Genomic DNA, 227,015 nt, shown 5'->3' with positions numbered 1-227,015 from the left:
CCTAAAGCCCAGCCGGCGTGCGGTTGGGCACTGCCAAGGGGTGAAACATTACCTTGAATATTCTCGATCTCGACCACAGCCTCACAGCCCAGGCACCCATCGCCCGGCGTCTGGCCAGTGGTCAGGCCACGCGCCTGGATTTGCTCGACCTGGGCCCGAAACTGCGCCTGTGGTCCACCGAAAAAACCTGGAAACGCTTTGCCCAGCGCCTGGCCCAACGGCCCCGGCCGAGCACGGCGCGGCCGGAAATCTTCTTTGTCGGCTCCGGCGACTACCACCACCTGACCCCGGCCTTTCTCGCCGAAGTGCAACAGCCGATCAGCCTGATCCACTTCGACAACCACCCCGACTGGGTACGCCTGGCCCCGCGCCGGCACTGCGGCTCGTGGGTCAACCAGGCCCTGAAGATGCCGGCGATCAAGCGCATCGTCACCCTCGGCCCGTGCAGCGATGACCTGCACAACCCGCAACTGCGTGGCGGCAATCTTGGCGCCCTGAAGCGCGGGCACCTGCAGTTGTTTCCCTGGCAGCACGCGCCGTCGAAAGTCTGGGGCCGGGTTGGGGATGGCGCCGGCCATGCACAGCAGGAAAACCACCTGCACTGGCGCAATCTCGCTGAACTCGACTGGCCTGCATTCCTTGAGCAAATGATCGCCAGCCTGCCCACCGAGGCGGTATGGATCACCCTCGACAAGGACGTGCTGGCCAGCGAAGACGCGGCCACCAATTGGGACCAGGGCGGCATGCGCCTGACGCACCTGTTGCAAGCCCTGCGTGCGTTGGCGGCGAGCAAGCGGATCATTGGCATCGACGTGTGTGGCGAGTTTGCCCGGCCTGCGTTCAGCAACGCGTTCAAACGCTGGGAAGCCAAGTCCGACCAGCCACCGGCCGAACGCTGGAGCGACGACGACCTGCTGCGTAACGCGACCACCAATGAAGCGTTGATCAACCTGTTCGAGGAGCTGTTTCCGTGACCCTGACCGTGGTGTTGTTGGTGGCCATTTCCATCGTGCTCGATGTGATCGGCCAGTTGTGTTTCAAACTGGGCCTGGACCGCTTGCCGGAGCTTTCCGGCGGGTTTCGCCTGAGTGCCTTCTGGGGCCAGGTGTTCAATGCGCCGTTGCTGTGGGCGGGCATCGGCGCCTATGTCATCGAATTTTTCGTCTGGCTCGAAGCCTTGTCCCGTGCGCCGTTGAGCCTGCTGTTCCCGGCCGCCGCGCTGGCCTATTGCGGGGTGGTGCTGGCGGGCAAAGTGGTGCTGGGCGAAACCGTCAGCCGCCGGCGCTGGTTGGGCACGATGGTGATTACCGCCGGCGTGATGTTGGTGGCTGTAGCAGGAGCACAATCATGAGTGCGCAAGAGATGACTATCCGTCCGGAAGGCTGGCTGCATGGGCGCCTGGGCACGGTCGTGTTATGGGCGCTGTTGATCCTCACCGAAAGCGCCGGGCAGCTGTTTACCAAGGTGGCCGGCGATCAAATAGGGCAGATGGATTTCAGTTGGCAGTGGTTGGCGGCGGTGGCGGTCAACCCGGGGATCCTGGCGGCGATTGCCTGCTATATCGGCGCGTTCTTTGTGTGGATGCTGATCCTGCGACGCAGCAGCCTGTCCCTGGCCTTCCCCTTGAGTTCGCTGGTGTTTGTGGTGGTGTTGCTCGGCTCCTGGCTGGGGTTGGGCGAGCACATCAGCTTGCTGCATTGGGTGGGCGTGGTGGTGATTATTGGCGGGATTGCACTGCTGGCCGAGGGCGAAGAAAACTGAGTTCCCTGTGAAATACGGACTAAATGTGTGAGCGGGCTTGTGTGGGAGCTGGCTTGCCTGCGATGCAGGCGCCTCGGTGTCTCAGTTACAACGCGGTGAGGCTATCGCAGGCAAGCCAGCTCCCACATTTTGATGGGTGTCGCCCTTGAGACAATCAATCGAAGGTATAGCTGATCGCCGTCTGCACCTGTCCCTGGTTGACCTCGCCGGTCTGGCGCACGATGCTGCTGTCGGCCGCCGATCCCAGCAGATGCACCCAACTGGCACTGGTCAGTAACGTCCACTTCGGTGCCAGGGGGATCTGCAAGCTCTGGGTCAGGGTCAGGTTCTGGAACCCGCCGCTGGCGCTGTACGGACGGATCCCGGAGTCTGTCGCCTCATGCTCATCCACCCCGAAAAATGTCTGGGCCTGGCGGCCGTCGGCAAAATGCGCGACCAGGCCCGTGCTGCCAATCACTGCGCCGCCCAGCGGGTAGCCCAACTCCCCACCCAACTTGCCGAGCACGCCGCTCTGCTCGCGGGCACCGCCCACGGCCCGGCCCAGTTGCGCATAGACCCGCCAGAAGTCGGCAGGCGCGTACTGGATAAACCCGCCGACCTCGGCCATGTCCGACACATCCCGCAAGCCCTGTAGCGGCCCGTTGGCCGTGCGTCCCGGCAAGTAATTGAGGTACGGCCCGGCACTCAAGCCATTGCTGTCGAGCGCGCGCCAGGTCAGGCCGTCATCGGTATCGAGGCTGACATCTCCCCAATCCAGGTCGAAGTAGGGCACAGGCACGGTCTGATAACGGCTGGCGGCGGGTTCCCGTGGCTGATAGCTCAAGCCCAGGCCCACCTCGCCGCTGATGCCGGCCGCCGCTGCCGAGTCCATCCACAGCCCCAGGACGCCGGCGAATACCAGCGAAGTCACCCTGAACATATTGCTTGCTCCTCTTGCAAAACATGCGCGCATGAACGCGCAGGCGCGGGGGCTTGTGCAAGCACTCATGTTGTTTGTAGCGACCTACAAAATTTGTAGCTTCGCCGCAGCCTTTATCACCCATCCATGCCCGCGAGCCCCAGCCCTGCTGGGTTTTGCCCACTTGGCACAGTCCCTGCTCTATCCCTGGTAACGGCGCATCAGCGCGCTAGCATCCAAGGTAAACGCAGATGAATGACTGGCATATCGTGTGTGACTTCGATGGGACCATCACACCCACCGATGTCATCGACAATGTTCTCCAACGCTTCGCCGGCCCCGAATGGGAAACCATCGAGCAGCAATGGCTGGATGGCCATATCGGTTCGCGCGAATGCCTGAGCCGCCAACTGGCGCTGATCAAGGCGAGCCCGGCCGAACTGCTGGCGTATTTCGACACCGTCGAGATCGACCCGGACTTCCCGGACTTCGTCGACCATGTCCTGGGCCAGGGCGCGTCCCTTGAGGTGGTCAGCGACGGCATCGAGCAAGGCATCGCGCGGATCCTTTCGCGCAACTACGTGACCTTGCTGCCGATCATCGCCAACCGCCTGCGCCAGGTTGACCAGAACAGCTGGCGCATCGACTTCCCCCATGCCAGCGACGCCTGCCGCGCGGCCTCGGGCAACTGCAAATGCAAGTCCACCCCGCGTAACAAACGGGTGCTGGTGATCGGCGACGGCAAGTCCGATATGTGCGTGTCGACCACCGCCGATTTCGTCTTCGCCAAGGGCAGCCTGGCGCAGTACTGCCAAGCCCACGAGATCCCCCATCTGCGCTTCGACACCTTTGCCGAACTGCCGGCCTTGCTGGCCAAGCTGCCCCAGGGCATCGCCGCCAACGCCACCCATTTCACTTTTGAAAATCAGGAACTCTTTCATCATGTCTGATATCCGTATCGCTACCGCCGAAGACCAGGTTCTGCTGGATAAAGAAGCCAAGTACTGCTCCTACGGCGACACCGTCCACTACATCGACCCTCCGCGTATCTTCAGCCGTTGCGAAGGCTCCTACGTGTGGGACACCGAAGACCAGGCCTACCTCGACCTGCAAATGTGGTACTCGGCGGTCAACTTCGGCTACGCCAACCCGCGCCTGAACAATGCGCTGAAACAGCAGATCGACACCCTGCCGCAAATCGCCAGCCAGTACCTGCACAAGGGTAAGATCGAGCTGTCGGAAATGATCGCGGTGGACGCCAAGAAAAAATTCGGCCTCGATGGCCGGGTGCATTTCAACGTCGGCGGTTCGCAGTCCATCGAGGATTCGCTCAAGGTCGTACGTAACGCCACCAACGGCAAGAGCCTGATGTTCGCCTTCGAGGGCGGCTACCACGGGCGCACCCTTGGCGCGTCGTCCATCACCTCCAGCTACCGCTACCGTCGTCGCTACGGCCACTTCGGCGAACGCGCCAACTTCATCCCGTTCCCGTACCACTTCCGTGGCCCCAAGGGTATGACCAAGGAAGAATACGGCAGCCACTGCGTGCAGCAGTTCGCGCGCCTGTTCGAGACTGAATACAACGGTGTGTGGGACCCGAAAGTCGGCCAGAGCGAGTACGCAGCGTTCTACGTCGAGCCGATCCAGGGCACCGGCGGCTACGTAATCCCGCCGATGAACTTCTACAGCGAACTCAAGCAGGTGCTCGACCAGCACGGCATCCTGATGGTGGTCGATGAAATCCAGATGGGCTTCTGGCGCACCGGCAAGTTGTGGTCGATCGAACACTTCGATGTGCAGCCGGACGTGATCGTGTTCGGTAAAGCCCTGACCAACGGCCTCAACCCCCTGGGCGGCATCTGGGCCAAGGAAGAGTTGATCAACCCGAAAATCTTCCCGCCGGGTTCCACCCACTCCACCTTCGCCTCCAACCCACTGGGTACGGCGGTGGGCCTGGAAATGTTCAAGATGACCAGCGAAGTCGACTACGGCGCGATGGTCATGGCCAAGGGCAAATACTTCCTTGAAGGCCTGCAAGAGTTGCAAAAGCGCTTCCCGATCATCGGCGACGTCGATGGCCTGGGCCTGGCCCTGCGCTGCGAAATCTGCGGCCCCGATGGCTTCACCCCGGACAAGGCGACCCTGGACTACATGGTTGACGAGGGCATGAAAGGCGACATGCTGGTCGACGGCCAGAAACTCGGGTTGATCCTCGATGTGGGCGGCTACTACAAGAACGTGATCACCCTGGCGCCCTCCCTGGAAATCAGCTACCCGGAAATCGACCTGGGCCTGAAGCTGCTGGAGCAACTGCTGACCCGAGCGATGAAGCGGTGAGCCTGGCCGATATCGATCTCGGCGAAGGCAACGCCGGCTTCGTTCTCGGCAACGGTCCGGTCGGGATCCTGTTGATCCACGGCCTGACCGGCACCCCGACCGAGTTGCGTCGGGTCGCTCAGGGCCTGGCCAAGGCGGGCAACTGCACGGTGTACGTGCCCACCCTGGCCGGGCACTGCGGGGGCAACGAAGACCTGCAGGCCACCGGCTGGCGCGACTGGTACGAGGGTGTGCGCAAGACCTTTGTCGGCGTGCAGCAGCGCCATGCGCAGGTGTTCGTCGGTGGCTTGTCCATGGGCGCGGTGATGTCGATGTACCTGGCCTCGGAGTTTGCGGGCCAGGTCGCCGGGTTGCTGATGTACTCCACGACCCTCAAGTACGACGGCTGGAGCATCAACAAATTTGCCTTCATCACGCCGTTGCTGATCCGTATTCCGTTCGGCGTGCGCCTGTTCCGTTTTACCGAGAAGCCGCCCTACGGCATCAAGAACGAACGCTTGCGGGCCATCGTCGAGCGGCAGATGAAAGAGGGCGAGAGCAGCGAGGCCGGGTTGTTGACCATGGAGGGCGTCACCGTACGCGAGCTGCACTGGATGAACGCGGTGGTGAAAAAACGCATGCCGTCGATCAAGACCCCGGCGCTGGTCCTGCACTCCATCGAGGACGACATCACCAGCCGCTGGAACGCCGACTACGTGGAACGCCACCTGGGCGGCCCGGTGACCAAGATCCTGTTGGACAACTGCTACCACATGATCACCGTTGACCTGCAATACCGGCGGGTGATCGAGCTGAGTGCGGACTTTATTGAACAACACACCACCCCTGTGGACGAATATCTCCGGGCTTGACACCGCCCCCTGTGGGAGCGGGCTTGCCCGCGATGGTCGTGAACGATGACGCATATGGCCCGGTTTACGCGGTGTTTTTAGATGAAGGAAACGCTGTGATCAGCACTAAAGCCTATTCAACTATCCAAGCCATCGACCGCAGCGCCTGGAACGACTGCTTTCCCCAGGCCCTGGAAGATTGGGACTACTACGTTGCCGTGGAAAACGCCGCCATCGAGGATTTCCAATGGCGCTACCTGGCCCTTTATGAGGATGGGCAACTGCTGGCCGTTGCCCCGGCGTTCATCACCCATTACCGCCTCGACACCACCGTGTCGGGCATCGCCAAACGCTTTACTCAACGCCTGGAGCGCTGGCGGCCCGGGGTTTTGCGCCTGGGCCTGTATGCGATCGGCTCGCCGGTGGCCGAGCAATGCCATGCCGGTGTCGCCAGCCACGTGCCCGCTTCACGCCGTGGCGCGTTGTTGGCACACCTGCTGGCCGCCGCGCGCCGGGATGCCGATGCCTTTGGCATCGGCTTGCTGGCCGTCAAGGACGCCCCGACCCTGGACCCGGACTGGGCCGACAGCTGCAAGGCTGCCGGCCTGCACAGCATGCCGAGCCTGCCTACGGGGCTGTTGCCGCTGCCCTACGGTTCGGTGGATGCCTACCTGGGCTCCCTGGGCAAATCCACGCGCAAGGACTTGCGGCGCAAGATGCGCGCGCCGGGGCCGCAGGTGGAGTGGCGGGACAATATCGATGATGTGCTGCCGGATATCATGCGCCTCTACGAGGCCACGCTGGCCCGCGCTGACCTGCAATTCGAACGCCTGCCCGCCGGGTATTTCAGCCAGGTGCTCGCCCAGCTTGAACAACGGGCGCGCTGTGTACTTTACTGGGTGGACGGGCAACTGGTGGCGTTCAACCTGGTGCTGCTGGACCAGCACCGGCTGATCGACAAGTTCTTTGCCCACGACCTGGCCCACAGCCGTGAACATAACCTGTACTTTCGCAGTTGGCTGACCAACGTCGACTACTGCATCGCGCACAATATTGCGTTGTATGAGTGCGGGCAGGCCGGGTATGCCAGTAAGCTACGCCTGGGCTGCGAGTTCGCGGGTAATGCGCTGTTCTTCCAGCATCGCAACCGCCTGCTCGACACCCTGCTCAAGCTGGTAAGAATGTTTATTCGCCCGGACCGATCCGACCCTGCCATGGCTGCTGCAATAAGCGAAACCCGATGATTGCCAAAACCCGCCAGAAAGCCCGCCCGTTTGCCATTTCCCGCTGGAGCCTGCAGCGCAAGCTGGTGTTGGCGTTCTGGCTGGTGACGGTGATCCCGACGATGATCGCCGCGGAGCTGGCAGCCACCACCCTGTCGCAGATTTTCGACAGTAACGTGCGCATCTGGCTGCAGGAATCGACCCGCATCGTCAAGGATGAAGTCAGCGACATCCTGCACGACAACGCCCGTGTCGCGCAGATCTTCCTGCGGTATGTGCGTCCGCCCTCCAGCCATGAAGCGATGCGTCATGACCGTTTGATCGCGGACATTGCCAGCGCCACTGATATTGACGTGGTGACGCTGATTCGCAGCAGTGACAGCAAGGTGATGTTCAGCACCGTGGGCGATGATGTGGTGAAACAAATCAGCCTCGCCCCCAATGCCGTACTGCAAACCGTGCAGGTCGGCGGCGTGGCCACCGGGGCCGTGATTTCGTCGTTCGAGACCAGCCAGGATGGCGTCGACTATGAACTGCTGGTCGGCACCTACCTGGACAGCAGCTTCCTGACCAGTGTCGCCGAGGTGCATTCCCTGGACTTGCGCCTGTACCTGGCCAATACCGATGGTTTCTCGGAGATCTTCTCTACCCAGCGTTTTGAAGACCACCCGACCCGCGTGCCGAAATCCGTGGAAACCCTGCTGCGCAGCACCAAGCAGCCCAGCGAACAGTTCACCAGCAACTACAGCGGCCTGTACTGGCCGATCTTCAATGACACCGGCGAGTTGCAGGGTGTGATCTTCAGTGGCCTGCTGCGCCACACCAGCCTGGTGGGGCTGGTGAACCAGAGCAATCTGTTCGTGCTGATCTTCCTGCTCAGCTCTGCCTTGTCCCTGGGCGCCGGGGTGCTGGTTTCCCGGCACCTGACGCGGCCGCTGCGCGAGTTGTCCCAGGGCGTGAGCGCGGTGATCAGCGGCAACTACCAGCACCGCGTGGCCGTCACCGGCGGTGACGAGCTGGCGCAACTGAGCAGCACTTTCAACCACATGACCGAACGCCTGGGTGAGTTGCATCACCTCGAAGCGCAACTGCGGCGCCGCGATCGCCTGCATGCCCTGGGCGAAGTGGCGATGGGCCTGGCCCATGAAATCCGCAACCCCCTGGGCATCATCAAGACGGCGACCCAACTGCTGCACCGCCGCGCCGATCTACCGGAGACCGACAAGCGCCACCTGGAATACGTGATCAGCGAAGTCAGCCGGATCAATGACCTGATCACCGACTTCCTCGACTTTGCCAAGCCCAGCGAACCGCTGCGCAGCCAGCAACTGGCGCGGCCGCTGGCGCAAGAAATCCTCGGTTTCTGCGCGCCGGAACTGGCCAGTCATGCCATCGACGCGCGCCTCGACGACCAGGCGCCCGGCGCGACCCTGTATGTGGACGCCAAGCAAATCAAGCAGGCGTGCCTGAACCTGATCCTCAATGCCGTCGATGCGATGCCCGAGGGTGGGCGCCTGACGTTGGGCATCAGCCGCGTCGAACACTTCACGGTGATCAGCATCAGCGACAGTGGCCCGGGCGTCGCGCCGGAAATGATCGAGCGGATCTTTACCCCCTTCGTCACCACCAAGGCCTCGGGCACCGGCCTGGGCCTGGCGAAAGTCTACTCAATCATGGAAAGTCACGATGGCCGCATCGAGTGCACCAGCGAGAAGGATGCGGGTGCTACCTTCAGCCTGTACATACCGGCCAACGGTGAAGATGACGGCGACGACGAGGACAGTCATGACGCATAACATATTGGTGGTCGACGACGAGCCCAAGCTCTGCGACTTGCTGGCGTCGGCCCTGAGCCAGAACGAGATCCAGGTGTTTATCGCCGGCAACGGCCTGCATGCCCTCAAGGTGCTGGAGCAGGAAGACATCGACCTGGTGATCAGCGACTGGCGCATGCCCGGCATGGACGGCCCGCAACTGCTGGCCGAGATCAAGGTGCGCTACCCGCAGTTGCCGGTGATCGTGATGACGGCCTACAGCACGGTGAAAAATGCCGTGCAGTCGATGCGCAATGGTGCCTACGACTACATTGCCAAGCCCTTCGATATCGACGAGCTGGACATCACCGTGGCCAAGGCCTTGCAGTTTCGCGACATCATGCGCGACAACGCACGGCTGCGCGCCGAGCTTGATGAGCACGCCCAGTTCGACAGCCTGGTGGGTGACAGCCCGGCGTTTCGCCGGGTGTTACAGGCGGTGGATTCGGTGCGCGAGAGCAATGCCACCATCTTGCTGACCGGCGAAAGCGGCACCGGCAAGGAAATGGTCGCCCGCGCCATTCACAAGCATGGCAACCGTGCAGACAAACCCTTTGTGGCGGTCAATTGCGCGGCGATCCCCGAAGGCTTGCTGGAAAGCGAAATGTTCGGTCATCGCAAAGGCGCGTTTACCGGCGCCGTGGCTGACCGGGTAGGGCGCTTCATGCAGGCGGACAAGGGCACGCTGTTTCTCGACGAAGTAGGCGATATGCCCTTGGCGTTGCAGGCCAAGATCCTGCGCGCCTTGCAGGAGCGGGTGATCGAGCCGGTGGGTGACCCGCGTGAACGCAAGGTGGATGTGCGGGTGATCGCCGCCACCAACAAGAACCTTCTGGATGCGGTGGCGAACAAGGAGTTTCGCGAGGATCTCTACTACCGTCTCAACGTCTTCCCGATCCCGCTGCCCGCCCTGCGCGAGCGTGTCGAAGACATCGCCCCCCTGGCCCGGCACTTTGCCCGCAGCCTGAGCGCCACCGCCGGCAAACGCATCACCGGCTTCAGCGCAGATGCCTTGCAGGCCATGGCCGCCTACAACTGGCCGGGCAATATCCGTGAGCTGCAAAACTGCGTGGAGCGCGCGACTATTGTGGCGGCCAGCCCGGTGATCGAGGACATTGACCTGCCGGCCTATCTGTTTGCGTCCCAGCCGACGGCGGGTGATGTGACGACGATTCTCAGCGAAGGCCCGGGCGTGCCTCGGGACCTGGATGCGGCGCTGGCAGAAGTGGAGAAGGCGTACATCCTGGCGGCGTTGCAGGAGAGCAATGGGGTGCAGGCGGCTGCGGCGTCAAGGATCGGGATCTCCGAGCGCAGCTTCTGGTACCGCTTGAAAAAGCTCGGCATCCAGATTGACAAGATCGTGCGCTGAGCCCTGGGAGTCACACAGCTCCCACGAGGGATCGGGGAAGCACACTGAGCAAATGTAGGAGCTGTCGAGCTTTAGCGAGGCGGCGATGCAGGCAACTAGGTTTTGCAGGTGTACCGAGTTGATCCTATCGCAGCCCCGGCGAGGCGGCGATGCAGGCAGCTCGGTTTTGTAGGTATACGGAGTTGATCCCATCGCAGCCTCGCCGGGGCTCGACAGCTCCTACAAGGGATCGGGGAAGCACACTGAGCAAATGTAGGAGCTGTCGAGCTTTAGCGAGGCGGCGATGCGGGCAGCTCGGTTTTGTAGGTATACCGAGTTGATCCCATCGCCGCCTCGCCGGGGCTCGACAGCTCCTACAAGGGATTGGGGAGGCACACGGAGCAAGTGTGGGAGCTGTCGAGCTTTAGCGAGGCGGCGATGCAGGCAACTGGGTTTTATGGGTGTACCGAGTCGATCCCATCGCAGCCTCGCCGGGGCTCGACAGCTCCTACAAGGGATTGGGGATACACACTGAGCAAATGTGGGAGCTGTCGAGCTTTAGCGAGGCTGCGATGCGGGCAACTGGGTTTTGCGGGTATACCGAGTCGATCCCATCGCCGCCTCGCCGGGGCTCGACAGCTCCTACAAGGGATTGGGGAGGCACACGGAGCAAGTGTGGGAGCTGTCGAGCTTTAGCGAGGCGGCGATGCGGGCAACTGGGTTTTGCAGGTGTACCGAGTCGATCCTATCGCAGCCTCCCCGGGGCTCGACAGCTCCTACAAGGGATTGGGGAGGCACACGGAGCAAGTGTGGGAGCTGTCGAGCTTTAGCGAGGTGGCGATGCAGGCAGCTCGGTTTTGTAGGTATACCGAGTCGATCCCATCGCCGCCTCGCCGGGGCTCGACAGCTCCTACAAGGGATTGGGGAAGGACACGGAGCAAATGTAGGAGCTGTCGAGCTTTAGCGAGGTGGCGATGCAGGCAGCTCGGTTTTGCAGGTGTACCGAGTCGATCCTATCGCAGCCTCGCCGGGGCTCGACAGCTCCTACAAGGGATCGGGGAAGGACACGGAGCAAATGTGGGAGCTGTCGAGCTTTAGCGAGGCTGCGATGCAGGCAGCTCGGTTTTGCAGGTGTACCGAGTTGATCCTATCGCAGCCTCGCCGGGGCTCGACAGCTCCTACAAGGGATTGGGGAAGGACACTGAGCAAGTGTGGGAGCTGTCGAGCTTTAGCGAGGCTGCGATGCAGGCAGCTCGGTTTTATGGGGGTGTCGAGTTGGTCCAGTTCCCACAGGGGAGCGGTGGAGTGTCAGGCGTGGATTCGAATCCACACACTCACCAGCACCGTCGCCGCCATCAACCACGCCACTGCGGCCACCGCCAGTGAGGCCTCCAGGCGCATGCGATCGACCATCACGTACAGCGTCGCCAGGTACACAAAGTACGGAATGATCGACCACATGCCGAACACGATGGTGGTCTTCAGATCGTCTACCGACCGGCCCTTGCCGACGATGTAGTGGGCGATCAGGGCAAAGGTCGGAAACAGCGGCACCAGGCCGGCGATGTAATAGTTCTTGGTTTTGGCCAGCACCGCCAGGAGCAATACCACCGCCGCACCGAGGGCGGCCTTGAAGACTAAATCCACGCAGTTCTCCTTAATGGCTCAGGCCGTATTTCTTGACCTTGTCGAACAGGGTGGTCTTGGCCATTCCCAGTTCCAGGCTGGCCTGGGTCAGGTTGCCGCCGCTGCGTTGCAGGGCGTCGCTGAGCAGGTTGCGTTCAAAGGCTTCCACCGCCTCGGTAAAGGCCAGGCCATGGTTGTCGGGGCTGGTGCCGCTTTTCTTGAAGGCCGGCAGGCCCAGGGCAAAACGTTCGGCGACGTTGCGCAGTTCTCGCACGTTGCCGGGCCAGTCGTGGCTCATCAGGCTGGACAGGGTCTGGTTGTCCAGTTCCGGGGCGATGCGGTCAAAGCGCAGGGAGGACTGCTGCAGGAAGTGTTCGAACAGTTGCAGGATATCTTCACGACGCTCGCGCAGCGGCGGCAGTTCCAGGGTGACCACGTTCAGGCGGTAGTACAGGTCGCTGCGGAACTGGTTGGCGCGACTCAATTCGTCGAGGTCGGACTTGGTGGCGGCGATCACCCGGCAATCCACGGCCACGCTCTGGTTCGAACCCAGGCGTTCCAGGGTGCGCTCCTGCAAGACCCGCAGCAGTTTGATCTGCAGGTTCATCGGCATGCTTTCCACTTCGTCGAGGAACAGCGTGCCCTCGTGGGCATGTTCGATCTTGCCGATCCGCCGTTTGCCCGCGCCGGTAAAGGCGTTGGCTTCGTGGCCGAAAATCTCGCTTTCGAACAGGTTTTCCGGCAGGCCACCGCAGTTCAGGGCGACGAACTGGTGGGCGTGGCGGCGGCTGAAGTCGTGCAGGCAGCGGGCGACCAGCTCCTTGCCGGTGCCGGTCTCGCCTTCGATCAGCACGTTGGCCGAGGTGTCGGCGACGTTGGCGATCAGCTCGCGCAGGTTCTGCATCGCCGGCGAGCGCCCGATGATCCGGCCTTCCAGGGAGTCACGCTCGGCCAGTTGCCGGCGTAGCGCCCAGACCTCCCGAGCCAGGCCGCGCTGTTCGAGGGCGCGGCGCACCACGTCTACCAGGCGCTCCGGGGAAAAGGGTTTTTCCATGAAGTCATAGGCACCGTTGCGCATCGCGCCCACGGCCATGGAAATATCGCCGTGGCCGGTGATCAGCACCACCGGCAGGCTTTTATCCAGGGCCTTGAGGCGGGTCAACAGCTCCAGGCCGTCGATACCGGGCAGGCGGATATCGCTGATCACAATGCCGGCAAAGTTCTCGCCGACACATTTGAGAGCCTCTTCGGCGCTGGCCACGCCGACGCTGGGAATATCTTCCAGGGCCAGGGCTTGCTGGCAGCCGAGCAACACATGGGGATCGTCTTCGACGATCAGCACGGTCAGTTCGGTATTGGGTTGGCTGTTCATATCGATTCGCCGGGTTGATGGCCTGCCAGGGGCAGGCTCAGGACAAAGGCCGTACCACCAACGGCCGGGTGCTCGACGGCCAGGTTGCCGCCGGTGGCCGCTGCAAGGCTGGCCGACAGGGTCAGGCCCAGGCCCAGCCCTTGCTCGCCGGGTTTGGTGGTAAAAAAGGGTTCGAACAGATGCTTGCGGGTCTCAGGGTCTATGCCGTGCCCGTTGTCCCGCACCCGCAGGCGATATTTTCCGTCGCTGATATCGCTTTCCAGCCACAACTCGGGGGCGGGTTGGGCGTGCATCGCATCCAGGGCGTTGCCGATCAGGTTGACCAGGATCTGCTCCAGGCGCGTCTGGTCGATCTGCAACAGGGCCTGGCTAAAACCACGGTGGACGGTCAGCGGCAGGCTGTCGAGGCGGCTGCCCAGGACCTGGAACGCCGCATCCACGGCCTTGCCCAGGCTGGCTTCGCCCTGGTCGTCGCCGCGTCGGGCAAACGAGCGCAGGCTGGCGGTGATGCGGCCCATGCGGTCGATCAGTTCGTTGATGGTCTTGAGATTGGTGCTGGCAGTATCCAGGGCTCCGCGTTCCAGGAAGCGCACGGTGTTGCCGGACAAGGTGCGCAGGGCCGCCAGGGGCTGGTTCAGTTCATGGGCGATGCTGGTGGACATCTGGCCGATGGCCGCCAGTTTGCCGGCCTGGACCAATTCGTCCTGGGCGCGGCGCAGGGTTTCTTCGGCCTGGCGGCGTTCGCGGATCTGCGCCTTGAGCCGTTCGTTGCTGGCCCGCAGGTCGGCGGTGCGCTCGGCAATCCGCCGCTCCAGCTGGTTGTTGGCTTCTTGCAGGGCCTCGCGGGCAGCCAGGCGCGTGGCGATCACCTTGCGTCGCTCGTTCCAGGCAATCAGCAGGAACGCCACCAGGGCAAAGGCCACGGCGACGAGGATGCCCTGGTTGATCGCCGCCTGGCGCAGGTCGTTGAGCGGGGTGAGCAGGGTGAAGTTCCACGGCGTGTCGTTCAGCGGTCGGGTCTGGGCGAGGTAGGTGACTTCCTGGTCGTCGGTCACCACTTCACTGTTGGCCGGGAACGTCAGCTTCTCGGTACCAGCATCCAGCTGTTCGCGGGCCAGGGGTTGCAGTTCGTTGAGGGTCGCCCAGTAATATTGCAGGCTGCGAGCCAGGCGCTCCTTGGTATCGTCGCTCAGCGGGCGCACGGCCTTGAGCCGGCGCGCCGGGTCGCTGGAGAGGATGATGATGCCGTTCTCATCGCTGACAAAGGCTTCCAGGCGCGCGCGCTGCCAGCGTTCTTCCAGCGCTTCGAGGCGCACCTTGACCACCGCGACGCCAATGATCTTGCCGCGTTCTTCCAGGCCATGGGCCAGGTAGTAGCCGGGTTCGCCATTGGTGCTGCCGATGCCATAGAAACGGCCGGGCTGGCCACGCACGGCATTCTGGAAATAGGCGCGGAACGACAGGTCTTCACCCAGGTAGCTGTCAACATCGCGCCAGTTGCTGGTGGCCATCACACGGCCGGTGGTGTCCATCACATAAATCGCCCGACTGCGGCTACGCCGGTTCAGGCCTTCGAGGTATTCGTTGACGGCTTGCCGGTGTTCCGGGCTTGGCTCGGCCAACAGCCTGGAGACGCTGGATTCCAGTTCCAGCAGGCTGGGCAGGTAGGTGTATTTGCTGATCTCACTCTCGACCGTGCGCGCATGCAGCTCCAACTGACGCTCGCCGTTCTCGCCCAGGGTGCGGATGCCGTAGTGCTCGCTGGTCCAGAAGCCGATAAAACCCAGGCCGATCATCAACAGGATGATCAGGGGCGGCAGGAACAACTGGCGAATCAGACGAGGCTTCACGGCAAGTGATGGCGGCGCGGCGCGATAGAGGGTGGGGTCGCATTTCATCACAGATGCCTTGGGTCAACCAGCGCTTGCCTGGACCGGTGTGGGAGCAGGCTTGCCCGCGATGACGGTAGGTCAACCACAGACAGGTTGACTGATACGCCGCAATCGCGGGCAAGCCCGCTCCCACAGGGCCCGGTTTCTACAGTGGACGCTGTGTTGTGCTTAGTGCTGCAGGATTTTCTCGAGGAAGTGCTGCGCACGTTCGGAACGGGCGCTGATATCGCCGAAGAACTCATCTTTAGGGCAGTCTTCGATGATCTTGCCGGCATCCATGAAGATCACACGGTCGGCCACTCTGCGGGCGAAGCCCATTTCGTGGGTCACGCACATCATGGTCATGCCTTCCTGGGCCAGTTGCACCATCACGTCCAGCACTTCGTTGACCATCTCCGGGTCCAGGGCTGAAGTCGGTTCGTCGAACAGCATGACGATCGGGTCCATGGCCAGGGCACGGGCAATCGCCACGCGCTGTTGCTGGCCGCCGGAAAGCTGGCCTGGATGCTTGTCCTGGTGCGCCGACAGGCCCACGCGTTCGAGCAATTGCAGGGCTTTCTTCTTGGCCTCTTCTTCGCTGCGGCCCAACACCTTCACCTGTGCGACGGTCAGGTTCTTGATGATGGTCATGTGCGGGAACAGTTCGAAGTGCTGGAACACCATGCCCACGCGCGAGCGCAGTTTCGGCAGGTTGGTCTTCGGGTCGGCAATCGAGGTGCCGTCGACCACAACGTCACCTTTCTGGAACGGTTCCAGGGCGTTGACGCACTTGATCAGGGTGGACTTGCCCGAGCCGGATGGCCCGCACACCACGATCACTTCGCCTTTTTTGACATCAGTGCTGCAATCGGTCAGCACCTGGAAGTCGCCATACCACTTGTTGATGTTCTTGATAGAGATCATACGGCAAACCTTTTTTGCAGACGCTTGACCAGCAGCGAGGCGGCAAAGCTGATGATGAAGTAGACGACACCGGCAAAGATCAGGAACTCATTGGAGCGGCCGATAATGTCGCCGTTGGAGCGGGCGGAGTTGAGGAAGTCCACCAGGCCCACGGTGTAGACCAGCGAGGTGTCCTGGAACAGGATGATGCTCTGCTGCAGCAGCAGCGGGGTCATCTTGCGAAACGCCTGGGGCAGGATGATCAGGCGCATGGTCTGGCTGTAGGTCATGCCCATCGCTTGTGCCGCAGCCATCTGGCCCTTGGGGATCGACTGCACGCCGGCCCGCACGATTTCGCAGAAGTACGCCGCCTCGAACATCATGAAGGCCACGACGCAGGAGGTGAATGCACCGATTGGCGTGTCTTCGCCAGTGATCCAGCGCAATACGAATGGTACCGCCAGGTAGAACCAGGTGATCACCAACAGCAGCGGGATCGAGCGGAAGTAGTTCACATAGGCGCCGGCCACGCGCGACAGCAGTTTGCTGGAGGACAGGCGCATCAAGGCCAGGATGGTACCGAGGAAGATACCGCCGACCACGCCCATGACCATCAGCTTCAAGGTCATGACCATGCCGTTCCACAGGCCGGGCATGGCTGGGATAATGCCGCTGAAATCGAAGTCCATTATTTGCCCCCCACGGAAATCAGGCCAGGCACCGCGACTTTCTTCTCGACCAGGCGCATCAGCAGCATCAGGCTCATGTTCAGGGTGAAGTAGATCAGCGTGGCCAGGGTGAAGGCTTCAAACAGGTTGGCCGAGAATTCGGCGGTCTGCTTGGTTTGTGCCAGCAATTCCATCAGGCCGATCAAGGACGCCACGGAGGAGTTCTTGAACACGTTGAGGAATTCCGAGGTAAGCGGCGGGATGATGATCCGGTAGGCCTGGGGCAGCAGCACGTTCCAGTAGATCTGTGACAGGCTGAAACCCATGGCACGTGCGGCGGCTTCCTGGCCGCGAGGCAGCGCCTGGATACCGGTACGCACTTGTTCACATACGCGGGCGGCGGTGAACAGGCCCAGGCACACGACAACGCTCAGGTAGGCCGAGGTGGTCGGGTTCAAGTCTTGTTTGTACCAGTCCTGCAGGTTTTGTGGCAGCAGGTCAGGTACCAGGAAGTACCAGATGAACAGCTGAACCAGCAGCGGCACATTACGAAACAGTTCCACGTAGCAGGTGGCGATGCCGGCTACGAGGCGGTTAGGCATCGTGCGCATCACACCCAGCATCGAGCCCAGTAGCAAGGCGACGATCCATGCCACGACGGCGATGGCGATGGTCCAGCCCAAACCGGAGATGAACCAGTCGAGATAAGTCTCGCTGCCCACGCCGGTGGACTTGAAGAATACGCCCCAGTCCCAGTTGTAATTCATTAGGGTCTCCCCCGAAATCGATCGATGTACAAGCACCCGCTTGGGGAAGATCCATTCCCGCCTGACGGTGAACGTCAGACACACACGATCGGCTCGCAAACCGCCAGGTCGAGTGTTCCAAATAATGCCAGCAGGTAGTAACAGGCACCTGAGGGAGGGTTGGCTCCCCCAGGGGATAAGGTTAGTTCGGAATCAGGACTTTTTTTCAGCCGTTTTGTCGTCGGCTGCTTTGTCGGTCGGATTGGCGATCAGGGCCTTGAGTTCGTCGCTCATCGGGAACATCAGGTTCAGGCCTTTTGGTGGGATCGGCTTTTGGAACCAGGTGTCGTAGATCTTGTTGATCTCGCCCGACTTGTAGGTAGCAACGATTGCATCGTCGACTGCTTTCTTGAACGGTGCATCGCCTTTGCGAACCATGCAGCCGTAGATTTCGTAGGACTGTGCAGTCCCCGTTACAGCCCAGTCGTCTGGCTTCTTGGCCTTAGCCATCTCACCGGCCAGCAGCGCATCGTCCATCATGAAGGCAACGGCGCGGCCGCTTTCCAGCATCTGGAAGGACTCACCGTGGTCCTTGGCGGAGATCACGTTCATGCCCATCTGCTTATCAGCGTTCATGGACTTGAGAATGCGCTCGGACGTGGTGCCGGCGGTGGTCACGACGTTCTTGCCCTTGAGGTCAGCGAAATCCTTGTAGGTCGAGTCCTTTTTGGACAGCAGACGGGTACCGATTTCGAAGATGCCGACGGAGAAGTCGACTTGTTGCTGACGCTCAACGTTGTTGGTGGTGGAACCACACTCAACGTCCACGGTGCCGTTCTGCACCAGCGGGATACGGGTTTGCGAAGTGACCAGGTTGTATTTGACCTTCAGCTCGCCTTCCTTCATGCCGAGGTCTTTCTCGACAGCTTTGACGATGGCCAGTTGAATGTCGTGGGAGTAGCCCACTGGCTTGCCCGAACCATCCGCAATGTAGGAAAACGGAATGGAGGCGTCGCGGTGGCCCAGGGTGATGGTGCCCGACTCTTTGATTTTCTTCAGCGTGCCGGTCAGTTCGGCGGCGAAGACTGGAGTGCTAATCAGAGCGGCAGCAATGGCTGCGCCCAAAATATGGGGAACGATACGCATCAATACTTCCTCGACATTTGTTTTTTTTATGAAGCCTGGACGGCTCTTTCGATACAGCGAATGCCTGTGACGGCTCCTGAAGCATCTCAGGCAAACACGTCCCAAGTGTAGAGCATGAGTCGTGCCAGACTGCTAATAAAGATCTAACTATATGATTTATATGGTTATTAACTTTATGTGACGATGTTTATCCGGTGTTTAAGTCCGGCAAACCGAATAGGGGGAGGTATCGCGTTCGGAAAACCGAATTTGTAGGAGTCTGCTTACGATGTGCGAGCCAAAAAAAGCCCCTGGACCTTTCGGTGCAGGGGCTTTGTCATTCAGGCCGCTTCGATCTTGCTGCGGTTCTGCTCGACCTTGACCAGGTAGCGCTGCAGGTTCTCCTGCTCCTCGGGGGTGGTGAACAGCCCCAGTTTGGTGCGGCGCCACAGGATGTCGTAGGCCTGGGTCGCCCATTCCTCGGCGCACAGGTAGTCGACTTCCCGGGTGTACAGGCCACCACCCAGGTGCTCGCCCAGGTCGGCCAGCGATTGCACGCCTTCGAGCAGGCGCCAGGTGCGGCTGCCATAGGTGGTCGACCAGCGGCGGGCGATTTCGCTGGGGATCCACTCGAACTTGCTGCGAATGTCCGAGGCCAGGGCTTCTGGGGTGCTCATGTCTTCGCCGCCGGGCAGGCTGGCCTTGGCCGTCCAGCTTGGCTTGATATGCGGGAAGTACGGGGCCAGTTGCGCCAGGGCCGACTCGGCAAGCTTGCGGTAGGTGGTCAGCTTGCCGCCGAACACCGACAGGATCGGCGCTTCCTCACCAGTACCGGACAGCGCCAGGGTGTAGTCGCGGGTGATGGCCGACGGGTTATCCGACTCGTCGTTGCACAGCGGACGCACGCCGGAATAGGTGTGCACGATATCGTCGCGGCTCAACTGCTGCTTGAAGTGGGCATTGACCACCTTGAGCATGTAGTCCGTTTCACCTTCGGTGATCGCCACTTTCGCCGGGTCGCCGGTGTACTCACGGTCGGTGGTGCCGATGATGGTCAGGTGGTTGAGGTACGGAATGGTGAAGACGATACGCCCGTCCTCGTTCTGCAGGATGTGCGCATGGGCGCCTTCATACAGTTTTGGCACGATCAGGTGGCTACCCTGGATCAGGCGGATGCCGTAGGGCGAATCGAGCTTCAAGTCATCCTTGATGAATTTGGCGACCCACGGGCCGGCCGCATTCACCAGGGCCTTGGCGCGGATCGACAACAGGCTGCCATCGGCGCGTTCCAGGTGCAGGTGCCACAGGCCCTTGCTGCGACGGGCGCTGACGCAACGGGTCTGGGTGTGGATATGCGCCCCTTTTTCCCGGGCGGCCATGGCGTTGAGTACTACCAGGCGTGCGTCGTCGACCCAGCAGTCGGAGTATTCGAAGCCCTTGGTGATCTCGCTTTTCAGCGGGCTGTCGGCACCGAACTTCAGGCTCTTGGAACCTGCGAGTTTTTCGCGCTTGCCGAGGTGGTCATACAGGAACAGGCCGGCACGAATCATCCAGGCCGGGCGCAGGTGCGGGCGATGGGGCAGCACAAAGCGCATCTGCTTGACGATGTGCGGAGCCTTGGCCAGCAGCACTTCGCGTTCGGCCAGGGCCTCGCGGACCAGGCGGAATTCGTAATGTTCAAGATAGCGCAGGCCGCCGTGGATCAGCTTGCTGCTGGCGGACGAGGTGTGGCTGGCCAGGTCGTCCTTTTCACAAAGGAATACCGACAAGCCGCGACCGGCCGCGTCTGCCGCGATGCCCACGCCATTGATCCCACCACCGATAACGGCAACATCATAGACTTCGGCAAGGGGTGGAGCAGGCAAGGTAGAAGGGGTCATCGGCTGGCCTCGCGATCTTTATTTATATTTGAATTCGAACATTAATGTTCATTTGCGAAAATGGTAGCCTATAAACGCGGGCACAGCCAGTCGACTTCGATTGAAAAAACTCATCGAAGGGCGGGGAAAGGAAAAATTGTGAACATTGAGCCTGCTGCTGGCTCAAGAGCGTTGTTGCTCTTTAGGTTGCCATCGCGGGCAAGCCCGCTCCCACAGGTTGATCGCATTCCAACTGTGGGAGTGGGCTTGCCCGCGATGAAGGTGGTCCAGGCGCCAGAGATCTCAGGGCCAGATCAGACGACTTCCAGGCGAATCTTGTTCTGGCTCAACAACTGGACCAGCGCCGGCACCGGCTGCTGATCGGTGACCAGGCAATCAATCAAGCTGATCGGCCCCAGGCGAATCATGGCATTGCGCCCGAATTTGCTCGAGTCCGCTGCCAGGATCACCTTGCGTGCATTGGCAATGATCGCCTGGGAAACCCGCACTTCCTGGTAATCGAAGTCGAGCAGGCTGCCGTCCTCATCGATGCCGCTGATACCCACCAGGGCGAAGTCGACCTTGAACTGGTTGATGAAGTCCACGCTGGCCTGGCCCACCACGCCGCCGTCACGGCGCACATTGCCGCCAGTCAGCAGCACGTCGAAGTCGTCCTTGGCGCTGAGCATCATGGCGACGTTGAGGTTGTTGGTGATGATCTTCAGGTGGCTGTGGTTGAGCAGCGCCCGGGCGATGGATTCGGTGGTGGTGCCGATATTGATGAACAGCGAGGCATGATCGGGGATCTGTGCGGCAATGGCTTCGCCAATACGCTGTTTTTCATCGCGCATCTGGTCGGCACGCATGGCGTACTCGGTGTTTTCGACGCTGGAGTCATAGGCGGCGCCGCCGTGGTAGCGACGCAGCAGGTTGGCTTCGGCCAGTTGGTTGATGTCGCGGCGGATGGTTTGCGGGGTCACAACGAACAGCTGCGCCATTTCCTCGATACTGACGTAGCCGCGTTCGCGGACCAGTTCGAGGATTTGCTGCTGACGGGGAGGCAGATTCATGGGGCGTCCTTTGGGCTGCCGTACAAAAAAGTGGCCCATGATGACGCAGGAATCTGCTCCCTGCCAGTTACAACCCTAAGTGGGTCCGGCGCGTGGCTTATTCGGCGCCTTCGTGGGGTTCCCAGTCGCGGGTGCGGCTGACCGCTTTTTTCCAGCCGGCGTAGAGTTTTTCTTTGGCGGCCTCGTCCAGTTGCGGTTCGAATTCGCGCTCGATCACCGCCTTGCCACGCAATTCATCCAGGCTGCCCCAGAAACCACAGGCCAGGCCGGCCAGGTAGGCCGCGCCCAACGCCGTGGTCTCGCGCATTTGCGGGCGCTCGACCTGGGTGCCGAGGATATCGGCCTGGAACTGCATCAAGAAGTTATTGGCCACCGCACCGCCGTCCACCCGCAGGGATTTGAGGCGTTCGCCGGAGTCCTGCTGCATGGCGTCGAGCACGTCGCGGGTCTGGTAGGCAATCGACTCCAGGGCTGCACGAATAATGTGATCCACGCGTACGCCACGGGTCAGGCCGAACAGCGCACCACGGGCATAGGGGTCCCAGTACGGAGCGCCCAGGCCGGTGAACGCCGGCACCAGGTATACGCCGTTGCTGTCCTTGACCTTGTTGGCGAAGTATTCGGTGTCGTGGGCGTCGTTGATGATCTTCAGTTCGTCGCGCAGCCACTGCACGGTGGAGCCGCCGTTGAACACCGCGCCTTCGAGCGCGTAGGCCACTTCGCCACGGGGGCCGCAGGCGATGGTGGTGAGCATGCCGTGCTGGGACTTGACGGCCTTGTCGCCGGTGTTCATCAGCAGGAAGCAGCCAGTGCCGTAGGTATTTTTCGCCTGGCCCGGCTCGACGCACATCTGGCCGAACAGAGCAGCTTGCTGGTCACCGGCAATGCCGCCGATGGCAATCCCGCTTTTGGTGCGGCCATAGATTTCTGAGGAGGACTTCACTTGCGGCAGCATTTCCCGCGGGATGTCCAGCACCTCGAGCATCTTCGCATCCCACTCCAGGGTGTGGATGTTGAAGAGCATGGTGCGCGAGGCGTTGGTGTAGTCGGTGACGTGGGTCTTGCCGCCGGTAAATTTCCAGATCAGCCAGCTGTCGATGGTGCCGAACAGCAGTTCGCCGTTGCGCGCGCGTTCGCGGCTGCCTTCGACGTTATCGAGGATCCACTTCAGCTTGGTGCCGGAGAAGTACGGGTCGGTGACCAGGCCGGTGGTGTCGCTGATGTATTGCTCATGGCCGTCGCGCTTGAGCTGCTGGCAGATCTCGGTGCTGCGCCGGCACTGCCAGACGATGGCGTTGTAGATCGGGCGGCCGGTGATCTTGTCCCAGACCACCGTGGTTTCACGCTGGTTGGTGATGCCGATGGCCGCAACCTGGTCGTGATGCAGGCCGGCTTGTGCCAGGGCCTCGACCATCACGGCACTTTGGGTGGCGAAGATTTCCATCGGATCATGCTCGACCCAGCCGGCTTGCGGGTAGTGCTGGACGAATTCGCGTTGGGCGGTGCACACCACGTTGGCGTCACGATCAAAGATGATCGCCCGGGAACTGGTGGTGCCCTGATCGAGGGCAATGATGTAGTTCTTATTCTGTGTGTCGGTCATGTCGATTGCCTTGGACGGAAAAAGGGAATGGGTAAGTAGCCTGGGCCGCAAAGGGGCAGAAGGGCCCAGGCTACCGCTTTCAGGAAGTTCGGGTGTTACCGCTGGCGGCGGTTTCGGCTGCATCAGTTGTAGCCGCTGTGGCGTTGGGCAGATGGCGGGCAATCAACCCGCGATAGGCCGCAGCGCCGAGGCAGGCACCGACAATCGGTGCAAAGATCGGAATCAGGAAATAAGGAATATCGCGCCCGCCGGTGAAGGCCATTTCACCCCAACCGGCGAAAAACGTCATCAGTTTAGGGCCGAAATCCCGTGCCGGGTTCATCGCAAACCCGGTCAGCGGGCCCATGGCGCTGCCGATCACCGCGATCAGCAAACCGATCAGCAGCGGGGCCAGCGGGCCACGGGGCAAGCCATTGTTGTCGTCGGTCAAGGCCATGATCACGCCCATGAGGATGGCGGTGATGACCATTTCCACCAGGAACGCCTGGGCTGTATTCAGCAAGGCGTGGGGGTAGGTAGAGAACACCGAGGCCAGCTCCAGGCTAGCTGCGGAGCCGCGGACCATCTGGTGAGTTTGTTCGTAATCGAAAAACAGGTTGCTGTAGAGCGTGTAGACCAGCGCGGCCGAGCAAAAGGCGCCGGCAACCTGGGCAATGATGTAGAAGGGCAGTTTGCGCTTGTCGAAATCGGCAAAGATGCACAGCGCGATACTGACGGCTGGATTGAGATGAGCCCCGGAAATGCCGGCGCTCAGGTAGATCGCCATGCTCACGCCGATCCCCCAGATGATGCTGATTTCCCACAAGCCAAAGCTGGCACCCGCGACCTTGAGCGCAGCGACACAGCCGGTGCCGAAGAAGATCAGCAGCGCGGTGCCGAGGAACTCGGCCATGCATTGGCTTGAAAGAGAAGGCTGTTGAAGAGCAGTTGTCATTGAAAACCTCGATTTTTTTTCTTGTCTGGCGCGGTGCCACAACGGGCGGTGCGCGATTTTCACCGTGACGAGGATCCCCATCCTGGTCACGGCTTACTGCTCGGACACTGTGGATAGATTCCTACAGTATTCGGAAACGAAAAAATATAGACAAGAAACACCGCTGTCAAAGGTCGAAAGTGAACGGTCGGTCATTTTCAAACTATTAACACGGTGAATGATCGCCGCAACAAGGCGACGCAATGGGCGGCGAGCGTGGCCAGGATCTGCGCGGATTCGTCGCACAGCGCCCTGCACTAGAGCGTTTTGCCTGGGTTTGTCCTAGAATCGGTGGCCTGCTTTTCCACGTTTCCCCCGAGCCTGGAGCCCCCATGACACCCGCATTGGACTTGTTGAAAAAAGTTCGCGCCGAACATCGTATCCACAGTTACGAACATGACCCCAAGGCCGCCTCTTATGGCCTGGAGGCCGCGGAGAAGTTGAGTCTCGACCCGGCGCGGGTGTTCAAGACCCTGCTCGCCAGCAGCGAAAAGAGCGAGTTATTGGTGGCGGTGGTGCCGGTCGTCGGAAGTCTGGATTTGAAGGCCCTGGCGCATGCGGCAGGGGTGAAGAAAGTCGAGATGGCCGACCCCGCTGCGGCGCAGCGTTCTACCGGCTATTTGTTGGGCGGGATCAGCCCGCTGGGGCAGAAGAAACGCTTGCGCACCTTCATCGATGAGAGCGCACAGCCTTTTGCGACAATTTTTGTCAGTGCGGGTAGGAGGGGCTTGGAAGTGGAGTTGGCGGCGGCGGTGTTGGCCGAGCAGACCCAGGGCAAATTTGCGCCGATTGGCCGGGCTTGAATTCAATAACGGTGGGATCAAATGTGGGAGCGAGCCTCTGTGGGAGCTGGCTTGCCTGCGATAGCATCACCTCGCTGTAGCTGACAACCCGAGGCGCCTGCATCGCGGGCAAGCCAGGCTCCCACACAAGCCTGTACACATTTTGGATTCGGTTTCTTCAGCTGGCAGTGCTGTAGCGCCGCACGCCGGACTCCACCTGCGGAATCTGCGCCGCCGTGCTCCCCGAGGCCTGGAACAGCACCAGGTGTTCGGCCGCCACGCGGATCCCCACCTGCGCACCCACCTGATGATCGGCATGGCTGGGGAAAATCGATTCCAGCTGGGCGCCGGTCGGCAACTGTAAGCGGTACAAGGTCGAGGCACCCAGGAAGGTCTTGCCGACAATCTGCGCTTTCAAGGCGCTGTCCGGTGCATACACGATGTCATCCGGGCGCAGCAAAACGTCTACCGCAGAGCCAGTCGGCCAGGTATAGGCACGATTACCGCGCAACTCGCCCAACTCGGTGCTGACCGACTCCGGCGTGCTCAACTGGCCACGGATGAAATAACCCTGGCCAATAAAGCTCGCGACATAGGGTGTCAGCGGTTCGTGATAGAGGTTGTAGGGCGTATCCCACTGCTCCAGCCGGCCTTCCTTGAACACGCCGACGTGATCGCTCACGGCAAACGCTTCTTCCTGGTCATGGGTGACCAGGATCGCACTGGTGCCACGCGCCTTGAGGATGTCGCGCACTTCATGGCTGAGCTTGCGCCGCAGTTCACCGTCAAGGTTGGAAAAGGGTTCGTCCAACAGCAGCAATTGCGGCTCCGGCGCCAACGCACGGGCCAGGGCCACGCGCTGTTGCTGGCCGCCAGACAGTTCGTGGGGGAAGCGCTTGCCCAGGTTCTTCAGGTTGACCAATTCCAGCAGCTCGGCGACCACGCGCTCTTTGTGCGGGTGTTTGCGAATGCCGAAGCCAATGTTGTCGGCCACGCAGAGGTGCGGAAACAGCGCGTAGTCCTGGAACACCATGCCAATGCGACGTTTCTCCGGTGCCAGGGTAAAGCCGGCGCTGGAGATCACTTCGCCGGCCAGGTTGATCTCACCTTCGTGCACCGGTTCGAACCCGGCAATCGCCCGCAGGGTAGTGGTTTTGCCGCAGCCCGAGGAGCCCAGCAGGCAACCGATATCGCCGGCGTTAAGGTGCAGGTTGAGGTTCTGCACCACCCGTTGGTCCTGATAGCCGCATGCCAGATTGCGTAGATTCAGCAGAAGTGGCTGGCTCATGCGTGGTGGTACGCCGGTGGGACCAGGAACTCCAGCAAGGCCTTCTGGGCGTGCAGGCGGTTTTCTGCCTGGTCCCAGGCGACGGAGCGCGAGTCGTCCAACAGGTCGAGGCTGATTTCTTCGCCGCGATGGGCCGGCAGGCAGTGCATGAACAGCACATCCGGCGCGGCGAGGTCGAGCAATTCGCGGGTGACTTGATAAGGTGCGAACAGGGCCAAGCGCTTGGCGGTCTCGTCTTCCTGGCCCATGGAGGTCCAGACGTCGGTACTCACCAGGTGCGCGCCGATCACCGCGTCCTTCGGGTCGCGCACGATTTGTACGCGGGCGTCGGCCTTGGCCAGGAATTCGGCGCTCGGCTCATAGCCCTCGGGGCAGGCGATGCGCAGATGGAAGTCGAACTGGATCGCCGCTTCTATATAGCTGTTGCACATGTTGTTGCCATCGCCGATCCAGGCCACGGTCTTGCCCTGGATCGAGCCGCGATGTTCGAGGAACGTCTGCATATCGGCGAGCAACTGGCAGGGATGCAGGTCATCGGACAGGCCGTTGATCACCGGCACCCGCGAGTTGGCGGCAAACTCGGTGAGGGTGCTGTGGGCGAAGGTACGGATCATCACCGCATCGAGCATGCGCGACATGACGATGGCGCAATCGCTGATCGGCTCGCCACGGCCCAGTTGGGTGTCCCGTGGCGACAGGAAAATGGCCTGGCCGCCGAGCTGGATCATGCCGGCTTCGAAGGACAGGCGGGTACGGGTGGACGATTTCTCGAAAATCATCCCGAGTACGCGGTTTTTCAAAGGCTCGAACAGTACGCCGCGATTACGCAGGTCTTTAAGCTCAATGCCTCGACGGATCACGCTGACCAGCTCTTCGGGCGTGCAATCCATCAGGGAGAGAAAGTGCCTTGCGCTCATCATTAACTACCTTTTTGCAACAGACCGCAGATACTCAAAGCCTTGTTTATTGTGACAACGGGCGAGACCTGCGGCGAAAGCCGCACGGGGCGACGAAATAGGGGAAGGCGCGATATTGACACTAAATGTCGCGTCTTACCAATAGGCTACGGTTTTTTAGGGGTGTTCAAAGGGGCGGGAATTGCACTTTTGAGGCCTGTTTACGGACAGCAGCGGGTCATTTGTACACTGGCGCCGCGACCTTTTGCAATGTGTGATGACGGCCCCGGGCCAGGTTGGGTCGGTTTCCTGGGCGGTGTGGGAGGTTTCTGAAACATTTGCTCATGCTTACCCATGGCCTGGCCTGATGCCCGTTGATTCACGGGGCGAACGTTGCTGGCGCCGCCGATGGGCGCGGCTCATAGTCGGGCCAAAGCCCTAATAAAGAGACTGGCCATGACCAAGACTCTCCATCACCGTGCCTGCCACCTGTGCGAAGCCATCTGCGGCCTGACCCTGGAAACCACCACCTCGGATGATGGCAGTATTGCCATCACCTCGATCAAGGGTGATGCACAGGACACCTTCAGCCGCGGCCATATCTGCCCCAAGGCCGTGGCCCTACAGGATATTCAGAACGATCCCGATCGCCTGCACCAACCCATGTTGCGGGTAGGCAGCGAATGGCAGCCGATCCCCTGGGACGAGGCCTTCGCCCTGGTGGCCGAACGGCTGGCGGGGATCCAGGCGCGGCATGGGCACAATGCGGTGGCGGTGTATCAGGGCAACCCCAGCGTGCATAACTATGGCTTGATGACGCACAGCAATTACTTCCTCGGGCAGTTGAAGACGCGCAACCGCTTCTCTGCGACATCGGTAGACCAGTTGCCCCATCACCTTTCCAGCCACCTGATGTACGGCCATGGCCTGTTGCTGCCCATCCCGGATATCGACCAGACCGACTTCATGCTGATCCTTGGCGGCAATCCACTGGCCTCCAATGGCAGCATCATGACCGTGCCGGACGTGGAGAAACGCCTGAAGGCCATTCAGGCGCGTGGCGGCAAAGTAGTGGTGGTCGACCCCCGGCGCAGTGAGACGGCGGCCATGGCCGACCAGCATCTGTTTGTGCGCCCCGGTGGCGATGCGGCGTTGCTGTTTGGGTTACTCAACACATTGTTCAGCGAGCACCTGACCCGCGACAGCCACTTGCCGGTGGATGGCCTGGACGAGGTGCGCCGCGCTGTCGCGGGCTTTACCGCCGAGGCCATGAGCGCGCAATGCGCGGTGCCGGCCGAGCAGATTCGCCAGTTGGCGCGGGATTTTGCGGCGGCAGACAAGGCTGTCTGCTACGGGCGCATGGGGGTGTCGACCCAGGCGTTCGGTACCTTGTGCCACTGGCTGGTGCAGTTGATCAACCTGGTTACCGGCAATCTGGACCGGGTCGGCGGTGCCTTGTGCACTGAGCCTGCGGTAGACCTGGTGGCGGCCACGTCCGGCGGGCATTTCAATCGTTGGCAGAGCCGGGTGTCCGGGCGTCCCGAGTACAGCGGCGAGTTGCCGGTGTCGGCCCTGGCCGAAGAAATGCTCACCGAGGGCGAAGGACAAATCCGCGCACTGGTGACAGTGGCTGGCAATCCGGTGCTGTCCACGCCCAATGGGCGGCAACTCGAGCAGGCGCTGGACGGCCTGGAGTTCATGGTCAGTGTCGATCTGTATATCAACGAGACCACACGCTATGCCGACCTGATCCTGCCATCGACCTCGGCCCTGGAAAACGATCACTACGACACCACCTTCAACATGTTTGCAGTGCGCAATGTCACGCGCTTCAACCGGGCGATTCTGCCCAAGCCCGAGGGTGCACTGCACGACTGGGAGATTTTCGTCGGCCTGGCCCAGGCGTTTGCGGCCCGCACCGGCAATCCGCTCAAGCCGACCCTGGCGCCGGCGCAGATGATTGACCTGGGCCTGCGGGCGGGAGCCTATGGCGACGCCTCCACGCACAAGTTGTCAGTGGCGATGTTGGCCGAGCATCCCCACGGCCTGGACCTGGGGCCGCTGAAGGCCAACCTGGCCGCGCGCTTGAAAACCGCCAATGGTCGGGTGCAGGCGGCGCCAGCAGTGATCCTCGCGGACCTGGCGCGGTTTGCCGCATTGCCGTTGCCCAAGGTCGATGAGTTGCTGTTGATCGGCCGCCGGCACGTACGCAGCAATAATTCATGGATGCATAACTATCACCGGCTGGTGAAGGGCAAGCCGCGGCACCAGTTGCTGATGCACCCGGATGACTTAGCCAATCGCCAGCTCAGTGACGGGCAGCGTGTGCGGGTCAGTTCGCGGATCGGCATGATCGAGGTGCAAGTGCTGGCCAGCCTGGAGATGATGCCCGGCGTGGTCAGCCTGCCCCACGGTTGGGGTCATGACCGGCCGGGCGTGCACATGAACATTGCCAGCGCGCAGCCGGGGGCCAGTGCCAACGACCTGACGGATGAGCGGCAGTTGGATGAGTTGTCGGGCAACGCGGCATTGAATGGCGTGCCGGTGCAGGTCGCGGCGGCGTGACGCAGTGAGTCTGTCGGGGAGCCCGAGCACCACGCTGGGATTTTGCGTTACAATGCGCCACCGTGCCGACCTGTGAGTCGCAAAGTTCCAGCCGAGGTGTTCCATGGATATCATCGAAACGATTAAAGAGCAGATTGCTAACAACACCATTCTGCTTTACATGAAGGGCGCGCCGAATGCCCCGCAGTGCGGCTTCTCCGCGAAGGCCTCCCAGGCTGTCATGCAGTGTGGCGAAAAGTTCGCTTACGTCGATATCCTGCAAAACCCGGAAATCCGCGCCAATCTGCCCAAGTACGCCAACTGGCCTACTTTCCCACAACTGTGGGTGGCCGGTGAGCTGGTCGGCGGTAGCGACATCATCACCGAAATGGCGGCTGATGGTTCGTTGCAAGCGCTGATCAAGGATGCTGCTGAAAAAGCGGCGGCCAAGACCGAAGCGTAATCGGCGCTCAATAAAAAGCCCCGCTTCTCATTCGAGAGCGGGGCTTTTTTGTGCCTGATGTTTACCGGCAGGCGATGGGTTATTCACCCATTTGCGATTGCAGGTAGTTCTCCAGGGTCACTTTGTCGATCAGGCCAACTTGGGTTTCCAGCCAGTCGATATGTTCTTCCTGGTCTTCGAGGATGTCTTCCAGCAGTTCGCGGCTGCCGAAGTCGCCCTTGGTTTCGCAATGGGCGATGGCGGCCTTGAGGTCGGCATGGCTCTTGCGTTCGAAGCCCAGGTCGCTGTTGAGCATTTCCAGGGTGTGCTCGCCGATGTTCAGCTTGCCCAGGTCCTGGACGTTCGGCAGGCCTTCGAGGAACAGGATGCGCTTGATCAGCGCGTCCGCGTCCTTCATGGCCTTGATCGATTCCTTGTACTCACGCTTGCCGAGCTTTTCCAGACCCCAATCGTCATACATGCGTGCATGCAGGAAGTACTGATTGATCGCGACCAGTTCATTGGCAAGGATTTTGTTGAGTTGCTGGATGACTGAGATGTCGCCTTTCATGATTGGGGTCCTGCCCTGTGTTCGTTGTATATAGGGCGGAGTTTGAGCTGCACAATTACTGGTGTCAAACCTAAGTTATTGAATAATAAATGAAAATTAATCGGAATAAGAATGTTTGTGTTCCGCGTCTTGGCCCTAACTATTTGAATTACAGGCATAAAAAAACCGGACACTAAGTCCGGTTCTTTAAAATAGGCTGTTTCAGGCGTGTGTAAATTCTGCCGAGTAGGGGATCGCCGCCTGGGCTACCTGCAGTTTTGTCAGGGTTTCCCGTACCACTTGCTTGGCAAGGCAGGCACATTTGCCACATTGGCTGGCAACGCCGGTGGTTTCACGCACTTCCTTGTAGCTGCAGCAACCTTCATAGATCGCTTCGCGGATTTGTCCGTCGGTGACGCCAGTGCAGAGGCAGACATACATAAGGGAGAACCATCGCGGTTTAAGGCTTAAGTGCGATGGATCTTAATGTTAACGAGAATGATTGTCAAAGTGCTTTCTCAAACCGTTGCCCGCCCTGGCCCCCACACTGACGAACGGCTTTTTTCAGGTATGATGGTCGGTCTTTACGAAGCGTGATCGCGTCACAGGCCTGTCGTCAATTCGCGGCAGACTCAAGGGCGGTCCATTTACTTCAATTACCATCAGGAGATAACCAATGAGCGTACTCGTCGGCAAACAAGCCCCGGATTTCGACGTCCCAGCCGTCCTCGGCAATGGCGAAATCGTTGACAGCTTCAAGCTGTCTGAAGCCATCAAAGGCAAATACGGCCTGGTGTTCTTCTATCCGCTGGACTTCACCTTCGTCTGCCCGTCCGAGCTGATCGCCCTGGATCACCGCATGGACGATTTCAAGGCGCGTAACGTTGAAGTGGTCGCCGTTTCCATCGACTCCCATTTCACCCACAACGCCTGGCGCAACACCGCTATCAATGATGGCGGCATCGGCAAAGTCAAATACACCATGGCTGCCGACATGAAGCACGACATCGCCAAGGCCTACGACGTTGAGTCCGAAGGCGGCGTGGCTTTCCGTGGCGCGTTCCTGATCGACGACAAGGGCGTTGTGCGCTCGCAGATCATCAACGACCTGCCGCTGGGCCGTAACATGGAAGAGCTGATCCGCCTGGTCGACGCTCTGCAATTCCACGAAGAGCACGGCGAAGTCTGCCCAGCCAACTGGAAAAAAGGCGACAAAGGCATGAACGCTTCGCCAGCAGGCGTTGCGGCTTACCTGACCGAGAACGCTGGCAAGCTGTAAGCCAGGTTCGCGGTGAAAAAAAACCGGCCTGAGAGGGCCGGTTTTTTTATGCGTGGGATTTGGCGATTCAATCAGTCGCTGAAATCTTCCCAGCCGCCCATCTGCTTCCAGCGGTTGACGATGCCGCAGAACAGATCGGCAGTCTTCTCGGTGTCGTAGCGAGCTGAGTGGGCCTCGCGACCGTCGAAGTCGATACCGGCTGCCTGGCACGCCTTGGCCAGTACGGTCTGGCCATAAGCCAGGCCAGCCAGGGTGGCGGTGTCAAAGCTGGAGAACGGATGGAACGGGTTGCGCTTCATGTCCAGGCGCGCCACGGCGGCGTTGAGGAAGCCCAGGTCGAAGCTGCTGTTGTGGCCGACCAGGATCGCGCGTTTGCAGCCGTTGGCCTTCAAGGCCTTGCGTACGCTACGGAAGATATCGGTCAATGCCGCTTCTTCGCTAACGGCCATGCGCAACGGATGGTCGAGCTTGATCCCGGTGAATTCCAGGGCTGCGGCTTCGATGTTGGCGCCTTCAAACGGCTCGACGCGGAAGAAATGGGTGTGTTCTGGATACACAAAGCCCTGTTCGTCCATGCCGATGGTGGTTGCTGCAATTTCCAGCAGCGCATCGGTAGCGCAATTGAAGCCGCCGGTTTCTACGTCGATAACGACAGGCAGATAGCCGCGAAAACGCTCGGCCATCGGATGGCGCGAACCGCCGCCACCGTGTTCTTGTTCGTCGTCGTAATGGTCTTCACTCACTTGTGTTCCTCCAGCAGGCGCCAGCGCAGTGTTTCACCGGCGCGCAGCGGGATAACGGTCAGCTCGCCAAATGGCAGGCTGGTGGGGGCGGTCCAGTCTTCACGGACCAGGGTAATACGGTCGGTATTCGCCGGCAGGCCGTAGAAACGCGGGCCATTGAGGCTGGCGAAAGCCTCGAGTTTGTCCAGGGCGTTACGCGCCTCGAAGGCCTCGGCGTACAGCTCGATCGCCGCATAAGCGGTGTAGCAGCCGGCACAGCCGCAGGCCGCTTCCTTGGCGTGCTGGGCGTGGGGCGCCGAGTCGGTGCCGAGGAAGAACTTCGCACTGCCACTGGTAGCCGCATCGAGCAACGCCACCTGGTGGGTGTTGCGCTTGAGGATCGGCAGGCAATAGAAGTGCGGCCGGATCCCGCCCACCAGCATGTGGTTGCGGTTGTACAGCAGGTGATGCGCGGTGATGGTCGCGCCGACGTTGGCCGACGCCTCGGTGACGAACTGCACGGCGTCTGCGGTGGTGATGTGCTCGAACACCACCTTGAGGGTCGGGAACAGCTCGACCACACGGCGCATGTGTTCGTCGATGAAGATCTTCTCGCGATCGAACACATCGACATCGCCACGGGTGACTTCACCGTGGATCAGCAGCGGCATGCCCACTTCGGCCATGGCTTCGATGGCGGGCAGGATCTTGTCGATACTGGTCACGCCGGAGTCGGAGTTGGTCGTGGCGCCGGCCGGATACAGCTTGGCAGCGTGTACGAAACCGCTGGCCTTGGCCTCGCGGATTTCGGCGGGCTGGGTGCGGTCGGTCAGGTAGAGCACCATCAACGGTTCGAAGCGGCTGCCGGCCGGCCGCGCAGCGAGGATGCGCTGGCGATAGGCGTCGGCTTCTGCGGCATTGCGCACCGGAGGTACCAGGTTAGGCATGATGATGGCGCGGCCAAACGTGCGCGCAACATCGGCCACGGTTTGGGGCAACGCAGCACCATCGCGAAGATGAATATGCCAGTCGTCGGGACGCAGCAGGGTCAGGCGGTCGGACATTGGGGATTCCAGGCGGGTCAATCTGGTGGGAATGCTACCGGAAAAGACTCTTGCAGGCACTCGCTATCAAGTTTTGCAGGACGCGACCGATATCCCTGGGTATGCCTTAACGATGTATGACGCCTTGTTGTGTTGTAGAAACCAGTGGAGCCGCCCGTGCGCCAGCAATATCTAGCCCTGCTCAGCGTGTTCGCCAGCCTGCCCGCGATGGCCCTGACGTTCCAGACGCGCCTGGAAAATATTGAGTGGAAGGTGGAAGGCGACAAGTTCGAGTGCCGCTTGAGCCAACCTATCGCCGATTTTGGTTCGGGTGAGTTCGTGCGCCGGGCCGGCGAGCAGGCGACATTTCGTTTGAAAGCCTACAACGGTGCGTTGGGCGTCGGCTCTGCAACACTATTGGCGGCGGCCGCGCCGTGGCAGCCTGGGCGCGGTGATATCAACCTCGGCGCCGTGCGGGCCGGCAGTGGTGATGTGCTGTTCAACAGTTCCCAGGCCCAGGCCGGGCGCCTGTTCAATGGCTTGCTCGATGGCCGCAGCCCGACCGTGCGCCACTATTCGCGGGATGGTGGTTATTCGGAGATCCGCCTGCTGCCGGTACGCTTTAACAAGGCCTACAGCGACTACCAGTTGTGTACCGCGAAGTTGCTGCCGATGAATTTCGAGCAGGTCAAGCAGGCTGAAGTCGGCTTTCCGGGCGGCGGCATCGACCTGGACCCAGCCGCCAAGGCCAAGTTGATGGTGATGCTTGAGTTCATCAAGGCCGACCCTACGGTCAACCATATCGAGCTGGACGGCCACTCGGACAACAGCGGCAACCGCCTGACCAATCGTGACCTGTCCCGACGCCGAGGCTTGGCCGTGATGGACTTCTTCAAGGCCAACGGCATCCCCGAGTCGCAGATCGTGCTGCGTTTCCACGGTGAACGTTATCCACTGGTACCCAATACCAATCCTGCCAACCGGGCGAAGAACCGACGGGTGAATATCCACCTCGACCGCGTGCCCGCCCCAGAAAAGCCGGCGCCTCAGGCTGCGGGTCCGGCGAACGCAGCAGCGACCTCTTAGGTGCGGCCATTCGTCGCTCGCCCGACATAATCTGTCGCTTTATCTTCATTTGCTGTCGCGCCCCTGTAATTTCACGGTTTTGATCGGTAGAATCGACGCCTTTCCGTAAAACCCCGTGGAGTGATGGCATGGCCGACGTAAACAAGGTCGTTCTCGCGTATTCCGGCGGCCTGGACACTTCGGTGATCCTCAAGTGGCTGCAGGATACTTATAACTGTGAAGTGGTGACCTTTACCGCTGACCTGGGTCAGGGCGAAGAGGTCGAACCTGCACGAGCCAAGGCGCAAGCCATGGGCGTCAAAGAGATCTACATTGACGACCTGCGCGAAGAATTCGTCCGCGATTTCGTTTTCCCGATGTTTCGCGCCAACACCGTCTACGAAGGCGAGTACCTGCTGGGTACTTCCATCGCACGTCCTCTGATCGCCAAGCGCCTGATCGAAATTGCCAATGAAACCGGCGCAGACGCCATTTCCCATGGTGCCACCGGCAAGGGCAACGACCAGGTGCGTTTCGAACTGGGCGCCTATGCCTTGAAGCCAGGCGTGAAAGTGATTGCTCCTTGGCGTGAGTGGGACCTGCTGTCCCGTGAAAAGCTGATGGATTACGCTGAAAAGCACGCCATCCCGATCGAGCGCCACGGTAAGAAAAAGTCCCCGTACTCGATGGATGCCAACCTCCTGCACATCTCCTATGAAGGCGGCGTACTGGAAGACACCTGGACCGAGCACGAAGAAGACATGTGGAAATGGACCGTCTCCCCGGAGAACGCTCCTGACAAGCCGCAATACCTGGAACTGACCTACCGCAACGGCGACATCGTTGCGCTGGACGGTGTCGAAATGACTCCGGCCACCGTACTGGCGACCCTGAACCGTATCGGTGGCGAGCACGGTATCGGTCGTCTGGATATCGTCGAAAACCGCTACGTGGGCATGAAGTCCCGTGGCTGCTACGAAACCCCGGGTGGCACCATCATGCTGCGCGCTCACCGCGCCATCGAGTCCATCACCTTGGACCGTGAAGTAGCTCATCTCAAGGACGAGCTGATGCCCAAGTACGCCAGCCTGATCTACACCGGCTACTGGTGGAGCCCTGAGCGCCTGATGCTGCAACAGATGATCGACGCGTCCCAGGTCCATGTGAACGGCGTTGTGCGCCTGAAGCTGTACAAGGGCAACGTGATTGTCACCGGTCGCAAGTCCGATGAGTCGCTGTTCGACGCCAACATCGCGACCTTTGAAGAAGATGGCGGCGCCTACAACCAGGCCGACGCCGCTGGCTTCATCAAGCTCAACGCTCTGCGCATGCGCATTGCGGCCAACAAGGGCCGCAAGTTGTTCTGATGTCGTCCAGGCTGGATAAAAAGTGGTCCCTCGAATGAGGGGCCATTTTTTTTGACTGTAATTTTGGGCGTCGTTGTTTAATCATGTTTAATGTTTTTTCTGGTGTTGAGGGTGTTGCTGTTTATTATGGGTTGCTTGTGATTTTTGTATCTGGAAGTTGGTAGGTTAACCGTATATGAGTATTTATGTTTAAATTCATTCGGTTAATTAGTAGGACGGATCAGGTATCTGGTTTTATCTTAAGAATTATCTGTCAGATGGTTCGGTACATGGTTAGTAGTGAATTTTTCCATGGAACTTTTCCGAGAGGTGTTTTTCTGTATTGGTCCCTCCCGGTACAACCCTGGCAAGGGGCATTTCCTGAAAGTGGCGTGCGTCGTGTTTACTTTTGCTGGTTTGGCAGGCGTTTTTTTGCTCAAAATATGTTTGCTCACGGAAAGTTCTGAAAGGCCAAACAATAACCCACACATCCATATAGGCGTTTTTTTGTAGGCCTATTCTCATAACTTTGTGGGTTGGGTCTCTGCTTGTCGTTACTTGGGGGGGAGTGCTATGCCAAGGAGGAAACGACTAGGCTATTGTGCTGGTTCTGAATAATTCGAACAGCGAAATTGGACTTGCCCATGAATAAAGTGCTGATCGTGGATGATCATCCCGTCATTCGCCTTGCTGTACGCATGCTAATGGAACGTCATGGTTATGAGGTCGTTGCAGAGACCGATAACGGAGTCGACGCGTTGCAACTAGCGCGGGAGCATATGCCGGATATTGTCATCCTGGATATTGGAATCCCCAAACTTGACGGTTTGGAAGTTATTTGTCGCCTGTCTTCCACCAAGCAGGCGCAACCCTTCAAGGTATTGGTGTTGACGTCGCAGGCGCCGGGCCACTTCTCCATGCGCTGCATGCACGCGGGCGCGGCTGGCTACGTGTGCAAGCAACAGGATCTGACCGAGTTGCTGAGCGCGATCAAGGCGGTGCTGTCCGGCTACAGCTACTTCCCCAACCAGGCACTCAACTCGGTGCGTTCCAGCCAGGGTAATACCTGCGAAGCCGACATGGTCGAGCGGCTTTCAGGCCGGGAGATGATGGTGCTGCAGCAACTGGCCCAGGGGAAGACCAACAAAGAGATCGCTGATGGCATGTTCCTCAGCAACAAGACTGTGAGCACGTACAAGACGCGCTTGCTGCTCAAGCTCAACGCCCGGTCCCTGGTGGACCTGATCGAGCTTGCCCAGCGTAACGGCCTGGTTTAAGAAGCAGGGAGCAACAGGCAGAAAAAAGCCTCCATGGCGGAGGCTTCTGTGTGATCGTTTGGCTAGAGATCGAAATCGTAATCGGCCAACTGTTTTTGCAAGCGTCGCTCTTCCAGAAGGTTGTCGATGGTGCGGCGTTTGCTCAAATTGGTCTTGGCAACTTCTACAGGCGCCTCGGCTGCCTCGTCCGTGTCTGCGGCCACAAAGTCTTCTTCTACATCCAGTTGTTCTTTGCCAGTGCTCATAAGGTTAACTCCAGGCTAAGACTGCCGTTGGCGCTCCTTATATCGACAATCGTGCACCGGGTAAAAAAGATTTTTTCAATCGACTGATCAATAAAACCAATGATTGCTCAATCGTCCGACGTCTTTTCCTTGTATTCGCACAAGTCTTCGATGCGGCAGCTGCCACAGCGCGGCTTGCGGGCCTGACACACATACCGACCGTGCAGGATCAGCCAGTGGTGGGAGTCGAGCAGGTAAGGCTTTGGCACAAACTTCATCAATTGCTTTTCGACCTCCACCACATTCTTGCCCGGCGCGATTCCCGTGCGATTGCTGACACGGAAAATATGGGTGTCCACCGCCATGGTCAATTGGCGAAACGCCGTATTGAGCACCACATTGGCCGTCTTGCGGCCTACGCCGGGCAGGGCTTCAAGTGCTTCGCGGGTCTCTGGCACTTCACCGTTATGCAACTCGACCAGTAGTCGGCAGGTTTCAATGACGTTTTTCGCCTTGCTGTTGTACAGGCCAATGGTCTTGATGTACTGCGACAATCCTTCGACTCCCAGGGCGTGGATAGCAGCCGGGGTGTTGGCCACGGGAAACAGCTTGGCCGTGGCCTTGTTGACGCCCACATCCGTCGATTGCGCAGACAGGATCACGGCAATCAGCAACTCGAACGGCGATGAGTAGGCCAGTTCGGTCTTGGGCTCGGGGTTGTCCTCGTGAAACCGACGAAAGATCTCCAGGCGTTTTGCGGCGTTCATTGGGCGAGCGGTTCCTTCAATGTGGTGTGTGGCGTTGGGTCCAGGCCTGCCACCCGGCGAGCAGCAACCCGAGCAGGATAAACCCTGTGGGGGCGAGGGTGGCGATGCTACTGCCGAGTAACAAGCGCGAGAGGGTGATTGCAGCCAGTAGCCCGGTTACTAGCGCGAACAGTTTAAGTTGTGCCCTGCGCTGGTGGGCGGCGAACAGGCCTTCGTGCTCAAGCAGCACGCATTGCAGGCCGATCAAGGCCAGGTATGCCCCCAGGCCCGTAGACGGGGCAAAGGCCACTGCCTGCGCCACTAGGTTGGCGCAACTGACCCAGGTGGTGGCCAGTAATACATTGGCCATCAGCTGCCACTGGCCACTGAGGCGATTGCGCACCCAGCCGCAGCTCCAGCCATGGAGCATCATGATCAGCGTCCACATAACCCAGAACGTTGCAGCGCTCGCCGGCGTGTCACTGACACCCAGCAGCGCCGGCAGCAGCAACAGGTTGCCGAGGACCAATGGCTTAGTCATGGTCGGTGCGCTCCAGCAGGGCCTGGCGGTGCTCGTCAAAATACCGCAGGGCATCGTGGATCGCGTTGATCACGGCGCGGGACGTGATGGTCGCACCGGCCATTTGGTCGAACTGGCCGCTGTCTTTCTTCAGCGCCCAAGCCTGTGGATTTTCCTGCGACAGCCCCTTGAATGAGGCAAGCCAGGGATTGCCGGGTTCGCTGATATGCCCGCCCAGCGTGGGCGTTTCCGTGTGTGCCAGGGTCATGACCCCGAGCAGCTTGGCGTTGCGGTCGATGGCAATCAGCAATTGGATGCGGCCACCATAACCCTCGACCTGGGAGCGCAGCACCACGGAGCTGGGTTTGCCGGCCAAGGTCGCGAGGTAAGCTCCCAGCAGTTGGCTGTTGTCCAGCATTGCCGAAGTAACGTCCAAGGGGCGTTCCAGCGGTTGATTGTCATAACTGCCAGCGGGCAGTACATCCAGCAACGCCCGGCTTTGCATTTCACGCTGCTGCGCGGCAATGGGCTTGGCGGTCAGCTGTTGCAGGCCAAGGGTCAGGCCTACCGCGCCGGCGGCGATCAAAAGCACGCTCAAGGCTTGCGAGGTGCGCTTCATGCTTCCACCGCCTGCGGCCGCGTCCAGCGCTCCAGTGCCGGCACTGCCAGGTTCATCATCAGCACCGCGAACGCCACGCCATCCGGGTAGCTGCCCCAGGTGCGGACCAGATAGGTCAGCAATCCCACGCCCACCCCAAACAACAAGCGGGCCCGCGCACTTTTTGCACCCGACACCGGCTCGGTGACGATAAAGAAGGCCCCGAGCATAGTGGCTCCGGTCAGCAAGTGAAACAGCGGCGAGCCATGGGAGTCCGAACCCGAGCCGTTCCAGCACAGCAGGCTGATGACAAACAGGCTGGCGAGCATGCCCACCGGCCCATGCCAGCTGAAGACCCGTTGCTGCAGTAAATAGAGGCCGCCAGCGAGAAATGCCAGGTTCACCCACTCAGTGCCTTTACCTGCGAGCTGGCCGAAAGCCGGGTGGCGGGCAAACAGCTCGTCGACAGTCAGGCTGTTATTGATGCGCAAGGCGTCCAACGCAGTGGCCCGGGCCCAGGCATCGGCGGTCTCGCCGTGCAGGCCGAACACTTGTTGCAGGCCGGCCAGCAGGTCCAGGCCGTGGGACGCCGGCCAATGGGTCATTGGCTGGGGAAAGGCCAGCAGCATCAACGCATAACCGAGCATGGCCGGGTTGAAGGGGTTTTGCTTGCCGCCATACAGGTGTTTGCCCAACAGCAAGCCACTGCTGACAGCGCCCAGGCATAACCACCACGGGCAATAAGGTGGTAGCGCCAAGGCCAGCAACACCGCGCTGACCAGGCCGCCCAAGTCGCGGGAATCATGGCCGCGCACTTGGCGCACACCGGCTTCGACGGCCCATGCACAGCTGCCGGCCAGCAACAGATTGATCAGCACGCCCCAGCCATACAGCCAGAACAGCACCAGCACGCCGGGCGTTGTGGCCAGCAATAATCGCTGCATGGCGTGTTGCTGGCGATCAACCACCTCAGGCGCTGACATGACTATCTACTTGCCGTTGGGCTTCATCCACGCGCAGCCTGGCATCCGTCAGCTCGGCGGCACTGCTGGTGGGCTGGCGCTCAAGTTTGCTCAGGTCGGCGCGGGCATAGGCCAGGGCGGTCTTCAACTGGCGCAGGTGACGGTCGATGGGCCGTTTCTCGATACGTTGCAGGTCCGGCCGGGGCTGCTCGGATTTTTCTTCGGCTGCGTGCAACACCTGTTCGGCGGCGGCCAGGGCTGCGCCGAGTGTGGTCAGTTGCTCTGCATCGGCCAGTGCGTCCTGGGCCTTTTTCAGCTCGGCGCGACGCATGGCCAGCTGGATTTTTGCGCGCTTGAGCTCAGGGTCTTTACTGGCCTGGGGGGACGCCACTGTGGGGGCGTTCGCTTCGAGGGCGGTCAATGCCTGTTCGGCGGACTCAAACTGCTGCTGCAGGATGATCAACTGCGACTGCTGCTCAAAGGTCGGCGGATGGCCAAAGGCTTTCAGGGATTTGTGCAGTTGCGCCCGGCTCATTGCCAGGTTGACCTTGGCTTTTTTTAACGCTGTGTCGATCTCTGCGGCTTTTTGTGCGCGCATGCGTTCGATGGCGGCCTGCAATGGGTCGCTATTGGCCTGCACGATGGGGGCCGGGCGTTTGCTGCGGGCCAGGCGCTCCGCCAGCTTGTGTTCTTCCTCGCGTTGCAGCCTTGCGTTGCGTTGCTCGAAGCGACGGCGGGCGCGATCACGCTTGGTCCCGCGCGCCTGGCGCTCCTCGGCAGTAATCGCGTAGCCCGCGACAATCGGCAGCACCGCGGCCAGGGGCAGCGGCAGCATGTCGATGCAGTCCACCGGGCAGGGAGCCACACACAAGTCGCAGCCGGTGCATTCATCCACGATCACGGTATGCATCAGCTTGGCCGCGCCGACAATCGCATCCACCGGGCAGGCCTGGATGCATTTGGTGCAGCCAATGCACTCTGCCTCACGGATAAAGGCGATCTGCGCCGGGGCTTCACCACGGGAACTGTCCAGCTCCAGCGGTACCAGGTTCAACAACTGCGCCAGTTCGGCAATGGTTTCGGGGCCGCCCGGCGGGCACTTGTTGATGGCCTCGCCCTGGGCGATGCCTTCGGCGTAGGGCCTGCAACCGGGGTGCCCGCATTTGCCGCATTGGGTCTGGGGCAGCAGGGCGTCGATACGTTGAATCAGGCTCATGGTTTGATCATTGCGTTTAAGCCCAGGAATGCCACGGCCATCAGCCCGGCACTGAGCAGGTCCACGGGCAGGCCTTTGAAGGGCTGGGGGATATCGTTTTCATCTATTCGCTGGCGCAAATCGCTGAACAGGCTGAAGGTCAGCCAGAACGCCGGGCCGATGCCCAGGCTATAGATCAGTTGGCTGGCGTTGCCCGGGCCCAGGAGTACCACGCTGAGCACGCCGGCGTTAGCCAGCAGTGGCACCCATAAGCCATCGACGGGCAGGGCGGGCACGTGGCGCGAAAGCCCATTCAGCAACGGCTGGCTCAACAGGATCGCCACGGGCACATAGGCAAACAGCCATAACGCGTCCAGCGCCAAGGGTTGCAACACGAAATGAACAAGCAGGTAGCTCGAAACACCCGTCAGCACCATCAACAGCGTGGTCGCCAACCCAAGGGCGTGTACCCGCAGTCGCTCCACCCCGGGATCTCCAGGCAGCGCCAGGCGCAGCAGGTAATGGCTGATCAGGGCGGCGCAGAGAAGGGCGACAAGCAGTTCGGTCATGGTCGAGCCGGTTAAGCAAACAGGGCCTGATTATCCGGCAAGCAGGGAGAGGGTACTAGCGCAAACCGCCCTGTCGCGGCCAATCACCGCGACAGGGCGCTTCGGGTTACTTGATGCGCTGGCCAGGCTTGGCGCCGCTGTCGGGGCTGAGCAGGTAGATTTCTTCACCGCCAGGGCCGGCTGCCATCACCATGCCCTCGGAGATGCCGAACTTCATTTTTCGTGGCTTGAGGTTGGCGATCATCATGGTCAGTCGACCATCGAGCTTGGACGGGTCCGGGTAGGCACTCTTGATCCCGGAGAACACGTTGCGTTGCTCGTCGCCGATATCCAGGGTCAGGCGCAACAGCTTGTCGGCACCTTCCACGGCTTCGGCCTTGATGATCAGTGCAACCCGCAGGTCCACGGCGGCAAAGGCGTCGAAGTCGATTTCCGGTGACAACGGATCCTTGGCCAGCTCGCCATTGCCGGCCGGGGCGGCTTCGCCGGTGTCGGTCTGGCTAGCGGTCAGGTCTTCCTTGGACGCGTCCGTCATGGCCTGCACCTTGACCGGGTCGATACGGGTCATCAGCGGCTTGAACTCGTTGAGCTGATGGTTGTTGAGCAGGCTGGCGTGGTCATTCCAGGTCAACGGCGCAACGTTGAGGAAGGCCTCGGCGTCAGCGGCCAGCAACGGCAGCACCGGCTTGAGGAAGATCACCAACTGGCGGAACAGGTTGATGCCGGTGGCGCAGATGGCCTGGACTTCATCCTGCTTGCCTTCCTGCTTGTTCAGCGACCACGGCGCTTTGTCGGCGATCCAGGCGTTGGCGCGGTCGGCCAGGCCCATGATCTCGCGCATGGCGCGGGCAAAGTCGCGGGCTTCATAGGCGTCGGCAATGCTTGGCGCGGCTGCCAGGAAGGCATCGGTCAGCTCCGGTGCGGCGTTGACCGGCACCATCACGCCAGCATTGCCCTTGTGGATAAACCCGGCGCAACGGCTGGCGATGTTGACCACCTTGCCCACCAGGTCCGAGTTGACCTTCTGCACGAAGTCTTCCAGGTTCAGGTCCAGGTCGTCGACGCCGCGGCCCAGCTTGGACGCGTAGTAGTAGCGCAGGTACTCCGGCGACAGGTGGTCCAGGTAGGTGCGCGCCTTGATAAAGGTGCCACGGGACTTGGACATTTTCTGGCCATTGACCGTCAGGTAACCGTGTACGGCGATGCCGGTCGGCTTGCGGTAGCCCGAACCTTCGAGCATCGCCGGCCAGAACAGGGCGTGGAAATTGACAATGTCCTTGCCGATGAAGTGGTACAGCTCGGCGGTGGAGTCCTTGCCCCAGAACGCGTCGAAATCCAACTCTGGCGTGCGGTCGCAGAGGTTCTTGAAGCTGGCCATGTAGCCGATCGGCGCGTCCAGCCACACATAGAAGTACTTGCCCGGCTCATCGGGGATCTCGAAGCCGAAATACGGCGCATCGCGGGAGATGTCCCACTGTTGCAGGCCAGCATCCAGCCATTCGGCGATCTTGTTGGCTACGGCGTCCTGCAGGGTGCCGCTGCGGGTCCAGGCTTGCAGCATTTCCTGGAAATCCGGGAGCTTGAAGAAAAAGTGCTGGGAATCCTTGAGCACCGGGGTGGCGCCCGAAATCGCCGATTTCGGATCCTTAAGGTCGGTCGGCGCGTAGGTGGCGCCGCATTTTTCGCAGTTGTCGCCGTACTGGTCTTCGGTGCCGCACTTGGGGCAGGTGCCCTTGATGAAACGGTCGGCCAGGAACATTTTCTTTTCCGGGTCGAAATACTGGGTGATCGAGCGGGTGGCAATGTGCCCGGCGTCACGCAGCTTGAGGTAGATCTGGCTCGACAGCTCGCGGTTTTCTTCGGCGTGGGTCGAGTGGAAGTTGTCGAAATCCACCAGGAACTCGGCAAAGTCGGCGCTGTGTTCAGCCTGGACGTTGGCGATCAGTTGTTCCGGGGTGATGCCTTCCTTTTCGGCGCGCAACATGATGGCCGAACCGTGGGCGTCGTCCGCGCAGACATAAATGCATTGATTGCCGCGATGCTTCTGGAAGCGCACCCACATATCGGTCTGGATGTACTCAAGCATATGGCCAAGATGGATGGAACCATTGGCATAGGGCAGGGCGCTGGTGACGAGGATCTTGCGTGGCTCGGACATGGGGCTCGGCTACTTGATGAAACGGAGGTCGGCCACTATAAAGCGCCGGGAAATTTATTTCACCCCGTGAGGCTGTTTCAGGGTTTTCCAATGTCGCGAAAGCATGCCCCTCACGCCTCGGAACGGTTAGGATAGCCGCCTGTTTTAGTCTGTCTTTTCCGGGAGTAGCCCATGAGCGCCGTCAATCGCGCAGCGGTGGAAGCCGTTCTTCGCCAGTACACCGACCCCTATCTGAACCAGGACCCGGTCAGCGCCGGCTGTGTCCGGGCCATTGATGTGCAGGGCGACCAGGTTTCGGTCCAGCTTGAACTGGGCTACGCCGCAGGTCTGTTCAAGAGTGGTTGGGCACAGATGCTGCAAATGGCCATTGAAGGCCTGGATGGCGTGCGCTCGGCCAAGGTCGACATCCAATGCGTGATCGCTGCGCACAAGGCCCAGGCGCAGATCCCGGGCCTGGCCAACGTCAAGAACGTGGTGGCCGTGGCATCCGGCAAGGGCGGCGTGGGCAAGTCGACCACGGCGGCCAACCTGGCCCTGGCCCTGGCCCGTGAGGGCGCGCGGGTGGGCATCCTCGACGCCGATATCTATGGCCCCAGCCAAGGTGTGATGTTTGGCATCGCCGAAGGTTCGCGGCCCAAGATCAAGGACCAGAAGTGGTTCGTGCCGATCCAGGCCCATGGCGTGGAAGTGATGTCGATGGCCTTCCTCACCGATGACAACACCCCGATGGTGTGGCGCGGGCCCATGGTATCCGGGGCCTTGATGCAGTTGGTGATGCAGACCGACTGGGGCAACCTGGACTACCTAGTGATCGATATGCCACCAGGCACTGGCGATATCCAGCTGACCCTGGCGCAGAAAGTACCGGTGGCAGGCTCGGTGATCGTCACCACGCCCCAGGACCTGGCGTTACTGGATGCGCGCAAAGGCGTGGAAATGTTCCGCAAGGTCAACATCCCGGTGCTGGGCGTCGTGGAAAACATGGCGGTGCACATCTGCTCCAACTGCGGTCACGCCGAGCATTTGTTCGGTGAAGGCGGCGGCGAAAAGCTCGCCACCCAATATGATGTTGAATTGCTGGCGTCGTTGCCGCTGTCGATGGGCATTCGCGAGCAGGCCGATGGCGGCAGGCCGACGGTAGTTGCCGAACCCGATGGACAGATCGCCATGATCTACCAGGAACTGGCCCGTCACGTCGGGGCGCGGATTGTCTTGCAGGAAGCCAGCACCCAGGCAATGCCGACCATCACTGTCAGCGACGACTGATCGGCCTGAAGGCAGAAAAGCCTCGACCCTGTCGGGGCTTTTTCTTGCCTGGCGTAAACCTTTTGGGCGGTCGGGTGTGCATTTTCCTAATGGGCGTTGTAAGCATTCGCTTACTTTTGAGTAAGTGTTTGGTTTTTTAACCGCGCCGGGACGTCTCGAATTACCTGTGCATATTTATAACTATTTGAAAAGTAAGGTTTATTTATTTCTGTTTGAGGACCGTGGCAGGTTGTGCTTGCGAATGGATCCCGTTGAACTTGTTCGGGAAGTCTCTAATATCAGCCCTGTGTCCACGGATTGACACAGTCATCAAGGAACGATGACTCAGGGAAGTTCGCAGGATGCGATTCATCAGGACGATGAAAAGGAACACAGGGACTAGGGAAAAATGTGGGCGGGTCAAACCGCCCCTTTTTTTTGCCCGTAGAAAAGTGAAATCCACCCCGTAGAAATGCAAAAAGGCCCGCAAGGGGCCTTTTAGAGGACATCGGCGCGATCAGCGCTCGAGGTCTGCGATCTTGCCTTTTTTGCCATCCCACTCTGCCGCATCCGGCATCGGGTCTTTGCGCTCAGTGATGTTGGGCCAGATTTCCGCCAGCTCGACGTTCAACTGAATAAATTCCTGCATCTCTGCCGGGACTTCATCCTCGGAGAAAATCGCAACGGCCGGGCATTCTGGCTCACACAGGGCGCAGTCAATGCACTCATCCGGGTGGATTACCAGGAAGTTCGGCCCTTCGTAAAAGCAGTCCACCGGACACACTTCTACGCAGTCGGTGTACTTGCACTTGATGCAGTTGTCGGTGACGACGAAGGTCATTTCTAATTTTCTCCTCAGGCGGCGGCAGCGAAACCCCTTGTGGCAGGGCTCGCGAGGTTTGGGAGCGATAGTCTGCAGGCCAGGCTAAAAGCCCGCAGCATCCCAAACCGCGCGAGATTCTATCAGCTTGCAAGCGTCTGCGTTAGACCCGTGTCTTCAGTGCATAGAGCAATTCCAACGCTTTTCGTGGAGTCAAGTCGTCCAGGTCAAGCTTTGCCAACTCATCCAGCACCGGGTGAGGCAGGCTGGCGAACATATCACTCTGCATCGGCACGCCCGGTTTACTGGCGGCCTTGGCTGGGCTGGCCACCACGGTTTCGTGGGGCAGGGCGGTGGTTTCCAGGCGGCTGAGGTGCTCGCGGGCGCGCAGGATTACATCGTTCGGCACACCGGCCAACTGGGCCACGGCCAGGCCGTAACTCTGGCTGGCCGGCCCTGGCAGCACGTGGTGCAGGAACACGATGCGCTCGTTGTGCTCGGTGGCATTGAGATGCACGTTGGCCACCAATGGCTCGCTTTCCGGCAGCACGGTCAATTCGAAGTAGTGGGTGGCGAACAGCGTATAGGCCCGCAAGTGTGCCAGGCGCTCGGCGGCCGCCCAGGCCAGCGACAGGCCGTCGAAAGTGCTGGTGCCGCGCCCCACTTCATCCATCAGCACCAGGCTGCGGTCGCTGGCGTTGTGCAGGATATTGGCGGTTTCGCTCATTTCCACCATAAAGGTCGAACGGCCACCGGCCAGGTCATCGCTGGAACCGATACGGGTGAAGATGCGGTCCACCAGGGACAACTCGCAACTGGCCGCCGGCACGAAGCTGCCGATATGCGCCAGCAGCACGATCAATGCGGTCTGGCGCATGTAGGTGGATTTACCGCCCATGTTCGGACCGGTGATCACCAGCATGCGCGTATCGTCGTCCAGCGACAGGTCGTTGGCCACGAACGGGGTGGTCAGCACTTGCTCCACCACCGGATGGCGGCCCTGGACAATGCGCATGCACGGCTCGCTGACAAAACGCGGGCAGTTCAGGTCAAGGTTCAGCGCGCGCTCGGCAAGGTTGCTCAATACATCCAGCTCGGCCAGGGCCGCAGCGGTGTCCTGCAACGGCGCGAGCTGACCGATCAGGTCTTCGAGCAAGGCCTCATAGAGCATTTTTTCCCGGGCCAGGGCGCGGCTCTTGGCCGACAGTGCCTTGTCTTCGAACTCTTTGAGCTCAGGGGTGATAAAGCGCTCGGCACCTTTAAGGGTTTGGCGACGCTGGTAATCAATCGGGGCCTGCTCGGCCTGCTTGCTCGGCAACTCAATAAAGTAGCCGTGCACGCGGTTGTAGCCGACCTTCAGGTTGGCCAGGCCGGTGCGGGCTTTTTCGCGGGCTTCCAGGTCGATCAGGAACTGCCCGGCGTTTTCGCTCAAGGCCTGCAGCTCATCCAGCTCACTGTCGTAACCGGTCTTCAGCACGCCGCCGTCGCGGATGATCGCGGGCGGGTTGTCGATAATGGCTTTTTCCAGCAGCGCAGCCAGTTCCGGGTAAGTGCCGGCCGTGACAGCAAGTTGTTGCAGGTGCGGCGCTTCCAGCTCGGTCATCGCCTGTTGCAGCTCGGGCAGCACACCCAGCGCGTCACGCAGGCGCGCCAGGTCACGCGGGCGGGCATTACGCAGGCCGATCCGCGCAAGAATCCGCTCGATATCGCCAATTTCCTTGAGCTGCGGTTGCAGCTTTTCAAAGCGGTAGCCGTCCAGCAGGCAGGTAATAGAAGACTGGCGCGCCTGCAATACGGTCAAGTCGCGCAGCGGGCGGTTCAGCCAACGGGTCAGCAAACGGCTGCCCATGGCGGTCTGGCAACGGTCGACGACCGACTGCAGGGTATTGTCGCGCCCGCCGGCCAGGTTGGTGTCCAGTTCCAGATTGCGCCGGCTGGCACCATCGAGCACCACCGTGTCGTCCAGGCGCTCATGGCGCAGGCTGCGCAAATGCGGCAGGGCGGTACGCTGGGTTTCCTTGGCGTAATTGAGCAGGCAACCGGCAGCGCCGATGGCCAGGGTCAGGGTCTCGCAACCAAAACCTTTCAGATCCTGTACGGAGAACTGCTGGCACAGGCTTTTCAGCGCCGAATCGCGCTCAAAATCCCACGGCGCGCGACGCTTGGCCCCACGGCGTTTTTCCGCCGGCAGATCCTTGGGCCAATCGTCCGGGATCATCAACTCCACCGGATTGATGCGCTCCAGCTCCGCCAGCAGGTTCTCCCAGCCCTTGATCTCCAGGACGGTGAAATTGCCACTGGTGATATCCAGCACCGCCAGGCCGAACAGCCGCTCATCCCCCAGCACCGCAGCGATCAGATTGTCGCGCCGCTCATCCAGCAGCGCCTCATCACTCACCGTCCCCGGCGTAATGATCCGCACCACCTGACGCTCCACCGGCCCCTTGCTGGTCGCCGGGTCGCCGATCTGCTCACAGATCACCACCGACTCACCCAGCTTGACCAGCTTGGCCAGGTAACCTTCCAACGAATGATAGGGAATCCCGCACATCGGAATCGCCTGCCCAGCCGACTGCCCGCGCGCGGTCAGGGTGATATCCAGCAACTTGGCGGCCTTCTTCGCATCTTCATAGAAGATCTCGTAGAAGTCGCCCATGCGATAAAACATCAACTGATCAGGGTGCTGGTTTTTCAGGCGCCAGTACTGCTGCATCATCGGGGTATGGGAGGACAGATCGGACGTATTTTTACTCATTGGGTAGTAGGCAAATTCGTTGAAAGTGGTGGGGCAAAGGGGGCGCTTGGCCCAGCATTTTTTGCGATGGCGGCAAGGTTAACATGTGAGGTCAGTGCTTCGCAGTTCACAAACGGCCAGGTACAACCGCATGCACCATGCACAAAATATGCAAATTAGCATTTGCCAACCCCAAAAACTCCCGTCACTATCCCATTTATGCAAAAACGCAACGTTTCTATCGTCTTAAGAGAGCTGCTCGCTCGCGACGGGATCTCCCCCACGGAGCTTCACCGGCGTACCGGCGTGCCTCAATCCACTCTGTCACGGATTCTCAGCGGCAAGATCGTTGATCCGTCGGACAAGCACATCTCGCGTATTGCCGATTACTTCCGGGTGAGCACCGACCAGTTGCGCGGGCGCGCGGGGCCGGCGTGGCAGGATGAACGCGATCCGATGCATTCGGAGCTCAAGGATATAAGCCTGTGGGACGACGACACGCCCGTTAATGATGACGAGGTGTCGATCCCCTTTTTGCGCGAGGTTGAATTGGCTGCTGGATCAGGAAGATTCGTCATCGAGGAAAGCGAGAAGGCCAGCCTGCGTTTTGGTAAGCGCAGCCTGCGGCATAACGGTGTGCAGTTCGACCAGGCCAAGTGTGTGACGGTGCGTGGCAACAGCATGCTGCCGGTGTTGCGCGACGGGGCGACGGTGGGGGTGAATGCCGGCAAGAGCGGGATCGGCGATATCGTGGATGGTGACTTGTATGCCATCAATCACAACGGTCAATTGCGGGTCAAACAGCTCTATCGCCTGCCATCGGGGATTCGCTTGCGCAGTTTCAATCGTGACGAGCATCCGGATGAGGACTATAGCTTCCAGGATATCCAGGAGGAGCAGATCAGCATCCTCGGTCACGTTTTCTGGTGGGGCATGTACGCCCGTTAACCTCGCTCCGTAAGAAACAGCCCGCCCACGAGCGGGCTTTTTTTCGTCTGTGCAAAACCGCAAGTGCCCGCTATATAAGGGTTTTATGCGTTAACGCATTTTTGGTGGCGATATAAATGCATTTATGCATTGACTGTATATGCATACATGCATATTCTCCATCTCAAGCCAGCCAACAAGGCCTGGTGGAGGCGGCAAGGATGCTGCCAAGGAAGACAAGGAAGGCACGCAACACTGGCATGGACGCCACCGAGTGATGGCAAGGACGCCAGGCAACACCGGCAAGGATGCCGACGCTCTTTAGTTTCACGGTTTTACAACAGGCAGCGATGAACCGGCCTTGACGGTTCAGAGGGTTGGCAACTGACCCGGGTGTGCAGCGTAAAGCACCACAAGCAGTTATCCGGCAGACAGGGATCGTGGTCGGAAAAACATCGAGGAAAGATCCGTACCGCGCCAGTAGCGCCGAAAGATCCAAGGACCGCATTACTGAAAAGCCCGGGCCACCGGGCTTTTTGGAATGCCTACCGACACCCCCATCCATCTATTTAACAAAGCACCGGCCATCTGCCGGGTTTACGCATTCCAGGAGGCGTGACATGACAAACGAGCAGCAAGCGTTGGCAGAAATGCCTATCTGGCTGGTGATTATTCTGGCCCTGATTGGCGGTGTATCCGGGGAGATGTGGCGCGCCGACAAGGAGGGCGCCCGCGGTTGGTCACTGGTGCGCCGCCTGGCCCTGCGTTCCGGGGCGTGCATGGTGTGCGGGGTATCGGCGTTGATGCTGTTGTACGCCGCCGGCATGTCGATCTGGACGGCCGGTGCCCTGGGTTGCTTGACCGCCATGGCCGGCGCCGATGTCGCTATCGGCCTTTATGAGCGCTGGGCCGCCAAGCGCATCGGGGTCAACCAGCCCCCGGACTCAAAGTGATCGTTGCAAGGAAGCCACACCATGACCCTCATTGAAAAACCTTCACAACTGCCGATAGCCATCGGCCAGGCCCTGCGTGCGGCGTTTCCCGAGCTACGGGTGGGCAGCCCGCCGGGCATCCTCGCGGCGGATGAACCCTGCGTGGCAATCACCGTCGAGCGTAATGGCCCGGGCGTCCGTTCCCTTGAAGGGCGCAAGGCCCATGTGCTGTCGATCTCGCTCAAGGTCATGTCCGCCCAGGGCGCGCAGCCCTTTGACGCCTGTGACCTGGCAAGCCGGCTGATGGACCTGGTGCTGGATAATCGTTGGCAGTTGCCGGCGGCCCAGTGCGATGTGCCCGTCAATATCGTTGCGCTGCCGTTGACCCTGGTGGGGGCTGAAACTCACTACGACAGTTGGACCGTGTCCTTCAACCAAACCCTCTATCTCGGCCCGCCGCTGCTTGACGACCCTATCGGCAAGCCGCTGTTTGCCTGCACCTGGGAGGTGTCGAATATCGACGACCCCGATCAATACCGGCCATTGCAGGAGTAGCCCATGTTCGATGCACTGTTACGCCTGCAACTGGCGCCCATCGTCGAGCGCCTGGCGCAGATGGAAACCCAGCTTGAGGACCTCTATCGGCGCGCCGAGAGTTTTTGCCGGATCGGCGTGTGCCAGGAGGTCGACGCGGCCAGCAATACCTGCAAGGTCAGGCATGGCGAGTTGCTGACCCCGGCGATTCGCTTTTTTAATCCCAGCGCCGGGGCGCAGACCGAAACGCGGATCCCCACGGTGGGTGAGCAATGCCTGCTGCTCAACTACGGTGGCGGCGAGGGCGGCGGGCAGTCGGTGGCGTTGTTTGGCCTCAACAGCGATCGCTTCCCGCCGCTGTCCAGTGTGGCCAGCCTGACGAGCCGGCGTTACCCGGACGGCACGCAAAGCGCCTACGACGCCGCCGGTCATGTACTGGATTGGAACAATGGGCCCACGGCATTCAGCGGCTCCCGCGAGCAGGTGGAAATGAGCCTGGGTGCCGCCCGTTTGGTCATGACCGCCGCAACCATCAGCGTGCAGGTCGGTGCAGTTGGCCTGCTGCTGGATGCGTCCGGCGTGCACTTGAGTGGCCCGGTGGTGGACCACCAGGGCCGAGTTATCAGCACGGCATAAGGATTTGCCATGATCGGAATAGAGAGAAACACCGGGGCCGTGGTGGACGACTGGCCGCAATTTGTCCAGCGCGCCACCCGGGCCCTGACCACACCTTTGGGCACACGGCAGAAACGCCCGCTGTACGGTTCGCTGATCCCGCAATTGTTGGGGCAGAACCTGGGCGATGACCTGTTGATCCTCGCTCAAAGCCACGCCGCCCAGGCTTTTTACAACCCACAGAACGGCATCGCCGATTTTGATCCGCAAGTCATCGTCGCCAATCGCCAGGGCGCTGGCCTGTTGCTGCGGTTTGCCGGGACCTGGAAAAACCGCAAGCAATCCTTCGAGGTGGTGACATGAGCATGTTGATCCCCGGGCAGAACCAATTGGCGCCGCCCGACCTGATCGCCGTCGACGAATTCGAGCCGTTGCTGGCGCAGTTCAAGGCGTTTGTCGTCGACTATGTCGCCGCCCGCGCCCCGCAAAGCGCGGCCAAGCTCAAGGTCAGCCTGGACAACGAAAGCGAGTTGCTGACCCTGGCCCTGGAGGCGTTTTGTGTGCGCCTGCAAACCCATGAGCGCAAGTACAACGCGCGCATCCAGCAGATGCTGGCGTGGTGGGCCAACGGCAGCAACCTGGATGCGCGCCTGGCCGATATGGGCCTGGAGCGCCAGGTGCTCGACCCCGGCGACCCGGCGGCGTTCCCGCCGGTGCCGCCGACCCTCGAAAGCGATGACGATGCCCGGCTGCGCTACTACCTGGCACCCCACGCGCCGGCCGCTGGTTCGCGCATGCAGTATCGGCGCGAGGTCTTTACCCTCGGCGAACGGCCGGTGGTGAAAGTCCACGGTACTGCGGCGGGGGTGGTCACCGTCAGCTATACCTTCGACCCGGATGGCTATGCCGCCCAGGTCAAGGACGGCAACGCCCGGCGCACCGCACCTGGGCAAGTGATGGTCACCGTGCTGTCTCGTACCGGCAATGGCACGCCGTCGGCAGATTTGCTTGAAGGGGTGCGGCGTCATTTCGCCCGGCCCGATGTACGTCCGGAAACCGATTGGGTGGCGGTGCAGGGCGCGCAGATCGTGCCGTACAAGATCCGCGTGGTGGCCAAGATCAACGCCGGCCCCGACTCGGGGCTGACGCAAGTGGCGGCCCAGCAGCTACTGCAAACCTATGCCGAATCCTGCCACTGCCTGGAAGGGCGCGTGGACCCGAGCTGGATCGACTACACCATCCACACCGCCGGGGCGGCGCAGTTGGAGATTCTCGAACCGCTGGCGCCGATTATCACCACGGCATTCCAGGCCCCGTATTGCATGGGTGTCGAGGTGGAGGTGCGCAGCTTATGACTGAACAATCTCCCAGCCTGTTGCCCGCCAACAGCTCACCGCTGGAGAAGGCGCTGGACCTGGGCTTTGCCCGACTGCTCGAACGGGTCGCCCCGCCATTCCCGGCGTTGATGAACCCGCTGCAAACGCCCGCGCCGTTCCTGCCTTACCTGGCCGCCGACCGTGGCGTCAGCGAATGGAATGCGTCTGCCAGCGAAACCGAAAAACGCCTCACGGTCGCCCTGTCCTGGCAAATCCAGCGCCAGGCCGGCACGCCCAAGGCGTTGAGCCACGCGGTCGAATCCCTGGGGTTTACCCCCAATATTCTGGCCTGGTACCAACAGCGCCCGCAGGCCCAGCCCTACACCTTTGACGTGCAGGCGATCATCGGCCGCAGTTGGTCCAGTGGCGACCACAACCGCCTGATCCGCCGCATCAACGCGGCCAAAAGCGAGCGCGATCTGGCCACCATCACCCTGGTGCACGAAGTGTTCGGTGGGCTGCCGATGACCGGCGCCACCCACCGTGCACTGAGCGACGGCGAGTTGTCGTTGTGGGGCGCGCTGCCGGAACTCGCATTGAGTTCAAGGCTAAACAGTGCGGGCATCGCCCAGCACTACACCATTAACGACTACGACCTCAGGGCGCAGCCATGACCGATGACATCACGCGCCTGGTGCGCTTCACCTCCAAGGGTTTGGATGAAGTGCTGCAGGCAAAGAACCAAGGCTTGAAAGGCGAAATCACCCACATCGCCGCCGGCACCGGCCGCTACAACCCCACCGGCAACGAAACCGCCCTGCGCAATGAGCGCCAGCGCGTAGCCATTGTGGACTACGAAGACCTGGGCCAGCGCCAACTGCGCATGGCCGCGCTGTTTGATGGCGATGGCGAATATGAGATTGGCGAGTTTGGGTTTTATCTCGCCAGCGGGACGCTGTTGGCCGTGTATTCGGTGGCGGGGCAGTTGCTGACGTATAAGGCGGCGGCTGCGCGGGTGCTGCAGAAGTTCACTTTGGATATTTCGCCGTTGCCGGCGGATAGCGTGACGATTGTGGTGGGGAGTGAAAACTTGAACGTGTTGTTGACCGAGGAGATTGCAGAGCTTGCTACGGCCAGCGTTGACAATATGGCTCGGCATGTTGGTGTGCTATTTCGAGTCATGGCTCTGGAAGCCAAGTGACGAGCGGATTAACAAGATAAGTCATATAGGGAGTTGAATATGAGTATGGAAACTACGATCACTAGTTTGGTCGCGGCTGCAAATAAGTTAACCAGCGCGATAAATGGGAAGGTCGCTGAAATAGATGCTTCTGTTTTGGCGGCGGTTCGCGCAATTCCTGAAATGTCCCGGTCATTTTATGTCGATGCGGTAGGTGGTAGCGATATGGCCTTGGGATCGGTGGAGGCCCCGCTCAAATCTATTAAAGAGGCGATGGGGCGATCTAATATTACCCCTTATGTAACGATTTACCTGAAGGCAGCTCAGACGCATGAGTATGCGGCTCCTACTGAGCAAACCCCTTACTGGTCAATCGCGAATAAGCTGGTTTTCATGAGGTATGGTTCAGGGAGTAATCCGGTTTTTTCTCCAAAGGTTGGCGAATATATGGCTGGTAGTTCAAATATTCACTTCTTGTCGCTCGAGGGGGGCAGTGTCTACTTTCGATTCGTTGATGTTGTTATGCCGACTGTATTAAAAGCAGGAACGTCTGGTTGGTATTCCTTCGCTTCATCTCTGTTTCATCGCGCACATGGTCCGGCCGCTTCCGTGCAGGGCTCGGTTACCTTCTCGGGGAGTAAGCTGACGTTGGGTGCGGTAAACGTTTTTTACTCAGGGTACTCTGCTAACTATAAGGTGGAGCTTACGTCCTCCGTTGTGGATGCGGATTTTTCAACGAAATTTGCTGAGTTGGCCGGCGCTACGATGTTGTTGTCGGTATTTGCCTCGTCGATTACAGGAAATAAAACTTGGTCGCACCTTGTGACTGGTTTGGTAAAAGACTCCGGAGGGAGTCTGTCCAATTTGCTGAGTAATGTTGGCAACGTCGTAGCTGCTGGAGTTTGATGATGATTAAAGAATTCAGAAATAAAGATCAGACTTTCTACAATGTGACTGTAGGGCAGTTGCTTGAGATGGGGTTTTCTAAAGCCGAAGTCGACACCGCTTTGCAGATCGAACAGGCTGCTGATTTGGCTTTCAATCGTCGCCAGGCCTACCGAGTAGATGCGGACCCGCTCTATATGGAGTGGCAGTACGATCAGACCGAGGCCAAGGAGAAAGCATGGCGGGCTAAAGTCGCCGAAATCAAGGCTCGTTACCCACTGCCGGGTGAGTAAACCGGCAGCAATCACAAACACCGCGAAAGCGGTTTTTTTTCGCATCCAAGAAAGCCCCATCGCTGGGGCTTTCGCGTTTCTGGAGTCTCCCATGGCCAACCGCCAAACCTACACCGTCCTCATCCCATTCCCCACCGGAGGTGGCCACTGGTCCACCGTCGGCCAGGAACTGGACCTGCTGGACGTCGAAGCAACCGCCCTGCGCACCGCCGGCCGCCTGGAACTGACCAGCGTGCTGGCTGCCGCCCAAGACACCCCACCGGCCAAGAAGGCCGTCACCAAGAAGGCTGAATAATCATGGCTGAGGTTTTGAACTTCGAGCATAACGGCATCACCGTCAATGCCAGCGAATCCCCCGAGGCTATGGGTGGCCTGGGTGACAACGTGATCGGTCTGGTCGGCACCGCGCCCAATGCGCACCTGTCGATCCCGAAAAACGCCCCATTCCGTATCAATAGCTTCACCGCCCAGGCGCTGCTGGACCCGACCGGCGCCGAGTCGGGCACGTTGTTTCATGCGGTGTACCAGATCCTCAAAGTGGTCAAGGTGCCGGTGTATGTGGTGATCGTCGAAGAGGGCGCCACCCCGGCCGATACCCTCAACAACGTGATCGGCGGCAATGAGCCGGTGACCGGTCGCAAACTGGGCCTCGCGGCGCTTGGCAGCGTGCCCGAAGACCTGACCATCATCGGCGCCCCGGGCTTTACCGGGACCAAGGCTGTTGCCGGTGAATTTGCCGCGTTCGGCAAGCGCATCAAGGCCCGTGTGGTGCTGGACGGCAAAGACGCCAGCGTCGCCGACCAAGTGACCTACAGCGGCGAGCTGGGTGGCGAAGGCCTGGGTTTCGACCGCTGCCTGCTGGTGCACAACATGCCGTCGGTGTACTCCAAGGCTGCGAAGAAAAACGTGTTCCTCGCGCCGTCGTCCCTGGCCATCGCCGCATTGGCCAAGGTCAAGCAGTGGGAAAGCCCGGGCAATCAGGTGACCTTCGCCGAAGACGTTTCCCGCGTGGTCGAGTACAACATCCTCGACACCTCCACCGAAGGCGACCTGCTCAACCGCTACGGCGTGAGCTACTACGCGCGCACCGTCCTCGGCGGCTTCTCGCTGCTGGGTAACCGCTCCGTCACCGGCAAGTTCATCAGCTATGTCGGCCTGGAAGACGCCATCAGCCGCAAGCTGGTCAAGGCCGGGCAGAAAGCCATGGCGCACAACCTGACCAAGTCGTTCATGGACCAGGAGGTCAAGCGCATCAACGACTGGCTGCAAACCCTGGTGGCCGACGAAACCATCCCCGGTGGCAGCGTGTACCTGCACCCGGAACTCAACAGTGTCGAGAAGTACAAGAACGGCACCTGGTTCATCGTGATCGACTACGGCCGCTACGCGCCGAACGAACACATGGTTTATCAACTCAATGCCCGCGATGAAATCATCGAGCAATTCCTGGAGGACGTTCTCTAATGTTTACCAACCGAGTAAGACAGGCCATTGCGGCCACCCTCCAGGGCCTGCCGCTGTCGGCGACCGTCGAGGAATTCACCCCGCCGAAGATCGAGTTCGACATGGAGCCCATGTCCGGCGGGCGCTTTATCGCCGAGGAAATGGCCAAGAGTGGCAAGGTACTCAGCGCCAAGCTGGTGCTGCAAGGCGCCGGTCCCGAAATCATGCTGGCCCTGGGCGTGCGCCTGGGCGAAGACATCCTGCTTAACGTGCGCGAAGCGGGCCAGGACCAGGACGGCAAGACCTACTTCACCTACCACACCGTCGGCGGCAAGCTCAAATCCCTGGAGGAAGCCAAGCTGAAGATGGGCGAAAAGGCGACCACCACCCTGGATCTGTCCTGCCGCACCTACCATCGCCTGGACAACGGCGTGCCGGTGATCGACATCGACGTGCGCACCCAGAAGTTTGTGCTCAACGGCGTCGACATCCTCGGCGATGCCCGGCGTGCGGTGTTGATGCCGTAAACCTTTCCACGAATCGGAAATAGGCACGGCCAGTGTGGGAGCTGGCAAGCCAGCTCCCGCATTTACCGTGTCCACGTGTTCAACATTGTTCATCAAGGAGTTTCGCCCATGGCCTGGAAGCCACCCCTGCATATCCTGCTGGCGCCCATCACCGCCGACAGCGGTGCGACGATCGAGCAGATCCAACTCAAACCCTTGTTCTACGCCCCACAAAAACAGGCGCTGGCCCGTGCGGGTGATGACGAGGACGATCAATTCTTCGAACTGGCCAAGCTGGCCACCGGCCTTTCGGAAAAAGAACTCGACCAACTCAAGCGCCCGGACTACGTGAGCATCGTCCAGTACGTGCACGACCTGTCGACGCGCCCGGCTTCGTTCTTCCTGGGAGGTTCCAACGAGCCCGGCGAGCAGGTGCAACTGCTGCTGCCACTGGACGTGGCCGGCCGCGTGTTGACCAGCGTCACCCTGGAAATGCCCGCCCTGCGCGCCACCAAGGTGATGAAAAAGCTCCCCACCAACAAAGAGCGCGCCGAGTTCATTACCTCGCACTGCACCGGCCTGATGATCCCCGACCTGGACGGCCTGACCGTGCCGGACTGGACGGAGATGCAGGAGCGCATCGACGATTTTTTAAACAAACCGGCGGACTTCTTTCGCAGCGCGATATCGAAGTAATCCTCGATGTTGTACCGCTGGTTTACTCGGTAAACGAAGCGGAAATTCTTGAATGGAATGCCGCAAAAGCATTGCGCCGCTACGACATCGCGATCAGTCGCCTTGGCGTCAAATAGGAGTAGAGCGAGATGCAAGACCCTCGATATACGCTCAAGCTCGCCGACGAAGACAAGCGCTGGATGACCTTTCCCGCACTGGCCGAAAGTGGAGCCTTGCAACTGCCGGGCCTGCTTGAAGCACAGGACGAAAGTCTGGTTGGCGCCTCCAGTGTGGGCGGCGCAACAGAGCCGCCGTCTGAGCTGAGCCTGGCCCTGGCCAATGCCAGCCTACATATCCACGCGTTGACCGAAGAACAGGTGCGCCTGCGCGAGAGCCTGGAAACCCTTAATGGCACCCTGTTTATCACGGGCGGCTCCCTGCTCGGTGGTGTCGCTGCAAGCTCCGTCCCTGTGGCTCCAGAGGCCACCCAGGACAAGGAGCCGGCAGCGGACTCCTGGTACACCAAGGGGGCAAAGTGGTTGGGGGAGGGCTATCTCGAGACGGCCAGGAGCCGGTTAACGGGCAAGGCTGTCGATGTGACGCTTGGCAAGTTGCCCGGCGTGGGGAAACTGTTTCGCGACGATAGCAAGGATTGCTGCTGCCCAGGGGCGACCGAAACCTTGAAGGGACGTGCGCGTTTTCTGCCGAAAAAAACGCTGCGCGAGAGACTCACGGAGCGGTCGTCGTCGAAAAAAACCACCCGCGTCGGCAGCAGCATTGTTGGGTCAATGGCAACGCTGCAGCGTATTTTTGGACAGGCCAGCAAGGCGTTTGACGGGCCCAAAGTGGGTTTTCATGGTGCGTCGTTTCAAGCTGATCGGCCCGCTCCGCGCCTGGGCGAGCGTTCATCCAAGGCGCTTGTTTCACCCGTTCGTGGGCCGCTGTTGCTCAGCGCTCCAGCGCTGGTTTTGCCCAAGACTATCCCCTCCAGCCTGGTTTCAACGATGACCAAACTGGAGTCCGTCGGCACTCGATCCCTTGCGCCGCTGCGCTACGCCGACACCGCCGTCAACCTCGTCCAAGGTGTGCGCAACGGCGACCTGCAAGCGGTTGGCAGTAGCCTCGGCACTGCCGGCGGTGCATGGGCCGGCGCCACTGCCGGGGCGGCCCTTGGTACCCTGGTTTTGCCAGGCGTTGGCACTGCCGTCGGTGGCCTGATCGGCGGCCTGTTGGGCGGCGAAGCGGGCACCTGGCTGGGTGAGAAACTCTTCCCTTCCAGCAATCGCCTGCCATCGCCCGATGCAGTGAGCAAAGAGCTCAACAGCGCCCGCTCGGACAACGTCCAGGTCACCCTGGCACCGAGCATCCAGATCACCGGCGTCAACCCCGCCGACGCCCAGCAGGTGGTCGACCGGGTCCTGCAAACCCTGCAAAACGAATGCGTGCCGATGCTCACCGATTCACTGGCGGTTCGGCGCAACGCGGCACTGACCGATGGAGGTGATTAATGCGACAGCAGATGGTGCTGGGCGACTTTATTTTCGGGCTGTCCCGAGGGTTCGCCTATTCCACGCTCCAGCGCAGCAGTGATGGCGGCTGGGGTGACCTGGAGATTATTGCCAGCAAGCCCCAGTCGCGGCAAAACGGCCAGAAGTTGGAAAAGCTGACCTTCGCCGGCACCGCTATGGCGGCCGTCGGCATGCAGCGCCTGGACCAATTGCGCGCCTTGCAGGATGCACGGGCGCCGCTGCCGTTGGTCGATGGCATCGGCCGCAACTGGGGCCTGTGGCGCATTACCGGGCTCACGGAAAACCAGGCCAATGTGATCGACGACGGCACTGCCATGTTGATCAATTGGTCGCTGGTGCTGGAGGAGTTCGTCAATGCGTAGAGTACGAAGTATTGCCGGTGATTCGGTCAACCTGCTGCTCTACCGCGAGCTGGGGCGGTGCGATGACGCGGCCGAAGAAACCCTCTGGCGCTTGAACCCCGGGCTTGCCGAGCATGGCCCGGTGTTGCCGGCGGGCGTAGGGGTGATCGTGCCCGAGATGGACGCGCAACCGGGTGTTGCAAAGCCCGTTTCGGCCTGGGATTAAGGAGGCAGCATGGCAATGGGATTTACCCCGGTCGTGGAGATTTATGGCGCCAACGCAGCTCTGATCAACCCGCGGCTGATGCAGTGGAAGCACACCGATGCGGCCGGGATCGAATCCGACCGCCTGGAACTGACCATCAATATCGAGGGCCTGGAAGGCCTGCCGAGCCTGGGCGCCAAGATCGGTTTGCGCGTGGGTTACCGCGAGTCGGGCCTGGTGGAAAAAGGCGAGTTTGTGATTACCCAGCGCACCCCCTACCTGTTTCCCATGCGCCTGGCGCTCGTGGCCACGGCGGCGCCGTTCAGCGTGATGGACCAGAGTGGCTACCGCCAGCGCCGTTCCGCCAGCCATGGGCCCACGACCCTCGGTGCGCTGTTTCGCCAACTGGCGACGCGGCATGGGTTTTCGCCCAGGGTGGCGCCGTCGCTGGATGGGATTGCGATTGATCATATCGACCAGTCCAACGAGACCGACATGGGCTTTATCACCCGCCTGGCCGGGCGTTACAACGCGGTGACCAAGCCGGTCAACGAGCTGTATGTGCTGGCGGAAAGCGGCCAGGTCAAGTCGCTCTCGGGCCAGCAACTGCCGGATGTGCGGCTGTCGGTGACCCATGACAACCGTCCCGGCGAGCAGGCGTTTATCAGTGCCCGGGTTGATGAAAATGCGCGGGCCAAATACCAGGGTTGCCGTGTCAGTTGGTGGGATGCCGCGGCCTCTCGCCAGCGCGTGGTCGAGGTGGGGATCGCACCGTTCAAGACGTTGCGCCAACGGTGCCAGAGTGAAACCGAAGCGCGCTCAGTGGCACAGGGCGAGTTGCGCCGGGTGGGGCGTGAAGGTTTGAGCATCACTATCGACTGCCCTGGTAACCCGTTGCTGTCCGCCGAAGGCCTGTTGTTGCTGGATGAAACCTGGCCGGGCTATATGCAGGGGCGCTGGTCTATTGACAAGGTGACCCATGTAGGCGACACCACGACGGGGTATCGCAGTTCGATCATGGCCCGTGGATTGGCCTCTTAAATGGTTGGAGATCAAGGATGATCACGCTGACGCAGTTGCAACAGATCCTGCCTAACGCCCGCGCCCAAGCGGGCTTTTTTATTTTGGCGCTGAACGCCGCCATGCTCCATCGACACATCACCGGGCCTAAGCGGATGGCGGCCTTTATCGCCCAGGTCGGGCACGAGTCCGGCGAGCTGCGTTACGTGCGTGAACTCGGCGGCGAGCACTACCTGGGCAAATACGACACGGGCACCTTGGCTGCACGCCTGGGCAACACTCCCGACGCCGACGGTGACGGCCAGAAGTACCGGGGCCGCGGCTTGATCCAGATTACCGGGCGGCGCAATTACCTGGCCTGCAGCCGGGCGCTGTTTGGCGATGAACGTCTGCTGCATTTCCCCGAACTGCTGGAGCAGCCGCAATGGGCGGCCGAATCCGCCGCCTGGTTCTGGCACAGCAACGGCTTGAATGAATTGGCGGACCAGGACCAATTCACCACCATCACCCGCCGTATCAATGGTGGCCTTAACGGACTGGAGCACCGCCAACAGTTGTGGGAAAAGGCGAGGGCAGTGTTATGCCGTTGAGCGGGCGCATAGGGGCGGTTGCCCTGCTGATGGCTATCTCGGCGGCAGCCAGCTGGCAGGTCCAGGCCTGGCGCCATGGCCTTGCCTTTGAGCGCCAGGCGGCGCGGCATTCAGAGGAGCTCAACCGACAAAGCCAGGCGGCGCTGGGCCAATACCGGGCCGAACAGCACAGGCGCCAGGCGTTGGAGCAACAGCTTCAGGCCAGCGATCAACAACACACCCGGGAGTTGAACGATGCACAGCGTCACCAGGTTTATCTGCGCGACCGGCTGGCCACTGCTGATGTGCGCTTGTCAGTCCTTCTCGACGCCGCCGACCCCGCCAACAGCCACGCAATGCCAGCCACCGCCGCCGGCAGCGTGGTTCATGGCGCCGCGCGAGGCCGACTTGACCCGGCGCATGCTCAACGAATTATCGGCATCACCGATGCCGGTGATGACGGATTGATCGCGTTGAGGGCCTGCCAGGCCTATGTGCAGGCCATCTCCCGGTAAGTCGATGAACCCGTCTGCACCTTGCGTGGCCGATGGGCTCCTGTAGGGTAGGCAAACCCCCGCACTTTCCTGGAGACGACCGTGAAGGAAATTACCCAACTCGCCGCCGAACTTGGCCGGCGTTTGCAGGTGCTCAATGCCCACGTCACCACCGCCGAGTCCTGCACCGGTGGTGGTATTGCCGAAGCCATCACCCGTATTCCGGGGAGTTCGGCCTGGTTCGAGGCCGGGTACGTGACCTATTCCAATCGGCAGAAGACCCGCCAGCTGAATGTGCCGCAGGGTTTGTTCCCCAAGGTCGGCGCGGTCAGCCGTGAAGTGGTCGAGGCCATGGCCCGGGGCGCCCAGGAAAAAAGCCTGGCGCGGTTTGCCGTGGCGGTCAGTGGTGTGGCGGGCCCCGATGGCGGCTCGCCGGACAAACCGGTGGGCACCGTATGGCTGGCCTGGGGCGTCGGCGAAGAGGTTACGGCCGAGTGCCAGCACTTCCCCGGCAACCGCGACGAGGTCCGCCGACAAACGGTAAAGGCCGCATTAGAGGGGCTGTTGCGACGAGCTGCAGCAGAAATAGAAAATCAGGGGTAGGCGATCCCCGATCTTTATGGAACAATACTGTCTACTTATACAGGTGTTGGCCGTCAGGCCTTATTGATTACGTGAGGACTTTAATGGACGACAACAAGAAGAAAGCCTTGGCTGCGGCCCTGGGTCAGATCGAACGTCAATTCGGCAAGGGTGCCGTAATGCGTATGGGCGATCACGACCGTCAGGCGATCCCGGCTATTTCCACTGGCTCTCTGGGTCTGGACATCGCGCTCGGCATTGGCGGCCTGCCAAAAGGCCGTATCGTTGAAATCTACGGTCCAGAGTCTTCTGGTAAAACCACCCTGACCCTGTCGGTGATTGCCCAGGCCCAAAAAATGGGCGCCACCTGCGCGTTCGTCGATGCCGAGCACGCCCTGGATCCTGAATACGCGGGCAAGCTGGGCGTCAATGTCGACGACCTGCTGGTTTCGCAGCCGGACACTGGCGAACAAGCCCTGGAAATCACCGACATGCTGGTGCGCTCCAACGCCATCGACGTGATCGTGGTCGACTCCGTGGCGGCCCTGGTGCCAAAGGCCGAGATCGAAGGCGAAATGGGCGACATGCACGTCGGCCTGCAAGCCCGTCTGATGTCCCAGGCCCTGCGTAAAATCACCGGTAACATTAAGAACGCCAACTGCCTGGTGATCTTCATCAACCAGATCCGGATGAAGATCGGCGTAATGTTCGGCAGCCCGGAAACCACCACCGGTGGTAACGCGCTGAAGTTCTACGCTTCGGTCCGTCTGGACATCCGCCGTACCGGCGCGGTGAAGGAAGGTGACGAGGTTGTCGGTAGCGAAACCCGCGTCAAGGTGGTGAAGAACAAGGTAGCCCCGCCATTCCGTCAGGCTGAGTTCCAGATTCTCTACGGCAAGGGTATCTACCTGAACGGCGAGATGATCGATCTGGGCGTGCTGCACGGTTTTGTCGAGAAGTCCGGTGCCTGGTATGCCTACAACGGCAGCAAGATCGGTCAGGGCAAGGCCAACTCGGCCAAGTTCCTGCAGGACAACCCGGATATCGCGGCGACCCTTGAGAAGCAGATCCGCGACAAGCTGCTGACCCCGGCGCCAGACGTCAAGGCTGCGGCTAACCGTGAACCTGTTGATGACATGGCAGAAGCCGACGCTGATATCTGAGTCCAACGATGACAGTTGTACTCGATACGCTGGTTGCCGTACGGCGTACGGCAATGGACCTGCTCGCACGACGCGAGCATGGTCGTGTCGAGCTGACGCGTAAATTGCGTCAGCGTGGCGCCCCTCCTGAAATGATTGAAACAGCCCTCGACCGCCTGACGGAAGAGGGGCTGCTTTCCGAAGCCCGATATCTCGAAAGTTTTGTTTCCTACCGGGCACGCTCGGGCTACGGGCCTGCGCGGATTCGCGAGGAGCTGAGCCAGCGGGGCTTGCAGCGCGCCGATATTGATCTGGCACTGCGCGAGTGTGGCATCAGTTGGCAAACACAACTGGAAGACACCTGGCGCCGCAAATTTGCTGGCCATCTGCCTATTGATGCCCGTGAGCTTGCCAAGCAAGGGCGTTTTTTGAGTTATCGCGGGTTTTCGATGGAGATGATCAGCCGGCTGTTGAGCGGTCGAGATCTGGACGACTGATTCTTCGGCAAGCGACGATCAAAGGTGGGAGCTGTCGAACTCCTGCGAGGCTGCGATGGTGGCCTCACAGCGAATAGTGTATTGCCTGACACGCCGCCATCGCAGCCTCGCAGGGGCTCGACAGCTCCCACATAAAACAGCACTAAAAAAGGCCCGCTATGAAAATAGCGGGCCTTTTTTGTGTTTTACGGCATCACGCCGGTTCCGGCGCTACCCGTTGCTGTGCTTTACCCTGAGCCTCAGCCCAGTTCTCCGGCAGGTTGATGTAATCCACCAACTCTCGCAATCGCCCCTGGTTCCGCCCGGTGAAGTTGAACACCAGGCGCGTCAGGTGGCTGAAGCGTGCTTCATCGTGCTCTTGGCCCCCGTAGGGCAGTTGCTGGAAGTCATCACTGAGCCGCAGATCAGCGAAGGCCGTCTGTATATGCGCCATTGCCTGCTCGCTGAGCGGATGGTTCATGCGCACCACGAACTGGCGCTTCAACCAGCGAGTGGAATGGAAGTTGGCATAGAACTGGTTGATTTCATGCACCGCCTCTTCAGCGCTGTGAACCAGGCGTACCAGCTTGAGATCGGTGGGTAAGATGTAGCGGTTGGCCTCCAGTTGGTTGCGAACAAACTCCAGGGCACCTTTCCAGAAACCGCCGCCGGGCTCGTCCAGCAGCACCACAGGCACCAACGGGCTCTTGCCGGTCTGGATCAACGTCAGGACTTCCAGCGCTTCATCCAGGGTGCCGAAGCCGCCGGGGCAGAGCACCAACCCATCAGCTTCCTTGACGAAAAACAGCTTGCGGGTAAAGAAGAAGTGAAATGACAGCAGGTTTTCCGTGCCATCAATGGTCGGGTTGGCATGCTGCTCAAAGGGCAGGGTGATATTGAACCCCAGGCTGTGTTCCAGGCCCGCCCCTTCGTGGGCCGCGGCCATGATGCCGCCGCCGCCGCCGGTGATGACCATCAGATCCGAGCGGGCCAGGGCTGCGCCCACTTCCCGGGCCAGGGCATAGAGCGGGCTTTCCACTGGTGTGCGGGCCGAGCCGAAGACGGTGACCTTGCGTCGGCCCTTGAACTGTTCGAGCACGCGAAACGCATGGTCCAGTTCATTTATCGCCTTCAATGTGATCTTGGCGTTCCAGCGGTCGCGGTCGTCCTGGGCCATACGCAGCACGGTGAGGATCATGTCGCGATACAGAGAGATATTCGGGCTGCTGGGGGCAATCAGCTTGAGTTGCGCTTCGACCTGTTGTGTAAGGTCGGTCCCGTTTTCTGGAAAATGACGGGTCAGCAGGTCGTTCGGTTGATCAGGCATTCAGCTTCTCCTTCGTTACAGAGCCCTGGCGTCTTGCTTGCAGGCTGCTGACGGCGACGAAACAGGCTCTGTATGTTCCTTGTGGTTAAAAACCTTTGCACTGCAAGTCACGCGAGGGCAACCTTTTTTGCCCTGGAAATGTTACCGGATCGCTCGATCATGAGCCCCTAAAGTCTTGTCTGGCAATAACTTAATGGGCATTGATCGAGGTTTTGCGGGCGGGAGCTGTCGCGCCGTTGACCAACGGCGCGTGGGAGAGGGGGCTTACTTTTTCTTCTTGGCCGGGGCCGGGCAATCAGTCTCGACGAACTTGACCGAGGCCACTGGCCGGTTGGTTTTGTTTTCGGTGATTTCGTAGCGCATCACGGCGCCCTTGGCCATCAACTCGCGATAGCCTTTGTTCAGGCAAACGCTTTGTCCCAGTTGGAAATACACGGCTTTGGGGTTGGCGCGCATTTGCTCGGCGCGCTCGGGCAGCACGCTCAAGTGATCAATCAGTTGCATGCCTTCGACGGTGTAGGCCACTTCCAGGGTTTGTTCATCAATTTCCCTGGGCAGGTCTTTGTTGCTTTCTGCCGCGACGCTTTGCAGTTTCTTGTTCATTTGCAGCTCCACCAGGGAGGCTGCCTGGGCGCCCAAGGGCAATACCAGCGCCAGGGCGACGGTCGGGGCGGCAAGACGCAACATAAGACGCAGCATGAAACTCTCCTGATTCGGTTACTGGTCCATAGACCCATCACTGCGCTATGCGTTCAGTGGCGCAGGATTATAGGTGACCTGTCGCCGCGACGGCCAGGCGTATTGGCGGGGCGGCTCTGGTAAACTGCTGGCACTTTTGCCTGCCCCCGAGTTTTGTCCGTGTCGATTTTCATCGCTTCACAACGGCACCCGCTATGAGCCACGCGGTGTTCCGTCTGCGTACCCAGCGCCTGGCCCGTGCCGTCAGCCCCTTTGTCGCACGCGGCTCGCGTGCCGAACGTTGCCCCAGATGCCGAGTGATCCCCCAATACTGCCTGTGCGCCTGGCGTCCCAAGGTCCAGGCCAGGTCGGCCATGTGCCTGTTGATGCACGATGTGGAGCCGATGAAGCCCAGCAATACCGGTTGGCTGATCGCTGATGTGATCGAAGACACCAGCGCCTTCCCCTGGACGCGCACGGCCGTCGAACCTGAGTTGCTGGCGCTGCTGGCCGACCCGCAATGGCAGCCCTACATCGTCTTTCCCGGCGAGTTTGTGGCGCCGCAGCGGGTGGTCAGCGAGGTGAAGGTGGCGCAGGGCAAGCGCCCGTTGTTTATCCTGCTGGACGGCACCTGGAGCGAAGCGCGCAAGATGTTTCGCAAGAGCCCGTATCTGGAGCACCTGCCGGTACTGAGCCTGGAGCCGGAGCAGCTTTCGCGCTACAAATTGCGCCGCTCCAAGCGTGATGACCACTTCTGCACCGCCGAAGTGGCCGCGTTGTGCCTGGAACTGGCCGAGGACCAGCAGGCCAGCGAAGTGCTGGACGCCTACCTGGATGTTTTCAGTACCCATTACCTGGCGGCCAAGTTCCAGTTGGCGCTGGATCCGACGGACAGTGTCCACACGCGTCTGGCACCTTATCTGTAGGACTTCGGTGTCAGATGACCTTTGCATGATGGCACTGCATCGCCTGAGCCGGCTAAAATGCCATCAAGCGTAACTGTTCGTGACAGCCGCTGGCTGGCACCTTGTACGTTGGCGAGCACTGAACCCATCGGTGCTCCCATAAAAAACAGGATCATTTAATAAATGGCCACATACGAAATCCTGATTGCCGATGACCACCCGCTTTTCCGCAGCGCGCTGCACCAGGCCGTCACACTGGGCCTGGGCCCGGACGTCCGCCTGGTGGAAGTGGGCAGCATCGCTGAGCTGGAAGCCCGCCTGACTGACAAGACCGATTGGGATCTGGTGCTGCTGGACCTGAACATGCCCGGTGCCTACGGGTTTTCCGGCCTGGTGCTGTTGCGCGGGCAATACCCGCAGATTCCGGTGGTGATGGTGTCGGCCCAGGAAGAGGCAGACGTCGTAGTGCGTTCCCGCGAGTTCGGGGCCAGTGGTTTTATCCCCAAGTCCAGCTCCATGGAGCAGATTCAAGCAGCGGTGCGCACGGTGTTGGACGGTGATGTCTCATGGCCGCCGCAGGCATTCGAAGAAATCAACGTGTCCGCCGAAGCCAAGGCCGCCCAGGAAGGGCTCGCCAGCCTCACGCCACAGCAGTTTCGTGTATTGACCATGGTCTGCGAGGGCTTGCTGAACAAGCAGATCGCCTATGAGCTGAGCGTGTCTGAAGCGACCATCAAGGCACACGTTACCGCGATCTTCCGTAAGCTGGGCGTGCGCACCCGAACCCAGGCGGCGCTGCTGTTGCAACAACTTGAGTCAATTTCCCACTCATAGGCCTGCTCGATTCACGCTTTTTTGACTTGGCGTGCTCTAGCTTCCTTCCATCTTTTTTGCTCAGTTGCCTACCTATGTCGCCTTTCAAGGGTCAAACCGGTATCAAACGTATCTTCAACGCCGGGGGCTATTCCCTCGATGGCCTGCGTGCCGCGTTCACCGGCGAGGCGGCTTTTCGTCAGTTGGTGTTGCTCAACGTTATCCTGATTCCGTTGAGCTTTTTCCTCAGCGTCAGCCGTGTAGAGCGCGCACTGTTGATTGCCGTGTGCTTGCTTGCGTTGATTGTCGAGTTGCTCAACTCGGCGGTGGAAGCGGCCATCGACCGGATCTCCCTGGATCGCCACCCCTTGTCGAAAAACGCCAAGGACATGGGCAGCGCCGCGCAATTCGTCGCGCTGACCATGATTACCGTGGTGTGGGCCGTGATCCTGATCTAGGCGATATTCGGCAGCACGATCTCGTCGCTGCGCTGGACCCCGGCGGTAAAGGCGCGGCACAGTTCGAGGAACTCGCGCATGGCCGAGGTCTGGTACTTCTGTTTATGCCAGATGAAGTAGAACTGCCGGGCCAGGTCCAGGTCCGGGGTCTCGACGGGCACCAGGCTGCCGCGCCGGAACGCATCCCGTAGTGCCAGGCGGGAAATGCAGCCAATCCCCAATCCCGACTCCACAGCGCGCTTGATCGCTTCGGTGTGCTCCAGCTCCAGGCGGATATTCAGTGCGCTGCGATGATGGCGCATGGCCTGATCAAACGTCAGGCGCGTCCCGGAGCCCTGCTCCCGCAGGATCCAGGCTTCATGGGTCAACTGCTCCATGCTCGCCTGGCCGCGCAGGGCCAGGGGATGCTGGGGCGCACAGAACACCACCAGTTCATCCTCGACCCAGGTTTGCACCTCAATGTCCGGGTGGCTGCAGTCACCTTCGATTAGACCCAGATCAATTTCGTAATGTGCAACCTGATGCACGATATGCGCAGTGTTCTGTACATGCAGCTTCACCTGGCTCTCGGGATGCTGCTGCATGAAACTGCCGATCAGCAGTGTGGCCAGGTAATTGCCGATGGTCAGGGTCGCGCCGACTGCCAGGGAGCCGAAGCCGGACTTGCCGTTGAGCAGGTCTTCGATTTCCTTGGCCTGGTCCAGCAGCGCCACCGCCTGGGGCAGCAACTGATGACCCAGGGCGTTGAGGCTCAGGCGTTTACCGGCGCGGTCGAACAATTGGCAGCTGGATTGGCGCTCCAGCTCGGTGATCGAGGTGCTGGCGGCGGATTGAGATAAGGCCAGAAGGCCAGCAGCGCGTGACACACTTTCCTGCTGGGCGACGGCGACGAAGACTTGCAGTTGACGGAGAGTAAATCGCATATCGATATAACCGATAACCCTTATCTTAATAATCCAGTTAACAGATATTGTCGCCGCCATTAGAATACTGTGCAATTGCGCACCTATCATTTTGGCGCAGACCCATTTCCAGGAGTTCCCCGTACATGAGCAACATGAACCACGAGCGTGTCCTCAGTGTTCATCACTGGAACGACACTCTGTTCAGCTTCAAGTGCACCCGCGACCCGGGCCTGCGCTTTGAGAACGGTCAGTTCGTGATGATCGGCCTGCAGCAGCCCAACGGCCGCCCGCTCATGCGCGCTTACTCCATTGCCAGCCCGAACTGGGAAGAGCATCTGGAGTTCTTCAGCATCAAGGTCCCGGATGGCCCGCTGACTTCCCAATTGCAGCATTTGAAGGAAGGCGACGAGATCATCATCAGCAAAAAACCGACGGGCACCCTGGTGCTCGACGATCTGAAGCCGGGCAAACACCTGTATCTGCTCAGCACCGGTACTGGTCTTGCGCCATTCATGAGCGTGATCCAGGACCCGGAAACCTACGAGCGCTTTGAAAAAGTGATCCTGTGCCACGGCGTGCGTTACGTCAACGAAGTCGCTTACCGCGAATTCATCACCGAGCACCTGCCACAGAACGAGTTCTTCGGCGAAGCGCTGCGTGAAAAGTTGATCTACTACCCGACCGTGACCCGCGAGCCGTTCGAAAACGAAGGCCGCCTCACCGACCTGATGCGCAGCGGCAAGCTGTTCAGCGATATCGGCCTGCCGCCGATCAATCCTGAAGACGACCGCGCCATGCTGTGCGGTAGCCCGAGCATGCTCGACGAGACCAGCGAAGTGCTGAACAGCTTCGGCCTGAAGGTTTCGCCACGCATGCGTGAGCCGGGTGACTACCTGATCGAACGTGCGTTCGTCGAGAAATAAACGCGGTCAAAAAATGTGGGAGCTGCCCGGTGTAGGAGCTGGCTTGCCTGCGATATAGGCACCTCGGTGTATCAGTTACACCACAGTGATGCCATCGCAGGCAAGCCAGCTCCTACACCGGCCAGCTCCCATATTTGTTTTTGGCGTTTATTCGGCCGCAACCACTTCAAGCACACAAATCATCCCAGCCTCAGGATAGTGCCAACGCACATCCACATCCCAGAAGCGCACTCCATATTCGCGCTCCGGCCCTGGCGTCTGATACGCCGGCCGTGGATCCTGCGCCAGACACTGCTCAATCAGCTCTACCAGCGGCTCGTCCAGGCGCTCGCCGTGGCTGTGAGCCTGGTGTAGGGCGGTCTTGAGCCACTGCACGGGAATCAGTGGTGGTGCGCTGCTGGCGATGCTGTTGGTGGCGGTGTCGATGATGTCGGCATAGGGCACATACGGCTTGATATCCAGGACCGGCGTGCCATCGAGCAGATCGATCCCGGAAATCCACAGCCGGCCCGGCTCTACCTTGTCCAGCTTGACCACTGACTGGCCAATGCCATTGGGGCGATGGGTCGCGCGGGTGGCAAATACGCCCATGGACGTGTTGCCGCCCAGGCGTGGCGGGCGCACTTTCAAGCGCGGCTTGTCTTCCAGGGCCTGATGAAACAGGAACAGCAGCCACACATGGCTGACCTGCTCCAGGCCCTGTACTGCCTCACCCTGGTCGAACGGCGCGACCAACTCCAACACGCCGCGGGCGGCGGGCGCCAGTTGAGGCTGGCGCGGGATGGCGAACTTCTCCTTGAAGCAGGAGCGTACGAAGCCGACGGGCGAGACGTTGTAACTCATGGTTTACGCGCGAACCCGCAGGGTCAGGCCCTTGAGGAAGTTACGCAGCAACTGGTCGCCACACGGGCGATAGTTGGTGTGGCCGAACTTGCGGAACAGCGCGCTCAGTTCCGGCTTGGACACCGGGAACTCGGCTGCCTTGAGGATGGCGTGCATGTCGTCTTCCTTGAGTTCGAAGGCCACGCGCAGTTTCTTGAGGATGATGTTGTTGGTCACCGGGGTTTCGATCGGCTGCGGTGGACGGCTTTCGTCCTTGCCGCGCTTGAAGATCACCAGGCCATCGAGGAAGTGCGCCATGACTTCGTCAGGGCAGAACACGAAGCCTTCTTCCTCGTCTTTCTTGAGGTAGGTCAGCAGGTCGTCCTTGGACACTTCCATGCCGCCGATCTTGATGATCTCGACCATCTTGTTGTCGCTGATGTCGAGCATGTAGCGCACGCTGCGCAGTACGTCGTTGTGAATCATGGTGGGCAATCCTGGTATTCGACTGTAGACCTCGCCCGGGCGGGCGAGGTCGAGAGATAGGGTGGCTTAGAACTTTTCTTTGCCGGACATGTAGCGCCACTGGCCGACCGGCACCTTGCCGATGGACACGCCGCCAATGCGGATGCGGCGAATGGCCACAACCTTCAGGCCAATGGCTTCGCAGAACAGGGCAATGATGCCGGGCTGCGGGTTTTTCAGGGCAAAGCGCAGGCGGTTCTCGTTCTGCCAGCTGGCTTTGACTGCAGGCAACTCCTTGCCTTTGTACATCAGGCCGTGGGCGAGGCGGTTCAGGCCGTGCGCGGCCACGTCGCCTGAGACTTCAACCACATACTCCTGCTCGATCTTGGCGGCGTCGGCCGTCAGCTTGCGCAGGATCTTCCAGTCCTGGGTAAACACCAACAGGCCGCTGGCCTTGGCTTGCAGGTCGGCGCTGGCGGTCAGGCGCAGGAAGTGGCCCTTGAGCGGGCGCTTGCTGAAGCGGTGCTCCTCGGACAGGGTCTCGGCGCTGAGGGACTGCATCGCGCTGTCGACGTCCACGCCGGCCGGCGCATGAAACAGGATAGTCACCGGCTCTGGAGCGGTGGCCTTGGCCTCGGGATCAAGTTCGACTTTTTGTGTCGTGACCTTGAACTGCGGTTCATCGATCACTTCGCCATCCACCGAGACCCAGCCGCCTTCGATGAACAGCTCGGCCTCCCGACGGGAGCAACCGACCAGTTCGATAAGGCGTTTGGAGAGGCGTATGGGGTCAGTCATGACAAGGGCCGTAACAAAAGGGGGCAGCTATTGTACCTGCCTGGAGCCGGTTAATCCCGGCCCCATTTCGCCGCAGTTGCTTTTTGTGGGAGGTGTCAGCCACTGCGTGTTTGCTGGGCCTGGCGCAAACGCATATGCAGCAACGGATAAGGCTGCCCCATGCCGTCATGCTCGGTGCGCCCGATCACTTCAAAACCCTGCTTGATATAGAAGCCCAGGGCCTGGGGGTTTTGTTCGTTGACGTCCAGTTCATCGGCATTCATCGAGGTAATGGCATAGTGCAGCAACTGCCGGCCCAGGCCCTGGCCCCGGTAGTGCGGGTCGATGAACAGCATTTCCACCTTGCCCGCCGCAACGCCGGCAAACCCGGTGATCCGTTGGCGCGCGTCCTTGGTGCAGATCAACATCACGGCATCCAGGTAGCGCGTCAGCACCAGGTGCCTGAGGCGTTCGATGTAGCTTTGCGGCAGGAAGTCATGGGTGGCGCGCACCGAGGCCTCCCAGATCCGGGTCAGTTCCGGGTAGTCGCTGGTTTTTGGGGTGTGGATGACCGAGTGCTGGCCCATGCCCGCTGCTCCTTGCTGCTTGTTGGCGTTGATGGAGCAAACGATAGACCTAAAAAAGCCCCGCATCTTGTTCAGAAGCAGGGCTTTTTCAATTTTTTACAGCTTAGTCGCGTTTTTGCGCCCAGAGGTCGTACTCGTCGGCGTCGGTGACCGTGCACCAGACCTTGTCGCCTGGCTTGAGGCCGCTGGCGTCATCGATAAATACATTGCCGTCGATTTCCGGTGCGTCGAAGAAGCAACGGCCGACCGCGCCTTGCTCGTCCACTTCGTCGATCAGCACTTCGATTTCCTTGCCGATACGCAGTTGCAGGCGGGCCGAGCTGATGGCCTGTTGATGGGCCATGAAGCGCTCCCAGCGGTCTTGCTTGACGTCATCCGGCACCACAGCCAGGTCCAGCAGGTTGGCCGGGGCACCTTCCACCGGCGAGTACTGGAAGCAGCCGACGCGATCCAACTGGGCTTCAGTCAGCCAGTCCAGCAGGTACTGGAAGTCTTCTTCGGTTTCGCCGGGGAAGCCGACGATAAAGGTCGAGCGGATGATCAGCTCCGGGCATATCTGGCGCCAGTTCTTGATGCGCGCCAGGGTCTTGTCTTCGAAGGCCGGGCGTTTCATGGCCTTGAGCACTTTGGGGCTGGCGTGCTGGAACGGGATGTCCAGGTACGGCAGGATCTTGCCGGCGGCCATCAACGGGATCAATTCGTCGACGTGCGGGTAAGGGTACACGTAGTGCAGGCGCACCCACACACCCAGGCTGCTCAGGGCTTCGCACAGTTCGGTCATGCGGGTTTTCACCGGCGCGCCGTTCCAGAAACCGGTGCGGTACTTCACATCGACGCCGTAGGCGCTGGTGTCCTGGGAGATCACCAGCAGTTCCTTGACGCCAGACTTGACCAGGCGCTGGGCCTCGTCCAGTACATCGCCCACCGGGCGGCTGACCAGCTTGCCGCGCATCGACGGGATGATGCAGAAGCTGCAGCTGTGGTTGCAGCCTTCGGAAATCTTCAGGTACGCATAATGCCGCGGGGTCAGCTTGATGCCCTGGGGTGGCACCAGGTCGATCAGCGGGTTGTGGTCCTGGCGCGGCGGCACTACCTCGTGCACGGCGTTGACCACCTGCTCGTACTGCTGCGGACCGGTCACGGCCAGCACGCTTGGGTGCACGTTGCGGATATTGCCTTCTTCCACACCCATGCAGCCGGTGACGATGACCTTGCCGTTTTCCTTGATGGCTTCGCCGATCACTTCCAGAGACTCTGCCTTGGCTGAATCAATGAAGCCACAGGTGTTGACCACCACCACATCGGCGTCCTGATAAGTGGACACGACGTCGTAGCCTTCCATGCGCAGTTGCGTGAGGATGCGCTCGGAGTCGACGAGCGCCTTCGGGCAACCCAGGGAAACAAAGCCAACCTTGGGGTTGGCTTTTGCGATGGTGGTGGACATGTCTAACCTCGGTATTGAATGACGCCGCCAGTCGGGCACGACAGGGCAGCGGACGGGCACTTGATGTGCCTCTGATCAAAAAGTGCGCAATTCTAGCGACGGGAAACGCACTTGACCAGCTTTATGCAGGGAAATACGACGAGTGCTGCGCTATGCTGCGCGCCGTTGCACCGGGGCTAGGTTGGTAGTCAACAAATAATCTGTTACCAGAAGTACAGCGGCACATGCTGTGTATAGCTTAGCTTTGGGCTTAAGTGTATAGCTGGGCTGTTTATAAAAGACCTCAGGTCAAAAGGGCAGGAGTGGTTGATGGGTCAGGTAAATAGTCAGGCGGCGGGTGCCGGGCATTCCAGCGCAAAGCCAATCGGCATGTTGGTGGCGGCGGTCGGGGTGGTTTATGGCGATATCGGCACCAGCCCGCTCTACACCCTTAAAGAGGTGTTTTCCGGCAGTTATGGGGTGCAGGTCAATCATGATGGGGTGCTGGGGATCCTGGCGCTGATCTTCTGGTCGTTGATCTGGGTGGTGTCCATCAAGTACATGTTGTTCGTGCTGCGCGCCGACAACCAGGGCGAGGGCGGCATCATGGCGCTGACGGCGCTGGCCCGACGGGCGGCGGGCAATCATCCGCGGCTGCGCAGTTTCCTGGTGGTGTGCGGCCTGTGTGGCGCGGCGCTGTTCTATGGCGACAGCATGATCACCCCGGCGATTTCGGTGTTGTCGGCCATCGAGGGCCTGGAACTGGCGTTCGACGGCCTTGAGCATTGGGTCGTGCCCGTGGCGTTGGTGGTGCTGGTAGGGCTGTTCCTGATCCAGAAACATGGCACCGACCGCATCGGCAAGCTGTTCGGGCCGGTGATGGTCACCTGGTTTTTGGTGCTGGGCGGCCTGGGCGTCTATGGCATCGTCCAGCACCCCGAAGTGCTCAACGCGATGAACCCGATGTGGGGTGTGCGTTTCTTCATGGTCCATCCGGGCATCGGCGTAGCAATCCTCGGCGCCGTGGTGCTGGCCTTGACCGGCGCCGAAGCGCTGTATGCCGACATGGGCCACTTCGGCCGCAAACCCATTGCCCGGGCCTGGTTCATCCTGGTGCTGCCGGCGCTGGTGCTTAACTATTTTGGCCAGGGCGCGATGTTGCTCGGTGACCCCGAGGCCGCGCGCAACCCGTTCTACCTGCTGGCGCCAAGCTGGGCCTTGCTGCCGCTGGTGGGCTTGTCCACCCTGGCCACGGTGATTGCTTCCCAGGCAGTGATTTCCGGTGCGTTCTCGTTGACGCGCCAGGCGATCCAGCTCGGCTACATCCCGCGCATGCATATCCAGCACACTTCCAGCGCCGAGCAGGGCCAGATCTATATCGGCGCGGTGAACTGGTCGCTGATGGTCGGCGTGATCCTGCTGGTGCTGGGCTTCGAGTCCTCGGGCGCCCTGGCCTCGGCCTACGGGGTGGCTGTGACCGGGACCATGTTGATGACCACCATCCTGGTTTCCGCCGTGATGCTGCTGTTGTGGAAATGGCCGCCGGTCCTGGCCGTGCCCGTATTGCTGGGCTTTTTGCTGGTGGATGGCCTGTTCTTTGCGGCCAACGTGCCGAAAGTGGTGCAGGGCGGTGCGTTCCCGGTGTTGGCGGGGATAGTGCTGTTTGTGCTGATGACCACCTGGAAGCGCGGCAAGCAATTGCTGGTGGAACGCCTGGACGAGGGCGGGTTGCCGCTGCCGATCTTTATCAGCAGCATCCGCGTCCAGCCGCCTCATCGCGTGCAGGGCACGGCGGTGTTCCTCACCGCCCGCCCGGACGCGGTGCCCCACGCCTTGCTGCATAACCTGCTGCACAACCAGGTGCTGCACGAGCAGGTGGTGCTGCTGACGGTGGTCTATGAGGATATCCCGCGCGTCCCGGCCCAGCGCCGCTTCGAAGTAGATTCCTATGGCGACGGTTTCTTCCGGGTGATTCTGCATTTTGGCTTTACCGATGAGCCGGACGTGCCCGAAGCCCTGAAACTGTGCCACTTGGACGACCTGGACTTCAGTCCTATGCGTACCACCTACTTCCTCAGCCGCGAGACGGTCATCGCCTCCAAGCTCGAAGGCATGGCGCGCTGGCGCGAGGGGTTGTTTGCTTTCATGCTGAAGAACGCCAACGGCAACCTGCGTTTCTTCAAGTTGCCGGTGAACCGGGTGATTGAGTTGGGGACCCAGGTAGAAATGTAACTCCAACAAAAAGCCCCCGTTGCCATGCGGCAGCGGGGGCTTTTTTGTGCCTTGGGAAACTGGCTGATCACCTTGAGGCGCCGGCAAGCCGGCTCCTACCGTTATGGGGTATTACTCGGCCTTGACCTGGCGCTTCTCGATGATATCCACCAGGCGCTTGGCCAGTGCCGGGTAGTTCTCGTCGAAGTGATGGCCGCCCGGTAACTTCATGGCTTCGCCCACAGCGCTCTTGTCGGTGCAGCCGCTCTCGTCGACTTCTTCCTCACCGTAGATGCACACCACCTTGGCCGCCGGCAGCTTGGCCATTTCCGGGCCGGTGGCGGCTTCCTTGCCGGCATTGCCGAGCCAGCCTTCCACTTCGATCTCAAAGCTGCCCGTGCGGGCAAAGGCCAGCAGGATTATCGCGTCTACCCGCTGCTGTTCGGCTTCCGGCAGGCGGTTGTAGATGGCCGGCAATACATCGGCGCCGAACGAGTAACCCGTCAGCACAAAGCGCTTGGTGCCCCATTTCTGCCGATAGTGCTGCATCAGCTCGGTCAGGTCCTTGGCGCTCTGCTCCGGGCTTTTGTGCTGCCAGTAATAGCGCAGGGTATCGATGCCGACCACGGGGTAGCCGATCTTGGCCATCTCGCCAGCCACGTCGCGGTCGAGGTCGCGCCAACCGCCGTCACCGGAAAGGAACAGGGTCACGGTGTCCTTGGCCTGGCCGGCCGGCACTTCCACCACCGGGATCGCCAGGCCACCATTGTCCGAACCCACCAGTTGCTTGCGCAGTTCGTTGTTCAGCACTTGCGGGTAATTGATGTCGTAGTCGCTGATGCTGGTGGTGGCGCGCGGGGTATCGCGTACGAAACTGGCGCTTTCGTCGTCAGGGTTATCGTTCCAGGCGACCAGCCAGTTGCCGTGGGCGGCGGTCTTGGGCAGTGGGTCCTTGCAGCCTTCCTGGACCAGGGCGAAGCCCACGGAGATGGCATTGGCCTTGTCGTCGTTCTGTGTCGCCAGCCAGCGCCAGGCGAGTGCCGCGCCAGGGCCGATGCCGCTGACCAGGGTGGCCGGGCCCTTGAGCTGGCCCAGGGCTGCTTGCAAGGCCTGCTCCTGCAGCTTGCAGTCGTCCTTGGGCAGGATCACTTGCACGATCTGTGCGCTGCCGCCCTGGCTCAGGGCAATCAGTTGGCTGTCGCTCAGGCTGGCGTCGGACAGCACGGCGACGGCTACGCGAGCCTTGGGGGTGGTGCCAGGGGTCACACGGGTCAGGGTCGAGCCGTCGGCCTGGGGCAGTTGCTCCAGGGTCGGTTGGGGGGCGGGGCGATTCCAGTACCAGTAGCCGCCACCCAGGATCAGGGCCAGCACCACCAGACTTGCCAATACATACCGCCAGGAGCGTCGAATCATCAGCGTTTCACCAATCCAGTCAAGCCGCCCGCGATCAGGGCGGCGGTATCGGCCAGTGCCACCAGCGGATCAAGTCCCGCGGGCACGGCCATGTAACGAGGTTCCCAGTCAGGCTGGAACTTGTCTTTGAAGCGGCGCAAACCTTGGAAGTTATACAGTTGCTCGCCACGGCGGAACACCATCGAGCCCAGGCGCTGGGTCAGCGGTGCGCCACGGCGCGGTTGCAGGCCCGACAGCGGCACCATGCCGAGGCTGAAGCGTGCATAGTTGTGGCTCTTATAGTGCTGGATCAAGCCGACCATCATGAACTCCATGGTCAGCTTTGGCGCATCCGGGTGCGCACGCATCAGGTCCAGGCTGGCCAGGTCATGGCTGTAGGTCTCAAGCAGGTTGGCGAAGGCCACCGGCTGCCCCTCGAAGCGAATCACCGCAATGCGAAAATGCTTGAGGTACTCGTCGCTGAAACGGCCCAGGGAGAAGCCCTTCTCGCGCACGTTCTTGCCGGTCAACCAGGCATCGGAGATGACTTTCAAGGCATCCATCGGCGCCTGGCCCGGCTCGAAGATTTCCAGGGACAGGCCATCCCGGGTCCCGCGGTTCCAGGTGTAGCGCAGGTCCTTCATCTCCTTGCCCTTGGCTTCCAGGTCAAAGCGCTTGAGATCGACCCGGGCTTCTTCGCCCAGCTTGATCGCGGTCAAGCCGATATCCATATAGAAGGGCAGGTTCTCCGCACGTACCTGGTAGAACACCGGGCGGGCGTGGTGGATGTCGCACAGGTCGCGAAACTGCCAGATCATCTCGGCCCGTGGCTGGGTCGGGCCGATCGGGTCGTACAGGGCCACCAGGCTGCGGCCGCGCCGGGCGTACATCAGGAACGCTTCGTCGTTGGGGTGAAACAGCAGGGCCTTGTCGCCGGTCAGTGCCAGGCCGCCGTCGGGTTGCGAGGAGGCCATCAGGATCTTGGTGGCACGCTCCAGCTCATCGGCGGTCGGCAGGTGGATCACCGGGCGGGCGGTGCGCAACAACCAGGTCAGCGACACAATCACCAGCAAGATGGCGGCGCCCAGCAGCGAGCGCAGGCCACGCGGGGCGTTGGCGTCGAGGGTGAACTGCCACCACAGTTGATGGCTGTAAGGTACGTCCTGATAGGCGAACAGCAGCAGCCAGATCGACGCCCCCAGCACGCACACGCTGGCCACCAGATACAGCGGGGAAAACGGGAGTTCGGTCAGGCGGCTGGCGCGGTAGAACGAGCGCCGGAAGATTGCCAGCAGCACCGCAGTGATGGTCATCAGGCTGGCTTCTTCCCAGTCGAAGCCTTTGAGCAGTGAGAGCAGGGCGCCCACCAGCAACAGCACCATGGTCAGCATCCAGGCTGCCGACAGGCGTCGACGCAGGCCCTGGGCCAGCAACAGGCACAACACGCCGATCAGGCTGGCGCCAAAGTGCGAGGCGTCAATCAGGCGGTGGGGAATCAGGAAGCCGATGTTTTCCAGGCGTGAGTCGATTTCCGGGGTGGCGCCGGAGAACAGCAGCACCACCCCGGACAAAAAAACCAGCACGGCCAACACCGGTGCCGCGAGGCCCGAGGCCACCCGCAGGCTTTGCTGGGTCTGGAACAGGCGCTGGGCTTCGTTGATCAGCAGGAAGATGCACGCGATCAGCAATGGCAGCACCACGTAGATCATCCGGTACAACAGCAGCGCGGCGGCCAGTGGTGCGGCGCCGAGCTTGTCGGCAAACGCGGCCAGCAGGATCGCCTCGAATACGCCGACACCGCCAGGCACATGGCTGAGCACACCGGCCGCGAGCGCCAGCAGGTACACCAGCAGGAACGGGCCAAAGGGCGGGGCTTCTGGCAGCAACATATAAAGAACGGTAGCGGCGGCGGCGACATCCAACGCGGTGATGATCAGTTGCAGGAACGTCAGGCGGCGCCCAGGCAGGCGCAAGGTGCGGCGGCCGGCCTTGACCAGCAGGTTGTCGGGGTAGGGCTGCTCTGGCAGGCGCCGACGATAAATCCCGATACACAATACGGCTGACAGCAGCAGCACCGCGCCTGCGATGCCGCCGAGCAGCGCTGCCGGCAGATGCAGGGCGTTGGAGGCGGCGGGCAGGTTGCTCAACGTGGCCAGGGCGGCGAGCGGCGGCAAGGCGCAACCCAGGGCCAGGCTGGCAAACACGGTCATATGGGCCACTTCCGAAGCCCCGATGCCATGCCGTGCATAAAGGCGGTAGCGCACCGAACCACCGGACAGCATCGACAGGCCAATCGCATTGCCGATGGCGAATGCTGTAAAGCCGCCGTAGGCCAGGGTCTTGGCCGGCAGTTTTACCCCGGCGTAGCGTGCGCCGGAAAATTCGTAGCCCAATAGAATGATGAAACCTGCGATCGCGGCGGCAAAGGCGCCCAGCAAGGCGGGCTTCGGTACTTCCAGGATCGAGTCGTGCAGGGCGTATAGATCCAGCTCTAGCAGCAGGTGGCGGCAGGCGATCAAGGCAATTGCAAACAGCAGCAGAGTGACCGCCAGCCCAATGGGTTGGCGATACTTGCTCAACAGATCCAGCCAGCGCAGGCGAGTGGGGGCGATCGGTTGTGTGGCTGTGACAGTGTCTTGTGGTTCAGACGAATTGGCGCGCATCAATCACCTCGTGGATTGTGCGCGACAGGATGGGGGTATCCAGCCAAGTTACCAATCCCTATGTACAAAATAATTACAAATAGTAACGCGGATCACCGGTCCCGGCGACAGCGTCCATTGGTCGCGCAAGGACGCGCTCGACACTTGAGCATAGCTTGCAAATGGATGGACTCTGAAACCCGCGGGCGGTTTCATGAAAGATGCCATGCCATTGTTTCAAAAGAACTTTTTCTGCGGATACAAAAAAGGCCACTCTTTCGAGTAGCCTTTTTTGATGTTTGGTTGCGGGAGCCGGATTTGAACCGACGACCTTCGGGTTATGAGCCCGACGAGCTACCAGACTGCTCCATCCCGCGTCTGTGGGCGGCATTCTACAGCGCAACGACGAGGTGTCAACCGTTAATGACATAAAGCGCAAAATAACTGCAAATTAGCCTAAGTGCTCGATTGAAAAAGACTTTTCACTGCCCTGGCGCATCGCCGGGGGTAGCAGGGCAAAAACCTGCACGCACAAAAAAGGCCACTCTTTCGAGTAGCCTTTCTTGATGTTTGGTTGCGGGAGCCGGATTTGAACCGACGACCTTCGGGTTATGAGCCCGACGAGCTACCAGACTGCTCCATCCCGCGTCTGTGTGTCGGCATTCTACAGAGGAATGGCAGTGTGTCAACTGCTGATTCCAAGAAAAGCGCTTGTGCTTCAATCGGTTAGCTCTCCAAGGCAAGGGCAGTATGGGGTTGCGGCCAGTCTAGCCGTGGCTTCCAGCTCTATTGGAGGGTGTTGTTCGATTGAAAAAATGTATTCATCCAGGTTTTTTCCTACCACTTTGTCAGATGATTCAAAGTACTGGTGCTATATACAGGTGTGGATGCGATACTGGCGATCCGTCTACTTATGTCCTGACCACGCCTCTCTTTATATGACGCAGCGCAAAATCATCCATGTCGACTGTGATTGCTTCTACGCTGCCATCGAAATGCGGGATAACCCGAGCCTGGCGCAAAAGCCCCTGGCGGTGGGTGGCTCGGCGGACCGGCGCGGGGTGATCGCCACCTGCAACTACGAGGCGCGAGCCTACGGTGTGCGTTCGGCGATGTCATCGCGCCATGCATTGAAGCTGTGCCCCGACCTGACCATCGTCAAGCCGCGCATGGATGCCTATAAAGAAGCATCGAAGGAAATTCACACGATTTTTTGCGACTACACCGATCTGATCGAGCCGTTGTCGCTGGACGAGGCTTACCTGGATGTTTCCGATTGCGCGCATTTCGGCGGCAGTGCCACGCGTATTGCCCAGGATATCCGCCGGCGCGTCTCCAACCAGTTGCATATCACGGTTTCGGCGGGGGTGGCGCCCAACAAGTTCCTGGCCAAGATCGCCAGCGACTGGAAAAAGCCCAATGGGCTGTTTGTAATCACCCCCGACCAGGTGGAAGATTTCGTATCGCAACTGCCGGTAAGCAAGCTGCATGGCGTCGGCAAGGTCACTGCCGACAAGCTGGCACGCCTGGGGATCGAGGACTGCCTGCAATTGCGCGAGTGGAACAAGCTGGCGCTGGTGCGGGAGTTCGGCAGTTTCGGTGAGCGGTTATGGAGTTTGGCGCGTGGGATTGATGAGCGTGCGGTACACAACGACAGCCGCCGGCAATCGATCAGTGTAGAAAACACCTACGACGTCGACCTGCCGGACCTGCCCAGTTGCCTGGAAAAACTCCCGGAACTGATGGCGACCCTGGCCGGGCGCATGCAGCGCATCGACAGCAGTTATCGGCCGGGCAAACCCTTTGTCAAAGTGAAGTTTCATGACTTTACCCAGACCACCCTGGAGCAGGCGGGGGCGGGGCGGGACCTGGAGAGTTACCAGCAGTTGCTGACCCAGGCGTTCAATCGTGGGGGCAAGCCGGTGCGGTTACTGGGGATTGGCGTGCGCTTGCTCGACTTGAGCGTGGGGAATGAACAGCTGGAGCTGTCCTGGTAGATGGCTGGAGGTGGGCCTTATGTGGGAGCGGGCTTGCCCGCGATGGCAGTGGGTCAGTCGAATGTATCTAACCTGACACTCCGCTATCGCGGGCAAGCCCGCTCCCACACAAGTCCGCTCCTACATTGAGTGCTGCCTCAGCGGGTACCCGGATCAGCCACCAGCCGGCCGCCATCCTTGGTCAGCGCCTTGAGAAATTCCTGCTGCAATTCGGGATCATTGCGGGTCAGTTCAATCAGGCTCTGTTCCAGTTCGCTGGCTTCTTCTTCCAGGCCCAGTTCCGACAAGCGCTTGACCCGATGCACCCATTGGCTGACTTCGTCATCCTCCAGGTCGTCGTAGATTAAGGCGTGGGCTTCCAGCAGCTTGCCGCGCAAGGTCGTGCTGATGGCCAGGGATGAGTCCGAATGCACATCATCCTGGGCATCTTCAATGCTGATCCGCAAGGTGCGGACCTGGCTCAAATCCTGTTCGGCAAACGGGCTGTCCAACAGGTTCAGGCGCAGGACGCCGTTGCGATCGGTGGTCATCTCGTGGGTCTGCTTGCCGGCCTTGACCTGCACCGGTCGCTCACTCCACGGCAGGCTGGTGTACTCCAGGCGGCGGTCACGCTGGATTTCATCGATACCCGCCAGGTTCTGTTGCGCCCGGCCGTGGGACTGCACGTTCATGAACGGGTTGAGCCCGGCCACGCCGTAACTGATCCAGTCATGGGTCATGCTGTCCGGGAGGTTGCCCAGGGCAAAGATGTTCGCCACGTTGGCCCCGGCGCCCGCCACCACTGCCACCGCACCCAGCGGGATCTCGTAGAGTTCGCGCCAGGGTTGGTAGGGCGTGTAGCGATCATAGTGGCGCGTGACTTCAAATTCAGTGACTTCGAAAGTCCGCTGTTCATGAATGCGCACGCGGCGTTGCGGCAGTTCGAGCACCTTGGGTTCGCCGACATCGATCTGCAGGCTGTGGTCGAGCAACTTGCGCTCGATCCGTTCCTCGTGCTCGCTACGCTGCGACATCTGATTGGCGCAGCCGCTGACCAGCAGGGCGCCGCACAAGGCGGCGCCCCCCAGGGCTTTGGTGTTTCGCTTGAACATGACTTCTCTTGATCTGGTTTTCAGCGACGAATACGCGCCTGAAGGAAGGGCAGCACGTCAGCCACCGGCAACGGTTGGGCTTGGGCTTCGGTCCGGCTCTTGTATTCCAGATTGCCATCGGCCAGGCCGCGGTCACTGACCACGATCCGGTGAGGGATGCCAATCAGTTCCATGTCGGCAAACTTGATGCCCGGGCTGGTCTTCTTGTCGCGATCATCGAGCAGCACTTCGAAACCGGCGGCCGTCAGTTCGGCATACAGTTTGTCGGTGGCTTCGCGAACCTGCTCGGTTTCGTAGCGCAGCGGTACCAGGGCGATCTGGAACGGCGCCAGGGTGTCGCTCCAGATAATGCCTTTGTCGTCGTGGTTCTGCTCGATGGCAGCCGCCACCACGCGGGAAACGCCAATGCCATAGCAGCCCATTTCCAGGGTCACCGGCTTGCCGTTTTCGCCCAGCACTTCGCACTTCATCGCCTTGCTGTACTTGTTGCCCAGCTGGAAGATGTGCCCCACTTCGATGCCGCGCTTGATTTCCAGGGTGCCCTTGCCGTCCGGGCTTGGATCACCGGCCACCACGTTGCGCAGGTCGGCCACGGTCGGCACCGGCAGGTCACGCTCCCAGTTGACGCCAAAGTAGTGCTTGTCGTCGATATTGGCGCCGATGCCGAAGTCGCTCATCAGCTCGACGGAACGGTCGATGATGATCGGCAGCGGCAGGTTCAGCGGGCCCAGGGAGCCAGCGCCGGCGCCAATGGCGTCACGCAGTTCGGCGTCCGAAGCCATGACCAGCGGGCTGGCGACGCCAGGTTGCTGGGCAGCCTTGATTTCGTTGAGCTCGTGGTCGCCACGGATAACCAGGGCGATCAGCTTGCCTTCTTCCTCGGCATGCACGATCAGGGTCTTGATGGTCTTTTCAATCGGCAGATTGAATTTTTCGACCAGGGCCGCGATGGTCTTGGTGTCTGGGGTGTCGACCAGGCGCAGCTCTTCAGCCGGCGCCGCACGGGAGGTTTCCCGTGGCACGGCTTCGGCTTTCTCGATGTTGGCCGCGTAGTCGGAGCCGTCGCTGAAGACGATATCGTCTTCGCCGGACTCTGCCAGCACGTGGAACTCATGGGAGCCCGCACCGCCGATGGAGCCGTTGTCTGCTTCAACTGGGCGGAATTTCAGGCCCAGGCGGGTGAACACGTTGCAATAGGCCTGGTGCATGCGGTCATAGGTGACCTGCAGCGAAGGCTGGTCGGCATGGAACGAATAGGCGTCCTTCATGATGAACTCGCGGCCACGCATCAAGCCGAAGCGTGGGCGGATTTCGTCACGGAACTTGGTCTGGATCTGATACAGGTTGAGGGGCAGCTGTTTGTAGCTGCTCAACTCGTTGCGCATCAGGTCGGTGATCACTTCTTCATGGGTCGGGCCTGCGCAGAAGTCGCGGCCATGACGATCCTTGAAGCGCAGCAGCTCAGGGCCGTACTCTTCCCAGCGCCCGGATTCCTGCCACAGTTCAGCCGGCTGAGTGCTCGGCATCAATACTTCCAGAGAGCCGGCGGCGTTCATTTCTTCGCGAACGATCGCTTCGACCTTGCGCATCACCTTCAAGCCCATGGGCAGCCAGGTGTACAGGCCAGAGGCCAGTTTGCGGATCATACCGGCGCGCAGCATCAGCTGGTGGCTGATCACGACCGCATCGGAAGGCGTTTCTTTCTGTGTGGCGAGCAAATATTGACTGGTACGCATGGTAGGCCGTTGTCGGTTGCTTGGACTTGAAGTGACCTGGGATTGTACGGGCGGTCGCCGCCAGAGTACAGGCATCAGGTGCTGACGGGATTTCTGTGGGAGCGGGCTTGGCCGCGATGCCGGCGCCTGGCTGTGTCAGGCAAACCGCAGTGATGCTATCGCGGGCAAGCCCGCTCCCACAGGTATCAGCCTTCTTCGGGCGGGTTCAAACGGATCCGCCGGCTTTCCTGGTACCAATGCAAGGCAATCAGCAGCAGTGTCGGCACGCCGAGCAGCGCGGTGATCAGGAAGAAGTTGTGATAGCCGAACTTTTCCACCATGACCCCCGAGTACCCGCCGATCAACCGTGGCAACAGCAGCATGATCGAGCTGAGCAGGGCGTACTGGGTGGCGGAGAACTTAAGGTTGGTCAGGCTCGACAGGTAGGCGACGAACGCCGAAGTCGCCAGGCCCGAGCTGAAGTTGTCCAGGGAGATGGTGAAGATCAGCATCTGCAGGTCGGCGCCCATGTCGGCGAGCATCAGGAACAGCAGGTTGGTGCCGGCCGAGGTGATACCACCGATAAACAGGATCGGCAGGATGCCGAATCGCACGATCAACAGGCCGCCCATGCCGGCGCCGACCAGGGTCATGATCAGGCCGAAGATCTTACTGACGCTGGCGATCTGGTCCTTGGTGAACCCCTGGTCGATATAGAACACGTTGGCCATCACGCCCATCACCGTGTCCGACATCCGGTAGGTGGCGATCAACCCCAGCAGCAGCAGGGCCTGCCAGCGGTAGCGCAGGATAAAGTCGTTGACCGGCGTCAGCACCGGCGCCAGGCCCCGGCGGCCCATGGCCGAAAGGCACAGGGTGGTGAGGGTGATATAGAGGATGGCGCGCAGAAACGCGCGGTCTTCGAGCAGCAGGTCGAACAGGCTCACGCCTTCGAACAGCACGCTGGCAAAGTCAGTGTTGTAGAGCTGGGTGAACATCGCCGGGACCGACACCAGCAGGACGATCAACACGAATACCGACATCAGTTGGTGGGCAAAGGTATAGCGCCCGGCCTGCAACTGGGTGCGCAACGGCACATCGGGTTCGCGCATGAAAAAGCTGGTGAGCAGGGCGGGGATCATCAGTACACCGAACAGCACATAGGTGCCGGTCCACGCCGAATGTTTGTAGTTAAAGCCGGTGGAGCCAAAGCCCTCGGCAAAGAACAGCGCGCCGGCGGTGGCCAGCAGGGCGGCGATACGGTAGCCGGACATATAGCTGGCGGCCAGTGCGGCCTGGCGGCTGTCGTCGGCGATTTCCAGGCGATAGGCGTCTACCGCGATGTCTTGGGTGGCGGAGGCAAATGCCACGATAACGGCAATGGCGATCAGCCAGGACAGGTGTTTCTGCGGGTCGCAGAAGCCCATGCCGATCAAGCCGAGAATTACCAGGGATTGGGACAGCACCAGCCAGGAGCGACGACGCCCCAGCTTGCCCAATAGCGGCAGGCGCCATTGGTCCAGTAGTGGTGACCAGACCCACTTGAACGCATAGGCCAGGCCGATCAGGCTCGCATAGCCAATGGTTTCGCGCGCCACACCGGCTTCACGCAACCAGACCGAGAGCGTCGAGAACACCAACATGTAAGGCAGACCGGCGGCGAAGCCGAGCAGTAACAGCACTAACGTCGAGGGGCTGGCATAGGCAGCGAGCGCGGCGCGCCAGGTTTTACGGGGCATGGGCTGGAGTCTGCCTCAGATTTACGGAAACAAAGCGCGCACTCTAACCGCTGTGCTCTACCGGGCGCCAGCCATGACGCTGAATATCAACGCGATTGTTCAGGATACTGACACCTTCGCTGCGCAAACGCGCACGTTGTTCATCGCCCGAAGCGCTACCCACAGGCAGACTTATCCGACCGCCGGCGGCGACTACCCGGTGCCAGGGCAACTTGGAACCCTCGGGAAGCTGGCTCAGGGTGCGGCCCACGAAGCGTGCGGCGCGCCCCAGGCCGGCCAGGTGCGCCAGTTCACCGTAGCTCACCACGCAGCCTTCGGGCACTTGGGCCAAGGTCAGGTACAGCGCGGTACGGCGCATTTCGGCCGGGTTTTGCGGGGTGTCGGCGGGCTCGTTCACTGTTCTGGCGGCTCGATTGAAATTGGTCGTCGATATGTAAGAAACGTCTGTAAAAATGCCGTTGAGAATTGAACTCAATAGAAAACCTTGAGTCAGTCCTTGCTAAGACTTCAGCTACGCCGATAATGCCTCCTTTTTCGCCAAACTTGAGCCCCGTAACCGCTTATGTTGTCCAGAACCCTGTTGTGCCTCGCTGTCTTTACTGCTTCTACCCCTGTGCTGGCCGATACGGTCTGGTTGAAAAACGGTGATCGCCTGACTGGCAAGATCAAGGTTTTCGACGGCGGCAAACTGCTGATCCAGACTGAATACGCGGGTGCAATCCCGGTGGACTGGAAGCAGGTGAAAACCCTGGAAAGCGACCAGGAACTGCTGGTCAAGCAGGATGCCTACACCGGCGAGAAGGCCAAGTCCCTGCACCCGGCGGAGGATGGCAAGGTGGTCCTGGCCAACGGCGAGACGCCCAAGACGGTGGAGTTGGCCAGCATCCAGCAGATCATCAAGCCCAAGCCGGTGATCGAGGATCTGGTGTGGAAGGGCAACGTCGACGTGGCGCTGGACTACAAGCGTGCGGAAAAAGACACCGACGATTATGACATCGACTTCAAGACCACCGCCCGTCACGGCAAGTGGCGGCATATCGCTGAAGGCGAATACAACCGCGAATTCCAGAACGATGTGGTCACTACCGACAACTGGAGTGCCGAGTACGCGCTGGACCGCTTTATTACCGACCAGTGGTTCTGGCAGGGGCGCTTGACCTACAAGCACGACAGGGTTGAAGACCTGCGTCGCCAGCGCACCGTCGGTACCGGTCCGGGTTATCAGTTCTGGGATGATGAACTGGGTGCGTTCTCCCTCGGCTCGCTGCTCAACCGCACTGACTATGAATACCAGGACGGCGGCAAGGACAACTTCTATTCCCTGGCCATGAAGTGGGACTACAACCGCTACCTGATCGGCAAGACCGTGGAGTTCTTCACCAACGGCGAAGTGGGCAAGCCCCTGGCCGGTCCTGCCGACTACGCCCTCGATGCCGAAATGGGCCTGCGCTACAAAGTCACCGAATGGGCCTCGCTCAATCTCAAGGCCGAGCGCGACATCATCAGCGGCGGTTCGGACAGCGACTTGAGCAAGACCCGTTACACCGCAGGTTTTGGCGTGACCTGGTAAGCCTGCCACGGTACGAATGCGGACTTTTAATGTGGGAGCGGGCTTGCTCGCGATAGCGATGTGTCAGTCGACATATTCGTTAACTGACCAGTCTGCTATCGCGAGCAAGCCCGCTCCCACAGTTGTTTTTCGGCGTTGTTACAGGCGCAACCCGCCATCCAGCTCCAGGATGCGCCCGGTGTAATAGTCGTTCTCGAAGATATACGCCGCCGAATGGGCGATTTCTTCCGGGCGGCCCATGCGCTTGAGCGGGATCCCCGACGTCATCTTCTCCAGCGCCTCGGGCTTCATGCCCAGGGTCATCTCGGTCTCGATAAAGCCCGGCGCAATGCCCGCCACGCGAATGCCATAGCGCGCCAGTTCCTTGGCCCAGGTCACCGTCGCCGCCGCCACGCCGGCCTTGGCCGCCGAATAGTTGGTCTGGCCCACGTTACCCGCGCGGGAGATCGACGAGATATTGATAATGGCGCCCTGGTTTTTCAGCTCCACCATCTTCGCCGCCACTTCGCGGGTGCAGAGGAACACGCCGGTCAGATTGACGTCGATCACCGCCTGCCACTGGGCCAGGCTCATCTTGGTCATCTCGCCGTCCTTGACCTTGAGCAACAGGCCATCGCGCAGGATCCCGGCGTTGTTGATCAGACCGTGGATCGCGCCGAAATCATCGGCGATCCGTGCCACGGTGTAGGTCACCTGTTCTTCGTCTGCCACATTGCATAGATAGCTGCGCGCGGTGACGCCATGGGACTGGCATGCAGCCACTGCCGCATCGAGCTTTTCCTGATTGAGGTCCACCAGCGCCAGGTGGGCACCTTTACTTGCAAAATACTCGGCCATGGAACGGCCCAAACCCTGGCAACCGCCGGTGATAATGATTACTTTGTCGTTGAGATGCATTCGCATGTCCTGTGAGCAGATTTAAGCGGTTGCCCAAGTCCGTTTTTTGACGGAATTTATCGAAGGAGTCATAAGTTGAGCGTCCACGTCGCCAAGAATGCCCGAGAACTACTGCTCAAGGAATACCGTGGGGCGCTCGCCACACACTCCAAAGCCATGCCCGGCTTCCCCTTTGGTTCGGTGGTGCCTTACTGCCTGGACGCCGAGGGCCTGCCGCTGATCCTGATCAGCCGTATTGCCCAGCACACCCATAACCTGCAAAAAGACCCTAAATGTTCGTTGCTGGTGGGTGAGCGTGAGGCGGATGACGTGCAGGCCGTCGGGCGCCTCACCTATCTTGCCGAAGCCGAAAAACTCGAGGACGAGGCGGCCATTGCTGCCGCCGCCGAGCGTTACTATCGGTACTTCCCGGATTCGGCGAACTACCACAAGGCCCATGATTTTGATTTCTGGGTCCTCAAGCCGGTGCGGCATCGCTATATCGGCGGTTTCGGGGCGATCCACTGGGTGGATCAACTGACCCTGGCCAACCCGTTCGCCGGCAAGGCCGAGTTGAGCATGATCGAGCACATGAACAGCGATCACACCAAGGCCATCGCCCACTATGTCGAACTGGCCGGCCTGCCGACCTTCGAGCCGGCGCAACTGGCCGGTATCGACAGCGAGGGCATGCATTTGCGCATCGGCCAGGGCCTGCACTGGTTGCCTTTTGCGGATACTTGCAACACTCCGACACAAGTGCGCGAGGCCCTGGTTTTCCTGGCCCATGCCGAGGCTTGGCCGAAAAAAGCCGTCACACACGCTTGAATTCACGAAAGGGCGACGTCATCTAAGGTCTAGTAGCAAGGCATTCTTGCGTTGAGGAACCATTTGATGCGCCCTTTTTTATTGCTCTTTCTGCTGTTTCCGGTGCTGGAGCTGTTCGTATTCGTCAAGGTCAGCGGGGCTATCGGGTTTTTCCCGGCGCTGCTGCTGATAATTCTCGGCTCGATGCTCGGCGTGTTCGTGCTGCGGATCGCCGGCCTGGCCACCGCACTGCGTGCTCGTGAAAGCCTGAACCGTGGCGAGTTGCCGGCCCAGACCATGCTCGAAGGCCTGATGATGGCCTTGGCCGGTGGCCTGCTGATCGTGCCGGGTTTTGTCAGCGATGTGCTCGGTTTGATCCTGCTGTTGCCATTCACCCGTCGGTTGCTGGCGGGCAAGCTGCGCCAGCGTGCCGAAGAAGCGGCGATCCGCCAGCGTGCCTTTGCCGACGACCTGCAACCCCGTGGCGGCCCGGCACCTCGCCAGCCGCTGGGGCGTGAAGGTGATGTGATCGAAGGCGAGTTCGAGCACCGCGACTCCAAGTAATACCCTCCCTGGCATGGCCCCTGCGGGTGCCTTGCCGGAGTAAAAATTTTCACCGCTGGCCCTTGTAATAAGCATATACGCCCTTATGTAACGGTCACCGCAAGGTTTCTGGTGGCGACACCAGACAGACTTCCGCGTTTCGCTTGGCGAACCGCGACCGGCACCGCCGGACTACCACCAGCCGGTACTGATACCGGCCGATGAAACTTACAATTAGGAGAGATCGACAATGAGCAAGCTTCGTCCTCTGCACGACCGCGTCGTTATCCGTCGCAGCGAAGAAGAAAAGAAAACCGCTGGCGGTATCGTTCTGCCAGGTTCGGCTGCTGAAAAAGCCAACCACGGTGTGATCCTCGCAGTTGGCCCAGGCAAGACGCTGGAAAACGGTCAAGTACGTGAGCTGGCTGTGAAAGTGGGTGACAAGGTTGTATTCGGTCCTTACTCCGGCAGCAACACTGTGAAAATCGACGGCGAAGACCTGCTGGTGATGGCTGAGAACGAGATTCTCGCTGTACTGGAAGGCTGATTTTCCCGCTCATTTTCCCGTTACTACAAAGTATTTAAGGAATATCGATCATGGCTGCTAAAGAAGTTAAATTCGGCGATTCCGCCCGTAAGAAAATGCTCACCGGTGTCAACATCCTGGCTGACGCAGTAAAAGCGACCCTGGGCCCGAAAGGCCGTAACGTGATCATCGAGAAGAGCTTCGGCGCTCCGACCATCACCAAGGACGGCGTTTCGGTCGCCAAAGAAATCGAACTGGAAGACCGTTTCGAAAACATGGGCGCGCAGCTGGTCAAAGACGTTGCCTCCCGTGCCAACGATGACGCAGGCGACGGCACCACCACCGCCACCGTTCTGGCTCAGGCAATCGTCAACGAAGGCTACAAAGCCGTCGCTGCCGGCATGAACCCGATGGACCTCAAGCGCGGCATCGACAAGGCGACCATCGCCATCGTTGCTGAGCTGAAAAGCCTGTCCAAGCCATGCGCTGACACCAAGGCTATCGCTCAGGTAGGCACCATCTCCGCCAACTCCGACAGCTCCATCGGCGACATCATTGCCGAAGCCATGGAAAAAGTCGGTAAAGAAGGCGTGATCACCGTTGAAGAAGGCACTGGCCTGGAAAACGAACTGTCGGTTGTAGAAGGCATGCAGTTCGACCGTGGCTACCTGTCCCCGTACTTCGTCAACAAGCCAGAGACCATGGTTGCCGAGCTGGACAGCCCGCTGATCCTGCTGGTCGACAAAAAGATCTCGAACATCCGCGAAATGCTGCCAGTACTGGAAGCCGTTGCCAAAGCCGGCCGTCCACTGCTGATCGTTTCCGAAGACGTTGAAGGCGAAGCCCTGGCGACTCTGGTTGTGAACAACATGCGCGGTATCGTTAAAGTCGCAGCCGTCAAGGCTCCAGGCTTCGGCGATCGTCGCAAGGCCATGCTGCAGGACATCGCCGTCCTGACTGGCGGTACCGTTATCTCCGAAGAGATCGGCCTGAGCCTGGAAAGTGCCACCCTGGAAAACCTGGGTAGCGCCAAGCGCGTGACCATCTCCAAGGAAAACACCATCATTGTTGACGGTGCTGGCGTGGAGCAGGACATCCAGGCGCGCATCACCCAGATCCGTGCCCAGGTTGCTGAAACCTCCTCGGACTACGACCGTGAAAAACTGCAAGAGCGCCTGGCCAAGCTGTCCGGCGGTGTTGCAGTGATCAAGGTTGGCGCTGGTTCCGAAGTTGAAATGAAAGAGAAGAAAGCCCGCGTTGAAGACGCCCTGCACGCAACCCGCGCAGCCGTCGAAGAAGGCGTGGTACCTGGCGGTGGCGTTGCGCTGATCCGTGCCCTGGAAGCCTTGGTCGGTCTGACCGGCGACAACGCTGACCAGGACGTGGGTATTGCTGTACTGCGTCGTGCTGTTGAAGCACCGCTGCGCCAGATTGCTGCCAACTCCGGCGACGAGCCGAGCGTTGTGGTCAACGAAGTCAAGAACGGCAAAGGTAACTACGGTTACAACGCTGCGACTGGCGTCTACGGCGACATGATCGAAATGGGCATCCTGGACCCTACCAAGGTGACTCGTTCCGCGCTGCAAGCGGCATCCTCCATCGGCGGTCTGATCCTGACCACCGAAGCTGCGATCGCTGATGCACCGAAGAAAGAAGGCTCGGCTGGCGGCGGTATGCCAGACATGGGCGGTATGGGTGGCATGGGCGGCATGATGTAAGCCAGCCTTACCCCTGATGCATAAAAGCCCCGCCTGAGTGATCAGGCGGGGCTTTTTTATGGGCGCTTATCGAGTCAGCGCGTACTCATTTGAGGGACGGCGTCTTTCGCGCCTTTCCAGGCTAACAGGTGTTGCTTGAAGTCATGACTGGCTGCCTGGTAGTAAGTGATCGCACGTTGGATCAACGGGTCATTGCTGTCTACCCGGGACTCCTGGCTCGCGCCCAGGGCCTGGTCATGGCGCCGCAGGCCTTGGCGGGGGCTGAGGATTGCCAGGTTGGTGCCGTCAAACAAGCCCAGGTGCTGATAGTTGCCGATCACTACGCGAGGAGGCAGCGGGTTGTCTTGCAGCAGGTTGCGTCCGAAAAACGTCGATTCATAGCTCAGGTTCAACAGACCCAGGAGTGTCGGGGCGAGGTCGATCTGGCTGGCCAGTTGCGCGCTTTCCCGGGCCTCGATCAATTTCGGCGCATAGATAAATAGCGGAATCTGGTAGTTGGCGACGGGCAAGTCTTCCTTGCCCGCGCTGCCGGCGGTGTGGTCGGCGACAAACACGAAGATCGTATTGTCGAACCACGGTTTTTGGCGCGCAGCCTGTAGGAATTGGCCGATGGCGTAGTCAGTGTATTTCACCGCACCGTCGCGACCGTTGCCGGACTTGATGTCGATCCTGCCGTCCGGGTAGGTGTAGGGGCGATGGTTGGAGGTGGTCATCAACTGCAGCAGGAACGGTTGCTGCTTGGCATAACCGGCATCCGCCAGCTTCAAGGTTTGCTTGAAGAGGTCTTCATCGGCCATGCCCCAGGCGTTTTTAAAGCTGATTTCGGATTCGGCGACACTGCTCTGGTCAACCACCCGGTAACCGTTGCCGCTGAAAAACGCATTCATATTGTCGAAGTAACCGCGGCCGCCATACACAAACACGCTGTCATAACCGATTGCACTGAGCTGCTGGCCCAGGCTGGCGAAGCCGCTTTCGCGACCAATCCGTTTGACGATGGAGCGCCCCGGAGTGGGCGGGATGGCCAGGGTAATGGCCTCCAGGCCACGGTCGGTGCGGGTACCGGTTGCGTAGAAATTGTTGAAGTACAGGCTGTGTTTGCGCAACTGATCAAGGTTGGGGGTCAGGTTGCGGTCGTCGCCATTGCTGCCCATGTATTTGGCGCTGAAGCTTTCGATGGTCACCAGCACGATATTGGGTTTGCGCAACGTGCCGGGGTTGTCGATGGCGCGGCGGATATCCAGTGGATCGGTGCCAATGAACCGGGCATTGGGTTCACTGAGTTCCGCCCGTAGCTGGCGGGCCACGATATCGCTCGGCAGGCTTTTGTAGAACTGGCTGTAGTCCAGTTCATTGTTGCGGAACGCGGCGAAGAATTGGTATGGGCCATTGCTGGCCAGTTCGTTGTTATAGGCGTTGCCACCCTGGGTACGCGGGCTGTTCTGGCTGACCAACTGCAGGCTCAGGCCGGCAACCACCAGCAATCCCAAGGCATTGAGCAGGCGTCCACGCATGGCCGGCAGCGGCGAGTCGAGTGCTGCGTTGAACAGCTTGCGCAAGGCCAGGCTCAGGACAATCGCCAGTATTGCCAACAGGCCCAACAGTTTGCCGATGGGGTAGGACTCCAGCAGGTTGTTCAACACCTCATCGGAATACACCAGATAGTCGACGGCGATAAAGTTGAAGCGCACGCCGAACTCATCCCAGAACAACCATTCGGCCACCGAGGTGAACAGCATGGCGAACAGGCTGACGGTCAGTACGCCTTGCAGGAACCAGCGGTGGCCGCGCCGCCGCCACAAAGCCGGTGGGCACAGCAGTAGGTACAGGCCCAGGGGCAGCGCGGCATAGGCCAGGAAACCCAGGTCGTAGAGCAGGCCCACACCGAACACCGGCAGCAGGTTGCCGCCGACTTCATCCAGGTGGGTAATGAGCAGTACGCTGCGGGTCAACAGAAAAATAACCAGCCAAGCGCCGGTCACCAACAGCAGATAGCGCATTGGCGCAGTTTTGATAAAACCCATATCCAAGTTCCTTATATCAATGGGGGGCGATTTTCACTCTGGTACTGTAGTCAAGCTGTGAACCGATAGTGAAAAACTCGTTGCACCAGTCAATCAGTTGAAAAGAGTAATAGGTCAGCCCCTCAGGCCTAGCGGTAAGCCCGGCTTGGCCTTAAGCTGCGCGAGCCAACACGGCCGTTACCGCGTACGGAGACACTGCCCATGCGAATTTTATTGGTTGAAGACAACCGCGATATTCTGGCCAACCTGGCGGATTACCTGGGGCTCAAGGGCTACACCGTGGACTGTGCGCAGGACGGTTTGTCAGGCCTGCACCTGGCCGCCACCGAGCATTACGACCTGATCGTGCTCGATATCATGCTGCCCGGCATTGATGGCTACACCCTGTGCAAACGCCTGCGTGAAGACGCGCGCCGCGATACGCCGGTGATCATGCTCACCGCCCGCGATCAATTGGACGACCGCCTGCAAGGCTTCAAGTCGGGTGCCGACGACTACCTGCTCAAGCCGTTTGCCCTGTCGGAGTTGGCCGCACGCATCGAAGCGGTGCTGCGCCGGGCCCAGGGTGGCGGGCGGCGGGAGCTGCAAGTCGGCGATTTGTCCTACGACCTCGACACCCTGGAAGTGACCCGCGAAGGGCGCCTGCTCAAGCTCAACCCGGTCGGCCTGAAATTGCTCGCGGTGCTGATGCAGAAAAGCCCTCACGTCCTGCGCCGCGAAGTGCTGGAAGAAGCCCTGTGGGGCGATGACTGCCCGGACAGCGACAGCCTGCGCAGCCACGTCCACCAACTGCGCCAGGTGATCGACAAGCCATTTGCCAAGCCATTGCTGCAAACCGTGCATGGCGTGGGTTATCGCTTGGCCGAGGGCCGTGATGGAGTTTAAGCAAAGCCTTGCCCAGCGGATCATCATCGCCTTTGCGCTGATGAGCGCGCTGGTAGCGGGGGCCTTTGCCATGGGCATCGTTGCCACGGTGCACCTGGTGGAAGAAAAACTGATTTCGGCGGGCCTGGGCGGCGACCTGCAACGCCTGCTGTTGATGGACAGTGTCGAAGACTGGCGTCACCGCCCCGAGCCGGACCAGTTGTTCTACTTCAGCGGCGGGCGTGGGGATTTCCAGCTGCCCAAGGACTTGCGGCACCTGGACGCCGGCTTTCACGAAGTGTTCCGCGATGCGCTTTCCTACCATGCGATGGTCGAAATCGTCGACGGCCGTCGGTATGTCCTATTGCAAGACCAAAGCGATTTCGAAGAGCGCGAGCGCGTGCTGTTTGCGGTGGTGCTGGTGGGGTTTGTCCTCAGCCTGGCGCTGGCGGTATTCCTCGGCTGGGTCCTTGCCCGCAAGGTGATGGCACCGGTAGTACGCCTGGCGCGCCAAGTGCGGCATCGTGACCAGTTGTTGGGCCTGGCCCCACCGTTGGCCCCGGACTACGCGGCCGACGAAGTAGGCGAGTTGGCGGTGGCCTTCGATGCGACCCTTGGCCGTTTGCGCCAGGCCCTGACCCGCGAGCGCCTGTTCACCAGCGATGTCAGCCATGAACTGCGCACCCCCTTGATGGTGCTGGCCAGTTCCTGCGAGCTGCTGCTGGAAAACCCGGCCATTGATTCACGGGGACGCAAACAGGTCGAGCGCATCGCCCGGGCCTGCGAGGAAATGCGCGAACTGGTACAGACCTTCCTGATGCTCGCTCGTGCCCAGCACGATGACACCACGATGTCGCCCCAGGTCAGCCTGGCCGAGGTCGCGGAGGGCTTGCTGGGGATCTGGCGCGAACCCATCGAGCGCAAGGGCATCGAGTTGTTCTACCAGCCGGGCAACCCACTCGATACCCGCTACAACGCCACCTTCCTGCATGCTGTCATGGGCAACCTGCTGCGCAATGCCCTGCACTACACCGAGCAGGGGTTTATCCGCCTGACCCTGGAACCCACCGGCTTTGTGGTGGAAGACAGCGGCGTGGGGATTCCCGAAGACAAGCGCGAGGCCATGTTTGAGCCGTTTGTGCGCGGCAACGAAAAGCGCGGTGATGGCCTGGGCCTGGGTTTGTCGCTGGTCCAGCGCATCTGCGAAAGCCAGGGCTGGGTGGTCAGCCTCAGCACCATGGAGCCTAGCGGCTGCCGTTTCCATGTTGAATTGAGCCACGTCAAATCCTGATCCCTTCCTGCCCCTATCCTGGGGCAGACTCCTTCCTGTTCGACGAAGATGGCTTCCTGCCATGCTTTTTCCCTGTAAAACCTTGTAATTCTTTAGGGTTAGACGGGACGTTTTTTTCACAAAGGGTTGACCTGCGGATGACGTGCGACTGCTTAAGGTTGTAGGCATCAGTCCAGGAGACTCGTTGATGGCTACTCCGATCAAGCTTGAATTTTCCGCAAAGTACGATGACCGGCACGCTCAGCAATATTTGCACAAGCACCAGGACACTTTGGCGCGCCGGCTGTCCCACAAACGCGACGAACAATTGGCCCGTGGTGCGCTGGCGATGGCCGGCGAGCCCGGCCTGGTATTGGACTTGCCGTGCGGCGCCGGGCGTTTCTGGCCGCTGCTGGCCGAAAAGCCCAACCGGATCATTATTGGGGCGGACAATTCCGAGTCCATGCTGAACATCGCCATGGGGGCGCAACCGGCGGATGTGGTCAAGCAGGTACGACCCTTGCAGACATCTGCGTTTGATATCGATTTGCCAGATAACGCCGTGGACAGCATTTTTTGCATGCGCCTGTTGCATCACATCGGCGAGCCGGCGCATCGCATGGCGATATTGAAGGAATTTCAACGAGTTACCCGCGACAGTGTGATTGTTTCGTTGTGGGTGGATGGCAATTTCAAGGCCTGGAAACGCAAGCGCCTGGAAGTGCAGCGCCGCAACAAAAGTGAGCAGGACAGTTACCGAAATCGATTTGTGTTACCGGCTGCTACTGTTGAGGCTGAGTTTGAGCAAGCTGGTTTCCGCGTCCAGGAGTGTTTGGACTTCATACCGCTGTATGCCATGTGGCGAGTGTACGTATTGCGCAAGAGGTAGCAGGATGGTGGTTGAGTACGTAGCAGGCAGTCACGTAGCTCCTGAGGAGCGGTTCGATTATTTCTGGCGGCAGCAGGGCGAGTGGGTCGAGGAACCCAATCGACGTCGGGGTGGCGAAAGCGGCGTACAGCGGGTGATCGGTACCAATGGGCGCTTGCTCTACAGCAAGCGCCAGACAGGCCATACCTACCGCAGCTGGCTGCATCCCTTTGGGCGGCCTACGGTGCTACGCGAGCGTGATGCGCTCAGGGGCCTGCGCTTGCTCGATGTAGGTGTTCCGGAGCTGGTGTTCTGTGGTGCCCGTCGTGATCCGGACCACCAGTGGAAGGCCTTGCTGGTGACGGCTTCATTGGACGGATTCGTGGAAATCGACAACTGGTACGCCGCCGGCGGTCGCGAGCAATGCGGGGAGCTGGTGCATGAGCGCCTGCTGGCTGAATTGGCGCAGACCCTGGCGCGTATGCACAAGGGGCGCTGGCAGCATGGCTGCCTGTACAGCAAGCATATTTTTGTGCGGGTCAGCGGGGCGGGTGAGGGCGCGACGGTCGAAGTGGCGCTGCTGGATCTCGAGAAGTGCCGCCAACGCTTGACCGCCCGCCGGGCCGCCGCCCATGACATGCAGCAATTGCGTCGCCATTCGTCGTGGAATACCGCCGACTGGCAAAAACTCAGCTACTTTTACCAAGCGGCGTTTGGCAGCGCTATCAAGGGTTTAACCTAATGAAGCTAGAAATAGCACGAGGTTTGTTTCTGTTGGGGGCCTTGGGCATCGCATCCCTGGCCCTGGCTGCCTGGGAGCAGCCCCGTACAGAAGTCCTCAGCGCGGTACACAGTGGCGGGCAATGCCCGCTGCCACGGATCGCCAAGACCGCTGGGGTCACGCAGCCTGATCATCAGCTTTTGCTGTTTATGTTTGGGATGTCCCAAGGCATGAGGCCTGCGAGTTGAAGAGATTGACGCCCCGATAAAAGGCCTCGCATAGCGAGGCCTTTTTTGTGGACCACGGCAGAGCCCGAGCGCGCAACTACATCCCTTGTAGGAGCCGGCTTGCCGGCGATGACGCCAGTAAGAACACCTCGGGGATGTCAGGTATCCAACGTGATCGTTAACGACCATCGCCGGCAAGCCGGCTCCTACAGTGGGCGTCAACGATCAGGTCAGTGCCGTTACCGCGCCCATGGATAGGTACTCAATCAGCCAAGGGATCACGCTTGGCCAGCAACGTATACACACACGGCAATACAAACAAAGTAAACAAGGTGCCCACCGACATCCCCGTGGCAATCACCATTCCGATATCAAACCGACTGACCGCCCCGGCCCCCGTGGCAAAGATCAACGGCACCATGCCAAACACCATCGCCGCCGTGGTCATCAATACCGGGCGCAGGCGAATCGCCGCGGCTTCTTCTACCGCTTCTCGGGGTGTCAGGCCCTTGTCCTTGCGCAACTGGTTGGCAAACTCGACGATCAGGATCCCATGCTTGCTGATCAGACCGATCAACGTCACCAACCCCACCTGGGTGTAGATGTTCATGCTCGACCAGCCGAGGAACAACGGGATCAACGCGCCGCAGATCGACAGTGGCACTGTCACCAGTATCACCAGCGGGTCACGGAAGCTCTCGAACTGTGCCGCCAGCACCAGGAAGATGATCGCCAGCGCCAGGCCAAAGGTGATCCACAACGCGCTGCCTTCCTGGATGAACTGGCGCGAGGCGCCGCTGTAGTCGAAGGCATAGCCGGCCGGGGTTTCTTCGATGGCGATCTGGCGCACGGTATCGATAGCCTCGCCCATGCTGACAATCGGGAAGCCCGAGATCAGCGCCGAGTTGAGTTGCTGGAACTGGTTCAGTTGGCGCGGGCGGGCACGGTCGCTGACGCTGATCAAGGTCGACAGCGGCAGCAGTTCGCCCTGGGTGTTTTTCACGTAGTAATTGTTCAGCCACTCGGGGTTGTCCCGGTAGGCCCGTTCCACCTGGGCGATCACCTTGTAGCTGCGCCCATCAATGGTGAACCGGTTGATCTCTGCCTCCGCCAGCAAGGTCGCCAGGGTGCTGCCCAAGTCCTGCATCGACACCCCCATCTGCGCCGCCTTGGCGCGGTCGATGTCCACCACCACCTCGGGCTTGTCGAACGCCAGGTCGATATCCACGAAGGCGAACTTGCCCGACTCCATGGCGCGCTTTTTCACACGGGCGGCCACTTGCAGCAATGACTCGTAGTCATTGGGTGTGTTGATCACAAAACCGAAGGGCAGGCCTTCACCGGTGCCCGGCAGCGACGGCAAATTGAAGCCGAACACCTGCAAGCCGGGGATCTGCTCCAGGCGTTTCTGCACCTCAGGCAGGATCTGCATTTGCGTGCGGTCGCGCTCGTTCCACGGCTTGAGCAGGAAGCCGCCGATACCCGATTGCACCCCGTTGAACCCATTGATCTGGAACGAGGAGTAGTACTCCGGGAAGTCCTTGAAGATTGCGATGAACTCGTCGGTGTAGGTGTTCAGGTAGTCCAGGTTGGTCGGCTGCGGCGCGCTGGCCATCATGAAGATGATGCCCTGGTCTTCGTCGGGGGCCAGTTGCGACTGAGTGAACTTGAGGAACACCGGGATCAGACACAGCACGATCAAGGCAAACACAATCACCACCGGCCGGGTGTTCAAGGTGCCATGCAGCATTGTCTGGTAGCGGCGCTTGAGGCCTTCGAAGATGCGGTCCAGGCGGTGGCTCAGGCCGCTGGGGTTTTCGTCGTGGCGCAACAGCAGGGCGCACATCATCGGCGACAGGGTCAGGGCGACCATGCCGGAAATCACCACCGCACCGGCCAGGGTCAGGGCGAACTCCTTGAACAACGCCCCGGTCAGCCCCTCCAGGAAGCCGATGGGCGCGTACACCGCCGCCAGGGTGATAGTCATCGACACCACCGGCACGGCAATCTCCCGCGCGCCTTCCAACGCGGCGTCCAGCGGCGTCTTGCCGTCTTCTATATGGCGGTGGATGTTTTCCACCACCACAATCGCATCATCCACCACCAGGCCAATAGCCAGCACCATCGCCAGCAGCGTCAGCAGGTTGATGGAGTAGCCCATCAATTGCATGAAAAACAGCACGCCAATCATCGACAGCGGGATGGTCACCACCGGGATCACCACTGAGCGCAGCGCCCCGAGAAACAGGAACACCACGACGATCACGATCAACACCGCTTCAAACAAGGTCTTGACCACCTCGTTGATGGAGGCCTGGATAAACAGCGTGGCGTCGTAGGCGATTTCTGCCTTGAGGTTGGGCGGCAACTGGGATTCCAGCTCCGGCATCAGTTTGCGCACTTCCTTGATCACATCCAGCGGGTTGGCGCTGGGCGTGGCCTTGATGCCGATGTACACCGAGGGCGTGCCGCCAAAGGAGCTGATGGCGTTGTAGTTTTCCGCGCCCATTTCCACCCGCGCCACGTCGCCGAGCAGCACCCGGCTGTCGCCATCGGTCTTGACGGTGATGGCGGCGAAGGCTTCGGCGGTCTTCAGGTCGGTATTGGCGTTGATGCTGGTGACCACATACTCACCCTTCACTTCGCCGGCGGCGGAGAGGAAGTTGTAGTTGCGCACGGCATTGGTGACGTCGCTGGCGCTCAGGCCAAAGCCGGCGAGCTTGATCGGGTCCAGCCACAGGCGCATGGCAAATACCTGGTTGCCGAGGATCTCGGCTTCGGCCATGCCAGGCAGGGTCGCCAGCTTGGGCTGGATCACCCGCGACAGGTAATCGGTGATCTGCGGGTTGCTCAGTTGCTGGCTGGAGAAGCTGATGTACATCAGCGCCGAGGCATCCGCGGCCTCCTTGCTCAACACCGGGTCTTCGGCGTCCTGGGGCAGCTTGTTCTTGACCTCGTTGGCCTTGGCCAGCAGTTCGGTAAACAGCCGGTCGCTGTTGGCGCCGATCCGCGCATAGATGGAAATCACCGAGAAGTTCTGGCGACTGACCGAGGTCATGTAGTCGATGCCTTCGGCGCTCGCCAGGCTTTGCTGCAGCGGTTGGGTGATGTAGCCCTGGATCGTCTCGGCATTGGCCCCGGGGTAAGCGGTAGTCACCGTGATCAGGGCATTTTCCATGGACGGGTATTGGCGCAGCGGCAGTTTGCTGTAGGCCTGGAAACCCAGGAGCACGATCAGCAGGCTGACCACCATCGCCAGTACCGGGCGGCGGATAAACGTGTCGGTAAACGCCATGGCTCAGTTCCTTGAACCGTCGTTGCGCGGAGGTTGGCCAGGGCTGGCCGGCAAGTTTTTATCCGCCGTGATGGCGATGTGCGCACCGGTGTCGAGCTTGATCTGCCCGGCGCTGACCACTTGCTCGCCACTGCTCAGGCCCTGGGTGACCAGCACCAGGCCGTCGCGTCGTTCGCCGGTCTCGATAAAGCGCCGCTCGGCGATCAGGATCGGTTGGCCATTGGCATCTTTTTCGAGGCTGCCGTCCTCGGTCTTTTTCTGCGCTACTACGTAGGCTGAATTGCCGTAGAGGGTGTAGGTAATTGCACTTTCCGGTATCACCACCTGGGCCTGCGGGTCGGGCAACAGCACTTGCAGGCTGCTGAACATGCCCGGCAGCAGTTTATTGTCCGGGTTGGCCAGGGTGGCCCGCACCAGCACGTTGCGGGTGCTGCTCTCGACTTTCGGGTTGATCGCACTGAGGGTACCGGGGAAGGTCTGCCTGGGGTAGGCCGAGACTTGCACCTGCACCCCCTGGCCGACGGCCAGCTTGGGCACCGATTGTTCGGGCACATAAAAGTCGACGTAGAGGCTGCTCAGGTCCTGCAAGGTGGCGATCACCGTGCCACTGGCCAGGTAGTCGCCCACATCGACCTGACGGATGCCGATAGTGCCGCTGAATGGCGCGACGATGTGTTTCTTGGCCAGGGAAGCCTTGAGCTGGTTGACCGTGGCCTTGTTTTTTTGCAGTTGCGCCGAGAGCCGGTCGAACTCGCCTTTGGAGATCGCCTGGCTGCCCACCAGTTGGCTGCCGCGCCCGTAATCGAGCTGGGCCAGGCCCAGGTCGGCCTGGGCGGTTTGCAGCAGGGCGTCTTCGACCGCGCTGTCGAGTTGTACCAGCGGTTGCCCGGCCTTGACCTTCTGGCCGGACTCGAACTGTACGTCCTTGACCGTTCCGGCAATCTCCAGGGCCAGGTTCACCCCCTGCAAGGCCTTGAGCGTACCCACCGCCGGCAGGCGCTGTTGCCAGGGTTGTTCGACCGCCGTGGCCACCGCCACGCTGATCGGCGGCTTGGGCGCGGAAAAGACCTGGATCTGCTGATAGATGGAAAAGGCTTTATAGCCCGCCAACAGCAGGACGATTAACAGGACAACGGCCAACATGATCAGCATGCGACGACGCAGCATATTCCGGTTCCTTGGAAAAAACTGAGGCAGACGAAGACGAACGATTGGGCACATTACTCCGAGTTTCGGCGCGATTCCAACTGGTAAATGCCGCCGCGTGCGCACAGGCTCAAGGGCAATGGTTTTGAGGCGCAGGGGAGTGGGAAAGGGGGGCAGGCCTTTCCCGCAGGAGGTCAGGGGGCGGGCGTATCGCGCTTGGCCAGCACCGTATACACGCAAGGCAGGACGAACAACGTGAACAAGGTGCCGATGGACATGCCGGTGGCGATCACCATGCCAATATCAAAACGGCTGACCGCCCCCGGACCGCTGGAAAACACCAGCGGGACCACCCCCAGTACGGTGGCGATCGTGGTCATCAGTACCGGCCGCAAGCGAGTCGCGGCGGCTTCCTCGATGGCGGCCCGCGCAGACAAACCTTGCTCCTTGCGCAACTGGTTGGCGAATTCGACGATGAGGATGCCGTGCTTGCTGATCAGGCCGATCAGTGTGACCAAGCCTATTTGTGTGTAGATGTTCAGGGTCGACCAGCCGAGGAACAGCGCGATCAGCGCACCGCAGATCGACAGCGGCACGGTCACCAGGATCACCAGTGGGTCACGCAGGCTTTCAAACTGTGCCGCCAGCACCAGGCCGATGATCGCCAGGGCCAGGCCGAAGGTGCCCCACAGCGCATTGCCCTCCTGCACGAACTGGCGCGTGGCGTTGCTGTAGTCAAAGGTGTAGCCCGCCGGCGCCTCCTCCCGGGCGATGGTTTGCACGGTCTCCAGCGCGTTGCTCATGCCGACGATCGGATACGCCGAGACCAGCACCGAATTGAGCTGCTGGAACTGGTTCAACTGCCGTGGGCGTACCTGTTGGCTGGACACGCTGATCAGTGTCGACAACGGTATCAACTGGCCCTTGGCATTTTTTACGTGGTAGTGGCTCAGCCAGCCCGGATTGTCCCGGTAGCTGCGTTCGACCTGGGCAATCACTTTGTAGAGATTGCCATCGATCCTGAAACGATTGATTTCTGTCTCTGCCAGCAGGGTCGCCAGGGTCAGGCTCAGGTCTTCCATGGACACGCCCATCTGCGCGGCCTTGACCCGGTCGATGTCAATCATCACCTCGGGCCGGTCGAACGCCAGGTCGATATCCACGTAGGCAAATTTCCCAGAGTCGATTGCCCGTTGCTTGACGCGTTCGGCCACCTCCAGCATCGATGTGTGGTCCTGCTGGGAGCTGATCACAAAACCAAAGGGCAGGCCCTCGCCGGTGCCCGGCAAGGACGGCAGGTTAAAGGCAAACACTTGCAGGCCGGGGATGCTGTCGAGCTTTTTGCGCAGGGGCGCCAGGACCTCCATCTGCGTACGCTTGCGCAGGTTCCAGGGCTGCAACTGGAAACCACCAACCCCTGAATGCACACCGTCCAGGCCATTGATCTGGAACGAGGCCTGGTATTCGGGCAGGGTCTTGAACTGCTCGATAAACGCCTGGGTGTAGGTATTGAGGTAGGCCAGGTTGGTCGGCTGCGGCGCACTGGCGAGGATAAAGATCAGGCCCTGGTCCTCATCGGGGGCCAGTTCCGAGAGGGTGAAGATGAGCATGGCCGGAATCAGGCCGAGTACCAGCAGGGCGAACACGATAACCACCGACTGTGCCCCCATGATCTGGTGCAGGCAGCGCTGATAGCGTTGTTTCAGGCTATTGAAGAACCGGTCGAGGATCAGTGCCAGGCCCTGTGGCTGTTGTTCCGGGCGCAGCAACAGGGCGCACATCATCGGTGACAGGGTCAGTGCGACGATGCCGGAGATCACCACGGCGCCGGCCAGGGTCAGGGCAAACTCCTTGAACAGCGCACCGGTCAGGCCCTGGAGAAAGCCGATGGGCGTATACACCGCCGCCAGGGTGATGGTCATGGAGATCACCGGCATACACACCTCCCTGGCACCCTTGATCGCGGCCTCGAGGGGAGATCGGCCTTTTTCGATATGCCGGTGGATGTTTTCCATCATCACAATGGCGTCATCGACCACCAGGCCGATGGCCAGCACCATGGCCAGCAGCGTCAGGACGTTGATCGAATAACCCATCAGTTGCATGAAAAACAGGCTGCCGATCAGCGACAGCGGAATGGTGATGACGGGAATCACCACCGAGCGTAACGAGCCGAGAAACAGGAACACCACCAGCACCACAATCAGGATGGCTTCCATCAGGCTCGACAGAACGTGCTCGATTGAGGCGTTGATATACAGCGTCGAGTCGTAGGCAATGTCCGCATGCAGTTGGGGCGGTAGTTGCGCCTGCAATAGTGGCATCAGGTCGCGCACGCGCTTGCCCAGCTCCAGCGGGTTGGCATCGGGGGTGGGCTTGATGCTGATATAGGTTGCGGGCAGGCCGTTGAAAGAGCTGAAGCTGTCGTAGTTCTGGGCGCCCAGCTCCACTCGCGCTACATCACCGAGACGCACCTGGCTGTCGCCGCTGGTTTTCAAGGTAATGGCCCGGAAGCCTTCAGCCGATTGCAGTTCGGTATTGGCCGTGACGCTGGTTACCACGTACTCGCCGGTGGCATCGCCGGCGATGGACTGCACGTTGTAGCGCTTGATGGCCTGGGTCACATCGCTGGCGCTCAAGCCAAACCCGGCGAGCTTCAGCGGGTCGAGCCACAGGCGCATGGCAAAGCTCTGGTTGCCGATGATCTGCGCCTCGGCCATGCCCGGTAACGTCACCAGGCGCGGCTGTACCACCCGCAGCAGGAAGTCGGTGATTTGCGCGTTGTTCATGGTGTCGCTGGAAAAGCTCAGGTACATCAGCGCGGTGTTGTCTGCGGCGACTTTGCTCAGGACCGGATCGTCAATATCCCGGGGCAGTTGATTGCGCACTTCATTGGTCTTGGCCAGCAGCTCGGTGAACAAGCGGTCGCTGTCGGCACCGACGCGGCCATAGATGGAAATAATCGACACATTCTGCCGGCTGGAAGAGCGCATGTAGTCGATGCCTTGCGCGCTTGCCAGGCTTTTCTGCAACGGTTGCGTGATATAGCTCTGCACGGTCTCGGCGCTGGAGCCCGGCGCGAGCGTGGTCACCGTGATCAGTGCACTTTCCATCTGCGGGAACTGGCGCAGCGGCAGTTTCCCGTAGGCCTGCCAGCCCAGCAACACGATCAACAGGCTGACGACCAAGGCCAGCACGGGGCGGCGGATAAACAGATCGGTGAAGGTCATTCGGCGTGCTCCGGAGGGGGCGCCAAGGGCGGTTCATCGGGTTGTGTGCGATCAATACTGATATGCACCGGGGTGCCGTTCTGCAGCTTGATCTGGCCCGCCGTGACGACCTGTTCGCCTTTGGCCAGGCCCTTGGCAATCACGATATCGCCATCGCGTCGCTCGCCCGTTTCAACCAGGCGTTGTTCAGCGATCAGGCCCCCTGGGCCCTCATTGCCGGTGTGGGGTTTCACGACGTATACGTACTGGCCGTATGGGCTGTAGGCGATCGCGCTTTCCTGGATCACGACATGGGAGGAGGGGGTGTCCAACAGCACCTGCAAATGGGCGAACATCCCCGGTAGCAGATATTTGTCCGGGGTGGCCAGGGTCGCACGCACCAACACATTTCGCGTGTTGTCGTCGACGATGGGGTCGATGGCACTGATGCTGGCGCGACTGAAAAGCCCTGGCCGTGCCGAAACTTCAACCTGCACCGGCTGGCCGATCTTGATCAGTTGGACGGCCTGCTCGGGGACATGAAAGTCCACGTAAAGGCTCCGGGTGTCCTGCAGGCTGGCGATCACCGTGGAGCTTTGCAGGTAGTCACCGATGTTGACCTGACGGATACCGATAGTGCCGTCGAACGGCGCGACGATCTGTTTTTTTGCCAGGGCCCAGCGGCGCTGTGCAACCAGGGCCTTGTTGCGGTTGAGCTCGGCGGACAGGCGATCGAACTCGCCCTGGGAGATGGCATTGATACCCACCAGTTGGTGCCCACGCTGAAAGTTCTGCAGCGCCAGGCTGCGATCGGCCAGGGCCACGTCCAACTCGGCCTGTTCGGCCTGGTGTTCGAGCTGCAGCAGGGTTTGCCCGGCCTTGACCGCCTGCCCCGAGTCGAAGTGCAACTGAGTGACGACGCCGGGTACCTCGATACTCAGGTTGATACCTTGCAACGCCTTGAGCGTGCCGGCCGCGGGCAACTGGCGCTGCCAGGGTTTTTCCACGGCATTGGCCACGGCCACGCTGACGGGGGGCTTGGGCGCATGCAGCAATTGCAGTTGCTGGTAAATCCAGAATGCCTTGTAGCTGGCAAGCATCAGCACGACCAAGAGGACGATGCTGAGCATGGTAATCATCCGGCGGCCCGGCATAGTTGCTTCCTTGTGAGGGTGACGTGGTGCGTGGGGCGCACGCAGGAGCGCCGCTGGCACGGTGAGCCACGCAGTCTTCACGAGAAAGGCGGGTGCTATAAGACGCAAAGTCGCGAGTGTGTGTGTGAAGTCTGCTCCCTCGTCGAGGGGCGTTTTCACAGGTCGCGTAGGATTTTTTCAGTGGGGCGGCTCCCAGGTATCAGCCCGGGAGCGCTGCGATGGCGTCAGATCAAATGCAGGTGGTTATCCCAGAACCCAGTTGGCAGATCCAGGGGCTTGGCCACCAGTTGAGGCCGGCGGCAATCGTAGAAACGGCAGCGGCCCTGGCCGGATGTCACGACAAACCCGTCCGCTACCGCACCCACGCCGGCACAGTCGGGCAACGGCCCGTCCAGGCGCAGCTCGCCGCTGTCCATGTCCCAGATAAAGAAGCGATTGCCCCGTGGCGCGGTCAGTGCCACCAGGCGCAGTTCACTGTGTACCGCCACGCTGGCGGTGTAGTGCCCCATGGCCTGCAACTGCTCGTCCGCCACCGGGAACGCCACGAACGGCTGGCCCGGACGCTTGATCGCCAGCAGCTCGGAACGCTCCTGTGACGGGCCCATGAACTGTTGCCCGGTGAGGATCGTGCCATCGCTGGCGATCCCCATATGGCGCACGCTGTTCATGGGTTGGCCGAGGGTTTCCTTGCTCAGTAGCGTGCCGTCGCGCTGCATCAGTACCAGGCTGGGTTCCATGGCGTTGAGGTTCATCTCGACCCGGCTTTCGGCCTCGGTGCGGATCCCGCCATTGGCCACGATCAGAGTCTCGCCATCGGGCATCCACGACACCTGGTGCGGGCCGATGCCGTGGGTGGAAAGCTCCCCACTGTGCACCAGGCGCTCACCTTCGAACCGGTACACCCCCAACAGGCCGCGACCGGGGTCGGTGGTGTCGTTTTCCGTGGCATACAGCCAGTCGCCACTCTTGTGGATCACCGCATGCCCATAAAAGTGCCGGTTGGCCTGGGACGTCACGGTTTGCAGCAGCGTGCCGTCGCGCAGGTCCACCAGGTAGCTCTCGGTGCCCGGGCGGCGGGCCACGAACAGCGCGATGGGCAGGCTCGGGTGGTTGATGATGTCGTGGCAACGCTGGCCAACCTGGGTGGCGAACACCTGGCTGCCATCCAGGCGATAGCCCACGGCGTAGTGCTTGCCGTCGCCATCATCCCGGGCCGACAGCAGCAGCGGGCTGTCGCCCTTGCGCTTGAACAGCGTCCAGCCGCCCAGGGTGATTGCACTGAGCAGCACGCTACCAATGGCCAAAGCCTGTCGCCTGAGCATCATCAGTCACCATCGTTGGCATTGAAGCCCAGTTGGATGCCCAGCGCCTTGGCCAGTTCGCCTTCGTGCAGGCGGTGGACCACGTTGAGGCTGTCGTAGATAGCGTTGAGTTGCTCGCGCCCGGCGTCGTCGGCCAGCAGTTCATTGAGCGAACGCTGGTTGCTGTCGAACAGTTTCAGGGAGGCTGCGTAGGCTGCGTCGATCTTCTCGGCCAGAGGCTTCTGGTCGGCAGGCAGCAGGCCGCGCAGGCCCTTGTTGTCGACCCCGACCCAAACGGTCTGGGCCGCCGCGAGGCTGGCTCGCAAGCCTTGCAGGGACGATTGGCTGCGCCACGCATCGGCCTGGAACGGCTGGGGGATGCCCTTGGACAGGCGACCCATCGGTGTGCCGAGTTTTTTCTTCAGGGTGTCCAGGGCCGTGACCTGCACGCGCAGCAGTTCGGCGATGGCTTCGTGGGAATCGGCGTAGCGCTGGTTAGGAAACTTGGTCATCTGCGCCAGCATGCCGTCGGTGCTGTTCCAACTGGCCAGAATCTCTTCGGCCAATTGCTTCTGGCGCTCGCCGATGGCGATCAGCAGCGGGCAGTAGCGGGCTTTCTGGGCGTCGTTGGCGATGTCGGTCTTGGCGTCATACAGGATGTATTCGTAGGCCGACAGGCCTTGCACCACAACGCTGGACTTGGCCAGGGCAGCGGCATCGATCTGCGGCTGGGCGGTGGCCAGTTGCTCGACCTGACGGCCAACGAGGTTTTTCTTGTCTGGCCAGAACTGCACCTGCCAGGCGCGATTGCCCTCGGCCAGCGGGCCGATCAGCAGCGGTTGCAACTCGGCCCAGGCTTTTTGCGCGTGGAGGAAGTCGGCGCGGGCGGTCTCCAGGGATTCCTTGCCTTGGCAGTAAGCCAGGGCGCTGACGGCCAACTGCCGGTCAGCTTCGACCCAGCGGCTGTAGGTCGGCAGGATCACTTGCTTGGCAATGGCCGCCGAGGTGACCGCTTGCGGATCCTGCGGCGCGCAGGCGCCAAGGGCCAGGGCGGCGAGGCTGGTGAACAACAACTTGGGACGGAACATGTCGAGCTCCCTTCAATAATTGGGGCAAAGCTTATAGAGAATTCAGGAACGCGAGCAATGCTGCTCGCTGCTGCGCATTAAAAGACAACACCTGTTGCTGCGCCGCCTGGGCTTCACCGCCGTGCCACAGCACGGCTTCAAGCAGGTTGCGGGCGCGGCCGTCATGCAGGAACTGGGTGTGGCCACTGACGTTTTGTGTCAGGCCAATGCCCCACAACGGCGGCGTGCGCCAGTCGCGGCCACCGGCCTTGAATTCGGTACGGTTATCGGCCAGGCCTTCGCCCATGTCGTGCAGCAGCAAGTCGCTGTACGGACGGATGACCTGGTTGGCCAGCTCCGGCTCGGCGGCATTGCTGGCCGTGGTGAACGTGGGCGTGTGGCACGCCTGGCACCCGGCCTGGAAAAACAAGTTTTTGCCGGCCAGCACCTGTTGCGCATTGACATCACGGCGCGCCGGTACGGCCAGGTTGCGGGTGTAGAACAGCACCAGGCGCAGGATGTTATCGCTGACTTCCTGCTCGCCATTTTCGCCATTGCCGTTGGGCGCCTGCTTACAGGCAACCTGTGCGTCGGTGCAGTCGTCCATGGGCCGCAGGCGGGTGGTCAGGCCCATATCACCAGAGAACGCGTGAACATTTTGTTGATTGAGGTTCGGCTGCCCGGCTTTCCAGCCAAAGCGCCCGAGCACGGTTTTTTGCTGGGCATCATCCCAGACCCAGTTCGGGCGGCCGAGCACGCCGTTTTTGTCCGGGCGTTTGCTGGCGTTTTGCAGGATGTCCGCGTCGCTGATGGCTTCGAGCAAGCCCAGGCCGATCATCGGCGGTGCTACACGGGCGGAAAACCGCGTATCCGGGTGCATCGGCCCGTAGCCGAGCTGGGTGATCTGCAGGCTCGGCTTGCGCAACTCCACCACCGTGCCGTCCTTGAACGTGACGTTGACCGGGGTGTAGTCGACCCGCACCTTGCCTTCCGGGACCACGCCGGGCACGGCCATGTCCTGCAACTGCCCGCCATACACCGGCTCGGGCACGATCCCCAACTGTTCGATGACCTTGGCATAGGGCGGCGAATCCGGGATCGACAGGCGCACCAGCATGGACACCGCGTTGCTGGCCTCAGGCAAGGGCGGATGACCGCGGCCATCCTTGATATGGCAGTTCTGGCAGGCATTGGTGTTGAACAGCGGCCCCAGCCCATCACGGGCGGTGGTGGTGGCCGGGGCGATCACCCACGGATTGCGGAAAAAGCTGTTGCCGACGCTGAAGTCCAGGCGGCGCGTTGGCGCCAGGTTGGCCGAGGGCAGCGAAAAGGCATTCTGGTCGGTCTTCCTTACCGTCGTGCTGCCTCCCGAACGCGCCTCACCCGGCTCGGCCTGGGTAAACGTCGGCGGCGGGGCGTCATCGCAGGCACTCAGGCTCATGGCCATCAAGAGTGCAGACAGGCGAAGAGGCAAGCGGGGCATCGATAATCCTGGAAGACGGGCGACGGTGGATGAAATTCAGGGGGCAAAGTCTAACAGGGCGGGGCGGATTGAATAAGAGCAATTATCGTTTGCTCCAATCTGATGCATTCCCGCTAGAATGGCCGCACATTTTTCCTGGAGGTGGCCAATGCAGGCTCTCGACGCTTTGCTCAACCGTGTTTCCGTACCGCGCCTGCTGGAGCCGGCCCCCACTGCCGAGCAGCGCGAAGTGCTGTTCGCGGCAGCCATGCGTGCACCGGATCACGGCCAACTGCGGCCTTGGCGCTTCCTCACCGTGGAAGGCGCGGCCCGTGAGCAAATGGGCACCCTGCTGGCCGAAGCGGCCCGCCTGCAAGACCCCGAGGCCCCGCAAGCGGTGATCGACAAGGCGCAGAACGGCCCATTGCGTGCGCCGCTGGTGGTGGTGGTGATTGCCCGTCTGCAGGAACACTTCAAGGTGCCCAAGTCCGAGCAGTTGCTGGCGGCGGCCTGTGCGGCCCACGGTATTTTGCTGGCGGCGTATGCCCAGGGGATCGGTGCGGTGTGGCGCACCGGCGAGTTGTCGTATTCGGCGCATGTGGCCAAGGGCCTGGGGTTGACCGCGGGTGAGGAAGTGATTGGCTTCCTTTATCTGGGGACCGCGCAGAACCCGCCGCGTACGGCGGCCAAAGAAGACATCACGGCGTTTGTCAGCGCCTGGACCGGTCTCTGACCCACCGCAAACCTATGTGGGAGCGGGCTTGCTCGCGAATGCGGTGGGTCAGTCAATACATTCATTACTGACCCACCGCATTCGCGGGCAAGCCCGCTCCCACATTTGATCTTCACTGCTTTAAGCATTGCGTTCGCTTAATTGATCGGCGTTAGGGCAAGCCCACTCCCGCAAGGGGTATTTCATTGTTTTCAGGACCTGGGCTTACACCCGGAACTGATCCATCAGTTTCATCTGCTGATTGGCCAATGCATTCAATTGGCTGCTGATCGCCGCTGATTCAGTGGCCTGGCCAGTCAATGTCTCGGTCACGGTACGGATCGCCGAAACGTTGCGGTTGACCTCTTCGGCCACGGCGCTCTGTTCTTCGGCGGCGCTGGCGATTTGCAGGTTCATGTCGCTGATCACCGTCACCGCATCGCTGATCTTGCCCAGGGCCTGGACCGCCTGCTGGATCTGCCCGGCGTTGTTCTGTGCCTGGCTCTGGCTCGAATGCATGGTGGTCACCACCCCACGGGTCGCACTCTGGATGCGTTCGATCACCAGGCGGATTTCTTCCACCGAATCCTGGGTGCGCCGCGCCAGGTTACGTACCTCGTCCGCCACTACCGCAAACCCCCGCCCGCTTTCCCCGGCGCGCGCGGCTTCAATCGCGGCATTGAGGGCCAGCAGGTTGGTCTGCTCGGCAATGCTGCGGATCACCTCCAGCACCGAGCCGATCTGCTCACTGTTGACCGCCAGGGCTTCGACTTCAGTCACCGCCTTGCTGACTTCTTCGGCGAGGGTGGTGATATCGCGGGTGCTGCGCTCGATAATCGCCAGGCCTTCGCGGGCCGATTGATCGGCGCCGCGCGCTGCACTGGCCGCGTTTGAGGCGCTGTTGGCCACATCATGGGCGGTGGCGCTCATCTCGTTGGAGGCGGTTGCCACCTGGTCGATCTCGCGGAACTGTACCTGCATGCCTTCGCTGGTCTGGCGGGCGATTTCCGAGGACTGGTCGGCGGTGCCGCGGGCTTCGGTGATGCTCTGCTTGATCTGGGCGATGGTCGGTTGCAGTTTGTCGAGGAAGCGGTTGAACCAACTGACCAGCTCCCCCAGTTCGTCTTTTTTCGTGTAGGCCAGGCGTTGGGTCAGGTCGCCGTCGCCGCTGGCAATGTCCTTGAGCATCGCCGCCACGCTGTTGATCGGGCGGGTCACGCCGGTAGCGGTCAGCCACATCAGCAGCAGGCCCAGCAGGCCGGCTACGGCGCCGACCAACAGCGCTTGCAGCGTGCCACGGGCCTGGGCCTCGTCGAGCACCCCTTGCAGCTTGACCGAGTCGGCCAGCAGCACGTCCTTGGGCAGTTTGATCACCACGCCCCAAGGCTTGGCATCGGCAATCGGCTTGACCGGATACACCGCGCGAATCGTATCGTCCTGCTCGCGGACCTTGCGCGTGTCACTGGCCAGCAGTTGCACGATCTCTTTGCCTTCGGCGCCGAGCACATCGACGATGCTCTTGCCGACCTTGTCCGGCTCGCCGCTGTAGCTGGCAATCAGGCCACTGCTGGAGAGGATTTCCATGATCCCGGCGCCGTCAAACAGCTCTTTTTGCGCGGTATTGGCCGCCGCTTGCAGGGCATCCAGCGCAATGTCGACGCCGATCACCCCAATGACCTTGCCGTCGGCCAGCAGCGGCAGGGAGATGGTGGTCATCAGCATCGACTTGCCGGCGACTTCATCGGCGTACGGGTCCAGCAGGCAGACGTTGCGGGTATCCCGTGGGCAGGTGTACCAGATGTTGTAGGGCGTACCGCTGAGGTTGAGGGTGGTCTTGGTCAGGTCCGCTTCCACCATCACGGTGTTCAGCCCTTCGCCACCGGCACGGCTCCAGTAGCTGGAGAACCGCCCGGCCTCGTTGGAGGCGCGCAGCTTGTCGTTGATAAATTCGCTGTCCTTGCCATCCAGGCCGTTGGGTTCAAACGACAACCAGATCCCCAGCACCTTGGTATTGCGCTCGAACGCAGTCTTGATCCGCTGGTTGAGTTCCTCGCGCACGGTGGCCGCTTCCAGCGAACGCTTGGCGGCCATGTTACGCAGGTCCTTGACCTGGTCGGCGAGGGCGGTGACCACCAACAGGCTCTCGCCGAAGGCTTTCTGCACCTGCACGGCCTGCTCGGCGGCCCTGGCCTGAAGCAGGTTCTCCACGCTGGCGGTGAGCATGCGCGAGCTGGACGCGCTGACCAGTTGGTCGTTCTGGTTGGACTGGTAGATATTCAGGCTGACGATCAGCGCAATCACCCCCAACAGGCAGAGACCGGACAGCAGCACGATTTTCAAGCGGATGGAGAGGGTGTCGAACATGGGCTTACTCGCGATTGGACTTGTTGGTGTGCAAGCAGGGCAACGGCCAAGTCCATTCGGCGCTATGCCCGGAACATCGGCACCGACGGGTAATTCATGAGGAATAGGCGATGAGCGGTAGGGCGCTCAGGCAGCGGTTCGCGCGAGGCGTTCGGGGCGTGACCAGATCCACAGGTTGCCCAGGCTCATACCGGCGATGGCCAAGTAGATCGGCCAGCCGTGATCGAGCATCACCAGCATCAGGCCGGCACACAGCAACATGCTCACGGTGGCACTGACCTTGGCCCGACGGGCGATGATCTTGCCGTTGCGCCAGTTGAACAGGATCGGCCCGAACAGCCGGTGGTTTTCCAGCCAGGCGCTCAGGCGCGGCGAGCTCTTGGTGGCGGCCCAGGCGGCCAGCAGGATGAATTCGGTGGTGGGCAGGCCCGGCACGACAATCGCGATCAAGCCGATCCCCAGGCTGACATAGGCCAGCAGGCCGAACAGGATTCGGGCGAGTTTGGAGGAGGATTGGACGGGGGCTGTCATAGGTACGATTTGTCAGGGTTTCGAAAAATCTGAAAATGGAGCGCGATCAACATGTGGGAGCTGGCTTGCCTGCGATGCAGACGCTGCGGTGTATCAGTTAGACCGCAGCGATGCTATCGCAGGCAAGCCCGCTCCCACACAATCCCGCTCTCACATTCATTGCATTCCAGCAGCGCGATCAGGCCAGTTCTGGGGCGCTAGCGTACGCCTGTTCCAGCAACACGGTGAAGCGTACAAACGCATCCACGGCACCTTTTTCTGCTGCGGCTTCTTCTTCGGCGCTCAGTTCCAGGCTGTCGAGGGTGCGTGTGAAGCTCTTCCAGCCTTCTGCACGACCACCGGCTGGCTCGCCCAGGTGGCGGGCACCGAAGGTTTCGCTCAGGCCCAGGCCGACGGCACGCTTGATCAGGAACGCTGCGCCCAGCTTGGAACCTTCGGACACGAACAGCCAGCCCAGGGCCTGGGCCTTGCTCGGGTTCTGCACGGCACCGGCCACGGGGGCGGGTACTTCGGTTTCCAGGTCGGCCAGGTCCAGCTTGGCGGCTTCGGCGCGGCAGCGCTCGGCCAGGTCCGGCACCAGCTTGATCAGCTCGGGATCGTTGTACAGCGCCACCAGTTCCGATTGGAACAGGTACTGCGCCACCACGAAACGGGCGAAGTTGGCCTGGGTTTCAAACGGGGCGTGAGCCTTGACCAGGGCATCGAGCTTGGTGTGCGGCTCGTTGGTGATCTGGTTCAGGCGCTGGGAGCGCAGGCTTGCGCGTTCTGCGGTAGTGGAAGCGGTCATTGGATGTCCTTGAGAAGGAAAAGCGCCTTGTTGCCAGGCTGTTATTACTAGACGAACAAGAAGACGCGTCACAGTAAAAAATCCTCACCCCGCCGGCGATAAAACCGGCGAGGTGGGGCTGCATGGGTCAGATGTCCCAGATCAGGTTGATCGCAAAGTTGCGTCCTGGCTGGGTCAGGCGGTCCAGGCTGGCTGGCGAAGTCACGCCGGCTTCGCCCACACCGTCGTAGCTGCGCACGTCATCCCAGTTCCAGTATTTCTTGTCGGTCAGGTTGTACAGGCCGCCGTTGACGGTCAGATCGTCGGTGACTTTGTAGAAGCCGGTCAGGTCGACGATGCCAAAGCCCGGGGTCTTGAACGGGCCATTGGCCTTGATGCCGGTCGGGGTAAAGAACGTGGCGCTGTCGACCCGGTTCTGTTTCTTGACCAGGGTCCAGCTGACCAGCGCACCGTAGGTGTCCTGGTCGTAGCCCAGGCCGAACACACCCTTGAGCGGGTTGACGCTGTTCAGCGGCTGGCCGGTTTCGTCGTTGCGCCCGTGGGCGTAGGCAATCGCGCCCTTGGTATACAGGCCTTGCGGTGCGCCGAAGGCGTCCAGGTTCAAGCGCCCTTTGACCTCCATGCCCTTGATGGTGGCACGCTTGATGTTGCCTGGCTGGAAGATGGTGCCGGTGGGGCCCAGCGCGGCGTTGTCCTCGTCGATGAAGTCGCGGTACTTGTTATAGAACGCCGCGACGTCGAAATTGCCTGCGTCGAAGTTGCCACGGATCCCGGTTTCGTAGCTCTTGCTGGTTTCCGGCTTGAGGTTCGAGTTGGGCTCGACGATGTAGCCTTCGCCCAGGTTTTCAAAACGGCCATACAGCGCTTTGGCTGATGGCGTACGGAAACCTTCGGCGTACTGGCCAAACCAGGTGTACTGCTCGGTCAGTGCGTAGGTCACGCCCAGTTTTGGCGAGAAACGATGCCAGGTTTTGTTCGAGTCGTCGTGGGGGAACTTGCGGTCCGGGTCGGTGGTATTGAGGAACTCTTCGGTCAGCTTGGGTTTGAGCTGGATGTAGTCGTAGCGCACGCTCGGCAGGAAGGTCCAGTCATTCCAACTGATCTGATCCTGGGCGAACAGCGCGTAGCTGTTGATGGTCGGATCGGGGAAGTCGCTGGCTTTTTTCACGCTGTCGGCAGGGGTTGGGCTCGGTGCGCCGATGGCCGTGCAGCCCGCGCCTACAGCCAGGCAGGTCGCCGCACCTTCGCGCGAACCGGTGACTTTCTGCTGCTTGATCGTGGTGCCGTAGGTCAGCAAGTGATCGGTGTCGCCGATGACGAAGGCCTTGTCCAACTGCGCGTCGAACACCCACTGCTTTTCTTCGTAGAGGGTGTCGCGGGTCCGCAGCACGCGGCGGCCGGCCTGATAGATTTCGCTGGTGGCCTGGTCGGTCTTGGCGATCTGGTAGTTGAGGCTGGTCTTGATGTGATCGGCAATCGGCGAGTCGAGGGAAAACTTGTTTTCCAGGCCAAAGCGCTCGCGGGTGATGGTGTCGTTACCGCGACGGTCACGGTACATATTCATACCCTGGCCTTCGAGGAAGATCCCGCCTACCGCGCTTTTCTGGTTGATGTCGCGGTCGTCCTTGTACTTCTCGTAGGTCAGGCCCAGGCGGTTGTCTTCGCCGTAGTTCCAGCCCAGCTTGGCCAGCACGTTGGTGGTGCGCACGTCTTCCGGGTTGGCGCCGGTGCGGGCCAGGCCGGTGGCGTTGTTGCCGTTGTAGGACTCCATCTCGTGGCCATTGCGCTGGCTCAGGTGCAGCAAGCCGTCGAAGTCCTGCACCCGCCCGGCGACGGTGCCGGAGGTCAGCCAGCTTTCGTCCGCCGAGCTGTAGCCGGTCTTCAGGCGCGCGCCCACATCCTGGCCGGGCTTGATGATGTCGTCCGGGTCGAGGGTGAAGTAGCTGACGGCGCCGCCGATGGCGCTGCTGCCGTACAGGGCCGAGGCCGGGCCGCGGATAATCTCGACGCGCTTGACGATTTCCGGGTCGACATAGTTGCGGCGGGTCTTGGCGTACGGGCCGTTGAAGAAGTTGTCCGGGACCTCCACGCCGTCCACCTGGGTGAGGATGCGGTCGCCGTCGATGCCGCGAATGTTGTAGCCGGAATTACCGGAGCGGGTGCCGGCGCCACCGACCGAGACGCCCGGTTCGTAGCGCACCAGTTCGCGGATGGTGTTGACGTTCTGGCGGTCCAGCTCCTCGCGTTCATGCACGCTGACGGTGCTGGGCACGCTATCGACCGCCTGTTCCGTACGGGTGGCGCTGATGGTCATTTGTTGCAGGGTGAGAGCGCTACCCGCCGTGCGCTTTTCCAGGACGATGTTGTTATTGCCCAGTTTGCGGTAGTTCAGGTTGGTCCCCACCAACAGCCGGTCCAGGGCTTTTTCCGGGGTCAGCGAGCCGCGCACGCCAGGGGAGGAAACCCCTTGGCCCAGTTCGGCGGGCAGGCCGATCTGCCAGCCGGTGACGGCGGTAAAGGCGTTGAGTGCCGAGACCAGGGATTGCTGCTCGATGCTGAAGGTGTAGTTGGCGTGGCTGCGCGCCGCGGGTTCGGCGGCAGTGGCCGTGAGGACCGGGCTGCCCGCCAGCAGGATGGCGGCGGTCAGCAGGCACAGCGTAGGCGAAGAGGACCGGCGGTTGAAACGAGAGGACATCGAGAGCGCTCCGAGGGACGAGTCTTATAGTTGCGAGCCTGAATCAAATAGGAATCAGTTGCATTGGCTAAGACGAGACGTACCAGCGGTGGCTATCGAGTAAAAATAATTATTCTCAGTTGAGAATCACTAGCGCAGGGAACTCCGAGAGTTTGGCCGAGGTGATGTGGGCCAGGGAACGCACCACGTCCAGCGGTTGGTCCAGACGGTAATTACCGGTCACGGCGACGCTGGCCAGTTGCTCGTTGGTATTGACGATCCAGCCCGGGTAATAGCGCCGCAGCTCTGCCAGCACCTCGCTCATCGGGCAGTTTTCAAAGACCAGCCGGCCCTGGACCCACGCCAGTTCCTTGGTGGCATCGAGCTTGGCCGGTTGGCCGAAACCCTTGGGGCCGACGCGAATGCTCTCGCCGGCACTCAGGCGCACCCGGTTGTTGCCGAAGGTGGTGCTCAGGTCGACATCCCCGCGTTGTACCTGCACCTGCGCCTCACCGTTGAGATAGCGCACGGCAAACGCCGTATCGCTGACGCTGGCGCGCACCGGGCCGGCGTCGATCTGCAGGGGCAGGCCACGGTTGGCCGCGACTTCGAAAAACGCCTCGCCCTGATACAGGCGGGCGATGCGCTGATGCTCGTCGATGGTGCTGGAAAACGCCGAGTTGGTGTTGAGCAGCACCTTGGAGCCGTCATCCAGTTGCAGGCGCTGGCGCTCGCCGACCACGGTCAAATGGTCGGCCTGCAGGCGCACCGGCAGGTTGCTGAAGCTGAACAGCCCCAGCAGCAACACCGCCGCCGTGGCCAAGGGCTTCCAGTGCGGCTTGATGCGCCGCCAGGCGCTGGGCTTGCGCGGCGCATTCAGGGCCACGGCGGCGCTGTGTACCGGCGCACCGCCCCAGGCGGCCTGGGCTTTGGCGAAGGCTTGGGCGTGACTCGGGTCGGCATCCAGCCAGGCCTGGAACTCGGCTTGCTGGCCAGGCTGCGGGCACTGCAAAGCGATCAGCCAGTCGAGGGCTTGGTCCATGGCCGCATGTTGCAACACCTCATGAGCCAGCTCATGGGGGTGCAGTTTGTTCGGGTCCGTCACGGTGTTCCTCGGGTCTTCGCCACGTTTTATTCAATAGCTTTTGTGACATTGCTGTCGGCTTGTCCCGACAAAGCTTAAGGGTGATCGAGCCGTTCGGCCACACCTATGCAGATGGCCATGATCAATTTCAGTTCCTTTTGCACGGTGCTCAAGGACACCTGCAACTGGTCGGCAATCTCCTGGTAGCTGCAACCGTGCAGGCGGCTGAGGATAAAGATCTGCTGCTGGCGAGCGCTCAACTGCCCGAGGCTGACGCTCAGGTGCTCCAGCAGTTGCTCGGCGTGGGCGGCATCTTCGGGCGTGGTGACTGGCGAGGCGACGCTTTGCAGGACATCCATCGGGACATCTTCCTGCAAGGTGCGGGACTGGATCCGACGCGAGCGCAGATGATCCAGGGCCAGGTTGCGCGCGGTCTGGAACACGAAAGGCTCAAGGTGATCAATCGGTCGTTCGCTGAGGGCCCGTGTGACGCGCAGGTAGGTTTCCTGCAACAGGTCCTCGGCGGTGCTGTGATTATTCACCATCCGCTGCAAGGTGCGCAGTAGCACCACCCGTTGGGTGAGGAAGACTTGATTGAAGCGAGATAGGCTCACAGTGATACCGGACCGATTGGCAGTTAATGATAATGCTTATCATCAGCGCAAATGGCAAGTGGCGAATGTATGAGCTTGCACGAATCCCTGTGGGAGCTGGCTTGCCTGCGATTGCATCACTGGGTGGCGGCAGATACACCGCTCCGTCTGCATCGCAGGCAAGCCAGCTCCCACACAAGCCCGCTCCCACAGGGGGGGGTTACTCGGCGTTACACAGCGCCAGGCAGTTATCCAGCATACGGTTGGAGAAGCCCCATTCGTTGTCGTACCAGGCCAATACCTTGAGCAGCTTGCCGCTGGACTTGGTGTGGTTGGCGTCGAAGATCGACGACAGCGGGTTATGGTTGAAGTCGCTGGAAACCAGCGGCAGGGTGTTGTAGCCGAGGATTTTCGAGTGCTGGCTGGCTTCTTTGAGCAGCGCGTTGACCTCATCGGCCGTGGCTTCTTTTTTCAGTTGCACGGTCAGGTCCACCAGCGACACGTTGATCACCGGCACCCGCACCGCCATGCCGGTCAGCTTGCCTGCCAGTTCCGGCAGCACCAGGCCCACCGCTTCGGCAGCGCCGGTCTTGCTCGGGATCATGTTCTGCGTGGCCGAACGGGCGCGGTACGGGTCGGTGTGGTAGACGTCGGTCAGGTTCTGGTCGTTGGTGTAGGCATGAATGGTGGTCATCAGGCCGCTTTCGATACCCAGCTCGCGATGCAGCACCTGGGCCACCGGCGCCAGGCAGTTGGTGGTGCAGGAGGCGTTGGAGATGATCTGGTGGGATTGGCGCAAAATGTCATGGTTGACCCCGTAGACCACGGTGGCATCCGCGCCCTTGGCCGGGGCCGAGATGATCACCTTGCGCGCGCCGGCGCTAATATGGGCGGCGGCCTTGTCACGGTCGGTGAACAGGCCGGTGCATTCGAACACCACGTCGATCTTGTGTGCAGCCCACGGCAGGTCGGCGGGGTTGCGAATGGCACTCACGGCAATCCGGTCGCCATTGACGGTCAGGCTTTCCTGATCGTGAGCGACCTCTGCATCGAAAGTGCCATGGACGGTGTCGTATTTGAGCAGGTGGGCATTGATCGAACTGTCGCCCAGGTCATTGATGGCGACGATCTGCAAATCCTGACGGTAGCCTTGGGTATAAAGTGCGCGCAGGACGTTGCGGCCAATGCGGCCAAAACCATTGATTGCAATTCGAAGAGTCATTTGAAAGCGCCTGTCGTCGATTTGTTGTAAGAATTACAAGATTATTCGCATAAAAATAGAAAACAAGCCTTTTTAGTGGCAATATTTTGTTCAATCTACAACGAGTGACCTGAATCAACTGGTCCGATTGGTCAAGTAACTCCCTGCCAACCTCTTCGCGGCGGGCTTTTGACCAGCATAGACACTCAGGTCGCCACATCCGTTAGCCTGGAGTTCTACACATGCATCCCCGCGTACTTGAGGTCACCGAACGCCTTATCGCCCGCAGCCGGGCAACCCGTGAGGCGTACCTTGCGCTGATTCGTGGCGCGGCCAGCGACGGGCCGATGCGCGGCAAGCTGCAATGCGCCAACTTTGCCCACGGCGTGGCCGGCTGCGGCACTGAAGACAAAAACAGCCTGCGCATGATGAATGCCGCCAACGTGGCAATTGTTTCGTCATATAACGACATGCTCTCGGCGCACCAGCCGTACGAACATTTCCCGGAACAGATCAAAAAAGCCCTGCGCGAAGTCGGCTCGGTTGGCCAGTTCGCCGGCGGCACCCCGGCCATGTGCGACGGCGTGACCCAGGGCGAGCCGGGCATGGAGCTGAGCCTGCTGAGCCGCGAAGTGATTGCCATGTCCACGGCGGTAGCGCTGTCCCACAACATGTTCGACGCCGCGCTGATGCTGGGGATCTGCGACAAGATCGTCCCCGGCCTGATGATGGGGGCCCTGCGCTATGGCCACCTGCCGATGATCTTCGTGCCCGGTGGGCCGATGCCGTCGGGCATCTCCAACAAGCAGAAGGCCGATGTGCGCCAGCGCTACGCCGAAGGCAAGGCCAGCCGCGAAGAGCTGCTGGAATCGGAGATGAAGTCCTACCACAGCCCCGGCACCTGCACCTTCTACGGCACCGCCAATACCAACCAGTTGCTGATGGAAGTGATGGGCCTGCACTTGCCGGGCGCCTCGTTCGTCAACCCGTACACACCGTTGCGCGATGCGCTGACCCGTGAGGCCGCGCACCAGGTCACGCGCCTGACCAAGGCCAACGGCAACTTCACGCCGATTGGCGAGATCGTCGACGAAAAATCCCTGGTCAACTCCATCGTCGCCCTCAACGCCACCGGCGGCTCGACCAACCACACCCTGCATATGCCGGCCATCGCCATGGCGGCGGGCATCATCCTCACCTGGCAGGACATGGCCGACCTCTCGGAAGTGGTGCCGACCCTGTCCCACGTCTACCCGAACGGCAAGGCCGACATCAACCACTTCCAGGCGGCGGGCGGCATGTCGTTCCTGATCCGCGAGCTGCTGGAAGCCGGCCTGCTCCACGAAGACGTCAACACCGTCGCCGGCCATGGCTTGAGCCGCTACACCCGCGAACCGTTCCTGGTGGACGGCGAACTGATCTGGCGCGAAGGCCCGATCGAAAGCCTCGACGAAAGCATCCTGCGCCCGGTAGCTCGGGCCTTCTCCCCGGAGGGCGGCTTGCGGGTGATGGAAGGCAACCTCGGCCGTGGGGTGATGAAAGTCTCGGCGGTGGCCCTCGAACATCAAATCGTCGAAGCGCCAGCCGTGGTGTTCCAGGACCAGCAGGACCTGGCCGATGCGTTCAAGGCCGGCCAGTTGGAGAAGGATTTTGTCGCGGTGATGCGCTTCCAGGGCCCGCGCTCTAATGGCATGCCAGAATTGCACAAGATGACGCCGTTCCTCGGCGTGCTCCAGGACCGAGGTTTCAAAGTCGCATTGGTGACAGACGGGCGTATGTCTGGCGCCTCGGGTAAAATCCCCGCCGCGATTCACGTCAGCCCCGAAGCCCAGCGCGGTGGCGCGCTGGCGCGGGTCAAGGATGGCGATATCATTCGCGTCGATGGCGTCAAAGGCACCCTGGAGCTTAAGGTGGACGCCGAAGAATTTGCAGCGCGCGCGCCTGCCACGGGCCTGTTGGACAATAACGTGGGGGCCGGTCGCGAGCTGTTTGCATTTATGCGCCTGGCCGCAAGCTCCGCAGAGCAGGGCGCCAGCGCCTTTACCTCTGCCCTGGAGACACTCAAGTGAAGCTTGCGCTGGTTGGTGATATTGGCGGTACCAACGCCCGGTTTGCGTTGTGGCGGGACCAGGCACTGCATTCGATCCGGGTGCTGGCCACGGCGGATCACGCCAGCCCCGAGGAGGCGATCCAGGTCTACCTCGCCGAGGAAGGATTGGCGCCGGGCTCCATCGGCGCGGTGTGCCTGTCGGTGGCCGGGCCGGTGAGTGGTGACGAGTTCAAGTTCACCAACAACCACTGGCGCCTGAGCAAGACCGCGTTCTGCAAGGCGCTGCAAGTGGACGAACTGTTGCTGGTCAATGACTTCTCGGCCATGGCCCTGGGCATGACTCGCCTGCAGCCTGATGAATACCGCGTGGTCTGCGCCGGCACACCGGAGCCGTGGCGCCCGGCGGTGGTGATCGGCCCGGGCACGGGGCTGGGCGTGGGCACTCTGCTCGACCTGGGCGCCGGCCGCTGGGCTGCGTTGCCGGGCGAGGGCGGGCATGTCGACCTGCCCCTGAGCAGCCCACGGGAAACCCAGTTGTGGCAGCACATCTACAACGAAATCGGGCATGTCAGCGCCGAGACGGCCCTGAGCGGCGGCGGCTTGCCCCGCTTGTACCGGGCAATCTGCGCGGTGGACGGCCACCCGGCGGTATTGCAAACCCCGGAGGCGATTACCGCTGCGGGCCTGGCTGGCGACCCGGTGGCGATGGAGGTCCTGGACCAGTTCAGCATCTGGCTGGGCCGCGTGGCCGGCAATAACGTGCTGACCACTGGTGCCCGGGGTGGTGTGTATATCGTGGGCGGGGTGATCCCGCGGTTTGCCGAGTTCTTTATCAACAGTGGTTTTGCCAAGAGCTTTGCGGACAAAGGCTGCATGAGCGACTACTTCAAAGGTATCCCGGTGTGGTTGGTGACGGCGCCGTATTCCGGGTTGACCGGGGCGGGCGTGGCATTGGAGCAGGCATTTGCGTAGGCAGTGATGGCCTTATCGCGGGCAAGCCCGCTCCCACATTTGATTGTGTTCACAAATCAAAATCTGGGAGCGGGCCTGCCCGCGATGGGGCCCTAGAGAGCACCCCATAACAACAAGGAGGCCCCCGTGAGCGTAATCAGTAAATCCATTCTCCTGGTCGACGACGACGAGGAAATCCGCGAGTTGCTGCAAACCTACCTCAGTCGCGCCGGCTTCCAGGTGCGGGGCGTGCCCAATGGCGCGGGGTTTCGCCAGGCCATGGACGAGGCCCCGTGCGACCTGGTGATCCTCGATGTGATGCTGCCCGACGAAGACGGCTTCAGCCTCTGCCGCTGGGTGCGCCAGCACCCGCGCCAGGCCCAGGTGCCGATCATCATGCTCACTGCCAGCTCCGACGAAGCCGACCGGGTCATCGGCCTGGAACTGGGCGCCGACGATTACATCGGCAAACCCTTCAGCCCGCGGGAGTTGCAGGCGCGCATCAAGGCCCTGTTGCGCCGCTGCCAATTTGGCCAGGAGCGTACGGGCGGCGATGTGCTGGTGTTCGATGAGTGGCGGTTGGACATGATCAGCCATCGGCTGTTTCACGTTGATGGCGAGGAAGTCATCCTGTCCGGTGCCGACTTTGCCCTGCTCAAGCTGTTCCTCGATCACCCACAGCAAATTCTTGATCGCGACACCATTGGCAACGCCACCCGTGGCCGTGACCTGATGCCCCTCGACCGTATTGTCGACATGGCTGTCAGCCGCCTGCGACAACGCCTGCGTGATACCGAGAAACCTCCACGGCTGATCCGCACCGTGCGCGGCAGCGGTTACCAACTGGCGGCCAGTGTGGTTGCCAGCAATGCCCACTGAACGCCGGCGCATTCCGGTCCCGCGTTCATTGCTGGGGCGCATGCTACTGCTGACCCTGTTGGCAGTGCTGTTTGCCCAGGCGTTATCCAGCGTGATCTGGGTCTCGCAACTGCGCGCCACCCAGCTTGAAGGCCTGGTCACCAGCGCCCGCAGCCTGGCCCATTCGATGACCGCCAGCGTCAGCTATTTCCGTTCGCTGCCGGTGGCTTATCGGCCGCTGGTGCTCGACCAGTTGCGCAGCATGGGTGGCACGCGTTTTGTGGTGACACTCAACGACAAGCCGCTGGATATGCAGATCTTGCCGCAAACCCCGCGCAAACAGGCGGTGCTCGGCGCGGTGGACGAAGTGCTGCGCCAGACCCTGGGCAGTGACGTGCATTTTTCGGTGGAGTTTGTCAGTGCCGAAGACCTGCGCATCTTCAATGCCGGCCTGAAGCTCGATGAGTTGCCACGCTCCTGGGCGCATTACGCCCTGACCCTGGAGCCGGTCAACCCGCCAGTACTGGTGACGCAGATCGAGTTGGGCGCCGGCGAATGGCTGTATATCGCCTCGTTGCTTCCCGAGCCCTACACCAGCCTCGAAGAACAGGGCCTGCCTTCCCAGCAGGTGTGGTTTATCGTGCTGACCAGTGGCTTTCTGTTGCTGTTTATCGGCTTGCTGGTGCATTGGCAGAGCCGGCCGCTCAAGCGCCTGGCGCGGGCGGCGCGGGACCTGTCCCTGGGCGCCGACGTGGAACCGGTGGCCGAAGGTGGCGGCAGCGAAGTGGTGGAAGTGGGCCGTGCGTTCAATGCCATGCGCGAGCGGATCAGCCGCTACCTGACTGAACGCAGCCAGTTGTTCAGTGCAATTTCCCACGACCTGCGCACCCCCATCACACGCCTGCGGCTGCGGGTGGAACTGCTGGAAGACGAAAAGCTGCAAGCCAAGTTCGGCCGCGACCTGGATGAGCTGGAACTGCTGGTCAAGGGCGCGTTGCAGTGCGTCAAGGACACCGACATCCACGAGAACATCGAGCCGGTGGACCTCAACCATGTGCTCGACTGCCTGGTGGAACCGTATCTTGCGCCCAACGGCAATGGCCGGGTGACCCAGCATGGCCGGGCGTTGACGGCCTATCCGGGCAAGCCGCTGGCGCTCAAGCGCTGCATTGGCAACCTGATCGATAACGCCCTGAAGTACGGGCAGAACGCCCATCTGCGTATCGAGGACGATGGCGCGCAGTTCATCCTACATGTGGATGACGAGGGCCCCGGGGTGCCGGAGCAGCGTCTGGAGCAGGTCTTCGAACCGCACTTTCGCCTGGCCGGGCAGCAGCAGGGTTATGGCCTGGGGCTGGGGATCGCCCGCAATATCGCCCACAGCCATGGCGGCGAAGTCAGCCTGCAAAATTTGCGTGAAGGTGGCCTACGGGTGACCTTGCAACTGCCCCGGACCCTGGACTAAACAACACCGCGTCACCCTGTAGGAGCTGGCTTGCCAGCGATAGCGATACATCAGTCACATTTGCAGTACCTGACCTACCGCAATCGCTGGCAAGCCAGCTCCTACAGACGGGCGTTGGGTCAGATGCTCTGGCGTAGCCTGGCCAAGTCGCGCAACGGCGGCGCGCCAAACAACCGGCTGTATTCCCGGCTGAACTGCGACGGGCTCTCATACCCCACCCGATACCCCGCCGCCGAGGCTTCCAGGCCTTCGGCGATCATCAGGCGCCGGGCCTCCTGCAAGCGCAACTGCTTCTGGTACTGCAACGGGCTCATGGCGGTGATGGCCTTGAAGCGGTGGTGCAGGGTCGACACGCTGAGATTCACTTCCTTGGCCAGATCATCGATGCGCAGCGGTTGTTCATAGTTGCCGTTCAACCAGGTGATCGCCCGGCTGACCCGATGGCTCTGGCTATTGGCCACGGCAATTTCGTACAGGCGATAGCCCTGTGGCCCACGCAGTAGTCGGTAGAGAATCTCGCGATTGATCAATGGCGCCAACATCGCGATATCTTTGGGCGTATCCAGCAGGCGTGCCAGGCGCAATACGGCGTCGAGCAACTGGCTGTCGATCCGGTCGACATACATGCCGCGTGCGGTCGGGCGCGTGGGCACGCCCATCGGCCCGGCTTCGGCAATCAGGGCGGTCAGTTGCGCCGGGTCGATATTGATGCGCACCGACAGGTTGGGGTCTTCGACTGTGGCGTCGATGACTCGCCCGGCCACCGGCATCGCGACCGAGAACACCAGGTAGTTGAGGGGGTCGTAGGCAAAAATTTCGTCGGCCAGGCGCACTTCCTTGCTGCCGTTGGCGAGGATGCACAGCGCAGGTTCCACCAGCACCGGCATGAAGTCGCGTGGCGTGTTGTGGCGGTTCAGGTACAGCGAGGTGATCGCTGTGCCGTAGGAACCGTCTTCCCAGGTATGCCGGTGCACGATGCTGGCCAGTTCGGCGCGCTGTTTTTCCATCTCGGCATCGAGGGGAATGGACTGCTGTTCGGGCGACGACATGGGGCGTCCTCTGCATGCTTCTTTGATGGGCACAGCTTAGCGGTGGCGGTGCAGCAGCGTTATGTCGATTCTGCACAATCCTTGCCTGATCCTGCGGCGCGTCTTCAATCAGGCAAGCACACAGCCTGTCATCTGCCTGAAACAAGGCGCCAACCCCTGCAATAAAGCCTGACGCCAAACCCTGGGTCTACGCTTCTGGCAGGATTGTGCAATAAGCCGGCAGGAATCGACTAACCGCGCTGGGGCCTGCGCCCGTATCTTTGACCCTGTGGCAACACGCCCCCACAGTGCTTGCCGAGCATCACTTCTCAACGGGAGAGTCGAACATGTCCACCCCCATTCCCGCGAGCCATATGGCCTTTATCCGCGCCCGCAGCGGGTGCAGCACCGAACTGGGTGCACGCTTGAGCAGTTTGATCGAACCGGGCCGCCAGGCTCAGGGTTGCCTGCAATTCTCGTTGCAGCACTCCCAGGTTGACCCCGATGTATGGCTGGTTTCAGGTTTCTGGAGCAGCGAACAGGCGATGAGCGCTTATTTCAGCTCGCCGGCCCTGATGCTGTTTACCGAGCTGTTGAACGATATGGTCGTGCGCAGCATGGACTTCCAGACCTTCACCGACGCATCCGCCGCCAATGCCTACGGCGAGTACCTGCAACTGGCAGGTTAAGGTTTAGAATGGCCGACTTTCCATTGGCCAGGACCTGCAACATGGCACGTAAAGAGTTTGCCCACCACGAAGCTGTTTCCGCCCTTGTACGCGAAGACCAGGGTGGCTATAGCGCCGCCATCGCCGTCAAGGCACTGGACGGCATGAGCGCACCGCGCTTTCACAAGATCCTCGATGGCCAACTGTTCAAGACTGCCGACGACGCCGACGATGCGGCGGCCCAGCAATTGGAGCGCTTGATCGCTATCGATGAAGAGGGCCAGTTGGCCTGGGCAACTGCAGCAAACTAAAGAACACCACCGACCCAATTGTGGGAGCGGGCTTTGTGGGAGCGGGCTTGCTCGCGAAAGCGTCATGTCAGCCAGCCAATTTGGAACTGATCCACCGCTTTCGCGAGCAAGCCCGCTCCCACACAAGCCCGCTCCCACATTTTTGACTGCATTGCATCCAATCAGGGTTTGGTAGCACCTGGTCGGTACATCTTGAATAGCGCTTGCGGCCCCAGCTGGAAATAATCCGCCGGGCCGCCGCCCCGCAGAATCGGCTCGGCCGCTGCGGTGTCGTACACCCCATCCTTGAGCAGCCATTTGGCGATGTGCACCGCGACCACTTCGCCAAGTACCAGCCAACTGGGCACCAGCTCCTTGTCGGCCCGCTGCAACTGAATGATCTGCGTGACCTTGCACTCGAACGACACCGGGCTTTCGCCGACCCGTGGCACGGCAATCACCTTGGACGCCACTGGCGTCAGCCCGGCCAATTCAAACTCGTTGACTTCAGGTGACACGGCGGCGCAGCTCTGGTTCATCTGCTCGGCCAGCGGGCGCGTGGCCAGGTTCCAGACAAACTCGCCGGTCTGTTCGATGTTATTCAGGCTGTCTTTACGCCCGACACTGGAAAAACCAATGATCGGCGGGATGTAGTTGAAGGCATTGAAAAAACTGTAGGGCGCCAGGTTCAGGCGGCCTTCGCGGTCCTGGGACGAAATCCAGCCAATCGGGCGCGGGCCGACGATGGCGTTGAACGGGTCATGGGGCAGGCCGTGGCCGTTGGCGGGTTCATAGAAATGGATATCGTCAGGCATGGACGGCGGTTCCTGCGGCGGGGAAAGCGCAATAGTGCAGGCCCAAGGGCAGGATTTCCACCGGATTGGCGCTGCCCTATGGAATTTTCATCCATCGCCCACCTATTTTTCACAGCTGCACGGCCAGTCTGCACGCCAGGTCGATACCCCCCCATGAGTCGGCCTTTCGAGACTGAACTCTGGAGCCTTCTGCACAATGAACAAACTACCTCAGATTACCCTGGCGTTCTGGGTCATGAAGATCTGTGCGACCACCCTTGGCGAAACCGCCGGGGACTTGTTGTCGATGACCCTGAATGTCGGCTACGCCATCAGTTCGATGATCCTGCTCAGCGTGTTCCTCATCACGTTGCTGACGCAGTTATGGTCGAAAACCTACAACCCGGTGCTGTACTGGATCGTGATCCTGTCGACGAGCACGGCGGGCACCACCATGTCCGATTTTATGGACCGTACCCTGGGCCTGGGGTACGCCTCCGGTTCGATGATCCTGATTGTCCTGTTACTGATAGTGTTCGCCCTCTGGCACCTGAGCGGCAATTCGCTGAACGTGAACAAGGTGCAGACCCCGCGCGGCGAGCTGTTCTACTGGGTGGCAATCCTGCTCTCCAACACCCTGGGCACGGCCCTGGGGGACTTCCTGGCCGACGACTCTGGCCTGGGCTTTGCTGGCGGTGCGATGTTGATCGGCGCGAGCATCCTGCTGGTGGTGGCGCTCAAATACTGCACGACGGTTTCGTCGGTGGTGTTGTTCTGGGTAGCGTTTGTGTTGACCCGGCCCTTTGGCGCGACCCTCGGGGACTTCCTGACCAAACCCCATGAAAAGGGCGGCCTGGACTTTGGCACTGTCGGCTCATCGGCGGTGCTGGCGGCCGTGCTGCTGGTGATGATCGCCGGTGCCTGGTATGTACAGCGCCGGGATAACCGCCAGCCGCTGGCAGAGCTGTCCTGACGGGATAAAAAAGGGGCCATGTCATTTGCATGACATGGCCCCTTTTCTACACCTGGCGAACGCTTAGTCCGTGGTGATCCGCGAATGCTTGCGGGTGTCTTTCATGGTGATGTAGACCAACAGCGATACGGCAATACACGCGGTGACGTACCAGTAGTAGCCGGTTTCCATGCCGATGCTCTTGAACCACAGCGCGATGTATTCGGCGGTGCCGCCGAAGATCGACACGGTCAGTGCGTAAGGCAGGCCTACACCCAGCGCACGGATTTCGGTGGGGAACAGCTCGGCCTTCACCACGGCGTTGATCGAGGTGTAGCCGCTGACGATGATCAGCGCCGCCATGATCAGGAAGAACGCGCCCCACCAGGTCTGGACAGTGTGCAGGGTGGTGAGGATCGGCACGGTGAACAGGGTGCCGAGGATGCCGAAGGCGATCAGGATCGGCCGGCGACCGACCTTGTCGGACAGGCCACCGACAATCGGTTGCAGGCACATGAACAGGAACAGCGTGGCCGCAGAGATGGTGGTGGAGTCGGAGATGCTCATGCCGACGGTGTTCACCAGGTACTTCTGCATGTAGGTGGTGTAGGTGTAGAAGGCCAGGGTGCCGCCCATGGTCAGGCCGACCACGGTCATCAGTTCCTTGGGGTGGCGCATCAAGGTGCGCATCGCGCTTTCCTTGGCTTTTTCCTTCTTGGTGAACGACTCGGTTTCTTCCATGCCACGTCGCAGGTACAGGGCCACCACCGCGCACAGGGCGCCGATGGCGAACGGGATACGCCAGCCCCAGGCATACAACTCTTCAGTGGTGAGGAGCTGTTGCAGCACGATCAGTACCGCCAACGCGATGAGCTGGCCGGAGATCAGAGTCACGTACTGGAAGCTGGAGAAGAAGCCGCGACGTTCCTTGGTCGCCATTTCACTCAGGTAGGTGGCCGAGGTGCCGTATTCGCCACCCACCGACAGGCCTTGCAGCAAGCGGGCGAACACCAGCAGGATCGGCGCGCCGACACCGATGGTTTCATAACCGGGGCTCAGGGCGATGATCAGCGAGCCGAAGCACATCAGCAGCACCGACGCCATCAACGCGGCTTTACGGCCTGCGCGGTCGGCGTAGAGGCCCATCAGCCAGCCGCCAATCGGGCGCATCAAAAAGCCCACGGCAAAAATCGCGGCGGTGTTGAGCAGTTGGGCGGTGGTGTCGCCTTTAGGGAAGAAGGCTTTGGCGAAGTACAGCGAGAAAGCGGCGTAGACGTACCAGTCATACCACTCGACCATGTTGCCGACCGATCCGCTGAAGATCGACTTGATACGGCTGGAAGTGGTGCGTTCTTGCGCCGGCGCAGCCGCCGACCCCAGAGGCAGGGAATTGGAGTTATCCATTGAAGGATCCTTCATGTCATTGTTTTTGTGGAGCGCGCGTCAGCGCAGCCTGGTTGCAGCTATAGCAGGAGCTGTGCCAAGCAGGGGGAGGCCCGTTCTAGAGGGGTTGGGGGATTTTTTTGAGCGGAAAGCCGCTGATGGTTTTTTGGTGATGAGCGGAAATCCGCTTATGGCGGCTATCCTCATCGCAGGCAAGCCAGCTCCCACATTTTGATTTGCGAATACATTCAAGTGTGGGAGCTGGCTTGCCTGCGATGAGGCCCTAAGGGGCCTTCTCAATCGGGCGACAGAAACATTTCCCGGGTCAGCCCATGGCGCTGCAGCTTTTCATTGAAGGTCCGCCGTGGCAGTTGCAGCTCCGCCAGCACCGCCTTGATATCGCCTTTGTGCCGGGTCAGCGCAGCTTTCAGGCAATGGGCTTCGAACGCTTCCTGCTGGGCCGCCAGGGATTGCCCGGCCTCGATGCCTTCCGGCTCCGGCTCGCCGAGGCCCAGCACCTGGCGTTCGGCAACGTTGGCCAGTTCGCGCACGTTGCCCGGCCAGTCATGGCTGAGCAGCCGCCCCAATTGCGGCCCGCTGAGGGGCGCGGCCTCGCGGCCCAGGCGTTCGGCGGCGCTCTGGGTGAAGTGGTCGAACAGCAGCGGGATATCTTCGCGGCGCTCACGCAGCGGCGGCAGGCGCAGTTGCGCCACGGTCAGGCGGTAGGCCAGGTCTTCGCGAAAACGTCCGGCGCGGGCTTCGTCCAGCAGGTCGGGCTTGGTCGCGGCAATGATGCGCAGGTCGACCTTGATGCTCTGGTTCGAGCCCAGGCGCTCCAGCTTCTGTTCCTGCAACACCCGCAGCAGCTTCACCTGCTGGGCCAGGGGCATGCTTTCGATCTCATCGAGAAACAGCGTACCGCCGTCGGCGTACTCCAGCTTGCCGATGCGCTTGCCCTGGGCGCCGGTGAAAGCGCCGCTTTCATGGCCGAACAGTTCGGCTTCAAACAATTGCTCGGGAATCGCCGCACAGTTGAGCGCGACAAAAGGTTTTTTGGCCCGTGGCCCGAAGTCATGCAGGCAGCGGGCGACCAGTTCCTTGCCGCTGCCGGTCTCGCCACGGATCAGCACGTTGACCGGCAAGGCGGCGAGGTCCAGCACCTGGCGGCGCAAGTTCTGCAGGCTGCGCGACACCCCCAGCAGGCTCGACTCCAGTTGGGCGCGATGATCGGCCTGTTGGTGTAGGCGGCGGTTCTCCAGGATCAGCCCGCGCTTGTCCAGGGCCCGGCGCAGGCTGGCGAGCAGGGCGTCGGGGCTGAAGGGCTTTTCCAGAAAGTCGTAGGCACCGTCGCGCATGGCTTCGACGGCCATCGGCACGTCGCCATGGCCGGTCAGGAGGATCACCGGCAGGTCGGCATCGCGCCGTTGTACTTCGGCCAGCAGCTCCAGGCCGCTGAGGCCCGGCATGCGCACATCGCTGAGAATCACCCCGGGAAAGTCCCTGGGCAGGTGGGCCAGGCAGTCCTCGGCGCGGCTGAACAACTGCACCGCGAACCCGGAGAGGTTCAGCCACTGTTCCACGGCCGTGCGGATGCTGGCCTCGTCATCAACCACGATCACCGCGTTCAGCATAGGTCCGGCGCCTCCAGCGCGATGGGCAGGGTCAGGGTGAAGACGGCGCCGTCGCCCTGATTGGCCGCACTCAGGCGTCCGCCCAGTTCATGCACGATAGCGTAGGACACCGCCAACCCGAGCCCGAGCCCGTCACCCACCGGCTTGGTGGTGAAGAACGGGTCGAACACGTTGTTCAGGTGTTCCTCGGCAATGCCGCCGCCGCTGTCGCTGACGCTCAGGTGCCACAGTTGTTGATCGGCATGCAGGCGGATTTCCAGGCGCTTGCGCGGTTTGTCGGCCATGGCATCCAGGGCATTGCGCAACAAGTTGATCAGCACTTGCTCCAGGCGAATGGCATCGCCGCGTACCCAGGCCGGGCGAGTCAGGTCGAGCACGGTGCCGATGGCTTCGTCGCGCAGGCGTGCGTCGAGCAAGTGCAGGGACTGGTCGACCACGGTTGCCAGGTCCAGGCGTTCGCGCAGGCCGCTGGGGCTTTTGCGGGCGAAGGTCTTGAGGTGGCCGGTAAGGGCGGCCATGCGAGTGAGCATGTCGTCCAATGGCGTCAGCGCCTGATAGGCGTCATCGATGCGCCCGTGATCGAGCAGCAGGCGCAAGGTAGCCAGTTGCATGCGCTGAGTGGTCAGCGGCTGGTTGATTTCATGGGCCAGGGCCGCAGACATCTGTCCCAGCGCCGCCAGCTTGGCCGATTGCACCAAGCCATCCTGGGCGGTGCGCAAGGCGCGGGTGCGTTCTTCCACCAGGCGCTCCAGCTCTTCGCGGCTGCGCTGGCGCAAGCGGGCCAGGCGCCAGCGCTGGCTGAGGAACAGCACCAGGAACACCAGGGTCAACCACAGGCCCGCTGCGGCGAGGCCGGCGTTGCGTTGGTCTTCAAAGGCCACCTGGGGTTTGCGCAGCAGGTGCAGGGTCCAGCCTTCGGCTTTGAGGGGCAGGGACTCCCAGATGTAGTTGGCGTTGCCTTCGGGCCCGGCCACGCGCACCAGATGACTGTTCTCGTCAAAACGCTGCAAGGTCTGGGTGTCCAGGGGCTGCAATTGCTTCTTGTCGTATTGGCGCGTGGCCTTGAGTTCGGCCAGATCGTTGGCCGACAGTGGGCGCAGGTTGCGGTAACGCCATCCGGGTTTATTGGCGATAAACACGATGCCCCGGGCATCGCTGACCAGCAACAGGTCGTCGCCCTGGGCCCATCCGCGCTCCAGCTCCGGAAACTCCAGTTTCACCACCATGGCGCCGATGAACTGCTCCTGCTCATCCACCACCGCGCTGGAAAGGAAGTACCCCGGAATCCCGGTGGTCACCCCCACCGCATAAAAACGCCCGGTGCCCTGGCTGCGGGTCTGGCTGAAATAGGGGCGGAACGCATAGTTGTGGCCGACATAACTGCTGGGCAGGCGCCAGTTGCTGGCGGCCACCGCCAGGCCGGTGCGGTCCATCAGTTCCAGGGTCGATGACTGCGCCGCACCGTTGATGCGCTCCAGTTTGTGGTTTAGCACCTCCTGGGTCGCCGGATCCAGCGGGCCTTTCAGGGCGCGGATCATTTCCGAATCCAGGGCCAGCACGGCGGGTAGGGCGCGGTAGCGTTCGATCAAGGTGTGCAAGGAGTTGGCATACAGCGCCAGTTGCTGGTTCGCACGGCCGGCATCGTCCACCAGGGACTGGCGTTCCGCCTGGCGCATGGCGACTGCGGCGGCCAGGACGGCACCGGCAATAATCAGCAGGGAGTAGAAGGTCAAACGCAATGGGCGAGGGATCGCGATCATACGAGAATGAACAGCTGCAGTAGGGGGCGAGCACCATAACATGCAGCAGGACGAGCGCAGTACTTGTGGGAGCGGGCTTGCCCGCGATTGCATCGACGCGGTCTGCTGCCAGACCGCAGTGCCTGCATCGCGGGCAAGCCCGCTCCCACAAAATCGCCGGTCATAAAAAAGGCGACTGTGGCATGGAGCCACAGTCGCCTTTTATCCTTGCGGGGACGTGCTTACTGCACTTCTACCGCCAGGCTTTCACTGATCTTTTGCTGCCAGATGGCGGGACCTGTGATGTGGACCGACTCGCCCTTGCTGTCGACTGCAACAGTGACCGGCATGTCCTTGACGTCGAACTCGTAGATCGCTTCCATGCCCAGTTCGGCGAAGGCCACCACGCGCGACTTCTTGATGGCTTGCGCCACCAGGTAGGCCGCACCGCCGACTGCCATCAGGTACACGGCCTTGTGGTCCTTGATCGCTTCGATGGCGGTCGGGCCGCGCTCGGATTTGCCGATCATGCCCAACAGGCCAGTCTGCTCGAGGATCTGGCGGGTGAACTTGTCCATCCGCGTGGCGGTGGTCGGGCCAGCCGGGCCAACCACTTCTTCGCGCACCGGATCTACCGGGCCGACGTAGTAGATGAAACGGCCCTTGAGGTCTACCGGCAGGGTTTCACCCTTGTTCAGCATCTCGACCATGCGCTTGTGCGCCGCGTCGCGACCGGTGAGCATCTTGCCGTTGAGCAGTACGGTTTCGCCCGGTTTCCAGCTTTGCACGTCTTCCGGGGTCAGGGTGTCGAGATTGACGCGGCGGGCCGACGGGCCAGCTTCCCAGACAATTTCCGGGTAGGCGTCCAGCGGCGGCGCTTCGAGCGAGGCCGGACCGGAACCGTCGAGCACGAAGTGTGCGTGACGGGTGGCGGCGCAGTTGGGGATCATGCACACCGGCAGCGAAGCGGCGTGGGTCGGGTAATCCATGATCTTCACGTCGAGCACGGTGGTCAGGCCACCCAGGCCCTGGGCGCCGATCCCCAGTTGGTTGACCTTCTCGAACAGCTCCAGGCGCATCTCTTCGATACGGTTGGACGGGCCGCGCTTTTTCAGCTCGTGGATGTCGATGGATTCCATCAACACTTCCTTGGCCATGACGGCGGCTTTCTCGGCAGTACCGCCGATGCCGATGCCGAGCATGCCCGGTGGGCACCAGCCGGCACCCATGGTCGGAACGGTCTTGAGCACCCAGTCGACGATGGAGTCGGACGGGTTGAGCATGGCCATTTTCGACTTGTTCTCGGAACCACCGCCCTTGGCAGCCACGTCCACTTCCACGGTGTTACCCGGGACGATGGAGTAGTGGATCACGGCCGGGGTGTTGTCCTTGGTGTTTTTGCGCGCGCCGGCCGGGTCGGCGAGGATCGAGGCACGCAGGACGTTTTCCGGCAGGTTGTAGGCGCGACGCACGCCTTCGTTGATCATGTCGTCCAGGCCCATGGTGGCGCCATCCCAGCGTACATCCATGCCCACGCGCACGAACACGGTGACGATCCCGGTGTCCTGACAGATCGGGCGGTGGCCGGTGGCACACATGCGCGAGTTGATCAGGATCTGGGCCATGGAGTCACGGGCGGCCGGCGATTCTTCGCGCAGGTAGGCTTCGTGCATTGCCTGGATGAAGTCAACGGGATGGTAGTAGGAAATGAATTGCAGGGCGTCGGCAACGCTCTGAATCAGGTCGTCTTGCTTGATCACGGTCATGAGTCGCGCTCCTCTATAAGGGAACATTCAATAAAGGTGGCTTCAGATGGGTGTATCGGTCGCTGAAGCCACCTTTTCCAAGGCACGCCGGGTAGTGCTGGCGCGACGCTAAAAAGGCGCGGCAGTATAACCCGGCGCGATGGCCGATACACCCGACGATGGTCAAACTCTCCCGACCACCCTAGGAGCCGGCTCCTGCAAAAAGCAGTTACAGTGATCGCACATTTTGATTCGAGGCCTTTCATGCCTGAACTGCACGTCGGCGAACGCCAGTGGTCGGTCTCCACCGGCAGCAATCTGCTGGATGCCTTGAACCAGGCCGGTGTGGCCGTGCCTTACAGTTGCCGCGCGGGCAGTTGCCATGCCTGCCTGGTGCGTTGCCGGGGTGAGGTCGAGGACAAGCAGCCCGACGCCCTGAGCCCGGCCCAGCGCCAGGACGGTTGGCGCCTGGCCTGCCAGTGCCAGGTCACAGGCGATGTACAGGTCGAGGCCTTTGACCCCTTGCGCGACGGCGCGGCGGCAACGGTGCTGAGCGCCGATTGGCTGAACCCGACGGTGTTGCGCCTGCGCCTGCAACCCCAGCACGGGCTGCGTTACCGGGCCGGGCAGCACCTGGTGTTGTGGGCGGGGACGGTGGCGCGGCCTTATTCCCTGGCCAGCCTGCCCCAGGAAGATCCGTTTTTGGAGTTCCACCTCGATTGCCGCCTGCCCGGCGAATTCAGCGATCGTGCCCGCCGGCTTGAGGCCGGTGACCCATTACGCCTGGGCGAATTGCGCGGCGGGGCGTTGCATTACGATCCGGACTGGCAAGCGCGGCCGCTGTGGCTGCTGGCATCCGGCACGGGGCTGGGGCCGCTGTGGGGCGTGTTGCGCGAAGCCCTGCGCCAGGATCACCAGGGCGCTATCCGCGTGATTCACCTGGCCCATGATACGGACGGGCATTATCTGGCCGAGCCCCTGGCCCAACTTGCCGCCAGCCACGGCAACCTCACCATCGAACTGTGGACGGCGGCGCAGTTGGCCGGTGCCTTGGCGCAACTGCGGCTTGTATCCCGGCAAACCATGGCCTTGCTCTGCGGGCACCCCAGCAGTGTCGAGGCGTTTTCCAAGCGCCTGTTCCTGGCTGGCTTGCCGCGTAATCAACTGTTGGCCGATGTGTTCTTGCCCCGTGGTTGAGCGCTGATGGCTATCTGCGAGAACTCACCATGTGTATTTGAAATGCATTGCAATGTGGGAGCGGGCCTTTGCAGTCAATCAATCACTCTCCTTTGGAATGCAAAAGGCCCTGGCATTCACATGCCAGGGCCTTTGCTTTGAGCAGGTCAGTCACTCAGACCATTGGGTCGCCAACGTGCAGGATCTTCATGCCGTTGGTGCCACCGATGGTGTGGTAGCTGTCGCCCTTGGTCAGGATCACCCAATCGCCTTTCTCGACTACGCCACGCTTGAGCAGTTCGTCGATGGCAGCCTGGCTGACTTGCTCAGGCGGCAGCGACGCCGGGTCGAAAGGTACGGTGTAGACGCCACGGAACATGGCCGCGCGGGCCTGGGTTTCGCGGTGCGGGGAGAACGCGTAGATCGGGATCGAGGAGCGGATGCGCGACATGATCAACGGCGTGTAGCCACTTTCGGTCAGGGCGATGATCGCCTTTACGCCCGGGAAGTGGTTGGCGGTGTACATGGCGGCCAGGGCGATGCTCTGGTCGCAGCTTTCGAACACTTTGCCGATGCGGTGGCTGGAGGTCTTGCTGGTCGGGTGCTTTTCAGCGCCGACGCAGATACGCGCCATGGCCTGGACCGCTTCCAGCGGGTACGGGCCGGCAGCACTTTCTGCCGAGAGCATCACGGCGTCGGTGTAGTCGAGCACGGCGTTGGCCACGTCGGACACTTCGGCACGGGTCGGCATCGGGTTCTGGATCATCGACTCCATCATCTGGGTCGCAACGATCACCGCTTTATTGTGGCGGCGTGCGTGCAGGATGATTTTCTTCTGGATGCCGATCAGCTCCGCGTCACCGATTTCCACGCCGAGGTCGCCACGGGCAACCATCACTGCATCGGACGCCTTGATCAGGCCGTCGAGGGTTTCGTCGTCGGCCACCGCTTCGGCGCGCTCGATCTTCGCCACCAGCCAGGCAGTACCACCGGCTTCGTCGCGTAGTTGGCGGGCGTATTCCATGTCGGCGGCGTCGCGCGGGAAGGACACGGCGAGGTAGTCCACTTCCATTTCGGCGGCGAGCTTGATGTCGGCCTTGTCTTTTTCGGTCAGGGCCGGTGCAGTCAGGCCACCACCGCGACGGTTGATGCCTTTGTGGTCGGACAGCGGGCCGCCGATGATCACGGTGCAGTTCAGCTCGGTGACGGTGGCGGTGTCGACACGCATGACCACACGGCCGTCGTCCAGCAGCAGTTCGTCGCCGACGCCGCAGTCTTTCACCAGGTCCGGGTAGTCGATACCCACGACTTGTTGGTTGCCTTCGGTCAGCGGATGGCTGGTGGAGAAGGTGAATTTGTCACCGATCTTCAGCTCGATGCGCTTGTTGGCGAATTTGGCGATACGGATCTTCGGACCTTGCAGGTCACCCAGCAGCGCGACGAAGCGGCCATGCTTGGCGGCGAGGTCACGTACCAGCTTGGCGCGAGCCTTGTGCTCGTCCGGGGTGCCGTGGGAGAAGTTCAGACGGGCAACGTCCAGGCCAGCCAGAATCAGCTGTTCGAGGACTTCCGGCGAGTTACTGGCCGGGCCAAGGGTGGCGACGATTTTGGTACGACGGACGGACATGCACGGACTCCTGAGTTCTAGCGCTGGGGAAGGCTACTATGCTCTTTGGCTGTAGTCATTGTTCGTTTGCACTACTTATTGTCGATTCGCTTGTTTTCACTCTATGACGCCAGACGAACAACCTTGAAGATTTTCGCCCAAGGGTCGATACACTGCTCAAGACAGGAGAACACCCCATGCGAGTTTTGATCATTGCTGCCCTGGCCGTCAGTGTTGTCGGCTGTACCCGTTGGTCGATGGACCATCATTTGAACAATGCCTACCGTGCCTACAACGTGGGCGATTGTGAGCGGGTCACCCTGGAATTGTCCCAGGTCGACCGTGAAAGCCGGTCCCGTCGCTACGTGCAGCCGGAAGTCTCGATGCTGCGTGGGCAGTGCCTGGAACGGCAGAAGCTGTTTGTGGATGCGGTGCAGACTTATCAGTTCATCATTAGCCAGTACCCATCGAGTGAGTACGCGTTCCGGGCCCGTGCACGCCTGGATACGCTGCAACAACTGGGGCATTACCCTGGCGCAAGTGCAGCGCGCGCGCGACCTGCAGCCTTGTGATGATATACGCCATTTAATTGCTGGCCTCTTGCCAGAGTTGGGCTATTCTTTTGAAGTACGTTTGTATAACTTTCAATTCAAACAGACACAAAAACAGGATTCGGTGGTTGTAGAGTGACAGGGCAGGGGCCGCTGTTGCACCGGGATCCAGGAGAGCGGGGGGGCATGTAGCTTCCCGGCCCGAATCACAGCAACGGCCACAGTCTTGGCCATTGGACGGCGATCTGATCATGTTGACTGACCGACGGATTGAGCGGCACCAGTTGCCCTATTTTTTAGAGGTGTTCAATCGCTTCACAGGTAAGCCCATCGGTTACTTGGGTAATATTTCCAGTGAAGGGCTGATGCTAGTCAGCCAATTACCCATGATGGTCAACGTGGATTTTGATCTGCGCTTGAAGATTCCAGGTCCTGAGGGTGATATGCACACCATTGATTTCACTGCGACCTGCCTGTGGAGTCGTGAAGATATCAACCCCAGGCATTACGACTCGGGGTTTTGCCTGTTGGAGGCGCCCGCGGAGTACGGTCAGCTGATTGTTGCGCTGTTGCAGTACTTCAGCTTTGACCCCTTGCAGGCTTCGGCCTAGCGTCACACACCATTCATAGAGCGCCGGCTTTTTTCCAGCCCAGGTATCGGGTTACCAGGTCGGCGCCCAGCTCAGAGGGATGGGCATCCATTACCATCAGGCCCTGCGCCTTGAGGCGGTCATGAAGTTCTTCCCGTGCATTGAGGTAATCGACGCTGCCACAGTAGGCCAGCGCCTGCGCCAAGGTCTGCACGGGAGCCTGGCGCAATTGATCCAGCACTCCTTCGCGCAGGCTCGCCACCAATACCCGGTGCTGGCGGCTGATGCGCTTGACGGCCGTCAGTAGTTCCTCATCGTCCTCATCGCGCAGGTTGGTCACTACGATCACCAGCGCCCGCCGTTTCTGGCGGGCCAGCAGCTGATTGGCGGCAGCCTGGTAATCGGCCGTGCGCCGGGTGCTGTCCAGGTCGTATACCGCGTTGAGCAACTGGTTCAACTGACCGCTGCCCTTGACTGGTGCCAGGTAGCGCGGCTGGTCGCAGGCGAAGGTACACAGGCCCACGGCATCGCCCTGGCGCAAGGCCACATAGCTGAGCAGCAGGCAGGCGTTGAGGGCGTGGTCGAAATGTGACAGTTCGCCGTCCTTGCTGCGCATCCGTCGGCCGCAATCGAGCATGAACATAATCTGCTGGTCGCGCTCATCCTGGTATTCCCGGGCAATCGGCGTGCGTTGCCGTGCCGTGGCCTTCCAGTCGATCTGGCGCAGGCTGTCGCCCTCGCGAAATTCGCGCAGCTGATGAAACTCCAGGCCCAGGCCGCGACGCTGGCGCTGGCGTACACCCAGTTGGCTGAGCCAGTTGTCTACCGCCAGTAACTGCGCACCGTACAGGCGGGCAAAGTCCGGGTAAACCCGGGTTGCATCCTTGACCGATACCTGGCGTTTTGCGGTCCACAATCCCAGGGGGCTGGGCAGATGCACCTCACAGCGCTCAAAGCTGAAATGCCCACGGCTCAAGGGGCGCAGGCGGTAGCCCAGGTCACTGTGTTCACCGGGGCGCAGGGCGATGAACTGCGGCAGGTTCTGCACGCTCAAACCATCCGGTACGTGATCAAACACCTTCAGCGTCAATGGCTGTGTGTAGTCATGCTCCAGGGTGATCCGCACCTCGCTCCAGCGTCCTAGCGCCAGGCTGCCTGGCATGTGCCGCCGCAGGCGTGGCGAGGGACGGCGTTTCAGACGGGCAGCATCGAGCAATGCCAGCAAAAGCAGCGCCAGGAGCAGGCCCCAGGCCACGGAGTGCAGGGCGGCCGGCACCTTGAGTTGCAGGGCCGTGGCCGTTCCGAGGGCGATGTTCAGGCCCAGCAGCACCGCGAGCCAGGCCAGCAACAGGCGAGTAGGTCTCATGGGCATGTCACTGGCGTGGCGCCGGCACTTGGTCGAGCAGTTGGGCCAGTACCTGATCCACCTCGAGGCCTTCGATATCCAGCTCCGGGGCGATGCGTACGCGATGGCGCAACACTGCCAGCGCGCAACTCTTGATGTCGTCCGGGGTCACGAACTCGCCACCGCGCAGCAGAGCCCGGGCGCGGGCACCACGTACCAGGGCGATGGAGGCGCGAGGCCCGGCGCCAAGGGCCAGGCCGGGCCAGGTGCGGGTGGTCCGGGCCAGGCGCACGGCGTAGTCGAGTACCTGGTCATCCAACGGCAGCTCACTGGCGACCTGTTGCAACAGCAGTACATCATCGGCCTGCAGTACGGTGCGCAATGGCTGTACGTCGAGCATGTCGGCGCGGGAGGAACGAGTCACTTCGCGCACCATATCCAGCTCTTGCTGCGCCTCTGGGTAGTCCATGCGTACCTTGAGCATGAACCGGTCGAGTTCGGCCTCCGGTAGTGGGTAAGTGCCTTCCTGTTCGATGGGGTTCTGGGTGGCCAGCACCATGAACGGCTGGCCGATGGGCAAGGCTTCACCCTCGAGAGTGACCTGTCGTTCCTGCATGGCTTCGAGCAGGGCGGCCTGGGTTTTCGCCGGGGCCCGGTTGATCTCGTCCGCCAGGAGCAAATGGGTGAACAACGGCCCTTTGCGCAGCTTGAATTGCTCGGTGTGCAGGTCGTACACCGCATGGCCTGTGACATCGCTGGGCATCAGGTCCGGGGTGAACTGGATGCGTGCGAAGTCGCCGTCAAAGCAGCGCGCCAGGGCCCGTACCAGCAAGGTCTTGCCCAGGCCGGGTACGCCTTCGAGCAGCACATGGCCGCCGGCGATCAACGCGGTCAGTACGTCATCGATCACCGCGTCCTGGCCAATCACTGCCTTGCGCAACTCGGTGCGCAGCGCCTGGGCGAGTTGGGTGGCGCGCCCGGTGTCGAGGGTATTGGGTAAATCCACTGGAGAATCGCTCATAGGGCATTCCTGAGGGTTTGCAGGCAGGCCACCTGGCGGCTGAAATCGGCGCTGGAAAGCCGTTTTGCCGGGAGTGGGCCCAGGGCCTGGCTGATAATTGAAGCGGGTTGGCGGGTCAGGCGCTCAAGGGCCTGCCATTGTCCTGCGGTATCCAACTGTTCGAATCCGGGGTGGCGGCGACGTGCGGTACGCAGGATGTCGCGCTGCAAGGCTTGCAACAGGCTGTTTTGCCCGCTGCGGCGCAGCAGGAAGTCGGCACTGGCATTCAGGTGCTCCTGCAATTGACGGCGGGCTTTCGGGGCTGGCGCCTGGATGGGCCCCTGGCGCACGCCGGCGCGCCACAACCCCAGCAGAATCAAGGCGGCCAGTGCTACCAGGGCCTGGGGGAAATACCGCAGCACCAGACTGAACAGGTTTTCGACGTCCGTGTTCGATAGCAGGGTGACATCGCTGCCCTGGGTCAGGTACCACAGCAGCCAGGCGTTGTCGTGCAAGCCGATGGCCGGGGTCTTCCACAGCTCGCTGTCGGTGATCACCGTTACACGACCCAGCCCGAGATCGAGTTGCATCAGGTGGCTGGACTTGGCGCTGTTGGCCGAAAACTGTGCCAGGTGCCTGGGGTCGATCAGGGTGAAGTCAGTGTCGAAACTGAAAAACGCCGGCGCGGTTTCGTTATCGACATACAGCCGTGTCAGGTCCGGTTTCTTGTTCTTGCGGGCGGGGGGCGGCTGGTCAAAGTCATCGCTGAAGGCCTGGCGCAACTGCAGGCGATCGAGCAGCAGGTCGCCGCTGTCCTGGGTTTCTTCATCCCATATGGCTTCGGCCACCAGCAGCAGATGGCCCCCAGCCTTGGTCCACTCCAACAACTGGTCAACCTGGCGCGGGGTCATGTTGCTGCGTTCGCTGAGCAACAGCAGGCTGCCGCCCTTGGCGGGCAGGGTGGCCAGGCGTTCCAGGCTGCGGGCATGCTCGACGGCCAAGCCTTGCTGGCGTAGGAAGTGTTCCGCCGCCAGGTAGGGGTTGGCCTGGGCTTCAGGTGAGGGCCCGCGGTCAACCACTTCTTCGTAGGGAATCGCCTTGTGCCAGGCATAGAAGCTCCCGGCCGTCAGCAGGCAAGCCAGGATCAGTCCAATCCAGATCAGTGGCCGGTTCATCGCGCGGCCTCGCTGTCGAACAAGCTGCGCCAACCGGCGCAGAGCTGTTGCTGGGCCAGGGCAGGCGGTATGCGATGGCCGTAGGCGAGGTTTTGCCAGTGCCGGGTCAGGTCGTCGCTAAAGGCCAGCAATTGCGGCTGTTGCAAGTGGCGCACCCGTTCCAGGACCTGGCCTTCGGTATCGGCGTTTTTCAGTGGCAGGTGGAAGTCATGCAGCAGCCGGCTCAGCAGGCCACGATACAGCAGGCCAAGGGCCTCGCGGGGCTGTGTGGCCCACAGTTGTTCGGCGGCACCGGCAATATCCTCGGGCAAGCTCTGCACGCCCATGTCCAGGCCGAACAGTTGCGACGGCACGGGCTGCACGGCCTTGGGGCGTTGGATGCGGCGGCGACTGACAAAGGCGTGCAGCCAATCACGATAACGCCAGGCAACCAGGGCAATGCCGGCGATCAGCAGGCCCCAGAGCAGCACCTCCATCACCAGGGCCAGGGGCTTGAAGGTGTCGCTGTTGAGATTGTCCAGCAAGGATTTGAGCCAGGCCGGCAGATGGGCACCTCCCGGGGACTTGGCGTTGCTGCTGCTCTTGTCCTCGCCGAAACGGTAGCGGGTAACGGTTTGCGGATTCTTGAACGGGGGTTGTTCCAGCAGGCGCTTGATCGATTGACTGGCTTGCGGCGTGCTCAACGGTTTTGAGTCGACCGGCGGGTTGGCCATGGCCTGGGGCGTTGGCGCGATCACTAGCAGGCCGACAGCCAGCAACAGGGCGGCCACTGCCGACCCCAGGCGCTGGCGCAGGCGGCGGAACACCAATTCCAGGTCCCAGGCTTCAAGCACGGTACGCCGGTTCAGGTAGAGGCTGAATCCACATGCCACGTAGATCGGCTCCCAGAACACCAGGATCAGGGCGTAGAAGGCATTGCTCAGGTGCTCCAGCCAGAGCCAGTCTTGGCTGCTGGCCAATGCCAGTTGCTGCCAGTCCCAGTCCAGCTCTACCTGTTGCGGCAGGAACAGGTAGAACAGCGCCATCAAGCCGATCCACAGCGCCGTTTCCAGGTGCATGCCGATCAGCGTCAGCCAGCGCGCCGCGCCGGCATTGCGTTGCAGCAGCACACCCAGCCGTTGTTGGCGGGCCAGGCCGCCGAGGCCCTCAAGTTGCATCACGGGCATGGCAAAGCTGCGACTGAGGCTAAAGCGCCGCCAGGTCAGGCTGGCCAGCAGTTGCCCCTTGAGCAGCCGTGGCCATTGGCGCAGCGCCTGTTTGAGCGTCGGCGTCTCGCCAAACAGCGCTTTGGACAGGATATACAGCGGCAGGCGCTCAAAGGCCGGTTTCAACCACCAGAACACCAGCACGGCAACGGAGGGGTAGTCCCACAGCACGACGCTGATCAGGATAAAGATCGGCAGGCTGACCAAGGCCCAACTGCTCATCAAGAGCACTCGGTGCTCACGGGCGAGCAACACTCCGAGGTCCATGGCTTCCCACGAGGAGCGGGGGCGAATCACCACGCTGGCGTCACTCAGGCGCATGACGACTCCTGCCGGCGAACAGCAGATAGGCGATCACCATCGCCCAGAGCGCCGCGCCCACCAAGTATTTGCCCCAGGGCTCCACGGCCGTGGTGGAGGACCAATAGGCTTCTATAAAGGCCGCGATCAGCAGGAACAGAATCACCCCGCAGATCATTTGCACGCTCTTACCGGCTGCCAGGCGCAGTGCTTCCCCCCGGGGCAATGCTCCCGGTGCGATCAACGCCCAGCCCAGTTGCAGGCCGGCTGCACCGGCCAGGGCGATGGCCGTCAGTTCAAACGCGCCGTGGCCGATGACAAAGGACCAGAAGGTTTGCCCGTAGCCGATTTCGGTCAGGTGCCCGGCGATGGCCCCGATCATCAGGCCATTGAAAAACAGGAAGAACACGCTGCCCAGGCCAAACAGCAGGCCGCCGGCAAAGGTCTGGAACGCGATGCCGATGTTGTGCATCACGTAGTAGCCGAACATCATCCAGTCCTCACTCGAGGCCCGCTCGGCCGCGCGCCCCAGGCGACTGGCGTCGGGGTCGTACATGGTTTGCATCTCGGTCACTTGCTGGGTACTGACGATGGTGTAGATCAAGTCGGGGGACAGATAGACCAGCAGGGCGATGCCAACCAGGCTGCCAAATAACAGCAGGCTGGCCACCAGCACGAAGCGCCATTGTTCGCGGACCGTGCGGGGAAAGTCGGCCAGCAGGAAGCCCAGGACCTTGGCGCCGAGCTGGCTGCGATGGCGATACAGCTGTTGATGGCCGCGCAGGGCCAGCTGTTGCAACGGGTCTACCAGGTAGCTGCTGTAGCCACGCTCCTGCGCCAACGCCAGGTGCTGGCACAGGCGGCGGTAATCATGGGGGAAGTGCGTCAGCTCATGGGCCTTGGCCTTGCCTTGCTCAAGCAATGCCAGTTGCGCGGCAAAGGCTTGCCAGTGCGGCTGGTGACGGCTTTCGAACAGGCTCTGCTTCATGTCGGCCCCAGCAGGCCGCGGGCCACGCCATTGAGCTGGTCCACGGCGCGTGCCGGGGAAACCTGCAAGGGCGTGGCCAGAATTGCCGCCAGCTCTTGGGTGCGCTCGGCGGACAGTTCACCCTGGCGCTCGGCAAAACCGAGGATCGCGCGCTGCTCGTTCAACGCCAGGGCAAAGGGCAGGCGCAATGCCGGGGCCTGGGGCAAGAGAGGGCGGGCCACGGGCTGTTCGCGGTAAACCACCAGGGTCCCGGCTGCGATGTCGCCCAGGCGTTTGAAGTGGGGATGTTGCAGGCAACTGATGGCGCCGAGGAAATAGCCGAACGGCAACATATCGACAAAACGCAGCAGGTTGCGGATCAAGGAGGCGGACCAGCCAATGGGCGTGCCGTCATCCTGTACCACGCGCAGGCCCATGATCTGCTTGCCCGGTGAACAGCCCTGGTTGAGCACTTCGAACAGCACCATGTACCACCAACTGACGAGGAACAGCAGGATCGAGCCCAGGCCGATGCCCAGGTCGCCGAGAAACGCCAGGGCGATGAACAGGATGCCGAGGATCAGGCCGCGCAGGCCCAGGTCGAAGCCGAATGCCAGCGCCCGGGGCATCAGCCCGGCGGGGCGCAAGGGCAGGTCGATGCCTTCCGGGGTCTCGATCTGGTAGCGAGTGTCCAATGGGGCGGTGGGCATTGCGTTCCCTGGCAGTGCGGCGTGGCTGGGCATGGGCAACCTCATCGGGCGGCCGGCGAAAATGAGAGGTCGATGCTAGCAGTGTCATCGCTGCAAGTAACACCTGAAAATGCGCCAAGGTTTCACTGAATGTTTATCCAGTGCACATGGCGCTGGCCCCGGGCGGCGTCCAGCGCCTAGACTTTGTCGGTCTTCAGCACAGGAATAGCCCGTGACCTCGATCTTCTGGTACGACTATGAAACCACCGGCATCAACCCGCGCAGCGACCGCCCGCTGCAGGTTGCGGGAATTCGCACCGACCATGACCTCAACGAGGTAGGGCCGCCGGTCAACCTCTATTGCCAGCCCAGCGACGATATCCTGCCGCACCCGGCGGCTTGCATGATCACCGGCATTACCCCTGGCCAACTGGCGGAAAAAGGCCTGGCCGAAGCCGACTTCATGACGCGGGTGCATGCTGAGCTGGCGGCCCCCGGCACTTGCGGCGCGGGTTACAACACCCTGCGTTTCGACGACGAAATGACCCGCTACAGCTTGTACCGCAATTTTTTCGACCCCTATGCTCGGGAATGGCAGGGCGGCAACAGTCGCTGGGACTTGATCGATGTGCTGCGCACGGCCTATGCCCTGCGCCCAGACGGAATCGTCTGGCCCGAGCAGGACGGGCGCGTGACCCTCAAGCTGGAGCGCTTGACCCAGGCCAACGGGATCGACCATGGCCAGGCCCACGAGGCCTTGGCCGACGTGCGCGCCACCATTGCCCTGGCGCGATTGGTCCGGGAAAAACAACCCAAGTTGTACGACTGGCTGTTTCAACTGCGCAGCAAACAGCGGGTCATGGATCAGATCCGCCTGTTGCAGCCCATGGTGCATATTTCCGGGCGTTTTTCTGCCGAGCGTCATTACCTGGGAGTGGTCCTGCCGTTGGCTTGGCATCCGCGCAATCGCAACGCGTTGATTGTCTGTGACCTGGGGCTCGACCCACAGGGCCTGCTGGACCTGGATGCCGAAACCCTGCGCCGGCGCCTGTATACCCGGCGCGATGAGTTGGCCGACGGCGAATTGCCGGTGCCGCTCAAATTAGTGCACATCAATCGTTGCCCGGTGGTCGCGCCGCTGAGTGTATTGCGCGCGCAAGACCAGCAGCGTTTGAACCTGGACATGCCTGAATATCAGGCCCGGGCGCTGCGGCTAACTGACGCACAGGAACTTTGGCGGGATAAATTGCCGGCGATTTATGCCGAAGAAGATTTCGCCGCCAGCGCTGACCCGGAGCAACAGCTCTACGATGGTTTTATTGGTGATCGGGATCGGCGGTTATGTGAACAAGTCCGCACTGCCGAACCTGCGCAACTAGCGCGCCAGCAGTGGCCTTTTGATGATCATCGTTTGCCGGAATTATTGTTTCGCTATCGTGCCCGTAACTTTGCGTACACCTTGGACGATGAAGAGCAACAACGCTGGAAATTGTTCTGTCAGCAACGCTTGTCAGACGCGGATTACGGTGCCCCCAATACCCTCGAGAGTTTCAATAAGGCCAGGCTTGAATTGGACGTTAGTGCTACATCGTTTCAGCGCCAGGTACTGGATGAATGGCAAGAATATGTTGATGCTTTACGCCGGCGGCTGAGCCTGTAATCGACCTTTGATAAACAGTGGGCAATAAAAAACGCCAGCGAACTGGCGTTTTTTATTGTGTCGCGAATCAGGTGGCGACCTGGCGAGCCTTAGCCCAGCAGGGTAGCCCAGCCTTCAACCACGTCACCGCCCCACTTGGCTTTCCACTCTTTCAGAGTCTTGTGGTTGCCACCTTTGGTTTCAATCACTTCGCCGTTGTGCGGGTTTTTGTACTGCTTGACCTTACGCGCGCGCTTGGTGCCGGTAACTTTTACCGCGCCGCGTGGTGCTTTAACTTTCGATTCCGGATCCAGCAGCGCAATGATGTCACGCAGGGACTTGGAGTATTCACCCATCAGGGTGCGCAATTTGCCTTCGAATTCCAGCTCGGTTTGCAGTTTGTCGTCTTGGGACAGATTCTTCAAACGGGCTTGCAGCTCTTTGATAGCTTCTTCGGTGGCACGGTATTCGTTGATCAGGGACATGTGGACTACCTTATGCGGGGCGCTGAGGGACAGGGATAGTGGCCTAATAATAGTCAGACAGTTTCCCCAAGTAAACATTTAAGCTCGGTTTTATGTAATTTACTTTGAATGTTTGTAGCCAGAGGCTCGGAGTGCATTATTTAGTGCGCTCGAGCGGCTAAAGATATTCTCCTTAGATCTTGGGTAATTGTGGTAACAGATGCTTGTACACACATAACGCCCAGGTAAAAACCGTACTCTGTTTAGGGACACCACAAGGAATTGCGCGAATAAGCGTTGAGGAATACTGCAGTTTTTCTACGGTATCGCTAGAATGGCGGCCTTTGCGAAGTTCTGGAGTTTGCCCCTAATGCGCACTTTTCGTCTGGTGATTGCCTGCCCGGATCGGGTTGGTATCGTCGCTAAAGTCAGTAACTTTCTGGCCTCTCACAACGGCTGGATCACCGAAGCGAGTCATCACTCGGACAATCTCAGCGGTTGGTTTTTCATGCGCCACGAAATCCGTGCCGACACGCTGCCCTTTGGCCTGGAGGCATTTCGCGAGGCATTTGCGCCAATCGCCGAAGAGTTCTCGATGACATGGCGCATCACCGACACCGAGCAGAAAAAGCGTGTGGTCCTGATGGCCAGCCGCGAGTCCCATTGCCTGGCGGACTTGCTGCACCGCTGGCACAGCGATGAACTGGACTGTGAGATCGCTTGCGTGATTTCCAACCACGATGACCTGCGCAGCATGGTCGAGTGGCACGGCATTCCGTACTACCACGTGCCGGTCGACGCGCAGAACAAACAGCCAGCCTTCACCGAAGTCTCGCGCCTGGTCGAGCAGCATGAAGCGGACGTCGTGGTGCTGGCGCGCTACATGCAAATCCTGCCGCCGGAACTGTGCCGCGAATATGCAGGCAAGGTGATTAACATCCACCACAGCTTCCTGCCGTCGTTTGTCGGGGCCAAGCCGTACCACCAGGCGTCCCTGCGCGGTGTGAAGCTGATTGGCGCAACCTGCCACTACGTCACCGAAGAGCTGGACGCAGGTCCCATCATCGAGCAGGACGTGGTACGCGTCAGCCATAGCGACAGCATTGAAGACATGGTGCGCTTCGGCCGCGATGTCGAGAAGATGGTCCTGGCCCGTGGCCTGCGCTATCACCTGGAGGACCGCGTGCTGGTACACGGCAACAAGACTGTAGTGTTCTGATAAAGCAAAAAGGGCCTGGGCGTTAAATCACCCAGGCCCTTTTTATTTGTGTCAGCTATGAGGGTCGAACGATGAGTGATCCCCTGGATAAAGCCACGTCCAAGGCACCCGCCACCTTGGGCGAGGGTTGCTTGAGCCGCTACGATCCGGATGCCCTGGATGCCGAGGACGGCACGGATTTCCCCGACGCCGCCCGGTTGTGGGAGCAATTGCAGGAAGAGTCAGAGCCGCACGACAAGCCCGGCCCTGGCAAACACAACGCAGATTGAATGTAGGAGCTGTCGAGCCTGAGCGAGGCGGCTCCTACAGTTGATTTGCGATGTCCTCGGGTTTAGATACGGAAGCTCCCCACCAGTTGTTTCAAGCGTGCCGCTTGCTGCTCCAGGTCAGAGCAGGCGCGCAAGGTGGATTGCAGGTTTTCCACGCCTTCCTGGTTGAGCGTATTGATCTCGGTGATATCGATGTTGATCGACTCCACCACCGAGGTCTGCTCCTCGGTGGCGGTGGCCACCGATTGGTTCATGCCGTCGATTTCCCCGATACGCTGGGTCACGCTGCTCAGGCGTTCGCCTGCCAGGTTGGCGATTTCTACGCTGTCGAGGCTGTGGCGCTGGCTTTCGCTCATGGTGCTGACTGAGTCTCGGGCGCCGACTTGCAGCTCCTCGATCATCTTTTGCACCTGTTGCGCCGACTCCTGGGTGCGATGGGCCAGGTTGCGCACCTCGTCGGCCACCACCGCAAACCCGCGTCCGGCTTCCCCGGCGCGCGCCGCCTCGATGGCCGCATTGAGCGCCAGGAGGTTGGTTTGCTGGGAAATACTGGTGATCACTTCGAGGATCTGCCCGATATTCACGGTCTTGCTGTTGAGCGCCTCGATATTGCTGCTGGAGGCGCTGATCATTTCGGACAGTTGCGTCATGGCCTTGATGTTGCGCTCCACCACTTGCTGGCCATCTTCGGCCAGGTGGCGGGCATCGCTGGCCTGGTGCGAGGCCTGCGCGGCATTACGGGCAATTTCCTGGGCGGCGGCGCCCAACTGGTTGATCGCTGCCGCGACACTGTTGGTGCGGTTGGCCTGTTCGTCGGAGTTGACCATCGACGAGTTGGAGGCGCTGACCACGCGCAACGCCACTTCATTGACCTGGCCGGTGGCGGAGGACACTTCGCGAATCGAGGTGTGAATCCGTTCCACAAAGCGGTTGAAGGCTTTGCCGAGGATGCCGAATTCGTCATGGTTCTGGATCGTCAGGCGGCGCGTGAGGTCGCCTTCGCCATCGGCGATGTCTTCCATGGCCCGGGTCATTACATGCAGCGGTTGCATCAGCACGCGGATCAGCATGCCCAGCAACGCAATGATGATCGCCACGGCAATCACGGTGGCAATGATGGCCGAAGTGCGGAATTCGCTGAGCATGGCGAAGGATTTGTCTTTATCTACTGACAGACCGATATACCAGTTCACCGACGGCAAGCCCTTGATCGGGGCGAAGGTGACGATGCGGGTTTTGCCATCAACCTTGATTTCGCTGAAGTCAGCACTGATCTTGACGGTCTGGTTCGGGTACGCCTCGCCCAGGGTCTTCATCACCAGGCTTTTATCCGGGTGCACCAGAATCTTGCCGTCGGCACTGACCAGGAACGCATAGCCCATGCCGCCGAAGCTCAGGGCGCCGATGTTGTCCACCAGGGTTTGCAGGCTCAGGTCACCGCCCACCACGCCGACGCTTCGCCCGGCCTGGCTGCTGGGAGTGGCGATGGAAATGATCAACTGGCCGGTGGCCGCGTCGATATAGGGTTCGGTCAGGGTCGAGCCATTGCTGGCCTGGGCGCCTTTGTACCAGGGACGTGCACGCGGGTCGAAGCCGTCGGGCATCTTCGCGTCGGGGCGGATGGTGAAGCCGCCTTTGCTGTCACCCAGGTAGGTTGCCATGAACGATGACGTCAGGGCTTTCTGCTCGAGCAGGTTGGCGACCACACTCGGCTCGGGATTGATGGCGATGTTCTGGGCGGCGTTTTCCACCAGGACAATACGCCCGGCCAGCCAGCTCTGGGTATTGCTGGCGGTGACGCCGCCCATTTCATGCAGGTAGCTGTCGAGGTCGTCGCGAATCGCGTTTCGTTGCAGGTAGTCGTTGTACAACGTGAACAACGCAAATGCGGCAATGACGATAAGGGCGGCTGCAAGCAGGATTTTGTGGCTGAAGCGCAGATTTTTATTCATGGCTCGTCGTGTCCGCTAAGGTCTTAATGTCCGAGGCGCGTCTTTTATGGAAACGCACAAATGGCAGCGTTAAATAAAGTGTGATATTTCCATCTGCTCCTGCAGGAATTATCCGGTCTAACTTTTTTAGACTTTTTGGGTCTCTCGCTTTGTCTGTATCGACCGTGCAGCGCTAAAGATTAACCATGGGTGACAAAATGCCTGACTCCTCGCAACTTCTTATTGGCGCAGACCTTGAAGGCCAGCCCATTGCCCAGGCCATGCGCCTGGCTAATCGCCATGGCCTGATTGCCGGCGCCACCGGCACCGGCAAGACCGTGACGTTGCAGCGGCTGGCGGAGGCGTTCAGTGATGCTGGCGTCGCGGTGTTCGCCGCCGATATCAAGGGTGACCTGTGTGGCCTCGGCGCCGCGGGCAACCCCCAGGGCAAGGTGGCCGAGCGGATTGCCGGCATGCCTTTCCTGAATTACGCACCTAAGGCATATCCGGTAACTCTGTGGGATATCCACGGTCAGTCCGGTCATCCACTTCGTACAACCTTGAGCGAAATGGGCCCACTGTTGCTGGGCAGCCTGCTGGAGTTGACCGACAGCCAGCAGTCGACCCTCTATGCAGCGTTTAAAGTGGCAGACCGCGAGGGCTTGCTGCTGCTGGATCTCAAGGACCTCAAGGCCCTGCTCAACCACCTCAAGTTCCACCCCGAGCTGCTGGGCGATGATGCGGCCCTGATGACCACGGGCTCCAGCCAGGCTTTGCTGCGGCGCCTGGCCGTGCTGGAACAGCAGGGCGCCGAAGCCCTGTTCGGCGAGCCGGCGCTGCAACTGGAAGATATTCTGCAACCGGCCAGCGATGGGCGAGGGCGCATTCATCTGTTGGATGCCAGCCGCCTGGTGCACGAGTCGCCCAAGGTTTATGCGACCTTCTTGCTGTGGCTGCTGGCGGAGCTGTTCGAGCAGTTGCCGGAGCGCGGGGATGCCGACAAGCCGCTGCTGGCGCTGTTTTTCGACGAGGCGCATTTGCTGTTTGCCGATACGCCCAAGGCCTTGCAGGACCGCCTGGAACAAGTGGTGCGGCTGATTCGCTCCAAAGGCGTGGGGGTATATTTTGTCACCCAATCGCCGGGCGACTTGCCGGACAACGTGCTGGCCCAGTTGGGCTTGCGGATCCAGCATGGCCTGCGCGCATTCACCACCAAGGAACAAAAATCCCTGCGGGCGGTGGCTGATGGTTTCCGGCCGAACCCGGCGTTTGATGCGCTGGCGGTGTTGACCGAACTGGGCACGGGTGAGGCGCTGGTGGGCACGCTGCAGGAAAAAGGCACGCCTGAGGTAGTCCAACGGGTGCTGGTGGCACCGCCGCAATCACGGATCGGGCCATTGACCGCCGCCGAGCGTACGGCCTTGATCGCCAGTTCGTCGCTTTTGGGGCGCTACGACAAGCCGGTTGATCGTGAGTCGGCCTATGAAGTGCTGATGGCACGCAAGGAGCTGGGACCTGCGGCAAGTGCTGCGCCCGCCGCTGAAGAACCGAGCTTCACCGACAAGGCCGGCGCGTTCCTGGGAACCACCGCGGGCAAGGCCCTCAAGTCTGCGATGCAGCAGGCGGCCAACCAGATGGGCCGCCAGTTGGTGCGCGGGCTGCTGGGGTCCTTGCTTGGCGGTAGCAAGCGTAAGTAGCCATCAAGGTCTATACAACCCATTGTGGGAGCGGGCTTGCCCGCGATTGCGGTGTATCAGTCGATACATGTGCCGACTGGCACGCCGCAATCGCGAGCAAGCTCGCTCCTACATGGGGTTGTGCAGTTTTCAGGCCTTGGGCTTGCCATGACTGGCCAGCCGCTCCAGCGCCGCACGCAGCTTTGGATCGCTAATCCCGTCCGCCGTCGCCTGGATGGTTTCGGCGGCATTCACCGACAAATCCATGGTATGCCCCACCGCACCTTGCTGTACGGTCGGTGGCTGGACCTTGAACTGAATGCGCAGCAGGCTGGCAAACACATCAAACGCCTGTAACTGGCGCTGCAAGCGTTTTTGCTGGTAACGCAGGCGGGTCGCCCAATGCCCATCGGTGACGATCAGCAGTAGCGTGCCTTCACGCCATGACGCCACATGACAGTGCTCGCGGGCCGCAGGTTGCAGTTGGGTTTCCAGGAGGCGTTGCAGGTGGCCCAGGCGTTGCGCATGGCCAAAGATGGCTTTTAACGGCTTGGCTTCGCGCAGCAACACGGCGGGAGCACGGGCCGTAAGAGGGCGAAATGCCATGATCTAGACACCTTAGGTAACAGAGCGGCCATGGTAGCAGAAAGCGTGTGCGGCACCTTGGTCATTGCTTTGTCAGCAGTTTATCCATTAAATCAATAAGTAACTTCTCGCTCGAATGGGTTGAAGTTCAGCAAAAAGCCCTTATTTTAAACAAGCCCTCCCGTAACGCTGTGTCTGCATCGTGGAACAACGCCACTTTCCTCACCCTCGTTTCCGGGTAGAATGCTCGTTCGCATGCGGCCGTGAGGGCTGCTCGGGCGACTTACGGGGCGCCCCTTCATCCCTAATGTGTGGAAGAACCTGCCGATATGTTTGCGCCTTTGTTAAAGAAACTTTTTGGAAGCAAGAATGAGCGCGAAGTCAAACGCATGCTCAAGACGGTGCAGCTGGTCAATGCCTTCGAAGAGCAGATGGTTGCTTTGTCGGACGAGCAATTGCGCGCCAAGACCGAAGAGTTCAAGGCCCGCATAGCCAAAGGTGAAACCCTCGACAAACTGCTGCCCGAAGCCTTTGCGGTCGCCCGCGAAGCCGGTAAGCGGGTGATGGGCATGCGCCACTTCGACGTCCAGTTGATCGGCGGCATGACCCTGCATGAAGGCATGATCGCCGAAATGCGTACCGGTGAAGGCAAGACCCTGGTAGCAACCCTGGGTGTTTACCTCAACGCACTGTCCGGCAAGGGCGTGCACGTTGTGACGGTGAACGACTACCTGGCCCGCCGGGACGCCAACTGGATGCGCCCGCTGTATGAATTCCTCGGCCTGACCGTCGGCGTGGTAACGCCGTTCCAGCCGCCGGAAGAGAAGCGCGCCGCCTACGCCGCCGACATCACCTACGGCACCAACAACGAATTCGGTTTCGACTACCTGCGCGACAACATGGCGTTCAGCATGGAAGAAAAATTCCAGCGCGAACTCAACTTTGCCGTGATCGACGAAGTCGACTCCATCCTCATCGACGAAGCCCGTACCCCGCTGATCATCTCCGGGCAGGCCGAGGACAGCTCGCGCCTGTACACCGAGATCAACAAGCTGATCCCGCGCCTTGAGCAACATATCGAGGAAGTGGAAGGCGTGGTGACCAAAGAAGGTCATTACTCCATCGACGAGAAGACCCGCCAGGTCGAGCTCAACGAAGCCGGTCACCAGTTCGTCGAAGAGATGCTGACCCAGATCGGCCTGCTGGCGGAAGGCGAAAGCCTGTACTCGGCACACAACCTGGGCCTGCTGACCCACGTGTATGCCGGCCTGCGCGCCCACAAGCTGTTCCACCGCAACGTTGAATACATCGTCCAGGACGGCCAGGTGGTACTGGTCGACGAACACACCGGCCGTACCATGCCCGGTCGTCGTTTGTCCGAAGGCCTACACCAGGCCATCGAAGCCAAAGAAGTGCTCAATATCCAGGCCGAGAGCCAGACATTGGCCTCGACCACCTTCCAGAACTACTTCCGCCTGTACAACAAGCTGTCCGGCATGACCGGTACCGCTGATACCGAAGCGTTCGAATTCCACCAGATCTACGGTCTGTCGGTGATGGTCATCCCGCCGAACAAACCGCTGGCGCGTAAAGACTACAACGACCTGGTGTTCCTGACCGCTGACGAGAAATACGCAGCCATCGTCGCCGACATCAAGGAGTGCATGACCCAAGGCCGTCCGGTCCTGGTGGGTACTGCGACCATCGAAACCTCCGAGCACATGTCGAACCTGCTCAACAAGGAAGGTATCGAGCACAAGGTCCTCAACGCCAAGTTCCACGAAAAAGAAGCCGAGATCATTGCCCAGGCCGGTCGCCCTGGCGCGCTGACCATCGCTACCAACATGGCCGGTCGTGGTACCGACATCCTGTTGGGCGGCAACTGGGAAGTGGAAGTGGCTTCCCTGGACAACCCGACCCCTGAGCAGATCGCCCAGATCAAGGCCGACTGGCAGAAACGCCACCAGGCAGTACTGGAATCCGGTGGTTTGCAGGTGATCGCGTCTGAGCGCCATGAGTCGCGCCGTATCGACAACCAGCTGCGTGGCCGTGCCGGTCGCCAGGGCGACGCCGGTTCCAGCCGCTTCTATCTGTCCCTGGAAGACAGCCTGATGCGTATCTTCGCCTCGGATCGGGTGAAGAACTTCATGAAGGCCCTGGGCATGCAGTCCGGTGAAGCGATCGAGCACCGCATGGTGACCAACGCCATCGAAAAGGCCCAGCGCAAGGTCGAAGGCCGCAACTTCGACATTCGTAAGCAACTGCTGGAGTTCGATGACGTCAACAACGAACAGCGTAAAGTGATTTATCACATGCGTAACACGTTGCTGGCCGCCGACAACATTGGCGAAACCATCGCCGACTTCCGTCAGGACGTGCTCAACGCCACCGTCAGCGCCCATATCCCGCCACAGTCCCTGCCTGAACAGTGGGATGTTGCCGGCCTGGAAGCGGCGTTGAAGAGCGACTTCGGTGTCGATCTGCCGGTCCAGCAATGGCTCGACGAAGACGACCACCTGTACGAAGAAACCCTGCGCGAAAAACTGATGGCCGAACTGCTGGCCGCGTACAACGAGAAAGAAGAGCAAGCCAGCGCCGAAGCACTGCGCACCTTCGAGAAGCAAATCGTTCTGCGTGTGCTGGACGACCTGTGGAAAGACCACTTGTCGACCATGGACCACCTGCGTCACGGCATCCACCTGCGTGGCTACGCCCAGAAGAACCCGAAGCAGGAGTACAAGCGCGAGTCGTTCACGCTGTTCTCCGAGTTGCTGGATTCGATCAAGCGCGATTCGATTCGTGTGCTGTCCCATGTTCAGGTGCGTCGCGAAGACCCGATCGAGGAAGAAGCCCGTCTGCGTCAGGAAGCCGAAGCCCTTGCCGCGCGCATGCAGTTCCAGCATGACGAAGCACCAGGCCTTGAGTCGCCGCAAGTGTTGGGCGAAGAGGTCGATGTGGCCCTGGCCCAGGCGCCGGTACGCAATGAGCAGAAGCTGGGCCGCAACGAGCCGTGCTGGTGCGGTTCGGGCAAGAAGTTCAAACACTGCCACGGCGAAATCAATTAAGATTTTTGCCTGAAGCTGCAATACCCCGCGCCGCGACCGGCATCAGCCGTCGCGGCGTTTTGCCATTTAATCACCGTCGACGACGACGGTGCAGACATCACATCGTTAAGGAGCGCATTCATGGCTGTTGGTCTTGGTCCTTTGCCCACGTTGCACCCGGTTGCCGGTTTTGAACTCGGTATCGCTTCGGCCGGTATCAAGCGCCCCGGGCGCAAGGACGTGGTAGTGATGCGCTGTGCCGAAGGTTCGACCATCGCCGGCGTGTTCACCCTGAACGCGTTTTGCGCGGCGCCCGTGATCCTCGCCAAGCAACGTGTCGAAGGCCCGGTGCGCTACCTGTTGACCAACACCGGCAATGCCAACGCCGGCACCGGCGAGCCTGGCCTGGCCGCGGCTGCGCGCACCTGCGCCAAACTCGCGGAGTTGACCGGCGTGGACGCCAGCCAGGTGCTGCCGTACTCCACCGGGGTGATCGGCGAGCCGTTGCCCGTGGAAAAAATCGAAGGCGCACTGCAAGCCGCGCTGGACGACCTGTCCGTGGATAACTGGGCGGCCGCGGCCACCGGGATCATGACCACCGACACCTTGCCCAAGGGCGCCAGCCGCCAGTTCGTGCATGAAGGCGTGACCGTCACCGTGACCGGCATCAGCAAAGGCGCGGGCATGATCCGCCCGAACATGGCGACCATGCTCGGCTACATCGCCACCGACGCCAACGTCTCCCGGGACGTGCTGCAAAACCTGATGCTCGATGGCGCCAACAAGTCGTTCAACCGCATCACCATCGACGGCGATACCTCGACCAACGACTGCTGCATGTTGATTGCCACCGGCAAAGCCAACCTGCCGCAAATCACCTCGTCCAACGGTCCGCTGTTCGCGGCGTTGAAGCAGGCAGTATTTGAAGTGTGCATGGACGTGGCCCAGGCCATCGTGCGTGACGGCGAAGGCGCGACCAAGTTCGTCACCGTTGAAGTCAACGGCGGCGGCAATCACCAGGAATGCCTGGACGTCGGCTACACCGTGGCCCACTCGCCGCTGATCAAGACCGCGCTGTTTGCGTCCGACCCGAACTGGGGCCGGATCCTCGCCGCGGTTGGCCGTGCCGGCGTGCCGAACCTGGATGTGAGCAAGATCGACGTGTTCCTCGGCGATGTGTGCATCGCCAGCCGTGGCGCCCGTGCCCAAACCTACACCGAAGCCCAGGGCTCGGCGGTGATGCAGCAGGAAGAAATTACCATCCGTATCGAACTGGGGCGCGGTGAGTGCAGCGAAACCATCTGGACCACTGACCTGTCCCACGAGTACGTGAAGATCAACGCCGAATACCGCACCTGATACCTGTTCGGGGCATTGGCAATGCCCCGGCAGGCGCCGGCTTAGAGGACGTAATACCGTGAAACGAGTTCATGTAGCAGCCGCAGTCATTCGCGGTACCGATGGCCGGATTTTGCTCGCGCGTCGTGCAGACACCCAGCACCAGGGCGGCCTATGGGAGTTTCCAGGAGGCAAGGTGGAGGCCGATGAATCGGTTTTCACCGCACTGGGCCGAGAGCTGCAGGAGGAACTGGGTATCCAGGTCACTACCGCACGACCGTTGATCCAGGTTCAGCATGATTACCCGGACAAGCAGGTGCTGCTGGATGTCTGGGAGGTTTCGGCGTTTACCGGCGAGCCCCATGGCGCAGAAGGGCAGCCTCTTGAATGGGTGGCGCCACGGGACTTGCAGAGCTACGAGTTTCCAGCGGCCAACGCACCAATCGTCGCTGCTGCCCGCCTGCCCGCCGACTACCTGATCACCCCAGGTGAACTGGAAACCCCGGTGCTGTTGCGCGGTATCCAGAAAGCCATTGCCGGTGGCACCAAGCTGATTCAGTTGCGCGCGCCCAATGGCTACGACCCCAAGTACCGCGACCTGGCGGTGGATGCAGTGGGGTTGTGTGCCGGCAAGGCGCAGTTGATGCTCAAGGGGCCATTCGAATGGCTCGGCGACTTCCCTGCGGCAGGATGGCACATGACTTCGGCGCAGCTGCGCAAATACGCCAGCAAAGGCCGGCCGTTGCCCAAGGACCGCTGGTTGGCGGCGTCTTGCCACAATGCCGAAGAACTGGCATTGGCCGAATTGATGGACGTGGACTTCGTCACTCTGTCACCGGTGCAGCCGACCCAGACTCACCCTGATGCGCAACCTCTGGGTTGGGAGCAGGCGGCGCAGTTGATCAAAGGCTTCAGCAAGCCCGTGTTCCTGTTGGGTGGGGTTGGGCCTGACGAGCGGGAGAAGGCCTGGGAGAGCGGGGCGCAGGGTGTTGCGGGGATTCGGGCGTTCTGGCCTGAGGTGTGAGTCGTCAGTGCCGGCCCCATCGCAGGCAAGCCAGCTCCCACATTTGAATGTATTCACAAATCAAAATGTGGGAGCGGGCTTGCCCGCGATGAGGCCCGCTCAAGCAATACAAAATCCAGCAATAACCTCAGTGCGGCTTAGCCGCCGCCTGCCACAAAACCTCCGCAACCCCTTGCCGCCTGGCAATCACCCTTGCTGCCACAAACAGCAAATCCGATAGCCGGTTGATGTACGCCAAACCTACCCCCTCCAACGGCTCCAGTGCATTCAATTGCTGGCAGCGCCGCTCGGCGCTGCGGGCCAGGCTACGGCACACATGGGCCTGGGCAATCAGCGCCGAACCACCGGGCAGGATGAAGTTTTCCAACGGCCCCACTTCTTCATTCCAGCGATCAATCGCCGCTTCCAACCGGTCCACCTCGCCCGCATTGAGCGCCTTATAGACCGGCATCGCCAATTCGCCACCTAGGTCAAACAGTCGATGCTGGCAGGGTGTCAGTACCTCGATCACATCCTTCAACGCCGGATGCTGGCCGCTTTGCTCCTCAAGCCCGGCCAGCAGCAGGCCCAATTGGCTGTTGAGGCTGTCCACCTCGCCGATCGCCTCCACCCGGGGGTGATCCTTGGGCACGCGGCGGCCGTCACCCAGGCCGGTTTCGCCTTTGTCGCCGGTACGGGTGTAAATTTTCGACAGGCGAAAGCCCATGGTCAGTGCTCCAGTTGAGTCAGTTCGTGGGGGGCAAGCTGGCTGCCGGCCAACGGCAGGCGCAAGGTGAAACAGGTGCCCTGGCCCAGGGTGGAGTGAACCTCCATCTGGCCCTTGTGATTGTTGGTGATGATGAAGTACGAGACCGACAGGCCCAGCCCTGTGCCCTGGCCGATTTCCTTGGTGGTGAAGAAGGGCTCGAAGGTGCGCTTGCGCACGTTCTCACTCATGCCGATGCCATTGTCCTCTACCTGGATCTCGGCCCATGGTGGGTTGAGCCGGGTGCGCAGGATGATACGCCCCGGCTCGCTGTCGTCTTCGCGCAGGTGGATGGCCTGGGCGGCGTTTTTCAGCAGGTTGAGCAGCACCTGCTCCAGCTCGTTGGCGGTGCCAGGCACCGGGCCCAGCAAAGGATCGAACTGGCGGATGATTGCCTGGCCCTTGAAGTCGAAGCCGATGGCCAGGTCGAAGTCGTTACCGGCAATTTCTACCGCTTGGTCGATCAACGCTGGCAGGTCGCAAGGTGCCATCTGGCGATTGCTGCGGCGGCTGAAACTGAGCATATGGGTGACGATTTTTGCCGCACGGGCCCCGGCTTGCTGGATGCCGTCGAGCAGTTGCGGTACTTCGCGGCTTTGCAGGTAGCGGTTGACCGTCTCCAGTTCCACGCCCACCTGTTCGGCGTGCTCCTGGTTTTTCGGGAGGTCCGCCGACAGCCGCCGCCGGATGTTTTGCACGTTATGCAGGATCGCCCCCAGGGGGTTGTTGATCTCGTGGGCCATGCCCGCTGCCAGCCCGCCGACCGACAGCATTTTTTCCGACTGCACCATCATCTCTTCCAGGGACAGACGCTGGGTGATGTCATCGATGCGGATCACCACCCCGCGCCCGGCGCCGCCCATCAGCGGGTAAAAGGTCAGGGCATAGTGCTTGGGCTCGTCGTCCTTGACCCAGGTGACACGCTCGATGCGCTCCACCGTGTGCTGTTCCACCGCGGCCTTGAGCTGCGGCAGGTAGGGCTTGAGCGGCTCGAAGGCAAGGAAGATCGGCTGGTTCAGGGCTTCGCCCAGGCGTGTGCCGGACAGGGCACTGGCTTCCTGGTTCCATTGGGTGACATAGAGCTGCTCGTCCAGGGCGATCAAGGCAGATGGCATGGAGTCGATGATGCTGTTCAGATAATTCTGGAAACCGGTGAGTTTTTTCTCGATTTTGCTGCGCACCTGGACTTCCAGCTCCAGCTTGCGGTTGGTATGCCGTGTTTCCTCGGCCAGGCCCTGGGCCTGGTCATAGGCGGCCTGGGAGTCGTCCCGCGCACGCTTGAGCTGCTGCTCGCGGGCTTCGATGCGTGACAGCATGGTATTGAACGCTTCGGCCAGGCTGCCGATTTCGTCATGGTTGCCGCGCCCGGCCCGCAGGGCGTAGTTCTCCTCGCGGGTGACCTGGCGCGACAATTCTTCCAGCTCATGGATGGGCCGGGTAATCAGGCGCTTGATCTGTCGGGCGATCACCAGCCACAGCAGGATGCTGAAAATCAGGATGCCGAGGCTGGCGGTCAGGGTGCCGGTGTAGAAGGCGACCGGCAGTTCGCTACTGGCCACCAGCAGCAAATGCCCCGAGGGCAAGCCGGGGCGGGGCAGGGTGATGATTTGATTGCTGCGAAATTCGGTGACCCGCCAGGCTTCGATGTCGCGGTAGTGTGCCGGCAGTTGCAGGCGGTCGCCGTGTTGTAGCTGCGCCAGGCGACTGCCTTCACCGTCATACAGGGCCGCCGCCCGTAGTGGCGAATAGCTGGTCAGCTCGTTGAGCAGGGCGTCGGCCTTGGCGGGAGAATCCAGGGCTTGCGCGGCGAGGGCCGGGTTGGAGACCAGCCGGCCAATAGCCTGCAAGGCTTGCGGGGCCATGCTTTCCTGGGAGATCCAGTAGGCGGCGCTGATAAAGGTCAGGTTGGCCACCAGCAGCACGGTGGTCAGCAGTACCAGCAGGGCCGCCAGCAGTTTCTGCCCAACGGGGAGATTTTCGAGACGCTGGCGCAGTGGCATCAGGTTGTTCGCAGGCAAGGATCAAGTCGGCAGGGTAGCGCGTGCCTCAGTCGCTGGGCAATCCGCGTGCGTCCAGGTAGCAGGCCAGGCGCACCTGCAGTTGTTGCAGGTGTGGCAAGCTCAGGCGATGGCGCAAGGCCGCCTGGCAGGCATGGCCGAGCAGATAGCTGATCTCGGTGCGCCGCCCGTTGGCCACATCCTGGTACATCGACGAGAAGTTCGCCGCCGTCGCCTGGATCACCCGCTCCACTTCGGTTTGCAAATCCTGGGCCGCCGCCGGCTGGCCGCAGCACTCCAGCAGCTCGGCGAGTTCGGCGCACAAGGTCGCTACTTCGCATTGATGCGCCTGTAGTCCGCCATTGCGGCATTGATAGAGCACGGTCAGAGGATTGATCGCACAGTTGAGTGCCAGTTTTCGCCACAGGCGCGTGAGGATATCGGTGCTCCACTGGTGGGGAATGCCGGCGGCGTGCAAATCGTCCAGCCACAGCGGCGCCGTGGGATGGGTGGCGTCACCCAGCCAGGTAAAGCCATGGCCGGCGAACACTACGCTGCCATCGCTCTGGCGAAACGCACCCTCGGTGCTGGAAGCGAAGATGCAACGCGCCTGGGGCAGTTGCGCGGCAACCGCGTCCTGGCTGCCCAGGCCGTTCTGCAGCAAGATTACCTCGGCGTTGGGTGTCAGGCGTTGGGCCAACTGAGCGACGGCGCCAGGTGCGTCGTAGGCTTTACACGCGACCAGTAGGCGATCAATCGGCTCGGGGCTGTCGGATGTTTGTGCCGTCACCGGATAAGTCTGGACATGCCCTTGCTCGACCAGGGTCAGCCCCGGCGCTGCCCGGTAGCGGGCCAGGCGCGCCTGGTCTCGCAGGATCAGCGTAACGGGCAGGCCTGCGCGGGCCAGGCGTGTGGCCCATAATGTGCCGAGACTGCCTGCGCCGAGGACATGCCAGGTGGTGGACATCAATTTTGCTCCGTAAGCCGCTGGGTGAGCCAAGCAGCTCAGGGTAAAGAGTCGTTATAATGCCCCGGCATTTTACCCGCAAGCCAGGCGTGCTCCATCTCTACTGAGCCGCGCCCCTTTTTTATTGGAGAAACTACATGCCGTCGTTCGACGTGGTATCTGAACTGGACAAGCACGAAGTCACCAACGCCGTCGAGAACGCCGTCAAGGAGCTGGACCGTCGTTATGACTTGAAAGGCAAGGGCAGCTTCGAGTTCAAGGAAAAGGAACTGACGGTCAACCTGACCGCTGAAGCCGATTTCCAGCTCGAAGCGATGATCGAGATCCTCAAGCTGGCCCTGGTCAAGCGCAAAATCGACGTGCAATGCCTTGAAGTCAAGGATGCCTATGCGTCGGGCAAGTTGATGAAGCAGGAGGCCGTGCTCAAGGAAGGTATCGACAAGGAGCTGGCGAAGAAGATCGTCGCTCACGTCAAGGATGCCAAGCTCAAGGTCCAGGCCGCAATCCAGGGCGAGCAGGTGCGTATCACTGGCAAGAAGCGCGACGACTTGCAGGAGGCGATTGCCGCCCTGCGCGCCAAGACCTTCGATATGCCGCTGCAGTTCAATAACTTCCGCGACTGATCCGGTTTTGGGGAACCCGCGGGGCTTTTCGACGTCCCACGCCCCAGAACCTGCAGAAACGATTGAGCCCTTCGGGGCTCAATTGCTGTGGCGACCTTTATTTGCAGTGCTAGACAGGAGAATCTAGATGGATTTGAACGCTGAAGTAGATCAATTGATCAAGGCTTCCCAAGCCTGGGTCCCGATGATCATGGAATACGGCAGCCGCGTATTGCTGGCGGTATTGACCCTGGCCATTGGCTGGTGGCTGATCAACAAGCTGACCCACAAGGTAGGGCGCCTGCTGGCCCTGCGCAATGCGGACCTGGCGTTGCAGGGCTTTGTGACCAGCCTTGCGAACATCGTGCTCAAGGTGATGCTGATCGTCAGCGTAGCCTCGATGATCGGAGTCGAAACCACCTCGTTTGTCGCCGCGATCGGTGCCGCGACCCTGGCCATTGGCCTGGCGTTGCAAGGTAGCCTGGCCAACTTTGCCGGTGGCGTGCTGATTCTGCTGTTCCGCCCGTTCCGTATCGGTGACTGGATCGAAGCCCAGGGCACGGCGGGTACCGTCGATAGCATCCAGATCTTCCACACGGTGATCCGTACCGGCGATAACAAGACGGTCATTGTGCCTAACGGCATCTTGTCCAATGGCATCATCACCAACACCAATCGCCAGCCAACCCGCAAGGTGGTGTTTGACGTGGGTGTCGACTACGAAGCCGATTTGCAGAAAGCCCGTCAAGTGCTGCTGGAATTGGCCAAGGATCCACGGGTTCTGGCGGATCCCGAGCCTGTCGCAGTGGTTTCGACCCTGGGCGACAGTTCGATCACCGTTTCCCTGCGTGTATGGACCAAGACTGCGGATTATTGGGACGTGATGTTCATGTTCAATGAACTGGCGCGGGACCGTTTGAAAGCGGCCGGAATTGATATCCCGTTCCCGCAGCGCGTTATTCGCGTGATGCAAGAAGCGCCTGCCAAATAAGAACGGGTGCAGGGATTTAACTTGGCTGAAGAGTCAGGTTTTGTCTCGATAATAAACTTGATAGTTAGCTTGCTAGTTATCAAGGTCGCAGAAATAAAAGTGCAATAAAAAAGCCGCTCACTGGTTAAAAGTGAGCGGCTTTTTCATTAAGGGCCGAAGCCCTCGGGCATCTTTGATTACAAGATGTTCAACGGGTATTGCGCAATCAGACGCAGTTCATCGATGGACGAAGAACCGTAGTAAACGCCATCAGACGAACGATAAGTCGCTTGGCGAATACGCAGGCTCAGGTCTTTGGCCGGGCCGCTCTGGATCACGTACTTGGCTTCAAGATCGCGTTCCCATTCTTTCCCGTTCGAGGTCAGGGCGGTGTTGGCGCCGCTACCGGTGACGTACGCAGCCAGGAAGCTCAGGCCAGGTACACCGAAGGTGGCCATGTCGAGGTCGTAACGGGCCTTGAAGGATTTCTCGCCTTCGGCGTTGAAGTCGGAACGTGCAATGGAGTTGGCCAGGAACACTGTGCCGCCGCCGTCGATGCCGTAGCCGTAGTCGCCGTCACCGGTAACCTTCTGGGCCGCCAGGGTGAAGGTGTGTGCACCGATGGTGTAGGCACCCTGCAAGCTGAATGCGCGGTTGTCGAGTTTGGTAACGTCGTCTTTGTAGGCGCGTTGCAGGCCGGCACCGTCGCTCTTGGTGTCATAGATGTTGAAGTCTACGGCCACCGACTGGTCATCGCTCAGGGCGTGGGTCCAGTTGACGTTGGCGTAGTATTTGCGCCAGTAGTCTTCGACTTTCGAGTAGTAGAGGCTGGTGGTGAACTCAGGCGTCCAACCGTAGGTGCCGCCTACGAAATTGGCTTGCTTGATGCCTCGGGAGGTTTCAGGGAAGTCGAGGATACTGTCCTTGAAGGTCTGCGCCTGGGCCACGCTGGAAGTGAAGTGACCGGCTTCCAGCTTGAGGTCCTTGATCTCGTTACTGACGATCGAGATACCTTGTGGCAGCTCTGGCAGCAAGCGACTGTCGTCGGATGCGAATACCGGTGCGGTGGTGTACTGGTCGCCGACTTTCAGCACGGTATTGGAGAGACGGAACTTGATGGCGCCGCCGCCCTTGGAGTATTCATCCTCTGAGCGGCCATCCGAACCTTCCGGGAACAAGCCAGTGCCATTACGGCCTCTGCCGCTGTCCAGTTTCACGCCGAGCAGGCCGATAACGTCAACACCCACACCGATGGTGCCCTGGGTGAAGCCCGACTGGTACAAACCGTTGAAGCCCAGGCCGGTTTCCCGGGTGTAGCTTGTGCCCGACTTGTTGTTGCGGTTGTCTCGGCTGAAGTACAGGGTGCGGGTATTGATGCTGAAGGTACTGTCTTCGACAAAGCCCTTGGCATCGTCTTGGGCGGACGCCATTGCGAACTGTGAGGTGCCTGCTGAAACAGCGAGGGCGATCATGCTCCACTTCATCACGCGCATCGTGATTTGCTCCTTTGGTTTTAGGAAGAGTACTGCCGTCCCACCTATATTTTTGTCTGGGCGGCTCTTTCTTTTTTGTGACAGCGTAAACTTATAGCACGCTGGCAATAATTGGCGATACTTGCACATCTGTCCTTTCAGCTTCTTTACGAGGCTGTCGTAAATTGCTAGATCCATGTCGCAAATCTACAGTCTGCTTGTAACCAGACTGACAACTTCAATACTGTTTTTAATACCCTGGACAGAGGTGCAAAGTACCCTGTTCAAAGTTTAAAACTTCCTGTTTTTGTATTGACTCACTGTTGTTTTTATCGTGAAGCACTGCCTTCCTGGCAGGTGCCGTTGTCGACGATAGGGGAGTGAATGCAACAAGCGTGCTCAAACTGTCGGGCAGATGTCATTTTTTCGTGAAAAATGTGCTGGGTCTGTGAAAACCGCCTGGGCACGGGGCTTTTGCGTGGTTTTTTTTGGAATTCAGGGCCTCGGCTGTGCGGGATTTCGAACGGATAAAAATGTGTTTCTGTCAGAAATGTTACCGGTTCACCCTGCACGGTGAGTAATCGGCGGATAGGCCCTGCCCGATGCGGGGCATAAAAGACTCATTTTGGTGCGTCGGTGCCCGGTCGTGCGATTGCCCATGGCGCGCGCGCGGATTGCCCCGTGAAGCAGCCGCCATTCGCAGGTATGCTGGGCGCCTGAAACTGACTAGCCGAACGGAGTGCCTGCGGTGTTCGCCTTGGATCCACGTCTGCAAAACGACACCTTGCCCATCGGGGAATTCCCCCTGTGCCGGCTGCTGCTGTCCAATGACTCTAACTACCTCTGGCTTATCCTGGTGCCGCGCATTGCCGGTATCAGCGAAGTGTTCCAGCTCGACGCGGACGACCAGTCCCGCCTGTGGCAAGAAACCACGACGTTGGCGCGGTTGCTCAATGACGGGTTTGGCGCCGATAAAATGAACATTGGCGCCCTGGGTAACGTGGTCAACCAGCTGCATGTGCACGTGATTGTGCGCAAACGCGACGATGCGGCTTGGCCTGCCCCCGTCTGGGGCAGGCACCCGGCGGTGCCTTATACCGACGCTCAGGTCGCGCTGATTCGTACCCGCCTGCGCGAGTTGTTGCCGCCCGAATTCACTTTTGCCCAGGACTGAGCCATGGACCTGCAAGACCGCGTGATGGACCTTGAGAGCCGCCTGGCTTTCCAGGACGACACCATCGAGACCTTGAATGACATCCTGGTTGCCCAGCAACGAGCGGTAGAACGCCTGCAATTGCAGATGACGGCCTTACTCAAGCGTCAGGAAGAAATGGGCGGGCAGTTCGAATCCTCCGAGGAAGAAGCGCCGCCGCCTCATTATTAAGGGGGCGGGTAAACTCCCGGCGATAAAGAACCGCGATGCAGTATCAACTGCATCGCGGTTTTTTTTCGGGCCTGTTCTGGGATCAGCGACGCGGCAGGGCGGCGATCACGTCTTCAGCTTGCAGGCCTTTGTCACGGTTCATCACGGAGAACTCCACGCGCTGGCCTTCCACCAGGACACGATGGCCTTCGCCGCGAATGGCTCGGAAGTGGACGAAGATATCGTCGCCCGAATCCCGGGAAATAAAACCGAAGCCTTTGGAGGTGTTGAACCACTTGACGGTCCCGGTATCCCGGTTGGTCATATCGTAGTTTTGCGAGGAGGCCGGGGCAGACGAACGGTAGAAGCTGATGGCCAGGTGAAGAACGATAGCGACTACGGCAATGGCCAGGCTGAGCAGGATGGCTGGATGGCCACCGACTTCAGGCATGGGGGCCAGGAGGGTGAGGGTTTGTACGACGACAGTCAGCACCAGCAGTGCGCTGACCAGGTTTTGCAGTTGATGGCGTGTGCCTTTGTTCCAGTAGGGGATCACTGGCGCCAGCGTCAGGTTGAGAAGGCCGAACAGAGCCAGGTACAGCGCGTCGTGTTGTTGCAGGTACGGCAGGCTTTCTGGTTGCAGGCTCGGGATAAAGGACAGCAGCAAAGCTGCAGCGCCCGTTAGCAGGTGGACGATTTTCAACATTTTGATTAACTCACGTTAAGACGGATCACGAAGGAAGAGCTGACTGGCACGGTTCGCTTCTGAACAATGGGAGGCGTTGGACACGTGCGCGATTATTCAGCCTATGCCGCTTGCCGCAGGAAATAGCGGTGGCGACACGCTGCCTATTTAACAGCAAAGCCTGTGCCTTCTCAAATCAAGCGTTTCAAGGCGTTGCGAAGATCATGGCATTTATGCGGCAAACCCTTGTCCTAGACAGGTGCGGGTGTTTTTCACCGTGCCAGGCCTTGCCGTTCGTGGTCGAGCGCGTTGCAAAGGGGCGATTTGCCGCAGGCCGAGTGCGGCGGCAGGGCTGCGCAAGGCGAGCACTCTTGCTAGAGTGGGTAAGCACCTGATCAATGAATATTCATCAATTGAAGGGAATAGACATGGCAATCGATATCGGTATCAGTGAAGAAGATCGTAAATCCATTGTTGACGGACTTTCACGGCTGCTTTCAGATACCTATGTACTGTATTTGAAAACCCATAACTTCCATTGGAACGTTACCGGGCCGCAATTTCGTACATTGCACTTGATGTTTGAAGAGCAATATAACGAACTGGCGCTGGCAGTTGACTCCATTGCCGAGCGTATTCGTGCCCTGGGCTTTCCAGCGCCGGGTGCTTACTCTATCTATGCCCGTCTGTCTTCGATCAAGGAAGAAGAAGGCGTACCCAGCGCTGAAAACATGATCAAGCAACTTGTCGATGGGCAGGAAGCGGTTACCCGCACTGCACGCGGGATCTTCCCGTTGCTGGATAAAGTCAGCGACGAGCCGACCGCGGACCTGCTGACCCAGCGCATGCAGATCCACGAAAAAACCGCCTGGATGCTGCGCTCGCTGCTCGAAGGCAAGTAAGCCCTGCAGGCCAGTGGTGCCCGGCAGGCGCCGCTGGCTGCACCTGATTGCTTCCTGATATATGCGTTGGCTTGTCCTACGAGCCGCGACTCTCCGTCTTCTGGCTGCACTTGCCTGCTTGATGTTTTATAGGCTCAACGGCCAATAACAGCCGTGTATTCAAGAGCCGTTTGGCAAGGGAGTGTCAAGTGTATGTCGCGTAGTATGAGTAAAGGTGTGCTGGAAACTTCCGGGGTCTACAAGACAAAGATCGATCCCTTCGTCAAAGGGTTCGATATGGCGTTGGCCCGGCCATTATCACGTTCTGTCCGGTTGAATGGTTTTTCGACATGCCTGCGGCTTGAAGAAGTCTATTGGAACATTCTTGGTGAAATAGCCAGGATCAATACCTGTTCGGTCAGTGCGCTGCTGTCCTATGTGGATCGCGAGGTGCACTTGCGTTATGGCGGGGTCAAGAATTTCAGCGGCCTGGTCAGGGTGGTCTGTGTGGTTCATGCGTTGAAAGGGCAGGTATGCGCCGCAGATCAGGCTGGCGTGATGTAGGCCGGTTGTCCCGTATCAGGGGGGCAGAGGTGTTGGTCTAAGTGGGCTGCACGTTGCCACGGCTGCACAGCCTCGATTTAACGGATATAATCTCGCCCTTTGCTGCGCATACCGGCTGGTACGGAGCGTGGCGCAGCAGTGACGTGATCGCCGAGATATTCCATGCCCATGTACGATTACCAATGCGCTTCCTGTGGTCATCAGTTGGAAGCCATTCAAAAGATCAGCGACGCGCCGTTGGTCGATTGCCCTGCTTGCCAGGCGCCCGAGCTGAAAAAAATGTTGTCGATGCCGGGCTTTCGCCTGAGCGGTAGCGGCTGGTACGAGACGGACTTCAAGACCGGCGCCAAGAAGAATCTGGCGGGCGGCGACAAAGCAGACTGAGTTGAACTCTACGCGCGAGCTCCTGCATTATCCGTGGCCTGACTTAATAGGTGCGGTGTCCGAGCAGGAACTCCACCGAATTTCGAATTACGAGAAGTGAAACCACTACCATGATGCGCAGCCACTATTGCGGCCAACTGAACGAGACCCTGGAAGGTCAGGAAATCACCCTTTGCGGATGGGTTCACCGTCGCCGCGACCATGGCGGGGTGATTTTCCTCGATATCCGTGATCGTGACGGTCTGGCCCAGGTGGTATTCGACCCGGATCGCGCCGAGAGCTTCGCCGCCGCTGACCGCGTGCGCAGCGAATACGTCGTGAAAATCACCGGCAAGGTTCGCCTGCGTCCGGCCGGTGCCACCAACGCCAACATGGCGTCGGGCATGATCGAAGTCCTGGGCTACGAGCTGGAAGTGCTTAACGAGTCGGAAACCCCGCCGTTCCCACTCAACGAGTTCTCCGACGTTGGCGAAGAAACCCGCCTGCGTTATCGCTTCCTCGACCTGCGTCGTCCGGAAATGGCCGAGAAGCTGCGCCTGCGCTCGCGCATGACCACCAGCATCCGTCGCTTCCTCGACGAGAACGGCTTCCTCGACGTCGAGACGCCGATCCTGACCCGTGCTACGCCAGAAGGCGCACGTGACTACCTGGTGCCAAGTCGTACCCACGCCGGTAGCTTCTTCGCCTTGCCGCAATCGCCGCAGTTGTTCAAGCAACTGCTGATGGTCGCTGGCTTCGACCGCTACTACCAGATCGCCAAGTGCTTTCGCGACGAAGACCTGCGCGCCGACCGCCAGCCGGAATTCACCCAGATCGACATCGAGACCAGCTTCCTCGATGAAAAAGAGATCATGGGCCTGACCGAAGAAATGATCCGCAACCTGTTCAAGGAAGTGCTGGACCTGGAATTCGGCGAGTTCCCGCACATGACCTTCGAAGAAGCCATGCGCCGCTACGGTTCCGACAAGCCAGACCTGCGCAACCCGCTGGAGCTGGTCGACGTTGCCGACCAGCTCAAGGAAGTCGACTTCAAGGTATTCAGCGGCCCGGCCAACGACCCGAAATGCCGCATCGCCGCACTGCGTGTGCCAGGCGGGGCGAGCATGCCGCGCAAACAGATCGACGACTACACCAAGTTCGTCGGCATCTACGGCGCCAAGGGCCTGGCTTACATCAAGGTCAACGAGCGCGCCAAGGGTGTTGAAGGCCTGCAGTCGCCAATCGTCAAGAACATCCCGGAAGACAAGCTCAATGTGATCCTCGATCGCGTTGGCGCAGTCGATGGCGATATCGTGTTCTTCGGCGCCGACAAGGCCAAGATCGTCAGCGAAGCCCTGGGCGCGCTGCGGATCAAGCTGGGCCACGACCTCGACCTGCTGACCTGCAAGTGGGCACCGATGTGGGTCGTCGACTTCCCGATGTTCGAAGAGAACGACGACGGCAGCTTCAGCGCCCTGCATCACCCGTTCACCGCACCCAAGTGCACGCCGCAGGAGCTGGAAGCCAACCCGGCTGGCGCCCTGTCCCGTGCCTACGACATGGTGCTCAACGGCACTGAGCTGGGTGGCGGTTCGATCCGTATCCACCGCAAAGAGATGCAGCAGTCGGTATTCCGCCTGCTGGGCATCAACGAAGCGGAACAGGAAGAGAAGTTCGGCTTCCTGCTCGACGCCCTGAAATACGGTGCTCCACCCCACGGCGGCCTGGCCTTCGGCCTTGACCGCCTGGTGATGCTGATGACCGGTGCCCAGTCGATCCGTGAAGTGATTGCCTTCCCGAAAACCCAGAGTGCTGCGGACGTCATGACCCAGGCTCCAGGTGTGGTGGATGCCAAGGCACTGCGCGAACTGCACATCCGTCTGCGCGAGGCGCCGAAGGCTGAGTAAGGCTGCGGCGTGAAAGCGCGATAAGGTTGTACGCAGTCAAAAAGGCGCATCTTCGGATGCGCCTTTGCGTTTAAAAGAGGGAAATCTCGCCTGGGGCGGGATTGAAAGGTTTCTAGAGAATTTCGGAGTTGTGTTATGGCTGGCCATTCCAAGTGGGCGAACATCAAGCACCGCAAAGAGCGTCAGGATGCCAAGAAAGGCAAGATCTTCACCAAGTGGATTCGCGAACTGACCGTCGCTGCCCGCCAGGGCGGCGGTGATCCTGGCTCCAACCCACGCCTGCGCCTGGCGCTGGACAAGGCCCTGGGTGCCAACATGAGCCGCGACATCATCGACCGCGCCGTGGCCCGTGGGGCCGGTGCGGCCGATACCGACGATATGGTCGAACTGACCTATGAAGGCTACGGCCCGGGCGGCGTTGCGGTGATGGTTGAGTGCATGACCGACAACCGCAACCGTACCGCGGCGGCCGTACGCCATGCGTTCAGCAAGTGTGGCGGCAACCTGGGTACGGATGGTTCGGTAGCCTATCTGTTCGAGCGCAAGGGCCAGATTACCTTCGCGCCGGGCACCGATGAAGACGCGCTGATGGAAGCTGCGATGGAGGCGGATGCCGACGACGTGGTGACCAACGAAGACGGCTCCATCGACGTATTCACCTCGTTTGCCGGCTTCTACGCGGTGCGTAACGCCCTGGAAGCGGCGGGTTTCAAAGGCACCGACGCGGAAATCGTCATGCTGCCGACCACCAGCGCCGAACTGGACCTGGACGGCGCGCAGAAGGTGCTCAAGATGCTGGACATGCTTGAAGACCTGGATGATGTGCAGAACGTCTACTCCAACGCCGACATTCCAGAAGACGTGGCCGCACAGCTAGTCTGAAGGCTGGTGTAGACCATAATGTGGGAGCGGGCTTGCTCGCGAAAGCGGTTTGTCAGTCAGTACATGCGTTGACTGAAGCACCGCTTTCGCGAGCAAGCCCGCTCCCACATTGGATCTTCGCTGTATCAAAAAATGTGTTTACCCAACCTGCAGGCGTTATGACTTTAATCCTAGGTATCGACCCCGGTTCGCGCATCACCGGCTTTGGCGTGGTGCAGCAGACCCCGCGTGGCTGTATCTACGTGGCGTCGGGATGTATCCGTACCGGCGCCGGGGAGCTGGCCGAGCGTTTGCAGATCGTCTATCGCGGCGTACGTGAAGTGATCCAGACCTACGGGCCGGTGACCATGGGCATCGAAAAGGTATTCATGGCCAAAAATGCCGACTCGGCCCTCAAGCTGGGCCAGGCCCGCGGCGCTGCCATCGTCGCCGGAGCGGAGGAGGGCATGGAAATCGCCGAATACACCGCGACCCAGGTCAAGCAGGCGGTGGTTGGCACCGGCGCGGCGAATAAAGAGCAGGTGCAGATGATGGTCATGCACATGCTCAAACTCACCTCCAAGCCACAGATCGACGCTTCTGACGCCCTGGCCATCGCCATTTGCCATGCCCACACCCGCTCCAGCCTGCTGCCTCACGGCCTTGGCACGGCACGCAGTCGTGGCGGGCGCCTGCGTCTCTGATAGCATCAGCGCAATCGTTATGGTCGGGCCTCGATCTGACCTCAAGCTTTAAGGATCTGAACCGTGATTGGACGCTTGCGCGGCACCCTGGCTGAGAAACAGCCGCCGCACCTGATTCTGGATGTAAACGGGCTGGGGTATGAGCTGGAAGTGCCCATGACCACCCTGTACCGCCTACCGTCGGTCGGTGAACCGATAACGTTGCACACCCATCTGGTGGTGCGCGAAGACGCGCAACTACTCTATGGTTTCATCGGCAAGCGCGACCGCGACTTCTTCCGCGAGCTGATCCGCCTCAATGGCGTTGGCCCGAAACTGGCCCTGGCCTTGATGTCGAGCCTGGAAGTGGACGAGTTGGTACGTGCTGTTTCGGCCCAGGACACCTCGGCGCTGACCAAGGTGCCGGGTGTCGGCAAAAAAACCGCTGAGCGCCTGCTGGTGGAGCTCAAGGATCGCTTCAAAGCCTGGGAAGTGGTGCCAAGCATGTTTGCGCTGGTGCCAAACCAGCCGGATATGCCGGCGGCCCAAGTCGCCAGCGCCGAAAGTGACGCCGTCAATGCGCTGATCTCCCTTGGCTACAAGCCACAGGAGGCCAGCAAGGCAGTGTCGGCCATCAAGGACAAGAACCTGAGCGCTGAAGACATGATCCGCCGAGCCCTGAAGGGAATGATTTAAGTGATTGAAGCTGATCGTCTGATTGCAGCCACCGGCCCTCGCGACCGTGAAGAGGTCCAGGACCGGGCCATCCGCCCCCTGAGCCTTGCCGATTACATTGGCCAGCCCACCGTGCGCGAGCAGATGGAGCTGTTCATCCAGGCGGCACGTGGGCGTGCCGAGTCCCTGGACCACACGCTGATCTTCGGCCCGCCGGGGCTGGGCAAGACTACCCTGGCCAACATCATCGCCCAGGAAATGGGCGTGTCGATCAAGAGCACCTCCGGCCCGGTGCTGGAGCGCCCGGGCGACCTGGCTGCGTTGCTGACCAACCTTGAACCCCATGACGTGCTGTTCATCGACGAAATCCACCGGTTGTCGCCCATCGTCGAAGAAGTGCTATACCCGGCCATGGAAGATTTCCAGCTGGATATCATGATTGGCGAAGGGCCGGCCGCGCGCTCGATCAAGCTCGACCTGCCGCCGTTTACCCTGGTCGGCGCCACCACCCGTGCCGGCATGTTGACCAACCCGTTGCGAGACCGTTTCGGCATTGTTCAACGTCTAGAGTTCTATAGCACTGCTGACCTTGCGACGATTGTCAGCCGTTCGGCGGGGATTCTCAGCTTGCCGCTCGACCCGGAAGGCGCCTTCGAGATTGCCCGCAGGGCCCGTGGCACACCGCGGATTGCCAACCGTTTGCTGCGCCGGGTGCGCGATTTTGCCGAGGTGCGGGCCAAGGGCCATATCACCAAGGCCGTGGCCGACCTGGCGTTGAACCTGCTGGACGTCGATGAACATGGCTTCGACCATCAGGACCGGCGCCTGCTGTTGACCATGATCGAGAAGTTCGATGGTGGGCCGGTGGGCGTGGATAGCCTGGCCGCCGCCATCAGTGAGGAGCGCCATACCATTGAGGATGTGCTGGAGCCGTACCTGATTCAACAGGGTTACATCATGCGTACGCCAAGGGGGCGGGTGGTCACGCGCCACGCGTATCTGCACTTTGGGTTAAACATTCCGTCACGATTGGGGGAGATGCCTGTGGTAGACGAATTCCTCGATGCAGTGGACGATTAAAAAGGCATGGCGGGTCGATTTATTCGGCGTTTGTGCTGTCCTAGTGGCTGGCGTCGTCATTCTTTCGTTAGAAATGCTGCAGAGAATGAAAAACAGTTGCCTGGCCGGATTGGCAACCTGAGGAGTAAGCACTAGAGTATGCGCGCGCAAAACGGGGATCAGTCGTTCGCACATCGCTGTCGCGTTTATTACGAGGACACCGATGCGGGCGGCATCGTGTATTACGTCAATTATCTAAAGTTCATGGAGCGGGCTCGAACCGAGCGGCTACGGGAGCTGGGCTTTGCCCAATCCCAGCTGGCAGGGGAGGACCTGTTATTTGTCGTGCATTCCAGCGAGGCCCGTTACTACGCGCCGGCGCGACTGGACGATGAATTGCTGGTCAGCGCGCAAGTAATCGAATTGAACCGTGCCAGCCTGCGCTTTAAACAGCAGGTCAGGCGGGCAACGGATGCAACGCTGCTCTGTGAGGGGCAGTTCCTGGTGGCGTGTGTGCGCACCAACAGTTTGAAACCCAGGGCCATTCCCGAAACTCTACGTGCGGCCTTTGCCAACGTGAGCGGCGCGGGTCAACAATCAAAGCAGGAGATTTAGCGTGGAACCTACCGTCGTCGACCATTCCTCCATGTGGAGCCTGGTCAGCAATGCCAGTGTCGTGGTTCAACTGGTCATGCTGACCCTGGTAGCCGCATCGGTTACCTCATGGGTCATGATTTTCCAGCGCAGCAACCTGCTGCGCGCCGGTCGACGCGCCCTGGAGAGCTTCGAAGAGCGCTTCTGGTCGGGTATCGACCTGTCCAAGCTGTATCGCCAGGCGGGCAGCAACCCGGACCCGGACTCGGGCGTCGAGCAGATCTTTCGCGCCGGCTTCAAGGAATTTTCCCGCCTGCGCCAGCAGTCCGGCGTCGACCCGGAAGCGGTCATGGAAGGCGTGGCCCGTGCGATGCGCGTAGCGATCTCCCGTGAGGAAGAAAAGCTCGAGCAGAGCCTGCCGTTCCTGGCCACCGTCGGTTCGGTCAGCCCGTATATCGGCCTGTTCGGCACCGTATGGGGCATCATGAACTCCTTCCGTGGCCTGGCAACGGCCCAGCAAGCGACCCTGGCCACCGTGGCCCCGGGTATCGCCGAAGCGCTGATCGCCACTGCCATCGGCTTGTTCGCTGCAATCCCCGCAGTAATTGCCTACAACCGTTTCGCCGCCACCAGCGAAACCCTGATTGGCCGTTACTACACCTTCGCCGATGAATTCCAGGCGATCCTGCACCGTAAAGTGCACACCAGCGAAGAATAAGCAGGTAATTCCCAATGGCTTTAATCGCTCGAGCTCGCAAAAAGCGCAAGCCGGTCGCCGAGATGAACGTAGTGCCTTACATCGACGTGATGCTGGTGCTGCTGGTGATCTTCATGGTGACCGCGCCGATGCTCAATCAGGGGGTGAAGGTTGATCTGCCCAAGGTTTCCAGCGAAGCCTTGCCGCAGGACAACAACACCCAGGTCCTGACCATTTCGATCAAGGCTGACAAGACCTATTACTGGAACCTTGGCAGCGAAGTCGACACCCAGAAGCAACAGGACAAGGCCATGACCTTGCCGCAGATGACCGACGCCGTGACCAAAATCATCCGCGCCGGCAATGAAGGCGGCAAGCACACCCAGGTGTTCATCCGCGGTGACAAGTCGGTCGACTACGGCTCCGTCATGGGCGCCATGGGCGGGCTGCAGAAGGCCGGGGTCGGTAATGTTGGCTTGATTACCGAGGCGCCCTGATGCAGCAACAGCGAGAGCCGTCCGCCTCGGAAAGCTTCTTCTGGCCTAGCGTCTGGGCGATTGCCCTGCACGTTCTGGTGTTTGGCATGCTGTTTGTCAGCTTTGCCATGACCCCGGAGCTGCCGCCAGCCAAGCCGATCGTGCAGGCGACCCTGTATCAGCTGAAATCGAAAAGTCAGGCCACCACCCAGACCAATCAGAAGATTGCCGGTGAGGCCCAGAAGTCGGCTGCGCGCCAGACTGAAGTCGAACAGATGGAACAGAAGAAGGTCGAGCAGGAAGCGGTGAAGGCTGCTGCGGAACAAAAGAAAGACGAGGCGGCTCAAAAGGCCGAAGAATCGAAAAAGGCTGACGAAGCGAAGAAGGCCGACGAGGCGAAAAAGGCTGATGAAGCCAAGAAAGCCGAGAAAGCTGCCGAAGCCAAAAAAGCCGAAGAGAAACAACTGGCTGATATAGCCAAGAAGAAATCTGAAGAAGAAGCCAAGAAAGCGGCTGAAGAAGAGGCCAAGAAAAAGGCCGCTGAAGAAGCCAAGAAAAAGATAGTCGAAGACGCGAAGAAGAAAGCCGCCGAAGACGCCAAGAAAAAAGCTGAAGCAGACGAGGCGAAGAAGAAAATCGCCGATGATGCGAAGAAGAAAGCTGCCGCCGACGCCTCCAAGAAAAAGGCCCAGGAAGCAGCACGTAAATCCGCCGAAGATAAAAAGGCCCAGGCCTTGGCAGATTTGCTTTCCGACACGCCGCAACGTCAGCAGGCCTTGGCCGATGAACGTGGTGACGAAGTCGCGGGCAGTTTCGACGATCTGATTCGCGCTCGCGCAGCAGAAGGCTGGACACGTCCACCTTCGGCACGCAAAGGCATGACAGTCGTGCTGCAGATCGGCATGTTGCCAGACGGTACGGTGACTTCGGTCAGCGTGGCCAAGTCCAGTGGCGACGGTTCGTTCGACAGTTCAGCGGTTGCAGCGGTCAAGAATATTGGCCGGTTGACCGAGATGCAGGGAATGAAACCAAGCGACTTCGCTCCCTATCGTTCATTCAAGATGACATTCACACCTGAGGATCTAGCCTTGTGAGAAACCTTCTTCGAGGAATGCTTGTCGTTATTTGCTGTATGGCAGGGATAGCGGCGGCGGATGAAAAGAACATCCTGGTAACCAGCGGTAGCGATCGGGCCACCCCGATTGCGGTTGTACCGTTTGGCTGGCAGGGCGGCAGCGTTCTGCCGGACGATATGGCGGAAATCATTGGTAATGACCTGCGCAACTCGGGTTACTACGCGCCAATTCCGAAACAGAACATGATCAGCCAGCCGACCCAAGGCAGCGAAGTGATCTACCGTGACTGGAAAGCCCTGGGCGCCCAGTACCTGATGGTAGGTAGCATCGTTCCAGCAGGCGGTCGCTTGCAGGTGCAATACGCTCTGTTCAACGTGGCCACCGAGCAGCAAGTGCTGACCGGTAGCGTGTCGGGCAGCGTTGACCAACTGCGGGACATGGCGCACTACATTGCCGACCAGTCGTTCGAGAAACTGGTGGGTATCAAGGGTGCGTTCTCTACCCGCATGTTGTACGTGACGGCTGAGCGTTTCTCGGTGAACAACACCCGCTACACCCTGCAACGTTCGGACTACGACGGTGCCCGTGCAGTGACCCTGTTGCAATCGCGCGAGCCGATCCTGTCGCCGCGTTTTGCGCCAGATGGCAAGCGTATTGCCTACGTGTCGTTCGAGCAGAAGCGTCCGCGCATCTTCGTCCAGCACATCGACACCGGTCGCCGTGAGCAGATCACCAACTTTGAAGGCCTGAACGGTGCCCCAGCCTGGTCGCCGGATGGCAATCGCCTGGCATTCGTACTGTCCAAGGACGGTAACCCGGATATCTACGTGATGAACCTCGGTTCGCGCCAGATCACCCGTGTCACTTCCGGCCCTGGTATCAACACCGAGCCGTTCTGGGGCAAGGATGGTTCGACCATCTACTTCACGTCAGACCGTGGCGGCAAACCGCAGATCTACAAGAGCAGCGTTGGCGGTGGTGGTGCGGAGCGTGTGACCTTTATTGGTAACTACAACGCCAATCCGAAGCTTTCGGCGGATGAAAAGACCCTGGTAATGATCCATCGCCAGGATGGTTTCACTAATTTCAAGGTGGCGGCCCAGGATTTGCAGCGCGGAAGCGTAAAAATCCTCACAGATAGCACTCTTGATGAGTCGCCTACTGTTGCGCCCAACGGCACCATGGTAATCTACGCCACCCGCCAGCAGGGCCGGGGAGTCTTGATGCTCGTGTCCATTAATGGACGCGTAAGGCTCCCGCTTCCTACCGCACAAGGCGAAGTCAGAGAACCGTCCTGGTCCCCTTACCTGAACTGACGCGGCGCTACAAAAAGAAGTACTTAACACACTGGGGTTCATTAGGAGTTTCACGATGGAAATGCTGAAGTTTGGTAAGTTTGCTGCTCTGGCTCTGGCTCTGTCCGTAGCCGTTGGTTGCTCGTCTAAAGGCGGCGACAATGCCGGTGAAGGCGCAGCTGTTGATCCAAACGCTGGTTACGGCGCCAACACTGGTGCAGTTGACGGCTCCCTGAGCGAAGAAGCTGCTCTGCGCGCGATCACCACTTTCTACTTCGAATACGACAGTTCGGACCTGAAGCCAGAAGCCATGCGCGCTCTGGACGTTCACGCGAAAGACCTGAAAGGTAACGGCGCTCGCGTTGTTCTGGAAGGCAACACCGACGAACGTGGTACTCGTGAGTACAACATGGCACTGGGCGAGCGTCGTGCGAAAGCCGTTCAGCGCTACCTGGTACTGCAAGGTGTTTCCCCAGCTCAGCTGGAACTGGTTTCCTACGGTGAAGAGCGTCCAGTTGCTACCGGCAACGACGAGCAATCCTGGGCTCAAAACCGTCGCGTCGAACTGCGTAAGTAATTCGTCATGCGAACGTGCCGTCGTGTTGTAACCGTATTGGCTCTCAGCCTTGCACCGCTTGCGGTGTGGGCTGCGGTTCCCGTGGAAGATAGCAACTCTGGCTATAACAATAGTGGGAGCAGCTATCCACCTGCAGGTTATGGCACGAACGGCGCCTATGCGGGGGGAGCGGCCACGGCCGCTCCTTCGGCACAGGGCGAACTGTTCAACCAACTGCAACGCATGCAGGATCAATTGGCGCAGCAACAAGGCACCATTGAAGTTCTGCAAAATGAAGTGCGTCAGCTCAAGCAGGAAGGCCTGGAGCGTTACCAGGATCTTGACCGACGTATAGGAGCCGGCACTACACCAGCCGCTACTCCTGATAATTCTTCTGCCGGTGGCGCCGCAAGCGCCGCCGGTGGTGCAGCCGCAGGCGCCACTCAGGCCCCTGCCGCCAGCAGCGAACCAGCTGATCCGGCGAAGGAAAAGCTGTATTACGACGCAGCCTTCGACCTGATCAAGGCCAAGGATTTCGACAAGGCCAGCAAGGCGTTCACCGCTTTCCTGGGTCGTTATCCAAACAGCCAGTACGCGGGTAATGCCCAGTATTGGTTGGGTGAGGTCAACCTGGCCAAGGGTGATTTGCAGGGTGCAGGCCAGGCGTTTGCCAAGGTCAGCCAGCTTTACCCCAAGCACGCCAAGGTGCCTGATTCGCTGTACAAACTGGCTGATGTAGAGCGCCGCCTGGGTCATACCGACAAGGTCAAAGGCATTCTTCAGCAGGTAGTGGCCCAATATCCGGGTACCTCTGCCGCCCAGTTGGCTCAGCGTGATTTGCAACGCTTGTAAGCATTGCTGTCCCGCTTGGAAGAAACCCGCGCCTGTCGCGGGTTTTTTCGTTAGAATCCACGCCCTTTTATGAAATACGCTTTCTGGGGTTCACGCTTTGCCGGGATCCCATGAAGTGCCTGACGGAGGCGGACAGCCTGTTTAGCTGTTACGCCCGTGGCGACTATGCAAGACACATTACGCATCACCGAAGTTTTTTACTCGTTACAGGGTGAAACGCGCACTGCCGGCCTGCCCACAGTATTTGTGCGCCTCACCGGCTGCCCGTTGCGCTGCCAGTACTGTGACAGCGCCTACGCCTTCAGCGGCGGCACCATTCGTACCCTCGACGACATCCTGGAGCAGGTTGCAGGCTTCCGGCCGCGCTACGTCTGTGTAACAGGCGGCGAGCCGCTGGCCCAGCCCAATGCCATTCCTTTGCTCAAGCAGCTGTGTGACGCCGGTTACGAGGTGTCGCTGGAAACCAGTGGCGCCCTGGATATTTCCGCGGTCGATCCGCGCGTCAGCCGCGTGGTTGACTTGAAGACCCCGGACTCCAAAGAAGCGCATCGGAACCGTTATGAGAATATCGAGCTGCTGACCGCCAACGACCAGGTCAAGTTTGTCATTTGCTCGCGGGACGACTATGACTGGGCCAACTCCAAGTTGATCCAGTACGGCCTGGACCGACGCGCCGGCGAGGTGCTGTTCTCTCCAAGCCACCATGACTTGAACGCTCGTGACCTCGCAGATTGGGTGGTCGCGGACAATCTGCCGGTGCGCCTGCAATTGCAGCTGCATAAATACCTTTGGAACGACGAGCCAGGACGCTGAAATGACTGAACAAACGACTGATCAAAAACGTGCCGTAATCCTGCTATCTGGCGGCCTCGACTCCGCGACCGTGGTGGCGATGGCGCGTGCCGAGGGCTATAGCTGCTACACCATGAGCTTCGACTATGGCCAGCGCTCCCATGCCGAGTTGCACGCCGCCGCCCGTGTCGCCCACGACCTCGGCGTGGTGGAGCACAAGGTGATCGGCTTGAACCTCAATGGCATTGGCGGCTCGGCCCTGACCGACAGCTCCATTGACGTGCCTGAGGCGCCCACTGAGGGCATCCCGGTCACCTACGTGCCGGCCCGTAACACCGTGTTCCTGTCGCTGGCCCTGGGCTGGGCAGAGGTGCTTAACGCCCGCGACATCTTTATCGGCGTCAACGCGGTGGATTACTCCGGCTACCCGGACTGTCGCCCAGAGTTCGTCGAGTCGTTCGAGCGCATGGCCAACCTGGCGACCAAGGCTGGCGTAGAAGGGCATGGCTTCCGTATCCAGGCGCCACTGCAAAACCTGAGCAAGGCGCAGATCGTCAAGGCGGGTGTAGGGCTTGGTGTCGACTACTCGCTGACTGTTTCCTGCTACCAGGCGGACAATGACGGTCGTGCTTGTAGGAAATGTGACAGCTGCCGCCTGCGCGCCGAAGGCTTCCAAGCGGCCGGAATTACTGACCCGACGCGTTATTTCTGATTTATTTAAAATAAGGTGTTGAATAATCCTTAGAAATCAGTATTATACGCGCCACCACACAGCGGGTCGTTAGCTCAGTTGGTAGAGCAGTTGGCTTTTAACCAATTGGTCGTAGGTTCGAATCCCACACGACCCACCATTTTTGGCGGTTTAGAAAATCCGGAAGGCCCACGCAAGTGAGGATTTCCGGGTTTTTTTTTGCCTGGGACAAAAGCGCGGGCTCGATGGCTCGCCTGAAGGGTGACACGACATTCGCATCGACTAGCAGCACCGTCTTCGACTGCGGATACAACACCCAAGCCATTATTTGTAGCTGTCGCCAGGTAAACCCAGCCGGGTCCGCTTTTTCAGAACAGTAGAGGTTATGCCAAGTAAGTAAACTGTGCAGTTGTACTTACTTGGCAGGTGTGCAAGATCAGAATTGATGTCGCATTTTAATACCGCGTCACTAGACAACTAGCATGACGACGCCTTTAAAGTTCCATTACAGTTATTTATGGTTTTTACCTCCGCTGCGGGGCCATTGAAGGAGGTTATGAAATCTCCACCGTTGGCCATACGACAGCTTGCGGTAATCCAGCAAGCGCCCTCGGCGTTGAGTCGCACTACTTGAATGACGCCGGCGTTTCCCACCGGCACAGTGTCTCCCTTGCTGCAGGACTGATAGGCAGGGCTACTCTGCCAGGCATTTTTACATGTGTTGTTGTCTTCAGCATTGGCTGCTTGCATTTGAAGCAGAACTGCAAATGCTAGAAGAAATCCAATGATTGAGCTTTTCATTTTATGATTCCTCTAGATGTGCGTTTCCCCACATGAAACTATGCTCTGGGTTTTTGGGATGTGTCTACTGTCATAGTTGACAGGTTTCATGAGATGTTTGATGTTTTTTATAATTGTTATGAATAATGTTGTGTGACGTTATAAGTTCGTGGGAGGTGTTTGGGCTTGCTGATGTGAAACCCCGAGAGCCCCGCACCAGCGTTAGGCTCAAGGCTGCTTATGCCCATTCATCCACGGGCTGTAGTCCACCTGCACATACCCCATGGGCAGGCCCTTGGGGTAGTTGGCAAACCCCGGCATCTTTCGCAGGTCCAGCAGTTTGCACTGCGTGACAAGGCGTTGCTGCAACGCGCTATCTACCTTGAAGCCCTGTGAGCGGTACGGGCTCTGATTCAGGTTGACCATGCACTCATTCACTTTGCCTTGCGCATCGGCGATGAGGTGGAAGCTGGCGACGCCAATACTCTGGATGTCATGCCCGACAAACAGCTGTTCACGGAAAAAACGTATCTGCCTATACAGGTCGATTCGTGTTTCCTGCAGTTGTTGCTGTTCATCCGAAAGCCCCATCAGAGGGGTGAACACCATGGGCGCGACAATCACCTGGGTGTCCTTGGCGTTGGCGAAGACCTTGGGCGAGACCTCGGGAAAGAGGGTGGTCCAGCACAGTTCAGTCACCAGTTTGGCCAGCTTGGCCTGGCGCAGGTTGTTCTGGCCCTCGTTGGGCAGCAGGGTCCCGCGTTTGGCCGAACAGTCCACGACGTGGTTCTGCGCGTCGACGGTCATGATCATGTTCATCACCCCCGTCAGCTCGTCTTCATTGGCGGCCAGGGCGTAGCTGCGCAGTATCGTGGTGAAGGTATGGATGAATTTTTCGTCCTTTTGTTGCACCTGTGCCGCCGCCGAGGCCGCCGCCTGCTCTGGCGTTTGGCTCTGGCAACCGGCCAGTGACAGCAGGCTCGCACCGAACAAGGCCAGTAGCCAGCGGGAGGGAGAAGGCGCGTTGAATTCCATTTCTTGGGGGCTCATATACAAATAGACACGGGAAGAGGTAGACGGGAACTATTCTCACCCATCAAACGGTAAAGTGCGATTCGAAATAATTCGACTCTGGCACTGTGCCCTTTGGTTGTAACGGCTGATGTCGCACGGATTTGCTCTACAGATTCTATTTGTCTATATTTGAGTCTGTAGATTTATTCTGAGATGGCAACCATGAGCCTAGCCCTGCAAGCACAGCCGTTTACCCGCCAGCAATGTGTCGCCGGACTCCGGGCGGCCGTGAGCATCCTGGAAAAATGGCAGGCCAGCAGCGACCAGGCCTGCCGCATCCTGCGTATTTCGCGCAGCACTTACACCCGTGCCCGGCAGCGCGAGGCCGCGTGGTCCGTGAGCCTGGATTCCGACCAGATGCAGCGCATCAGCTTTGTGCTGAACATCCATGCCACGCTGCGCATGGTGTTCGATAACCCCGAGAATGTGTACGGCTTCCCTGCAATGGCCAACCACAACAGCTTCTTCAACGGGCGCTCACCCCTGGAGATCATGGCCCAGGGCGACATGATTTCCCTGTACGAAACCTTCCGCCGGATCGATGTGCTGCGCGGTGCGCAATGGTGACGGTGAGCCAGTTGGGCGATTTGCCCAGCGGGCCGTTGCAGGCCTATCGCCTGGTCAATTCCAAATTCCCGCCGATTGCGTTGTTTGACGATGTGGCGGATGCCGACGAATTTGAGGCGCTTTATCAGATCCAGGCCCTGACCAACCCGCGGCTGGGCAATGAGCTGGGTCGTATCGAGCTGATACCCCGTAGGGAAATCCCCTTCGGGATTGTGGGATGCTCCTACGCGATTGCGCCGTTCACCCACGTCAATCCGGCCGGATCGCGTTTCAGCGCTGGGGATTTTGGCGTGCTGTACCTGGCGGCCACCATCGAAACGGCGCTGGCAGAGGTGCGTCATCACCAGAACCAGTATTGGTCCGGGGTCCACGGCCTTAACTATGAGCGCTTTGTCTTTCGCGGGTTGTCGTGCAGCTTTGCTGGTGACTCGATGAAGGATGCGGTGTCGGTGCCGATGAGCGATCCGATCTACGACCCTGACGACTACAGCCACGCCCAGCGCTTGGGCGGCGCGCTGAAGAAGGCCGGTTGTCCCGGCCTGCGTTACCTGTCGGTGCGCTCAGAAGGCGATCACTGCTGGGCGTTGCTGACGCCCAGGCCGGTGTCGTCGATTGTCCAGGCCGCCCATTACGAGATGGTCTGGAATGGGCAGATCACCAGTGTCAGCAAGATCAGCGAAGCCTGACGCTGGCGGGTCAAATCTGCCCGCGCACCAGGATTGACTCATCGATCTGCGCAATCGACGTAACCCCGGTCAGGGTCATGGCCACGCGCATTTCCTTGGCAAAGATCTCCAGCAAATTCTCTACACCACGCTGGCCATCCGCGGCCAAAGCGTAGGCAGGCGCTCGTCCCAGCAATACGCCACGGGCGCCGAGGGCGAGCATGCGCACCACGTCCAGCCCCGAACGCACCCCGGAGTCCACCAGTACCGTAAGGTCGCTGCCGACCGCCTGGGCGATCTCGGGCAGGGCCTTGGCGGTGGACAGCACGCCATCGAGCTGGCGGCCACCGTGGTTGGACACGACGATGCCGTCGGCACCGAAGCTCACCGCATCCTTGGCGTCCTGTGGGTCGAGGATGCCCTTGATGATCATCGGGCCTTTCCAGAATTCGCGGATCCACTCCAGGTCTTTCCAACTGATGGAGGGGTCGAAGTTGGTGGCCAGCCAGCCGATGTAGTCTTCAAGGTGGGTCGGCTTGCCGAGGTATTTGGAGATGTTGCCCAGGTCGTGCGGGCGCCCCATCAGCCCCACATCAAACGCCCAGGCCGGTTTGGTCACTGCCTGCAACATGCGTCGCTGGGCGGCGTACGGGCCGGACATGCCGGAGTGGGCATCGCGGTAGCGGGCGCCGGGGGTGGGCATGTCGACGGTGAACACCAGGGTTTTCACCCCGGCGGCTTGCGCACGCTCCAGGGCGTTTTTCATGAAGCCACGGTCTTTCAACACATACAGTTGAAACCAGATCGACTGCGCAGTCTGCGACGCTACTTCCTCGATAGGGCACACCGACACGGTCGACAGGCAAAAAGGAATGCCTTTATTGGCCGCCGCATTGGCCACCTGCACTTCCCCGCGCCGGGCAAACATGCCGGTCAGGCCCACCGGGCTCATGACCACCGGCATCGCCAGCGGTTGGTCGAACAGGGTGGTTTCCAGGCTCAGGCTCTCGACGTTGCGCAGGACGCGCTGGCGCAGGCTGATGTCTGCCAGGTCCGAACTGTTGGCCTTGAGGGTGTGCTCGGCGTACGCGCCACCGTCAATGTAGTCGAACAGGAAACGCGGCAGTTTGCGACGTGCGGCTTCGCGGTAATCCGATGCAGACGAAATGATCATGAACAGTGAGGCCCCGGAATAAAGAAAACGGTGGGTGGAGGATAGTCAAAGGCTTTTCATGGTAAAAACAACTTTTCCAACTTCATTCAAGTCGCAAATGGAATAGTCATGAATCTGCGAACGCTGCGAGCCTTTGTCGAAGTGGTGCGCCAAGGCAGTTTCTCACAAGCGGCCGAGATGGTTTCGCTCACGCAATCGAGTGTCAGCAAAGCGGTCAAGACCCTGGAAGAGGAGTTAGGCACACCGTTGTTCAGCCGCATCGGCCACAAGAACGAACTGACAGCCGCCGGAGAAATTGCCTACCGTCGCGCTCTGGTGTTGCTTGCCGAGCGCAGTGACCTGGTGGCCGAGATCAATGACCTGCTGGGGCTCAAGCGCGGCGTGCTGCGTATTGGCTTGCCGCCGGTGGGCAGTGGTGAACTGTTTGCGGCGATGTTTGCGGTGTACCGCCAGCGTTATCCGCAGATCGAGATCGAGCTGATCGAGCATGGCAGCAAGAAGCTGGCTGAGTGCCTGCAAGCGGGGGAGGTGGATGTAGCCGCGCTACTGGTGCCGGTGGAGGGCGAGTTTGAGTATCAGGACGTGCGCGTCGAGCCATTGATGGTGGTCCTGCCCAGCAGCCATCCATTGGCCGGGCGCGACAGTGTGGATTTTTCCGACTTGTCCGACTCGCCGTTCATACTGTTCGAAGCTGGATTTGCCCTGAACCGCATCATCCTTTCCGCCTGCGAGCGGCGGGGCGTATCGCCGAAGGTTTCGGTGCGCAGTGCCCAGATCGACTTTATCGTCGACCTGGTCGGCGCGGGCCTGGGAGTCGCCTTCCTGCCGCGCATGCTGGCCTACAAGCACCTGCATGCCGGCATTGCCCTGATATCCCTGGATGAGCCCCAGACCGACTGGCATATCGCCCTGACCTGGCGGCGTAATGCTCACTTGCCGCCTGCAGCGCGGGCCTGGCTGGACCTGGCGACCGAGATGGGTAACGTTCCCGCGCGCTAGCACAGCCTGCTTCAGAAGTTGTACTTGAGGCTGGTCATGAAGTTGCGCGGCGCGCCATACACCCCTTCTGAGTACACCCGGGCGTAGTACTCGCGGTCAAAGACGTTGTTGAGGTTGACCGTGGCACTGAGGTTTTTCGAGATATCGTAGCGGGCCATCAGGTTGGCGATGGCATAGCTGCCCTGGTGGTAATAGTGCAAGTCCTCACCGGTCTTGGTCTGCCAGTTCACGCCACCGCCAACAGTGACTTTGTCGAGCATGCCTGGCAGGCGATAGGAGGTGAAGGTCTTGAGCATATGGCGCGGCAGCGCGGTGACGATGCGCTTGTCATCGGCATCGGTGGTGACGCTGTAGGCATAGCCGGCCGACGCCTGCCAGCCTTCGCCCAGCTCGCCGTTCATTTCCAGTTCGACGCCTTGGGTCTTGGCGCTTTGTTCGATGCGATAGGCCTGGGTGTCGGACTGCCACACCGCCAGGTTGTCTTGCTCAAGCCGAAATAGCGCCAGGCTGGCGTTCAGTTGCTCATCGTAGAAACTGCCCTTGATCCCGACTTCATAACCCTTGCCCTCCAGGGGTGGCAGCGCGCCGCGGTTGATGTCGCGCACGTAGGAGGCTTGCGGGTTGAAGATCTTGGTGTAGCTGGCATACAGCGACCAGTTGTGGTCCAGGTCGTAGACCACCCCGGTGTACGGAATGAACACGCCGGTTTCCCGTTCCTTGACCGAACTGGTTCCGGCGCCATACAGCAGGGTGTTGGTATCGCGCTTCCAGTCGGTCAGCCGCCCGCCGAGGATCAGGCTCAAGTCGTCGGTCAGGTGTAGGCGCGACGTGAGGTAGGCGGCGTATTGTTTCTCGCGGATGCTGCCTTTACCCACCACTGGCGTAGCGGGCTTGGGCGAGTCACCGTTCCAGGTGCGGTAGTCCGGCACCTTGAAGCCGTAGTCCCACAGCCAGTCGTTGTAGTTGGGGGTGTGTTCCTCGTAATCGGTGGCAGTGATGCCGGTGATCAGCTCATGTTCGCGACCGAACGCGGAAAACGGCCCGGTGAAGTAGGCGTCGAGGCTGTCCTGGCGCGGCGTGCCTGACCAGCGCACCGGCAACAACGAGGCGCCGGAGCCGGTGGCCTGGTCGAGACTGCCGATGGTGAACGAAAAGAACTCGTCGAACTTGTTCTCGGTGTGACCGTATTCGATCTTGCCGCTCCAGCCGTTATCGAACTGGTGTTCGATGGAAGTGAAGTAGTTGGTCTGGTCATGGTCGTTATACGACCAGTTCGGCGCACTGTTGAGGGAGCGCTTCATGTGGGTTTTCTGGCCATCGCTGAAAAGCGTCTGGTAGCCGCCGCGCAGGGGCGCATCCACCTGGGTCTTCTGGTAGCTGAAGCCGGCAGTCAGCAGAGTGGCGTCGCTGAGGTCGAACTCGGTGATGCCGTAGATCAGTTGTGAATCCTGCTTGAAGCGATCGACCCAGGCCTGCTCGGTCTTGTAGTCCAGCACCAGGCGCCCGCGGATGTTGCCGGTCTCGGTCAGTGGCCCGGAGACATCGACACCGGTGCCATAGCGGTCCCAGCTACCGGCTTCGGCGGTGATGCTCGCCTGGGCTTGGGCCGTGGGGCGTTTGCGAATCAGGTTGATGGTCGCCGAGGGGTTGCCCATGCCGCTGATCAGACCGGTGGCGCCGCGCACGATTTCCACGCGGTCGTACATGGCCGTGCTCTGGGTGTAGTTGTCCATGCGGGTCGAGGTGGGGACGCCGTCGATCTCGAAGTTCTGGATCTGGAAACCACGGGACCAGTAGCTGTCATTCTCGGTCCCCAGGCCGGCGCGGGTCACGGCGATCCCGGGGCTGGCTTCAAGTACATCGGTGAGGCTGTTGAGTTTCTGATCGTCCAGGCGTTGGCGGGTGATCACCGTGACCGACTGTGGGGTTTCTTTCTGGGTCAGGTTGAGCCGCGTAGAACTGCTGGAGGAGTAGGCGGTGTAGGAGCCATTACCTTCACTGGTGGACCCCGGCGCCTTGCCGGAAATGGTGGTGCTACTCAACTCCAGGGCGGAGGAGGAGGTTGGGGCCGCCTGTAACTGATAACGACCTTCGCCTACGGGCACGGCGATCAGGCCGGTGTCGGCCAGCAGCAATTGCAATGCCTGGTCGACGGAAAATGTACCGTTGATGGCCTGGCTGGTTTTGCCGTTGGTAAGGGTGGCATCTCCCGCAAGGTAAATCCCGGCCTGGGCCGAGAGCAGGTTCAGTTGGCTGGCCAGTGGCCCGGCGGCAATCTGGTAATGCTGGTCTTCGGCCCAGGCGGCAGGGCTGAGGCTGCTCAGGGTGATAGCCACCGAATAGGCCAATACGTGCAGCGGGGAATGGGGGCGTAGTGACATCTTGGGATCCTTTTGGGGGTGGCATCAAGCCATCGTCACTAGCTAAATCGAATGAGAATGAAAATCAGGAAGTGCCGGTATAAAAATATCTAGCGCGGCTTCACGGTGGTCCAGCCAGGAAACGTCTGCTCCATGCGAATCGGCAATACGCCTTCAAGCATGGCCAGGACCTGATCGGTATCGTGCAACGGGAACGTGCCCATGACTCGCAGGTGTGCGAGGCCAGGGTCGAGCCCCAGGTGCCCGCGACGGTAGTCGGCCAGCTCCTCGATAAACTGTGGCAAGGGCATGTCTTGCGCCAGCAGGATCCCTTTGCTCCATGACTCGCGCCCGGGTTGCGCAGGCTCGGGAGGCGTGGTGCCGTGGCTGTCGAATGACAGCCCTTGGCCGGCCTTGGCCACGCGGGTGTGATGGCTTGCGGCGCAACGAACCTGCACCGCCCCCTCATAGACATTGAGCTGGGTCCGCGCAGCCCGTTCGCGCACACTGAACCTGGTACCCAGGGGGGACAGGCTGCCTTGGGCGGTGTGCACGATAAACGGGCGCGGGTCGCTTCCGGTCGCGATCAGGACTTCACCTTCGTACAAGCGCAGGCTGCGTTGTGAGGTGCTTAGCGCAACATCCAGCGCGGTGGCGCTGTTGAGCCAGATACGCGAGCCGTCGGCCAGGGTCCGTTCGAGGATTTCCCCGGTGCTTGTGCGATAACCTGCCTGCCAGGCCAGGAGCTGTTCGGTCAGTGCCGCGTGGCGCCAGGCAAGCCCACCCAGCAACAGCCCGCCGCTGATGACCGACAGGGTTCGCAGCACCTGGCGTCGCGAAGTGGGGGTGTGATGCAGGGCCTGCAATGTGCGGCTGGCCGTCTCCCTGTCGTCCTGCAACGGGGCGAAGCGCTGACTGACCCGTTCCACATAGCGCCAGGCCTGGCGATGGCTGTCACTGCGGTCGAGCCATTGCTGCCAGGCGTGCTGCTGCGCCAGGTTGTGCGGCTCGCTGCTCAGACGGGCGAACCAGTCGGCGGCTTCCTGCAGGGTTTGATGGTCAGGTGTGGGGGCCGGCATCGATCAGCTCAATGCCTCGTCCAGTTCCGCTTCCAGCAACAGGCACTGGAACATGGCTTGGGACATGTAATGGGTGACGGTGCGGGCGCTGACGCCCAATTGATCGGCGATGGCCTGGTAACTCAGGCCTTGCAGTTGCGCGAGCATAAAGGCCTGGGCGACGTTGCGTGGCAGGCGCTCGAGCATTGCCTGCACCTGCTGCAGGGCCTCCAGCACCATGGCCCGGTGTTCTTCCGACGGCATGCAGTGTTCGGGGCGGCTGGCCAATACCTCCAGCCAGGCCCGCTCGACCCGCTGGCGCCGCCAGAAGTCTACGCACACATGTCGGGAAATCGCACTCAGATACGCCCGTGCGTGCCCCTCGCTATTGAAGGCTCTGGGTTTGACCAGCAGCCGCACGAACACATCGTGGGCCAACTCGGCGGCGTCGCTGGTATTGCCCAGTTTCTTGTGCAGCCAGGCGCGCACCCAGCCGTGGTGCTCTTGATAGAGCCAGCCGACATCGGAAGGATCAGGAGATTGAGGCATGCCGCGAGCGCACTCCGTCATCAGGTTCAGCGCCTGGATGAGCTAATGGTAATTATTCTCAATGCTACCCTTTGTCGAGGTTTCTTCACAACTGGCGCAAGTGGGTCTTTTCCATGGCACCGCCAATCCCAGATTAGGCTTTTGAATCCAATCGATATTCTGTAGCCTTGCGCAGCTTCACTTTAACCCGTGCTTGATGAACACAATCACTTCGTCCGGCGGCGCCCGAAGGGCTCCAGAGCCGGTGGTACACTCGACTTTCGCGCAACTGCGCCTGCAGGTCTTGCGAACATGACGCAAATTTCCGAACGCCTTCTGGTCCAAGCCCACCTCGATGCCAAGCAACCCAAGGTGCTCAGTGCCGAGCAAGAGGCAAGCTTACGTTCTGCCATTGCTGCCGAGCTAAAGGCTCAAGACGCGGTGCTGGTGGCGCACTTTTACTGCGACCCGGTGATTCAGGCCCTGGCCGAAGAAACCGGCGGTTGTGTTTCCGACTCCCTGGAGATGGCCCGCTTCGGCGCCGCCCACCCGGCCAAGACCGTGCTGGTCGCCGGCGTGCGCTTCATGGGCGAGACGGCGAAAATCCTCACCCCTGAAAAACGCATCCTGATGCCCACCCTGGAAGCTACATGCTCCCTGGACCTTGGCTGCCCGGTGGAAGAGTTCTCGGCGTTCTGCGACCAGCATCCGGAGCGCACCGTGGTGGTGTATGCCAACACGTCGGCGGCGGTCAAGGCCCGTGCCGATTGGGTGGTGACCTCCAGTTGCGCCCTGGAAATCGTCGAAAGCCTGATGGATAACGGCGAGACCATTATCTGGGGCCCGGACAAGCACCTGGGCACCTATATCCAGCGCCAGACCGGTGCCGACATGCTGCTGTGGGACGGTGCCTGCATCGTCCACGAAGAGTTCAAGTCCAAGCAGTTGGAAGACATGAAGGCGCTGTACCCGGATGCCGCGATCCTGGTGCACCCGGAGTCACCGACCTCGGTCATCGAGTTGGCCGACGCCGTGGGGTCCACCAGCCAGTTGATCGCGGCGGCGCAGCGCTTGCCGAACAAGACGTTTATCGTCGCCACCGACCGTGGCATTTTCTACAAGATGCAGCAGCTGTGCCCGGACAAGGTGTTTGTCGAAGCACCAACCGCCGGTAACGGCGCGGCGTGCCGCAGTTGCGCGCACTGCCCGTGGATGGCGATGAATACCCTGGAGCGCACGTTGCAATGCCTGCGTGAAGGCAGCAACGAGATCTTTGTCGAACCCTCGTTGATCCCCCATGCCGTGCGCCCGCTCAAGCGCATGCTGGACTTTACCCAGGCGGCACGCCTGAAGCTGGCGGGCAACGCCTGATCCACGGTTGGTGCAGTAAAAAATGTGGGAGCGGGCTTGTCGGGTCGCCGCATCGCCGCGATAGCGGTGGATCAGTCTGCACATGTAGTGACTGACACACCGTTATCGCGGGCAAGCCCGCTCCCACATTTGGATCTCATTGGCCTGGAGTTATTTCTTTTTCTTCGGGATCCGCACCAGCTGCGTGTCGGAATAGATGTCATGCCAGGCCCGCTGTTTCTTGTCCACCAGCGACCAGATAAACCCCAGCCCTGCGCATAACCACGATGCAATCGACACCACAAAACGCAACAGCGCCTGCCACAGGCTGATGCGCGAGCCGTCCGTGTTCTGCACGCGTACACCCCACACTTGCATACCCAACGTCTGCCCGGAATGGGTCCAGAACTTGGCAAAGAAACCAAACAGTACAAAAAACAGAATCGTCGACAGCAGCGGATCACCGTCCAGCGCGCCGGATTCCGAGAGCGTGCGCATTTTTGCTTCACCCACAAAGGCGATCCACACCAGCTTATAGAGGAAGGCAGTGACGATCAGCAGGGCGGTACATAACAGGAAGTCATAGAACATCGCTGCCAGACGACGGCCCAGGCCAACGGCGGGGAATTCGCCTTGGGGGCTCAGCAGGTGTTTCGACATGGCTCGGCTCTCTGGAGGAAAAAAGCCATTTTACGGACAAACGCACATAAAAAAGCCTCTGATGTCACCACCAGAGGCTTTTTGTCGCAGTAAGGATCAGCCTTCTGCTTGTACTTCGTCAGCCTGCATGCCTTTTTGGCCCTGCACAGCGATGAAGGTCACTTTCTGGCCTTCTTTCAGGCTCTTGAAGCCGTTGCCTTGGATAGCGCGGAAATGCACGAACAGGTCCGCACCGCTTTCTGGAGTGATAAAACCAAACCCTTTCTCGTCGTTAAACCACTTGACGGTACCGCTCTGACGTTCAGCCATTTTCTTATTTCCTTGACGCTAAAAATTAATGACAGCCCCTTTCACCTGAAAGAGTACTGGGCTGGGTTGCAGGAAAGTAAGAGACGTCGAACGGGTTGTAGCGAACTTTGGCTACTGCCCAGGTCCAGGTTCCAAGCGACCCATGCAAACACAGTGAGCAAACTCTACGACAACTAAGACAGAAAAAACAAGCCCTCTGCAAGCCGCGTATTTACTCGCCTTCATGACACTTCGGTCAACTATTGTCGGGCTGTGTTATTCGATAGCGTGGATCACTTGTTATAGGTTAATCGACATAACATTGACTATCGTCAGTGCACTGTTTTATGGCGGTTGCGTTACAGATTAGTGCAAATGAACACAACCGCGTTACTTATAGGAACAGTCAATCAGCCACGGTAGTAACGTTGTGGCACGAATGGCATTTTACTTACACGAAGTGGCACCTTTTTCCCACGCACCAGCGCTGAGACTTCGCAATCCAGCGCGGTAAAGGCTGTGTCGAGGTAGCCCATGGCGAGCGGGCCGCCGAGGCTGGGGCCAAAGCCGCCGCTGCACACGCTGCCGATTACGGTGCCGTGTTCGTCGACAATTTCTGCACCTTCACGCACCGGCGTACGTTCCTGGGGCAGCAGGCCGACGCGCTTGCGGCTGACGCCGGTCTGCTGCTGAGTGAAGATCCGGTCTGCGCCCGGGAAACCGCCGGCACGCGCGCCGCCGGCACGCGCGCCGTCGGCACGACGCACCTTGGAAATCGCCCACAGCAGGCTGGCCTCAATCGGCGTGGTCTCGGTGTTCATATCGTGGCCATAGAGGCACAGGCCGGCTTCCAGGCGCAGGGAGTCGCGGGCGCCCAGGCCAATGGCTTCAACTTCGGCTTCGGCCAGCAGGCTGCGGGCCAGGCTCTCGGCGTTGGCCGCAGGTACCGAGATTTCAAAGCCGTCTTCGCCGGTATAGCCGGAACGGCTGACGTAGCACTCCACCCCCAGCAGGCGCAGGGGCGCAAATTGCATAAAGGTCATCTTGGTCACTTCCGGTGCCAGGCGCGCCAGCACCTTGACTGCCGCCGGGCCTTGCAGGGCCAGCAGGGCGCGTTCTTCAAACAGCGGCTCGATCTGGCATTGCTCGCCCAGATGCTGACGCAGGTGCGCCAGGTCCTGATCCTTGCAGGCGGCGTTGACCACGAGAAACAGCTCGTCGTTACCCAGGTTGGCGACCATCAGGTCATCGAGGATGCCGCCCTGATCGTTGGTGAACATGGCGTAGCGCTGCATGCCCACGGGCAGATCGATGATATCCACCGGCACCAGGGTTTCCAGGGCCTTGGCGGCGTTGGCGCCGGTCAGGCGGATCTGGCCCATGTGCGACACATCGAACAGCCCGGCCTGCTCACGGGTGTGCTGGTGTTCTTTCATCACGCCCAGGGGGTATTGCACCGGCATGTCATAGCCGGCGAACGGCACCATGCGCGCGCCCAGTTCAAGATGCAGGGCGTGCAGCGGGGTTTTCAACAGGGTTTGGGTGGACATATTCAGCTCCTGAAAAACGTGCTGGCGCATTTATAAGCATCAGCACTCGATAATGTTGACGGCCAAACCGCCACGGGCGGTTTCCTTGTATTTGCTTTTCATATCGGCGCCGGTCTGGCGCATGGTGCGGATCACCTTGTCGAGGGACACGAAGTGCTGCCCGTCGCCGCGCAAGGCCATGCGCACCGCATTGATCGCCTTCACCGAGCCCATGGCGTTGCGCTCAATGCAGGGCACCTGCACCAAACCGCCAATCGGGTCGCAGGTCAGGCCGAGGTTGTGCTCCATGCCGATTTCAGCGGCGTTTTCCACCTGGGAAACCGTGCCGCCCAGCACTTCGCACAAGGCCCCGGCGGCCATGGAACAGGCCACGCCCACTTCACCCTGGCAGCCGACCTCGGCCCCGGAGATCGAGGCGTTTTCTTTGTAGAGGATGCCGATGGCCGCGGCGGTGAGCAGGAAGCGCACCACGCCGTCTTCATTGGCACCGGGAATAAAGCGCATGTAGTAATGCAATACCGCCGGCACGATCCCGGCGGCACCGTTGGTGGGCGCCGTGACCACGCGCCCGCCGTTGGCGTTTTCTTCATTGACCGCCAGGGCATACAGGTTGACCCAATCCAGCACCGACAGCGGGTCGCGCAGCGCCGACTCCGGGTTCTTGCACAGTTGGCGATGCAGCGCGGCCGCACGGCGCTTGACCTTCAAGCCTCCGGGCAGGATCCCTTCATTGCGGCAACCGGCGGCCACGCAGTCCTGCATGACCTGCCAGATCTTCAGCAGGCCGCTGCGGGTCTCGGCTTCCGGGCGCCAGGCGCTTTCGTTGGTCAGCATCACCTGGCTGATGGACAGCCCATACGTGGTGCAATGGCCCAGCAAATCCTTGGCGTGCTTGAAAGGGAAGGTCAGGGGCGTGGCGTCTTCGACGATCCGGTCGGCGCCGGCGGCGTCTTCATCCACCACAAAACCGCCGCCCACCGAGTAGTACTCGCGGCTGCGAATCTGGATGCCGGCGGCGTCAAACGCACGAAAGATCATGCCGTTGGGGTGATAGGCGAGGGGTTTGCGAATCATCGCCAGGTGTTCTTTCTCGTTGAACGCAATGCTGTGTTCACCGAGCAGGTTCAAGCGACTGTCGCTGCGCATCTGTGCAAGGCGCGCGGCCACGGTTTCAGTGTTCACGGTGTCCGGGTGTTCGCCCTCCAGGCCCAGCAACACGGCCTTGTCGCTGCCGTGGCCTTTGCCGGTGGCACCCAGAGATCCGTAGAGCTCCACCTTGATGCTGGCGGTGGCGCCCAGCAGGTTATCGCGCTTGAGGCCCTCGACGAAGCGGGCGGCGGCACGCATCGGGCCGACGGTGTGAGAGCTTGAGGGGCCGATGCCAATCTTGAACAGGTCGAACACGCTTAAAGACATGAGTTGTTCTCCGGTTTCTTATTATTGGGCGCAGATTTTCGGTTGTACTCGATCCCTGTGGGAGCCGGGCTTGTCGGGTCGCCGCATCGCCGCGATAGCGGTGGGTCAGGCAACATTTCTGTTACTGATACACCACTATCGCGGCGATGCGGCGACCCGACAAGCCAGCTCCCACATTGACCGCGTTCTACCGCTCAGGTTACGCGTAGCTCTCGATCGAGGGGCACGCACACACCAGGTTGCGATCGCCAAACACGTTGTCGACCCGGCCCACCGGCGGCCAGTACTTGCCTTCGATCAGCGACGCTACCGGATACACCGCTTGTTCGCGGCTGTACGGATGGCTCCATTCACCGACGATTTCAGCTGCCGTGTGCGGAGCGTTTTTCAGCGGGTTGTCGTCCTTGTCCAACGTGCCGTTTTCCACTGCGCGGATCTCTTCGCGGATGGCGATCATGGCGTCGCAGAAACGGTCCAGTTCTTCCTTGGATTCGCTTTCGGTCGGCTCGATCATCAAGGTGCCAGCCACCGGGAACGACATGGTCGGCGCATGGAACCCAAAGTCGATCAGGCGCTTGGCCACGTCATCCACGCTGATGCCGCTGCTGTCCTTGAGTGGGCGCAGGTCCAGGATGCATTCGTGGGCCACCAGACCGTTGCTGCCGGTGTACAGCACCGGGTAGTGCTCTTCCAGGCGACGGGAAATGTAGTTGGCATTGAGGATCGCCAACTGCGAAGCGCGCTTGAGGCCCGCGCCGCCCATCATGCTGATGTACATCCAGGTGATCGGCAGGATGCTCGCGCTGCCGAACGGTGCTGCACACACCGCACCTTCCTTGCGCTGCATGGCCGCGTGGCCGGGCAGGAATGGCGTGAGGTGCGACTTGACGCCAATCGGGCCAACACCCGGGCCGCCACCGCCATGGGGGATGCAGAAGGTCTTGTGCAGGTTCAGGTGCGACACGTCGCCGCCGAACTTGCCCGGGGCACACAGGCCGACCATGGCGTTCATGTTGGCGCCGTCGATATACACCTGGCCGCCGTTGTCATGGATGATCCCGCAGATTTCGCGGATGCCTTCCTCGAACACGCCGTGGGTCGACGGGTAGGTGATCATCAGTGCGGCGAGGTGTTCGCGGTGCTCGATGGCCTTGGCGCGCAGGTCTTCGATGTCCACGTTGCCCCGGGCGTCGCAGGCGGTGACGACCACACGCATGCCGGCCATGTTGGCGGTGGCCGGGTTGGTGCCGTGGGCCGACGAAGGAATCAGGCAGATATCGCGACGTTCATCGCCACGGCTCTGGTGATAGGCACGGATGGCCAAGAGGCCTGCGTACTCGCCTTGGGAGCCGGCGTTCGGCTGCAGGGAGATCGCGTCGTAACCGGTGGCCGCGCAAAGCATGGCTTCCAGTTCGCTGGTCAGTTGCAGGTAGCCGGCGCTTTGCTCGGCCGGGGCGAACGGGTGCAGGGCGCCGAACTCGGCCCAGGTCACCGGGATCATTTCACTGGCGGCGTTGAGCTTCATGGTGCACGAGCCCAGCGGGATCATGGTGCGATCCAGCGCCAGGTCCTTGTCGGCCAGCTTGCGCAGGTAGCGCATCAGCTCGGTTTCCGAGTGATAACGGTTGAACACCGGATGGCTGAGGATCGGCGACTGGCGCAGCAGTGCGGCAGGCAGGGTGCTGTCGACGCTGGCGGCGAGGGCGGCGAAGTCCGGTAGGGCTTTGCCGCCTGCGAACACGCTCCACAGGGTTTCGATGTCGGCCTGGGTGGTGGTTTCGTCCACCGACAGGCCCAGGCGCGCCGCGTCCACGACGCGCAGGTTGATGCGCTGGGCACGGGCCTGGTCGTGCAGGGCTGCAGTGTTGGTGCCGGTGACCAGGGTCAGGGTGTCGAAGAAGGTCTCTTGTTCAACCTTGAGGCCCAGCGCGGTCAAGCCACTGGCCAGGATCGCGGCCAGGTGATGAATGCGCGTGGCGATCTGCACCAGGCCTTTGGGGCCGTGGTACACCGCGTACATGCTGGCGATGTTGGCCAGCAGTACCTGGGCGGTGCAGATGTTACTGGTGGCCTTCTCGCGGCGGATATGTTGCTCGCGGGTCTGCATGGCCAGGCGCAGGGCCGGCTTGCCGAAACGGTCTACGGACACACCGACCAGACGCCCCGGCATATCGCGCTTGAACGCGTCCTTGGTGGAGAAGTAAGCGGCGTGCGGGCCACCAAAGCCCAGCGGCACGCCGAAGCGTTGCGCACTGCCGATGGCCACGTCGGCGCCGAACTCACCCGGTGGGGTCAGCAGGGTCAGGGCCAGCAGGTCGGCGGCCACGGCCACCAGGGCGTTGGCGGCGTGGAAGCGTTCGGTCAGTTCGCGGTAGTCGAACACGTCACCGTTGCTGGCCGGGTATTGCAGCAGCGCGCCGAAGAACGGGCTGACGTCGGTCAGTTCACGCTCATCGCCCACCACCACGTCGATGCCCAACGGCTCGGCACGGGTGCGCAGCACGTCGAGGGTCTGTGGGTGGCTGTGCACCGAGGCGAAGAACGCGTTGCTGCCCTTGTTCTTGCTCAGGCGCTTGCAGAAGGTCATGGCTTCGGCGGCAGCGGTGGCTTCGTCGAGCAGGGAGGCGTTGGCGATCGGCAGGCCGGTGAGGTCGCTGATCAGGGTCTGGAAGTTCAGCAGCGCTTCCAGGCGACCCTGGGAAATCTCCGGCTGGTACGGCGTGTAGGCGGTGTACCAGGCCGGGTTTTCCAGGAGGTTGCGCAGGATCGGCGACGGTGTGTGGCAGTTGTAGTAGCCCTGGCCGATGTAAGTCTTGAACAGTTGGTTCTTGGCGGCGATGGCCTTGATCGAGGCCAGGGCATCGGCTTCGCTCAGGCCATCGCTAAGGCCGAGCACGGCGGTGCCCTTGATGCTTTCCGGGATCACGCTGGCGCTCAGGGCTTCGAGGGAATCAAAGCCCAGGGTTGCGAGCATCTGCTGCTCGTCGTCCTGGCGCGGGCCGATATGGCGGGCGATAAACTCGTTGGCGGTGCTCAAATTAACGGTCATGGCGCGCTCCTCAAGCTTGGGCGTTGGCTTTGATCAGGCGGTCGTATGCGTCCTGATCCAACAGCTTAGCTACCGCAGTGGCATCAGCCGGTTTAAAGCGGAAGAACCAGCCTTCGCCCATCGGGTCTTCGTTGACCAACTCCGGGCTGTCGCTGAGCTTGTCGTTCACTTCCAGCACTTCGCCGGTCAGGGGCATGTACACGCCGCTGGCAGCCTTGACCGACTCCACGGTGGAGGCTTCGGCACCCTGGTCGTAGGCCTTCAGCTCAGGCAATTGCACGTACACCACATCGCCCAGGGCGTTTTGCGCGAACGCGGTAATACCCACGGTGACGCTGCCGTCGGCTTCGGCGCGCAGCCATTCGTGATCTTCAGTAAAACGCAATTCGCTCATGGAAACTCCTCAGGGCCAGAATCGTCTGGTGGACGGGATTAGAATAGGAAAGTCCTTAGCAAAAACGCGGCCAATATAATTTTGTTGTTATAAATCAAATGGTTGTGATGAATCTAAAAACATTCGACCAACCGTCATGTAGCGAATTCGCTACAGATCGACGGCGGAAAAAAAGCCTATCTGGATCAAAGCCTTGCGTAGCGAAGGCCGATCAGTGGTGTATTGAAAACGTTCCGGTGTAGCGTTTTCGCTACGATAAGTTCCCCCGTGGATAACGCCAGGAGACTTATGCAGCGCACAGTGCAGTTGAGAGCGGCGTATTTTTTGCCCTTCCCGACGATCAGGACGCGCAGCATGAGCAATTCAATTGAGGCCAATCAGGGCATTTCACAACTACAGGCTTCCCGCGACTTTCTCGCGCACCTGTTCGCCCAGCGCCCGACATTGGCGCAAGTGGCCGAGTCGATGATCCAGGAATGGATCAACGACCAATTCAGTGACAGCGGTTTGCAGGCCGGCAGCACCTGGATCGGTTCAAGGCAGCCGTCCCAGGCCAATGGCGTCAGCTATGCCCAGCTCAGCACCTTGAGCGACGCCCTGATCCGGCGCTGCATGAGCCGCGACGTGCCAAGTTATGTGCCAGGTCAGCATTGCGTGCTGGTCAGCTCGGTAACCCAGGGCCTTGTCCCGTTCATTGGCGCTGTTTCGGTCAATGATGTCGCGATCATGCTCAACACCCTGGCGCCCGAATTGCCCGATGGTTTTAACGCGAGGCTGTTGGCCTATTGGAACGCCCATGTTCCAGGCGATACAGCTTTGAGTCGTTGGGGGGCGGTCGCCAAGCAACTGCGCGAGTGCCTGCTCAGCGCCCGGCAGAACCCGCCGCTGACGAAGGAGCAAGGCCAAAAGCTCCTGGGCCTGGGCGACGGGCCGCAAGAACTCTGGGGGTACCAGGCGGATCGCCAGGCGCTGGGCGGGGTCCATGTGCTGCGGATTTATCAAGTGTATGCGGGGCAGGATGGGCTGCCGGGCGAATGGCTGCCGCTGTTGGTCTTGCAGCGCGAGGTGGCGCAGCACCAGGTCAACCTGGTCTATGTGCCGGCGATGAGCGTGCTCAAGCTCAGTACGTTGGATGAGTTGGGCAACCTGCTGCCACGCTACATGAGCCACTACAGCCCCGGCCTGCTTGTCAGATGGGGGCTCCGGGAGCCCCAGGGCGATGTCTTCGATGCGCAGGCCCAGGCCTTGCTGGAGCGCCAGTTCAGGGCGCTGAAGCGGGTCGACTGGTCGGCATTGCCCGATGTCGACAGCTACAAGCGCCTGCTGCACAAGCTCACTGCGCCCGAGGTCTGGTTCGAGGCCGATTATGTCCAGCCGCCCCACGAAGAGCAGTTGCCAGTGTGGTTGCAGGCGGCCAGCAGCGCTGATCGGCACACTTACGGCCAATGGCTGGAGCGCCTGGCGCACCTGCACAAGCGTACGGGTGGCGCGTCGTTCCTCGATGGCCTGGACCCGATTGACGTGTTTGCGCGCAAAGCGCTGCAACGCCAGATGCGCCTGGATTACCCGCAACATGCGGCAATCAACCCGGATGATTACCTGCTGACGTTTGAACGCACCCAGGGTGCAACGGTGGGCTGGACGCAACGCAGCACCAGGACCTTGACCTCCTGGGCCCTGGAAAACCCCTTCGCCACCCCCTACGCCAGTGTGCAGATCAGCCACCAGGCCGGGCCAGGCGTTGTGCCCGCCAGGTGGATGCAGCCGGCGTACCTGAAAAAACTCATCGAAACGGTCGATGTGGGCCTGCACTACCCGGCGCTGCTCAAGCAGGCGTTGCTGGTGGACCCGCTAGAGTCGGCACGGCGCCGGCGCCTGTTTGTCGAGCAGATGGCGCTCCAGTTGCCCCTGCGGGCCCTTGAAAACAGCCTGCGCCGGCGCAACGGGTTTACCCCGTCAGGCGCAGCGGTGGTACTCGCACTGCTGCAGGACGATCCGCTGCAGCGCACAGTCGGCAACCAAGTCATCGTCGCCCGGCCCCTGGCGTTCCTGACCCATGCCGGTGGCGCCGTGCACAAGGCCCGCAACCTGTTTGTGCTCGGTGCGCGGGATAACGGTGAATTGCCCCATATCCTGTATCGGCCCGATCAGGCCGAGGCGGCCCTGCAACAGTTTGCCAGCCGCCAGGCGCTGCTCGACGAGATCGCGCGCCCCGGCAGTGATTTGCAGGCGCTAGTGCTTGAGCGTCTGCCTGACAAGAGCCGGGCGTTGTTCGGCAATGGTGGATTTCTCAGCCCTCATGTGCAGCGTTTTCTACAGGGGGACGAATACGCCGTGCCGGCCCCCTCCAGCCCGGCGTTGCTCAGTGACGAGTGCGTGCCGGGGGTGTTCCTGGAGGCGGTTTTCGATGACAACGCCAAGAGCCTGTGGCAGGCCGCCGAACAGCGCGCAACCTCGGTCGAGGCGCTGCGCTGGACGCTGTTCAAGAACAACCTATGGCAGATATTCAATGCTCTGCTGCCAATGCTCAGAAGGTCGGTGGCGGTGGCGGGGTGGTTGGCCCAGGTGTATGGCAGTTTTCGTGCGGTGTTGGCGTTGCCGGCCGGGGCTAGCCAGGAAGAATCGGCCACTACCCTGGCCGAATTGCTCGGCAGCCTCGCAGGTTTGCTACTGAGTCCAGTCGTCAGCCTTGATCAACGCTTACGGCTGAGCGAGTTCCGGTCGGCGCCCATCCAGACCTCCACGGCCCATGTTCAGCAAACGCTGTCGGCTTCTGCCTGGCAGCGTTCGCGGGCGGATGTGACGGGTATGGATTTGTCCTGGGCAAACTCGCGGCTGCGTCTCGACGCGGCGCAGCAGGCACAACTGGCAACCTTTCGCTGGTCGCCCGGGCGCCGCGAGCAGTGGCCGGCGACCCCTGCGATCAACTCGCCGGACAGTCCCGTACGGGGCCGAGTTGCGGTGCTGCGCGCCGACGCAACCGTCAGCCATGAAGACTACATGCTGCTGGACAGCAAGCTGTATGGGGTCAGGCAGGTTGAGGGGCGCTGGCGCATCATCGACCTACGAGCCCCCCAGCGCGTCGGCCCCTGGCTGCGCAAGGATGCACACGGGGTGTGGAACGTCGACCTGGGCCTGCAATTGCTCGGTGGCCATCCAAAGCTGTCGGCGGCCGCCCGACGCGCCAATATCCAGCGCCAGAACCAAATGTTTGAGCACCATTATCAGGAGACCACGGCGCGCCTGCTTGAGGCTGAAAGTGCCGTGGCAGCCAGCGAAGAGCACTTTAAAGAGGCACACGAGGGCAGCCCGGAAAAACTCTTTGATCGGTCCCTGCAGGACCTGCGCAACCATTACCTGGGCGACCTGGAGAAACTCAGCCGGGCGCAGTTCGACAAGCTGGACGCGTTACTTGCAAAAAACGCCAACAAACCCGTGGAGCGCTTCGAACCGGAGAGGATCCTGCAACTGGAAGACCTGGTCGAAAACCTGCGGGTGCGCATGGCAGTGCTGGTCACCAACCGCGCCACCGAGGTGCTGCCTGCCGAGCGCCGTAGCCAGTTGCATGAGCAACTGGACCATGAAGATGTGGCCGTGGTTCAGGCAGCCCACCACTCGCTCGTTCAGGCTACGCAGACGATCATTGGCTACAACGAAAAGCTGATCGATTTGAGCATCCTGGAACGCAACAACTATGCCCGGCTGACCGAGGTGCCCGGGTATGAATCACGCGCTGATGCGTTGCAGCCCTCGACGCTGGGCACGCCGCTGGACTGGAAGTCCGTACAACTGAAGGCATTGGGTGGGGTGATCCTGCGCCGGCCGCCGCTGCCGGAGGAGTATGACGATTTCATCCGCATCGGGACCCTGATCGACGAGACGATTCAATCGGTGCAGTCGCAAAAAACCTTGCAAGACGCCAGCTCACTGAGTGTGCAGCAGCGCATCGACGGGTATGAGGCGATTCTGTTCGAGTACGACACCACCCAGGCCTCCCTGCGCGACTTTGGTGATATGGCTTCTGACTTGTTGTATGAGGGCAGCGTCGAACGTTTGCACAAAATGCTCAACGCCATGGAACACGAAGCCCGCGGCTCCCTGGCGACGTTGCTGCGCGAGCGCGAACAGGCCCCCGCGTCCAGGCCCAGGCCTGCGGTGGGCAGCGGCAAGCGCCTGATCCGTGACCGCAAGAGCCGGTACCTGGTGGGCCAGGTGCGTGCGCGTACGCCGGAGTTGAACGAGGACATTGTCGATGTTATCAACCCGGTTGACCAAAGCGTCGTGGCGAGCTTTCGCCAGACCCCTGGCCTGGATGAGTTTGAGTCGATCACCGAGGCCAGCGCCCCGCCTGCGCGCGCGGTGCGCTCCCTGGAGCGGCTCAAGGACGATGGGCGCAAGCTGCTGGACAGGCAGGCGACCGTGCTGGAGCAGGCCCGCAACGAGGCGCGTATTTCCAGCCTGCCCGCCAGCGTCGAGGCCCGGCTGTTGCGGCATGCCGGCAAAATCAGCACGGTGGCCGACAAGATCCGCAAAGCCCTGGAGCAAGAGAAAACCGCTGCTGCCGCACAGCCTCTGCTCAAGGAGCTGGGGCAGGCCGCCAGCCGCCTGGTGGAGCATGGCCGGTTGATCCGGATCGAAATGGTCAAGCGCCTGGCGCCGGATGAAGAGGGGATTGCCTACCTCAAGAGTCAGAATGAGGTGCAGATCCTACCGATAGAGGGGCGCATTGCGCTCAAGCGCGAGCATGACTTTTTGCAGGAGTATGTGGTCAAGGACAAGGCGGGCAGGGTGTTGGCTTACGCCCATTTTCACTACCGCACTCCCGGGGCGGCCAATGCGGATTTCACTGCCGGCCATCTCAAGCGCCCGGAACAACGCTTTATGAGTTTTAGAGGCCTGGCCGACAAGACCGACAGCGACGTGATCGCCATCTACTATTCACGCCTGAGCGCGGCCATGGCCCAGCAGCTGTTTTTCAGCGCGACCGGGGCGGTGATCCAGCGAGGGCGCCGGGTTTTTTGGTGATCATGGCTTGCCGGGGATGCCGTACTTGCGCAATCGATGGGCGATAGCGGTGTGAGACGTCTGTAGGCGGTTGGCCAACTGGCGTGTCGAGGGATAGGTGGTATAGAGCTTTTCCAGGAGGCTGCGCTCAAAGTCCTCCACTGCCTGCTCCAGGCTGTCCACTTCGCCGTCGCTCTGGCGGGCGACCGAGGTGCCGGCGATATCCAGGTCGCCAATGTCCACCAGGTTGCTTTCGCAAATGGCGGCGGCGCGGAAGATCACGTTCTGCAACTGGCGCACGTTACCCGGCCAGCGGTTGCCCAGCAGCGCCGGGTAAGTGCCCGGCGCCAGGCGGCAGACCGGGCGCTGGATCTGCGCGCAGGCCTGCTGCATGAAGTAGCGGGCCAGCAGCAGGATGTCCTGGCCGCGTTCGCGCAGGGGCGGCACTTCCACATTCAGCACATTGAGGCGGTAGAACAGGTCTTCGCGGAAGGTGCCTTCGCTGACCATTTTCTCCAGGTCGCGGTGGGTGGCGCTGAGGATGCGCACATTGACCTTGACCTCGCGGTCGCCGCCGACCCGGCGAAAGCTGCCGTCATTGAGAAAACGCAGGAGCTTGGCCTGCAAGTACGGCGACATCTCGCCAATCTCGTCGAGAAATACCGTGCCCTGGTTGGCCAGCTCCATCAGCCCCGGCTTGCCGCCGCGCTGGGCCCCGGTAAAGGCGCCGGGGGCGTAGCCGAACAGCTCGCTCTCGGCGAGGTTTTCCGGGAGTGCCGCGCAGTTCAGCGCCAGGAACGGTGAGCTGTGGCGTGCACTGATGGCATGGCAGGCGCGGGCCACCAGCTCTTTGCCGGTGCCGGTCTCGCCCTGGATCAACAGCGGGGCGTCGAGGGCCGCCACTCGTTGCGCACGGGTCTTGAGGGTGCGGATCGCCGGCGACTCGCCCAAAAGTGCGTCGAAACCTTCGGCATGGTCATGGTGCAGCGCCGAAAGTCGCTCGCCGATACGGTTGGGTTGGTACAACGTCAGCAGCGCGCCGGCATCGGTGATCGGTGTGGCGTCCAGCAATAAGGTCTGGCCGTTGACGCTGATCTCGCGCAGGGGCAGGCGAAAGCCATGTTCGAGCAAGGCTTCCAGCAGCGCCGGATCCTCAAACAGCTCGGCGATGCTTTCGCCAGCCGGCTCGCGACCATAGAGGGCGATCAGCGCCGGGTTGGCCAGCAGCACCTTGCCGGCACTGTCCAGGGCCAGGACCGGGTCGGTCATGGCCGCCAGCAGGGCGTCGAGTTGCAGGTGACGGCGCTGGCCGGGAAGGATATCCACCACCGTCACCGCCTGTACGCCCTGCACACTGAACAGCGCATCGCGCAACTCTTCCAGCACCTCCACGCTCAGGGTCGGCGCGTCGATGTAGACGTTGGGCGGGATCATCTCCACCGCATCCAGGTTGAGATTGCGCCCACCGAGCAAGGCCAGGACTTCCTGGGTGATGCCGACGCGGTCGATGAAGCTGACGTGGATACGCATGGGGTGGATGTTGATTCTGCAATGCGGAGGGTGGCCAGTATGCCTTGGAGCAGGGCAGAGGTGAAATCTGACAGGTAACACAGGTCCAAATGTGGGAGCGGGCTTGCTCGCGAAGGCGGTGTGTCAGTCAATTATTCATCAACTGACCCTCCGCCTTCGCGAGCAAGCCCGCTCCCACACAAGCCCGCTCCCACAGTGGGTTCTGTTGTGTCAGTAAAAGTCTGTTATTCCAGGTGTTCAGGCTTGATCGGGTCGCCCGGTTTTACATCCAGTTGGTGGCGCACATCCTCGAACATCAGGTCGTACTGTTTATGCATGCCACCGTTGAGCACCGCGGTTTTCGGCATGCCGTATTTCTGCGCGATGTTCATGGCATGGCGGGCAAAGTCGTAGGCCTGGTCCTTGGGCAGGAAGAATTCTTCCTTGAGGTCCTTGCCCTGCACGGAGCCGTGCATTTTGAAGAGCATTCCCTTGCCTTCCTTTGGGTCCTGGCTGACTTCATAGTCGATGCACAGGTCGTAGCTGTGATCCTGGGCATTCAACGCGTGGCGTTCGATATGCAAGTGACCGGGTTCAAAGATGGCCATAGGCGTCTCTCCTTAACAAGGCATTGGAGAAGGGCGGCTGCAACAACCGCCCTGGTGTAGTTATAGGTAGGTGATGCCAGGTTTTGCCGTGCTGATACGGGTGCCGGCGGTGCCCTGGACGATGGCTTCGATGTCCGAGAGTGAACCGATCACTGCGGTTTTGCCAGTGTTGCGGGCGAACTCGCAGGCGGCCTGGACCTTGGGCCCCATGGAGCCGGCGGCGAAGCCAAGTTTTTCCATGTCGTCGGGGTGCGCCTGGCCGATGGCCTTTTGCGTCGGCTTGCCGAAGTCGATAAACGCCGCGTTGACGTCGGTGGCGATCACCAGCAGGTCGGCTTCCAGTTGCTGGGCCAGCAGCGAGGAGCACAGGTCTTTATCGATCACAGCTTCGATACCCTTGAGCTTGCCGTTCTCGTCATACATGGTCGGGATGCCGCCGCCACCTGCGCAGATCACGATGCTGCTTTTTTCCAGCAGCCACTTGATCGGGCGGATTTCAAAGATGCGTTTGGGCCGTGGGCTGGCCACTACCCGGCGATATTTATCGCCATCGGGGGCAATCGCCCAGCCTTTTTCGGCGGCCAGTTTTTCCGCTTCGGCCTTGGAGTAGACCGGGCCGATCGGCTTGGTCGGGTTCTGGAAAGCCGGGTCGTTGGCGTCCACTTCAACCTGGGTCAGCAGGGTGGCGAAAGGCACTTCGAAGTCCAGCAGGTTGCCCAGTTCCTGTTCGATGATGTAGCCGATCATGCCTTCGGTTTCGGCACCCAGCACGTCCAGCGGGTAGGGCGAAACCTGGGTGTAGGCGGCGGCTTGCAGCGACAGCAGGCCGACTTGTGGCCCATTGCCGTGGGCGATCACCAGCTCGTTGCCCGGATGGATCTTGGCAATCTGCTCGGTGGCGATCCGGATATTGGCGCGTTGGTTGTCCGCTGTCATGGGTTCACCACGGCGGAGCAGGGCGTTACCGCCCAGTGCAACGACGATACGCATAATGCAATCCTTCTAGAATTCGGCCTTGTGAACACCGGAGCAAGTGTGGGAGCGGGCTTTATGTGGGAGCTGGCTTGCCTGCGATGGCCTCACCTCGCTATGTCTGGCAGACCGAGGTGACTGCATCGCGGGCAAGCCCGGCTCCCACATAAAACCCGCTCCCACATTGCCCGTGCTACATCAGTGGGAGCGGTGTTGGGTTACAGGTCCGCCAGCGTCGAAACCAGGATCGCCTTGATGGTGTGCATGCGGTTTTCCGCTTGCTCGAAGGCGATGCAGGCCGGGGACTCGAACACGTCGTCGGTCACTTCGATGCCGTTGGCCAGGTGCGGATACTGTTCGGCAATCTGTTTGCCGACCTTGGTATCGCTGTTATGGAACGCCGGCAGGCAGTGCATGAACTTGGTGCGTGGGTTGCCGGTGGCTTTCATCAATTGGGCATTGACCTGGTACGGCAGCAGTTGCTCGATACGCTCGGCCCAGGCTTCCACAGGCTCGCCCATGGAGACCCAGACGTCGGTGTGGATAAAGTCCACGCCCTTGACCGCGGCTTTCGGGTCTTCGGTGAGGGTGATGCGTGCACCGCTTTCTTCTGCGTATTTTTTGCAGCGACCCACCAGGTCATCGTGGGGCCACAGGGCCTTTGGTGCGCAGATGCGTACGTCCATGCCCAGCTTGGCGCCGACCAGCAGCAGCGAGTTGCCCATGTTGTTGCGGGCGTCGCCCAGGTAGGCGTAGCTGATGTCGTGGATCGGCTTGTCAGCGTGTTCACGCATGGTCAACACGTCGGCGATCATCTGGGTTGGGTGGTACTCATCGGTCAGGCCGTTGAACACCGGGACCCCGGCGAACTTCGCCAGTTCTTCGACGATTTCCTGCTTGAAGCCACGGTATTCAATGGCGTCGTACATGCGCCCGAGTACGCGGGCGGTGTCTTTCATGCTTTCTTTGTGGCCGATCTGCGACGAGTTCGGGTCGATGTAGGTAACGTTGGCGCCCTGGTCATAGGCCGCGACTTCGAAGGCACATCGGGTGCGGGTCGAGGTTTTCTCGAAGATCAGCGCGATGTTGTTGCCCTTGAGGTGCTGCTGCTCGGTGCCGGTGTACTTGGCGCGCTTGAGGTCGCGGGACAGGTCCAGCAGGTAGCGCAGTTCGCGCGGGGTGTGGTGTTCCAGGCTCAGCAGGTTACGGTTGTGGATGTTGAACGCCATGATGATTCTCCTTGGATTCGGTAATCGGCCCGTGCGGCATCGGGTGGATGCCGCCGGGGAGATGGTCGTTTAGTAGTCGATAGGGTCGCGGATGATCGGGCAGGTCATGCAGTGGCCGCCGCCCCGGCCCCGGCCCAGTTCGCCGGCGCTGATGGTGATGACTTCCACACCGGCCTTGCGCAGCAGGGTGTTGGTGTAGGTGTTGCGGTCGTAACCGATCACCACGCCAGGTTCCACGGCCACCACGTTGTTGCCGTCGTCCCACTGTTCGCGTTCGGCGGCGAAGCTGTTGCCGCCGGTTTCCACCACACGCAGGGCCTTGAGGCCCAGCGCTGCGGCCACGGTGTCGAGGAAGTTGGTTTTCTCGCGGTGGATATCGATGCCGTGGGGCTTGCTCTCGTCAGGGCGCAGGGTGAAGGCGACGATCTGGTTCACTACTTCGGGGAAGATGGTTACCAGGTCGCGGTCGCAGAAGCTGAACACGGTGTCCAGGTGCATCGCGGCGCGGGACTTGGGCAGGCCGGCAACGATGACTTTTTCCACGGCCTTGTTCTTGAACAGGTTGCGCGCCAGTTGGCCGATGGCCTGGTGGGAGGAGCGCTCGCCCATGCCGATCAACACCACGCCGTTGCCAATTGGCATCACGTCGCCGCCTTCCAGGGTGGCTGCACCGTGCTCCTGGTCAGGGTCGCCGTACCAGATCTGGAAGTCGGCGTTGGTGAACTCTGGGTGGAACTTGTAGATGGCGGTGGTCAGCAGGGTTTCCTGGCGTCGCGCCGGCCAGTACATCGGGTTGAGCGTCACGCCACCGTAGATCCAGCAGGTGGTGTCGCGGGTGAACTGGGTGTTGGGCAGCGGTGGCAGGATAAAGCTTGAGTGGCCGAGGAAGTCGCGGAACATCTCGATGGTCTTGCCACCGAAGCTGCTTGGCAGGTCGTCGGCGGATACACCACCGATCAGGAACTCGGCGATCTTGCGCGGCTCCAGGCTTTTGAGCCACGAGCCGACTTCATCGACCAGGCCCAGGCCAACCGTGTTGGCGGTGATCTTGCGCTCCAGGATCCAGTCCAGCGCTTCGGGGATGGCGACAATCTCGGTCAACAGGTTGTGCATTTCCAGCACATCGATATCGCGCTCGCGCATCTTGGTAACGAAGTCGAAATGGTCGCGCTTGGCCTGGGCCACCCAGAGCACGTCATCGAAGAGCAGTTCGTCGCAATTGTTGGGGGTCAGCCGCTGATGGGCCAGACCTGGGGAACACACCATGACTTTGCGCAGTTTGCCGGCTTCGGAATGTACGCCGTACTTAACTTTTTCCGTGGTCATTACAGATCCTCCAGTGAACAAAAAGATTCAGGTGTTACAGGGTCAGGAAGCCGTCGTAGAGCCCATAGGCCGCCACCAGGGCGCCAATGACCACTGCGGCGAAAATCAGCTTCTCGACGTTGGTGAAAATCGGTTTGCCCAGTTCACGCTTGGCCTTGGCGAACAGGATCGCGCCGGGGGCGTAGAGCAGGGCGGAGAGCAGCAGGTATTTGGTGCCACCGGCATACAGCAGCCAGACCGCGTAGATCAGGGCAATGGAGCCGATGAACAGGTCTTTCTTGCGCTCGGCCAGGGCCGCCTCGTAGGTCTCGCCGCGTACCGCCAGCAACAGCGCGTAGGCTGCCGACCACAGGTAGGGCACCAGGATCATCGAGGTGGCGAGATAGATCAGCGACAGGTAGGTACTGGCGGAAAACAGCGTGATCACCAGGAAGATCTGGACCATGGCGTTGGTCAGCCACAGGGCGTTGACCGGCACATGGTTGGCGTTTTCCTTACGCAGGAACTCCGGCATGGTGTGGTCTTTGGCGGCGGCGAACATGATCTCTGCACACAGCAGCACCCACGACAGCAGCGCGCCCAGCAACGAGATGATCAAGCCGACGCTGATCAACACCGCGCCCCAATGGCCGACCACATGCTCCAGCACGGCCGCCATCGACGGGTTCTGCAGCTTGGCCAGTTCCGGTTGGGTCATGATCCCCAGGGACAGCACGTTCACCAGCATCAGGAACAGCAGCACGGTGATAAAGCCGATGACGGTGGCCTTGCCCACGTCCGAACGTTTTTCGGCACGGGACGAGAAGATGCTCGCGCCTTCGATACCGATAAATACCCAGACGGTGACCAGCATCATGTTGCGCACCTGGTTCATCACACTGCCCAGGTCGGGGTTTTTCACGCCCCAGATGTCAGCGGTGAAGATGTCCAGCTTGAACGCGAACAGGGCGATCAACACAAACAGCACCAGCGGCACGACCTTGGCGACCGTGGTCACCAGGTTGATGAATGCGGCTTCCTTGATCCCGCGCAGCACCAAAAAATGCACGGCCCACAACAACACCGACGCGCCAATCACCGCTGCCGGGGTGTTGCCTTCGCCGAAGATGGGGAAGAAGTAACCGAGGGTGCTGAACAACAGCACGAAGTAGCCGACGTTGCCCAGCCAGGCACTGATCCAGTAGCCCCAGGCTGAGGAGAAACCCATGTAGTCGCCAAAACCGGCCTTGGCGTAGGCGTACACGCCGCCGTCCAGGTCAGGTTTACGGTTGGCCAGGGTCTGGAATACAAAGGCCAGGGTCAACATGCCTACGGCAGTGATAACCCAACCAATCAATACCGCACCGACATCGGCGCTGGCGGCCATGTTTTGCGGCAACGAGAAGATCCCGCCGCCAATCATTGAGCCCACAACTAGAGCAACAAGGGCGCCTAATCGAAGTTTTCCGGGGGATTCAGACATTGCGTGACTCCAATGCAGGAGAAGAGAGACCACAGAATAAAACTGTGCGCTATTCAAACAGCTGACTCAGATCACTTCATTGGCACATTCCATTGTGAATTAAAGACTTATGAATAAATGTAGCGGGCGTATAATTGCTCGGATAAGCGCGTCCCAGAGCTTTTATCCGTTCGGGTTAATGCTATATGCCTAAGGCGTGGATGTTTGAAGCTAGCCCGTTTTCGCAAATGTGCAAACTTTTTCAAGAGGCTTTGTCAGATACCCCTCATGGATAAAAGACAAGTGGTATTTAAATTCTAAATTTGCCTAAACTCGACTAACTGAAATGTCATTAAGTTATGAGGCGAGCAGTTTTATTCGCTATAGCTAATAAACGTTGCATGTTTTCGATAAATTAGCCGAGTGCACAGTTGTTAGCTCGATGACGGTTTCATCTGCAGGAGTTTCTATGTCGCAACCGGCACAAAAGCTGCGCCTCAGCGCCCTGGTGGCGTTGGTAGTGGGCTCAATGATTGGCGGCGGGATCTTCTCGTTACCGCAGAACATGGCCGCGCGGGCCGAGGTGGGAGCGATCCTGATCGGTTGGGGCATCACCGCCATTGGCATGCTGACCCTGGCCTTTGTGTTCCAGACCCTGGCCAACCGCAAGCCCAACCTGGATTCGGGTGTGTATGCCTACGCCAAGGCCGGTTTTGGCGACTACATGGGGTTCTCGTCGGCCTGGGGCTATTGGATCAGTGCCTGGATGGGCAACGTCGGTTACTTCGTGCTGCTGTTCAGCACCCTGGGCTATTTTTTCCCGGTGTTTGGCCAGGGCAATACGCCGGTGGCGATCGGCTGCGCGTCGCTGCTGCTGTGGGCCGTGCATTTTCTGGTGATGCGCGGGATCAAGGAGGCCGCGTTTATCAACCAGGTCACCACCGTGGCCAAGATCGTGCCGCTGCTGATGTTTATCGTGATCGCCGCCGTGGCGTTCAAGGCGGATATTTTCACCCGGGATATCTGGGGCCTGGGCAACCCGCAATTTGGTGGGGTGATGGACCAGGTGCGCAACATGATGCTAGTCACCGTGTTTGTGTTTATCGGCATCGAAGGCGCCAGCGTGTACTCGGCGCGCGCGGAAAAACGCTCGGACGTGGGCCGCGCCACGGTGATCGGGTTTGTCGGGGTCTTGGCCCTGCTGGTGCTGGTCAACGTGCTGTCTTTGGGGATCATGAGCCAACCGGAGTTGGCCAACTTGCAGAACCCGTCCTTGGCGGGCGTGCTGGAACATATCGTCGGGCCCTGGGGCGCGATGTTGATCAGCATCGGCCTGGCGGTGTCGCTGCTCGGCGCGTTGCTGTCATGGGCCTTGCTGTGCGCCGAGATTCTCTACGCCACTGCCCATGACAAGACCATGCCGGCCTTCCTGAAAAAGGAAAACGCCAACCGGGTGCCGGTCAATGCGTTGTGGCTGACCAATGTGATGATCCAGTTGTTCCTGGTGATCACGCTGTTTTCGGCCAGCACCTACACCACGCTGATCTACCTGGCGTCGTCGATGATCCTCGTGCCGTATTTATGGTCGGCGGCCTATGCCGTGCTGCTGTGCGGGCGCGGGGAAACCTACGAGGGAGCCCATGGCCAGCGGCTCAAGGACCTGCTGGTGGGGGTGATTGCGCTGGGGTATGCGGTGTGGCTGCTGTATGCCGGCGGCTTGAAATACCTGCTGCTGTCGGCGCTGTTGTATGCCCCAGGGGTGATCCTGTTCGCCCAGGCCAAGCGCGAGCAGGGCCAGCCTTTGTTTACGTTGCTGGAAAAAGGAATTTTCAGTTGCGTGATCGCCGGGGCGAGCCTGGCGGCGTATGGGTTGTACAGCGGGGTGCTGACCTTGTGAAATTGTTGTGCCTGGTGGGCCTCATCGCGGGCAAGCCCGCTCCTACATTTGACCGAGTTGTTTGAACTGCACACGATCAACTGTGGGAGCGGGCTTGTCGGGTCGCCGCATCGCCGCGATGACCCTTTCAAGGTCACCACTGTGCCCGATGCGCGCCCAATTCCCCAGCCGGCAAATCCCATTGCAGCGGAGTCCCGGTAAGACTGACCGGCGCCAGCAAACGATGGGCCGGCCCCCAGGCCGTCTGCTCTACCAGCAGTCCCTGATCACCCGGTTCTTCTTCACGCAACGCTGGCTGTTTGTCTTGTCCCGCCTCGATCAACAGCTTCGCCGTACGCGCCAGCGACAGCCGTGCCGAACCCCCATGCCCACTGCTCAAGCGCTCGGCCAAGGCCTGTATCGCACTGGCCGCCATCAGGTAGCCGGTGGCATGGTCCAGTGCCTGCACCGGCAGCGGCACCGGTTTATCTGCCTGTTTGTACAGCATGCCGGCGTGGGCGATGCCGCTGCTCATCTGCACCAGGCTGTCGAAGCCCCGGCGATTGCGCCACGGGCCGCTCCAGCCGTAGGCGTTGAGGCTGACGTCGATCAGGCCGGGGCTAATCTGCTGCAAGGCGCTCGCGTTGTAACCCAGTTGCTCCAGCGCATCTGCCCGATAACCGTGGAACAGAATGTCGGCATCCTTGAGTAAGCTTTCGAACAATTGCCGGTCGCCGGGGTGTTTAAGGTCAAGGCGCGCGCAGCGCTTGCCCAGGGTCATTTCCGGCACGACCCCGGGTTCGTTCCAGTCGGGGGCGTCGATGCGCAAGACATTGGCGCCAAGGCCGGCGAGAAAACGGCTGGCCACGGGGCCGGCCAACACGCGGGTCAGGTCCAGTACCTTGACCCCCGCCAGCGGGCGCGCCACGTTGCCGAGCCAGCGGGTTTTGCCGGCCGTGTCGAAGCGTTTTCGCACCAGCAACGGTTCCTGATTGACCGCCAACCCCTGGGGATGGGCTTGCCACTCCTGCCAGGTGCGCATCTGTGCGGCGCAGCCGGCCTCGTCGACAATCGCCTGCTCAAGCTCGGCAGCGCTCCATGGGGCGACCTTGAGCGTCATCGCCGCCCGGTCCGCGACCTGTCCCAACACACGCTCGGCAGCCGCGCGGTGGTGAGGGGCGTTGGTGTGCAGGCGAATCCAGCCGTCGGCGCAGGCGTAGTCGCCGGCAATCGGGTCCCACAACGGCGGCACGCTCCAGCCCTGTGGGCGCAGGGAACTGGAGAACCAGAATGAGGCCAGGCGCCGGTCCACGCTGACCAGGGGCAGGCGCCCGGTCTGTTGTTCCAGCAACCGGGCTAGGGCCTGGGCGGCGGCACCCATGCTGGCGCAAGCCAACTCGGTGACGGCGAAAGCTGAGGGCAAGGCGCCGGCCTCGGCGGTCGCCAGCGGTGTGGGCGGCAGATCGAGTGCACGCTGGATCGAGGTGAGCAGATCAGTCATCAAAGGCCCTCCATAAGAGAAGGGCCATCATAGAAGATCTTCAGGGGTGGGCTGCAATCCCCGGTTGCAAGGGCAAGTCCAGGGTGGCGATAAAACCGCCGTCGGGATGATTGGCCAGGGTCAGGCTGCCGCCATGACGCTCGGCGGCCCGGCGGGCGATGGCCAGACCCAGGCCATGCCCCTGGGCGGCTTGCCCGGGGGCGCGGTAAAACGGCTCGCCCAGCTTTTGCAGGTGCTCGGCATCCACGCCCGGGCCATGGTCGCGCACACTGATCACAATGCGTTCGCCTTCACGCTGGGCGCGCATTTCAATTGGCTGGCTGGGCGGGGTGAAGCGCAGGGCATTGCGCAACAGGTTGTCCAGGGCCCGCTCGATCATATGTGGCCAGCCCTTGAGTGTCAGCGCCGGGTCGGCGTGAAGCTGTACTTCCTGGTCCGGGGCGCCGAGTTGGGCGTCCTTTTGCAGGGTCCTGAGCAGGGTATTGAGGTCGATGTCTTCGGCGCTGGCGTTGTCGGCATCCACCCGCGCCAGGACCAGGATTTCGCTGATCAACGCTTCCAGGCGATCACATTCCAGGGTCAGGCGTGGCCAGAGTTTTTCCCGCGCCTCGGGGGTGGCCCGTTCGGCCAGGGCCAGGGCGATCCGCAGGCGGGCCAGTGGCGAGCGCAGTTCGTGGGACACATCGCGCAGCAATTGCCGCTGGCTGCCGATCAGGCTTTGCAGGCGTGCGCCCATGCGGTTGAAGTCGGTGGCCAGCACGCCAAATTCATCGCGCCGGTCGGCCAGGCGCGCCAGGCTGTTTTGCTGGTATGTGGCCTGGCCCAGATCATGTACCGCTCCGCGCAGGCGGCTGAGGGGGCGGGTGATCGACAGGGTCACCAGCAGGCTGAACAGGGTCAGCACCACCAATGCAATCGCCAGGGCACTCAAGGGCCAGAGCAGGCTGCTGCGGTGCCAGGCATCCAGCTCCGGCAGGGCGATGCGGTAGATCAGCAGGTAGGTGTCGCCGGTTTTTTCGCTGGTGTACTCGGCTGTCAGGCGGCGCCAGGGCAGCCGGCCCTCGTGGCTCTCATGCTGTCGCGCTTCGAAGGCGGCGGCACGGCGCGGGAAGGTGCCACGCACCACCGGGTCGCCGCTCTCGTTGAGCACTTGTACATCGACGTGGTACTGGCGCTTGCGCTGTTGCAACAAGTCCTGGGCGGCGTCCTCGCCTTGGGTTTCGTAACGCTGGGTCCATTCTTCGGCCAGGTTATTGAGGCCGGGATGGCGGCTGAGAATCCAGGCGTCCTGGTTGAGCATATGCCCAAGCAGGATCGACAGCCCGGCAACCAGGGCGATGGCCAGCCAGAAACTGGCAAGGATGCGCCAGAAGAGTGAACGCACAGGAAACCCTCAAACAGGAAAAGCCCAGCGGCACGGGCCACTGGGCTGGGAGGTTGCTAACGCATTATTGCGCTTTTTGCGGTTGTTGCGCTTTCCAGGCCTGGAATTGCTGCCACTCGGCTTGGCGTTCGGCGCGTTTCTTCGCCATTTCGTCGAACTTCTTCTGCTGGTCAGGCTTGAGCAGGGCGCGGATATCCGCCTGGGTTTTCTGCTTGGCGGCGGCCATTTCGTCGTTCATGGCTTTCTGCTCAGCAGCCGGGAGTTTGTCCAGGTACTTCTTGACCAGTTGCTGGCGGCCTTCGCGTTGTTCGCCCATCAGTTTGCCGATCTGCTGGCGCTGTTCGCGGGTCAGGTCGAGCTGGCTGAAAGGGCCGCCTTTGCCGCGCATGCCGTGTTCACCGCCGTGGCCCGGGCCACCCATCATGTGGCCTGCAGGGCCGCCCATCGGGCCTTGGCCTTCTGGCATGGCCATGGCGACGGTAGGCAGGGCTGCGGCGAACATCAGAGCGATAAGGGTCTTGCGCATGGTGTTTCTCCTTGTCTCGGTTCCGGTGATTCCGGATGTGAGTAGATTACGAAGATCAAGGTCAGCGGCGGTCAGGGGAGGGTAAAGCTTGGGTAAAGACAGATTGGGCGGGCACTTACAAAACAGGTAGGAGCCGGCTTGCCGGCGATGGCGTCCGTTGGATCAGCGTATGACTCAAGGGCCTCATCGCCGGCAAGCCGGTTCCTACAGGGGATTTCAGGGGGTGTAGTAGTAGCCACGGCTGCGCAGTGCGACGATCCGCGGGCGGCCGTCGGCATGCGGGCCGATTTTCTTGCGCAGGTTGCTCACGTGCATGTCCAGGCTGCGGTCATACAGGGTCAGCTTGCGGCCCAGGGCGATCTGCGCCAGTTCCTGCTTGTCCAGGGGCTCGCCCGGCTGGCGCAGCAAGGCTTCCAGCAGGCGGCTTTCGGACAGGGTGAGGGTCAGTTCCTGACTGTCGATGATCACCACGCCACGCACCGGGCTGAAGCACAGGTCGCCCAGTTCCAGTTGGGTCGACACCGCCGTCGGGTGGCTGCGGCGCAATACGGCCCGCAGGCGGGCGGTCAGTTCGCGGGGGTCGCAGGGTTTGGCCAGGTAGTCATCGGCGCCCAGTTCCAGGCCGAGGATCCGGTCCAGGGGCTCGCCCCGGGCCGAAAGCATCAGTACCGGCAATTCAGGGTGGTCGGCGCGCAATTGCTTTAGCAACTCCAGGCCGCTGCCATCGGGCAGCATCACGTCCAGCACCACGGCCGCCGGCGCGGCGTCGGCCAGGGCTTTGCGCGCACTCACGCCGTCATGGCAAGCACGCACCTGGAAACCTTCCTGGCTCAACCAACTGGTCAGCAGCTCACAGAGCTCCTGGTCATCATCTATCAGTAACAGCTCGCTCATGACTCACTCAATTTAGCCATTGTCGACGGCGCCGATGCCCGCCACTGGCGAAGATACCGCACAGCAGGGCAACCAGCGCAACTCCTGCGCCAATCACGAACCATTGCTGCTGGTCGGTGAGCCAACGTGGCAGGGCGCCACCTTGCGCGTCCTTGAGTTGCTGGGCCAGGCGCTGATTGTCCTGGCGCAGCCGGCTCAGTTGCGCACTTTCGCGGGCGGCATCGGCAGTTTGCAATTGTTTGCTCAGTTCTTCGCGCAGGCGTTCGCTTTCTTTCAAGCGTTGCTGCAACTCGGTGATCTGGCTGCCGGCACTCAAGGACAGGGGCGTGGAACTGCCGGTGTTCGAGGTTTCTTCAGCCTGGGCCGTAGCCCCGATCGTTAACACTGCCAACAGACACAACTGACGTAAGCGCATCGGAACTCCTGATTCCACACGAATATTCAGAACGTTGTCGGCAGGTTACCGAGAATAATGAGCGATTAGACGTTTGCCGAACCCAATAGGTTCGGCGTCACCTGAATCAAGGCAGGACTTGCTTGAAGGGTTTGATCACGACATCGGCATAGGCGCCGGCTGCAACATACGGGTCGGCCTTGGCCCAGGCCTGGGCATCGGCCAGGGAGGCGAACTCGGCGATGATCAGGCTGCCGGTGAAGCCGGCATCTCCCGGATCATTGCTGTCGACGGCCGGGTGTGGGCCGGCGAGCACCAAGCGCCCTTCGGCCTGTAGCGCCTTGAGGCGTTCCACGTGGGCCGGGCGCACGGACAGGCGTTTTTCCAGGGAGTTGGCGACGTCGGTGGCAATGATGGCGTAGAGCATGTCAGTCCTCGGTTTTTGGCGTGGTAGGGGCGGTGTCATGCAGGTGGCGCGACAGGTAGATACCCTGGCCGATCAGGAACAGGACGGTCATGCCCAGGCTGCCGAACACCTTGAAGTCGACCCAATAGTTCTGGAAGGTAAAGGCCACGAACAGGTTGGCGGCGCCGCAGAACAGGAAAAACACGATCCAGGCCACGTTCAAGCGTGTCCAGACCGGCTCCGGCAGGGTCAGCGCATGGCCCATGATTCGCTTGATCAGCAGGCGATCACCGATGAAGTGGCTGCCGATAAAGACCAGGGCGAACAGCCAGTTGACCACCGGGGCTTTCCATTTAAGGAAGGTTTCGCTGTGGAAGGCCAGGGTCAGGCCGCCAAATACCAGGCAGGCGATGAGGGTCAGCCATTGGCTTTTTTCGAGTTTGCGCTGGGAGATGAAGATGGCGCCGTAGACCACCACAGAGCTGATGATCAGGACGGCAGTGGCGCTGTAGATCCCCCCGAACGACAGCTCATGACCGGCGATATCGATGACCCTGGGGTCGAGTTTGGTAACGATGAAGAACAGCAACAGCGGGATGAAGTCGATGAATTGTTTCACAGTAAGAGCCAGAAGCTGGATGTGGCGGCATAATAACAAACATCCTTGGTAGCGTAAGCGCCAGCTGACTTGAGGTTACAGACTCCCGTGAATGTTGATTTGCACTGCCACAGCACGGCCTCCGACGGCGCCCTGGCGCCCGCGGTACTGGTTGCGCGTGCGTTTGAAAAAGGCGTGCGAGTCCTGTCGTTGACCGACCACGACACCCTTGAAGGCCTGGACGAGGCGCGTATTGCCGCCACGGCGCTGGGCATGCAACTGGTCAATGGCGTCGAGCTGTCCTGCACCTGGGGCGGCGCAACCATTCATGTGTTGGGCTACGGTTTTGATGTCACGGCCCCGCCGCTGGTGGAGGCCATCGCCCGGTTGCACGATGGCCGCTGGCTGCGGTCCGAAGAAATAAGCCGCAAACTGGCGCTCAAGGGGATGCCCAATGCCCTTGAGGGCGCCCGTGCCATCCAGCAGGCGCTGGGTGACAGCGGCAACGCGCCGGCCCGCCCGCATTTTGCCGACTGGATGGTGCGCGAGGGTTACGTCAAGGATCGCGCCGAAGCGTTCCGCAAATGGCTGGGCGCCGGCAAGCTGGGGGACGTCAAGCTGCATTGGCCGACCCTCGAAGACACTGTGGCGACCCTGCGCGCCTCCGGGGCCTGGGTCAGCCTGGCGCACCCCTGGCATTACGATTTTACCCGCAGCAAGCGTCGCAAGCTGATAGGCGACTATATTCAAGCGGGTGGCCACGCCATCGAAGTGGTCAATGGGCATCAACCCGCCGAACAGGTTGGCAGCCTGGCGATTCTTGCCCGTGAATTTGGTCTGCTGGTCAGTGCCGGCAGTGATTTCCATGGCCCAGGCGGCTGGTCGGAGATCGGCGAATACCGCCCGGTCCCGGAAGACTTGCCGCTCCTGTGGGGGCGATTCAAGCATGACCCCATTACCGCCACTGTCTGAACAGGTAGAGAACGTGAGTCAATTTTTCCAGATTCATCCGGAAAATCCGCAAGCGCGGCTGATCAAACAGGCCGTGGAGATCATTCGCGCCGGTGGCGTGGTGATCTACCCCACGGACTCCTCCTACGCCATTGGTTGCCAGATCGGCGACAAGAATGCGGTGGAGCGCGTAAGACGCCTGCGCGACCTGGATAAAAACCACAACTTCGCGCTGATCTGCAGCGACCTGTCGCAGCTGGGCCTGTTCGCCAAGGTCGATACCGGCACCTTCCGCCTGCTCAAGGCCCATACGCCAGGGCCCTATACCTTTATTCTCAATGCCACCCGCGAGGTGCCGCGCCTGCTGCTGCACCCGAAGAAGCGCACCATCGGCCTGCGGGTGCCGGAGCATCCCATCGCCCTGGCGCTGCTGGCCGAGCTGGGTGAGCCGCTGATGAGCGTGTCGCTGATCATGCCCGGCGAGACTGAACCGTTGGAAGACCCCTACGAAATGCGACAACTCCTGGAAAAACAGGTGGACCTGATCATCGACGGCGGCTTCGGCGGTGGCAAGGCGTCCACCGTGATCAACCTGGCCGACGGCGAGCCAGAGGTGATCCGGGTAGGCTGTGGCGATCCTGCACCGTTCATGGTCGAGGCCTGAATGTCGGCCGTGGAAACCGTCGACAGCCAGGCCGGTGCCCAGCAGGAACTGCCATTTGCCATGGTCTACGGCCAGGCCGTCATGGAAATGCCCCTGGACCTGTACATCCCGCCGGATGCCCTGGAGGTCTTCCTTGAGGCCTTCGAAGGCCCGCTGGACTTGCTGCTGTACCTGATCCGCAAACAGAACATCAATATCCTCGACATCCCGGTGGCGGAAATCACCCGCCAGTACATGGGTTATGTCGAGTTGATGCAATCGGTGCGCCTGGAGTTGGCCGCCGAGTACCTGGTGATGGCCGCGATGCTGGCGGAGATCAAGTCGCGCATGCTGCTGCCGCGTTCCGAGACGATCGAAGCGGAAGAGGACGACCCCCGCGCCGAACTGATCCGCCGCCTGCAGGAGTACGAGCGCTTCAAGGCTGCCGCCGAAGGCATCGACGGCTTGAGCCGCGTGGGCCGTGACGTGGTGGTGCCCAAGCTCGATGCGCCGGAGGCCCGGGCGCGTAAATTGTTGCCAGATGTGAGCCTGGAAGAACTGCTGATGTCCATGGCCGAGGTGCTGCGCCGTGGCGATATGTTTGAAAGCCACCAGGTCAGCCGCGAAGCCTTGTCCACCCGCGAGCGCATGAGCGATGTGCTGGAGCGCCTGAAGGGCGGCGGGTTTGTGCCGTTTGTCGAGCTGTTTACCGCCGAAGAGGGGCGCCTGGGCGTGGTCGTGACCTTTATGGCGGTCCTCGAACTGGTCAAGGAGTCCTTGGTCGAGCTGGTGCAGAATGAGCCTTTTGCGGCTATCCACGTGCGGGCGCGAGCCGAATAACGAGCTGAATTGATGAATCTGACTGAACCTCGCGAACTGGCACCGCTGTTGGAAGCCTTCCTCCTGGCCTCGGGCAAGCCGCAATCGCTGGAGCGCCTGTTTGAACTGTTTGAAGAAGCCGAGCGCCCGGAACCGCCGGTGTTCAAGAAGGCCCTGGAAATCCTGCGTAAATCCTGTGACGGCCGCGCTTTTGAGCTGAGGGAAGTGGCCTCGGGCTATCGCTTGCAGATCCGTGAGAAATTTTCGCCGTGGGTGGGGCGCCTGTGGGAAGAGCGCCCGCAACGTTATTCCCGGGCGATGCTGGAGACCATGGCGCTGATTGCCTATCGCCAGCCCATCACCCGTGGCGAGATCGAGGATGTGCGCGGTGTGGCGGTCAACAGCCACATCGTCAAGACGCTGCTGGAGCGCGAGTGGATCCGCATCGTCGGCTACCGCGACGTACCCGGCAAACCGGCGATGTTTGCTACCACCAAGGTGTTTCTCGACCACTTCAACCTGAAAAACCTCGACGACCTGCCGCCACTGGCCGAGCTGCGCGAGATCGAGGCCGAACCGGTGCTCGACTTCGACGATGCCCCGGTGCCGCCCGGCTTGCAGGAACTGGCCGATGCCAGCGCCGAACCGGAGGAGCCGAAGGACGAGACCAGTTTCCATACCTTGCTGCTGGAGCTGGACGATATGGAGCAGGGGATCAAGACCGACTTTGATGACTTGCTGCGTGATGGGGCGGGCGAAACGCCGATGAACGTTGAAACGGCGCCTGCGGTCGAACCTGAGCCTGAGGAAGACATCCTGGGTGTGGCGGCCGCCCGCGAAAAACTGCTGGCTGCCGTTGCCGCCCTGGAACAACCCGAGTTGAGCGAAGAAGAAGCCGAAGCCCGGGCACTGGCCGAAGCCATCGAAAACGAACGCCGCGAATTCGAAGACTGACCCGGTCTGCCCCCCCACATTGATGTGTTGTGTAGCCAAACTCGTGCTGCAAACGAGATCCCCTGTAGGAGCTGGCTTGCCTGCGATGGCGGTGTGTCAGCCAGCCTATCCGGTGCTGACCCAGCGCCATCGCAGGCAAGCCAGCTCCTACAGAAAAGCCCTGTGCCGTGAGGTAGTGATGAGCTCCACCAAAGACCCCTGCATCAGCCTCTGCAAATTCAGCGACGACATCTGCGTCGGCTGCGGGCGCAGCAAGCGTGAGATCCGGGCCTGGAAGAAGCTCGACAAGGTCGACAAGCGCGCGGTGCTGGCCGAAGCCGAGCTACGGCTGATCGCCCTGGGCGCCACCGGTCGGCGGAAAAGCAAATGAGCCGGCCCATATCGACTAGTCTCTGATGCGCAATGCGCGCCATGAGCGTATGATTCGCGACCCTTTGGCGATGCGTTCGCCCAAGACCCCAGTTTCAATACCTTCAGGCCACGCCTGAATCGACACACCGGGAGGTGCTTAAGATGAAAGACCAAGACCAGAACGACAGCCAGGAAATCGGCCCAGCCGGCGAGAAACTGCAAAAAGTCCTCGCCCGTATCGGCGTTGGCTCGCGCCGCGACGTAGAAGCCTGGATCACCCAGAAGCGCATCAAGGTCAATGGCGTTGAAGCCACCCTGGGCCAGCGTGTCGACCTGCATGACGCAATCACCATTGATGGCAAGGTCATCAAGCGTGAAGAGGCCGCCGAATCGGTGCGCCGCGTGATCATGTACAACAAGCCCGACGGCGAGATCTGCACCCGTGACGACCCGGAAGGCCGTCCAACCGTGTTCGACAAGATGCCCAAGCCCAAAGAAGGCCGTTGGATCAACATCGGTCGCCTGGACATCAACACCACTGGCCTGCTGATGTTCACCACCGACGGTGAGTTGGCCAACCGCCTGATGCACCCGTCCTACGAGATGGACCGCGAATACGCGGTGCGTGTACGGGGTGAAGTCGATGACGAGATGATCGAACGCCTCAAGGCTGGCGTGGTGCTGGAAGACGGCCCGGCCAAGTTCACCGACATCAAGCAGGCGCCAGGTGGCGAAGGTTTCAACCACTGGTACCACTGCGTGGTGATGGAAGGGCGTAACCGTGAAGTACGACGCCTGTGGGAATCCCAGGGCCTGGTGGTCAGCCGCCTGAAGCGCGTGCGTTTCGGCCCGGTGTTCCTCAATTCGGACCTGCCGATGGGGCGCTGGCGCGAAATGAGCCAGTACGAAGTCGACATCCTCAGTGCTGAAGTCGGCCTGACCCCTGTGGCCATGCCGCAGATGAACGCCAAGAGCAAAGACAAGCTGGAGCGCATGCAGCGTAAATCGTCGCGCCCTGTGGCACGTACCGAGCGCGTTGCCCGTACTTTGCGCCCGGCGCTGGATGCACCGGCCACTGGCGGTCGTATTTCCCGTCAGCCGCAGATCGAGGGCGATCGTCGTCCGTCGGCTCCGGCCCGTCAGGATGGCGAGCGTGCACCGCGTACTCCGCGTCCGGCCGGTCGTGGCGAGGCGCCAACGGGCGGTCGCAGCAACCGTGGCGATACCGGCCGTGGTGCTCCGCAGACCGATCGTCCAGCCGAAGGTGCCAAGCGCCCAGCCAAGCCCGCGCCGAAAAAGCGCCCAGGGCTCAAACTGGTAGCTGATGAGCCGTCGGGCAAGCGCCGCGGTGCGCCGGCAGGCTCCGGCCAGCGCCCGGGTTTTGGGC

The 227,015-nt window shown here is 60.8% G+C and carries 211 protein-coding genes, 3 tRNA genes and 1 pseudogene (1 of these 215 only partly in view); 108 read left to right on the top strand and 107 right to left on the bottom strand.

The window, feature by feature from the left end:
- The first annotated feature begins 53 nt into the window (after nt 1–53).
- From ACO77H_RS22285 to ACO77H_RS22275, 3 genes are read left to right on the top strand one after another with little or no spacing between them, the layout of a single operon-like run.
- Complete coding sequence (locus ACO77H_RS22285; RefSeq protein WP_432754569.1) at nt 54–974, top strand: arginase; 921 nt, start codon at nt 54–56, stop codon at nt 972–974.
- Nucleotides 971–1,351 (top strand): transporter, encoded by a 381-nt coding sequence (locus ACO77H_RS22280; protein WP_169954466.1) that lies wholly within the window; start codon nt 971–973, stop codon nt 1,349–1,351. Before ACO77H_RS22285 ends, ACO77H_RS22280 begins: the two co-directional genes overlap by 4 nt.
- Before the next feature lie 11 nt (nt 1,352–1,362).
- Nucleotides 1,363–1,761 carry an EamA family transporter gene (locus ACO77H_RS22275; protein ID WP_170041958.1) on the top strand — a complete coding sequence of 133 codons (399 nt, stop codon included), beginning with the start codon at nt 1,363–1,365 and terminating at the stop codon, nt 1,759–1,761.
- A 154-nt stretch (nt 1,762–1,915) separates the two neighbouring features.
- Here the strand turns inward: ACO77H_RS22275 and ACO77H_RS22270 are convergent, their stop codons facing one another.
- Complete coding sequence (locus tag ACO77H_RS22270) at nt 1,916–2,680, bottom strand: MipA/OmpV family protein (RefSeq protein ID WP_432754568.1); 765 nt, start codon at nt 2,678–2,680, stop codon at nt 1,916–1,918.
- 230 nt (nt 2,681–2,910) lie between these two features.
- Between ACO77H_RS22270 and ACO77H_RS22265 the strand changes: the two genes are divergently transcribed.
- From ACO77H_RS22265 to ACO77H_RS22240, 6 genes are all read left to right on the top strand, one after another.
- The gene (locus tag ACO77H_RS22265; RefSeq protein ID WP_170041824.1) at nt 2,911–3,609 is read left to right on the top strand and encodes an MtnX-like HAD-IB family phosphatase; all 699 of its coding nucleotides are present in this window, start codon (nt 2,911–2,913) and stop codon (nt 3,607–3,609) included.
- Complete coding sequence (locus ACO77H_RS22260; protein ID WP_057438348.1) at nt 3,602–4,996, top strand: aspartate aminotransferase family protein; 1,395 nt, start codon at nt 3,602–3,604, stop codon at nt 4,994–4,996. The genes ACO77H_RS22265 and ACO77H_RS22260 overlap by 8 nt, the downstream gene beginning before the upstream one ends.
- Nucleotides 4,993–5,847 (top strand): alpha/beta fold hydrolase, encoded by an 855-nt coding sequence (locus ACO77H_RS22255; protein ID WP_170041825.1) that lies wholly within the window; start codon nt 4,993–4,995, stop codon nt 5,845–5,847. Before ACO77H_RS22260 ends, ACO77H_RS22255 begins: the two co-directional genes overlap by 4 nt.
- A gap of 95 nt (nt 5,848–5,942) precedes the next feature.
- Nucleotides 5,943–7,070: a GNAT family N-acetyltransferase gene (locus ACO77H_RS22250; RefSeq protein WP_170056800.1), complete on the top strand. Its 1,128-nt coding sequence runs from the start codon at nt 5,943–5,945 to the stop codon at nt 7,068–7,070.
- Nucleotides 7,067–8,845, top strand: coding sequence for an ATP-binding protein (locus tag ACO77H_RS22245; protein ID WP_432754567.1), 1,779 nt, complete (start codon nt 7,067–7,069; stop codon nt 8,843–8,845). Before ACO77H_RS22250 ends, ACO77H_RS22245 begins: the two co-directional genes overlap by 4 nt.
- Entirely contained in the window at nt 8,835–10,232 is a 1,398-nt protein-coding gene (locus tag ACO77H_RS22240; RefSeq protein WP_432754566.1) for a sigma-54-dependent transcriptional regulator, read from the top strand. Before ACO77H_RS22245 ends, ACO77H_RS22240 begins: the two co-directional genes overlap by 11 nt.
- A 1,287-nt stretch (nt 10,233–11,519) precedes the next feature.
- Here the strand turns inward: ACO77H_RS22240 and ACO77H_RS22235 are convergent.
- From ACO77H_RS22235 to ACO77H_RS22185, 11 genes are all read right to left on the bottom strand, one after another.
- The gene (locus tag ACO77H_RS22235) at nt 11,520–11,858 is read right to left on the bottom strand and encodes a GlpM family protein (protein WP_057438356.1); all 339 of its coding nucleotides are present in this window, start codon (nt 11,856–11,858) and stop codon (nt 11,520–11,522) included.
- A gap of 10 nt (nt 11,859–11,868) precedes the next feature.
- Nucleotides 11,869–13,149 carry a sigma-54-dependent transcriptional regulator gene (locus ACO77H_RS22230; RefSeq protein ID WP_432755776.1) on the bottom strand — a complete coding sequence of 427 codons (1,281 nt, stop codon included), beginning with the start codon at nt 13,147–13,149 and terminating at the stop codon, nt 11,869–11,871.
- A gap of 56 nt (nt 13,150–13,205) precedes the next feature.
- A complete protein-coding gene (locus ACO77H_RS22225; protein ID WP_169954458.1) occupies nt 13,206–15,107 on the bottom strand; it encodes a sensor histidine kinase in 1,902 nt (633 codons plus the stop codon).
- Nucleotides 15,108–15,269: 162 nt separating this feature from the next.
- Nucleotides 15,270–16,004: an amino acid ABC transporter ATP-binding protein gene (locus tag ACO77H_RS22220; protein WP_170041829.1), complete on the bottom strand. Its 735-nt coding sequence runs from the start codon at nt 16,002–16,004 to the stop codon at nt 15,270–15,272.
- Nucleotides 16,001–16,672, bottom strand: coding sequence for an amino acid ABC transporter permease (locus ACO77H_RS22215; protein WP_169954456.1), 672 nt, complete (start codon nt 16,670–16,672; stop codon nt 16,001–16,003). The genes ACO77H_RS22220 and ACO77H_RS22215 overlap by 4 nt, the downstream gene beginning before the upstream one ends.
- Nucleotides 16,672–17,418: an amino acid ABC transporter permease gene (locus tag ACO77H_RS22210; RefSeq protein ID WP_169954455.1), complete on the bottom strand. Its 747-nt coding sequence runs from the start codon at nt 17,416–17,418 to the stop codon at nt 16,672–16,674. The genes ACO77H_RS22215 and ACO77H_RS22210 overlap by 1 nt, the downstream gene beginning before the upstream one ends.
- A gap of 192 nt (nt 17,419–17,610) precedes the next feature.
- A complete protein-coding gene (locus ACO77H_RS22205; RefSeq protein ID WP_170041830.1) occupies nt 17,611–18,543 on the bottom strand; it encodes a glutamate/aspartate ABC transporter substrate-binding protein in 933 nt (310 codons plus the stop codon).
- Between the two features lie 320 nt (nt 18,544–18,863).
- On the bottom strand, nt 18,864–20,402 hold the full coding sequence (glpD, locus tag ACO77H_RS22200; protein WP_170056802.1) for a glycerol-3-phosphate dehydrogenase: 1,539 nt from the start codon (nt 20,400–20,402) through the stop codon (nt 18,864–18,866).
- Between the two features lie 293 nt (nt 20,403–20,695).
- Complete coding sequence (locus tag ACO77H_RS22195; protein ID WP_038443004.1) at nt 20,696–21,451, bottom strand: DeoR/GlpR family transcriptional regulator; 756 nt, start codon at nt 21,449–21,451, stop codon at nt 20,696–20,698.
- A 97-nt stretch (nt 21,452–21,548) separates the two neighbouring features.
- Nucleotides 21,549–23,054 (bottom strand): glycerol kinase GlpK, encoded by a 1,506-nt coding sequence (glpK, locus tag ACO77H_RS22190; RefSeq protein WP_169954452.1) that lies wholly within the window; start codon nt 23,052–23,054, stop codon nt 21,549–21,551.
- Nucleotides 23,055–23,133: 79 nt separating this feature from the next.
- The gene (locus tag ACO77H_RS22185; RefSeq protein ID WP_169954451.1) at nt 23,134–23,988 is read right to left on the bottom strand and encodes an MIP/aquaporin family protein; all 855 of its coding nucleotides are present in this window, start codon (nt 23,986–23,988) and stop codon (nt 23,134–23,136) included.
- Between the two features lie 371 nt (nt 23,989–24,359).
- On the opposite strand from ACO77H_RS22185, the gene ybaK reads away from it, so the two are divergent.
- Nucleotides 24,360–24,830, top strand: coding sequence for a Cys-tRNA(Pro) deacylase (gene ybaK / locus ACO77H_RS22180; protein ID WP_170041832.1), 471 nt, complete (start codon nt 24,360–24,362; stop codon nt 24,828–24,830).
- 157 nt (nt 24,831–24,987) lie between these two features.
- On the opposite strand, the gene ACO77H_RS22175 is transcribed toward ybaK, so the two are convergent.
- Together ACO77H_RS22175 and argF are read right to left on the bottom strand one after the other, a co-directional pair.
- Nucleotides 24,988–26,097 carry an ABC transporter ATP-binding protein gene (locus tag ACO77H_RS22175; protein ID WP_169954449.1) on the bottom strand — a complete coding sequence of 370 codons (1,110 nt, stop codon included), beginning with the start codon at nt 26,095–26,097 and terminating at the stop codon, nt 24,988–24,990.
- Nucleotides 26,094–27,014, bottom strand: coding sequence for an ornithine carbamoyltransferase (gene argF, locus ACO77H_RS22170; RefSeq protein WP_169954448.1), 921 nt, complete (start codon nt 27,012–27,014; stop codon nt 26,094–26,096). The genes ACO77H_RS22175 and argF overlap by 4 nt, the downstream gene beginning before the upstream one ends.
- A 435-nt stretch (nt 27,015–27,449) precedes the next feature.
- Here argF and ACO77H_RS22165 point away from each other — a divergent pair, with 435 nt between their 5' ends.
- Nucleotides 27,450–29,558 carry a molybdopterin oxidoreductase family protein gene (locus tag ACO77H_RS22165; RefSeq protein ID WP_432754565.1) on the top strand — a complete coding sequence of 703 codons (2,109 nt, stop codon included), beginning with the start codon at nt 27,450–27,452 and terminating at the stop codon, nt 29,556–29,558.
- Nucleotides 29,559–29,661: 103 nt separating this feature from the next.
- Nucleotides 29,662–30,000 carry a Grx4 family monothiol glutaredoxin gene (grxD, locus tag ACO77H_RS22160; protein WP_032858447.1) on the top strand — a complete coding sequence of 113 codons (339 nt, stop codon included), beginning with the start codon at nt 29,662–29,664 and terminating at the stop codon, nt 29,998–30,000.
- 79 nt (nt 30,001–30,079) lie between these two features.
- Here the strand turns inward: grxD and bfr are convergent, their stop codons facing one another.
- Together bfr and ACO77H_RS22150 are read right to left on the bottom strand one after the other, a co-directional pair.
- On the bottom strand, nt 30,080–30,550 hold the full coding sequence (gene bfr / locus ACO77H_RS22155) for a bacterioferritin (RefSeq protein WP_038442996.1): 471 nt from the start codon (nt 30,548–30,550) through the stop codon (nt 30,080–30,082).
- A gap of 201 nt (nt 30,551–30,751) precedes the next feature.
- A complete protein-coding gene (locus ACO77H_RS22150) occupies nt 30,752–30,970 on the bottom strand; it encodes a bacterioferritin-associated ferredoxin (protein WP_038442994.1) in 219 nt (72 codons plus the stop codon).
- Between the two features lie 235 nt (nt 30,971–31,205).
- On the opposite strand from ACO77H_RS22150, the gene ACO77H_RS22145 reads away from it, so the two are divergent.
- The gene (locus tag ACO77H_RS22145) at nt 31,206–31,808 is read left to right on the top strand and encodes a peroxiredoxin (RefSeq protein WP_032858443.1); all 603 of its coding nucleotides are present in this window, start codon (nt 31,206–31,208) and stop codon (nt 31,806–31,808) included.
- A gap of 71 nt (nt 31,809–31,879) precedes the next feature.
- On the opposite strand, the gene rnt is transcribed toward ACO77H_RS22145, so the two are convergent.
- Nucleotides 31,880–32,551, bottom strand: coding sequence for a ribonuclease T (gene rnt, locus ACO77H_RS22140; RefSeq protein WP_432754564.1), 672 nt, complete (start codon nt 32,549–32,551; stop codon nt 31,880–31,882).
- Nucleotides 32,548–33,594 carry a dihydroorotase gene (pyrC, locus tag ACO77H_RS22135; protein ID WP_032858441.1) on the bottom strand — a complete coding sequence of 349 codons (1,047 nt, stop codon included), beginning with the start codon at nt 33,592–33,594 and terminating at the stop codon, nt 32,548–32,550. The genes rnt and pyrC overlap by 4 nt, the downstream gene beginning before the upstream one ends.
- A gap of 156 nt (nt 33,595–33,750) precedes the next feature.
- Here pyrC and ACO77H_RS22130 point away from each other — a divergent pair, with 156 nt between their 5' ends.
- The 3 genes from ACO77H_RS22130 (at nt 33,751) to ACO77H_RS22120 (ending at nt 37,261) form a co-directional block, all read left to right on the top strand.
- On the top strand, nt 33,751–34,659 hold the full coding sequence (locus tag ACO77H_RS22130) for an OmpA family protein (RefSeq protein WP_169954445.1): 909 nt from the start codon (nt 33,751–33,753) through the stop codon (nt 34,657–34,659).
- A 128-nt stretch (nt 34,660–34,787) separates the two neighbouring features.
- A complete protein-coding gene (locus ACO77H_RS22125; protein ID WP_029295244.1) occupies nt 34,788–36,005 on the top strand; it encodes an argininosuccinate synthase in 1,218 nt (405 codons plus the stop codon).
- 623 nt (nt 36,006–36,628) lie between these two features.
- Nucleotides 36,629–37,261 carry a response regulator transcription factor gene (locus tag ACO77H_RS22120; protein WP_169954444.1) on the top strand — a complete coding sequence of 211 codons (633 nt, stop codon included), beginning with the start codon at nt 36,629–36,631 and terminating at the stop codon, nt 37,259–37,261.
- Between the two features lie 62 nt (nt 37,262–37,323).
- On the opposite strand, the gene ACO77H_RS22115 is transcribed toward ACO77H_RS22120, so the two are convergent.
- From ACO77H_RS22115 to metG, 8 genes are all read right to left on the bottom strand, one after another.
- The gene (locus ACO77H_RS22115) at nt 37,324–37,506 is read right to left on the bottom strand and encodes a PA3496 family putative envelope integrity protein (RefSeq protein WP_169954443.1); all 183 of its coding nucleotides are present in this window, start codon (nt 37,504–37,506) and stop codon (nt 37,324–37,326) included.
- A 107-nt stretch (nt 37,507–37,613) separates the two neighbouring features.
- On the bottom strand, nt 37,614–38,252 hold the full coding sequence (gene nth / locus ACO77H_RS22110; RefSeq protein ID WP_169954442.1) for an endonuclease III: 639 nt from the start codon (nt 38,250–38,252) through the stop codon (nt 37,614–37,616).
- A gap of 16 nt (nt 38,253–38,268) precedes the next feature.
- Entirely contained in the window at nt 38,269–38,772 is a 504-nt protein-coding gene (locus ACO77H_RS22105; protein ID WP_170056803.1) for an Rnf-Nqr domain containing protein, read from the bottom strand.
- Nucleotides 38,765–39,370: an RnfABCDGE type electron transport complex subunit G gene (locus ACO77H_RS22100; protein WP_170056804.1), complete on the bottom strand. Its 606-nt coding sequence runs from the start codon at nt 39,368–39,370 to the stop codon at nt 38,765–38,767. Before ACO77H_RS22100 ends, ACO77H_RS22105 begins: the two co-directional genes overlap by 8 nt.
- Nucleotides 39,367–40,332: an RnfABCDGE type electron transport complex subunit D gene (locus ACO77H_RS22095; RefSeq protein WP_170056805.1), complete on the bottom strand. Its 966-nt coding sequence runs from the start codon at nt 40,330–40,332 to the stop codon at nt 39,367–39,369. Before ACO77H_RS22095 ends, ACO77H_RS22100 begins: the two co-directional genes overlap by 4 nt.
- A complete protein-coding gene (rsxB, locus tag ACO77H_RS22090) occupies nt 40,319–41,527 on the bottom strand; it encodes an electron transport complex subunit RsxB (protein WP_170056806.1) in 1,209 nt (402 codons plus the stop codon). Before rsxB ends, ACO77H_RS22095 begins: the two co-directional genes overlap by 14 nt.
- Nucleotides 41,524–42,075 (bottom strand): Rnf-Nqr domain containing protein, encoded by a 552-nt coding sequence (locus tag ACO77H_RS22085; protein ID WP_170041838.1) that lies wholly within the window; start codon nt 42,073–42,075, stop codon nt 41,524–41,526. Before ACO77H_RS22085 ends, rsxB begins: the two co-directional genes overlap by 4 nt.
- Before the next feature lie 106 nt (nt 42,076–42,181).
- The gene (gene metG, locus ACO77H_RS22080; protein WP_169954436.1) at nt 42,182–44,233 is read right to left on the bottom strand and encodes a methionine--tRNA ligase; all 2,052 of its coding nucleotides are present in this window, start codon (nt 44,231–44,233) and stop codon (nt 42,182–42,184) included.
- A 171-nt stretch (nt 44,234–44,404) separates the two neighbouring features.
- Here metG and apbC point away from each other — a divergent pair, with 171 nt between their 5' ends.
- Complete coding sequence (gene apbC / locus ACO77H_RS22075) at nt 44,405–45,499, top strand: iron-sulfur cluster carrier protein ApbC (protein ID WP_169954435.1); 1,095 nt, start codon at nt 44,405–44,407, stop codon at nt 45,497–45,499.
- A gap of 496 nt (nt 45,500–45,995) precedes the next feature.
- Here the strand turns inward: apbC and fdxA are convergent, their stop codons facing one another.
- Together fdxA and mutS are read right to left on the bottom strand one after the other, a co-directional pair.
- Entirely contained in the window at nt 45,996–46,319 is a 324-nt protein-coding gene (fdxA, locus tag ACO77H_RS22070; protein WP_003208688.1) for a ferredoxin FdxA, read from the bottom strand.
- A gap of 142 nt (nt 46,320–46,461) precedes the next feature.
- Nucleotides 46,462–49,053, bottom strand: coding sequence for a DNA mismatch repair protein MutS (mutS, locus tag ACO77H_RS22065; protein WP_170041840.1), 2,592 nt, complete (start codon nt 49,051–49,053; stop codon nt 46,462–46,464).
- A 198-nt stretch (nt 49,054–49,251) separates the two neighbouring features.
- Between mutS and ACO77H_RS22060 the strand changes: the two genes are divergently transcribed.
- The 23 genes from ACO77H_RS22060 to recX all read left to right on the top strand — a co-directional run bounded on the left by ACO77H_RS22060 (nt 49,252) and on the right by recX (nt 64,717).
- A complete protein-coding gene (locus tag ACO77H_RS22060) occupies nt 49,252–49,980 on the top strand; it encodes a LexA family transcriptional regulator (protein WP_169954574.1) in 729 nt (242 codons plus the stop codon).
- Between the two features lie 599 nt (nt 49,981–50,579).
- On the top strand, nt 50,580–50,912 hold the full coding sequence (locus ACO77H_RS22055; protein WP_032858418.1) for a phage holin family protein: 333 nt from the start codon (nt 50,580–50,582) through the stop codon (nt 50,910–50,912).
- Nucleotides 50,913–50,933: 21 nt separating this feature from the next.
- Nucleotides 50,934–51,446 carry a hypothetical protein gene (locus tag ACO77H_RS22050; protein ID WP_432754563.1) on the top strand — a complete coding sequence of 171 codons (513 nt, stop codon included), beginning with the start codon at nt 50,934–50,936 and terminating at the stop codon, nt 51,444–51,446.
- Between the two features lie 3 nt (nt 51,447–51,449).
- On the top strand, nt 51,450–52,061 hold the full coding sequence (locus ACO77H_RS22045) for a phage baseplate assembly protein V (protein ID WP_432754562.1): 612 nt from the start codon (nt 51,450–51,452) through the stop codon (nt 52,059–52,061).
- Nucleotides 52,062–52,070: 9 nt separating this feature from the next.
- A complete protein-coding gene (locus tag ACO77H_RS22040; RefSeq protein ID WP_057439347.1) occupies nt 52,071–52,403 on the top strand; it encodes a hypothetical protein in 333 nt (110 codons plus the stop codon).
- A complete protein-coding gene (locus tag ACO77H_RS22035) occupies nt 52,400–53,395 on the top strand; it encodes a baseplate J/gp47 family protein (RefSeq protein ID WP_169954577.1) in 996 nt (331 codons plus the stop codon). The genes ACO77H_RS22040 and ACO77H_RS22035 overlap by 4 nt, the downstream gene beginning before the upstream one ends.
- Nucleotides 53,392–54,030, top strand: coding sequence for a phage tail protein I (locus ACO77H_RS22030; protein ID WP_432754561.1), 639 nt, complete (start codon nt 53,392–53,394; stop codon nt 54,028–54,030). The genes ACO77H_RS22035 and ACO77H_RS22030 overlap by 4 nt, the downstream gene beginning before the upstream one ends.
- On the top strand, nt 54,027–54,557 hold the full coding sequence (locus ACO77H_RS22025; RefSeq protein WP_057958619.1) for a phage tail protein: 531 nt from the start codon (nt 54,027–54,029) through the stop codon (nt 54,555–54,557). The genes ACO77H_RS22030 and ACO77H_RS22025 overlap by 4 nt, the downstream gene beginning before the upstream one ends.
- Nucleotides 54,558–54,596: 39 nt before the next feature.
- Nucleotides 54,597–55,442 (top strand): hypothetical protein, encoded by an 846-nt coding sequence (locus ACO77H_RS22020; protein WP_170056815.1) that lies wholly within the window; start codon nt 54,597–54,599, stop codon nt 55,440–55,442.
- Nucleotides 55,443–55,444: 2 nt separating this feature from the next.
- Nucleotides 55,445–55,714, top strand: a complete 270-nt coding sequence (locus tag ACO77H_RS22015; RefSeq protein WP_170056683.1) for a hypothetical protein — start codon at nt 55,445–55,447, stop codon at nt 55,712–55,714.
- 91 nt (nt 55,715–55,805) lie between these two features.
- Complete coding sequence (locus tag ACO77H_RS22010; protein WP_170041847.1) at nt 55,806–56,009, top strand: hypothetical protein; 204 nt, start codon at nt 55,806–55,808, stop codon at nt 56,007–56,009.
- 2 nt (nt 56,010–56,011) lie between these two features.
- Complete coding sequence (locus tag ACO77H_RS22005) at nt 56,012–57,178, top strand: phage tail protein (protein WP_169954582.1); 1,167 nt, start codon at nt 56,012–56,014, stop codon at nt 57,176–57,178.
- Entirely contained in the window at nt 57,178–57,684 is a 507-nt protein-coding gene (locus tag ACO77H_RS22000; RefSeq protein WP_432754560.1) for a phage major tail tube protein, read from the top strand. The genes ACO77H_RS22005 and ACO77H_RS22000 overlap by 1 nt, the downstream gene beginning before the upstream one ends.
- Before the next feature lie 108 nt (nt 57,685–57,792).
- Nucleotides 57,793–58,359: a phage tail assembly protein gene (locus ACO77H_RS21995; protein WP_432754559.1), complete on the top strand. Its 567-nt coding sequence runs from the start codon at nt 57,793–57,795 to the stop codon at nt 58,357–58,359.
- Nucleotides 58,360–58,487: 128 nt separating this feature from the next.
- Nucleotides 58,488–59,846: a tail tape measure protein gene (locus tag ACO77H_RS21990; protein ID WP_432754558.1), complete on the top strand. Its 1,359-nt coding sequence runs from the start codon at nt 58,488–58,490 to the stop codon at nt 59,844–59,846.
- On the top strand, nt 59,846–60,229 hold the full coding sequence (locus ACO77H_RS21985; RefSeq protein WP_169954585.1) for a phage tail protein: 384 nt from the start codon (nt 59,846–59,848) through the stop codon (nt 60,227–60,229). Before ACO77H_RS21990 ends, ACO77H_RS21985 begins: the two co-directional genes overlap by 1 nt.
- On the top strand, nt 60,222–60,434 hold the full coding sequence (locus ACO77H_RS21980) for a tail protein X (protein ID WP_169954586.1): 213 nt from the start codon (nt 60,222–60,224) through the stop codon (nt 60,432–60,434). The genes ACO77H_RS21985 and ACO77H_RS21980 overlap by 8 nt, the downstream gene beginning before the upstream one ends.
- 9 nt (nt 60,435–60,443) lie before the next feature.
- Nucleotides 60,444–61,454, top strand: coding sequence for a contractile injection system protein, VgrG/Pvc8 family (locus ACO77H_RS21975; protein ID WP_170041851.1), 1,011 nt, complete (start codon nt 60,444–60,446; stop codon nt 61,452–61,454).
- 17 nt (nt 61,455–61,471) lie between these two features.
- Nucleotides 61,472–62,023 (top strand): glycoside hydrolase family 19 protein, encoded by a 552-nt coding sequence (locus tag ACO77H_RS21970; protein ID WP_432754557.1) that lies wholly within the window; start codon nt 61,472–61,474, stop codon nt 62,021–62,023.
- Nucleotides 62,014–62,517: a lysis system i-spanin subunit Rz gene (locus ACO77H_RS21965; RefSeq protein WP_432754556.1), complete on the top strand. Its 504-nt coding sequence runs from the start codon at nt 62,014–62,016 to the stop codon at nt 62,515–62,517. Before ACO77H_RS21970 ends, ACO77H_RS21965 begins: the two co-directional genes overlap by 10 nt.
- An 81-nt stretch (nt 62,518–62,598) precedes the next feature.
- Nucleotides 62,599–63,099, top strand: coding sequence for a CinA family protein (locus tag ACO77H_RS21960; protein ID WP_169954590.1), 501 nt, complete (start codon nt 62,599–62,601; stop codon nt 63,097–63,099).
- A gap of 83 nt (nt 63,100–63,182) precedes the next feature.
- Nucleotides 63,183–64,241, top strand: a complete 1,059-nt coding sequence (recA, locus tag ACO77H_RS21955; protein WP_029295312.1) for a recombinase RecA — start codon at nt 63,183–63,185, stop codon at nt 64,239–64,241.
- Between the two features lie 8 nt (nt 64,242–64,249).
- Nucleotides 64,250–64,717, top strand: coding sequence for a recombination regulator RecX (gene recX, locus ACO77H_RS21950; protein ID WP_432754555.1), 468 nt, complete (start codon nt 64,250–64,252; stop codon nt 64,715–64,717).
- Between the two features lie 193 nt (nt 64,718–64,910).
- Here recX and ACO77H_RS21945 read toward each other — a convergent pair whose 3' ends face one another.
- Nucleotides 64,911–66,023 carry a TIGR00730 family Rossman fold protein gene (locus ACO77H_RS21945; protein WP_170056822.1) on the bottom strand — a complete coding sequence of 371 codons (1,113 nt, stop codon included), beginning with the start codon at nt 66,021–66,023 and terminating at the stop codon, nt 64,911–64,913.
- A 264-nt stretch (nt 66,024–66,287) separates the two neighbouring features.
- Entirely contained in the window at nt 66,288–66,722 is a 435-nt protein-coding gene (locus ACO77H_RS21940; protein WP_169954592.1) for a PA3611 family quorum-sensing-regulated virulence factor, read from the bottom strand.
- 194 nt (nt 66,723–66,916) lie between these two features.
- Here ACO77H_RS21940 and ACO77H_RS21935 point away from each other — a divergent pair, with 194 nt between their 5' ends.
- From ACO77H_RS21935 to ACO77H_RS21925, 3 genes are all read left to right on the top strand, one after another.
- On the top strand, nt 66,917–67,627 hold the full coding sequence (locus ACO77H_RS21935; RefSeq protein ID WP_169954593.1) for a tRNA-uridine aminocarboxypropyltransferase: 711 nt from the start codon (nt 66,917–66,919) through the stop codon (nt 67,625–67,627).
- 162 nt (nt 67,628–67,789) lie between these two features.
- Entirely contained in the window at nt 67,790–68,440 is a 651-nt protein-coding gene (erdR, locus tag ACO77H_RS21930) for a response regulator transcription factor ErdR (protein WP_169954594.1), read from the top strand.
- A 74-nt stretch (nt 68,441–68,514) separates the two neighbouring features.
- Nucleotides 68,515–68,877 (top strand): diacylglycerol kinase, encoded by a 363-nt coding sequence (locus ACO77H_RS21925; protein ID WP_169954595.1) that lies wholly within the window; start codon nt 68,515–68,517, stop codon nt 68,875–68,877.
- On the opposite strand, the gene ACO77H_RS21920 is transcribed toward ACO77H_RS21925, so the two are convergent.
- A complete protein-coding gene (locus ACO77H_RS21920; RefSeq protein WP_169954596.1) occupies nt 68,874–69,800 on the bottom strand; it encodes a LysR family transcriptional regulator in 927 nt (308 codons plus the stop codon). The two genes, ACO77H_RS21925 and ACO77H_RS21920, sit on opposite strands and share 4 nt — an antisense overlap.
- 125 nt (nt 69,801–69,925) lie before the next feature.
- Between ACO77H_RS21920 and fpr the strand changes: the two genes are divergently transcribed.
- Nucleotides 69,926–70,705 carry a ferredoxin-NADP reductase gene (gene fpr, locus ACO77H_RS21915; protein ID WP_003172178.1) on the top strand — a complete coding sequence of 260 codons (780 nt, stop codon included), beginning with the start codon at nt 69,926–69,928 and terminating at the stop codon, nt 70,703–70,705.
- Between the two features lie 147 nt (nt 70,706–70,852).
- Here fpr and tsaA read toward each other — a convergent pair whose 3' ends face one another.
- The 5 genes from tsaA to rimO form a co-directional block, all read right to left on the bottom strand.
- The gene (gene tsaA / locus ACO77H_RS21910; RefSeq protein ID WP_432754554.1) at nt 70,853–71,548 is read right to left on the bottom strand and encodes a tRNA (N6-threonylcarbamoyladenosine(37)-N6)-methyltransferase TrmO; all 696 of its coding nucleotides are present in this window, start codon (nt 71,546–71,548) and stop codon (nt 70,853–70,855) included.
- Nucleotides 71,549–71,551: 3 nt separating this feature from the next.
- Nucleotides 71,552–72,013: a DUF1456 family protein gene (locus ACO77H_RS21905; protein WP_057439364.1), complete on the bottom strand. Its 462-nt coding sequence runs from the start codon at nt 72,011–72,013 to the stop codon at nt 71,552–71,554.
- A 66-nt stretch (nt 72,014–72,079) separates the two neighbouring features.
- Nucleotides 72,080–72,790 (bottom strand): rRNA pseudouridine synthase, encoded by a 711-nt coding sequence (locus ACO77H_RS21900; protein WP_170041858.1) that lies wholly within the window; start codon nt 72,788–72,790, stop codon nt 72,080–72,082.
- Between the two features lie 95 nt (nt 72,791–72,885).
- Entirely contained in the window at nt 72,886–73,356 is a 471-nt protein-coding gene (locus ACO77H_RS21895; protein ID WP_169954599.1) for a GNAT family N-acetyltransferase, read from the bottom strand.
- Nucleotides 73,357–73,459: 103 nt separating this feature from the next.
- The gene (gene rimO / locus ACO77H_RS21890) at nt 73,460–74,800 is read right to left on the bottom strand and encodes a 30S ribosomal protein S12 methylthiotransferase RimO (protein ID WP_029295337.1); all 1,341 of its coding nucleotides are present in this window, start codon (nt 74,798–74,800) and stop codon (nt 73,460–73,462) included.
- 309 nt (nt 74,801–75,109) lie between these two features.
- On the opposite strand from rimO, the gene ACO77H_RS21885 reads away from it, so the two are divergent.
- On the top strand, nt 75,110–77,011 hold the full coding sequence (locus tag ACO77H_RS21885) for a potassium transporter Kup (protein ID WP_170041859.1): 1,902 nt from the start codon (nt 75,110–75,112) through the stop codon (nt 77,009–77,011).
- Between the two features lie 111 nt (nt 77,012–77,122).
- Here the strand turns inward: ACO77H_RS21885 and ACO77H_RS21880 are convergent, their stop codons facing one another.
- The 4 genes from ACO77H_RS21880 to ACO77H_RS21865 form a co-directional block, all read right to left on the bottom strand.
- Nucleotides 77,123–78,403: a virulence factor family protein gene (locus ACO77H_RS21880; protein WP_170056824.1), complete on the bottom strand. Its 1,281-nt coding sequence runs from the start codon at nt 78,401–78,403 to the stop codon at nt 77,123–77,125.
- On the bottom strand, nt 78,403–81,045 hold the full coding sequence (mprF, locus tag ACO77H_RS21875) for a bifunctional lysylphosphatidylglycerol flippase/synthetase MprF (RefSeq protein ID WP_170041861.1): 2,643 nt from the start codon (nt 81,043–81,045) through the stop codon (nt 78,403–78,405). The genes ACO77H_RS21880 and mprF overlap by 1 nt, the downstream gene beginning before the upstream one ends.
- A 279-nt stretch (nt 81,046–81,324) precedes the next feature.
- Nucleotides 81,325–81,401 (bottom strand) — tRNA-Met (locus tag ACO77H_RS21870).
- A 194-nt stretch (nt 81,402–81,595) separates the two neighbouring features.
- A tRNA-Met gene (locus ACO77H_RS21865) sits at nt 81,596–81,672 on the bottom strand.
- A 290-nt stretch (nt 81,673–81,962) separates the two neighbouring features.
- Between ACO77H_RS21865 and dinB the strand changes: the two genes are divergently transcribed.
- On the top strand, nt 81,963–83,021 hold the full coding sequence (dinB, locus tag ACO77H_RS21860) for a DNA polymerase IV (RefSeq protein ID WP_170041862.1): 1,059 nt from the start codon (nt 81,963–81,965) through the stop codon (nt 83,019–83,021).
- A gap of 137 nt (nt 83,022–83,158) precedes the next feature.
- Here the strand turns inward: dinB and ACO77H_RS21855 are convergent, their stop codons facing one another.
- From ACO77H_RS21855 to ACO77H_RS21840, 4 genes are all read right to left on the bottom strand, one after another.
- Nucleotides 83,159–84,112, bottom strand: coding sequence for a hypothetical protein (locus ACO77H_RS21855; RefSeq protein WP_169954604.1), 954 nt, complete (start codon nt 84,110–84,112; stop codon nt 83,159–83,161).
- 20 nt (nt 84,113–84,132) lie between these two features.
- Nucleotides 84,133–85,848, bottom strand: coding sequence for a proline--tRNA ligase (locus ACO77H_RS21850; RefSeq protein ID WP_170056825.1), 1,716 nt, complete (start codon nt 85,846–85,848; stop codon nt 84,133–84,135).
- Nucleotides 85,849–86,033: 185 nt separating this feature from the next.
- Nucleotides 86,034–87,566, bottom strand: coding sequence for an AmpG family muropeptide MFS transporter (locus ACO77H_RS21845; protein ID WP_169954606.1), 1,533 nt, complete (start codon nt 87,564–87,566; stop codon nt 86,034–86,036).
- A gap of 43 nt (nt 87,567–87,609) precedes the next feature.
- Nucleotides 87,610–87,963, bottom strand: a complete 354-nt coding sequence (locus ACO77H_RS21840; protein ID WP_169954607.1) for an MGMT family protein — start codon at nt 87,961–87,963, stop codon at nt 87,610–87,612.
- 165 nt (nt 87,964–88,128) lie between these two features.
- On the opposite strand from ACO77H_RS21840, the gene ACO77H_RS21835 reads away from it, so the two are divergent.
- Entirely contained in the window at nt 88,129–89,136 is a 1,008-nt protein-coding gene (locus ACO77H_RS21835) for a DUF481 domain-containing protein (RefSeq protein WP_169954608.1), read from the top strand.
- Between the two features lie 138 nt (nt 89,137–89,274).
- Here the strand turns inward: ACO77H_RS21835 and ACO77H_RS21830 are convergent, their stop codons facing one another.
- On the bottom strand, nt 89,275–90,033 hold the full coding sequence (locus ACO77H_RS21830; RefSeq protein ID WP_432754553.1) for an SDR family oxidoreductase: 759 nt from the start codon (nt 90,031–90,033) through the stop codon (nt 89,275–89,277).
- A gap of 75 nt (nt 90,034–90,108) precedes the next feature.
- Between ACO77H_RS21830 and ACO77H_RS21825 the strand changes: the two genes are divergently transcribed.
- From ACO77H_RS21825 to groL, 4 genes are all read left to right on the top strand, one after another.
- The gene (locus ACO77H_RS21825; RefSeq protein ID WP_432754552.1) at nt 90,109–90,840 is read left to right on the top strand and encodes a HugZ family protein; all 732 of its coding nucleotides are present in this window, start codon (nt 90,109–90,111) and stop codon (nt 90,838–90,840) included.
- A 66-nt stretch (nt 90,841–90,906) separates the two neighbouring features.
- Nucleotides 90,907–91,383 (top strand): FxsA family protein, encoded by a 477-nt coding sequence (locus tag ACO77H_RS21820; protein WP_057439377.1) that lies wholly within the window; start codon nt 90,907–90,909, stop codon nt 91,381–91,383.
- A 229-nt stretch (nt 91,384–91,612) separates the two neighbouring features.
- Nucleotides 91,613–91,909, top strand: a complete 297-nt coding sequence (locus ACO77H_RS21815) for a co-chaperone GroES (RefSeq protein WP_170041865.1) — start codon at nt 91,613–91,615, stop codon at nt 91,907–91,909.
- A 50-nt stretch (nt 91,910–91,959) separates the two neighbouring features.
- On the top strand, nt 91,960–93,606 hold the full coding sequence (gene groL, locus ACO77H_RS21810; RefSeq protein WP_169954612.1) for a chaperonin GroEL: 1,647 nt from the start codon (nt 91,960–91,962) through the stop codon (nt 93,604–93,606).
- A 74-nt stretch (nt 93,607–93,680) separates the two neighbouring features.
- Here the strand turns inward: groL and ACO77H_RS21805 are convergent, their stop codons facing one another.
- Nucleotides 93,681–95,630 (bottom strand): LTA synthase family protein, encoded by a 1,950-nt coding sequence (locus tag ACO77H_RS21805; RefSeq protein ID WP_432754551.1) that lies wholly within the window; start codon nt 95,628–95,630, stop codon nt 93,681–93,683.
- 201 nt (nt 95,631–95,831) lie between these two features.
- On the opposite strand from ACO77H_RS21805, the gene colR reads away from it, so the two are divergent.
- The 5 genes from colR (at nt 95,832) to ACO77H_RS21780 (ending at nt 99,601) form a co-directional block, all read left to right on the top strand.
- A complete protein-coding gene (gene colR / locus ACO77H_RS21800; RefSeq protein WP_029295378.1) occupies nt 95,832–96,515 on the top strand; it encodes a two-component system response regulator ColR in 684 nt (227 codons plus the stop codon).
- Nucleotides 96,505–97,785, top strand: a complete 1,281-nt coding sequence (locus ACO77H_RS21795; RefSeq protein WP_169954614.1) for a sensor histidine kinase — start codon at nt 96,505–96,507, stop codon at nt 97,783–97,785. The genes colR and ACO77H_RS21795 overlap by 11 nt, the downstream gene beginning before the upstream one ends.
- A 187-nt stretch (nt 97,786–97,972) precedes the next feature.
- Nucleotides 97,973–98,653, top strand: a complete 681-nt coding sequence (locus tag ACO77H_RS21790) for a class I SAM-dependent methyltransferase (protein WP_169954615.1) — start codon at nt 97,973–97,975, stop codon at nt 98,651–98,653.
- Nucleotides 98,654–98,657: 4 nt separating this feature from the next.
- Nucleotides 98,658–99,374: a lipopolysaccharide kinase InaA family protein gene (locus tag ACO77H_RS21785; RefSeq protein WP_169954616.1), complete on the top strand. Its 717-nt coding sequence runs from the start codon at nt 98,658–98,660 to the stop codon at nt 99,372–99,374.
- Nucleotides 99,374–99,601, top strand: a complete 228-nt coding sequence (locus ACO77H_RS21780) for a hypothetical protein (protein WP_262376938.1) — start codon at nt 99,374–99,376, stop codon at nt 99,599–99,601. The genes ACO77H_RS21785 and ACO77H_RS21780 overlap by 1 nt, the downstream gene beginning before the upstream one ends.
- Nucleotides 99,602–99,842: 241 nt before the next feature.
- On the opposite strand, the gene ACO77H_RS21775 is transcribed toward ACO77H_RS21780, so the two are convergent.
- The 7 genes from ACO77H_RS21775 to ACO77H_RS21745 form a co-directional block, all read right to left on the bottom strand.
- Nucleotides 99,843–102,875 carry a multidrug efflux RND transporter permease subunit gene (locus ACO77H_RS21775; protein ID WP_432754550.1) on the bottom strand — a complete coding sequence of 1,011 codons (3,033 nt, stop codon included), beginning with the start codon at nt 102,873–102,875 and terminating at the stop codon, nt 99,843–99,845.
- Between the two features lie 3 nt (nt 102,876–102,878).
- Nucleotides 102,879–104,042 (bottom strand): efflux RND transporter periplasmic adaptor subunit, encoded by a 1,164-nt coding sequence (locus ACO77H_RS21770; protein ID WP_432754549.1) that lies wholly within the window; start codon nt 104,040–104,042, stop codon nt 102,879–102,881.
- 173 nt (nt 104,043–104,215) lie between these two features.
- Nucleotides 104,216–107,251 carry a multidrug efflux RND transporter permease subunit gene (locus tag ACO77H_RS21765; RefSeq protein ID WP_170056832.1) on the bottom strand — a complete coding sequence of 1,012 codons (3,036 nt, stop codon included), beginning with the start codon at nt 107,249–107,251 and terminating at the stop codon, nt 104,216–104,218.
- A complete protein-coding gene (locus ACO77H_RS21760; RefSeq protein ID WP_432754548.1) occupies nt 107,248–108,384 on the bottom strand; it encodes an efflux RND transporter periplasmic adaptor subunit in 1,137 nt (378 codons plus the stop codon). The genes ACO77H_RS21765 and ACO77H_RS21760 overlap by 4 nt, the downstream gene beginning before the upstream one ends.
- A 224-nt stretch (nt 108,385–108,608) precedes the next feature.
- Entirely contained in the window at nt 108,609–109,706 is a 1,098-nt protein-coding gene (locus ACO77H_RS21755) for a DUF1513 domain-containing protein (protein WP_432755775.1), read from the bottom strand.
- Nucleotides 109,707–109,708: 2 nt separating this feature from the next.
- Complete coding sequence (locus ACO77H_RS21750) at nt 109,709–110,773, bottom strand: imelysin family protein (RefSeq protein ID WP_169954621.1); 1,065 nt, start codon at nt 110,771–110,773, stop codon at nt 109,709–109,711.
- A gap of 31 nt (nt 110,774–110,804) precedes the next feature.
- On the bottom strand, nt 110,805–112,235 hold the full coding sequence (locus tag ACO77H_RS21745) for a di-heme oxidoredictase family protein (RefSeq protein WP_170041872.1): 1,431 nt from the start codon (nt 112,233–112,235) through the stop codon (nt 110,805–110,807).
- A gap of 148 nt (nt 112,236–112,383) precedes the next feature.
- Between ACO77H_RS21745 and ACO77H_RS21740 the strand changes: the two genes are divergently transcribed.
- Nucleotides 112,384–112,947 carry a nitroreductase family protein gene (locus tag ACO77H_RS21740; protein WP_170056835.1) on the top strand — a complete coding sequence of 188 codons (564 nt, stop codon included), beginning with the start codon at nt 112,384–112,386 and terminating at the stop codon, nt 112,945–112,947.
- A gap of 204 nt (nt 112,948–113,151) precedes the next feature.
- Here ACO77H_RS21740 and ACO77H_RS21735 read toward each other — a convergent pair whose 3' ends face one another.
- The 7 genes from ACO77H_RS21735 to gap form a co-directional block, all read right to left on the bottom strand.
- Complete coding sequence (locus tag ACO77H_RS21735) at nt 113,152–115,290, bottom strand: methyl-accepting chemotaxis protein (protein ID WP_432754547.1); 2,139 nt, start codon at nt 115,288–115,290, stop codon at nt 113,152–113,154.
- A 126-nt stretch (nt 115,291–115,416) separates the two neighbouring features.
- Complete coding sequence (locus tag ACO77H_RS21730) at nt 115,417–115,821, bottom strand: YbaN family protein (RefSeq protein WP_169954625.1); 405 nt, start codon at nt 115,819–115,821, stop codon at nt 115,417–115,419.
- Nucleotides 115,822–115,999: 178 nt separating this feature from the next.
- Entirely contained in the window at nt 116,000–116,608 is a 609-nt protein-coding gene (locus ACO77H_RS21725) for a biliverdin-producing heme oxygenase (RefSeq protein WP_169954626.1), read from the bottom strand.
- A 127-nt stretch (nt 116,609–116,735) separates the two neighbouring features.
- Entirely contained in the window at nt 116,736–119,303 is a 2,568-nt protein-coding gene (locus tag ACO77H_RS21720; protein ID WP_432754546.1) for a TonB-dependent receptor, read from the bottom strand.
- 115 nt (nt 119,304–119,418) lie between these two features.
- The gene (locus ACO77H_RS21715) at nt 119,419–120,387 is read right to left on the bottom strand and encodes a FecR domain-containing protein (RefSeq protein WP_169954628.1); all 969 of its coding nucleotides are present in this window, start codon (nt 120,385–120,387) and stop codon (nt 119,419–119,421) included.
- 74 nt (nt 120,388–120,461) lie between these two features.
- Complete coding sequence (locus tag ACO77H_RS21710; RefSeq protein WP_169954629.1) at nt 120,462–120,980, bottom strand: RNA polymerase sigma factor; 519 nt, start codon at nt 120,978–120,980, stop codon at nt 120,462–120,464.
- Nucleotides 120,981–121,179: 199 nt separating this feature from the next.
- Entirely contained in the window at nt 121,180–122,181 is a 1,002-nt protein-coding gene (gap, locus tag ACO77H_RS21705) for a type I glyceraldehyde-3-phosphate dehydrogenase (protein ID WP_029295415.1), read from the bottom strand.
- 221 nt (nt 122,182–122,402) lie between these two features.
- Here gap and edd point away from each other — a divergent pair, with 221 nt between their 5' ends.
- The 4 genes from edd to ACO77H_RS21685 all read left to right on the top strand — a co-directional run bounded on the left by edd (nt 122,403) and on the right by ACO77H_RS21685 (nt 127,484).
- Complete coding sequence (edd, locus tag ACO77H_RS21700) at nt 122,403–124,229, top strand: phosphogluconate dehydratase (RefSeq protein ID WP_170041877.1); 1,827 nt, start codon at nt 122,403–122,405, stop codon at nt 124,227–124,229.
- A complete protein-coding gene (locus ACO77H_RS21695; protein WP_169954631.1) occupies nt 124,226–125,182 on the top strand; it encodes a glucokinase in 957 nt (318 codons plus the stop codon). The genes edd and ACO77H_RS21695 overlap by 4 nt, the downstream gene beginning before the upstream one ends.
- 126 nt (nt 125,183–125,308) lie before the next feature.
- On the top strand, nt 125,309–126,040 hold the full coding sequence (locus tag ACO77H_RS21690; protein WP_169954632.1) for a response regulator: 732 nt from the start codon (nt 125,309–125,311) through the stop codon (nt 126,038–126,040).
- The gene (locus tag ACO77H_RS21685) at nt 126,030–127,484 is read left to right on the top strand and encodes an ATP-binding protein (RefSeq protein WP_169954633.1); all 1,455 of its coding nucleotides are present in this window, start codon (nt 126,030–126,032) and stop codon (nt 127,482–127,484) included. The genes ACO77H_RS21690 and ACO77H_RS21685 overlap by 11 nt, the downstream gene beginning before the upstream one ends.
- A 119-nt stretch (nt 127,485–127,603) precedes the next feature.
- On the opposite strand, the gene ACO77H_RS21680 is transcribed toward ACO77H_RS21685, so the two are convergent.
- Nucleotides 127,604–128,533 carry an AraC family transcriptional regulator gene (locus ACO77H_RS21680; RefSeq protein WP_169954634.1) on the bottom strand — a complete coding sequence of 310 codons (930 nt, stop codon included), beginning with the start codon at nt 128,531–128,533 and terminating at the stop codon, nt 127,604–127,606.
- A 326-nt stretch (nt 128,534–128,859) separates the two neighbouring features.
- Here ACO77H_RS21680 and ACO77H_RS21675 point away from each other — a divergent pair, with 326 nt between their 5' ends.
- Entirely contained in the window at nt 128,860–129,201 is a 342-nt protein-coding gene (locus tag ACO77H_RS21675; RefSeq protein ID WP_024077189.1) for an antibiotic biosynthesis monooxygenase family protein, read from the top strand.
- Between the two features lie 8 nt (nt 129,202–129,209).
- Nucleotides 129,210–129,491: a hypothetical protein gene (locus ACO77H_RS21670; RefSeq protein WP_169954636.1), complete on the top strand. Its 282-nt coding sequence runs from the start codon at nt 129,210–129,212 to the stop codon at nt 129,489–129,491.
- Nucleotides 129,492–129,652: 161 nt separating this feature from the next.
- Here the strand turns inward: ACO77H_RS21670 and ACO77H_RS21665 are convergent, their stop codons facing one another.
- Nucleotides 129,653–130,285 (bottom strand): flavin reductase family protein, encoded by a 633-nt coding sequence (locus ACO77H_RS21665; RefSeq protein WP_170041879.1) that lies wholly within the window; start codon nt 130,283–130,285, stop codon nt 129,653–129,655.
- A gap of 196 nt (nt 130,286–130,481) precedes the next feature.
- Here ACO77H_RS21665 and ACO77H_RS21660 point away from each other — a divergent pair, with 196 nt between their 5' ends.
- A complete protein-coding gene (locus ACO77H_RS21660) occupies nt 130,482–131,237 on the top strand; it encodes a COG4705 family protein (protein ID WP_170056842.1) in 756 nt (251 codons plus the stop codon).
- A 63-nt stretch (nt 131,238–131,300) separates the two neighbouring features.
- On the opposite strand, the gene ACO77H_RS21655 is transcribed toward ACO77H_RS21660, so the two are convergent.
- The 4 genes from ACO77H_RS21655 to ACO77H_RS21640 form a co-directional block, all read right to left on the bottom strand.
- Nucleotides 131,301–132,620: an MFS transporter gene (locus ACO77H_RS21655; RefSeq protein WP_169954639.1), complete on the bottom strand. Its 1,320-nt coding sequence runs from the start codon at nt 132,618–132,620 to the stop codon at nt 131,301–131,303.
- A gap of 275 nt (nt 132,621–132,895) precedes the next feature.
- A complete protein-coding gene (locus tag ACO77H_RS21650; protein WP_169954640.1) occupies nt 132,896–134,230 on the bottom strand; it encodes a sigma-54-dependent transcriptional regulator in 1,335 nt (444 codons plus the stop codon).
- Nucleotides 134,224–135,990: an ATP-binding protein gene (locus ACO77H_RS21645; protein WP_169954641.1), complete on the bottom strand. Its 1,767-nt coding sequence runs from the start codon at nt 135,988–135,990 to the stop codon at nt 134,224–134,226. The genes ACO77H_RS21650 and ACO77H_RS21645 overlap by 7 nt, the downstream gene beginning before the upstream one ends.
- Nucleotides 135,991–136,211: 221 nt before the next feature.
- Nucleotides 136,212–137,735 (bottom strand): fumarate hydratase, encoded by a 1,524-nt coding sequence (locus ACO77H_RS21640; protein WP_131062231.1) that lies wholly within the window; start codon nt 137,733–137,735, stop codon nt 136,212–136,214.
- 243 nt (nt 137,736–137,978) lie between these two features.
- On the opposite strand from ACO77H_RS21640, the gene ACO77H_RS21635 reads away from it, so the two are divergent.
- On the top strand, nt 137,979–138,911 hold the full coding sequence (locus tag ACO77H_RS21635; protein ID WP_170041882.1) for an iron-sulfur-binding ferredoxin reductase: 933 nt from the start codon (nt 137,979–137,981) through the stop codon (nt 138,909–138,911).
- Between the two features lie 154 nt (nt 138,912–139,065).
- Here the strand turns inward: ACO77H_RS21635 and pyk are convergent, their stop codons facing one another.
- A complete protein-coding gene (gene pyk / locus ACO77H_RS21630) occupies nt 139,066–140,517 on the bottom strand; it encodes a pyruvate kinase (RefSeq protein ID WP_029295454.1) in 1,452 nt (483 codons plus the stop codon).
- A 176-nt stretch (nt 140,518–140,693) separates the two neighbouring features.
- On the opposite strand from pyk, the gene ACO77H_RS21625 reads away from it, so the two are divergent.
- Together ACO77H_RS21625 and ACO77H_RS21620 are read left to right on the top strand one after the other, a co-directional pair.
- Entirely contained in the window at nt 140,694–141,068 is a 375-nt protein-coding gene (locus tag ACO77H_RS21625) for a tetratricopeptide repeat protein (RefSeq protein WP_170041883.1), read from the top strand.
- A gap of 230 nt (nt 141,069–141,298) precedes the next feature.
- The gene (locus ACO77H_RS21620; RefSeq protein ID WP_169954701.1) at nt 141,299–141,658 is read left to right on the top strand and encodes a PilZ domain-containing protein; all 360 of its coding nucleotides are present in this window, start codon (nt 141,299–141,301) and stop codon (nt 141,656–141,658) included.
- A gap of 13 nt (nt 141,659–141,671) precedes the next feature.
- On the opposite strand, the gene ACO77H_RS21615 is transcribed toward ACO77H_RS21620, so the two are convergent.
- From ACO77H_RS21615 to ACO77H_RS21590, 6 genes are read right to left on the bottom strand one after another with little or no spacing between them, the layout of a single operon-like run.
- Nucleotides 141,672–143,003: a DUF58 domain-containing protein gene (locus ACO77H_RS21615; RefSeq protein WP_169954644.1), complete on the bottom strand. Its 1,332-nt coding sequence runs from the start codon at nt 143,001–143,003 to the stop codon at nt 141,672–141,674.
- 7 nt (nt 143,004–143,010) lie between these two features.
- The gene (locus ACO77H_RS21610) at nt 143,011–144,003 is read right to left on the bottom strand and encodes an AAA family ATPase (protein WP_169954645.1); all 993 of its coding nucleotides are present in this window, start codon (nt 144,001–144,003) and stop codon (nt 143,011–143,013) included.
- Entirely contained in the window at nt 144,000–145,157 is a 1,158-nt protein-coding gene (locus ACO77H_RS21605) for a DUF4350 domain-containing protein (protein WP_169954646.1), read from the bottom strand. The genes ACO77H_RS21610 and ACO77H_RS21605 overlap by 4 nt, the downstream gene beginning before the upstream one ends.
- Nucleotides 145,154–146,683 carry a DUF4129 domain-containing protein gene (locus ACO77H_RS21600; protein WP_432754545.1) on the bottom strand — a complete coding sequence of 510 codons (1,530 nt, stop codon included), beginning with the start codon at nt 146,681–146,683 and terminating at the stop codon, nt 145,154–145,156. The genes ACO77H_RS21605 and ACO77H_RS21600 overlap by 4 nt, the downstream gene beginning before the upstream one ends.
- Nucleotides 146,670–147,650 (bottom strand): stage II sporulation protein M, encoded by a 981-nt coding sequence (locus ACO77H_RS21595; protein WP_432754544.1) that lies wholly within the window; start codon nt 147,648–147,650, stop codon nt 146,670–146,672. The genes ACO77H_RS21600 and ACO77H_RS21595 overlap by 14 nt, the downstream gene beginning before the upstream one ends.
- On the bottom strand, nt 147,647–148,339 hold the full coding sequence (locus ACO77H_RS21590; protein WP_170041889.1) for an RDD family protein: 693 nt from the start codon (nt 148,337–148,339) through the stop codon (nt 147,647–147,649). The genes ACO77H_RS21595 and ACO77H_RS21590 overlap by 4 nt, the downstream gene beginning before the upstream one ends.
- Before the next feature lie 211 nt (nt 148,340–148,550).
- Here ACO77H_RS21590 and sbcB point away from each other — a divergent pair, with 211 nt between their 5' ends.
- Nucleotides 148,551–149,978: an exodeoxyribonuclease I gene (gene sbcB, locus ACO77H_RS21585; protein WP_170041890.1), complete on the top strand. Its 1,428-nt coding sequence runs from the start codon at nt 148,551–148,553 to the stop codon at nt 149,976–149,978.
- An 89-nt stretch (nt 149,979–150,067) separates the two neighbouring features.
- Here the strand turns inward: sbcB and mvaT are convergent, their stop codons facing one another.
- Complete coding sequence (gene mvaT / locus ACO77H_RS21580; protein ID WP_029295469.1) at nt 150,068–150,442, bottom strand: histone-like nucleoid-structuring protein MvaT; 375 nt, start codon at nt 150,440–150,442, stop codon at nt 150,068–150,070.
- 349 nt (nt 150,443–150,791) lie between these two features.
- On the opposite strand from mvaT, the gene purU reads away from it, so the two are divergent.
- Both purU and ACO77H_RS21570 read left to right on the top strand, forming a co-directional pair.
- On the top strand, nt 150,792–151,640 hold the full coding sequence (gene purU / locus ACO77H_RS21575; RefSeq protein WP_169954651.1) for a formyltetrahydrofolate deformylase: 849 nt from the start codon (nt 150,792–150,794) through the stop codon (nt 151,638–151,640).
- 71 nt (nt 151,641–151,711) lie between these two features.
- Nucleotides 151,712–151,909 carry a hypothetical protein gene (locus ACO77H_RS21570; RefSeq protein ID WP_169954652.1) on the top strand — a complete coding sequence of 66 codons (198 nt, stop codon included), beginning with the start codon at nt 151,712–151,714 and terminating at the stop codon, nt 151,907–151,909.
- Between the two features lie 62 nt (nt 151,910–151,971).
- Here the strand turns inward: ACO77H_RS21570 and ACO77H_RS21565 are convergent, their stop codons facing one another.
- Together ACO77H_RS21565 and ACO77H_RS21560 are read right to left on the bottom strand one after the other, a co-directional pair.
- Entirely contained in the window at nt 151,972–152,736 is a 765-nt protein-coding gene (locus ACO77H_RS21565; protein WP_371923390.1) for a methyl-accepting chemotaxis protein, read from the bottom strand.
- Nucleotides 152,737–152,877: 141 nt separating this feature from the next.
- Nucleotides 152,878–153,717: pseudogene (locus ACO77H_RS21560) on the bottom strand (HAMP domain-containing protein); the annotation flags it as partial.
- Nucleotides 153,718–154,058: 341 nt separating this feature from the next.
- Between ACO77H_RS21560 and ACO77H_RS21555 the strand changes: the two are divergent.
- Entirely contained in the window at nt 154,059–155,537 is a 1,479-nt protein-coding gene (locus ACO77H_RS21555) for a helicase HerA-like domain-containing protein (RefSeq protein WP_170041960.1), read from the top strand.
- A 129-nt stretch (nt 155,538–155,666) separates the two neighbouring features.
- Here the strand turns inward: ACO77H_RS21555 and ACO77H_RS21550 are convergent, their stop codons facing one another.
- Nucleotides 155,667–156,122 (bottom strand): DUF721 domain-containing protein, encoded by a 456-nt coding sequence (locus tag ACO77H_RS21550; protein ID WP_169954654.1) that lies wholly within the window; start codon nt 156,120–156,122, stop codon nt 155,667–155,669.
- Between the two features lie 308 nt (nt 156,123–156,430).
- Here ACO77H_RS21550 and secA point away from each other — a divergent pair, with 308 nt between their 5' ends.
- The 3 genes from secA (at nt 156,431) to ACO77H_RS21535 (ending at nt 161,507) form a co-directional block, all read left to right on the top strand.
- Nucleotides 156,431–159,166: a preprotein translocase subunit SecA gene (gene secA, locus ACO77H_RS21545; RefSeq protein ID WP_169954655.1), complete on the top strand. Its 2,736-nt coding sequence runs from the start codon at nt 156,431–156,433 to the stop codon at nt 159,164–159,166.
- A gap of 120 nt (nt 159,167–159,286) precedes the next feature.
- A complete protein-coding gene (gene argJ / locus ACO77H_RS21540; RefSeq protein WP_432754543.1) occupies nt 159,287–160,504 on the top strand; it encodes a bifunctional glutamate N-acetyltransferase/amino-acid acetyltransferase ArgJ in 1,218 nt (405 codons plus the stop codon).
- Nucleotides 160,505–160,562: 58 nt separating this feature from the next.
- A complete protein-coding gene (locus ACO77H_RS21535; RefSeq protein ID WP_432754542.1) occupies nt 160,563–161,507 on the top strand; it encodes a Nudix family hydrolase in 945 nt (314 codons plus the stop codon).
- 127 nt (nt 161,508–161,634) lie between these two features.
- On the opposite strand, the gene ACO77H_RS21530 is transcribed toward ACO77H_RS21535, so the two are convergent.
- The 3 genes from ACO77H_RS21530 to ACO77H_RS21520 are packed head-to-tail and all read right to left on the bottom strand — an operon-like array spanning nt 161,635 to nt 165,216.
- On the bottom strand, nt 161,635–162,213 hold the full coding sequence (locus tag ACO77H_RS21530; RefSeq protein ID WP_169954658.1) for a cob(I)yrinic acid a,c-diamide adenosyltransferase: 579 nt from the start codon (nt 162,211–162,213) through the stop codon (nt 161,635–161,637).
- Between the two features lie 2 nt (nt 162,214–162,215).
- Nucleotides 162,216–164,252: a sensor histidine kinase gene (locus ACO77H_RS21525; protein ID WP_170057090.1), complete on the bottom strand. Its 2,037-nt coding sequence runs from the start codon at nt 164,250–164,252 to the stop codon at nt 162,216–162,218.
- Nucleotides 164,253–164,298: 46 nt separating this feature from the next.
- Entirely contained in the window at nt 164,299–165,216 is a 918-nt protein-coding gene (locus ACO77H_RS21520) for a putative 2-dehydropantoate 2-reductase (RefSeq protein WP_432754541.1), read from the bottom strand.
- 137 nt (nt 165,217–165,353) lie between these two features.
- On the opposite strand from ACO77H_RS21520, the gene ACO77H_RS21515 reads away from it, so the two are divergent.
- Together ACO77H_RS21515 and ACO77H_RS21510 are read left to right on the top strand one after the other, a co-directional pair.
- Nucleotides 165,354–165,839 carry a YajQ family cyclic di-GMP-binding protein gene (locus ACO77H_RS21515; protein WP_007933288.1) on the top strand — a complete coding sequence of 162 codons (486 nt, stop codon included), beginning with the start codon at nt 165,354–165,356 and terminating at the stop codon, nt 165,837–165,839.
- Between the two features lie 127 nt (nt 165,840–165,966).
- Nucleotides 165,967–166,809 (top strand): mechanosensitive ion channel family protein, encoded by an 843-nt coding sequence (locus ACO77H_RS21510; protein ID WP_170041896.1) that lies wholly within the window; start codon nt 165,967–165,969, stop codon nt 166,807–166,809.
- Nucleotides 166,810–166,985: 176 nt separating this feature from the next.
- Here ACO77H_RS21510 and ACO77H_RS21505 read toward each other — a convergent pair whose 3' ends face one another.
- On the bottom strand, nt 166,986–168,281 hold the full coding sequence (locus ACO77H_RS21505) for an OprD family porin (RefSeq protein WP_169954661.1): 1,296 nt from the start codon (nt 168,279–168,281) through the stop codon (nt 166,986–166,988).
- A gap of 727 nt (nt 168,282–169,008) precedes the next feature.
- On the opposite strand from ACO77H_RS21505, the gene ACO77H_RS21500 reads away from it, so the two are divergent.
- Nucleotides 169,009–169,434 carry an HIT domain-containing protein gene (locus ACO77H_RS21500; protein ID WP_170056851.1) on the top strand — a complete coding sequence of 142 codons (426 nt, stop codon included), beginning with the start codon at nt 169,009–169,011 and terminating at the stop codon, nt 169,432–169,434.
- Nucleotides 169,435–169,437: 3 nt separating this feature from the next.
- On the top strand, nt 169,438–169,644 hold the full coding sequence (locus ACO77H_RS21495) for a SlyX family protein (protein ID WP_057441383.1): 207 nt from the start codon (nt 169,438–169,440) through the stop codon (nt 169,642–169,644).
- An 82-nt stretch (nt 169,645–169,726) separates the two neighbouring features.
- Here the strand turns inward: ACO77H_RS21495 and ACO77H_RS21490 are convergent, their stop codons facing one another.
- A complete protein-coding gene (locus ACO77H_RS21490) occupies nt 169,727–170,329 on the bottom strand; it encodes a cold-shock protein (protein WP_169954663.1) in 603 nt (200 codons plus the stop codon).
- A 407-nt stretch (nt 170,330–170,736) separates the two neighbouring features.
- Here ACO77H_RS21490 and ACO77H_RS21485 point away from each other — a divergent pair, with 407 nt between their 5' ends.
- From ACO77H_RS21485 to ACO77H_RS21400, 18 genes are all read left to right on the top strand, one after another.
- Nucleotides 170,737–171,210: a Dps family protein gene (locus ACO77H_RS21485; protein ID WP_029300319.1), complete on the top strand. Its 474-nt coding sequence runs from the start codon at nt 170,737–170,739 to the stop codon at nt 171,208–171,210.
- Between the two features lie 192 nt (nt 171,211–171,402).
- On the top strand, nt 171,403–171,753 hold the full coding sequence (locus ACO77H_RS21480; protein ID WP_169954664.1) for a ribbon-helix-helix domain-containing protein: 351 nt from the start codon (nt 171,403–171,405) through the stop codon (nt 171,751–171,753).
- A gap of 162 nt (nt 171,754–171,915) precedes the next feature.
- The gene (locus tag ACO77H_RS21475) at nt 171,916–172,137 is read left to right on the top strand and encodes an FmdB family zinc ribbon protein (protein WP_057441377.1); all 222 of its coding nucleotides are present in this window, start codon (nt 171,916–171,918) and stop codon (nt 172,135–172,137) included.
- A 110-nt stretch (nt 172,138–172,247) separates the two neighbouring features.
- Complete coding sequence (aspS, locus tag ACO77H_RS21470) at nt 172,248–174,023, top strand: aspartate--tRNA ligase (RefSeq protein WP_029300316.1); 1,776 nt, start codon at nt 172,248–172,250, stop codon at nt 174,021–174,023.
- Nucleotides 174,024–174,158: 135 nt separating this feature from the next.
- Nucleotides 174,159–174,905 carry a YebC/PmpR family DNA-binding transcriptional regulator gene (locus ACO77H_RS21465; RefSeq protein WP_038442836.1) on the top strand — a complete coding sequence of 249 codons (747 nt, stop codon included), beginning with the start codon at nt 174,159–174,161 and terminating at the stop codon, nt 174,903–174,905.
- 158 nt (nt 174,906–175,063) lie between these two features.
- Nucleotides 175,064–175,588, top strand: a complete 525-nt coding sequence (gene ruvC / locus ACO77H_RS21460; RefSeq protein ID WP_005790910.1) for a crossover junction endodeoxyribonuclease RuvC — start codon at nt 175,064–175,066, stop codon at nt 175,586–175,588.
- A 63-nt stretch (nt 175,589–175,651) separates the two neighbouring features.
- The gene (gene ruvA / locus ACO77H_RS21455) at nt 175,652–176,263 is read left to right on the top strand and encodes a Holliday junction branch migration protein RuvA (protein ID WP_003193868.1); all 612 of its coding nucleotides are present in this window, start codon (nt 175,652–175,654) and stop codon (nt 176,261–176,263) included.
- Nucleotides 176,264–177,322: a Holliday junction branch migration DNA helicase RuvB gene (gene ruvB / locus ACO77H_RS21450; RefSeq protein WP_169954665.1), complete on the top strand. Its 1,059-nt coding sequence runs from the start codon at nt 176,264–176,266 to the stop codon at nt 177,320–177,322.
- A gap of 138 nt (nt 177,323–177,460) precedes the next feature.
- A complete protein-coding gene (ybgC, locus tag ACO77H_RS21445) occupies nt 177,461–177,916 on the top strand; it encodes a tol-pal system-associated acyl-CoA thioesterase (protein WP_169954666.1) in 456 nt (151 codons plus the stop codon).
- A 1-nt stretch (nt 177,917) separates the two neighbouring features.
- On the top strand, nt 177,918–178,613 hold the full coding sequence (tolQ, locus tag ACO77H_RS21440; RefSeq protein WP_029300305.1) for a protein TolQ: 696 nt from the start codon (nt 177,918–177,920) through the stop codon (nt 178,611–178,613).
- A 23-nt stretch (nt 178,614–178,636) separates the two neighbouring features.
- On the top strand, nt 178,637–179,089 hold the full coding sequence (tolR, locus tag ACO77H_RS21435) for a protein TolR (RefSeq protein ID WP_162473200.1): 453 nt from the start codon (nt 178,637–178,639) through the stop codon (nt 179,087–179,089).
- A complete protein-coding gene (tolA, locus tag ACO77H_RS21430; protein ID WP_029300302.1) occupies nt 179,089–180,162 on the top strand; it encodes a cell envelope integrity protein TolA in 1,074 nt (357 codons plus the stop codon). Before tolR ends, tolA begins: the two co-directional genes overlap by 1 nt.
- Nucleotides 180,163–180,179: 17 nt before the next feature.
- Nucleotides 180,180–181,460 carry a Tol-Pal system beta propeller repeat protein TolB gene (gene tolB / locus ACO77H_RS21425; protein WP_169851059.1) on the top strand — a complete coding sequence of 427 codons (1,281 nt, stop codon included), beginning with the start codon at nt 180,180–180,182 and terminating at the stop codon, nt 181,458–181,460.
- A gap of 55 nt (nt 181,461–181,515) precedes the next feature.
- On the top strand, nt 181,516–182,016 hold the full coding sequence (pal, locus tag ACO77H_RS21420) for a peptidoglycan-associated lipoprotein Pal (protein ID WP_029300299.1): 501 nt from the start codon (nt 181,516–181,518) through the stop codon (nt 182,014–182,016).
- A 6-nt stretch (nt 182,017–182,022) separates the two neighbouring features.
- Entirely contained in the window at nt 182,023–182,847 is an 825-nt protein-coding gene (gene ybgF / locus ACO77H_RS21415; RefSeq protein WP_432754540.1) for a tol-pal system protein YbgF, read from the top strand.
- Between the two features lie 165 nt (nt 182,848–183,012).
- The gene (gene queE, locus ACO77H_RS21410; protein WP_057441364.1) at nt 183,013–183,660 is read left to right on the top strand and encodes a 7-carboxy-7-deazaguanine synthase QueE; all 648 of its coding nucleotides are present in this window, start codon (nt 183,013–183,015) and stop codon (nt 183,658–183,660) included.
- Nucleotide 183,661: 1 nt separating this feature from the next.
- Nucleotides 183,662–184,351: a 7-cyano-7-deazaguanine synthase QueC gene (queC, locus tag ACO77H_RS21405; RefSeq protein WP_170056853.1), complete on the top strand. Its 690-nt coding sequence runs from the start codon at nt 183,662–183,664 to the stop codon at nt 184,349–184,351.
- A gap of 63 nt (nt 184,352–184,414) precedes the next feature.
- Nucleotides 184,415–184,490 (top strand) — tRNA-Lys (locus tag ACO77H_RS21400).
- 317 nt (nt 184,491–184,807) lie between these two features.
- On the opposite strand, the gene ACO77H_RS21395 is transcribed toward ACO77H_RS21400, so the two are convergent.
- Both ACO77H_RS21395 and ACO77H_RS21390 read right to left on the bottom strand, forming a co-directional pair.
- The gene (locus ACO77H_RS21395) at nt 184,808–185,131 is read right to left on the bottom strand and encodes a hypothetical protein (RefSeq protein WP_170056854.1); all 324 of its coding nucleotides are present in this window, start codon (nt 185,129–185,131) and stop codon (nt 184,808–184,810) included.
- Nucleotides 185,132–185,338: 207 nt separating this feature from the next.
- Nucleotides 185,339–186,145: a hypothetical protein gene (locus ACO77H_RS21390; RefSeq protein WP_432754539.1), complete on the bottom strand. Its 807-nt coding sequence runs from the start codon at nt 186,143–186,145 to the stop codon at nt 185,339–185,341.
- Between the two features lie 201 nt (nt 186,146–186,346).
- Here ACO77H_RS21390 and ACO77H_RS21385 point away from each other — a divergent pair, with 201 nt between their 5' ends.
- Both ACO77H_RS21385 and ACO77H_RS21380 read left to right on the top strand, forming a co-directional pair.
- Nucleotides 186,347–186,751, top strand: a complete 405-nt coding sequence (locus tag ACO77H_RS21385; protein ID WP_169954672.1) for an antitoxin Xre-like helix-turn-helix domain-containing protein — start codon at nt 186,347–186,349, stop codon at nt 186,749–186,751.
- The gene (locus tag ACO77H_RS21380) at nt 186,745–187,437 is read left to right on the top strand and encodes an RES family NAD+ phosphorylase (protein ID WP_169954673.1); all 693 of its coding nucleotides are present in this window, start codon (nt 186,745–186,747) and stop codon (nt 187,435–187,437) included. Before ACO77H_RS21385 ends, ACO77H_RS21380 begins: the two co-directional genes overlap by 7 nt.
- Before the next feature lie 10 nt (nt 187,438–187,447).
- Here the strand turns inward: ACO77H_RS21380 and lldD are convergent, their stop codons facing one another.
- Complete coding sequence (gene lldD, locus ACO77H_RS21375) at nt 187,448–188,590, bottom strand: FMN-dependent L-lactate dehydrogenase LldD (RefSeq protein WP_169954674.1); 1,143 nt, start codon at nt 188,588–188,590, stop codon at nt 187,448–187,450.
- Between the two features lie 108 nt (nt 188,591–188,698).
- Between lldD and ACO77H_RS21370 the strand changes: the two genes are divergently transcribed.
- Nucleotides 188,699–189,589, top strand: a complete 891-nt coding sequence (locus ACO77H_RS21370; protein WP_169954675.1) for a LysR family transcriptional regulator — start codon at nt 188,699–188,701, stop codon at nt 189,587–189,589.
- Between the two features lie 11 nt (nt 189,590–189,600).
- Here the strand turns inward: ACO77H_RS21370 and ACO77H_RS21365 are convergent, their stop codons facing one another.
- The 3 genes from ACO77H_RS21365 to ACO77H_RS21355 form a co-directional block, all read right to left on the bottom strand.
- Entirely contained in the window at nt 189,601–191,970 is a 2,370-nt protein-coding gene (locus ACO77H_RS21365) for a TonB-dependent siderophore receptor (RefSeq protein ID WP_432754538.1), read from the bottom strand.
- An 89-nt stretch (nt 191,971–192,059) separates the two neighbouring features.
- Nucleotides 192,060–193,028, bottom strand: a complete 969-nt coding sequence (locus tag ACO77H_RS21360) for a FecR domain-containing protein (RefSeq protein ID WP_170056858.1) — start codon at nt 193,026–193,028, stop codon at nt 192,060–192,062.
- Nucleotides 193,029–193,031: 3 nt separating this feature from the next.
- Nucleotides 193,032–193,556 (bottom strand): sigma-70 family RNA polymerase sigma factor, encoded by a 525-nt coding sequence (locus tag ACO77H_RS21355; protein ID WP_170041902.1) that lies wholly within the window; start codon nt 193,554–193,556, stop codon nt 193,032–193,034.
- 291 nt (nt 193,557–193,847) lie between these two features.
- Here ACO77H_RS21355 and nadA point away from each other — a divergent pair, with 291 nt between their 5' ends.
- The gene (nadA, locus tag ACO77H_RS21350) at nt 193,848–194,906 is read left to right on the top strand and encodes a quinolinate synthase NadA (protein WP_029300280.1); all 1,059 of its coding nucleotides are present in this window, start codon (nt 193,848–193,850) and stop codon (nt 194,904–194,906) included.
- Nucleotides 194,907–195,056: 150 nt separating this feature from the next.
- Here the strand turns inward: nadA and ACO77H_RS21345 are convergent, their stop codons facing one another.
- From ACO77H_RS21345 to gcvH, 6 genes are all read right to left on the bottom strand, one after another.
- Nucleotides 195,057–195,545, bottom strand: a complete 489-nt coding sequence (locus ACO77H_RS21345) for an RDD family protein (protein WP_432754537.1) — start codon at nt 195,543–195,545, stop codon at nt 195,057–195,059.
- Nucleotides 195,546–195,641: 96 nt separating this feature from the next.
- A complete protein-coding gene (locus tag ACO77H_RS21340) occupies nt 195,642–195,854 on the bottom strand; it encodes a cold-shock protein (RefSeq protein ID WP_004887993.1) in 213 nt (70 codons plus the stop codon).
- A 389-nt stretch (nt 195,855–196,243) separates the two neighbouring features.
- Nucleotides 196,244–197,383: a glycine cleavage system aminomethyltransferase GcvT gene (gene gcvT, locus ACO77H_RS21335; protein WP_432754536.1), complete on the bottom strand. Its 1,140-nt coding sequence runs from the start codon at nt 197,381–197,383 to the stop codon at nt 196,244–196,246.
- A gap of 39 nt (nt 197,384–197,422) precedes the next feature.
- Entirely contained in the window at nt 197,423–198,799 is a 1,377-nt protein-coding gene (locus tag ACO77H_RS21330; protein WP_432754535.1) for an L-serine ammonia-lyase, read from the bottom strand.
- 199 nt (nt 198,800–198,998) lie between these two features.
- On the bottom strand, nt 198,999–201,848 hold the full coding sequence (gcvP, locus tag ACO77H_RS21325) for an aminomethyl-transferring glycine dehydrogenase (RefSeq protein ID WP_432754534.1): 2,850 nt from the start codon (nt 201,846–201,848) through the stop codon (nt 198,999–199,001).
- A 10-nt stretch (nt 201,849–201,858) separates the two neighbouring features.
- Entirely contained in the window at nt 201,859–202,242 is a 384-nt protein-coding gene (gene gcvH, locus ACO77H_RS21320) for a glycine cleavage system protein GcvH (RefSeq protein WP_169954682.1), read from the bottom strand.
- A gap of 354 nt (nt 202,243–202,596) precedes the next feature.
- Here gcvH and ACO77H_RS21315 point away from each other — a divergent pair, with 354 nt between their 5' ends.
- Nucleotides 202,597–207,267 carry a hypothetical protein gene (locus ACO77H_RS21315; protein WP_432754533.1) on the top strand — a complete coding sequence of 1,557 codons (4,671 nt, stop codon included), beginning with the start codon at nt 202,597–202,599 and terminating at the stop codon, nt 207,265–207,267.
- Here the strand turns inward: ACO77H_RS21315 and ACO77H_RS21310 are convergent, their stop codons facing one another.
- The 6 genes from ACO77H_RS21310 to arcD (ACO77H_RS21285) form a co-directional block, all read right to left on the bottom strand.
- Nucleotides 207,268–208,776: a sigma-54-dependent transcriptional regulator gene (locus ACO77H_RS21310; protein ID WP_169954684.1), complete on the bottom strand. Its 1,509-nt coding sequence runs from the start codon at nt 208,774–208,776 to the stop codon at nt 207,268–207,270.
- A gap of 224 nt (nt 208,777–209,000) precedes the next feature.
- On the bottom strand, nt 209,001–209,363 hold the full coding sequence (locus ACO77H_RS21305) for a DUF5064 family protein (RefSeq protein ID WP_169954685.1): 363 nt from the start codon (nt 209,361–209,363) through the stop codon (nt 209,001–209,003).
- Nucleotides 209,364–209,423: 60 nt separating this feature from the next.
- Nucleotides 209,424–210,353 carry a carbamate kinase gene (arcC, locus tag ACO77H_RS21300; RefSeq protein WP_170041908.1) on the bottom strand — a complete coding sequence of 310 codons (930 nt, stop codon included), beginning with the start codon at nt 210,351–210,353 and terminating at the stop codon, nt 209,424–209,426.
- Between the two features lie 200 nt (nt 210,354–210,553).
- On the bottom strand, nt 210,554–211,564 hold the full coding sequence (locus tag ACO77H_RS21295; RefSeq protein ID WP_038442811.1) for an ornithine carbamoyltransferase: 1,011 nt from the start codon (nt 211,562–211,564) through the stop codon (nt 210,554–210,556).
- A gap of 69 nt (nt 211,565–211,633) precedes the next feature.
- Nucleotides 211,634–212,890, bottom strand: coding sequence for an arginine deiminase (gene arcA / locus ACO77H_RS21290; protein WP_169954687.1), 1,257 nt, complete (start codon nt 212,888–212,890; stop codon nt 211,634–211,636).
- 34 nt (nt 212,891–212,924) lie between these two features.
- Nucleotides 212,925–214,352 (bottom strand): arginine-ornithine antiporter, encoded by a 1,428-nt coding sequence (gene arcD / locus ACO77H_RS21285; RefSeq protein WP_169954688.1) that lies wholly within the window; start codon nt 214,350–214,352, stop codon nt 212,925–212,927.
- Nucleotides 214,353–214,800: 448 nt separating this feature from the next.
- Here arcD (ACO77H_RS21285) and arcD (ACO77H_RS21280) point away from each other — a divergent pair, with 448 nt between their 5' ends.
- Entirely contained in the window at nt 214,801–216,228 is a 1,428-nt protein-coding gene (arcD, locus tag ACO77H_RS21280; RefSeq protein WP_170056863.1) for an arginine-ornithine antiporter, read from the top strand.
- Nucleotides 216,229–216,361: 133 nt separating this feature from the next.
- Here the strand turns inward: arcD (ACO77H_RS21280) and ACO77H_RS21275 are convergent, their stop codons facing one another.
- From ACO77H_RS21275 to ACO77H_RS21245, 7 genes are all read right to left on the bottom strand, one after another.
- The gene (locus tag ACO77H_RS21275; protein ID WP_170041910.1) at nt 216,362–217,708 is read right to left on the bottom strand and encodes a CoA transferase; all 1,347 of its coding nucleotides are present in this window, start codon (nt 217,706–217,708) and stop codon (nt 216,362–216,364) included.
- A gap of 40 nt (nt 217,709–217,748) precedes the next feature.
- Nucleotides 217,749–219,092 (bottom strand): ATP-binding protein, encoded by a 1,344-nt coding sequence (locus ACO77H_RS21270; RefSeq protein WP_170056865.1) that lies wholly within the window; start codon nt 219,090–219,092, stop codon nt 217,749–217,751.
- Between the two features lie 64 nt (nt 219,093–219,156).
- Nucleotides 219,157–219,618, bottom strand: coding sequence for an LTXXQ domain protein (locus ACO77H_RS21265; protein ID WP_169954692.1), 462 nt, complete (start codon nt 219,616–219,618; stop codon nt 219,157–219,159).
- A gap of 216 nt (nt 219,619–219,834) precedes the next feature.
- Complete coding sequence (locus tag ACO77H_RS21260; protein WP_169954693.1) at nt 219,835–220,512, bottom strand: response regulator transcription factor; 678 nt, start codon at nt 220,510–220,512, stop codon at nt 219,835–219,837.
- Nucleotides 220,513–220,519: 7 nt separating this feature from the next.
- The gene (locus ACO77H_RS21255) at nt 220,520–220,927 is read right to left on the bottom strand and encodes a translation initiation factor 2 (RefSeq protein WP_169954694.1); all 408 of its coding nucleotides are present in this window, start codon (nt 220,925–220,927) and stop codon (nt 220,520–220,522) included.
- Between the two features lie 106 nt (nt 220,928–221,033).
- Complete coding sequence (locus ACO77H_RS21250; RefSeq protein ID WP_169954695.1) at nt 221,034–221,333, bottom strand: YciI family protein; 300 nt, start codon at nt 221,331–221,333, stop codon at nt 221,034–221,036.
- Between the two features lies 1 nt (nt 221,334).
- Entirely contained in the window at nt 221,335–221,931 is a 597-nt protein-coding gene (locus ACO77H_RS21245; RefSeq protein WP_170056866.1) for a septation protein A, read from the bottom strand.
- 87 nt (nt 221,932–222,018) lie between these two features.
- On the opposite strand from ACO77H_RS21245, the gene ACO77H_RS21240 reads away from it, so the two are divergent.
- The 6 genes from ACO77H_RS21240 to rluB all read left to right on the top strand — a co-directional run.
- The gene (locus ACO77H_RS21240; RefSeq protein ID WP_169954697.1) at nt 222,019–222,882 is read left to right on the top strand and encodes a PHP domain-containing protein; all 864 of its coding nucleotides are present in this window, start codon (nt 222,019–222,021) and stop codon (nt 222,880–222,882) included.
- 13 nt (nt 222,883–222,895) lie between these two features.
- Nucleotides 222,896–223,525: an L-threonylcarbamoyladenylate synthase gene (locus ACO77H_RS21235; RefSeq protein ID WP_169954698.1), complete on the top strand. Its 630-nt coding sequence runs from the start codon at nt 222,896–222,898 to the stop codon at nt 223,523–223,525.
- A 120-nt stretch (nt 223,526–223,645) separates the two neighbouring features.
- Nucleotides 223,646–224,344, top strand: coding sequence for a segregation and condensation protein A (locus tag ACO77H_RS21230; protein ID WP_170041961.1), 699 nt, complete (start codon nt 223,646–223,648; stop codon nt 224,342–224,344).
- Between the two features lie 12 nt (nt 224,345–224,356).
- Nucleotides 224,357–225,277, top strand: coding sequence for an SMC-Scp complex subunit ScpB (gene scpB / locus ACO77H_RS21225; protein WP_169954699.1), 921 nt, complete (start codon nt 224,357–224,359; stop codon nt 225,275–225,277).
- Nucleotides 225,278–225,455: 178 nt separating this feature from the next.
- The gene (locus ACO77H_RS21220) at nt 225,456–225,647 is read left to right on the top strand and encodes a DUF1289 domain-containing protein (RefSeq protein ID WP_057439987.1); all 192 of its coding nucleotides are present in this window, start codon (nt 225,456–225,458) and stop codon (nt 225,645–225,647) included.
- A 143-nt stretch (nt 225,648–225,790) separates the two neighbouring features.
- Nucleotides 225,791–227,015, top strand: partial view of a 23S rRNA pseudouridine(2605) synthase RluB gene (gene rluB, locus ACO77H_RS21215; protein ID WP_057960500.1) — the 5' portion only. The gene runs 14 nt beyond the window's last position; the window shows 1,225 of its 1,239 coding nt (coding positions 1–1,225); the start codon lies at nt 225,791–225,793; its stop codon lies beyond the right edge, outside the window.

Origin of the sequence: Pseudomonas sp. WMBT8, assembly GCF_050916005.1 — a bacterium.
Taxonomy (GTDB): Bacteria; Pseudomonadota; Gammaproteobacteria; order Pseudomonadales; family Pseudomonadaceae; genus Aquipseudomonas.
This window is presented reverse-complemented; position numbering and strand designations above follow the sequence as displayed.

What these genes read in the sequence shown, in the direction of transcription:
- ACO77H_RS21935 (WP_169954593.1), top strand. Translation starts at nt 66,917, where the DNA reads ATGAGCCACGCGGTGTTCCGTCTGCGTACCCAGCGCCTGGCCCGTGCC.
- ACO77H_RS22025 (WP_057958619.1), top strand. Translation starts at nt 54,027, where the DNA reads ATGACCGATGACATCACGCGCCTGGTGCGCTTCACCTCCAAGGGTTTG.
- ACO77H_RS21990 (WP_432754558.1), top strand. Translation starts at nt 58,488, where the DNA reads ATGCAAGACCCTCGATATACGCTCAAGCTCGCCGACGAAGACAAGCGC.
- ACO77H_RS22145 (WP_032858443.1), top strand. Translation starts at nt 31,206, where the DNA reads ATGAGCGTACTCGTCGGCAAACAAGCCCCGGATTTCGACGTCCCAGCC.
- nth (WP_169954442.1), bottom strand. Translation starts at nt 38,252, where the DNA reads ATGAACGCCGCAAAACGCCTGGAGATCTTTCGTCGGTTTCACGAGGAC.
- arcC (WP_170041908.1), bottom strand. Translation starts at nt 210,353, where the DNA reads ATGCGTATCGTCGTTGCACTGGGCGGTAACGCCCTGCTCCGCCGTGGT.
- argJ (WP_432754543.1), top strand. Translation starts at nt 159,287, where the DNA reads ATGGCTGTTGGTCTTGGTCCTTTGCCCACGTTGCACCCGGTTGCCGGT.
- nadA (WP_029300280.1), top strand. Translation starts at nt 193,848, where the DNA reads ATGACGCAAATTTCCGAACGCCTTCTGGTCCAAGCCCACCTCGATGCC.
- ACO77H_RS22040 (WP_057439347.1), top strand. Translation starts at nt 52,071, where the DNA reads ATGATCGGAATAGAGAGAAACACCGGGGCCGTGGTGGACGACTGGCCG.
- ACO77H_RS21750 (WP_169954621.1), bottom strand. Translation starts at nt 110,773, where the DNA reads ATGTTCCGTCCCAAGTTGTTGTTCACCAGCCTCGCCGCCCTGGCCCTT.
- ACO77H_RS21815 (WP_170041865.1), top strand. Translation starts at nt 91,613, where the DNA reads ATGAGCAAGCTTCGTCCTCTGCACGACCGCGTCGTTATCCGTCGCAGC.
- ACO77H_RS22210 (WP_169954455.1), bottom strand. Translation starts at nt 17,418, where the DNA reads ATGAATTACAACTGGGACTGGGGCGTATTCTTCAAGTCCACCGGCGTG.
- ACO77H_RS22015 (WP_170056683.1), top strand. Translation starts at nt 55,445, where the DNA reads ATGATTAAAGAATTCAGAAATAAAGATCAGACTTTCTACAATGTGACT.
- ACO77H_RS21735 (WP_432754547.1), bottom strand. Translation starts at nt 115,290, where the DNA reads ATGTTCGACACCCTCTCCATCCGCTTGAAAATCGTGCTGCTGTCCGGT.
- ACO77H_RS21670 (WP_169954636.1), top strand. Translation starts at nt 129,210, where the DNA reads ATGGCCGACTTTCCATTGGCCAGGACCTGCAACATGGCACGTAAAGAG.
- ACO77H_RS22085 (WP_170041838.1), bottom strand. Translation starts at nt 42,075, where the DNA reads ATGACCGAACTGCTTGTCGCCCTTCTCTGCGCCGCCCTGATCAGCCAT.
- ACO77H_RS21525 (WP_170057090.1), bottom strand. Translation starts at nt 164,252, where the DNA reads ATGCCACTGCGCCAGCGTCTCGAAAATCTCCCCGTTGGGCAGAAACTG.
- ACO77H_RS21640 (WP_131062231.1), bottom strand. Translation starts at nt 137,735, where the DNA reads ATGACCGTGATCAAGCAAGACGACCTGATTCAGAGCGTTGCCGACGCC.
- ACO77H_RS21965 (WP_432754556.1), top strand. Translation starts at nt 62,014, where the DNA reads ATGCCGTTGAGCGGGCGCATAGGGGCGGTTGCCCTGCTGATGGCTATC.
- ACO77H_RS21380 (WP_169954673.1), top strand. Translation starts at nt 186,745, where the DNA reads ATGGTGACGGTGAGCCAGTTGGGCGATTTGCCCAGCGGGCCGTTGCAG.
- ACO77H_RS21775 (WP_432754550.1), bottom strand. Translation starts at nt 102,875, where the DNA reads ATGGCGTTTACCGACACGTTTATCCGCCGCCCGGTACTGGCGATGGTG.
- colR (WP_029295378.1), top strand. Translation starts at nt 95,832, where the DNA reads ATGCGAATTTTATTGGTTGAAGACAACCGCGATATTCTGGCCAACCTG.
- bfr (WP_038442996.1), bottom strand. Translation starts at nt 30,550, where the DNA reads ATGAAAGGCGACATCTCAGTCATCCAGCAACTCAACAAAATCCTTGCC.
- ACO77H_RS21885 (WP_170041859.1), top strand. Translation starts at nt 75,110, where the DNA reads ATGGGTCAGGTAAATAGTCAGGCGGCGGGTGCCGGGCATTCCAGCGCA.
- ACO77H_RS22275 (WP_170041958.1), top strand. Translation starts at nt 1,363, where the DNA reads ATGACTATCCGTCCGGAAGGCTGGCTGCATGGGCGCCTGGGCACGGTC.
- ACO77H_RS21970 (WP_432754557.1), top strand. Translation starts at nt 61,472, where the DNA reads ATGATCACGCTGACGCAGTTGCAACAGATCCTGCCTAACGCCCGCGCC.
- pyrC (WP_032858441.1), bottom strand. Translation starts at nt 33,594, where the DNA reads ATGTCCGACCGCCTGACCCTGCTGCGTCCCGACGACTGGCATATTCAT.
- ACO77H_RS21600 (WP_432754545.1), bottom strand. Translation starts at nt 146,683, where the DNA reads ATGCGCCTGAGTGACGCCAGCGTGGTGATTCGCCCCCGCTCCTCGTGG.
- ACO77H_RS21675 (WP_024077189.1), top strand. Translation starts at nt 128,860, where the DNA reads ATGTCCACCCCCATTCCCGCGAGCCATATGGCCTTTATCCGCGCCCGC.
- fdxA (WP_003208688.1), bottom strand. Translation starts at nt 46,319, where the DNA reads ATGACCTTCGTCGTCACCGACAACTGCATCAAGTGCAAGTACACCGAC.
- ACO77H_RS21785 (WP_169954616.1), top strand. Translation starts at nt 98,658, where the DNA reads ATGGTGGTTGAGTACGTAGCAGGCAGTCACGTAGCTCCTGAGGAGCGG.
- ACO77H_RS22245 (WP_432754567.1), top strand. Translation starts at nt 7,067, where the DNA reads ATGATTGCCAAAACCCGCCAGAAAGCCCGCCCGTTTGCCATTTCCCGC.
- ACO77H_RS21340 (WP_004887993.1), bottom strand. Translation starts at nt 195,854, where the DNA reads ATGGCTGAACGTCAGAGCGGTACCGTCAAGTGGTTTAACGACGAGAAA.
- ACO77H_RS21515 (WP_007933288.1), top strand. Translation starts at nt 165,354, where the DNA reads ATGCCGTCGTTCGACGTGGTATCTGAACTGGACAAGCACGAAGTCACC.
- fpr (WP_003172178.1), top strand. Translation starts at nt 69,926, where the DNA reads ATGAGCAACATGAACCACGAGCGTGTCCTCAGTGTTCATCACTGGAAC.
- ACO77H_RS21315 (WP_432754533.1), top strand. Translation starts at nt 202,597, where the DNA reads ATGAGCAATTCAATTGAGGCCAATCAGGGCATTTCACAACTACAGGCT.
- mprF (WP_170041861.1), bottom strand. Translation starts at nt 81,045, where the DNA reads ATGCGCGCCAATTCGTCTGAACCACAAGACACTGTCACAGCCACACAA.
- ACO77H_RS22150 (WP_038442994.1), bottom strand. Translation starts at nt 30,970, where the DNA reads ATGTATGTCTGCCTCTGCACTGGCGTCACCGACGGACAAATCCGCGAA.
- gcvT (WP_432754536.1), bottom strand. Translation starts at nt 197,383, where the DNA reads ATGTCCACCCAAACCCTGTTGAAAACCCCGCTGCACGCCCTGCATCTT.
- ACO77H_RS21880 (WP_170056824.1), bottom strand. Translation starts at nt 78,403, where the DNA reads ATGATTCGACGCTCCTGGCGGTATGTATTGGCAAGTCTGGTGGTGCTG.
- ACO77H_RS22240 (WP_432754566.1), top strand. Translation starts at nt 8,835, where the DNA reads ATGACGCATAACATATTGGTGGTCGACGACGAGCCCAAGCTCTGCGAC.
- ACO77H_RS21570 (WP_169954652.1), top strand. Translation starts at nt 151,712, where the DNA reads ATGAGTGATCCCCTGGATAAAGCCACGTCCAAGGCACCCGCCACCTTG.
- ACO77H_RS21740 (WP_170056835.1), top strand. Translation starts at nt 112,384, where the DNA reads ATGCAGGCTCTCGACGCTTTGCTCAACCGTGTTTCCGTACCGCGCCTG.
- ACO77H_RS21845 (WP_169954606.1), bottom strand. Translation starts at nt 87,566, where the DNA reads ATGCCCCGTAAAACCTGGCGCGCCGCGCTCGCTGCCTATGCCAGCCCC.
- ACO77H_RS21295 (WP_038442811.1), bottom strand. Translation starts at nt 211,564, where the DNA reads ATGGCGTTCAACATCCACAACCGTAACCTGCTGAGCCTGGAACACCAC.
- tolA (WP_029300302.1), top strand. Translation starts at nt 179,089, where the DNA reads ATGCAGCAACAGCGAGAGCCGTCCGCCTCGGAAAGCTTCTTCTGGCCT.
- aspS (WP_029300316.1), top strand. Translation starts at nt 172,248, where the DNA reads ATGATGCGCAGCCACTATTGCGGCCAACTGAACGAGACCCTGGAAGGT.
- ACO77H_RS21220 (WP_057439987.1), top strand. Translation starts at nt 225,456, where the DNA reads ATGAGCTCCACCAAAGACCCCTGCATCAGCCTCTGCAAATTCAGCGAC.
- ACO77H_RS21330 (WP_432754535.1), bottom strand. Translation starts at nt 198,799, where the DNA reads ATGTCTTTAAGCGTGTTCGACCTGTTCAAGATTGGCATCGGCCCCTCA.
- ACO77H_RS21920 (WP_169954596.1), bottom strand. Translation starts at nt 69,800, where the DNA reads ATGCGATTTACTCTCCGTCAACTGCAAGTCTTCGTCGCCGTCGCCCAG.
- ACO77H_RS22100 (WP_170056804.1), bottom strand. Translation starts at nt 39,370, where the DNA reads ATGAAGCGCACCTCGCAAGCCTTGAGCGTGCTTTTGATCGCCGCCGGC.
- ACO77H_RS21765 (WP_170056832.1), bottom strand. Translation starts at nt 107,251, where the DNA reads ATGACCTTCACCGATCTGTTTATCCGCCGCCCCGTGCTGGCCTTGGTC.
- recA (WP_029295312.1), top strand. Translation starts at nt 63,183, where the DNA reads ATGGACGACAACAAGAAGAAAGCCTTGGCTGCGGCCCTGGGTCAGATC.
- ACO77H_RS21680 (WP_169954634.1), bottom strand. Translation starts at nt 128,533, where the DNA reads ATGTCGTCGCCCGAACAGCAGTCCATTCCCCTCGATGCCGAGATGGAA.
- arcA (WP_169954687.1), bottom strand. Translation starts at nt 212,890, where the DNA reads ATGACCACGGAAAAAGTTAAGTACGGCGTACATTCCGAAGCCGGCAAA.
- gap (WP_029295415.1), bottom strand. Translation starts at nt 122,181, where the DNA reads ATGACTCTTCGAATTGCAATCAATGGTTTTGGCCGCATTGGCCGCAAC.
- tsaA (WP_432754554.1), bottom strand. Translation starts at nt 71,548, where the DNA reads ATGAGTTACAACGTCTCGCCCGTCGGCTTCGTACGCTCCTGCTTCAAG.
- ACO77H_RS21255 (WP_169954694.1), bottom strand. Translation starts at nt 220,927, where the DNA reads ATGCGCTTACGTCAGTTGTGTCTGTTGGCAGTGTTAACGATCGGGGCT.
- ACO77H_RS22050 (WP_432754563.1), top strand. Translation starts at nt 50,934, where the DNA reads ATGACCCTCATTGAAAAACCTTCACAACTGCCGATAGCCATCGGCCAG.
- ACO77H_RS22115 (WP_169954443.1), bottom strand. Translation starts at nt 37,506, where the DNA reads ATGAGCACTGGCAAAGAACAACTGGATGTAGAAGAAGACTTTGTGGCC.
- ACO77H_RS22105 (WP_170056803.1), bottom strand. Translation starts at nt 38,772, where the DNA reads ATGACTAAGCCATTGGTCCTCGGCAACCTGTTGCTGCTGCCGGCGCTG.
- ACO77H_RS21490 (WP_169954663.1), bottom strand. Translation starts at nt 170,329, where the DNA reads ATGTTGAAAATCGTCCACCTGCTAACGGGCGCTGCAGCTTTGCTGCTG.
- ACO77H_RS22220 (WP_170041829.1), bottom strand. Translation starts at nt 16,004, where the DNA reads ATGATCTCTATCAAGAACATCAACAAGTGGTATGGCGACTTCCAGGTG.
- ACO77H_RS21550 (WP_169954654.1), bottom strand. Translation starts at nt 156,122, where the DNA reads ATGGCATTTCGCCCTCTTACGGCCCGTGCTCCCGCCGTGTTGCTGCGC.
- ACO77H_RS22010 (WP_170041847.1), top strand. Translation starts at nt 55,806, where the DNA reads ATGGCCAACCGCCAAACCTACACCGTCCTCATCCCATTCCCCACCGGA.
- ACO77H_RS21660 (WP_170056842.1), top strand. Translation starts at nt 130,482, where the DNA reads ATGAACAAACTACCTCAGATTACCCTGGCGTTCTGGGTCATGAAGATC.
- ACO77H_RS22055 (WP_032858418.1), top strand. Translation starts at nt 50,580, where the DNA reads ATGACAAACGAGCAGCAAGCGTTGGCAGAAATGCCTATCTGGCTGGTG.
- ACO77H_RS21360 (WP_170056858.1), bottom strand. Translation starts at nt 193,028, where the DNA reads ATGCCGGCCCCCACACCTGACCATCAAACCCTGCAGGAAGCCGCCGAC.
- ACO77H_RS21345 (WP_432754537.1), bottom strand. Translation starts at nt 195,545, where the DNA reads ATGTCGAAACACCTGCTGAGCCCCCAAGGCGAATTCCCCGCCGTTGGC.
- ACO77H_RS21520 (WP_432754541.1), bottom strand. Translation starts at nt 165,216, where the DNA reads ATGTCCACCACCTGGCATGTCCTCGGCGCAGGCAGTCTCGGCACATTA.
- ACO77H_RS21355 (WP_170041902.1), bottom strand. Translation starts at nt 193,556, where the DNA reads ATGCCTCAATCTCCTGATCCTTCCGATGTCGGCTGGCTCTATCAAGAG.
- ACO77H_RS21505 (WP_169954661.1), bottom strand. Translation starts at nt 168,281, where the DNA reads ATGCGCGTGATGAAGTGGAGCATGATCGCCCTCGCTGTTTCAGCAGGC.
- queE (WP_057441364.1), top strand. Translation starts at nt 183,013, where the DNA reads ATGCAAGACACATTACGCATCACCGAAGTTTTTTACTCGTTACAGGGT.
- mvaT (WP_029295469.1), bottom strand. Translation starts at nt 150,442, where the DNA reads ATGTCCCTGATCAACGAATACCGTGCCACCGAAGAAGCTATCAAAGAG.
- ACO77H_RS22060 (WP_169954574.1), top strand. Translation starts at nt 49,252, where the DNA reads ATGCAAAAACGCAACGTTTCTATCGTCTTAAGAGAGCTGCTCGCTCGC.
- ACO77H_RS21595 (WP_432754544.1), bottom strand. Translation starts at nt 147,650, where the DNA reads ATGAAGCAGAGCCTGTTCGAAAGCCGTCACCAGCCGCACTGGCAAGCC.
- ACO77H_RS22270 (WP_432754568.1), bottom strand. Translation starts at nt 2,680, where the DNA reads ATGTTCAGGGTGACTTCGCTGGTATTCGCCGGCGTCCTGGGGCTGTGG.
- ACO77H_RS21925 (WP_169954595.1), top strand. Translation starts at nt 68,515, where the DNA reads ATGTCGCCTTTCAAGGGTCAAACCGGTATCAAACGTATCTTCAACGCC.
- ACO77H_RS21485 (WP_029300319.1), top strand. Translation starts at nt 170,737, where the DNA reads ATGGCAATCGATATCGGTATCAGTGAAGAAGATCGTAAATCCATTGTT.
- erdR (WP_169954594.1), top strand. Translation starts at nt 67,790, where the DNA reads ATGGCCACATACGAAATCCTGATTGCCGATGACCACCCGCTTTTCCGC.
- glpK (WP_169954452.1), bottom strand. Translation starts at nt 23,054, where the DNA reads ATGACCGACACACAGAATAAGAACTACATCATTGCCCTCGATCAGGGC.
- secA (WP_169954655.1), top strand. Translation starts at nt 156,431, where the DNA reads ATGTTTGCGCCTTTGTTAAAGAAACTTTTTGGAAGCAAGAATGAGCGC.
- queC (WP_170056853.1), top strand. Translation starts at nt 183,662, where the DNA reads ATGACTGAACAAACGACTGATCAAAAACGTGCCGTAATCCTGCTATCT.
- ACO77H_RS22030 (WP_432754561.1), top strand. Translation starts at nt 53,392, where the DNA reads ATGACTGAACAATCTCCCAGCCTGTTGCCCGCCAACAGCTCACCGCTG.
- ACO77H_RS21975 (WP_170041851.1), top strand. Translation starts at nt 60,444, where the DNA reads ATGGCAATGGGATTTACCCCGGTCGTGGAGATTTATGGCGCCAACGCA.
- metG (WP_169954436.1), bottom strand. Translation starts at nt 44,233, where the DNA reads ATGTCCGAGCCACGCAAGATCCTCGTCACCAGCGCCCTGCCCTATGCC.
- argF (WP_169954448.1), bottom strand. Translation starts at nt 27,014, where the DNA reads ATGAGCGCAAGGCACTTTCTCTCCCTGATGGATTGCACGCCCGAAGAG.
- ACO77H_RS21850 (WP_170056825.1), bottom strand. Translation starts at nt 85,848, where the DNA reads ATGCGTACCAGTCAATATTTGCTCGCCACACAGAAAGAAACGCCTTCC.
- ACO77H_RS21755 (WP_432755775.1), bottom strand. Translation starts at nt 109,706, where the DNA reads ATGCTCAGGCGACAGGCTTTGGCCATTGGTAGCGTGCTGCTCAGTGCA.
- ACO77H_RS22125 (WP_029295244.1), top strand. Translation starts at nt 34,788, where the DNA reads ATGGCCGACGTAAACAAGGTCGTTCTCGCGTATTCCGGCGGCCTGGAC.
- ACO77H_RS21900 (WP_170041858.1), bottom strand. Translation starts at nt 72,790, where the DNA reads ATGACTGACCCCATACGCCTCTCCAAACGCCTTATCGAACTGGTCGGT.
- ACO77H_RS21305 (WP_169954685.1), bottom strand. Translation starts at nt 209,363, where the DNA reads ATGGCCATCTTTGAACCCGGTCACTTGCATATCGAACGCCACGCGTTG.
- ACO77H_RS21650 (WP_169954640.1), bottom strand. Translation starts at nt 134,230, where the DNA reads ATGCTGAACGCGGTGATCGTGGTTGATGACGAGGCCAGCATCCGCACG.
- ACO77H_RS21830 (WP_432754553.1), bottom strand. Translation starts at nt 90,033, where the DNA reads ATGCATCTCAACGACAAAGTAATCATTATCACCGGCGGTTGCCAGGGT.
- rsxB (WP_170056806.1), bottom strand. Translation starts at nt 41,527, where the DNA reads ATGAGCCTGATTCAACGTATCGACGCCCTGCTGCCCCAGACCCAATGC.
- ACO77H_RS21275 (WP_170041910.1), bottom strand. Translation starts at nt 217,708, where the DNA reads ATGACTGATCTGCTCACCTCGATCCAGCGTGCACTCGATCTGCCGCCC.
- ACO77H_RS21590 (WP_170041889.1), bottom strand. Translation starts at nt 148,339, where the DNA reads ATGCCCACCGCCCCATTGGACACTCGCTACCAGATCGAGACCCCGGAA.
- ACO77H_RS22195 (WP_038443004.1), bottom strand. Translation starts at nt 21,451, where the DNA reads ATGAATCTGCCTCCCCGTCAGCAGCAAATCCTCGAACTGGTCCGCGAA.
- arcD (WP_170056863.1), top strand. Translation starts at nt 214,801, where the DNA reads ATGTCGCAACCGGCACAAAAGCTGCGCCTCAGCGCCCTGGTGGCGTTG.
- ACO77H_RS21665 (WP_170041879.1), bottom strand. Translation starts at nt 130,285, where the DNA reads ATGCCTGACGATATCCATTTCTATGAACCCGCCAACGGCCACGGCCTG.
- ACO77H_RS21555 (WP_170041960.1), top strand. Translation starts at nt 154,059, where the DNA reads ATGCCTGACTCCTCGCAACTTCTTATTGGCGCAGACCTTGAAGGCCAG.
- recX (WP_432754555.1), top strand. Translation starts at nt 64,250, where the DNA reads ATGACAGTTGTACTCGATACGCTGGTTGCCGTACGGCGTACGGCAATG.
- ybgC (WP_169954666.1), top strand. Translation starts at nt 177,461, where the DNA reads ATGCGCGCGCAAAACGGGGATCAGTCGTTCGCACATCGCTGTCGCGTT.
- purU (WP_169954651.1), top strand. Translation starts at nt 150,792, where the DNA reads ATGCGCACTTTTCGTCTGGTGATTGCCTGCCCGGATCGGGTTGGTATC.
- ACO77H_RS21610 (WP_169954645.1), bottom strand. Translation starts at nt 144,003, where the DNA reads ATGAGCGATTCTCCAGTGGATTTACCCAATACCCTCGACACCGGGCGC.
- ACO77H_RS22185 (WP_169954451.1), bottom strand. Translation starts at nt 23,988, where the DNA reads ATGACAACTGCTCTTCAACAGCCTTCTCTTTCAAGCCAATGCATGGCC.
- ACO77H_RS21565 (WP_371923390.1), bottom strand. Translation starts at nt 152,736, where the DNA reads ATGGTCAACTCCGACGAACAGGCCAACCGCACCAACAGTGTCGCGGCA.
- edd (WP_170041877.1), top strand. Translation starts at nt 122,403, where the DNA reads ATGCATCCCCGCGTACTTGAGGTCACCGAACGCCTTATCGCCCGCAGC.
- ACO77H_RS22225 (WP_169954458.1), bottom strand. Translation starts at nt 15,107, where the DNA reads ATGAAATGCGACCCCACCCTCTATCGCGCCGCGCCGCCATCACTTGCC.
- ACO77H_RS21510 (WP_170041896.1), top strand. Translation starts at nt 165,967, where the DNA reads ATGGATTTGAACGCTGAAGTAGATCAATTGATCAAGGCTTCCCAAGCC.
- ACO77H_RS22005 (WP_169954582.1), top strand. Translation starts at nt 56,012, where the DNA reads ATGGCTGAGGTTTTGAACTTCGAGCATAACGGCATCACCGTCAATGCC.
- ACO77H_RS21615 (WP_169954644.1), bottom strand. Translation starts at nt 143,003, where the DNA reads ATGAGACCTACTCGCCTGTTGCTGGCCTGGCTCGCGGTGCTGCTGGGC.
- groL (WP_169954612.1), top strand. Translation starts at nt 91,960, where the DNA reads ATGGCTGCTAAAGAAGTTAAATTCGGCGATTCCGCCCGTAAGAAAATG.
- ACO77H_RS22165 (WP_432754565.1), top strand. Translation starts at nt 27,450, where the DNA reads ATGACCAAGACTCTCCATCACCGTGCCTGCCACCTGTGCGAAGCCATC.
- ACO77H_RS22205 (WP_170041830.1), bottom strand. Translation starts at nt 18,543, where the DNA reads ATGCGTATCGTTCCCCATATTTTGGGCGCAGCCATTGCTGCCGCTCTG.
- dinB (WP_170041862.1), top strand. Translation starts at nt 81,963, where the DNA reads ATGACGCAGCGCAAAATCATCCATGTCGACTGTGATTGCTTCTACGCT.
- pyk (WP_029295454.1), bottom strand. Translation starts at nt 140,517, where the DNA reads ATGTCCGTCCGTCGTACCAAAATCGTCGCCACCCTTGGCCCGGCCAGT.
- ACO77H_RS21720 (WP_432754546.1), bottom strand. Translation starts at nt 119,303, where the DNA reads ATGTCCTCTCGTTTCAACCGCCGGTCCTCTTCGCCTACGCTGTGCCTG.
- ACO77H_RS21820 (WP_057439377.1), top strand. Translation starts at nt 90,907, where the DNA reads ATGCGCCCTTTTTTATTGCTCTTTCTGCTGTTTCCGGTGCTGGAGCTG.
- ACO77H_RS21475 (WP_057441377.1), top strand. Translation starts at nt 171,916, where the DNA reads ATGCCCATGTACGATTACCAATGCGCTTCCTGTGGTCATCAGTTGGAA.
- ACO77H_RS21790 (WP_169954615.1), top strand. Translation starts at nt 97,973, where the DNA reads ATGGCTACTCCGATCAAGCTTGAATTTTCCGCAAAGTACGATGACCGG.
- ACO77H_RS21805 (WP_432754551.1), bottom strand. Translation starts at nt 95,630, where the DNA reads ATGGGTTTTATCAAAACTGCGCCAATGCGCTATCTGCTGTTGGTGACC.
- ACO77H_RS21855 (WP_169954604.1), bottom strand. Translation starts at nt 84,112, where the DNA reads ATGTTCAAGCGAAACACCAAAGCCCTGGGGGGCGCCGCCTTGTGCGGC.
- ACO77H_RS21725 (WP_169954626.1), bottom strand. Translation starts at nt 116,608, where the DNA reads ATGACCGCTTCCACTACCGCAGAACGCGCAAGCCTGCGCTCCCAGCGC.
- ACO77H_RS21370 (WP_169954675.1), top strand. Translation starts at nt 188,699, where the DNA reads ATGAATCTGCGAACGCTGCGAGCCTTTGTCGAAGTGGTGCGCCAAGGC.
- ACO77H_RS22265 (WP_170041824.1), top strand. Translation starts at nt 2,911, where the DNA reads ATGAATGACTGGCATATCGTGTGTGACTTCGATGGGACCATCACACCC.
- gcvP (WP_432754534.1), bottom strand. Translation starts at nt 201,848, where the DNA reads ATGACCGTTAATTTGAGCACCGCCAACGAGTTTATCGCCCGCCATATC.
- ACO77H_RS21770 (WP_432754549.1), bottom strand. Translation starts at nt 104,042, where the DNA reads ATGCTGCGTCGTCGCATGCTGATCATGTTGGCCGTTGTCCTGTTAATC.
- ACO77H_RS22120 (WP_169954444.1), top strand. Translation starts at nt 36,629, where the DNA reads ATGAATAAAGTGCTGATCGTGGATGATCATCCCGTCATTCGCCTTGCT.
- ACO77H_RS21495 (WP_057441383.1), top strand. Translation starts at nt 169,438, where the DNA reads ATGGACCTGCAAGACCGCGTGATGGACCTTGAGAGCCGCCTGGCTTTC.
- pal (WP_029300299.1), top strand. Translation starts at nt 181,516, where the DNA reads ATGGAAATGCTGAAGTTTGGTAAGTTTGCTGCTCTGGCTCTGGCTCTG.
- ACO77H_RS22000 (WP_432754560.1), top strand. Translation starts at nt 57,178, where the DNA reads ATGTTTACCAACCGAGTAAGACAGGCCATTGCGGCCACCCTCCAGGGC.
- ACO77H_RS21310 (WP_169954684.1), bottom strand. Translation starts at nt 208,776, where the DNA reads ATGCGTATCCACGTCAGCTTCATCGACCGCGTCGGCATCACCCAGGAA.
- ACO77H_RS21365 (WP_432754538.1), bottom strand. Translation starts at nt 191,970, where the DNA reads ATGTCACTACGCCCCCATTCCCCGCTGCACGTATTGGCCTATTCGGTG.
- ACO77H_RS21995 (WP_432754559.1), top strand. Translation starts at nt 57,793, where the DNA reads ATGGCCTGGAAGCCACCCCTGCATATCCTGCTGGCGCCCATCACCGCC.
- ACO77H_RS21795 (WP_169954614.1), top strand. Translation starts at nt 96,505, where the DNA reads ATGGAGTTTAAGCAAAGCCTTGCCCAGCGGATCATCATCGCCTTTGCG.
- ACO77H_RS21260 (WP_169954693.1), bottom strand. Translation starts at nt 220,512, where the DNA reads ATGAGCGAGCTGTTACTGATAGATGATGACCAGGAGCTCTGTGAGCTG.
- ACO77H_RS22215 (WP_169954456.1), bottom strand. Translation starts at nt 16,672, where the DNA reads ATGGACTTCGATTTCAGCGGCATTATCCCAGCCATGCCCGGCCTGTGG.
- ruvC (WP_005790910.1), top strand. Translation starts at nt 175,064, where the DNA reads ATGACTTTAATCCTAGGTATCGACCCCGGTTCGCGCATCACCGGCTTT.
- ACO77H_RS21385 (WP_169954672.1), top strand. Translation starts at nt 186,347, where the DNA reads ATGAGCCTAGCCCTGCAAGCACAGCCGTTTACCCGCCAGCAATGTGTC.
- ACO77H_RS21940 (WP_169954592.1), bottom strand. Translation starts at nt 66,722, where the DNA reads ATGCTGCGTCTTATGTTGCGTCTTGCCGCCCCGACCGTCGCCCTGGCG.
- mutS (WP_170041840.1), bottom strand. Translation starts at nt 49,053, where the DNA reads ATGAGTAAAAATACGTCCGATCTGTCCTCCCATACCCCGATGATGCAG.
- ACO77H_RS22035 (WP_169954577.1), top strand. Translation starts at nt 52,400, where the DNA reads ATGAGCATGTTGATCCCCGGGCAGAACCAATTGGCGCCGCCCGACCTG.
- ybaK (WP_170041832.1), top strand. Translation starts at nt 24,360, where the DNA reads ATGACACCCGCATTGGACTTGTTGAAAAAAGTTCGCGCCGAACATCGT.
- ACO77H_RS22095 (WP_170056805.1), bottom strand. Translation starts at nt 40,332, where the DNA reads ATGTCAGCGCCTGAGGTGGTTGATCGCCAGCAACACGCCATGCAGCGA.
- ACO77H_RS21835 (WP_169954608.1), top strand. Translation starts at nt 88,129, where the DNA reads ATGTTGTCCAGAACCCTGTTGTGCCTCGCTGTCTTTACTGCTTCTACC.
- ACO77H_RS21905 (WP_057439364.1), bottom strand. Translation starts at nt 72,013, where the DNA reads ATGATTCACAACGACGTACTGCGCAGCGTGCGCTACATGCTCGACATC.
- ACO77H_RS21730 (WP_169954625.1), bottom strand. Translation starts at nt 115,821, where the DNA reads ATGACAGCCCCCGTCCAATCCTCCTCCAAACTCGCCCGAATCCTGTTC.
- ACO77H_RS21780 (WP_262376938.1), top strand. Translation starts at nt 99,374, where the DNA reads ATGAAGCTAGAAATAGCACGAGGTTTGTTTCTGTTGGGGGCCTTGGGC.
- ACO77H_RS21635 (WP_170041882.1), top strand. Translation starts at nt 137,979, where the DNA reads ATGCCTGAACTGCACGTCGGCGAACGCCAGTGGTCGGTCTCCACCGGC.
- ACO77H_RS21265 (WP_169954692.1), bottom strand. Translation starts at nt 219,618, where the DNA reads ATGCGCAAGACCCTTATCGCTCTGATGTTCGCCGCAGCCCTGCCTACC.
- gcvH (WP_169954682.1), bottom strand. Translation starts at nt 202,242, where the DNA reads ATGAGCGAATTGCGTTTTACTGAAGATCACGAATGGCTGCGCGCCGAA.
- ACO77H_RS21530 (WP_169954658.1), bottom strand. Translation starts at nt 162,213, where the DNA reads ATGGGCTTTCGCCTGTCGAAAATTTACACCCGTACCGGCGACAAAGGC.
- ACO77H_RS21395 (WP_170056854.1), bottom strand. Translation starts at nt 185,131, where the DNA reads ATGAAAAGCTCAATCATTGGATTTCTTCTAGCATTTGCAGTTCTGCTT.
- tolB (WP_169851059.1), top strand. Translation starts at nt 180,180, where the DNA reads ATGCTTGTCGTTATTTGCTGTATGGCAGGGATAGCGGCGGCGGATGAA.
- ACO77H_RS22020 (WP_170056815.1), top strand. Translation starts at nt 54,597, where the DNA reads ATGAGTATGGAAACTACGATCACTAGTTTGGTCGCGGCTGCAAATAAG.
- ACO77H_RS21895 (WP_169954599.1), bottom strand. Translation starts at nt 73,356, where the DNA reads ATGGGCCAGCACTCGGTCATCCACACCCCAAAAACCAGCGACTACCCG.
- scpB (WP_169954699.1), top strand. Translation starts at nt 224,357, where the DNA reads ATGAATCTGACTGAACCTCGCGAACTGGCACCGCTGTTGGAAGCCTTC.
- ACO77H_RS21605 (WP_169954646.1), bottom strand. Translation starts at nt 145,157, where the DNA reads ATGAACCGGCCACTGATCTGGATTGGACTGATCCTGGCTTGCCTGCTG.
- ACO77H_RS21465 (WP_038442836.1), top strand. Translation starts at nt 174,159, where the DNA reads ATGGCTGGCCATTCCAAGTGGGCGAACATCAAGCACCGCAAAGAGCGT.
- ACO77H_RS22045 (WP_432754562.1), top strand. Translation starts at nt 51,450, where the DNA reads ATGTTCGATGCACTGTTACGCCTGCAACTGGCGCCCATCGTCGAGCGC.
- ACO77H_RS21625 (WP_170041883.1), top strand. Translation starts at nt 140,694, where the DNA reads ATGCGAGTTTTGATCATTGCTGCCCTGGCCGTCAGTGTTGTCGGCTGT.
- ACO77H_RS21760 (WP_432754548.1), bottom strand. Translation starts at nt 108,384, where the DNA reads ATGCCGGGCCGCCGGATGATTACCATGCTCAGCATCGTCCTCTTGGTC.
- glpD (WP_170056802.1), bottom strand. Translation starts at nt 20,402, where the DNA reads ATGACCCCTTCTACCTTGCCTGCTCCACCCCTTGCCGAAGTCTATGAT.
- ybgF (WP_432754540.1), top strand. Translation starts at nt 182,023, where the DNA reads ATGCGAACGTGCCGTCGTGTTGTAACCGTATTGGCTCTCAGCCTTGCA.
- ACO77H_RS21620 (WP_169954701.1), top strand. Translation starts at nt 141,299, where the DNA reads ATGTTGACTGACCGACGGATTGAGCGGCACCAGTTGCCCTATTTTTTA.
- ACO77H_RS22175 (WP_169954449.1), bottom strand. Translation starts at nt 26,097, where the DNA reads ATGAGCCAGCCACTTCTGCTGAATCTACGCAATCTGGCATGCGGCTAT.
- ACO77H_RS21390 (WP_432754539.1), bottom strand. Translation starts at nt 186,145, where the DNA reads ATGGAATTCAACGCGCCTTCTCCCTCCCGCTGGCTACTGGCCTTGTTC.
- arcD (WP_169954688.1), bottom strand. Translation starts at nt 214,352, where the DNA reads ATGTCTGAATCCCCCGGAAAACTTCGATTAGGCGCCCTTGTTGCTCTA.
- ACO77H_RS21480 (WP_169954664.1), top strand. Translation starts at nt 171,403, where the DNA reads ATGTCGCGTAGTATGAGTAAAGGTGTGCTGGAAACTTCCGGGGTCTAC.
- rimO (WP_029295337.1), bottom strand. Translation starts at nt 74,800, where the DNA reads ATGTCCACCACCATCGCAAAAGCCAACCCCAAGGTTGGCTTTGTTTCC.
- ACO77H_RS21250 (WP_169954695.1), bottom strand. Translation starts at nt 221,333, where the DNA reads ATGCTCTACGCCATCATTGCCACCGACGTCGCCAACTCCCTGGAAAAA.
- apbC (WP_169954435.1), top strand. Translation starts at nt 44,405, where the DNA reads ATGAGCGCCGTCAATCGCGCAGCGGTGGAAGCCGTTCTTCGCCAGTAC.
- ACO77H_RS21980 (WP_169954586.1), top strand. Translation starts at nt 60,222, where the DNA reads ATGCGTAGAGTACGAAGTATTGCCGGTGATTCGGTCAACCTGCTGCTC.
- ACO77H_RS21645 (WP_169954641.1), bottom strand. Translation starts at nt 135,990, where the DNA reads ATGATCGCGATCCCTCGCCCATTGCGTTTGACCTTCTACTCCCTGCTG.
- ACO77H_RS21685 (WP_169954633.1), top strand. Translation starts at nt 126,030, where the DNA reads ATGCCCACTGAACGCCGGCGCATTCCGGTCCCGCGTTCATTGCTGGGG.
- ACO77H_RS21945 (WP_170056822.1), bottom strand. Translation starts at nt 66,023, where the DNA reads ATGCCTGATCAACCGAACGACCTGCTGACCCGTCATTTTCCAGAAAAC.
- grxD (WP_032858447.1), top strand. Translation starts at nt 29,662, where the DNA reads ATGGATATCATCGAAACGATTAAAGAGCAGATTGCTAACAACACCATT.
- ACO77H_RS21985 (WP_169954585.1), top strand. Translation starts at nt 59,846, where the DNA reads ATGCGACAGCAGATGGTGCTGGGCGACTTTATTTTCGGGCTGTCCCGA.
- ACO77H_RS21745 (WP_170041872.1), bottom strand. Translation starts at nt 112,235, where the DNA reads ATGCCCCGCTTGCCTCTTCGCCTGTCTGCACTCTTGATGGCCATGAGC.
- ACO77H_RS22260 (WP_057438348.1), top strand. Translation starts at nt 3,602, where the DNA reads ATGTCTGATATCCGTATCGCTACCGCCGAAGACCAGGTTCTGCTGGAT.
- lldD (WP_169954674.1), bottom strand. Translation starts at nt 188,590, where the DNA reads ATGATCATTTCGTCTGCATCGGATTACCGCGAAGCCGCACGTCGCAAA.
- ACO77H_RS21655 (WP_169954639.1), bottom strand. Translation starts at nt 132,620, where the DNA reads ATGGATAACTCCAATTCCCTGCCTCTGGGGTCGGCGGCTGCGCCGGCG.